A 220,750-nucleotide genomic window follows, 5' to 3' on the forward strand; every position below is an offset into this window, starting at 1 on the left:
CTCACTCCGGCATTGCTCCGTGGGCCCGCCGCGAAGGGCCATCCATGGCCCAGCGCGGCTATCCCGGCATCCATGCCGGGATGCCCACTCCACAATGCCTGCGTTCGGCCAGCGTGGTTAACGGGGCCTCCAGATCAAAAGCAAAAGCGAGGCGGCCTAGTAGCCGACCTGGCTCTTGCGGTCGTACACCCCTCAGATCTGTTTGAGCAGGACCTGTGGGAGCAAAGCTTGCTCGCGATGGCGCCGGTTCAGCCTGCATCAATGCAAAGCGCTACCCCTTGGCACCGGGCGCCACCGCCTCCTTGGTTTCCAAATGATCCAACGCCCGCTCAACCAACAACTGCACCCCATCGGCCATGCGACTGATCGCCAGGGCGACACAGCGGCGTGAGTCATCCACGTCGTCAGCCAGGTCGGCGGCGATGGTGCTGATGGAGAGCAGGTCTTCGGAGGCGTTGGCCAGTAGGGTTTCGGTGTCGATGTGAGGCGACACGATGAAGAGTTGGTTTTTGTCGGGTTCGGGCGGTGAGGCGGGCTTGGGCTTGAGGTAGTAGTCGAGGGCGCGGGTGGCGGCGTCTTCGAGCTTTTTTTCTTCCTGCGCTTGGACGCGGGATTTGTGGCCGCTTTGTGGCGGATTGGGAGTGACCTTGAACATAAATGTATTCCCGATATGTATTGAATGAAGGCTGGCACCTTTCGTTGCACCGAAAGGGGTGGCAGCTGTGCGCGGGTGTGCAAGACCGGGCATATCGGACCCCGGCAGACCTCGAGAGTCTCCCGCGCGCAGCCGCCATAAACACACCAATACGAGCGTGAGCCGTTTGGCGTAGCAGTTGCGCGCCGATATGTACCGGACTTGCACGTCCGTGTCACCGTTTTTTGCGATGACGAACCCAGGTTAGCCGCGCAAAACCAGGGTGCCTAGTTCATGAACAGCCCTGCGTCTTGAAGGAAATGTCCGAGGGTTTGGCAGGGCAAAAAGATCAAAAGATCGCAGCCTTCGGCAGCTCCTACGGAAATCGATGTAGGAGCTGCCGAAGGCTGCGATCTTTTGATTTTAGGTTTTGTGACTTGGCAGTCATCTTTCGCGAAAACCAGCTTATCTTCCGCTAAATCGATCCGATGATGGCGTTACGCCGAAGAATCGCTAAACTGCCAGCCAATCATCTTTCATCACGAGGCTGTGCCCATGAAATTTCGTTTTCTGTTGTGGATGCTGGGGTTGTTGATGGGCAAGGCCAGCCGGACCAACCCGGCGTTCCAGCAGCAGCTAGGCGACAAAGAATTGGTGTTCCAGCTGCAAACCCTGGACGGCAAGGTCGCTCGGCATTTCACCGTGAAGAACCAGCGCATCACCAGCCAGTCCGGGGTTTACCCGACCCCGGCCTTCGCCATTGCCTTCAAGGACGCCGCCTATGGCTTCGCCACGATGCAGGCCAAGAACAAGCAATTGGCATTCATGACGGGGATTCAGGACAAGTCGATCCAGATCAAGGGCAACCCGGCGCTGGTGATCTGGTTCCAGGGGATGACCAAGTATTTGAAGCCGAGGAAGGCCAAGAAGGTTTGAGCCGCGCAGATTCTATCTAGGGCCAAGGCTATGTGGGAGCAAGGCTTGCCCGCGATGAAGGCGACGCGGTCTCTCTGAAATCGAGTCGCCTGTGTCGCGAGCAAGCTTTGCTCCCACAGCTAAATCCCCTCGCCACAAAAGCTCAGTTGCTTGCACTGCGATCAGTGGCCGAACTGCGAAGCCAGTTCCCGCAGCAGCACTTCGGCTTCGAGCACCTTGCTGACCACATCGTTGGCCTTTTCCCGGGTCAGGCCCACACGTTCGAGCAACGCATCCGGGATGTCTTCATCCGGGCCGGAGCCGATGCTGCGCGAGCGCAGCAGGCGCACGGCCAGGCATACCAGGTTCGGGTAGGCGGCGTATTCGCCGTCGTAGTGCGGGTCGTGCTGGAAGCGCAGGGCGGTGGCCAGTTCGTCGGGCATGTCCCAGTAGCGCATCAGCCAGGCGCCGATCTGTTCGCGGCTGATGCCCAGCAGGTGTTGCTCCACGTAGCTGTGGCACAGGTGCGGGTTGACCTCCAGATGTCGGCAGATCAGCGAGAAGTGCGGCGGGAACACATGGGCCAGCAGCAGATAACCAAAGTTGTGCAGCAGGCCGGACAGGTAGGTCAGGCCGCCTTCGGGGCGCTGGGCCCGCGGCATGGCGCGGGTCAGGCCCTCGATGACGGCGGCGGTGTAGATCGACTGGTGCCAGTACGGCGTGGTGTGTTGCGGGTGGTCCTTGGGCAGGCTCAGGGTCTTGCCCAGGGCCAGGCCCAGTGCGAGGTTGATCACCAGGTCGAAGCCCAGCACCCGGACGATGGCGTCTTCCACCGAGCGAATCTTGCCGGGCGAGGCGTAGTAGGGCGAGGCGGCCCAGCTCACCACTTGCGCGGCCAGGGCTGGATCGGTTTCCACCACACCGGTGATGTCGTCGATGGTGGCGTCGGGATCGACCCGCAGCTTGATGATTTTTTGCGCGGTTTCAGCCAGCGGCGGGATCTCGATGGTTTCTTCCAGTCGTTGCTGGATACGCCGGGCGGTGAACGCCTGTACGGCCTGGGTGATTTCCTTGCGGTCATCGTCCGGGCGGTCCAGGTTGGGGGTGATATTGCTCACTGGCTCGCCGAACGTCGCGGCGCTGGCCTTGGTGAGCATGGTCTTGAACGCTTCGCTGGTCACTTCCAGCAGCAGCCCCGGCTCGCCGGAGTTGATCAGCAATTTGGGTTCGCGCAGCAGGCTTTCTTCGTACAGGCACGGTGAGCTGGTCAGCGCCGGCAGGCCGGGCAGCAGGCTCAGGCTGTGTTTGCCGAGCATGCGCTCCAGACGCTCGGTCGGCACCGCCGTCAGCTTGCGACCGGTGAGCTCGGCCAGGCGATTGAGGTCCAGCAGCTGGCTTTGCGGAAACAGCACCATGAGCGCGCCAACGGCATCGTGCAGCAACACCGCTTGCACTTTGCGGGCTGGGTTCAGGCCGGGGCGTTCGAGTACTTCGTCATAGCCGATGCCCAATTTCTCGAGCAACAGCCGAATAACAGACGGAGCGTGCGGGGCTTCGGGGACGAGGGCAGCTTCTGTCATGGTCTGTATCCGTTTTCCTACAAGTTGGTCAGTATAACCAGCTTGCCCGGCACGCGGGTCTCGAAAACTGAGCGCGTGCTCACACTTGGCCGTATTGCTGCCCATGACGCAGCCAGCGATCCAGCAGCGGGCTGACATGCTCGGGCCAGCGTTCCAGCAGGGCCTGGGCGGCATCGCGTACGGCGGGGAGCAGATCGGCGTCGCGCATCAGGTCGGCTACCTTGAATTGAAGCAGACCGGTCTGGCGCGTGCCGAGCATTTCACCGGGGCCGCGCAATTCGAGGTCTTTTTCGGCGATGACGAAACCGTCGTTGGTTTCACGCATGATCCCCAGCCGCTGGCGTCCGATCTGCGACAGTGGCGGGTGATAGAGCAAGACACAATGGCTGGCGGCGCTGCCCCGGCCCACCCGGCCGCGCAACTGGTGCAACTGAGCCAGGCCCAGGCGCTCGGGGTTCTCGATGATCATCAGGCTGGCATTGGGTACGTCCACACCCACCTCGATCACCGTGGTGGCGACCAGCAGTTGCAGGGCGCCGGCCTTGAACTCAGCCATGACGGCGGCTTTCTCGGCGGGTTTCATGCGGCCGTGGATCAGCCCGACCTTCAACTCGCCGAGGGCAGCGGTGAGGTCCTCGAAGGTGGTTTCGGCCGCCTGGCAGGTCAGCTCTTCCGACTCTTCGATCAATGTGCACACCCAATAGGCCTGCCGCCCTTCAGCGCAGGCGCTGCGCACGCGCTCGATCACTTCCACTCGTCGGGTATCGGTCACCAGCACGGTGTTGACCGGTGTGCGGCCGGGGGGCAGTTCGTCGAGGATCGAGGTGTCGAGGTCGGCGTAGGCGCTCATCGCCAGGGTCCGTGGGATCGGCGTGGCGGTCATGATCAGTTGATGAGGACACATGCGCCCACCCACGCCTTTCTGCCGCAAAGCCAGGCGTTGTTGCACGCCGAAGCGGTGCTGTTCGTCGATGATCACCAGCGCCAGGTTCTTGAACTGCACTTCATCCTGGAACAGCGCATGGGTGCCGACCACCATCGGCGCGCCTTCGGCGATTTGCGCCAGGGCGGCGGCGCGGTTCTTGCCCTTGAGCTTGCCGGCCAGCCAGGCGACTTCGATGCCCAAGGGTTCGAGCCAGCGCTGGAAGGTGATGAAATGTTGCTCGGCGAGGATCTCGGTGGGCGCCATCAATGCCACTTGATAACCGGCCTCCAGGGCCTGCAGTGCGGCGAGGGCGGCGACCACGGTCTTGCCGGCGCCGACATCGCCCTGGATCAGCCGCAGCATCGGCTCGGGCTGGCTCAGGTCGTAGGCGATTTCGTTGCCCACCCGTTGCTGGGCCCCCGTGGGGGTGAAACCGAGGTTGGCCAGGTAGCGGGCCGGCAGGTCCTTGGCCTTGGGCATGGCCGGGGCGCGCAGGGAACGCAGGCTTTCGCGCAGGCGTTGCTGGGACAGTTGATGGGTCAGCAGCTCTTCGAACGCGAGGCGATGCTGGGCCCAGTGATGGCCGAGGGCGAGTTCGTCGACGTCGGCATCGGCGGGCGGATGGTGCAGGTAGCGGATCGCGTCGGCGAGCGGCGCCAACTGGTAGTCCCGGGCCAGTTCCGTGGGCAGCCAGTCGGGCAGGCTGCTGGGGCCCAGTAGCGTCAGGGTTTGTTGGCAGAGCTGGCGCAGGCGTTGTTGGGTCAGGCCTTCGGTGAGCGGATAGACCGGGGTCAGGGTTTCATCCACGGGCGGCGGCTCGTCGCCGGTAATGCTGCGGTATTCCGGATGGTAGATCTCCAGTCCCGACGCCCCGGGCCGTGCCTCGCCGTAGCAACGCACGCGGGTGCCGCGCTTGAGGCCTTCCTTTTGCGCATTGCTGAAGTGATAGAAACGCAGGCTGAGCCCACCGGTGCCATCCTGTAGGCGCACGACCAGACTGCGACGACGACCCATGACCACGTCGGCGCCGCTGACGGTGCCTTCGATCACCGCGTCCTGCCCCGGGCGCAGATGGCCGATGGGCACCACGCGGGTGCGGTCCTGGTAGCGCAGGGGCAGGTGGAACAGCAGGTCCTGGAGGTTTTCCAGACCGACCTTGGCCAATTTTTCGGCCATGGCTTCACCGACACCCTTGAGTGTCGTGACCGGCACTTTCGACAGCTCAGTCATGGCAGCGGCTTACTTGGCAGCGGGCGGCTTGGCCACGGAGCACAGGCGGATCGAGTCGGCGAGGATTTCGATGGCCTTGGGCCGCGGGAAACTGGCGCGCCAGGCGATGGCAACGGTGCGGAACGGCACGGGTGGCGTCAGCGGGCGGACCTCGATCACGCCAGGGGAGTAATGATGACTGTCCACCGCCGACAGCGGCAGGATCGAGATACCCAGGCCGGAAGCGACCATGTGGCGAATGGTTTCCAGGGAGCTGGATTCCACCGTGGTGTGCTTGGCGCCTTCGCTGCCTTTGGTCAGGGTCGGGCAGGCTTCGAGTACCTGGTCGCGGAAGCAGTGGCCTTCGCCGAGCAGCAGCAGGCTCTTGTCGTTGAGCAGTGCGGCGTCGATGGTTTTTTTCTGGGTCCAGGGGTGCTCTGCCGGCATCAGGACGTAGAACGGTTCGTCATAGAGCGGCAGGGTCAGGACGTCGGCTTCGTTGAACGGCAGGGCGATGATGATCGCGTCCAGCTCGCCGTTGCGCAGCTTGTCGCGCAGCACGTGGGTGAAGTTTTCTTCGATGTACAACGGCATCTGCGGGGCGACCCGGTGCAGTTGCGGAATCAGGTGCGGGAACAGGTACGGGCCGACGGTGTAGATCGCGCCGACTTTCAGCGGGGCGGTCAATTGGTTCTTGCCGGCCTGGGCCAGTTCGCGAATGCCTTGGGCCTGTTCAAGGACCTTCTGTGCCTGGGCGACGATGCCTTCGCCCACCGGGGTCAGGCGCACGGCGCTTTTGCTGCGCTCGAAAATCAGCACACCGAGTTCGTCTTCAAGTTTTTTCACACCCACCGACAGCGTCGGCTGGCTGACGTGGCAACGCTCGGCCGCATGGCCGAAATGCTGCTCTTGGGCGAGGGTCACGATGTAGCGTAATTCTGTGAGGGTCATGGCGAGCGTCCGTGAAGTTGCGAGCCAAGCATACCGGCTGCAATCGATAGACGCACGTTATCAGACTGGGGGCGCGGTGTGACACTGGCGAATGTGCATACATGATCTGTGGGAGCAAGGCTTGCCCGCGATGAGGTCAACGCGATACTCGCCGGAACCGAGGTGCCTGTATCGCGAGCAAGCTTTGCTCCCACAGATGTTCTTGCCCTAGAGATGCCTTTGCTTTCTAAGAAAATAAGAAAGCCCCTGTTACAGGGGCTTGCAAAGTTGGGGTCAACGCCGACGCTTGTCGATGGAATACACAAACGGTGCCGTCAGTTCGATGGTGCCGTTGGTCAGCAGCTCGGCCGGCGGCTTGGGCAGTGGTTGGGCTTTGCGGATCATTTCCAGGGTGGCCCGGTCCAGCAACTCCGTGCCGGAACCGCTCACCAATTCGAATGACAACACGTTGCCGTTGGCATCCACCACGAAACGCAGGCGGTTGGTGCCTTCCTTGTTCATCTGCTGGGCCCTGGGCGGGTACTTCTTGTACTTGCCCAGGTGCGCCAGCAGCGTGCCCTGCCAATTGGCCTTGGCAGCCGATTGTGCAGGCGACGGGCCAGGCGCCGGTTGCGCGGACTTCTCGGCCACTGACTGGGTCGGTGGCGTGTCGCTGGGTTTCTGCTCCGACGGCGGTTCCTTCGGCGGCTCGGGTTTTTTCTCCACCGGTTTGGGCTTGGGCGGTTGCGGCTTGGGCTTGGGCTTCACCGGCTTGGGCACAGCGATTTCAGGCTTCGGTGCTTCGGCGAGTTTAGGCAGCGGCAGCTCTTCCACCGGCTCGGGCGGTTGCGGCGGTGTGACGACTTTTGGCGGTGCCGGTGGCGGCGGGGCTGGCACTGGCGCCAGCTCGACCATCATCGCCTGGGGCGGCAATTCGATGGGCGCTCGCGTGGTCCAGTTCAGCGCCAGGGCGATGGCGAGCGCATGCACGCCCAACACCACCGCCAGGCTACCGCTGTATCGCGTCAGCTTTTGGCGCGTCGTGATCATTTATTAGGCGCCGTCTCGAGTCCGACCAGGCCAACCTTCAAGTAACCGGCGCTTCGCAGCGCGTCCATCACGCTCATCAGGTCGCCGTAGTCCACGCCTTTGTCGGCCTGGAAGAAGATCGTCGTGTCTTTCTTGCCCTGGGTCTTGGCGTCGAGGGTCGCGCCGAGGGTGTCGGCCTTGACCTCTTCTTCACCGAGGAACAGGCGCTGGTCGGCCTTGACGCTGAGGAACACCGGTTTCTCCGGCCGCGGCGAAGGCTTGGCCGTCGACGCCGGCAGGTCAACCTTGATGTCCACGGTGGCGAGCGGGGCGGCCACCATGAAGATGATCAACAGTACCAGCATCACGTCGATGAACGGCGTGACGTTGATTTCGTGGTTCTCGGCCAGATCGTCGTCTGCGCCTTCTTTCAAATGCAGGCCCATGGCCGATTACCCCACTTTCACCATGTGCGGTTGCGAGCCACGCTCGGGCGGCAAGTGGTCGAGGTCACGGCTGACCAGCAGCAGGACTTCGGCCGAAGCGTCGGAAACCTGGGCCTTGTAGCCGGCAATGGAGCGGGCGAAGACGTTGTAGATCACCACGGCCGGGATGGCCGCGACCAGGCCCAATGCGGTCGCCAGCAAGGCTTCGGCAATGCCGGGGGCGACAACGGCGAGGTTGGTGGTCTGGGTCTTGGCGATGCCGATGAAGCTGTTCATGATGCCCCACACGGTGCCGAACAGGCCGACAAACGGCGCGGTGGAACCAATGGTGGCGAGCACACCGGTGCCGCTGCTCATGTTGCGACCGCAGGCAGCCACCAGGCGCTCGAGGCGGAAGCTGACGCGCTCCTTGATGCCTTCCTTCTCGCGGCTGTTGGCCGACAGGCGCATCTCTTCGAGGGCGTCATGCACCAGCAGGTTGGCGAGGGTGCCTTCCTTCGCGGCGGTGGCGCTGGCTTCCTTGAGGGTGGCGGCTTTTTTCAGGGCGGCGATTTCACCGCGCAAGCGACGCTTGGCACCCAGCAGCTCGAAGCCTTTGGCGATCCAGATGGTCCAGGTAATGATCGAGGCGATGGCCAGACCGATCATCACGATCTTCACGATGATGTCGGCGTTCTGGTACATACCCCATGGCGACAGGTCGTGGGCCATGCCCAGGGTATTGTCGGCTGCGAGCACTTCAGGTGCCGGGGCCTCGACGGCTTGGGCCGGGTCGGTGGCCACCGGCGTCGCAACGGGAGCGGCCGGATCGGCAGGCGCCTGGGCGGCAGCAGGTGCGGCGGCCGGAGTCGTCGCTGGGGTCGTGGCGGGCGCCTGTGCATCGGCGAAGGCCGCGGCAGGTGCCAGCAACAGGCTGAACAACAAGGCGGCTACCGTGCTCCAGGCACGAGGTCGATTGGTTGGCGAAGCGGGGGATAGAGAGCGTTTCATGCTGGCCGGACCTGAGGAAAAAAGAAGGTTGATGTTCTTCCAGGCCTCGTGGGCCGAGAACAAAAGTGGCGAGCATTATTGCAAGTAATTCTTGTTAACAAAAGTAATACAGTAACTTTTTTTCTCACATGGCTAGCCGCTCGTCCCCCGCGGAGGCTAGTCTGCGGCTTTGCCAGAGGAGTTCTTGATGTCCGCGCCTTCTGTTTTGATCGCCGGCTGCGGTGATATCGGCGGCCGTCTGGCCAGCCGGTTAGTGGCTGAACACTGGCAGGTCCATGGCTTGCGGCGCACGGTTTCGAACCTGCCGGCCGGCGTCATCGGGGTGGCGGGGGATTTGTTCAGCGAGCAATGCCCCGCCGACTGGCCCACCGGGTCGCTGGATTACCTGGTGTACAGCGCCGCGGCCACCGACCATGACGAAGCGGGTTACCGCACGGCTTACGTCGAAGGGTTGCAGCATGTATTGGGCTGGCTGAAGCAGCATGGGCAGCGGCCCAAGCGCTTGCTGTTTGTGTCCAGCAGCAGTGTGTATGGGCAGCAGCAGGGCGAATGGGTGGATGAAACCTCGCCCACCGTGGCTGGCGGATATTCCGGTCGACTGATGCTTGAAGCCGAGCAAGTCGCCTTGGACAGCGGCATCCCGGCCAGCCGCGTGCGCCTGACCGGCATTTATGGTCCGGGTCGGGAGTGGTTGCTGAGCCAGGTGCGCCAGGGTTATCGCGTGGTGACCGACCCGCCGCTGTACGCCAATCGTATCCACGCTGACGACGCGGCCGGCTTGCTGGCGTTCCTGCTGGAGGCTGATCGCCAGGGCAAGGTGCTGGATGACTGCTACATCGGCGTCGACGATGCCCCTGTGCCGTTGGCCGAAGTCGTGGGCTGGTTGCGGGAATTCATGGGCGTTACCGAGTGGGCCGAAGATGCCAGCGTGCGGCGCGCCGGCAGCAAGCGCTGCAGCAATGCCCGGGCGAAGGCCTTGGGCTGGACGCCGCGTTATCCGAGTTTTCGCGAGGGGTATGCGGCGATTCTGGAAGGGCGCTGCTGATTCGCCTGACACCCCAAAGCACCTGTGGGAGCGGGCTTGCTCGCGAAGGGGCCCTGACATTCAACATCTTCGTTGACTGTCATGCCGTCTTCGCGAGCAAGCCCGCTCCCACATGAGAGTTGCGTCGTGGCTCCTACTGCTTTTCAAGCACCCACTTACGATCACCCGGCGTGAACGACGGCATTTCATCCGCCAATGCCGCATTCACGGTCTGGAAAATCTCCAGCTTCTTGCCATCACGGGCAAAGATCCAGGTGTTGCCCTGGCCGTTCTGTTGCAGCCAGATGTTGTCGTTGCCACCGCTCATGGAGGCGCAATCGCCAGCCAGGCACAAGGCGTAGCGATCGGCACCCGGCAGGCCGCTGACCTGGCCGTCGGGCTGGAATTGCACGGTGGCGCCCTGGCCGGGGCCGCTGGTGATGTTCCAGGTGCCACCGAGGTAAGCGGCATATAGCGCGCGCTCGAAGCTGGCACCGATGGGTGCGCCTTCCGGTACCTGCACTTGCGCGCGGTCGAACACCTGCTGCGGTTCGTTCTCGGTGGCGGCCTGGCTCAACTGGTCGCCGTCGCGCTTGAGCTCGCTGGCGGAGCTGCCGTAGAAGTCGACTTTCCAGGCGCCGTCTTCTTCGCCCAGCAACTTGCCTTCGACGTTTTCAAAACCGTTGGTGTAGCGCGCCTGGCCGGCCCGGGTGTTGACATCCCATTCCAGGTTCGGGCCATAGCCTTGCAGCGCTTCGCGCAGCGGGCCGCCCTTGGCGGCAGCGTCGATGGCCGCCTGGTTGATCCAGGTGCCGCTGATGTCACGGTCGGCAGGGTCGCTGGCGCAGCCGCCCAGAAGCAGGGCTGCCAGCGAGAGAGCAAGCGCTTTGCGCATGGTGGAATCCTTTCAAGACGAAAACGGCGCAGCGGGGGAGGCTGCGCCGACCTTATTACTCGAGGACCAGGATGGCATCCATCTCGACCTGCGAGCCCTTCGGCAGGGCCGCTACGCCGATGGCGGCGCGGGCAGGGTAAGGCTGGTCGAAGTACTTGCCCATGATCTCGTTGACCTTGGCGAAGTGGCTCAGGTCGGTAAGGAAGATGTTCAGCTTGACGATGTCCTTGAACGAACCACCGGCAGCCTCGGCCACGGCCTTGAGGTTTTCGAACACCTGCACGGTCTGGGCTTCGAAGCCTTCCACCAGTTCCATGGTCTTCGGGTCCAGTGGGATCTGGCCCGACATGTACACCGTGTTGCCGGCCTTGATCGCCTGGGAATAGGTGCCGATGGCGGCTGGAGCCTTGTCGCTGGTGATAACGGTCTTGGTCATGAATGACTCCTGATAACGAAGGGGCTACGCGCGCATCCGGGTGATGCGGATAACGCCGGTCAGGGCGCGCAGTTTCTTGATGACGCGGGCCAGGTGTACGCGGTCGTGCACGCTGACCACCAATTGGACGACGCTAATGCGACCATCGCGCTCGTCCATGCTGATTTTTTCGATATTGCCGTCGGCGGCATTGACGCTGCTGGCCAGCAGGGCGATCAGGCCGCGCTGGTGTTCCAACTCGACCCGCAGCTCGACGTTGAATTCGCCGGTGACATCCTTCGCCCAGGAGAGCTGGATGCATTTTTCCGGGTTGTGACGGATTTCGCTGATGTTGCGGCAGTTGTCCAGGTGCACCACCATCCCCTTGCCGGCGGACAGGTGGCCGACAATCGGGTCGCCCGGGATCGGCGTACAGCACTTGGCATAACTGAGCACCAGGCCCTCGGTGCCGCGAATCGCCAGCGGGCCTTCGGGGCTTGGCAACTGTTCGCCTTCGCCGAGCAAGCGGCGGGCGACGACATAGGCCATGCGATTGCCCAGGCCGATGTCTTCGAGCAGGTCTTCGATCAATTCGAGACGGTATTCGTGGAGCATCACTTGCACACGCTCACCCGGAATCTTGTCCAGGGAACTGTCGAAGCCATTCAGGACCTTGTTCAGCAGGCGTTCGCCGAGGCTGATGGATTCGGAGCGACGTTGCAGCTTCAGTGCGTGACGGATGTGCGTGCGGGCCTTGCCGGTGACCACGAAGTTGAGCCACGCCGGGTTGGGTCGGGCGCCGGGGGCGCTGACGATCTCCACCGTGGAGCCGCTTTGCAGCGGCTCGGACAACGGTGCCAGGCGGCGGTTGATGCGACAGGCGATGCAGCTGTTGCCGACGTCGGTGTGCACCGCATAGGCAAAGTCCACGGCCGTGGAGCCTTTGGGCAGCTCCATGATCCGGCCCTTGGGCGTGAAGACGTAGACCTCGTCCGGGAACAGGTCGATCTTCACGCTCTCGATGAATTCCAGCGAGTTACCGGCGCGCTGCTGCATTTCCAGCACGCCCTTGACCCACTGCCGGGCGCGGGCGTGGGTGCTCTTGGGCTGTTCGTCGCCGCTGGATTTGTAGAGCCAGTGGGCGGCGATGCCGTTGTTGGCCATCTCTTCCATTTCGCGGGTGCGGATCTGGATTTCGATCGGCACGCCGTGCATGCCGAAGAGCGTGGTGTGCAGCGACTGGTAGCCGTTGGCCTTGGGGATCGCGATGTAGTCCTTGAAGCGCCCCGGCAACGGTTTGTACAAATTATGCACAGCACCCAGCACGCGGTAGCAGGTGTCGACCTTGTCGACGATGATCCGGAACGCGTAGACGTCCATGATCTCGTTGAAGGCCCGGCGCTTGCCGCGCATTTTCTTGTAGATGCCGTAGAGGTGTTTCTGGCGACCGCTGACTTCGCCTTCGATGCCGTCGATGGCCAGGCAGTGGCTCAGGGACTCTTCGATCTTGTTGACGATTTCCTTGCGGTTGCCCCGGGCGCGCTTGACGGCCTGGTTGATCCGCGCCGAACGCATCGGGTGCATGGCCTTGAAGCCGAGGTCTTCGAACTCGATGCGGATCGCATGCATGCCCAGGCGATTGGCAATGGGGGCGTAGATTTCCAGGGTTTCCTTGGCGATGCGCCGGCGCTTTTCACCGGACAGCACTTCCAGGGTGCGCATGTTGTGCAGGCGGTCGGCGAGCTTGACCAGGATCACGCGAATGTCGCGGGCCATGGCCATGGCCATTTTCTGGAAGTTTTCGGCCTGGGCCTCGGCCTTGGTCTCGAAGTTCATTTGGGTCAGCTTGCTGACCCCATCGACCAGTTCGGCCACGGTTTCGCCGAATTGCGCTTGCAGCGCTTCCTTGGCAATGCCGGTGTCTTCGATCACGTCATGCAGCATCGCCGCCATCAGGCTCTGATGGTCCATGTGCATGTCGGCAAGAATGTTCGCCACGGCAAGGGGATGCGTGACGTACGCCTCGCCGCTGCGGCGGCGTTGGCCGTCGTGGGCTTGTTCGGCGTAGAAATAGGCTCGGCGGACCAGATTGACCTGGTCCGTGCCGAGGTAGGCCGATAAGCGATCGGCGAGGGCGTCTATGCTCGGCATGAGGGTGACTCCTGCCGTTTGCTGTGACCCCGCGCCGTGCTACGTCGACCAGGCATAGGCTTAGACCGCCTCGTTGGACTCGTCCTCGAACGCTGCGAACAGCGGTTCGTCTTCGACGATTTCAGCGTTGGCGATGAACTCGTAGCTCATCAGGCCTTCGGCGATTTCACGCAGCGCTACCACGGTAGGCTTGTCGTTTTCCCACTGGACCAATGGCTCTTTGCCGCCGGTGGCCAGTTGACGGGCACGCTTGGTAGAGAGCATGACCAGCTCAAAGCGGTTTTCCACGTGTTCTAGGCAGTCTTCAACGGTTACGCGGGCCATGGTATTCCTCGGAGCGAATGCAATATGCGCGCTGCCCGGTTGGGCGAGCGGACTCGACAGTTTAAAAAAACACCAGCGTTTAGGGAAGCGCTGATTTTTTAACCAAACCCCTCGGCGCGCTGCGAGTACCAATGTAAAGCCGTCGCAGCGGTTTTGGGAAGGGCTGATCAGCCCAGCAGTTCGGCCAATAATTTACCGAAGCGTTGCTGCTGGCGTTTCTGTTGCAGCTGGCTGGCGCGGAAAATCGCCTTCAGGTCGTCCAGCGCGTGGGCGAAATCGTCGTTGATGATCAGGTAATCGTAGTCGACGTAGTGGCTCATTTCGCTGACCGCTTCACGCATCCGGCCTTCGATGATTTCGTCGCTGTCCTGGCCGCGGTTGGTCAGGCGCTGGCGCAAGGCCTGCTGGCTCGGCGGCAGGATGAAGATCGAGCGGGCCTGGGGCATCAGCTTGCGCACCTGCTCGGCGCCTTGCCAGTCGATTTCCAGGATCAGGTCGTCGCCTTCGTCGAGGGTCTGCTGCAGATAGCTTTGCGACGTGCCGTAGAGGTTGCCGAAGACTTCGGCGCGCTCCAGGAAGTCGCCGTGCTCGGCCATCTTCACGAACTCTTCGCGGTCGACGAAGTGATAGTTCACGCCGTTGACTTCGCCCGGGCGCATGGCACGGGTGGTGTGCGAGACCGAGACGCGGATCTGCGGCTCGGCGTCGATCAGCGCCTTGACCAGGCTGGTCTTGCCGGCGCCCGAGGGCGCGGAAATGATGTAGAGAGTGCCGGTGCTGTGGGTCATGTCGGGTTAGCCTTACTCAATGTTCTGCACTTGTTCGCGCATTTGCTCGATCAACACCTTGAGGTTGACCGCTGCCTGGGTGCTGCGCGGGTCGAAGGCTTTGGAGCCCAGTGTATTGGCTTCGCGGTTGAGCTCTTGCATCAGGAAGTCGAGGCGGCGACCGGCCGCGCCGCCGGACTTGAGCACCCGGCGGACTTCGATGATGTGGGTGCTCAGGCGATCCAGTTCTTCGGCCACGTCGCTCTTTTGCGCGAGCATGACCATTTCCTGTTCCAGGCGTTGCGGGTCCAGCTCGGCCTTCATGTCGGCGAAGCGGTCGAGGACTTTCTGGCGCTGGGTGGCGAGCATCTGCGGGACCAGCTCGCGCAGGGTGCCGACGTCTTCTTCGATGGAGGTCAGGCGCTCGTTGATCAGCCGGGCCAGCTCCGCGCCTTCACGCTCGCGACCGGCCTTGAGCTCCTTCAGGCCTTGATTGAACAATGCCAGCGCTTCCGCGTTCAGCGCCTGCGGGTCGCTCGCGTCACCCACCAGCACGCCGGGCCAGGCCAGGACTTCCAACGGGTTCAGGGCGCCGGGGTTCTTGATCAGGCTGGCGACGGTTTCGGCGGCGGCGACCAATTGCGCGGCGCGCTCGCGGTCCACTTGCAAGGCTTTGCCGGTGCTTTCTTCGGTGAAACGCAGGGTGCATTCCAGCTTGCCCCGGGACAGGCCCTGGCGCAGCGCTTCGCGCACGCCGCCTTCCAGGTCGCGGAAGGACTCGGGCAGGCGCAGGTGCGGCTCCAGGTAACGGCTGTTGACCGAGCGCAGCTCCCAGCTCAGCGTGCCTTGGGCCCCGGCTTTTTCGACGCGGGCGAAGGCGGTCATGCTGTGCACCATAGGGATTCCTCGCAATGCAGGCCGGCCACAACCAATGGTCGCGGGGCCTGGGATCTGTGGGTAGATGCTGAAGGGCAGCAAAGGCGCAGGATTGTAGCGCAGTGGGACGCACGCGCCCAAACAGCTCTGGCAACAAACCGCTGCAGCCCGTCGGCCGGGGCTTTGGACGCGCTCACCGGTCGCGTCGGCTTTTTTAAACTGCCCTCTGGCGGCCCACGGCTCTATAATGTCCGGCAGTTTTCCGTCCTCTGTACAGGTGTTCCCTATGAAACGTCCAAGTGGTCGCGCTGCCGATCAGCTTCGCTCGATCCGCATTACCCGCAACTACACCAAACACGCCGAGGGATCTGTACTGGTCGAATTCGGTGATACCAAAGTCATCTGCACCGTCAGCGTCGAAAACGGCGTGCCACGGTTCCTCAAGGGCCAGGGCCAGGGCTGGCTGACCGCCGAGTACGGCATGCTGCCGCGCGCCACTGGCGAGCGGAACCAGCGTGAGGCCAGCCGTGGCAAGCAGGGCGGCCGTACCCTGGAAATCCAACGACTGATCGGTCGTTCGCTGCGCGCCGCGCTGGATATGTCCAAGCTGGGCGACGTGACCCTGTATGTCGATTGCGACGTGATCCAGGCCGACGGCGGCACGCGTACCGCTTCTATCACCGGGGCCATGGTTGCGCTGGTCGATGCCTTGAAAGTGATCAAGAAGCGCGGCGGCCTCAAGGGCGGCGACCCGCTCAAGCAAATGATCGCCGCCGTGTCCGTGGGCATGTACCAGGGCGAGCCGGTGCTGGACCTGGATTATCTGGAAGATTCCGCCGCCGAGACCGACCTGAACGTGGTCATGACCAGCGCCGGTGGTTTCATCGAAGTCCAGGGCACCGCCGAGGGCGCGCCGTTCCAGCCGGAAGAATTGAACGCTATGCTGGAATTGGCGAAGAAAGGCATGAACGAGATTTTCGAACTGCAAAAGGCCGCCTTGGCCGACTGATCGTTGTGCGCTTCAGACAAGGAGAGTGTCATGAGTGATGAGCAAGTCCTGTTGCCCCAGCCGAGCAAAGAAGTGCGGCAATGGGCGATGTTTTGTCACCTGTCTGCACTAGTGGGGATTTTCATTCCGTTCGGTTCGCTGATCGGACCGCTGGTCATCTGGCAGATCAAGCGTGAATCCGACCCGTTCATCGATGCCCAGGGCAAGGAAGCGCTGAACTTCCAGATCACCGTGGCGATCGCCGCGGCGATTAGCCTGCTGCTGATGATTGTGGTGATCGGCTTCTTCCTGTTCGGCCTGGTGGCTATTGGCGCGCTGGTGCTGACCATCATTGGTGGCGTGAAGGCCAATGAAGGGCAGGCGTATCGGTATCCGTTTACCTGGCGGTTGGTTAAATAACGATCAGTCAAAGTACCCCCTGTGGGAGCGGGTTTGCTCGCGAGTGGGGCGCGTCAGTCATCGTTGAGGTGCCTGACACTCCGCCTTCGCGAGCAAGCCTGCTCCCACAGTTGGCTTTTTCAGCGCCTACAAAAAAACCGACATCGCTGTCGGTTTTTTTTGTAGGTACGAATGGCGCTTAGATGGTCAGCGTCCAGTCGTAATCCACGATCAGCGGCGCATGCTGCGAGAACCGTGGCTGGCGCGGCAGGCGGGCGCTGCGTACGAAGCGGCGCAACCCGGGCGTCAGCAACTGGTAGTCGAAACGCCAGCCGAGGTTGAGCATCTCGGCCTGCTCGTTGTCGGGCCACCAGCTGTATTGGTCGCCTTCACGGCTGACTTCACGCAGGGCGTCGACATAACCCATGTTGCCAATGATCTCGTCCATCCAGGCCCGTTCCGGCGCCAGGAACCCCGGAGATTGTTGGCTGTCGCGCCAGTTCTTGATATCCAGCTTCTGTTGCGCAACGTACAGCGAGCCACAATAAATGTACTCGCGACGTTTGCGCCGTTGTTTATCAAGGTAACGGGCGAAGTCGTCCATCAACTTGAATTTCTGGTTCAAATCTTCATCGCCGTTCTGCCCCGAAGGGAGCAGCAAGGTCGCGATGCTGACCTTGTCGAAATCGGCTTGCAGGTAGCGCCCGTAGCGGTCCGCCGTCTCGAAACCGAGACCGTTGATGACAGCCTTCGGTTGCAGCCGCGAGTACAAAGCCACGCCACCCTGGGCGGGGACTTCGGCATCGCAGGCATAAAGGAAGTAACCATCCAGTTGGAAGGCTGCATCGTCCAGTTCAAAGGCGGAGGCGCGGGTGTCCTGCAGGCAGATGACGTCGGCATTCTGTGCTTGCAGCCAACTGAGCAAACCACGCTCGACTGCAGCCTGAATACCATTGACGTTCACACTGATGATCCGCATAAATGGCCCCAAAAATCACGTGCGTGTATGATACACGCCGTGTACCTATTTAGCTAAATCCGCGGTATTTGAGGCTTTTTTCATGCAGGCGTATCAGCGCGATTTCATTCGCTTTGCCATCGATCGCGGCGTTTTGCGCTTCGGTGAATTCACCCTCAAGTCCGGGCGCACCAGCCCGTACTTCTTCAATGCGGGCCTGTTCAACAGCGGTTCCGCCCTGGCGCAACTGGGTCGTTTCTATGCGGCGGCCATCGTTGAGAGCGGTATCCCGTTCGATGTGCTATTCGGCCCAGCTTACAAAGGCATCCCGCTGGCCGCCACCACTGCCGTCGCCCTGGCCGAACACCACGACCGCGACCTGCCCTGGTGCTTCAATCGCAAGGAAGCCAAGGCCCACGGCGAAGGCGGCAGCCTGGTCGGCGCGCCGCTGACCGGCGAAGTATTGATCATCGACGACGTGATCACTGCGGGCACCGCCATTCGCGAAGTGATGCAGATCATCGCTTCCCAGGAAGGCGCCAAGGCTGCCGGCGTGCTGATCGCCCTGAACCGCCAGGAGCGCGGCAACGGCGAGCTGTCGGCGATCCAGGAAGTGGAGCGCGACTTCGGCATTCCGGTGATCAGCATTGTGTCGCTGAACCAGGTGCTGGAATTCTTGGCCGACGATCCGCAGCTCAAGCAGCATTTGCCGGCAGTGGAAGCCTACCGCGCCCAGTTCGGCGTCTAAAAAGCCCCGCTGGTTTTGATCTTGTGGCGAGGGAGCTTGCTCCCGCTCGGTCGCGCAGCGACCGCAAAATGTTGGGGCCGCTGCGCAGCCCAGCGGGAGCAAGCTCCCTCGCCACAAAAGCATCATCTGAAAACGTGTAAAAAAAGACCCCGCTCAACCAGATTGAGCGGGGTCTTTTTTTAACGGTATCGCTTAAGGACGCTTGCGATTGCTGATCAAGGTACCTACGCCGGTGTCGGTGAAGATCTCCAGCAGGATCGCATTCGGCACGCGGCCGTCGATGATCAACGAGCTGCCGACGCCGCCCTGCACCGCTTCCAGCGCGCAACGAATCTTCGGCAGCATGCCGCCGTAGATGGTGCCGTCGGCGATCAGGTCATCGACCTGCTGGGTCGACAACCCGGTCAGGACCTTGCCGGTCTTGTCCATCAGGCCGGCGATGTTGGTCAGCAGCATCAGCTTTTCAGCTTTCAGTGCCTCGGCAACCTTGCCTGCCACCAAATCGGCGTTGATGTTGTACGACTCACCGTTGGCACCCACGCCGATGGGCGCGATGACCGGGATGAAGTCGCCCTTGACCAGCAGGTTCAGCAGGTCGGTGTTGATGCCGACTACTTCGCCCACGTGACCGATGTCGATGATTTCCGGCTGGGTCATCTCCGGGGTCTGGCGGGTGACGGTGAGTTTCTTCGCCCGGATCAGCTCGGCGTCCTTGCCCGTCAGGCCGATGGCGCTGCCGCCATGGCGGTTGATCAGGTTGACGATGTCCTTGTTGACCTGGCCGCCGAGGACCATCTCCACCACATCCATGGTCTGCGCATCGGTCACGCGCATGCCGTCGATGAAGTGACTCTCGATCGACAGGCGCTTGAGCAGGTCGCCGATTTGCGGGCCGCCACCGTGAACTACCACCGGGTTGATGCCCACGGCCTTCATCAGCACGATGTCGCGGGCGAAGCCGGTCTTGAGCTCCTCGCTTTCCATCGCGTTGCCGCCGTATTTGATCACCAGGGTCTTGCCGACGTAGCGTCGGATATAAGGCAACGCTTCGGACAGGACCTTGGCGGTGTTGGCGGCGGCTTCGCGTTCGAGGGTCATTCAGGGCTCCGGTAGTGCTTCAAAAAATCAAAACGGTAATTGGAGATCAGGTGCAACACGTTTGAGTTGGGCGTGGAACACGTCCTTGATGCGCTGCAGTTCGGCTTCGTTGTCGGCCTCGAAACGCAACACCAGCACCGGTGTGGTGTTGGAGGCGCGGACCAGGCCCCAGCCTTTTGGGTAGTCGACCCGCACACCGTCGATGGTGGTCAGTTCGGCGCCTTCGCCCCACTGGGCGTCGTGCAGTGCATCAATGATGCTGAATTTGCTCTCTTCGGTCACATGGATATTGATTTCCGGCGTAGAAATATCGTTCGGGAAGGTCGCGAACAGCTCTTCGGCCGTGGATTTCTCCTTGCTGAGGATCTCCAGCAGGCGCGCGGCGCTGTAGATGCCATCGTCAAAACCGAACCAGCGTTCCTTGAAGAAGATGTGGCCGCTCATTTCTCCTGCCAGCAGGGCGCCGCTCTGTTTCATTTTCTTCTTGATCAACGAGTGACCGGTTTTCCACATGAGCGGGCGACCGCCATATTCCTTTATCAGCGGCACCAGGCGACGGGTGCATTTCACGTCGAAAATGATCTCGGCATCGGGGTTGCGCGCCACCACGTCCTTGGCAAACAACATCAACAGGCGGTCCGGGAACACCACGCTGCCGGTATTGGTCACCACACCCACGCGGTCGCCGTCGCCGTCGAAGGCCAGGCCCAGGTCGGCGTTGGTTTCCTTGACCTTTGCGATCAGGTCTTGCAGGTTTTCCAGCTTGCCCGGGTCCGGGTGGTGGTTGGGGAAGCTGCCGTCGACGTCACAGAACAGCGGGATGACTTCGCAGTTCAGGGCTTCGATCAGTTGCGGGGCGATCACGCCGGCCGCGCCATTGCCGCAATCGACCACCACTTTCAGGCGGCGGGCGAGTTTCACGTCCTTGACGATCTCGTCGTTGTAGCGCGGGAGAATGTCGACCTTGGTCACGCTGCCCGGGCCGCTGCTCAGGTCGTTGGTCTTGAGGCGGGTGTGCAAGGCCTGGATCTGCTCGTTGGCGAGGGTGTCACCGGCGATGACGATCTTGAAGCCATTGTAGTTCGACGGGTTGTGGCTGCCGGTGAGCATCACCCCGGATTTGCCGGCCAGCACGTTGGCGGCGTAGTACAACGCGGGCGTCGGCACCAGGCCCACGTCGCTGACGTGGCAGCCGCTGTCGGCGACGCCTTTGATCAATTGTTCAACCAGCTCGGGGCCCGACAAGCGGCCATCACGGCCGACGCACACGTTCGGTTCGCCCTGGGCCAGGCTCTGGGAGCCAATGGCGCGGCCGATCCAGTAGGCGGTTTCGGCGGTGAGGGTTTCCGGTACCACGCCACGGATGTCGTAGGCGCGGAAAATGCTTTCAGGGAAGATCGGGGCGATTGCGGCTGGGGTGTTCATGGGCGGGGCGCTCTATCAGGAAAGTGACTGGACAGGCCGACTCTGGGCGTCGGCAGGCTCAAGCTGAAGGGTATGACGGCGTTTTTGACAGAGAGTTCGTGGTGGGAAAGTGCCATGAGACAGCGTTACCCCGGCCTCGCTCGCCTAATACATTGATTCCGGATGGGAAACCTAGCAGAAAGCCATTGCGCATTTTTTGTCCTGAAACAGAAGCTTCACGAACGAGCCGGGCAGGATGCCCGGCCCGCTATCGGGCGGTCAGTGGCTGCCGGAGTGCCCGAAGCCACCCGCGCCGCGCTGGCTCTCGTCGAATTCCTCGACCAGTTCGAAATGGGCCTGGACCACCGGCACCAGCACCAATTGGGCGATGCGTTCGCCCACGGCAATATTGAAGGCCGTTTGGCCGCGGTTCCAGCACGACACCATCAGTTCGCCCTGGTAATCGGAATCGATCAGGCCCACCAGGTTGCCCAGCACGATACCGTGCTTGTGGCCCAGGCCCGAGCGCGGCAGGATCAGCGCGGCCAGGCCCGGGTCGCCGATGTACACCGACAGGCCGGTAGGAATCAGCAGGGTCTGGCCTGGCTCCAGGATCCTGTCCTGCTTGAGCATCGCCCGCAGGTCGAGACCGGCGGAGCCTGGTGTGGCGTATTGCGGCAGCGGGAATTCGCTGCCGATGCGTGGGTCGAGGATCTTGGCTTGTAGGGCGTGCATGACATTAAACCTGGTTCAGACGTTCGGCGATGAAAGTGATCAGCTGGCGGGCAATCTTGCTCTTGCTGGTCTGGGCGAAAAGTGTGGCGTGCAACTGGCGGTCGATCACGCTGCAGGCGTTTTCTTCGCTGTTGAAGCCGATGCTCGGGTTGGCCACGTCGTTGGCGACGATCAAGTCGAGGTTCTTATCCTTGAGCTTGCGGGCGGCGTAATCGAGCAGGTGTTCGGTCTCGGCGGCGAAGCCGACACTGAACGGGCGGTCGGGGCGGGTGGCGATGCTGGCCAGGATGTCCGGGTTGCGCACCATTTGCAGGAGCAGGCCGTCGCCGCTTGTAGGGTCTTTCTTCAATTTTTGCGGGGCAACGACTTCGGGGCGGTAGTCCGCTACCGCAGCCGAGGCGATGAACAGGTCGCAGGGGATGGCCGCTTCGCAGGCCGCGAGCATGTCCCGGGCGCTGACCACGTCGATGCGCGTGACTCGGTCCGGGGTCGGCAAGTGCACGGGACCGGTGATCAGCGTCACTCGGGCGCCGGCTTCGACGGCGGCCTCGGCCAGGGCGAAGCCCATTTTCCCGGAGCTGTGGTTGGTGATGTAGCGCACCGGGTCGATGTTTTCCTGGGTCGGCCCGGCGGTGATCAGCACATGCTTGCCGGTCAGGGCCTGGCGCTGGAAGCAATCGGCGGCGCACTGGGCCAGGTCGGTAGCCTCAAGCATGCGCCCCATGCCGACGTCGCCGCAGGCCTGGCTGCCGGAGGCTGGGCCGAAGACTTTCAGGGCGCGGCTTTCCAGCAATTGCAGGTTGGCCTGGGTGGCCGGATCGCGCCACATGGCCTGGTTCATGGCGGGGGCGACGGCGACCACGGCGTCGGTGGCAAGCACCAGGGTGGTCAGCAGGTCGTCGGCGATGCCTTGGGCCAAACGGGCGATCAGGTCGGCCGTGGCCGGGGCGATCAGCACCAGGTCGGCCCATTTGGCCAGTTCGATATGGCCCATGGCGGCTTCGGCCGCCGGGTCGAGCAAGTCCAGATGGACCGGGTGCCCGGACAGGGCTTGCATGGTCAGCGGGGTAATGAACTCGCTGCCGCCACGGGTCATGACGACCCGTACTTCCGCGCCCTGGTCGATGAGTCGGCGAACCAGCTCGGCGCTCTTGTAGGCGGCAATGCCGCCGCCGACGCCCAGAACGATGCGTTTCCGATACAGCCGCTGCATAGGCCTGCCTTTCGATTTCAGTGGTCAGTGCAAGACGAACCCCTCGGCAGCAGCCTGCCAGGGCGCAAATCGCCTGCAAAAAAGATGGGCTACGATATCACAGCGACCGCTACGGAACAGCGGCGCCCACAATCAGGGAGATGCCATGAGTATTCGCGATTGGCCCGCGGCCGAGCGGCCACGGGAGAGGTTATTGGCGCTGGGGGCGGGAAGTCTTTCGGACGCCGAGCTGCTGGCGATTTTTTTACGCACCGGGGTGTCGGGTAAAAGTGCGGTGGATCTGGCGCGACAACTGTTGATTCAATTTGGCAGCCTGCGCGCGCTGCTTGAAGCCGATCAGATTACATTCAGCAATCATATGGGGCTCGGGCCGGCGAAGTTTGCCCAGTTGCAGGCGGCCCAGGAAATGAGTCGGCGGCATTTGGCTGAACGGGCGCGGGAAAAGACATCACTGGAAAGCCCGTACGCGGTGCGTGAATACCTCAAGTCCATGCTGCGCCACGAGCCCCACGAGGTGTTCGGTTGCCTGTTTCTCAATTCCAAGCATCAGGTGCTGACCTTCGAGGCGCTGTTTCGCGGCTCTATCGACAGCGCCAGTGTCCATCCTCGGCAGGTGGTCAAGCGCGCCCTGGCCCACAACGCCGCTGCGCTGATCCTGTGCCACAACCACCCCTCCGGCAGCACCGAGCCCAGCCAGGCCGACCGTGTGCTCACTGAGCGGCTCCAGGAGGCCCTGGAGTTGATCGATGTGCGGGTGCTCGACCATGTCATCGTTGGCGATGGGGAGCCGTTGTCGATGGCGGAGCGGGGGTGGATGTGAGGCAGCGGCAAGCTATTAGCTTCAAGCTGCAAGCTAGAGCGGTATGGGGTCTGCTCTTGACTTGCGCTTGAAGCTTGAAGCTTACGGCTTGAAGCTGACGTCCGAATAATCCTGCCGCCCAAACGGGCTCACCGCATAACCCTGCACATCCTTGCGGGTGAGGGCGAAGGCAGTGGGGTGCGCCAGGGGCAGCCACAGGGCTTGCTGCTGGATCTGGGCCTGGGCCTGTTCGTAGAGCTTGGCGCGCACGCCTTGTTCGCCGGTGGTCTTGCCGGCGCTGATCAGTTTGTCCAGGTCCGGGTTGCAGTAGCGGGCGAAGTTGGTCCCGGACTTCACCGCCGCGCAGGAAAACTGCGGCGTGAGGAAGTTGTCCGGGTCACCGTTGTCGCCGGCCCAGCCCATGAACAGCAGGTCATGCTCGCCGGCCTTGGCGCGGCGGATCAGTTCGCCCCATTCGATCACGCGGATTTCCGCCTGGATGCCGATTTCCGCCAGGTCCGATTGCAGCAACTGTGCGCCAAGGCTCGGGTTGGGATTGAGCAGGCTGCCGGAAGGGCGAGTCCAGATGGTGGTCTTGAAGCCGTCCTTCAAGCCGGCCTTGGCCAGCAAGTCGCGGGCCTTGGCCGGGTCGTGGGCGTAGCCCGGCAAGTGTTTGGCATAGCTCCAGGTGTTTGGTGGATAAGGGCCGTTGGCGGCTTCGGCGGTGCCTTCGAAGACGGTCTTGAGGTAGCTGGCCTTGTCGAAGGCCAGGTTGATGGCTTGCCGCACCTCAGGCTTGTCCAGGGGCGGATGCTGGCTGTTGATCGCCAGGAACGCGGTCATGAAGGCCTCGGTCTGGGCCACGCTCAGGGTCGATTCCTGCCGGGCGGCCTGCACATCCAGCGGCTTGGGCGACAGGGCGATCTGGCATTCGTTGCGGCGCAGTTTCTGCAGGCGCACGTTGGCGTCCGGCGTGATGGCGAAGATCAACGGATCCACCTGGGGCTTGCCGCCGAAGTAGTCAGCGTTGGCCTTGTAGCGAATCGAGGCGTCTTTCTGGAATCGGTTGAAAATGAACGGGCCGGTGCCGATCGGCTGGTTGTTGAGTTTTTCCGGTGCGCCAGCTTGCATGAGCTGGTCGGCATATTCGGCCGAATAGATGGAGGCAAAACCCATGCTCAACGTCGCCAGGAAGGTCGAGTCGGCGTGATCGAGGGTGAAGCGCACGGTCAGCGGGTCCAGGGCGTCGATTTTCTTGATCAGCGCCGGCAGTTGCATGGACTGGGCGTGGGGGAAGCCGCTTTGCGCAACCTTGTGCCACGGGTTCGCCGGGTCGAGCATGCGCTCGAAGCTGAACTTCACGTCTTCGGCAGTCAGGTCGCGGCGAGGCGTGAAGTAATCGGTGCGGTGGAACTTGACCCGTGGCCGCAGCTTGAACACATAAGTCAGGCCATCGGTGGAGACTTCCCAGCGTTCGGCCAGGCTGGGGACTACTTTGCCACTGGCGGTGTCGAAATCCACCAGGCGGTTCATCAGCACGTCGGCAGAGGCGTTGGTGGTGGTCAGGGAGTTGTACTGGACGACATCGAAACCTTCCGGGCTGGCTTCGGTGCAGACGCTCAGCGCGGCGGCGAAGGCCTGCGGGGTGATCAGCAGAGGGGCGAGCAACAACGGTAGGGCAGCGAGGCGCATGGTCGGTTTCCTGTGCAAGTCGGAGGCCCATCTGCGAGTGCAGTCTGGAAAAGACCTACCCTAGTGGGCTCGCTGCCAAATGACTATCCCCTTTTTGCATTTTCCGGCACGCTGCTGCGACGTTTGGGTGGCCCGAACCTGCCGCAAGTGAAAAAAAACCGCGTGCAGCGACGAGCGGTAAGGGGCCGCGCCAGCCTCTGTCCCCGCCGTCCGGGGCGCTTGGCCGACGATTCCCCAGGAAGACAAATCACATCGGCTGTTGTTGCCCTGTGGTCTTTCTGGTATAAAGCAGCGCTCTTTTCTAGGGGCCCGGTTCCTTCACTGTAGGTGTAGCCGGTAAGACCCTTAAAGAAACGCGGCGCCTGGCGCCAAATGACTGAGAGATTAAGCGGCCAACCCATGCCGGGTTGGGCATGTGGTTTTAGAGGGCTGAGGCATGTCGAGAGTCTGTCAAGTTACCGGTAAGGGTCCGGTGACTGGGAATAACATTTCCCACGCAAACAACAAAACCCGTCGTCGTTTCCTGCCGAACCTGCAGCATCACCGCTTCTGGGTTGAAGAAGAGAAACGTTTTGTGCGTCTGCGCGTATCTGCCAAAGGCATGCGCATCATCGACAAGCGTGGCATCAGTGTCGTGCTGGCCGAACTTCGTCGCGATGGCAAGGTTTAAGGGAGCTAATCATGCGTGAATTGATTCGTTTGATCTCGAGCGCCGGTACTGGTCACTTCTACACTACCGACAAGAACAAGCGTACTACCCCGGACAAAATCGAGATCAAGAAATATGATCCGGTTGTTCGCAAGCACGTGATCTACAAGGAAGGCAAAATCAAGTAATTGATTTTTCCCTCCAACAAAAAAGGGCCCGTATCTCACGATACGGGCCCTTTTTTGTTGGCAATGGATTTTAGGGTTCAGCCACATTTGATGCCGACGATGATTCTGTCGGCATCGGTCTGAAGGTTGATACGTTGCGGGCGAATATCCCAGCTTGAAGGGTATTTCGGACCCGTAGCCCGAACGGGGGCTCCGTTTGCCAAGGCTCGAACTTCTTCTAGCAACTCAGGGGTGCATTTTTGGCCAATGGTGTATTGAGCGATGGCGATATCGCACTGATCGTTAGGTGTCGGCGTGACAACGATGTCGTTTTGATCGGGCATTTTCAGCCTCCTTGCTGATAATTGAAAAGTTAAGGCACTCACCGGCCGGGTCGGACGCACATCCTGCGCGTGCCGCGGCGACTCTAAATGCGTGGTGCCTGTGAACGTTTTAATGGTCGCGGCCGCCGTTGACCAACGATTAAGTGTCACCGACTTTTACTGTGCCGCTCAGGCTTTCGCTTCGAACACCACATAGATCTTGCGGCACGGCTCCAGCACTTCCCAGGTGCCCTTGAACCCCGCTGGGATCACGAAGCGGTCGCCGGCCCGCAGGGTCTTGGCGTTGCCATCGTTGTCCCGCAGCACGGAAACGCCCTGGACGATCTCGCAGTATTCATGCTCGGTGTAGTTGACCGTCCACTGGCCAACGGCGCCTTCCCACACGCCAGCGTTCATTTGCCCGCAGGGGCTGCTGTAGTGGTTGAACACGGCTTGCTCGGGATCGCCCTTGAACACCTTGGCCGGGTCCGGGCGATAACGTTCGGCGGTGGTATTGGTCTGGCTGAAGTCGACGATGTCCTGAATGCTCATGCGGGTGATCCCCAGTGATCCCCAGTGATCGCTTGGAAGGCTTCGAGTCTATGTTTATTAAAACGAACGTCGCAAGGCCGTTTACCACGGTTGTGTCAAATATATTGAAACATGACCAGCCGCTGGTTTAGGGTGGCGGGTGCCCCGTACCCATTACAGCGCCGAACAGCGCCGAAAGCAGGCTGGCCGGGCAGAATTCTTTTGCGCGCTGCGCATTGCGCGGCGCTCGTACTCAATAAGAGGAGGACACACGCATGACCACCCTGACTCGTGCCGATTGGGAACAACGCGCCCGCGACCTGAAGATCGAAAGCCGCGCCTTCATCAACGGGGAGTACACCGATGCGGTGTCCGGCGAAACCTTCGATTGCCTCAGCCCGGTCGATGGCCGCCTGTTGGGCAAGATCGCCAGCTGCGACGTGGCCGACGCCCAGCGTGCCGTCGAGAATGCCCGCGCCACTTTCAACTCCGGCGTCTGGTCGCGCCTGGCGCCAAGCAAGCGCAAAATAACCATGATCCGTTTCGCCGGCCTGCTCAGGGAGCATGCCGAAGAACTGGCCCTGCTTGAAACCCTCGACATGGGCAAGCCGATCAACGACTCGTTGCACATCGACGTGCCCGGCGCCGCCCAAGCGTTGAGCTGGAGCGGTGAGGCAATCGACAAACTGTACGACGAAGTGGCCGCCACGCCGCACGATCAACTGGGCCTGGTGACCCGGGAGCCGGTGGGTGTCGTGGGTGCGATCGTGCCGTGGAACTTCCCGCTGATGATGGCCTGCTGGAAGCTTGGCCCGGCGTTGTCCACCGGTAACTCGGTGGTGCTCAAGCCGTCGGAAAAATCCCCGCTGACCGCCATCCGCATCGCCGCGCTGGCGATCGAGGCCGGCATTCCGAAAGGCGTGCTGAACGTGCTGCCAGGCTACGGCCACACCGTCGGCAAGGCCCTGGCCCTGCACATGGATGTCGATACGTTGGTATTCACCGGTTCCACCAAGATCGCCAAGCAGTTGATGATCTATTCTGGCGAATCCAACATGAAGCGCATCTGGCTGGAAGCCGGCGGCAAAAGCCCGAACATCGTGTTCGCCGATGCCCCGGACCTGCAGGCCGCGGCCGAGTCCGCTGCCAGCGCCATCGCCTTTAACCAGGGCGAAGTCTGCACCGCCGGCTCGCGGCTGTTGGTGGAGCGTTCCATCAAGGACACGTTCCTGCCGCTGGTGATCGAAGCCCTCAAGGGCTGGAAGCCGGGCAACCCCCTGGACCCGGCCACCAATGTCGGCGCCCTGGTGGATACCCAGCAGATGAACACTGTGCTGTCCTACATCGAGGCCGGCCACAGTGACGGCGCCAAACTGGTGGCCGGTGGCAAGCGCATCCTTGAAGAAACCGGCGGCACTTATGTCGAGCCGACGATTTTCGACGGCGTGAACAACGCCATGAAGATCGCCCAGGAAGAAATTTTCGGCCCTGTGCTGTCGGTCATCGCTTTCGACACTGCCGAGCAAGCCATCGAGATCGCCAACGACACGCCTTACGGCCTGGCTGCCGCGGTATGGACCAAGGACATCTCCAAGGCTCACCTGACCGCCAAGGCCCTGCGCGCCGGCAGCGTATGGGTCAACCAGTACGACGGCGGCGACATGACCGCCCCGTTCGGTGGCTTCAAGCAGTCGGGCAACGGTCGCGACAAGTCGCTGCATGCGTTCGACAAATACACCGAGCTGAAGTCGACCTGGATCAAGCTCTGACACGGACGGCCCCGGACCCTGTCCGGGGCTCCATGCCGTGCTGATTCCTTTGTGGGAGCGGGCACAAGATGTGGTGCTCACATCAGATCCCCTGTGGGAGCGAGCCTGCTCGCGATAGCGGTATGACAGTCGACGACTTTGTTGAATGTTGCTCCGTCATCGCGAGCAGGCTCGCTCCCACATTTGCTTTGCGTAGGGCTTGAAACATCACTGTCCACAGGAGCGTGGAAATGCGTTGGGCAACCTATTTCGCCGTGTTGGCGTCTGTCCTGAGCGTTGGCTTGGCCCTGGGCGTGAGCATGCCGCTGGTGTCGCTGCGCCTGGAGGGCTGGGGTTATGGTTCGTTCGCCATTGGCGTGATGGCTGCGATGCCGGCTGTGGGGGTGTTGCTCGGGGCCAAGGTGTCGAGCCGGCTGGCGGCGCGGTTCGGCACGGCGGCGTTGATGCGCCTGTGCCTGTGGGGTGGAGCAGTGTCCATCGGGCTACTGGCGCTGCTGCCCAGTTATCCAGTTTGGTTGCTGTTGCGTCTGATGATCGGCGTGGTCCTGACCTTGGTGTTCATCCTGGGTGAAAGCTGGATCAATCAACTGGTCATTGAAAAATGGCGTGGACGGCTGGTGGCGCTGTACGGCAGCAGCTACGCCCTGAGCCAGTTGTCCGGCCCGCTGCTGCTGGGCGCCCTGGGGACCGATCATGACTACGGGTTCTGGGTGGGCGTCGGCCTGCTACTGGTCGCACCTTTGTTGTTGCTGGGCCGTAGCGGTGCGCCCAGCAGCGAGGCCGGCAACGTCACGTTCAGTGATTTATGGACGTTCTGCCGCGGCTTGCCAGCGATTGCCTGGGCGGTTTCGCTGTTCGCCGCGTTTGAGGCGATGATTCTCACGTTGCTGCCGGTGTATTGCCTGCGCCAGGGTTTCACGGCTGACATCGCGTTGGCGATGGTCAGCACCGTGGTGGTCGGTGACGCCTTGCTGCAATTGCCTATCGGCGCCCTGGCTGATCGCGTGTCTCGCCGGGCTCTGTTGACGGGGTGCGCGGTGGCATTGATGTTGTCGAGCCTGGCGGTTCCGCTGCTGATCGATACCCTGCTGATCTGGCCGTTGTGGGTGCTGTTCGGCGCCAGTGCGGGCGGTTTGTTCACGTTGTCGCTGATCCTGATCGGCGAACGTTACCGCGATGATGCGCTGGTGCGGGCCAATGCCCATGTCGCGCAACTGTGGGGGCTCGGTTGCCTGATCGGTCCACTGGTGGCGGGGGCGGGCAGCCAATGGATCAGTGGCCATGCGCTGCCTTTGTTCATGGCGGCCGGCGCGTTCGGGCTGGTGATCCTGCTGTTTCGCCAAGGGGCGTTTGGGAGCACCCAACCCGCTTGAACACCCGAAACCCTGTAGCAAGGGGGCTTTTGTGGCGAGGGAGCTTGCTCCCGCTCGGTTGCGCAGCAACCGCAAAGCCGGGACTGCTTCGCAGTCCAGCGGGAGCAAGCTCCCTCGCCACAAAAGCGGTCTGCCACAAAAGCGGTCTGCCACAAGGCAGGCTGTCCACAAAAGGTCTGCCACAAAAGCGACCTGTCCGCCTCTAAAGCATCCGCTCCAGTCCGATCGTCGTGCTGAACCAGGCATTGAACCGGCGCCACCAACTGCCCGGTTCACGCTTGAGGTCGTGGGTCTTGCCGTTGTCTTCAGTGGTCCACACAAGCGTTCCATCTTCCAGTCTTGCCTGGTAGCTCAAGGCCGGCGCCATGCCTTGCAAGGCCAGCTCACGGACTTGGTTGGCGAGTTCAGGGCTGTCCACCAGCACGCCGACTTCAGTGTTCCACAGTACCGAGCGCGGGTCGAAATTGAACGAGCCGATGAAGGATTTCTGTTGGTCGAAGATGATCGCCTTGCTGTGCAGGCTGGAGTCCGACTCGCCGTATGACTTGCTGTAGAACAAGTGAGCACTGCCGCCGGTGTCGCCCGGCTGTCGGCGCAGCTCGAACAGGCGCACGCCGTGTTGCAACAGGGCCTTGCGGTACGGCGCATAGCCGCCGTGCACGGCGGGCACATCGGTGGCCTCCAGGGAATTGGTCAGCAGGCTCACCGACACGCCGGCATCGGCGCGACTGGTCAGGTATACCAAGCCTGGCTGGCCGGGGACGAAGTAGGCGGAAATCATGATGAGTTCTTTGCGGACGCCCGTCAGCTCGGGGGCCAGTTGGGTGGTCAGCAGCAGTTGCGGGTCCGGTTCGCCCTTGGCCAGCACTTTGCTGGGCGCGTCCCACAGCGCCTGGTTCCAGGCCCAGATCAACTGGTCGCGCCAGGTGTCCAGGCGCGGTTGGGTCTTGTAGGCAGTCAATTGCTGGTAAAGCGCGTGGTTTTCCTTGTGGGTCTGCTCCAGCGACTCTTGCAGGCGCAGACGGCTGTTGGCCAGGTCCTTGGGCGTTGGGCGATGGGACAGGAACTGTTCGATGGGTTTGCTCAGGGCGCTGTTCCAGTACTGGTCGAAACTGTGCCCCAATTGTTCGGCCACCGGACCGACACCGAGCAGGTCGATGTCGGTGAAATTCAGGTTGGGTTCGGCGTCGAAATACTCATCGCCCAGGTTGCGGCCGCCAACGATGGCCATGCTGTTGTCGGCCAGCCACAGTTTGTTGTGCATCCGTCGGTGTTGCAGCGATAGATTGAACAGGCGCCCCAGGCCGCGGGTCACGCCGGTGGCGCGTCCCAGGTGCAGCGGGTTGAACAGGCGGATCTGGATTCGTGGGTGAGCGGCAAGGGTCGCGATGATCTGGTCGAGACCATCGCTGGTGGTGTCGTCCAGCAGGATCCGCACGCGCACGCCGCGGTCGGCGGCCTTGAGCAATTCATCCACCAGCATTCGTGTACTGATGCCGTCGTGGACGATGTAGTACTGCAAGTCCAGGCTGCCTTGGGCGTTGCGAATCAGCTCGGCCCGGGCGGCGAAAGCTTCGGTGCTGTCTGATAGCAGTCGAAAGCCTGAGCGCCCTTCGTGGGGCGCGGCCTGGGTCTGGACCGAGCGGCCGAACGAGGATTCGGTGGCGGGCAAGGCTTGGGAGGGCTCGCGGGTGACATCAAGACCGGCGCAGCCGCTCAGCAACGAGGCGACTAACAGCAGCGTAGGCAGGATCGGTCTGGATCTCACGTAGGATCGTTCCGCTTGTTCACGTTAATCGGCTGTTGGGTGCTGCTTTCCTGGGTAAAGTTCAGACGACGTCGCGCTGGGTTTCGTTCAACAGCGCGATGGCGGCGGCACCCACTTTGCGCACGGCCTCTTCGATCTGTGCCGTTGGCTTGGCAGCGTAGTTCATCCGCAAGCAGTTGCGGTACTTGCCCGATGCCGAAAAGATACTGCCGACCGCGACTTGCACGCCTTGGTCCAGCAGGACCCGATTGAGCTTCAGGGTATCGAAGCCGTCTGGTAGTTCCACCCACAGCATGAAACTGCCCCGCGGGCGGCTGGCACGGGTGCCCGCGGGGAAATAGCGGCTGACCCAGTCAATCATCACGTCGCGATTGCGCTGGTATTGCGTACGCATCCGTCGCAAATGGGGTTCGAAATGCCCACCCTTGAGAAATTCGGCAATGGCGATCTGCGGCTGTGGCGCGGTGGAGCCGGTGCTGATGTATTTCATGTGCAGCACCCGCTCCAGGTACCGGCCTGGCGCGACCCAGCCAATGCGCAGGCCAGGCGCCAGGGTCTTGGAAAACGAACTGCAGAGTAAGACGCGACCGTCTTCATCGAAGGACTTGATGGTGGGTGGGCGAGGGTATGTGTAGGCCAATTCCCCATACACATCATCTTCAATGATCGCCACGTCGAAGCGTTGCGCCAGGTTCAGCAACGCGCGTTTATTGGCGTCGGGCATGATGTAACCCAGTGGGTTGTTGCAGCTGGGAGTCAACTGTATGGCCTTGATGGGCCATTGCTCCAGGGCCAGTTCCAGCGCATCCAGGCTGATGCCGGTAAGCGGGTCGGTGGGGATTTCCAGGGCTTTCATGCCCAGGCCCTTGAGGGTTTGCATGGCCCCGTGAAAGCTGGGTGAGTCCACCGCGACGATATCGCCTTGTTCACAGGTGGCGCGGATGCTGACCGACAGGGCTTCGTGACAGCCGGTGGTGACGATCAGGTCATTGGGACCCAATTGGCAGCCGGAGTCCAGCGATAGCCGGGCGATCTGCTCGCGCAATGCGAGGTTGCCGTAGATGTTGTCGTAATACAGGCCGGGCATGTCTTGCCGCCGGCTGATCTGCGCCAGGCTGCGCAGCAGCGGCTTCATGGTCGGCGAGTGGATATCCGGCATCCCACGGCCCAGCTGCACCACGTCTGGGTGCGGTACGGCGCGTATCAGTTCCAGCACCTGATCCCATTGGGAAATGTCCACGGGGCGCTGGGCCGGGCGGCCAACTACTGGCAGGTCAGGCAATTCGCGGCTCACAGGCACGAAATAACCAGACTTGGGTCTCGGCATCGCCAGCCCGCTGTCCTCCAGCACGCGATAGGCCTGCTGCACCGTACTCAAGCTGACCCCGTGTTCTGTGCTCAACGCCCGTACAGAGGGCAGCCGGTCGCCAGGGCGGTAGAAGCCCTGTTCGATGCGGGTGCCGAGCAGTTCGGCGAGATTCACGTAGAGGGTCATGGTGCGCTCCCGATGAGATGAATAACTGCAATCGATACAGTTGGGTTGAAAAATGACGATTCAGTATCGGAAATACCAAATCTGTATGTTTATAAAATAAATAGGTTGAATCTGTATTGCTTTTGGCCGTCCGCGCATCATGAAACCTCTGGCTACCCAAGTAAACAGGAGCGATCAAAATGAACGGCTTGAGCGATGTGCGGCTGACGTTACACAGTCAGGAACTGGCGGCAGGGCAGGAGAAAGGGCTGCGCAGCGCGACACTGCGCAATGCGCCGTCCGGCCTGAGCTGCTGGGCCCTGTTCTGGCATCGTTTGCATACACGCAAAGCCTTGTTGGAACTTACACCCGAACAGTTGCGTGACGTCGGGCTGAGTCGGGAGCAGGCGCGGGAGGAGGGGCTGAAGCCGTTCTGGCGGCTTTAAAGCGGTGTGGGGCCTGAGATTGCCTATCGCGGGCAAGCCTTGCTCCCACAGGTTTGCTTGCTCCCACAGATTTGAAATTGACCTGTGGGAGCAAGGCTTGCCCGCGATAGCGTCATCCGTAGTGCTGAAGTTCTTTAGACCAACTCTTTCAACCGATGCCACAACATCCCCAGCGCCAACAGCGGTGAGCGCAAATACTTGCCGCCCGGGAAGGTCATGTGCGGCACCTGGGCGAACAGGTCGAAACCGCTGCTCTGCTGCCCGCTGATGGCTTCGGCCAACAATTTGCCGGCCAGGTGCGTGGCATTCACGCCGTGGCCGGAATAGGCTTGGGCGTAATACACATTGGGCTGGTCCTTGAGCCGGCCGATCTGCGGCAAACGGTTGGCACCGATGCCGATCATCCCACCCCATTGATAGTCGATTTTCACACCCGCTAACTGTGGGAATACCTTGAGCATTTTCGGGCGCATGTAGGCGCCAATGTCCTGCGGGTCGCGGCCGGAATAGTGACAGGCTCCGCCGAACAGCAAGCGACGATCAGCCGAAAGCCGGTAGTAATCCAATGCCACCCGTTGGTCGCAGACTGCCATGTTCTGTGGCAACAGCGCCTGTGCCTGTTCCTGGCTCAAGGCTTCAGTGGCGATGATGTAGCTGCCGGCCGGCAACACTTTACCGCCGAGTTGCGGGTTGAGTCCGTTGAGGTAAGCGTTGCAGCCCAGCACCAGCGTCTTGGCGCGGACCGAGCCCTGTCGGGTGTGCACCTTCACTTCAGGGCCGTAGTCGATACGCGTGACCGCCGATTGCTCGAACAGCCGGACCCCCAGTTGCTGCGCGGCGGCGGCTTCGCCCAGGGCCAGGTTCAACGGATGCAGATGGCCCGAGCCCATGTCGATCAAGCCGCCGACGTAGCGATCCGAGCCTACGACGCTGTGCATTTGGTCGGCTTGCAGCAGTCGGGTCGGGTGGCGATAACCGAGGCTGCGCAGTTCTTCGGCGTCTTCGGCGAAGCCTTCCAGATCGCTGGGTTTGTTGGCGAGGTCGCAGTAGCCCCAGGTGAGGTCGCAAGGAATCTGGAAGCGCTCGACTCGCTGCCGAACGATTTCCACCGCCTCAAGGCCCATGAGCTTCATCTGACGCACGCCGTCGGTGCCGATGATTGGCGCGAACTGGTCGAGACCATGGCCGACGCCACGGATCAATTGGCCGCCGTTGCGCCCGCTGGCGCCCCAGCCGATCCGGTGCGCCTCCAGCAGCGCCACGCTCATGCCGCGTTCAGCCAGTTCGATTGCCGTGTTCAACCCGGAGAACCCGCCGCCGACGACGCAGACGTCCACCCGCAACTCCCCCTGCAGCACCGGATGGTCCGGTTGCGGCAGGCTGCTGGCGGCGTAGTAAGAGGCGGCGTGCGCGTGGTTCGGGACAGGTTGCTGAACACGGGCGTTCATGTGCGTAATCCTGATTGTTCTGTTTGAGAAATTTTACGGAGCATAAGCCGGGGATTCCTCCCTGGGCAACACCGGTCGGTTGGCGCTGTCTGGTCCGCGGCTTTTAAGGCAGAATCCCGGACAGTCCTTCTCGGTAACCGTCTCGATGAGCTGCAACAGTCAAAAAATTCGCACGCTACGCCAGCAGATTCCCTCGTTCGAGTGCGTTCCGGGCTGCCATGATTGCTGCGGTCCGGTCACGACCTCGCCCGAGGAAATGGCCCGCTTGCCCCGCAAGACCCGCGCCGAACAGGACGCGGCCATGGAAGCGCTCGACTGCGTGCACCTGGGGCCCAACGGTTGCACGGTCTACGACGAGCGCCCGCTGATCTGCCGGCTGTTTGGCACCACGGCGACCTTGCCGTGTCCCAATGGCCGGCGGCCGGTGGAACTGATCCATCCGCGAGTCGAGAAGCAGATTCATGAATATATGGCCAGCACTCGGCAGGTATTGGTCTAGCGATCTGGAATACCGAGTCGCGGCTTTCGCGAGCAGGCTCGCTCCCACAAGGGCTCTCTGTAGTTCGCAAGAAAGCGTTCGCCACCTACCTGTGTGGGAGCGAGCCTGCTCGCGAAGGCGGCCTTGGGGGCTGCCATCAATCCGGAATCGGCAGGTTCAAGCTCTCCTTCACTTCTTCCATCACGATGTAGCTCTTGGATTCGCGGACATGGGGCAGCTTGAGCAGGATGTCCCCCAGCAGCTTGCGGTACGACGCCATCTCGGAAATCCGTGCTTTCACCAGATAGTCAAAATCCCCTGACACCAGGTGACACTCCAGCACGTGAGGCAATTTCAGCACGGCGCGTCGGAATTCTTCGAAGGTGTCGCCGGATTTGTAATCGAGGCTGATTTCGACAAACACCAGCAGGCTGCCCTTCAAGTGCTGCGGGTTGAGCCGGGCGTTGTAGCCCATGATGATGCCTTCGCGCTCCAGGCGCCGGACTCGTTCGGTACAGGGCGTGGTGGAGAGGCCGACCTTTTCCCCCAGCTCGGTGAAGGAGATTCGTCCGTCCGCCTGGAGGATCCGCAGAATGTTGCGGTCGATCTTGTCCAGCTCGCGTTTGGTCTGGGTGTTGGTACGCACAGGTGATGCGCCTCCATGAAAAGCGGTTTTGCCGAGAATTCTCGCCAAATATAGGTGTTTATATAGTGAAAAGCACTGGCTGATCTTTTTTACACTGCGCCCATCAAAGCTATGTACAACAAACGTCAGCGGTTAAACCGCGATGAGGGCATCAACATGCGCGTTCTGGTCTTGGGTAGCGGCGTCATCGGTACCGTCAGTGCTTATTACCTGGCCCGTGCCGGGTTTGAAGTGGTGGTGGTCGACCGTCAGCCGGCACCTGCCATGGAAACCAGTTTCGCCAACGCCGGCCAGGTTTCGCCGGGTTATGCCTCGCCGTGGGCCGCCCCGGGCGTGCCGCTCAAGGCCATCAAATGGCTGCTGCAGCGCCATGCGCCACTGGCGATCAAGGCCACTGCCGACATTGACCAATACCTGTGGATGGCACAAATGCTGCGCAACTGCACCGCCAGCCGCTATGCCATCAACAAGGAGCGCATGGTGCGCCTGTCCGAGTACAGCCGTGACTGTCTCGACGAACTGCGCGCCGAAACCGGCATTGCCTACGAAGGCCGTAGCCTGGGGACTACGCAGTTGTTCCGCACCCAGGCCCAGCTCGATGGCGCTGCAAAAGATATCGCCGTGTTGAAAGAGTCCGGCGTTCCGTTCGAAGTGCTCGATCGCGAAGGTATCGCCCGGGTCGAGCCGGCCCTGGCCAATGTCACCGACATCCTGGCGGGTGCCTTGCGCCTGCCCAACGACCAGACCGGCGACTGCCAGATGTTTACCACGCGTCTGGCGGAAATGGCGGTGAAACTGGGTGTGCAGTTCCGCTTCGGCCAGGACATCCAGCGCCTGGACTTCGCGGGTGATCGCATCAACGGTGTCTGGATCGACGGCAAGCTGGAAACCGCCGACCGCTACGTGCTCGCCCTGGGCAGCTATTCGCCGCAACTGCTCAAGCCCCTCGGGATCCGTGCGCCGGTGTATCCGCTCAAGGGTTACTCCCTGACCGTGCCGATCACCAACCCGGCAATGGCCCCCACCTCGACCATTCTGGACGAAACCTACAAGGTCGCGATCACCCGCTTCGACAATCGCATCCGAGTGGGTGGCATGGCGGAAATCGCCGGTTTTGACCTGTCCCTCAACCCACGTCGGCGCGAAACCCTGGAGATGATCGTCAACGACCTTTATCCTCAGGGCGGCGATCTGGCCCAGGCCAGTTTCTGGACCGGCTTGCGCCCGACCACCCCGGACGGCACGCCAATCGTGGGGGCCACGCCCTTCAAGAATCTGTTCCTGAACACCGGCCATGGCACCCTCGGATGGACCATGGCTTGTGGTTCCGGTCGCCTGTTGGCCGACCTGATGGCGAAGAAAAAGCCGCAGATCAGCGCCGAAGGCCTCGATATTTCCCGTTATGGCAACAAACATCAGGAGTCTGCGAAACATGTCAATCCAGCGCCAGCTCACCAATGACCGCATGAGCCAGGTTGTCGTGCACAACGGCACCGTCTACCTGGCCGGGCAGGTCGGCGACGACATGAACGCCGGTATTGAGCAGCAGACCCGTGAATGCCTGGCCAATATCGAACGCTTGCTGGACCTGTCCGGGACCGACAAGACGCGGCTGTTATCGGTGACAATCTATCTGAAGGACATCGAGGCCCACTTCCAAGGCATGAACGCCGTCTGGGACCAATGGTTGCCCAAAGGCGTCGCCCCGGCCCGGGCCACGGTAGAGGCCAAGCTGTGTGAGCCGGAGATTCTGGTGGAGCTGTCCGTCGTGGCTGCGCTGCCTTAATACCCGGCCGAAACGTCCCTCTCCCGGCGCTATTGATGGTTCTTGCCGTCCGTCAGCGCCGGTTTTTATTCATGACCGCCTAGAAGCCTGCCGCCATGCGTCCTGCCCGTGCCCTGATCGACCTCCAAGCCCTGCGTCATAACTACCAATTGGCCCGCGAAGTAACGGGGGCTAAAGCCCTTGCGGTGATCAAGGCCGACGCCTACGGGCACGGTGCGGTGCGTTGCGCCGAGGCGCTGCAAGACACGGCGGACGGGTTCGCCGTGGCCTGCATCGAAGAAGCCCTGGAACTGCGGGCGGGCGGGATTCGTGGGCCGATCCTGCTGTTGGAAGGGTTTTTCGAAGCCGATGAGTTGCCGTTGGTCGTCGAGCACGATTTCTGGTGCGTGGTGCATTCGTTGTGGCAGCTCGAAGCGATTGAAAAAGCCCCGCTGAGCCAGCCGATCACGGTCTGGCTCAAGCTCGATTCCGGCATGCACCGGGTCGGCCTGCATCCGACGGATTACCAGGCGGCCTACCGTCGCCTGCTCGCCAGCGGCAAAGTGGCGAAGATCGTATTGATGAGCCACTTCGCCCGTGCCGATGAACTGCACGATCCCAGCAGCACCGAGCAACTGGCGATCTTCGACAAGGCCCGCCAGGGCCTGGTGGCGCAGATCAGCCTGCGCAACTCGCCGGCGGTGCTGGGGTGGCCGCAGATACCCAGCGACTGGGTGCGCCCGGGCATCATGCTCTACGGGGCCACGCCCTTCGATGAGCCCAACGCCGTGGCCTCGCGCTTGCAACCGGTGATGACCCTGGAATCGAAGATCATCAGTGTGCGCGAATTGCCTGCTGGCGAGCCGGTGGGCTATGGCGCCCGCTTCGTGACCACGCAACCGACCCGCGTCGGTGTGGTTGCCATGGGCTATGCCGACGGCTACCCACGCCAAGCCCCCACCGGGACACCGGTGCTGGTGGATGGGCAGCGCAGCCAATTGGTCGGACGGGTGTCGATGGACATGCTGTGTGTCGACCTGACCCATGTCCCCCAGGCCGGGCTCGGCTCGACCGTGGAGTTGTGGGGCAAGCACATCCTCGCCAGTGATGTCGCCAAGGCCGCCGACACGATTCCTTATCAGATTTTCTGCAACCTGCGTCGGGTGCCACGGCTCTATTCCGGGGCCTGACGCGAAGGGCCAGCTACCGAAAGTCGCTTCGCCGCACGGGATTCGGGTCAAAGTGTTGTAAATACTGAACGCTGTCGCCATGATAACGCTCACTTTCCACACAACCTGATTCCCTGGAGGCTCCAGCATTGGACGTCGGTGAACGACTGCAATCCATTCGTAAACTCAAAGGCCTTTCCCAGCGTGAACTCGCCAAGCGCGCGGGCGTCACCAACAGCACTATTTCGATGATCGAGAAGAACAGCGTCAGCCCCTCGATCAGCTCGCTGCGTAAGGTCCTTGGCGGGATTCCCATGTCCATGGTCGAGTTTTTCTCCGAAGAGATTCTTCAGGAAAAACCGACTCAGATCGTCTACAAAGCCAACGAACTGATCGACATCTCCGACGGTGCCGTGACCATGAAGCTGGTGGGCAGGGCACACCCGAGCCGGGCGATTGCCTTCCTCAACGAGATCTATCCACCGGGCGCCGATACAGGTGAAGAGATGCTCACCCATGAGGGCGAGGAAACCGGGATCCTGGTGGAAGGGCGGTTGGAATTGGTGGTCGGTGTCGAAACCTTCGTGCTCGAAGCCGGTGACAGCTACTATTTCGAAAGCACCAAGCCTCACCGTTTCCGTAATCCGTTCGACGTGCCGGCGCGACTGATCAGCGCAGCCACACCGGCCAATTTCTAGACCAAGAGGCGCCAGGCCCCTGTGCCAAAGGCGCCCGCTTGTTGGGCTGTCATGACAAACAAGACCCTTGCGACTTTGGGGTTGTTTCGGAGTGACAGGCTTACCGCTATACTTGCGCCCGCCTGCAAACCGTGGCCGCAGGCGTGACTAGCCACCATTGAGGGTGTACGCGTGAACCTAATTATGAAAATGCTGGCTGCACCAGCAACCGTATTGGCCCTATGGGCTGCGAGCGCTCAAGCGGCGCCGAACGACGAAATCGCCAAGCGCCTTGAACCCGTCGGCCAGGTTTGCGTCCAGGGCAAGGAATGCAAGGGGATGGAAGTCGTGGCTTCGGCGGGTGGCGCTGGTGGTGCCAAGTCGCCAAAAGATATCATTGCCAAACATTGCAACGCTTGCCACGGCACCGGCCTGCTGGGCGCGCCGAAAATCGGCGACAAGGCTGCCTGGAAAGAGCGCGCCGACCACCAGGGTGGTCTCGATGGCATCCTGGCCAAGGCGATTACTGGCGTGAACGCCATGCCGCCTAAAGGCACCTGCGCCGATTGCTCTGATGACGACCTCAAGGGCGCCATCAAAGAGATGTCCGGCCTGTAATACGCTGGCATCCTTCGCAAAAAAGCCGCTTACGAGCGGCTTTTTTGCGCCTGGGTTTTTTCAGGGCTGTTCATCGCAACCAAGACCCGGCAAGCTCGGTCCAACCCACATTCATGGAATGTCCCGGAGGGTCCGATGGTGCAGTTGTGTTCAATCGAACAGGCGGTGGATGACGTGCTCGAGCGCCTGCCGGCGCATATCCATCTCGGCATGCCGTTGGGGCTGGGCAAACCCAACCTGTTCGCCAACGCGCTGTACCGGCGCATCGCACAACTGCCCGAGCGACAGCTGACGATCTACACCGCCCTGAGCCTGGGCCGGCCGAACCTGGGCGATGGATTGCAGAAGCGCTTCCTCGAACCCTTTATCGAACGGGTCTTTGGCGATTACCCCGAGCTGGATTTCTTGGCGGACCTGCACCGGGACAGCCTGCCGGCGAATATCCGCGTCCAGCAATTTTTCATGCAGCCCGGCAGCCTGTTGCACAGCACGTCGGCCCAGCAGGACTACGTCAGCAGCAACTACAGCCATGCGGCCCGGGACATCAATGCCGCCGGCTTGAACCTGGTGGCGCAACTGGTGGCGAGCGATCCGGAGCATCCGGATCGGCTGAGCCTGAGCTGCAACCCGGACATCACCCTCGATTTGCTGCCGATGATCGCCAAGCGCCGGGCGGCCGGAGAGACCATCCTCCTGGTCGGTCAGGCGCACAACGATTTGCCCTACATGCCGGGCGACGCGGAAGTCGGCATCGACGCTTTCGACCTGTTGATCGACGAGAAGGACAGCCACACGTTGTTCTCCACGCCGAACATGCCGGTGGGCTTCCAGGACCATTTGATCGGCCTGCACGCCAGTACCCTGGTGCGCGACGGTGGGACGCTGCAGATTGGCATCGGCTCCATGGGCGATGCCTTGACGGCGGCGCTGCTGGCACGCCAGGCCGATAACGCCGGTTACCAGGCATTGCTGGCGGACCTGAACCTCAGCCAGTGGGCGCAACTGATCGAGCGCGAGGGCGGGGTCGAGCCGTTTGCCAAAGGGCTTTACGGTTGCAGTGAAATGTTCGTCAACGGTTTGCTGGTGCTGGCGGAGGCCGGGATCATCCGGCGCAAGGTCTACCCCGACGAGGCGACCCAGGAGCGGGCCAATGCCGGGACGCTCGATGAGGCGGCGCAACCCGACGGCATCTGCATACACGGCGGATTTTTCCTCGGCCCGCGCAGTTTTTACGAGCGCCTGCGCGAATTGCCGCAAAGCCGTCTGCGCGAATTCAACATGACGCGTATCAGCTACATCAACGAGCTGTACGGTCAGGAACAGCTCAAGCGTCTGCAACGCCTCGATGCCCGTTTCATCAACACGGTTTTCACCATGACCCTGATGGGCGCCGGGGTGGCCGATCAGTTGGAAGACGGGCGAGTACTCAGCGGTGTGGGCGGGCAATACAACTTCGTCGCCCAGGGCCATGCGTTGGAGGGCGGGCGTTCGATCCTGCTCTTGCGCAGTTGGCGTGAGGCCGGTGGCGAGATCAGCTCGAACATTGTCTGGGAGTACGGCCACTGTACGATCCCCCGGCACCTGCGCGACATCGTGGTGACCGAATACGGTATCGCCGACCTGCGGGGCAAGACCGACGCCGCCGTGATCGAGGCGTTGCTGAACATCAGCGATTCCCGCTTCCAGCCTGGGCTGATCGAGCAGGCGCAAAGTGCGGGCAAGTTGCCGAAGGATTTTCGTCTCGATCCGCGGTTCGCCGACAACACCTCGGAGCGCTTGCAGGCGATCCAGGCGCGGCATCCGAATCTGTTTCCCGAATATCCGCTAGGCTGCGATTTCGATGGGCCGGAGCGGGATCTGCTGCGGGCGCTGAACTGGCTCAAGAGCAAGTTCAAGCTCACCGAGATGTTGGAGCTGGGCAAAGCCGCGCTGGATGCACCGGAACCTTGGGAATATGCCGGGCATCTGGAGCGGATGCAGTTGACCAGTCCCGAGGGGTTGAAGGAGGAATTGGCCCAGCGGTTGCTGCTGGCGGGGCTCAAGGCGACTGCGCCATAACGGCGTGCACCTTCCCCTGTGGGAGCGGGCTTGCTCGCGAATGCGGTGTATCAGTTAGCATTGATGTGGCTGACACACCGCATTCGCGAGCAAGCCCGCTCCCACAGGGAATATGGGTGATCAGTCGATGAACGTCACAACCCCACCCGCCAGCGACTTCACCCGGGCCAACGATTCAACCCGATAACCCTGTGCGTCCAATTCCGCGCGGCCACCCTGGAACGACTTCTCGATCACGATCCCCAAGCCTGCCACGGTGGCGCCAGCCTGCTTGATGATGGAAATCAGCGCCTGGGAGGCTTTGCCGTTGGCCAGGAAGTCATCGATGATCAGCACCCGGTCGCTGCTGGTCAGGTGGCGCGGGCTGATGGCGACAGTGCTTTCGGTTTTCTTGGTGAACGAATACACGGTGGCCGACAGCAGGTTCTCCGTCAGGGTCAGCGACTGTTGCTTGCGGGCGAAGATCACCGGCACGCCAAGGTTCAGTCCGGTCATGATCGCCGGGGCGATGCCCGAGGCTTCGATGGTGACGATCTTGGTGATGCCCGAATCCTTGAACAGCGCGGCGAATTCATCGCCGATCAGCTTCATCAACTGCGGGTCAATCTGGTGGTTGAGAAACGCATCAACCTTCAGGACCTGGTCGGACAGCACGATGCCTAGCTCGCGGATTTTCTGGTGCAGGGCTTCCATGAAGCCTCCTCTGATGGCGCGTGAGCGCCTGAAGTCGATGAAAAAGTGAATGATTCTAGCGCTTCAGCATCGCGCGTATATCCGCCAGGGCACTGTTACCGCGAACGACTTTGACTTCCGTCGGCGTGTCGTCGTTGCCTTCCCAGGCCAGGTCGTCCGGCGGCAGTTCATCGAGAAAGCGGCTCGGTGCGCAGTCGATCACTTCGCCGTATTGCTTGCGCTTGGCGGCGAAGGTGAAGGCCAGCGTCTGGCGTGCCCGGGTAATGCCGACATAGGCCAGGCGCCGTTCTTCCTCGATGGTGTCGGCCTCGATGCTGGAACGGTGCGGCAGGATTTCTTCTTCCATGCCCATGATGAACACGTAGGGAAACTCCAGGCCCTTGGAAGCATGCAGCGTCATCATCTGCACGCCTTCGGCGCCTTCTTCCTCTTCCTGCTGGCGCTCGAGCATGTCCCGCAGCACGAGTTTGCCGATGGCGTCCTCGACGGTCATGTCGCCGTCTTCGTCTTTTTCCAAGGTGTTCTTCAACGCCTCGATCAAAAACCAGACGTTGCTCATGCGGTAGTCGGCAGCCTTGTCGCTGGAGCTGTTGGTGCGCAGCCAGTTCTCATAGTCGATATCCATGACCATGCTGCGCAGCGCTGAGATCGGATCTTCCCCGGCGCACTGCTCGCGGACCTTGTCCATGAAGCGCTTGAAGCGCGCCAGGCGGTCGGTAAAGCGGCTGTCCAGGTGTTCGCCCAGGCCGATTTCATCGGTGGCGGCGTACATCGAGATCTTGCGCTCGGTGGCGTAGTTGCCGAGTTTCTCCAAGGTGGTCGAACCGATTTCCCGGCGCGGCACGTTGATCACCCGCAGGAAGGCGTTGTCGTCGTCCGGGTTCACGATCAGGCGGAAGTAGGCCATCAGGTCCTTCACTTCCTGGCGACCAAAAAAGCTGTTGCCCCCCGACAGGCGATAAGGAACCTGGTGATGCTGCAATTTCAGCTCGATCAGCTTGGCCTGGTAGTTGCCGCGGTACAGGATCGCAAAGTCGCTGTACGGCCGGTCGGTGCGCAGGTGCAGGCTGAGGATTTCCATGGCCACGCGCTCGGCTTCGGCGTCTTCGTTGCGGCAACGGATCACGCGGATTTCATCACCGTGGCCCATCTCGCTCCACAGTTGTTTTTCGAATTCGTGGGGGTTGTTGGAAATCAGCACGTTGGCGCAACGCAGGATGCGGCTGGTGGAGCGGTAATTCTGCTCCAGCATCACCACTTTGAGCGACGGATAGTCTTCCTTGAGCAACATCAGATTTTCCGGCCGCGCGCCGCGCCACGCGTAGATCGACTGGTCATCGTCGCCCACCACGGTGAACTGGTTGCGTTTGCCGATCAGCAACTTCACCAGCAGATACTGGCTGGCATTGGTGTCCTGGTATTCGTCTACCAGCAGGTAGCGGACCTTGTTCTGCCATTTCTCCAGAATGTCGGCGTGTTCCTGGAACAGCTTGACCGGCAGCAGGATCAGGTCGTCGAAGTCCACCGCGTTGAACGCCTTGAGCGTGCGCTGGTAGTGGGTGTAGACGATGGCGGCCGTCTGCTCCTTGGGGTTGCGGGCGTTTTCCAGGGCCTCGGGCGGCAGGATCAGGTCGTTTTTCCAGGCGCCGATCATGTTCTTGATCTCATCCACGCCGTCGTCGCCCGAGTACTCCTTCTGCATGATGTCGGTCATCAGGGCCTTGACGTCGGTCTCGTCGAAAATCGAGAAGCCCGGTTTGTAGCCCAGCCGCGCGTGTTCCTTGCGGATGATGTTCAGGCCCAGGTTGTGGAAGGTACAGACCGTCAAGCCGCGGCCTTCGCCAGCGCGCAGCAGGCCGCCGACCCGCTCTTTCATTTCCCGGGCGGCCTTGTTGGTGAAGGTCATGGCGACGATGTACTGGGCGCGGATGCCACAATTCTGGATCAGGTGCGCGATCTTGCGGGTGATCACGCTGGTCTTGCCGGAGCCTGCACCGGCGAGCACCAAAAGAGGGCCGCCGACATAGTTCACGGCTTCTTGCTGCCGGGGATTGAGTCGGGACATGACAGGGTTCAGGGAGTCGTTTGCGAAATGGGCCGGCATTTTAACAGGCTCTGAGAATTGTGCTGCTCTGTCCGACTTGTGACGCACACGGGATTGTCATTTGCCGCTTCTGTCACTTTCACGCAGGATGTGGAGCCAATCGGGTCGTGCGTAGCATTTCGAGCGGAAAAAACCGCCGAAAACGCGTGTTTGAGAACCGTTGGCATTGGTCATTGCCCATCGGCAGGTCATAATGCCCGGCGCCTACCACCTTGCAGAGTCTAGGGAGTCAGCTTGTCAACGCCTGTCGAACCCTTGCGTTTGCTGTTATTGGCCCAGGAGCCAGAGTGGTCAGCAATCTTGCGCGAGTGCCTGGTGCCCTTGGGGCCCTCGGTCGTGTTGATCAGCGCTCCGAGCTGGGAGTCAGTCTGCAGCCTGTTCGAAGACAATCGCAACGCGGTGTTGCTGACCGTTGCGGCGTTGCAACCGGCGCCGGGTCGTTGCAGCCTGCCGACGATCCTGTTGCTCGAGCACGAGCCGGCGGCTGCCCCCGACGGCGTCAGCGACTGGTTGGTGCGCGATGTGCTCGACAGCGCGACCTTGCGTCGTTGCCTGCGCCATGTGCGTGAACGCGGCGTGCTGGAAAATACCTTGCAGCGCCTCGCCGAACAGGACCCGTTGACAGGCATCGCCAATCGCCAGGGCTTCCAGACTTTGCTGGCGGCGCGCCTGGCAGAAAACGACGGCCGTGGCCTGGCGCTCGGCCACCTGGACCTGGACAACTTCCGCCACGCCAACGACGCCCTCGGCCACCAGGCCGGTGACCGCTTGATCCTGCAAGTGGTGTCGCGGCTCAAGAGCTCGCTCGAGGCCGGCGATCAACTGGCGCGCCTGGGCAGTGATGAATTCGCCTTGTTGATCGACACCCGCCGCGCTCCGCAGCGGGCCGAATGGATGGCCGAGCGCATCACCGAGGCCTTGGCCGAACCCTATTGGGTGGACGGTGAAAGCTTGCTGATCGGCTGTAGTCTGGGCGTCGCCCATGCCCGCGCCCAGGCCGGCGCCGATCCACTGATGTGGCACGCCCACATCGCCATGCAACAGGCCAAGAGTACCCAGGGCTGCACCTTTCATATCTTCAACGAGCGCATCAATCGCAATGCCCGCAGCCTCGCCGACCTGGAAAGCGAACTGCGCCGGGCACTGCGCCGCGACGAGTTGGAACTGCATTACCAGCCCAGATTGAACCTCGATGGCGGCCACATCGTCGGCCTCGAAGCCCTGGTGCGCTGGCGTCACGGCGAGCGCGGCTTGCTGCCGCCGAGTGAGTTCGTGCCGCTGGCCGAACAGAGCGGCCTGATCGTGCCGCTGGGCTACTGGGTGATTTCCCGGGCGCTGCGGGACATGCAGGCCCTGCGCGAGCGGGGGCTGGCGCCACTGCACATGGCGGTCAACCTGTCGTTCCGGCAGTTCCAGGACAGCCAGTTGCTGCCGACCTTGAGCCGGCTGATTGCCGAGCGAGGTGTCGAAGCACAGTGGCTGGAATTCGAACTCACCGAAACCGCCGTCATGCGCCGCAGCGAACTGGTCAAGCAAACCATGGATGCCCTGGGCCGCCTGGGGGTGCGCTTCTCCCTGGACGACTTCGGCACCGGCTTCTCGTCGTTCGTACACCTCAACAGCCTGCCGATCGCCTTGCTCAAGATCGACAAGAGCTTCGTCGGCGGCATGGAACAGCGCGAAGAGAACCGCAAACTGGTGCACGCCATGATCAACCTGGCCCACAACCTCAACCTGGAGGTGGTGGCCGAAGGGGTGGAAACCCAAGAGCAACTGGACCTGCTACGCGGTTTCGGTTGTGACCAGGTGCAGGGTTTCCTGATCAGCAAGCCGTTGCCGTTGCCGGAATTGGTGGAGTACTTGACGTTCGAGGGTGATCAGCAGTCGATGCTGGAGATCAGCTGACGCAACACCCTGTGAGAGCGGGCTTGCTCGCGAAGGCGGTGGGTCAGCCGGATACTCTTGGACTGACACTCCGCCTTCGCGAGCAAGCCCGCTCCCACAAGGGGAGTTTCATTTGGCCTGGACCGCTTCGAAACTGGGCCGCCCAGGCTCACTGCGAATCATCCGTTTCATTTTCCATTCAAACGCCAGCGTCAGGCTCACGGCTGCACAGGCCAGCCCCAGGGCCAGGCCCCACCAGACACCGGTTGGACCCCAGTTCAGGTGGAAGGCCATCCACCACGCCGCCGGCGCACCGATCAACCAATAGCAACCCAGGCCCACCAGGAAGGTGGTCTTGGCGTCCTTGAGTCCGCGAATACAGCCCATGGCGATGGTTTGTGTGCCGTCGAACAGCTCGAACCACGCCGCCACCGCCAGCAGGCTCACCGCCAGGTTGATCACCTCGCGAAACGCCGGGTCGTCGTGGTCCAGGAACAAGCCGATCAATTGATGAGGCAACAACCAGAACACCATGGCGAACGCCAGCATCGCGGCCGCGCCGAAGCCGATCCCGACCCGCCCGGCCAGGCGTGCCATCAGCAGTTGCCCGGCGCCGTAGTGCTGGCCGATGCGCATGGTGATGGCGTAGGACATCCCGGCCGGCACCATGAACGCCACCGAGACGATTTGCAGAGCGATCTGGTGAGCCGCCAACGGCGTGCTGCCCATGGTGCCCATGCACAGCGCGGCGAACGCGAACAGCCCGACTTCCACCGCATACGTGCCGCCGATCGGCAGGCCCAGGCGCCACAGTTCCTTGAGGTACTGGCGATTGGGCCGCGACAGGCCGTCGAGCAATGGATAGGCACGGTAGGCCGGGTGCCGATGGATATGCCAGGCCAGCGCCAGTGCCATGCAGTTGGCAACGATAGCCGTGACCAGGCCGATCCCCATCAAGCCGAGTTTCGGCAGGCCGAACATGCCGGTGATGAGCGCGTAGTTGAGCAGGAAGTTGCCCACCGTCCCGCCGAGGCTGATCACCATCACCGGCGTGGCTCGGCCGATGGCGCTGGTGAAGCCGCGCAGGGCCATGAAGCTCAAGTAGCCGGGCAGGGCGAACGGCAGCGCCAGCAGGAACTGTCCGGCGGACAGTACGTTGGTTTCGGTCTGGCCGAACATCAGCAGCACCGGCTTGAGGTTCCACAGCAGCAACCCGGCCATCAGCGCCATCAACCAGGCCAGCCATAATCCGGCTTGGGTCAGCCGGGTGGCGCCCTCGACATCGCCTGCGCCCTGGCGAATCGCAACCAGGGTGCCCACCGCGGCGATCACGCCGATGCAAAAGATCGACACAAACGAATAGGTGGCCGCCCCGAGCCCGCCACCGGCGAGGGCTTCGGGGCTCAGGCGCGCCATCATCACGGTGTCGGTGAGCACCATCAGCATGTGCGCCAACTGCGAGGCAATCAACGGCCCCGCCAGCCGCAGGATGGCCCAGAGTTCGGTACGCACCGGATGCAGCATGATCATCACGCTCCCTGTTCAAAGAAGGCAGTAAAGCGACGATTCTCGGCGCTCTCGACGGATTGCACAAAAGGATAAAAAAGATCGCTGGCATGATTAAAACTCATGCTGGAGAGGTTTCTGGTAGGGTTTGCAAACCACGCCATGGAGCTTTCGCGATGTCTCGTCGTCTTCCGCCTCTTTATGCGTTGCGGGCATTTGAAGCCGCGGCGCGCTACAGCTCGTTCACCCGGGCTGCCGAGGAGTTGTCGATCACCCAGAGCGCCGTCAGCCGACACATTCGCACGTTGGAAGATCACTTTGCCTGTCGGCTGTTCCAACGCAGCGGTCGCAACCTGCAATTGACCGAGGCGGCGCGGTTGTTGCTGCCGGGCGTGCGCGAGGGTTTCATGGCGCTGGAACGGGCCTGCCACACCTTGCATGGTGAAGACGGCATCCTGCGCATGAAAGCGCCTTCCACCCTGACCATGCGCTGGCTGTTGGCGCGCCTGAGTCGCTTCCGGCATTTGCAGCCAGGCAACGAGGTACAACTGACCAGTGCCTGGATGGACATCGATTCGGTGGACTTCAACGTCGAGCCCTTCGATTGCGCCGTATTGCTGGGTAACGGGCATTTTCCGGCGGACTGGGAGGCCAGTTTGCTGTTTCCCGAGGAACTGATCCCCGTGGGCGCGCCGAACCTGTTGAACGATCAGCCCTGGGACGTGGCGCGGTTGGCCAGCGCCGAACTGCTGCACCCGACGCCGGATCGCCGGGACTGGCGCAACTGGCTGCAGCGCATGGGCCTGTCCGACAAGGTCTCGCTCAAGGGAGGGCAGGTGTTCGATACCCTGGAGCTGGGCATGATCGCGGCGGCACGCGGCTATGGAGTCTCCATGGGCGACCTGCTGATGGTGGCCGAGGACGTAGCCCAAGGACGCCTGAGCCTGCCATGGCCGACGGCGGTTGCCAGTGGCGAGCACTATTACTTGGTCTGGCCGAAAACCCGGCCGGGGGGCGAACGTTTACGCCGGCTCAGCGACTTTCTCCAGGGCGAGGTCAAGGCCATGCAGTTGCCCGATGTGCAGCGTCTGGGCTGAAACGTTGCAGTTGGCGTGCTAGCCACTTGGCATTAATCCGTCCAAACCGCTCAAGTATTTGGCTTTGCCGCCGAATCCGTGAAGATGGAACCCTCGTTCAGAAAGGGTCTACTTACACCTCACCCGAATAAAACGCCGAGCGTGCGACGTGATCAGGATGATCCGGTCTCTCGGCCAGGAGCCGTCATGTCTCAACCCCGTGCCCGGATCGCCTCGCAGCTAGGCCTCGCCCTCGCCGTGATACTGGCGATCGTGATCTCCGGCAGTACTGTCTTCGCCTTGCGTTCGCTGGACACCGCCAACCTTGCCACCCGTGAAGAGCACTTGGCCAGCGAAGCGCGCCTGATGGCCGATCAGCTCAATACCTTCCACAGCACCTTGCGTGAGAGCACCCAGCGCTTGGCCGGTCTGTTCGAAAAGCGCTTCAGCGCGGGTTTGACCGTGCACCCAGACCAGCCGGTGACGGTGGCGGGCGTACAGACCCCAGGCTTGAACCTGGGCAGCGAAGTGTTGAACAACAACTTCAAGGAAGTGGATGACTTCAAAGCGATGACCGCCGGTGTGGCCACGGTCTTCGTGCGCAGCGGCGACGATTTCATCCGCGTCAGCACCTCCGTCAGTAAACAGGACGGCACGCGGGCCATCGGCACCGTGCTCGATCGCGCCGGCCCCGCCTACGGTCCGGTGATCAGCGGGCAGAGCTACATCGGTCGGGCCCTGCTTTTCGGACGCTTCTACATGTCGCAGTACACGCCCGTACGCGACAGCAGCGGCAAGATCATCGCCGTGTTGTATGTAGGCTTCGACTACACCGACGCGCAGAACGCGCAGTTCGAAAACCTCAAGCGTTTCCGCATTGGCCAGACCGGTTCGCTGGCCTTGTTGGATGAGCAAAATAAATGGCTGGTGCCGCCGGCAGGCGTACAGGCGCTGGACAACGCGACCGCGGCCATCACGGGCCTGATCAAAAAACCGGGCAAGGGGGCGTTCTGGACCGATACCGCCGAAGACTTCTACAGCGTTGCCGTACCGTTCGAGGGCGGGCCGTGGGCGGTGGTGGCGAGCATGCCGAAAACCGAGATCCGCGCCGTGACCTGGAGTGTCGGTACACAACTGGCCATTGGCAGCCTGTTGGCGATGCTGTTGGCGGTCGGCTCGGCGATGTGGTTGCTGCGCAGCAAGCTGGCACCGCTGGGGGATCTGGTGCGCCAGGCCGAAGCATTAGGCGCTGGCGACCTGAGCGTGCGCCTGAACGTATCGAGCCATGACGAAATCGGTCAGCTGGCCCGTGCCTTCAACCAGATGAGCCAGGCCCTGTCGACCATGGTCGAGCACATCCGCAAGGCCTCCCAGGAGGTCAACAGTCGCGCCCAGGCCCTGTCCGGATTGTCCAGCGGGGCGTACGAGGGCATGGAGCAGCAGTCCGGCGAAATCACCAGCATGGCTGGCGCGGTGGAAGAGTTCAGTGCGACCTCCTTGAACATTGCCGACAACATGGGCAACACCGAGCGCCTGGCCCAGGAAAATGCTCAGCAAACCCGCATTGGCCGGACCTCGATGGACGAAGCGTCGTCGTCCCTGGAACAAATTGCCGGCGCGCTGAACAGCACGGCCTCGGTCATCAATACTTTGGGCCAGCGTTCCCAGGAGATCGGCGGCATCGTCGGTGTCATCACCTCGATTGCCGAGCAGACCAACCTGCTGGCATTGAACGCCGCCATCGAAGCCGCCCGCGCCGGCGAGCAGGGCCGTGGTTTCGCCGTGGTGGCCGATGAAGTCCGCAGCCTGGCGTCCCGCACGCGCCAGGCCACTGACGAAATCTCCAGCATGATCAACAGCATCCAGCAGGAAACCGGCAATGCCATCAGCACCATGGAGCAGGGCAACCTGCTGATGCAGGAAGGCCTGTCGCGCAACGCCAACGTGGCCTCGGCCCTGGCGCGCATCGACGAGCAGAGTCGCTCGGCTGGCCAGCAATTCGCGGCGATCACCACCGCCACCCAGGAACAAAGCAGCACCGCGACCCTGCTCAGCAGCAACCTGCAGAGCATCGCCATGGCCAACAGCGAACAGCGCCAAGTGGTCTCGAACCTGGCGCTCACCGCCAAAGAACTGGAAAAACTCGCCCAGGACCTGCGCCAAGAGGTTGATCGGTTCCGCTGAGGCCTCTGCAACCACTGCGAGCAGGCACCCCCGAGATTAATGTGGGAGCGAGCCTGCTCGCGAAGGCGTCTTGTCAGTCACATCTCTGTCAGCTGACCCACCGCCATCGCGAGCAGGCTCGCTCCCACAGGGGAATGTGTTCGGCCAGGCCCCGCCTGCTCGCCGGCGCTGATGGTGTTCACAGATAACCCAGCCACCACAACCCCCGTGGCGAGGGAGCTTGCTCCCGCTGGGTTGCGAAGCAGCCCCTGCCAAGTTATCCCCAATCAACCTGACCCACCGCGCTGCATGGGCTTGGGGCTGCTGCGCAGCCCAGCGGGAGCAAGCTCCCTCGCCACAAGAGCCGGCGGGTGCATGCTCTGCCACTAATAGACCAAGCACTGAAGAAAACTGTGGGAGCGGGCTTGCTCGCGAAGGCGGCAGTCCAGTCACCCTCATCTCAACCTGACCCACCGCTATCGCGAGCAAGCCCGCTCCCAGAAAAGCCCTCAATCCAGTGGTCCATCCTTTTTTAAGATTATTGCTGTTTTTGAGCTTGCTGAAACGTTTCTTCAAGTCTATAAAAACCGCACAACTCCAATAAAAGGTCGTGACCATGACTCCGTTCAGACTCCTTATCACCCTCGGCGCCTTGGGCGCTGCCTCCCAGGCGATGGCTTGGGATTACGTCCTGCTGGATACCGATAAAGCCGCCCAACCCTGGCAAATCACCAGCCAGCAACTCGGCGTGAAGACCGGCAAACCCTTTTCCGTGACGATGCGCACCCTGCACGGTGGTCGGCAGGAGGGTGTCAGCGTGGTCGACATCGACAACGGGACGCTCAAGCTTTCAGTCGTCCCGACCCGTGGCATGAACGTGCTGCAGGCATCGGTTGGCGACGTGCGCATGGGTTGGGATTCGCCCGTCAAGGAAGTGGTCAACCCGGCGTTTATCGAGCTCAACGGTCGAGGCGGGTTGGGGTGGCTCGAAGGCTTCAACGAACTGGTCACCCGCTGCGGCTACGAATGGGTCGGCCATCCCGGCATGGACAACGGCGAGCTGCTGACCCTGCACGGTCGCGCCGCCAATATCCCGGCCAACAAAGTCACCTTGCACATCGATGAAAAACCGCCCTACGCCATTACTCTGCGGGGCGAGTTGAAGGAGCAGGCGTTCAAGAAGGTCGATTTCTCGGTGCAGACCGAACTGGTCACCGAACCCGGCAGCGTGACGTTCGCGCTCAGCGATACGCTGACCAACAACGGCGATTATCCGAAGGAATACCAAGCGCTCTACCACAGCAACTTCAGTACGCCGTTCCTGGAGCAGGGCGCTCGTTTCGCGGCACCGGTCAAGCAGGTTTCGCCGTTCAACGACAAGGCCAAGGGCGACTTGTCCGATTGGCAAACCTACCGGGGCCCGACCAAGGATTACGACGAAACCGTTTATAACGTCGTGCCCTACGCCGACGCCAAGGGCGACACCCTCACGGTGTTGCACAACAAGGCCGGTAGCCTCGGTGTGTCGGTAGGCTTCAACACCAGCACGCTTCCGGTGTTCTCCCTGTGGAAAAACACCGATACCCAGGGGCAGGGCTACGTGACCGGGCTGGAGCCAGGCACCAGTTTTTCCTATAACCGCCGGTATCAGCGCCCTCTGGGTCTGGTTCCTACCATCGCGCCGAAAGAGCACAAGCAGTTCCAGATCCACTACAGCCTGTTGGCGGATAAGGGCGCTGTGGATAAGGCGCTCAAGCGCATCGATACGATCCAGAACGGTCAAAAAACCGAGGTTCGGCAAACACCGTTGGTAGACCTGAGCAAACCCTAAAGCGGTTCAAGCCGTAGCCGGCCGATATTGCAACGCTTCGGCCAGGTGCTCGCGACGAATGCTCCCCGCTTGCTCCAGGTCCGCCAGTGTCCGGGCGACCTTGAGCAAGCGATGGGCGGCGCGCAGCGACAGGGTCAGCCGCTCGCAGGCGGTTTCCAGCCAGGTTTCATCGGTTGTGGATAACTTGCAATGCCGGCGCAACCCCGGCAGATCGAGAAATGCATTGGCGCAGCCCTGGCGGTCGTGCTGGCGCCCCCGGGCTTCGGCGACGCGCTCGGCGACCGTGGCCGTATCGTCCCCGGGGTCGCGCTTGGGGTTCAACGCCGTGGCTTCCCGGGCGACGGTCAGGTGCAGGTCGATACGGTCCAGCAGCGGGCCGGAAAGTTTGTTGCGGTAGCGCTGCACCATGTCCGGTGTACAGGCGCAGCGGCCACTGGGCTCGCCAAGATATCCACAGGGGCAGGGATTCATCGCCGCCACCAATTGGAAGCGCGCCGGGAAGCGCACCCGGTCACGGGCGCGCGAGACCACGATGTGCCCGGACTCCAACGGTTCTCTCAAGACCTCCAGCACCTTGCGGTCGAATTCCGGCAGCTCATCCAAGAACAGCACGCCATGGTGGGCGAGGGTGATCTCCCCTGGTTGCGGTTTGGACCCGCCACCTACCAGCGCCGGGCCGGAAGCCGAGTGGTGTGGCTGGCGAAACGGACGTTGCGGCCAATGGCTCAAAGGCACGCAACTGGCCACTGACTGAATGGCTGCGACCTCCAGGGCTTCGCTCTCGGCCAGTGGCGGCAGCAACCCGGGTAAACGGCTCGCCAGCAAGGTCTTGCCGGTGCCCGGTGGCCCGCTGAACAGCAGGTTGTGAGCCCCCGCCGCGGCAATCAGCAACGCCCGCTTGGCCGCGGCCTGGCCTTGTACTTCGTTCAGATCGGGGTAGGGTTTGCTGGCCGAAAGCAGTCCATTGGAAACGAACGGCGCGACCGGCGTGTGACCGTTGAAGTGCGCCACCGCTTCGAGCAGATGGTCCACGGCGATCACCTTCAGGCCCGAGGCCAGGCAGGCTTCCTCGGCATTGGCCCGCGGCACCACCAGCACGCGCCCGGCCTTGCGTGCCGCCAATGCCGCAGGCAATACCCCGCGCACTGGGCGCACTGCGCCAGACAAGGCCAGTTCACCGAGGCATTCCACGTCGTCCAAGGTCAGGGTCGGCACTTGCACGCTGGCCGACAGGATCCCCAAGGCAATGGCCAGGTCGAAGCGCCCGCCGTCCTTGGGCAGATCTGCCGGCGCCAGGTTCAGGGTGATGCGCCGTGCCGGGAAGTTCAGGCCCGAATTGATGATCGCGCTGCGCACCCGATCCTTGCTTTCCTTTACCGCCGCTTCCGGCAGGCCAACCATTGTCAGCGACGGCAAGCCATTGGCCAGGTGGACTTCAACGGTAACGGCAGGCGCCTCGACCCCTACTTGGGCGCGGCTATGGACAATGGCAAGCGACATGAATCGTTCCTTGAGTGAATGGGGCGCCGCGTCCTGCGGCTCTTGAAGATTAGTCGCGGGGATGAACTTGGGCGCAGTAATTGAGGGGGGAAAATTTGGCAGGATGTTTCGAGGTGAGCGACCGCCGAAGGACGGCCAACACCCTACCGTCCAACCGGTGCCGACGCGAAATAGCCGGCCGCGGCCCTCTGCTAGACTCGATTTTGCCCAGTCGACACTTGGCGGTATCAACGGCACAGCGAGGAAGTGGCCATGAACGATCTGCTGGCTCTGTTAACCGACAAGCGCTTCATGCCTCACGGGCATTGCTACATGTGGCGTCCGGATTTGCTGTGGACCAATGTGATCGCCGATGGCTTGATCGCTCTGTCCTACGTCACCATCCCCTTCACCCTCCTGTACTTTATCCACAAGCGCAAGGACGTCCCGTTCGACTGGATGCTCGCGGCCTTTGGCGTGTTTATCCTGGCCTGCGGGACCAGCCATGTGATGGAAATCCTGACCATCTGGCAGCCCTATTACTGGCTGATGGCGCTGGTCAAGGTGATCACCGCGATTGCTTCGGTGATTACCGCCATCCTATTGGTCCGGCTGGTGCCGGCGGCCCTGAAGATCCCCAGCCCGCGGCAATTGGCCAAGGTCAACGACGAATTGCGCCAGGCCCAGGCCGAACTGGTGACCACCGCGCGCCGGGCCGGCATGGCAGAGATCGCCACCAATGTGTTGCACAACGTGGGTAATGTGCTCAACAGCGTCAATGTGTCAGCCCAGGTCCTCTACGATAAGGTGCACACCTCCAAGGGGCCTGCGGTGGCCAAGGTCGCCCAGTTGATGAAGGAACATCCCGATGACCTCGGCGACTTCATCAGCCGTGATCCGAAAGGGCGCGCGCTGCCTGACTATCTCGACAAGCTGGCAGACGCGCTGGCCGTCGAGCAGCAAGGCATGATCGCCGAGCTGGCGCAATTGACCCGTCGTATCGACCACATCAAGGAAATCGTCGCCACCCAGCAGTCCTACGCCGGCAATGCCAGTGTATTGGAGTGGGGCTCGCTGCGAGAGTTGGTCGAGGATGTCGTGCGCATTTGCGATGTGTCCCTGGCCCGCCATCACATCACGCTCGTCAAGGAATTCAGCGATACCCCGCCAATGCCGCTGGATAAGCACCGAGTGCTGCAGATCCTGGTCAATTTGATCAACAACGCCAAACAGGCACTGGACGCGGGTACGAACCGGCCGCCGCAAATCATCCTGCGCCTGAAGGTCGTTGACGAGGGACGCGTGCGGGTCGAGATCGAGGACAACGGTGAGGGGATCGCGCAGGACAATCTTGCGCGGGTGTTCGAGCACGGTTTCACCACGCGTGCCGACGGTCATGGTTTTGGTTTGCACAGCTGCATTCTGGCTGCGCACGAGATGGGCGGCGACCTGACCGTACAGAGCGCCGGGCCGGGCCACGGCGCGCTGTTTATCCTGGAGCTGCCGATGGCACTGACCCCGGACCCGTCTCAGCGGGCGGCGGATGGTTGAGCTGTCAGATCAAGGCCTAAGACACGAAGTGTTGCAGGCGCTGCGGATAACCGGGGGAGCAGGTCGAGCGCCGCGCTTGAGTCATATGTAAAAGCAATAAGGGGCTCAGACGAAATGTCTGGTTCTGTGCAAGATCCTTGCGATTAAACCTGCTTCAGCGGAGGAAATCCGCTGCTTGGGAAACGCTATCACCTTGTTCTCAGTGAGGCGGAACACTTTCGCAGACTCAATGAACGCTGGTACCGGCAGGTACGACTGGTCCTTGGTATCGAAGGAATCAAAGGTGAGCGCCAACTGTATTCCGACTTCTGGTTTACCAGACTCGTCAACGTTCTTCATAAAATTCTCCACTGCTGCTAGCAGCTCACCAGATGACCTTAAATGCCGCGGGAGGATAGTCCCTGTACGATGAGAGATTCAAGGGTCGGAATGGCTTCTATTGTAACGAAGGCGACGGGATGGGCTTCCCTGGAATGCATATTTCCTTCTGCGTTTTTCCGGCCTTTGGGGTGAGCGGAGAAAAAGCGCAGGAATCTTGAGGGGGCCACACCGTCAAAGGGCATCACTCTGACCTTGTCTGTCTCGTTTTCATTTTCAGTTATAGCATCCTCATGAAGCTTGGTAGCAAGGCTCTTTCTGTATGGTTCCAAGAAGTAAACCTCCCGGACTCCTGCTGCAACGATGTGTCGAGCGCAAGAGTGGCAGGGATAGGTGGTGACGAATAGCTTCCCGCCCCGGATTTTCCCTCCATCAGTACCGCCAGCACTTAACAATGCATGCATTTCAGCGTGCACAGCGCGGGAAAACTCAATCAAACTCTTCAACTGCGACTTTTTGCGGATGACTTGGTAGACCTGATCTCGTTTGGCCTCTTCGATGAGGCCTTCGCTGGTCAAGAGATCGACTATCGCATTGGAAATGGCCCTTTTTTCTTGGTCGTTGGAGCAAAAGCCGCCCCCAAGGTTCCAGCAGCGCCGGTCTTCATCGGGTGAGCTACCGTATGTTTCTGTCTGATAGAGCCCACCGAAAGCTTTGGGTACATCGTTCCATCCGGTGGCTAGGATCTCCCCATCAGCACTGGTGATAGCGGCGCCGACCTGTCGCGAAAGGCACGCTGAATTCCGTGCGGCTGAGAATGCCGTATACATGGCCCGTTCATTCAGGGTTGGGGTCGCAATCACCGTCCCCAACATGAGGTCGAGAAAGCGTTTTACCCGCCCTTTACGATGTGTGTCTGTTGTCTTTTCCACGCGTAGGAAAAAGTCAGCTTGGGGAAACGTGTCTTCGACTCGCTGACCGTGGTCTATTTCCTCACCAGAGTCTCTGTCGATCAGATCGTGGATGTGATCTCCCGGGCCTTTGGAGCGTTCAAGCCTGGCGATGCGCATCTCGATGGGCGAGTACACCCCCACGACATGGAGCATATCTCCATAGATAGACCGCAACAGCTTCAGCTCATCGATATGTTTGATCGAGTCGATGATGTGACAGTAGCGAACAGTCACCTTAGGAACGACCGCTGATTCTGCATCTTCGAATAAGTCGGGCTCGCGATTTTTTTCCGATGCTTGCTGGGCTTCCTCGCGCTCCAAGGTGATCCGTCTAATTGCAAAGCGAGCCAGGATTTCGTTGCCATACTCAGCACGAAGCTCATTTCCTGCCTCAATCAGCTTAAGAATGGATTTCTCGCCGGTCAGTGCTTTCTGCTTACGAATTTCGTCACTAAGTCGGATGATGTTAACTTTTTCGTAGCTGTAATCATTGCCGAGCAGTAAGTCTTGGAAAGTCTGTGCTACATCGTGCAACGGAGTCCCCATCGGCCCGCATAGGGCGATGACTATCTCTGGAGTGATTGTTTTTCCTATTGCGCCGATGTCGTCGAAATGACCGCTTTGGTCACTGTTCGCTGAAGCTATGAGGCGAAAGTCTGGTGCTGCCATAACGGTCCCTGTGAGGTATGCGCGCGTTGAGGCTCGATCATCGCACATTGATATCAAATTCTTGTGGTTTCGCAACCAGCTAATGTGGTTACGCTCGGCGTTGTGCAAAACCAGGCCGCCTCATCCACCGTTCATTGCTGATTGGGTTTGGAGACTTATCGGTTCCTCTGAAGATATTTGGTTTCGGTGAATCGTAAGGGAAGCTGGATCGTCGAGGTAATCAGTCGCGAGAGCTTTTTTTGTAGGAACGAGCCTGGATCAGTGAGGGACTTCGGTGAACTGGATGGGGCTCCCTGCCAAGTCGAAGGTGTTTTTCATGATCACGACTAGACCTTTAGAAAGAAGTGGGCGGTATTGTGGAATTCGGCCACTTTATTCGGTGAATTCCTGACGAAGAGCTTGCTGGCCTGCAGGGACGGCTGAAGTTTTATTAAGGTGTTAGGCGAGCTGGCGAATACAGACGGAGCTGCCACGCCAGTCCTAAAAGCTATCCAAACGCCTAAAAATCACGCCTGAGTTCTGACTGAGTCTGCAACTGAAGAACGATTGCACAGCGCTGAATCGAGCGTGACTGAGGGGGATGCTTAGAAAAACTGCAGCGCGCGCGAAGCACGCTTCCACCACGGCGGATTAACCGCGTTTTGTGGCCGCTGCTCATACGGCATCAATTGCGGAACATCCTGCAACCGAATCCAAGGCTGGTTATTCCAGTGCAGCAAATTCAAAGACATATCTGGCCAGTTCAGCACGCTCAGAATTGGGCGTTCGGCTGGGGCTAACTGTTGCGCGTCTCTTAGAGCTGGGACTACGTCGTGAGTGAGCCATTCCCGCAGGCCACGATATTCGGGGCAATAGTGATAGATCAGTAACGCATAGATACCGGACTCGCTGATCAGCAGTACGTTCTCGACAGTGCCGTGAATAAGCATTTTTAAGTTTTGGTATTGGTCAGGATCGAGTTTGCGTAGCGCTCGGTCATCAAGAAAAAGCCGAAGGAACCGGCCCAGATCGCGGGCGCTGAACCAGGGTTGGTTTTGCAGTAGTAGGGCATGGAGGTGCAGCTTGTGACGGATGAAGACGTGGGGAATTAGATAAGCGTCATCGTGATTCATTGAACAGCTCCTTTTGCTTTAAGGGCTGCCATCAATCGTCGCCAAACGATTGGGTGGCAGTTGTGCGCGGGTTGGCGAACCGGAGCAAAAGGAACCCGGCAGACCCGAAGGTCTCCCACGCACAACCGCCATGACTCGATGTGGCGGAAAGGAAGTCCGCCGTCGGATAGTGTGCGCCTTAAGCTGCTCGGGTCGCCAAACCCGGTGCTGAATGTTCAGCATTGAGCGAGCTTAGGAACCTGGACATGGCGGCGCAATCGGACCGAGGCGCTGAGGCTTGTAGGAATTTGCCGGGATGTTGGAAAGGATAGCGATCAAAATATCGCAGCCTTCGGCAGTTCCTACAGGAGTACACATTATTCGATAGATGGATTCATCTTCGCCTCAAGCTCCGCAACCTTGGCCTCCAGGCTTTCGAGCCGCGCCCGGGTCCGGGCCAGCACGACCATCTGGCTGTCGAATTCTTCCCGGCTGACCAGGTCCAGCTTACTGAAGCCGCTTTGCAGCAGAGCCTTGAACTGGCTTTCGATTTCGCTCTTGGGCAGCGGTGTGTCGCCGCTCAGCAGGCGGGAGGCGTGGCCGCTCAGGGCGTCGAGGAGGTCTTTGGGCGCAAGCATGTGCAGTGTCCTGGAAACGATGGCGGGCAGTGTACCACGCAGTGTCTATAGTCAATTCGCAAGCCAGGGATGCACGCTTTTCGCGCATCACGCCGGGCGCCGCTGCACTGTTGTTGTGCGTAACGTTGCGGTTCAAGACGCAGTGCACGTCGAGCAGGTGGCCAAAAGATTGAAATCAGAGGGTTTGGGTGTAGGTGGCAAGGTTTCTGCTTAGAGGCTGATGACCCATGCACTGATGCAGTCGCTGTGACGAATGCAGTGCAGCAGGCGGAACGGGGAGTTTCGTCAGGATCGGTTAACTGGCACCTGTCGGGCAACTTGGGCCGACGACGCGTTACAAAGCCAGGCACTGCGCTTAGACTTGAGTCGGGTTTGTTTTCCTGGGGCAAGTCCACCAATTCGGGAGAAAGTTTCATGAAGCTAGTCACTGCCATCATCAAGCCGTTCAAGTTGGACGACGTGCGCGAGTCGTTGTCCGAGATCGGCGTGCAGGGCATTACCGTTACTGAGGTCAAAGGCTTCGGTCGGCAGAAAGGTCACACCGAGCTGTATCGCGGCGCGGAGTACGTGGTCGATTTCCTGCCCAAGGTGAAGATCGATGTCGCCATTGACGACAAGGATCTTGACCGGGTGATCGAGGCAATCACCAAGGCCGCCAACACCGGCAAGATCGGTGACGGGAAGATCTTTGTGGTCAATCTGGAACAGGCTATTCGCATCCGTACCGGCGAAACCGATACCGACGCCATCTAAGCCGCCAAACCCAACGCCCCAGGAGAAAACAATATGACTCTGCGTAAATTCGCAGGGCTAGGAGCCCTGTTGTCCTTCGCAATGCCTGGCCTGGCCATGGCAGAAGAAGCGGCAGCCCCTGTCCTGAACTCCGGCGACACCGCCTGGATGCTCACGGCCACGATTCTTGTACTGTTCATGACCATTCCCGGCCTGGCACTGTTCTACGGTGGCATGGTCCGGTCGAAAAACCTTCTTTCCGTGATGATGCAGTGCTTTGCCATTACCGGTCTGATCAGCGTCCTGTGGGTCATCTATGGCTACAGCATCGCGTTCGACACCACCGGCATGGAGCAGGGCGTCGTCAACTTCAACTCCTTCGTCGGTGGCCTGGGCAAGGCCTTCCTGGCGGGCGTCACGCCAGCCAGCCTGACCGGCCCGGCGGCGTTGTTCCCTGAGGCGGTGTTCATCACCTTCCAGATGACCTTCGCCATCATCACCCCGGCCCTGATCGTCGGCGCATTTGCCGAGCGGATGAAGTTCTCCGCCATGCTGATCTTCATGGGCGTGTGGTTCACCCTGGTGTATGCACCGATTGCGCACATGGTCTGGTCCGGCAACGGCGGCCTGATGTGGGACTGGGGCGTGCTGGACTTCGCTGGCGGCACCGTGGTGCACATCAACGCCGGTATCGCAGGTTTGGTGGCGTGCCTGGTATTGGGCAAGCGCAAAGGCTTCCCGACCACCCCAATGGCGCCGCATAACCTGGGTTACACCCTGATGGGCGCGGCCATGCTGTGGGTCGGCTGGTTCGGCTTCAACGCCGGTTCCGCTGTCGCCGCCAACGGCACCGCCGGCATGGCGATGCTGGTGACTCAGATCGCGACCGCTGCGGCGGCGCTGGGCTGGATGTTTGCCGAGTGGATCACCCACGGCAAGCCAAGCGCACTGGGCATTGCCTCGGGCGTAGTGGCTGGCCTGGTTGCAATCACCCCGGCTGCCGGCACCGTGGGTCCGATGGGCGCTCTGGTCATCGGCCTGGCGGCAGGCGTGGTGTGCTTCTTCTGCGCTACCACCCTCAAGCGCAAGCTGGGCTATGACGACTCCCTGGACGCCTTCGGCGTACACGGCATCGGCGGTATCCTCGGCGCGATCCTGACCGGTGTGTTTGCCGCTCCGGCACTGGGTGGCTTTGGCACCGTGACCGATATCGGCGCGCAAGTGTGGATTCAATTCAAGGGCGTGGGGTTCACGGTGGTCTACACCGGGATCGTCACCTTCATCATCCTCAAGGTGCTGGACGCCGTCATGGGCCTGCGTGTCACCGAGGAAGAAGAAGCCGTGGGCCTGGACCTGGCCCAGCACAACGAGCGTGGCTACAACCTGTAAATACACGCAATAAAAAATGCCCGGTTCGCCGGGCATTTTTTTGTCTGGAATTTGTCATTGCTCACAAGGTGTGGCGGTTTTTCCGACGCCTTTTGTTGTGGATGCGACATGGGTTTTTATACCGCCAAAGGCTTACATCGAAGCAAGAATATTAGGGCCTTTGTTTTTTCCCAGAGCGCGCTAGAATGCGCGCCGAACGTGCGGAGATCTGTATGTGGCAACAGACGCTGATAACCCTGCGGGCAAGGCCCCGGGGCTTTCATCTGGTGACGGACGAGTTGCTGGCCGGCCTGCCTGAACTCAAGGCCTGTCGTGTCGGTCTGTTGCATCTGTGGCTGCAGCATACCTCGGCCTCGTTGACCATCAACGAGAACGCCGATCCGGCGGTGCGTCGAGACTTCGAACGATTTTTCAATCGGCTGATCCCACAAGGAACCGCCGACTATGAGCACAACGACGAAGGCCTGGACGACCTCCCGGCGCACTTCAAGGCCAGCGTGCTCGGTTGCCAGGTCAGCCTGCCGGTCACGGCGGGACGGCTGGCATTGGGTAGCTGGCAAGGTGTTTATCTGGGCGAGCACCGTGATCACGGCGGTGCTCGTAAAGTCCTCGCCACCTTGTACGGTGAAGGGGCATAACCGCTGATTGCCGGCGGATGTTGAATTTTTTCTGGCAGCCTTCGAACAGATGGCGAAGCTGGGCTATAACTAATCTGCTTTTCGCAAGTCATGAGGTAGAACATGAGCGACGATGATCTGGAAAACGACGACCTCGAAGTAGGCGACGAAGACGAGACCGAAGAAGGCCTTGAAGTGGCGGCTGAAGACGTTGCCGAAGACGATGGCGCCGACGTTCCGGCTCCTACCGCCAAAGGCAAGGCCAAGGCGGCTGTGTCGGTCGACGAATTGCCGAGCGTAGAGGCCAAGAACAAGGAGCGTGATGCGCTCGCCAAGGCCATGGAGGAATTCCTGGCCAGGGGCGGTAAGGTGCAGGAAGTGGAGGCCAACGTGGTCGCGGATCCGCCCAAGAAGCCTGACAACAAGTACGGCAGCCGCCCTATCTGATTGCCTGCTTCTTGCTTGCTGAAAAAGCCCGCCGTCGCTGCGGGCTTTTTCATGGAGGCGATTCCATTCCCAGGCCAGGCGCAGTCCCTGTGGGAGCGGGCTTGCTCGCGAAAGCGGTTTATCTGTCGCATCAATGCTGGATGTGCCGCCGTCTTCGCGAGCAAGCCCGCTCCCACAGGGTTTTGTGCCTGGCGCAGAGCCTCAGGGCACAGCAGAACCAGCGTGGGAGCGAGCTTGCTCGCGATAGCGGTTTGTCTGTTGGCATTGATGTTGGGTGTGCCGCCGCCTTCGCGAGCAAGCTCGCTCCCACATAGGGATTTGGGGCGCTGCGAAGCAGGGGTTCAGGGCTGGCTATGCCACCCAGCCAATAACCCCGGCAGTTCGGTCAGGCTGCGGATTTCCGCGTCCGGCGCGTGATCAGCACTCCAGGGCTTGCCCGCCGGGTTGAACCACACCGCGCGCAAGCCGGCCTGTTGGGCGCCGGCGATGTCGTCGCCCGGGTGATCGCCAACGTGTACGGCGGTGTGTGCCGTGGCGCCGCCGCGTTGCAGGGCTTCGTGGAACAGCCGGGCGTCGGGCTTGGCGATGCCGATGTCTTCGGCGCACAAGGCGAACTTGAAATAATCCGCGAGCCCCAGGCGGCGCACGTCGGCGTTGCCATTGGTGACCACGCCAAGGGCGAAATGGTTGGCGAGGATTTCCAGGGTGGGTTGCACCTCGGGAAAAATGTCCAGTTGATGGCGGGCGTGCAGGAAGGTCTCGAAGGCCTGGTCCGACAGTTCAGAGGCTTGCCACTGGTCGTAGCCGGCCTCTTGCAAGGCACGGAACAGCACCCGCCGGCGCAACGCACTGATGCGATGCTTGAGGTTGGGTTCTTCGCGCAACACTTGCTCGCGAATCGAAAAAAGATGCTCCACCGGCAAGCCGCCCAGGCTCGGGGCGTTGTCGGTCAGCCATTGGCGGAGTACGGCTTCGGCGCTGGCGATCACCGGGGCGGTGTCCCACAAGGTGTCGTCCAGGTCGAAAGTGATGAGCTCGATGGTCATGATTCGTCGCCCTTGATGCGTTTGGCCCTGGGGTGGGCACTGTCATAGACCGTTGCCAGGTGCTGGAAGTCCAAATGGGTGTAGATCTGTGTCGTCTTGATGTCCGAGTGACCCAGCAGCTCTTGCACGGCGCGCAGGTCCTGGGAGGATTCCAACAGATGGCTGGCGAAGGAGTGCCTGAGCATGTGCGGGTGCAGGTTCTGCCCCAGCTCGCGTTCGCCGGCGGCCTTGACCCGTAATTGGATCGCCCGCGGGCCGAGGCGCCGACCGCGTTGGCTGATGAATACCGCATCGTCGGCAGGGTTGGCCAGTGCTCGCAGGGGAAGCCACTGCTCCAGGGCTTCACGGGCCTTGCGGCCGACGGGCAGCAGGCGCGTCTTGCTGCCCTTGCCGAGCACCTGGACCATACCATCGGCCAGGTCCAGTTGATCCAGGTTAAGCCCCGTCAGCTCTGAAAGCCGCAGGCCGGAAGAATAGAACAGCTCGAGAATCGCCTGGTCGCGCCGGGCCAGGAAATCATCCTCGACGGCGCCTTCAAGCAATTGCAGGGCGCGGTCGGTGTCGAGGGTCTTGGGCAGCCGGCGCTCGCCCTTGGGCGGTGCCAGGCCGGTGGCCGGGTCGTGATCGCACAGGCCTTCGCGATTGAGGTAGTGGTACAGGCCACGCACCGCCGACAACAGGCGCGCCAGGCTGCGGGAGGATTGGCCTTGTTGATGCAAGCGGGCGATCAGGCTGCGCAAGCGCTGGATGTCCAGGGCCGACCAACTGCCAATGTTCTGCTTCTGGCACCAGCCCAGCACTTTTTCCAGGTCGCGGCGATAGGCCGATAACGTGTGGGGCGACACCTGGCGCTCACTGCGCAGGTGTTCGCAGTAGGCGTCCAGTTGCCGTTCCATCATCAGCGTACCGGGCGCAGCGAGCCGGCGACCCTTGGCAGCACCCGGCCGGTGACTTCGGCGATGTAGCTCAAAAACAGCGTGCCCACCGAACTCTTGTAGTGCTGCGGATCGCGGCTGGCGATGGCCAGCACGCCGTGCACGCCCTGGTGAGCGATAGCGACGACGGCAGTGGAGCCGATCTGCTTGCGTTGTTCTTCGCCAAACAGGAAGTCCAGCTCATGCTCGCGCAGGCTGCCGCTGACGCTTTTGTCTTCCGTGAGCAGGCCGCCGATGGCCGTCTGCGCTTCGGCGTGGGTCACCCAGCGACCCACCGGCATGGCGTTGTCGCCGAACAGGATCAGGCTGACGAAGGGCACCTGGAAATCCTGGCGCAGGCTGTCTTCGACGCTCATGACCAGGTCTTCGAGGGTGCTGGCGTCCATCAGGGCCAGGATCAGCCGCCGGGTCTTGTCGAAGAGCCGGTCGTTGTCCCGGGCCACGTCCATCAGGTGCGAAAGACGATGGCGCATTTCGATGTTGCGCTCGCGCAGGATTTTCATCTGGTGCTCCACCAGCGACACGGTGTCGCCGCGCCGGTGGGGGATGCGCATCGTCGCAAGCAGTTCTTCATGCTCGACGAAGAAGTCCGGATGAGCCTCCAGATAAGCAGCCACGGCCGCGGTTTCTGGAAGACTGGGGGATTCGTCGGGCTGTGGGGCTGGAACCTGTGGCTGATCGGTCATGGGTTTGGCTCACTCAAAGACGAACTTGTCCTTCGTATACGCGTACTGCCGGGCCGGTCATCATCACCGGCTGGCCAGGGCCTGCCCATTCGATGGACAGGCGCCCGCCGGGCAGGTCGATCAACAATGGCGAATCCATCCACCCCTGGCTGATCGCAGCGACGGCGGCGGCACAGGCGCCGGTCCCGCAGGCCTGGGTTTCCCCGGCGCCGCGTTCCCAGACGCGCAATTGTGCGCGGTGGCGGTCGATGACTTGCAGGAAACCGACATTCACCCGCGCCGGAAAGCGCGGATGGTGTTCGATTTTCGGCCCCAGTTCATGCACCGGGGCACTGTTGATATCGGCCACTCGCAGCACGGCATGGGGGTTGCCCATGGAAACCGCTGCCAATTCCACCGGGGTGCCATCGACGTCGACCTGATAGCTCAAGGCCTGGGCCGGAGCCTGGAACGGGATGTCCGCCGGCACCAGGCGCGGCGCGCCCATGTTGACGCCGATCTGGCCGTCGCTGCGCACATCCAGCTCGATGATGCCGCTCTTGGTCTCGACGCGGATCTGCCGCTTGGCGGTCAGGCGCTTGTCCAGTACGAAGCGGGCGAAGCAGCGCGCGCCGTTGCCGCATTGCTCCACTTCCGAGCCGTCGGCGTTGAAGATCCTATAGCGGAAATCCACGTCCGGGTTGTTCGGCGCCTCGACGATCAGCAACTGGTCGAACCCGATGCCGGTGTGGCGGTCGCCCCATTGCTTGGCATGCTTGGGCTGGATGTGCGCGTGCTGGCTGACCAGGTCGAGGACCATGAAGTCATTGCCCAGGCCGTGCATCTTGGTAAAACGCAGCAGCATGGTTTTACTCCGGCAGCAGGCTTTCGCCGGCAAACAACTCGGCTACCGTCTCGCGGCGACGCACTTCGAATGCCTGATCACCGTCCACCAGCACCTCGGCGCAGCGGCCGCGGGTGTTGTAATTGGAGCTCATGACAAACCCGTAGGCACCGGCCGAATGCACGGCCAGCAAGTCGCCTTCTTCCAGCGCCAGCTCCCGACCCTTGGCCAGGAAATCACCGGTTTCGCAGATCGGCCCGACGATGTCGTAGGGGCGGGCCGCGGTGTCGCGAGGGCGCACGGCGGTGACGTCCATCCATGCCTGGTACAGCGCCGGGCGGATCAGGTCGTTCATCGCCGCATCGACGATGGCGAAATCCTTGTGCTCGGTGTGCTTGAGGTATTCGACCTGGGTCAGCAGCACGCCGGCGTTGGCGACGATGTAGCGGCCGGGCTCGAACATCAGCGCCAGGTCGCGACCGTCGAGGCGTTCGCGCACGGCCTTGATGTAGTCGGCCACCAGCGGCGGCTCTTCATCGCGATAGCGCACGCCGACACCGCCACCCAGGTCGATGTGACGCAGGTAGATGCCGCAATCGCCGAGGCGATCGACCAGCGCCAGCAGGCGGTCGAGGGCATCGATGAACGGTTCCAGGGTGGTCAACTGCGAGCCGATGTGGCAATCGACGCCCAATACTTCCAGGTTCGGCAGTTGGGCAGCACGCACGTACACGTCTTCGGCGTCGGCAATGGCGATGCCGAACTTGTTTTCCTTCAGGCCGGTGGAAATGTACGGGTGTGTGCCGGCGTCGACGTCCGGGTTCACGCGCAGGGAAACCGGCGCGCGGACGCCCAGCTCGGCGGCGACGACTTGCAAGCGCTCGAGCTCATCGGTGGATTCAATGTTGAAGCAGTGCACGCCGACTTCCAGGGCGCGGCGCATGTCTTCGCGGGTCTTGCCGACGCCGGAGAAGACGATCTTGTCGGCGCTGCCACCCGCGGCCAGCACACGCTCGAGCTCGCCACCGGAGACGATGTCGAAACCGGCGCCCAGGCGTGCGAGGACGTTGAGCACGCCCAGGTTCGAGTTGGCTTTTACAGCGAAGCACACCAGGTGCGGCATGCCTTCGAGGGCATCGGCGAATGTCCGATATTGCGCTTCGATGTGGGCACGGGAATAGACGTAGGTCGGCGTGCCGAAACGCTCGGCGATCGCGGACAGGGCAACCCCTTCCGCGAACAGCTCCCCGCCACGGTAGTTAAAAGCGTCCATGGCGTTCCCTTAGTAAGTGGTGTGGGTGTCGTGCGAGTGTGACTTGGATTGCGACGACTTGGCCTGTTCTGCCTGTTCTTCAGGAGACTTGCTGTCATCAGGCAGGTACAGCGGACCTTTTTGACCACAGGCTGTCACGAGGCAGGCAACCGCGACGAGCGCAGCAAGGGAAGAGATCAGGCGCTTCATGGCGAAATCCTTGAAAATGCGTTAATTGCGCCGGAGTATACCGGCCACCCGTCAGCTTGCCTATGCAACGGGGCGCCCGTCCGGCGGCGCTGGTGGTCGTCAGTGGGTTATCCTTTGCAATCGCCGGGAAGCGTCCGTATCTTGCGGCGCTTGAGCATGAGCAGACATTTTCGAGGTTGCCGCAATGAGTTTGACTGAAGCCCGTTTCCACGATCTGGTCGATGCGACCCAGCAAACGCTGGAGGATGTGTTCGACGAGAGTGAGCTGGACATCGACCTGGAAAGCTCCGCCGGTGTACTCACCGTCAAGTTCGAAAACGGCAGCCAGTTGATTTTCAGTCGCCAGGAGCCGTTGCGGCAGTTGTGGCTGGCGGCGGTCTCCGGTGGCTTTCACTTCGACTACGACGAGGAAAGCGAACGTTGGATGTGCGACAAGAGCGAAGAACAACTGGGCGAAATGCTCGAGCGCATCGTCAAGCAGCAGGCTGACGTGGAACTCGATTTCGAAGGCCTGTGATTGCGTGAGCCAGACCGCCCCGCCACGGCCACCCAAGCCGCTCTACAGCAACGTCAGCCCCGCCGTGCCGTCGCCGTGTACCGGCGTGTGCAAGTTGGATGAACGCAAGGTCTGCCTCGGATGTTTGCGCCATGTGGAAGATATCCGCGAATGGCGCTCGGCCGACGACGAGCGGCGGCGGGTCATTTGTGCCGAGGCGCTCAAGCGCAGACTCTTGAAGTAGCCAACACCTGATGGCCAGGCTTTTTGTGGCGAGGGAGCTTGCTCCCGCTCGGCTGCGCAGCAGTCGCAGTTTTTTGGGGTCGCTTCGCAACCCAGCGGGAGCAAGCTCCCTCGCCACAAGGGTTCGGTGGTGTCCATGGGCAGGGCAAATCCTGCCCGGGTTGTTTATTTATTGAGCTGTGGTAGTGTCCGGCTACGCCTCAATCCATCGAGGTCCGTGAAAACCCCGCCTTTTTGTGGCGGGGTTTTGCTTTTTTTGTGCAGAAGAAAGGAGTCTGCCTGGATCATGACCGCACCTTCCATCACCCTTACCCGCCTGGACGTACAGCGTCTGGAACGCCTGATCGACAGCCTTGATGAAACGCTGCCGGGCGTGATTGCGTTGCAAACCGAACTGGATCGCGCCGAAAACGTAGTGGGCCACGAAGACGTGCCTGCCGATGTCGTGACCATGAACTCGCGAGTGCACTGCCGCGAAGAAAGCAGCGGCAAGGACTATCACCTGACGCTGGTTTATCCACAGGACGCCAAGGCCGACGAAGGTCGGATCTCGATCCTGGCGCCGGTGGGCAGTGCCTTGCTGGGCCTGAAGGTCGGCCAGCACATCGACTGGCCGGCCCCGGGTGGCAAGACACTGAAGCTGACGTTGCTGGAAGTCGAGTCGCAGCCGGTCAATGGCGGCGACTGCGCGTTCTGAGCCTGTCTCAGACCAGGCTCAGCGCCTCGTTCAGCGCGCGCTCCAGGTCGGCCTTGTAGCGCAGGTACAAATTGGTTGAGCAGGCGCCGTCGCCCACCAGCCCGGAGAGGTCCAGGTCGGTGATGTAGCAGCGATAGCGCTGGGCTTCGTGGCGCTGTTCGACGATCTCCCTGGCGACCACGCGGAACAGCTGGTCGCCATGCTCCAGTTCGGAAAACTCCTGCTGATCGCAGTACAAGGTGACATGCACCTGCCCGTGCGCCGCCTTGCCGATGATCGCCTGCACGTCATAGAACGGTTTGTTGACCGGCGTCTGCGGGGCTTGCCGTGCTTCGATCCGTCGTGCCCGGCCACCTGAAGGCAGCAACTGGTAGTACAGGGTTTCCAGGCTCAGCGGCTGGGCGGCATCCAGCGGTAGCAGGGCGTCGCGGCGGTACAGCACCGATTGCAGAAAGCGCTGCAGCGGCACCAGCAGGCTTTGTTCGTCGTGATACGGCACGCGTTGTTGCCACAGCGCGTTGAGTTCATCAAGCACGTACAGGTCGGCTTCGTCTTCGTTAGTCCGGTAGAACACCTGGATGCACTCGGGTTGCCCCATGGGCAGGATCAGCGCCAGGTCATGGTCCTCCAGCGCCATCGGGTCCAGGTGCAAGGGGCTGTAGGCCGTCAGTTCTTCGCCCAGGTAATCCATCAGCGCCGATAAGCTGCCTAAGGCCACGTGATTGACCTGGCCGGGCACCAATTCCAGCACGTGATAGTGCTGCTGGACCTGAAGTAGATAACGGTAATTGAGCCTGCTCAATAACAGGGTCTGGGCTGTTTCAATGACTTCCTCGACGCGCCGCGCAATGAACTGGGCGCGGTTGTGGCAGAAGCAGCGCACCTGCAAGCGCGGCTGGCGCTGGGTGACGGGCAGGTCGTTGAGGTAGTCGCGCAGGCAATCGAGCAGGGCGTGTTCGCCGTCGAAACGGTTGACCAGCACCTCATTCCAACTGTTGAGCGTGACCTGGTCGAGGGTCAGCACCAGGTTTTCCCGGACCCCGGCATAGCTCAGGGAGTCGGTACGCTCGGTGGTCATCAGAATGTTCAAATCGCGGTGGTGCTTGAGCGGATCGACGCCGACGTTCACCAGGATCAGCACTTCGCTGGGCACACTGGCGCGCAGCAACTGCGCTTCATCCACCGTGACCAAGGGTAGGGCGATGGACTGTTGCAGGCTGCCCAGCAGGTTGAACAGCTCGAACTCGCTCAGGTCGCTGCTACCTGGGTGCAGCGCCAGGCGCGTACTGCTGTCGATCACGCCGTTGCGATGGCACCAGGTCAACAGCTCCAGCAACTCCCGGCAGCGCTTGATCGGGGCGAAGTTCTCCCACTCCAGGGCGTTGAGGCTGCCGTTGTACAGGCCCCACTGGTTCTGCCCGGGTTCTTTCTTGTTGGGCGACTGGACCAGGGTCAAGGTGTCTTCGGCCAGGTCCGGCGCGATGCCGGGGTTGATGAACTCGACCTTGTCGGCCTTGCGCTCGAAAGCGGCGTACAGCCGACGGCCCAGCACGTTGAGATCGCGCTTGTTGATCAGGCTGACAGTTTTCTCGGTGCGGGCGAACTGGGTCAGGAAGCGGTAGCTGTGGGTGAGTTCGTTGACCAGTGCGCGCCGCTCGTGGCTGACCTGGCGGACTTTCCATTGGCTGCGGCTGTCCAGCAGCGCCAGTTGACGCTGGTCCCAGCCCCATTCCCGGGCCAGTCGTTCAAGCAGCACCCGTTGCCAGCCACTGCTGCGCGCCTGGCCGGTGAGTTTGCGATTGACCTTCAAGTACAGCGCGCGGCGGATCAGCTCCAGGCGTTCGGGTTCGCCACGGGCATTGAGGTATTCCTCGATGCGGCGGTAAACCAGCATGTACGGGTCCAGCTCTTCCAGGTCCAGGAGATTGGCGAACACGGCCTGTTTGAAGCGCAGGCTCAGGCACCGCACGTTCGGGTGTTCGCTGGCATAGACCTCGGTCAGCAGCAGCTTGAGCACGGACTTGTAGGGCGATTCGATACCCTTGAACAGCTGCCAGAGCCCGGCGCCGACGAATTCGCCTGGCGGAATGTAGGCCAGATGCCCCAGGTCCAGGGTTTCATCCGCACGAATGAAACGCTTGGACATCAGCGTATGGGTGTACTGCTCGTAGTTCTCTTCTTCATAGACCGGTACCAACCACCAGATCGGCGTGCGCCCGGCCAGCCAGATCGCGGTGCGGTAGAACTCGTCCAGCAACAGGTAATGCTGGGTGGTGCCGCAATCGTCGGAACTGAGCTGGTTGTCCCGCTCGCCCCGCACGAAGCGCGCCGGGTCGATCAGGAAAAAGTGCGCTTCGGCGCCCTGGGTCGCGGCCCATATCTCCAGCAACTGGCATTTCTTGCGCAGCTCGGCCAGCTCATCGTCGCTCAGGTCCGGCCCGTGGCAGACCCACACGTCCATGTCGCTCTGATCGGCCTGGGCCAGGGTGCCGAGGCTGCCCATCAGGAACAGGCCCAGGATCGGGCGAGGCGGGTTGCCGCCGTGCCGAGGCTTGTAGGAAAACGAACGGGTCAGCCGCTGGGCTTCGACAAGGACGTCGGCGTCAGGCTCGTAGTTCGACAGTCCGGCAGGCGTGCTGCCGGAGACGTAGCCGGGCAGCAGCGGATGGTTGACGTGGAAGAACAGCGGCAGCAACGTCAGTACGCCTTGCTGGCGCGGCGACAGGCCTTCGAGGGCGCGCTCCATCCGCACGGTGTTGAGCTTGAGGAAACGTGCGCGCAACTGGCTCAGCACCTTGCGGTCGATTCCTTCGTCCAGATCGGGGCGTATTTCGTGGTTGCGGGTCATGTCGGCTCAAACCGGCTCGCGGCGTCGAACGTGGGGTGATGGCAGGTTAGCGCCCGGTCTTGGGAATACTTAAGCTGAAAACAGGATTTTGAGGTTGGTTTTTTACGCAGGGCGCCAGTGCGCCGGCGGAAATCCCGTAGAGGAGATTTCCGTGGGCGGCAGGGGGGATCAGGCGGTTTCTTGAACGCTGAGAATAGTCAGGACGGTTTGTACATTCTGCGCGGCATCACGCCCAAGGCTGGTCAGGTAGCCACCATCGGGTTGATCGATCAGCTCTTTTTCGAACAGGCGTTGGGCAGCGGCAATCGCTTTAGGGGCGGCGGTCTGATGAATTTTCAGGCCTTCCTGGGAACTGTCCAGGTTGAAGAGTGCGAGGATTTCCAGTTCGGCAACCAACTCAGGGGTAAGCGACATAAGGACTCCAGACTTTCTAGGAATTTGGTCGACAGCGTCACTAAGGTGAGCGCACTCGGCCGAGCTGTCCAGTGTCAGTGTCATGCTTTTTTTGTTTTTTTGGGGGGCGAGTCGAGGCAAGCCTCATGTGGCGAGGGGATTTATCCCCGCTGGGGCGCGAAGCGCCCCAAAAAAGGTGGCGACGTTTGATTCTCAGGCCTGCTGCGCAGGCCAGCGGGGATAAATCCCCTCGCCACAGGAGCGGCGTCGCCTTTCGGTTCAGTTTTTTTCCGGCGGCAACTCAGGCAAGGCGCGCAAGGCGGCTTCGTACCACTGGGTATTGAACGGGCGATCTTCTTCCAGGATCGCGTCGATTTCCACCGCCAGCACATGGGCCATAAGATTGAGGATTTCTTCGCGTTCATAACCCACCAGCGTCAACTTGTTGAACGTGGCCTTGGCCGCTGGCGGGTTGTCACTTTCGATCTGGTTTTCGATGGCCTGGATCAGCGTGTTCTCGACGAACGCTTCTTCGTCGCTGTCGATATCGATTGGCTCGCTCATGGCAGGCTCCTGTAAGAAAGGTCGCCAGTTTACCTGCATTCAGCGGCGTGATGCGCCTGGCAAGAAACGCCCTGACCGTCTATAACGCAAGGCTGCCAACCCCGCACGGCCTGGAGGCTTTGTAATGCTCAAGCTTTATGGTTTCTCCGTCAGTAATTATTACAACATGGTCAAGCTGGCGCTGCTGGAGAAGGGCGTGCCCTTCGAAGAGGTCCAGTTCTCCGGCGCCCAGACCCCGGAAGCCCTGGCCATCAGCCCGCGTGGCAAGGTGCCGGTGCTGAAGACCGAACAGGGTTTTATCAACGAGACCAGCGTCATCCTTGAATACATCGAGCAGACCCAGCCGGGTAAGGCCTTGCTGCCAGCCGATCCATTCGAGCGCGCCCAGGTGTTGGCCTTGTGCCGGGAAATCGAGTTGTACATTGAGCTGCCCGGACGGGCCTGCTATGGCGAGGCGTTCATGGGCATGCAAGTAGCCGATGCCACCAAGGAAAAATCCAAGGCCGAATTGCTGCTGGGGTTCGCCTCGCTCGGCCGACACGGCAAGTTCTCGCCCTATGTGGCGGGCGACAGCCTGAGCCTCGCGGATCTGTATTTCTATTTCAGCCTTTCGCTGGCGTTGCAGGTGGGCAAGAAGGTCTTCGATATGGATTTGCTGGCGGACATGCCAGCGGCCAAGGCCTTGATGGATCGGTTGGAGCAGAACCCGAACGTGCAGCGGATCGCTGTGGACAAGGAGGCAGCGATGCCAGCGTTTTTGGCGATGATCGCGGCCAAAAAGTGAGGTTTTTGCAGTTCTGAAGATCGCCATCGCGAGCAGGCTCGCTCCCACAGTAGATCTTCAGTGAGCTCAAAATCTTGTGAGCATGGAGATCAAATGTGGGAGCGAGCCTGCTCGCGAAGCTGTTATTAGCGGCTGGCGATCAGCGCCTGGCCACGCACCACGGCTGCCTTGACCTGCGCCGGCGCGGTGCCGCCGATGTGGTCACGGGCATTGACCGAGCCTTCGAGGGTCAGCACGGCGAATACGTCCTGCTCGATCTGGTCGCTGAACTGGCGCAGTTCGTCCAGGCTCATTTCCGCCAGGTCCTTGCCGGTGTCCACACCGTATTTCACGGCATGGCCGACAATCTCATGGCAGTCGCGGAACGGCAGGCCACGGCGAACCAGGTAATCGGCCAGGTCGGTGGCAGTGGAGAAGCCGCGCAGGGCCGCTTCGCGCATCACTGCGTGCTTGGGCTTGATGGCCGGGATCATGTCGGCGAACGCCCGCAGCGAATCGCGCAAGGTATCGGCGGCGTCGAACAGCGGTTCCTTGTCTTCCTGGTTGTCCTTGTTGTAGGCCAGCGGCTGGCCTTTCATCAGGGTCAGCAGGCCCATCAGTGCGCCGAACACCCGGCCACTCTTGCCGCGCACCAGTTCCGGCACGTCGGGGTTTTTCTTTTGCGGCATGATCGAGCTGCCGGTGCAGAAGCGGTCGGGCAAGTCGATGAATTGGAACTGCGCGCTGGTCCACAGCACCAGCTCTTCGGAGAAGCGCGACAGGTGCATCATCGCGATGCTCGCGGCGGCGCAGAATTCGATGGCGAAATCGCGGTCCGAGACATTATCCAGCGAGTTGCCGCCGACGGCGTCGAAGCCCAGCAACTGCGCGGTGTATTCGCGATCGATCGGGTAGGTGGTGCCGGCCAGCGCGGCGCTGCCCAGGGGCATGCGGTTGGTGCGCTTGCGGCAGTCCACCAGGCGTTCGTAGTCGCGGCTGAGCATTTCAAACCAGGCCAGCATGTGATGCCCAAACGTTACAGGTTGGGCAGTCTGCAGGTGTGTGAAGCCCGGCATGATGCTCTCGGCCTCGCGCTCGGCTTGCTCCAGCAGGCCTTTTTGCAGGCGCGTGATTTCGGCCAGGATCAGGTCGATTTCATCCCGCAGCCACAGGCGGATGTCGGTGGCGACCTGGTCGTTGCGGCTGCGGCCGGTGTGGAGTTTCTTGCCGGTCACGCCGATGCGGTCGGTCAGGCGTGCCTCGATGTTCATGTGCACGTCTTCCAGGTCGACGCGCCAGTCGAACTGGCCGGCCTCGATTTCAGCCTCGATGGTCTTCAGGCCGTCGATGATGCTGTCGCGCTCGGCATCGGTCAGCACGCCGACTTTGGCCAGCATGGTGGCGTGGGCGATCGAACCCATGATGTCGTGGCGATACAGGCGCTGGTCAAAATTGACGGAGGCGGTGAAGCGGGCGACGAAGGCGTCGACGGGTTCACTGAAGCGGCCGCCCCAGGACTGATTGGTCTTGTCAGTGCTCATGAATTCGCTCGTGATCGGCTGTGGAGAAAGTAGCGGTTAAAGGCTGCGGCGGATGATAGCAGGGTTGCCGCGACTGGCGCTGGCACTGGTCGGCAGGTTTTTTCGATCGAGCCTTGGGATCCAAGAAGGTTTTCGCACAACGATATTTTTCGATTGAGCAATATCGTCGTGGCAACCGTCTACAGTGGACGGTAGGACTTTTGCTTTTTTCCATCCATGGCGCACCGAAAAATAGAAGAAGGGGGAGCTCATATTGGTCAGATCGACAGTTAACAATCCCTACGGCGACGCCGTGCGACAACGGGCCTCGGGCATCGGTCGGCAAGCGCTGGTAAAGATAGACAACCGCCTCGCGGCACTTTTTGGCCCTCGAACGAGTCTTAGCGTGGATCGCGGTGACGGATGTCACTTCCCCTGTCTACGCTATCCTTGTGCGAGACTCACGCAGGAATCCAGCGCAATATGAATGTCCTGATCGTTGATGACGAACCACTGGCCCGCGAGCGCCTGAGCCGAATGGTTGGCGAGCTCGAGGGTTACAGTGTCCTGGAGCCGAGCGCCACCAATGGCGACGAGGCGTTGGCCCTTATCGACAGCCACAAGCCGGATATCGTGCTGCTCGACATTCGCATGCCTGGCCTGGACGGCCTGCAGGTGGCGGCGAAGTTGTGCGAGCGAGAATCGCCGCCCGCCGTGGTGTTCTGTACCACCCGGGATGACTTCCCACCCGAGGTGTTGCAGGCCGGCTCCGTGGGCTACCTGGTCAAGCCCGTGGCCTCCGAGGCGTTGCTCGAAGCCTTGCGCAAGGCCGAGCGACCCAACCGCGTGCAACTGGCGGCGCTGACCCGTCCGGCCGCCGAAAGCGGCAGCGGTCCGCGCAGCCATATCAGTGCGCGCACCCGCAAAGGCATCGAATTGATCCCCTTGAACCAGGTGGTCTACTTCATTGCCGACCATAAGTACGTGACGTTGCGCCATGAGAGTGGCGAGGTGTTGCTGGACGAACCCCTCAAGGCCCTTGAAGACGAGTTCGGCGAACGCTTCGTGCGCATCCACCGCAACGCCCTCGTGGCCCGCGAGCGTATCGAGCGTTTGCAGCGCACGCCCCTTGGGCATTTCCAACTGTTCCTCAAAGGCCTCAATGGCGACGCGCTGATTGTCAGCCGGCGGCACGTGGCCGGCGTGCGCAAGATGATGCAGCAGCTTTAGCCGGGCGGTCCAAGGCGTTCAACGCGTTTCATTTCGGGGATCTGGCGGCCAGGGAGGCCTTGGGGTCGTGATTCAAATCAAAGCGGTTTTGGCTGAGCTGTTATTATCTGCCGTATCTTTTAAGTACGGATTGATCCATGTCCCTTCGCGAGATCCGCATCGCCACCCGTAAAAGTGCCTTGGCCCTCTGGCAGGCCGAATACGTCAAAGCCCGCCTGGAAGCGGCCCATCCCGGCCTGAGCGTGACCCTGGTGCCCATGGTCAGTCGCGGTGACAAGCTGCTGGACTCGCCGCTGTCGAAGATCGGCGGCAAGGGCCTGTTCGTCAAGGAACTGGAAACCGCGTTGCTGGACAACGAAGCCGACATCGCCGTGCATTCGATGAAAGACGTGCCCATGGACTTTCCCGAAGGCCTGGGCCTGTTTTGCATCTGCGAGCGAGAAGACCCCCGCGATGCGTTCGTCTCCAACACGTTTTCCAGACTTGAGGCACTGCCTGCCGGAAGCGTGGTCGGCACCTCCAGCTTGCGTCGCCAGGCGCAATTGTTGACGCGGCGTCCGGACCTGCAAATCCGTTTCCTGCGTGGCAACGTCAACACGCGCTTGGCCAAGCTCGATGCCGGCGAATACGACGCCATCATCCTCGCCGCCGCCGGCTTGATCCGCCTGGGCTTCGAAGACCGTATCACCTCGGCCATCAGCGTCGATGACAGCCTGCCGGCCGGTGGGCAAGGCGCGGTGGGTATCGAGTGCCGCAGCGCCGACAGCGACATCCATGCCCTGCTGGCGCCGCTGCATCATGCAGACACCGCCACGCGGGTGTTCGCCGAGCGCGCGCTGAACAAACATCTCAATGGCGGCTGCCAGGTGCCGATCGCCTGTTATGCCGTGCTGGAGGGTGAGCAGGTCTGGTTGCGCGGCCTGGTGGGGGATCCCAACGGTGGCCGGTTGCTCAGCGCCGAGGCCCGGGCGCCGCGCCATGACGCCGAAGCATTGGGTGTGCGGGTGGCCGAAGACTTGCTGAGCCAGGGCGCCGCCGACATCCTCAAGGCGGTCTACGGCGAGGCCGGCCACGCGTGACGGGGTGGCGGCTGCTGCTCACCCGGCCAGCGGACGAGTCGGAGGCGCTGGCGACGGTTCTGGCCGAAGCGGGGGTCTACAGCAGCAGCTTGCCATTGCTGGAGATCGAGCCGGTCCCGCTGTCCGATGCCGGGCGGGTGATATTCCAGGCGCTGGACCAATACTCTGCCGTGATCGTCGTCAGCAAACCTGCCGCACGCCTGTGCGTCGAGCTGTTGCGCCAATACTGGCCCCAGCCGCCGGACCAACCCTGGTTCAGCGTGGGCGCGGCCACCGGACAGATCCTCGCCGATGCTGGCCTTACCGTGTTTTATCCCGATCACGGCGATGACAGCGAAGCCTTGCTGGAACACTTGGTCTTGCGCCAGGCTGTATCGCGGCCCGACCCGAAGGTCTTGATCGTGCGGGGCGAAGGCGGGCGAGGCTTGCTGGCAGAGCGTTTGCGCGAGCAAGGTGCTAGTGTCGATTACCTGGAATTGTACCGTCGCCACTTGCCCGATTACGGCGAAGGGGCGTTGCCGGCGAAAGTCGAAGCGGAACGCTTGAATGCCCTGGTGGTCAGCAGTGGGCAGGGCTTCGAGCATCTGCAGCGGTTGGCCGGCGATGCGTGGCCGGCCCTGGCGCGGTTACCGTTGTTTGTGCCAAGCCCAAGGGTTGCCGAGATGGCGCGTGCCGCCGGGGCCCGAACAGTTGTGGATTGCCGTGGCGCCAATGCCGCGGCTTTGCTGGCGGCGTTACGGGAACACTCCGTGCCGTTTTCTAATGCAAAGGATGGATACGTGAGCGAAACAGCCTTGCCAAAAGAAGATCTAGACCAGCCAGCGATCGATGCGCCGGTTGAAACCCCGCCCCCCGTGGCGCCGCGCCGCGGCAACGGGCTGGCCATTTTCGCCCTGCTGCTCGGCGCCGCCGGTGTCGCCGTGGGCGGTTGGGCCGTGTGGCAGGTCCGTCACCTGCAAACCAATAATCAGCAGCAGTCCGCCCAGGTTCAGGCGCTGAATGACCAGGCCCAGACCCTCAAGCTCAATGAGCAACGCCTGAGCGAGCGCCTGGCGCAATTGCCCCCGGCCGAAGAGCTGGAGGAGCGGCGGCGCCAGGTGGCCCAACTGCAAGGTGATCAGCAACGCCTGAACCAGCGCCTGGAAACCGTGCTCGGCGCCAGCCGCAAGGATTGGCGCCTGGCGGAGGCCGAGCACTTGTTGCGCCTGGCCAGCCTGCGTCTTTCCGCCCTGCAAGACATCAACAGTGCCCAGGCGCTGGTCCAGGGCGCTGACGAAATCCTGCGGGAGCAGAACGACCCCGGTTCGTTCGCCGCCCGCGAGCAACTGGCCAAGACCCTCGCAGCATTGCGCAGCACCGAACAACCGGATCGCACCGGGCTGTTCCTGCAACTGGGCGCCTTGCGTGACCAGGTGCTGCAACTGACCGAACTGGCACCCGAGTACAAGGACCGTGGGGAGTCGCTGTTGGGCCTGACCGCCGATGGCGATGGGGCCAGCCGGTGGGCGCAGTGGTGGGACCAGATCTCGCGCTATATCCGCATCGATTTCAATGCGGATGAGAACGTTCGTCCGCTGCTGGCCGGGCAAAGCCTCGTGCAGGTGCGCCTGGCCCTGAGCCTGGCGCTGGAGCAGGCGCAATGGGCCGCCCTCAATGGTCAGGCGCCGGTCTACACACAGGCGTTGACCGAGGCGCGGGACGTGTTGAGGAACAACTTCAATCAGGACAATCCACAAAGCAAAATCATGATCGAGCGCGTGGCTGAGCTGTCCAAGCAACCGGTGACGGTGGTCACCCCGGACCTGACCGGCACGCTGAGCAGCGTCCAGGCCTACCTTGAGCGCCGCAACGTCAATGCCGAGGAATCGGTCAAGCCGCTGCCCGCGCCTGGCGCGCAGGAGGCCACGCCATGAAACGTCTCTACGTGATTCTGTTCGTGGTCATCGCTGCCGCCGGCCTGCTGGGCGTGGCGATTGCCGAGCATTCGGGTTACGTGTTGGTGGCGTACAAAAACTTCCGTTATGAAGCCGGTCTGTGGGTCACCCTGGCCTTGGTGGCGGTGCTCTGGCTGGTGTGGCGAGGCCTGAGGTTCCTGATCGGGTTGGTGACCACGTCCAGTGGCGTGGTCAACCCGTGGTCCCGGCGCAACCGCAGCCGTCGGGTGCAAGTGGCGATCGAGCATGGCCAGTTGGACCTGGCCGAAGGTCGCTGGGCCAGTGCCCAGCGCCACCTGCACCGTGCCGCCGAAGCCGAGCGCCAACCGCTGCTGTATTACCTGGGGGCTGCCCGTGCGGCTAACGAACAAGGTCTTTACGAACAGAGCGACAGTTTGCTCGAGCGCGCCCTGGAGCGTCAGCCCCAGGCGGAACTGGCCATTGCCCTGACGCACGCGCAACTGCAGACGGACCGGGGCGACACGGATGGCGCATTGAGTACGTTGCAGGCCATGCATGAGCGTCATCCCCATAACGCCCAGGTCCTGCGCCAATTACAGCGATTGCATCAGCAGCGCGGCGACTGGTCGGCTGTGATCCGCCTGCTGCCGGAGTTGCGCAAGGATAAAGTCCTGCCGCCGGCCGAGCTGGCTGAACTGGAACGTCGCGCCTGGGGCGAAAACCTCACCCTGGCGGCCCACCGCGAGGAGGATGGCAGCGTTGGCTTGCAGTCGCTCAATCGTGCCTGGCAACAGCTGACTTCCGCACAACGCCAGGAACCGGCGTTGGTGTTGGCCTATGCCGAGCAACTGCGTCAGTTGGGCGCTCAAGTCGAAGCCGAAGAGGTGCTGCGCGGTGCGCTCAAGCGTCACTACGACAGCCACCTGGCGCGTCTGTATGGCTTGGTTCGAGGCAACGATCCGATCCGCCAACTGCAAACGGCCGAAGGCTGGCTCAAGGACCACCCGGCCGATCCAAGCCTGCTGCTGACCTTGGGACGTCTATGCCTGCAGAACAGCTTGTGGGGCAAGGCGCGGGATTACCTGGAAAGCAGCTTGCGGGCCCAGCGCAATCCCGAAGCTTGCGCCGAACTGGCGCGCCTGCTGGCGCAGCTGGGGGATGCAGAGCGCAGCAACCAGTTGTTCCAGGAGGGGTTGGGGTTGTTGGATGAGCGCCTGTTGGCTGCGCCGTTGCCGGTTCCGGCTTAGGTGTTGTCCACTTGAGAGGGATATGACCCATTCTTGAAAATGGTATGAACCATTGTGGCGAGGGAGCTTGCTCCCGCTCGGCTGCGCAGCAGTCGTAAAAAAACCTGCCCACTGTTTTCCTGATGCACCGTGTTGAATGGCTTTGGGGCTGCTGCGCAGCCCAGCGGGAGCAAGCTCCCTCGCCACGGGTTGGTGAACCTTAAATGCGCGGTTGCGAATACGGTTTTGGGGCTTTGGTCATACCATCAGCGAATTCCTACAGCCGACCGCGCCGAATCCTCTTCTACTTGTCGGGAATTCCCTACACCCCCGGTGAAGTGTCCGCGCGGGGCTGTCTTGAAAGGCCCGAGGGCTTTCCTCTACCGTAACTACTTGTCTCTTCTGTTACGGAATCGCCATGTCTTTGGCCAGCTCACGTTTCTTGTTTCTCATGGCTTCCATCGCCGCCGCCCTGGCTTTGGGCATCAGCACGTACCTGGAATATTCAGTCGGCCTGACGCCATGCAGCCTGTGTGTCTTGCAGCGCCTGTGCCTGATGCTGTTCCTGGTGAACAGCCTCGTGGCCTGCGTACAGGGTCCAGGTCAAAGAGGCTCGCTCTTCTACGGCGCGGCAGGGTTGGTTTTTGCGACGGGAGGAATGACCCTGGCCTGGCGTCAGGTCTTGATGCAAAGCCATTCGTTCGAACCGTTTCCTGATTGTGTTGCCCAGCCCAAGCTGATGGATTCGTGGTGGTGCGCGTTGCATCGTGTCCTTGATGGCACCGTCGACTGCGCGAATATCACTTGGACGTTGTTCGACCTGAGTATCCCCGAGTGGAGCTTGTTGTTTTTTCTTGCGGTGTCCAGCGTGATGACCTATCTGCTGCTGCGCCTTGCCTGGACTGCTCTGGTACAACCGCTCAGCGGCGAGACGTCGCAGTTGGTCCGGGCCTTGGATTAAACACTTGTATGAACTTTATCTCCTGCGTACCTTGAAGCCGTTGTCGTGCGGGCATAATCTGGCCCGCACGTGTTATTGGAATTGTGCCGCTCGATCATGTTGTGTCTGGCTTGTCCCTGGTCCATCAGGCGTGCACAGGCTGCGAGGGGCATGACTCACAAGGGAAGAAATCACCATGCTCGAAAGTTGTCAGAATGCTCAGGAACGCTGGGGTGGGGTGCATCTGCTGATCGATCGCTGGCTGCAAGAGCGTCGCGAACTGATTCGGGCCTACGATGATCTTGGCGACAAGCCTGAAGCCCTGAGCGAAAGCCGTAAACCCTTGCAGGAATTCTGCGGTGTGCTGGTCGACTATGTGTCTGCCGGTCATTTCGAGATCTATGAACAACTGACGGGCGAGGCCAAGGCCTTCAACGACAAGCGCGGCCTGGAACTGGCCGAGACGATCTACCCGCGCATCGATGTCATCACCGAGAAGCTGCTGGCGTTCAACGACCTGTGCGATGAAGGCAAGTGTGTAGCGGAAAAATTCAAGGAGCTGGGCGGCTTGCTGCACGAGCGTTTCGAATTGGAAGACTGCCTGATCGAAGTGCTGCACAACGCTCACAAGGAAGAAGATACCGTCCAGGCCTGAGGGCTCGCGGTCATGGAAAAACGGTGCGCATTGCGCACCGTTTTTTATTGGGCCAACGTCAGGTCGTCGCGCCCAGCAACTCGATCTCAAACACCAATGGCGTGTACGGCGGGATTACATCCCCAGCCCCTTCGGCGCCATAGGCCAGGGACGACGGGATCACCAGTCGCCATTTCGCGCCGACCGGCATTTGCGGCAATGCACTGCGCCAACCGTCAATCACACTGTCGAGGTTGAACCACTGCGCCTGACGGTTGGAATCGAATACGGTGCCGTCCGGCAAGCGACCGATGTACAGCACCTGGACCTTGCCGTGAGGACCGGCCTTCGCGCCATGGCCTGGCTTGATTTCGGTCAGCAGGATGCCATCTGCCAGTTGCTGGACGCCGGGTTGGTTCTTTTCTTCGATGAGAAATTTCTGCTCTGTCTTCAATGCGGCTTCGATCTGCGGCGTTGTCGCTGGCGCGTTCAGTTGTGCCTGGTGCTCGGCCAGGATTTGTTCGATGCGTTCATCCTTGAGAGCCAGCGGCTTGCCCAGGTAGGCCTGTTGCAAACCTTCGACCAGGGCTTTGATCTGCAGGTCCGGCACGTCCTGGCGCAGGCGTTCGCCGAGGCTGGCGCCCAGGCTGTAAGCCAAATCGTGAGCATCGTTTGCGTTGGTTTTTTCAGCGGCCTGGATCGTGGCGCAAGCCATGCACAGGAATAAAAAAAGGTGACGCGACATGTGTGCTCTCCGGCCTCGAATCGAGGAATTATGCCAGTGCCGATATCTGTAGAGGTGGATTGCCAAGGCACTGGCGCAGAAGATTTTTCGTCCCTTGCAACGCAACGTCTTGTGTACTGTCAACATGCCCTAGCGGCGGTTGCAGCAGAGGTCTAGTATGAGCCGCACTCACGTCAGTCAGGAGGTAAACCATGTCGGCCACCAAGAAGCCTGTAAACACTCCGTTGCACTTGCTCCAACAACTCTCGGGCAGCCTGCTCGAACATCTGGAAAATGCCTGCTCCCAAGCCCTGGCTGATGCTGAAAAACTGCTCGCCAAACTGGAAAAACAACGCGGTAAAGCGCAGGAAAAACTGCACAAGTCACGCACCAAACTGCAAGACGCAGCCACCGCTGGCAAGGCCAAGGCACAAGCCAAGGCCAAAGATGTCGTGAAAGAACTCGAAGACCTGCTCGATGCCTTGAAGGATCGTCAGTCCGAAACCCGCGCCTACATTCTGCAACTCAAGCGTGATGCCCAGGAAAGCCTGAAATTGGCCCAGGGCGTCGGTCGCGTGCAAGAAGCCGCGGGCAAGGCGCTGTCGCTTCGTGCTGCCAAGCCTGCCGCTGTATCGGCCAAGAAGCCCGCGGCTAAACCCGTCGTGGCAAAAGCACCGGCCAAAGTCGCTGCCAAGCCTGCCGCGAAAGCATCGGCCAAAGCCGCCAGCAAGCCGGCTGCCAAACCCGTCGCTGCCAGCGCTGCAAAACCTGCGGCGAAAAAACCAGTCGTCAAGGCGGCTGCCAAGCCCGCTGCAAAAACGGCGGCCGCTAAACCTGCTGCTGCCAAGCCCGCTGTAAAAGCGGCTGCTAAACCAGCCGCCAAGCCTACGGCAAAAGCTGTCGCCAAGCCTGCCGCTAAAACCGCCGCCGCCAAACCAGCCGCGACGAAAACCGCTGCCGCTAAACCAGCTGCCAAAGCGCCGGTAAAAGCCACCGCAAAACCGGCTGCCGCTAAGCCTGCTGCCAAACCAGCAGCGAAGCCTGCGGCAACCAAAACGGCTGCGGCGAAGCCCGCTGCAAAAACCGCTGCCAAGCCAGTCGCAGCCAAAGCCCCCGCCAAAGCGGCGGCTAAACCCGCTGCCAAACCGGCTGCGGCCAAGCCTGCAACTGCGAAGCCTGCAGCTACCAAGCCAACCGCCGCGAAACCAGCCGCCAAGCCCGCCGCGAAACCGGCCGTGAAAAAGCCAGCCGCTGCAAAACCTGCGGCTGCGCCAGCCGCCAAGCCCGCGACACCGGCTCCGGCTCCAACCGCGGCACCTGCGCCAACCGTCAGCACTCCGGCCGCGGCGACCAGCCCAGCTGCCGTTGCGCCGACCACCAGCAGCACCCCAACCAGCGCTTCCTAAGTGCCGGACACCGCGACGCGCAGCTGATGCAGCGCGTCGCGGCTCGCGGGCTCGGCATTCGCCGCCAGCCCTTGCAGCCATAGGGCTGGATCGTTCTGTTGTGTCCCCGGCCAATCCTTGGCCAGCGCTTCCAATCGTTCCAACAATCGCCGTTCGGCAGCCAACTCCAGTTGCTTGACCTGTTCGCGCAGGCCATTGAGCGCCGTGTCCTCGCGGGCGCCGGCTTTCCATTGGCTGCGAAGCGTACGCAGTGGCCGCACGACCTCGGCCTCCCACGGCTCGGCCACTTGTCGAAGTTGCTGCAGCCGCTGCTCATTGCAGGCGACGCCGCGCTGCGCCAGCCACAGGCCGCAAAGCAGCAGGCAGACGTTGGCGCCGGCGTCTTGTGCCGCAAGGCACGCAGGCTCCACGCCAGGCTTGGCATAGAGGTCGAGGGAAAAACTCCACAGGTCAGGGGACATCGTGCTACTCGCGCCAGTTGCGAGCGAAGCTGGTAGACTCCGCCGCCATTATGATCCGACTTCAGAACCTGACTTTACAGCGTGGCCCGCAACGTCTGCTAGAAGACGCCGAGCTGACGCTGCACGCCGGCCACAAAGCCGGCCTCATCGGTGCCAACGGCGCCGGCAAATCGAGCCTGTTCGCCTTGCTGCGAGGCGAGTTGCACCCGGACTCGGGCGATTGCCTGCTGCCGGCCGACTGGCGCATCGCCCACATGCGCCAGGAGGTCGACACCCTCGAGCGCCTGGCGGTGGACTACGTGCTTGATGGCGACCTGCGCCTGCGCCAGGTGCAACGAGACCTGGCGGCGGCCGAAGCGGCGCACGACGGTGCCGCACAGGCCCGCCTGCATTCGGAACTCGACAGTGCCGATGGCTACACCGCTGATGCCCGCGCGCGCAAATTGCTCGCGGGCCTGGGCTTCACCAATGAGCAGATGGATCGTCAGGTCGGGGATTTCTCCGGCGGCTGGCGGATGCGCCTGAACCTGGCGCAGGCGTTGATGTGCCCTTCGGACCTGTTGTTGCTCGATGAACCGACCAACCACTTGGACCTCGACGCCATCATTTGGCTCGAAGACTGGCTCAAGAGCTACCCGGGTACGCTGCTGCTGATTTCCCACGACCGTGATTTCCTTGATGCGGTGGTGGATCACGTCGCCCATGTCGACCAGCGCAAGCTCACCTTGTACCGCGGCGGCTACAGCGCCTTCGAGCGCGCCCGTGCCGAACGCCTGGCCCAGCAACAGCAGGCCTACGAGAAGCAACAGGCGCAACGTGCGCACATGGAAAGCTACATCGCCCGCTTCAAGGCCCAGGCCACCAAGGCCCGCCAGGCCCAGAGCCGGATCAAGGCGCTGGAGCGGATGGAAGAACTGTCGGCGGCCCACGTCGATTCACCGTTCGATTTTGTCTTCCGCGAATCGACCAAGATCTCCAGCCCGTTGATCGACCTGTCCGACGCACGTCTGGGCTACGGCGACAAGACCGTGCTGGAGAAGGTCAAGCTGCAACTGACCCCCGGTGCGCGGATCGGCCTGCTGGGCCCCAACGGTGCCGGTAAGTCGACCCTGATCAAGAACCTTTCCGGCGAACTCGAGCCTCTGGCCGGGCGCCTGACCCGAGGTGAAAACACCGTCGTCGGCTACTTCGCCCAGCACCAGCTCGACTCCCTGGATTCCAAGGCCAGCCCGCTGTTGCACCTGCAACGGTTGGCGCCGACCGAGCGGGAACAGACCCTGCGCGATTTCCTCGGCGGTTTCGATTTCCGCGGGGCGCGCATCGACGAGCCGGTGTTGAATTTCTCCGGCGGCGAAAAGGCCCGCCTGGCGCTGGCGTTGATCGCCTGGGGCCGGCCGAACCTGTTGCTGCTCGACGAACCAACCAACCACCTGGACCTGGAAATGCGCCTGGCCCTGACCATGGCCTTGCAGGAATTCAGTGGCGCGGTGTTGGTGGTGTCCCACGATCGGCATTTGCTCAAGAGCACCACGGATAACTTCTTCCTGGTTGCCGATGGCAAGGTCGAGGAGTTCGACGGTGACCTGGAGGACTACGCCCGGTGGCTGGTGGAGTATCGCCAGCGCAACGCGCCGGTCAGCAGCACACCGGTCAACCCGGACAAGACCGACAAGAAGGCCCAGCGCCAGGCCGCCGCTGCGTTGCGCCAGCAATTGGCGCCGCACAAGCGCGAGGCCGACAAGCTCGAAGCCGAGCTGGGCAAGCTGCATGAAAAACTGCAGAAAATCGAAACCAGCCTGGGCGACAGTGGTCTCTACGAGGCAGCGCGCAAGGATGAGTTGCGTGACCTGCTGGCCGAACAGGCCAAGCTGAAGGTTCGGGAAGCGGAGCTCGAGGAGGCTTGGATGCAAGCGCTGGAATTGCTGGAAAACCTGCAAGCGGAGCTGGAGGCGTTGTCCTGATGGAAGCGTTGGCGTTGCCTGTCCCTGTCATGTGGATCGAGCCGATCTGGCTCGGTGTGCAAATCCTGCTGATCCTGGTGGCCGGTTATGTCTCGCAGCGCTTCGTCGCGCGTGCGCTCACGGGCCTGGGTGAGCGTTACCCGCTTCCGCCCCAACTGGTGATTATCCTGCGGGGCGTGCTGCGCTGGCTGATCATGGGCACTGCGGTGCTGGTGGTGCTCGAACGCCTGGGCGTCTCGGCCACGGTGCTGTGGACGGCGCTGTCGGGTTTTGTCGCGGTGGCAGCGGTGGCGTTCTTTGCCATCTGGAGCGTGCTGTCCAACCTGTTCTGCGCCGTTTTGATCTACACCGTCGGACCCTTTCGCCTGGGCGATGTGGTCGAGTTGGTGGACACCACCGACAAGCCCGGCATCAAGGGACGCGTGGTGGCGATCAATCTGCTGTACACCACGTTGATCGAACCCGAGGAACTCGGCACCGGCAGCGCGATGGTGCAAGTGCCCAACAGCCTGTTCTTCCAGCGCTCGGTGCGGCGCTGGCGCGGCAGTGAGGCGTTTCCGGTGGGTGGGTTCGTCGAATAACGCATAGGGCCGCTACGCGGTCCAGCGGGAGCGAGCTCCCTCGCCACGGTGTTTGCATCGACTCAAATGCGTGTGCAAAAAACGATAGTCAACGGCGTGACGGCGCATTAGCTTAGTCGTTTCGACGAATTCGAGCCGGGGAGTGCAATGGTGCTTGAAACATGGCTGGCGTTTTTTGCTGCGTGCTGGGTGATCAGTCTTTCGCCGGGTGCCGGCGCGATTGCATCGATGTCCAGCGGCCTGCGGTATGGCTTTTGGCGCGGTTATTGGAACGCCTTGGGCCTGCAATTGGGCTTGGCGTTGCAAATCGTGGTCGTCGCCGCCGGTGTTGGCGCGATCCTCACGGCATCGGCCACCGCGTTCTATGCGATCAAATGGTTCGGCGTGGCCTACCTGCTCTATCTGGGGGTCAAGCAGTGGCGAGCCATTCCCGGCGATATGACCGACGACGCGGTCCCACGGCCCATCGGCAAGCCCTTGGCGCTGGTGTTTCGCGGCTTCCTGGTCAATGTCAGCAACCCCAAGGCGCTGGTGTTCATGCTGGCGGTGTTGCCGCAGTTCATCAATCCCCACGCGCCGTTGATCCAGCAGTACCTGATCCTGGGTGTCACCATGATCGCTGTCGATCTCATTGTCATGGCCGGCTATACCGGGCTGGCGGCTAAAGTCCTGCGTCTGTTGCGCACACCGAAACAGCAGCGGCGGATGAACCGTGCCTTCGCCGGTATGTTCATTGGCGCGGCGGGTTTGCTTGCGACGATCAGAAAGGCTGCTGCCTAAAGCCAAACCCTGTGGCGAGGAGCTTCGTGGGCGCAAGACAGTGTGGGAGCAAGGCTTGCCCGCGATGAAGGCTACTCGATTTCTGGAAGATCTCATCGCCTCCATCGCGGGCAAGCCTTGCTCCCACAGGCTTGCTCCCACAAAATTTCTGCGCCACAGAGCATTCGCCCAGTGACTCAGCGCAAGATCACCGGCGCCGTATCCCGGGGCAGGTTGTTGCGCGGCACCGGCTCGCCAGGTTGCTCATAGCTCGGGCCGCCGAGTTGTTCGCTCAGTTGCCGCGCCACGTCTTCCCCCAGGGCCTTGGACACTTCGCGGACCACCCGTGGGCGGTTGAGGCTGATGCGTGCGTCCCGGTGGTTCAGCAACTTGGTGTCCTGGCCTTCACCCATGGCCGTGAAGGCCGAGGTGATTTCGTAGGTCTTGGTGTTGATCAGGCTGAAGTCCGCCACCAGGGTCAACGCCAGCACAGCCGAGTAGCTATCGGTATGGGCCAACTCGTTGATGTCGCGGGTGAAGTCGATGTCCGACACGGTGCCGAACAGCACGTAGTCGGCACCCTTGAAGTTGCCGGCCTTGATGCGCTTGATCACGTCATACACGTCGCCAGTGGAAGCCGCCGTGTGGGGCGTGCCCTGGGTCAGCTGGAACATGCCGCTGCGCAGGATCTCGCCCTTTATGTCGCCGGTGAACTTGCGCAGTTCGCCCTGCTCGATATAGCTGCTGGTGGCTTCCATCTCGTCGTAGCTCGAGGAAGCGCTGGCGCTGTAGGGGTTCGCCTGGAAGTTGCTCTGCGCCGAAACGGTGTGGATGTATTCCTCCACCCGCTCCTGGTACGCCAGGTCGGTCACCGCGACTTTTGGGGCCGCCTGGGCACTGAATGCGCAGGCCAGGGCCATGATGCCTATCCATGTGCGCATGGCTTAGCGCTCCGTGGTCTTGCGGATTTCTTTTTCGTCCATCCACTCGGCCAGACCGCTCTCGACGTCGATCAATTGCAGGCTGAATTTGTAGAAGACGTCCTTGTAGTCGCTGCTGCGCTTGACGATCGAGCTGATGGAGCCTTCAAGACGGTACTTGGCAGCGATCATGTTGCCGGTCTTGGCCACGGTGCTTTTCTTGTACAGGCCGCTCTGGTTCTGCAGCTTGAGCTGGTCGACCTGGCTTTCCATGGCGGTGTTGTCGCTGGCGAAACGGGCCGCGCCGGTCTTCATCAACTGGGTCTTGATGCTGGTGGTGATTTCGCGGGTGTCGATGTATTCGCTGGTCTTGTTCTTCACGTCATAGACCTGGACAACCGGGCGACCCTGCAGGATGCCGGACTGGGCCAGGGAGCGGGTCATGGACTCGGCGATCATTTGCAGGTCGGTGGAGCCGAACTCGTTGGTCACGGTTTCCACGGCCTTGGTATCGCCGTAGCTGATGTTCTTGTTGCCCAGGACCGGCGAGTTGTTGGCACAGCCGCTGACCAGCAGGGCGGCGAGGGCGAGGGAGGAAATGCGTACGAACATGTGGGGGCTCTCGAAAACTGAATGAATATGGGCTTAGGTGTAATGCCGATCAGTAAAGGAACTTGTGCCGACGATCCCTGTGGCGAGGGAGCTTGCTCCCGCTGGGTCGCGAAGCGGCCCCAAAATCTTGCGGTCGCTACGCAACCGAGCGGGAGCAAGCTCCCTCGCCACAGGTCCGGTGTTGGCTTGACCGACCGGGGTCAGGCTCAAGGGGTATTGATTTCCAAACGGAAATCCACGGCCTTGGGCGTCGGTGCGATGGCTGGCAGGAAACTGGTCTGCTCGCCATACATCGTCAGGCTTTTCCAGGTTTCTTCTTCGGCGATCGGAAAGCCTTCCGGCCCCAGCCAGGCAAAGCGGTAATACATCGTCTTGTTGTTGTAGCTGGTGTTGCTCAACTGGACATTGACGGTCATGTAGCCGTTTTCCCGGGCCACGCGCATGGCGCCGACCACGATGTTCTTGGTCTTGCCCATCGCCACGACCTTGCTGGCGGCGCTGCCCGGCTCCGGCGGCGGCGGGGTGGCGCAACCGGCCAGCAAGGCCAGGGCGCCGACGGCGATCAGTTTTAAACGCATGTGAACAAGACTCCGTTCTTAAGGTTGCTTGAGGGCAATGGCGGTCGGGTTGGCGCTTGGTATCACCTGGGCCGCCAGGCCGCCGGCGAACACTTGGTTACCCACCGCTCGCAGCGTGATGACCTGGTAGCGCTGGTCGACGGTGACCTTGACCACCGAACCGCCCACCGCGCTTGGCAGGGTGACCTGGTGCTCGCCTTTCTTCAGGCGCAGGCGCACCACCTGGGTGTAGTCGGGCAGGGTTCGCCAGGTCCGGGTGTCGGCCCCTTCGAGTACCGCCGAGGTAAGACCCACGGCCAAGCCGGCCAAGGGATTGGTTTCGTTGATCTGTTTTTGCGCCACGCCACGGGTGATGGCGCGCACGGTGGTGCGCAGGATGATGCCCGGCATGTCATCGCGCAGGGCTCGGCGCGACATGGCGGTGGTGCTGTTGAGCTGGGTCAGGTCCAACTGGCGACCGTCGACACCGATCTGGCCGAAGGTGGCGGTGGAGGTGTCAGGCTTGATCAGCGGGAACGACAACGGCGTGATGACCAGGTTGCCGCTGATCGGCAGCGGAAGGGGAATGCGGATCGAGTCCCGGGACGGCGCCAGGCCACTCTGCACCACGATCAGGATGTCGCTGTCATCGCTTTTGGCGGCAGGCTTGTCCAGATCACGCAGGGCCTGCTCCAGCAACGGTGTGTTGGGACGCAGTTCGGCGGCCTTGCGATAACCCGGTGCGGCCAGGTCCTTTTCACCCAGGGCTTCGTAGACGAATCCGGCCAGGTAGTGGCTGAACGCGCTCTGGTAACTGTTTTTCAGACCGACCACTTCCGGAGCGTCGAGGCTGGCCACCGGGTAACCCTGGAGGTCCTTGTATTCGGTCCTGACCCCTTGCTTCTCGGCTTCTTCCTCGCGCTTGAGGTATTCCTTGTCCCGCAGGTCGGCGATCACCGCTTCGCGTTCGTGGGTCTTCTTGATCTGGGTCCGGGCGCCGTCGAAGTCATTCACCGCCAGCAGATTCAGGGCCATCTGCGTGGTCAGCATGACTTTTTCGTAGTCGTAGCCTTCGTAGCGACGGACTTTATCGTTGACCAGGAAGCTGCCGAACTGGGCCAGGTACTTGGCCGTGTCGAGCTTGACCGCGTCTTCCCACTGGCCAACTTGCTGGTCGGCACTGTTCCAGGCGGTCTGGCTGCCGGACAAGTCGCCCTTGGCGCGCAGCAGCTCACCTTTCTCGAAGTAATACAGCAGGTCTTTGTCTTGGCTGGAGTTGTTCTTTTCCAGGAGGGTCAACGCGCCGTCGACGTTGCCGGACGCCAGTTGCTGGTTGGTCTGGGCCAATTCGCTGTCGTAGTTGCGAAAGGCCGAGCAGCCGGACAACAAGGTGATCGCGCCAAGGGCGACCGAAAGAGCGGCACGGGATGCCATGAACATTTTCTTCCCTGATAGCAGCCGGGGGTGTGCGGGCCGGGCTGGAGCGATCCCACGGACGAGCGTCGAAACGCTGTCGGTTCCTCATAAAAAGAGGAGCTTTTATGCCATCGAATGATAAGAAGGCGGCGGGATTATAAACATGGCGCTTGGCTATGTAATGGCTTTTCAATCGCGAAATGCTGTTTTTGTGACATCACCGCCAAAGCATGAAAATCCGATGAAAGCCGGCTGCCAAAACACATCAGCCCTTGAGCCAAAGCCATTGGAAGTGAACAATGTGTTACTTCTTATTACCAACCGAGAGTCATTCATGACTGCGCCGTTCCGTTTGCTGGCCTGGCTTGTATTGCCATTGCTTGCGCTATGCAGCACTTCGCTGCTGGCCGACACCCTCGAAAGTGCCCCCCAGGCGCTGCATTTGTTGGATTACATCGGGGCGGATTACCCGGCCACGGTCGAGGCGGGCAAGGTCATCGACGAGGCGGAATACCGCGAGCAGTTGGAGTTCACCCAGGCGCTGGAAGGGTTGATCGTCGGGTTGCCGGCCAAACCGGAAAAGCCTGAGTTGGTTCAAGGCATCGGCACCTTGCGCACGGCGATCACCCAACGCCAGGATGGCGGCGAGGTTGCCCGTCTGGCGCGGCAACTGGGGGCCAAATTGGCGGTGGCGTACGAAGTCAGCCAGGCGCCGGTCATTACCCCTGATCCCGCCCGCGGCGCGCCGCTCTATGCGCAGAACTGCTCGGTGTGCCACGGTGCCACCGGTGCCGGCGACGGTCCTGCCGGTGTTGGCCTGGAACCGCCGCCCGCCAACTTGCGGGACGCCCAGCGCCTGGATCGCCTGAGCCTCTATGGGATCTACAACACCCTCGGCATGGGCATCGAAGGCACCGACATGCCGGCCTTTGCCGATCAGCTCGACGACCGTCAACGCTGGGATTTGGCGACCTACATCGCCAGCTTCAGCGCCGACCCGGCCGCCGCCACAAGTGGACAGGTTTTCAACCTCGCTGACCTGGCGCGCCAGACCCCGGGCGAAGTCCTCGCCGCGCAAGGCCCGGCAGCGGCGGCGACATTCCGTGCCCAGCGCGCCCAGCCGCCACAGGTGCAACGTGGCCCGGCGCAGTTGCTCGACTACACGGCCGCCACCTTGGATAAAAGCATCGCCGCGTATCGCGCCGGTGACCACGACCAAGCTTACGACCTGTCGGTAGCGGCTTACCTGGAAGGTTTCGAGCTGGTGGAAAGCTCGTTGGATAACGTCGACGCCAACGTGCGCAAGGACACCGAAAAGTCGCTGATGGCCTACCGTCAGTCGCTGCAGGACGGTTTGCCGGTGGAGCAGGCCGAACAGCGCCTGGACGCGGCCAAGGCCAAGTTGAAAGCGTCCGCCGACCTGCTGGGCGGCGATGGCTTGAGCTGGTCGTTGAGCTACATCTCCGGCTTGTTGATCCTGCTGCGCGAAGGGCTGGAAGCGATCCTGGTGCTGGCGGCAATCCTGGCATTCCTGCGCAACACCGGCCAGCAGTCGGCGGTGCGCAGCGTCAACGTCGGTTGGGGCCTGGCGCTGCTGGCCGGCCTGGCGACCTGGGGCCTGGCGGCGTATGTGATCGACGTCAGCGGTGCCCAGCGCGAGTTGCTCGAAGGCGCGACGGCGTTGTTCGCCAGTGTGATGGTGCTGTGGCTGGGCGTCTGGATGCACGACCGTCGTCACGCGGCGGCCTGGCAGGATTACATCAAGAGCAGCCTGGTGGGCGGCGGAGGGCGTTTCGGTTTTGCGATCCTGGCGTTCTTCTCGGTCTATCGCGAACTGTTCGAAGTGATCCTGTTCTACGAAACCCTGTGGCTGCAAGCGGGTCCCGCCGGGCATAACGCGGTGCTGGCCGGCGGTGCGACGGCGCTGGTGTTGCTGGTGGGGCTGGCTTGGGTGATCCTGCGCGGCTCGGCGAAGCTGCCGCTGGCGCTGTTCTTCAGCATCAACGCCGCGTTGCTGTGCGCACTGTCGGTGGTGTTCGCCGGTCATGGCGTAAAGGCGTTGCAGGAAGCCGGGATCTTCGGCACCCATCCGGTGGCGTTCTTCGATTTCGACTGGCTGGGCATTCATGCCGATGCCTATTCGCTGGCGGCCCAAGTGGTGGCGATCCTGGCGATCGTAGTGTTGTATGGACGCAGTTGGGTGGCGGAGAAGCGTCGGGTGCAGGTTTCCTGACAGCGGCATTCGCTGCGCTCATAATCGCGAGCAAGCTTTGCTCCCACACAAGCCTGCTCCCACACAAGCTTTGCTCCCACAGCTAGCACTTACCTGTGGGAGCAAGGCTTGCCCGCGATGCTGTTAATTTAGAGGAAACCACTCAATGCGCGTATGGATCGACGCCGACGCCTGTCCCAAGGCGGCGAAGGAACTGGTGGTCAAGTTCGCCTTGAAGCGCCGGTTCGAGGTGGTGCTGGTGGCCGGCCAACCGCAGATCAAGCCGGCCCTGGCCTGTGTGAAATTAATCGTGGTGCCCAGCGGCCCTGACGCGGCGGACGATTACCTGGTTGAGCACGCCGTGCCGGGTGAGCTGGTGATCTGCAGCGACGTGCCCTTGGCCGACCGGTTGGTAAAGAAGGGCGTCGCCGCCCTGGACCCTAGGGGCAAGGAGTTCGACGCGCAAAACATGGGTGAGCGCCTGGCGGTGCGCAACCTGTTCACCGATTTGCGTGAGCAGGGGCATATGGGTGGCGGCCCTGCGGCGTACAGCGAACGGGACAAGCAAGGGTTTGCCAATGCGCTGGATCGGATCCTGACTCGGTTGACCAGAATCGCTTAAGCCTTGTGCATAACCCCTGTGGGAGCGAGCCTGCTCGCGATGGCGGTGTGTCAGTCAACAGCTATGCCAGCTGAACCGTCGCTATCGCGAGCAGGCTCGCTCCCACATTGGGTTGGCGGTGCTGCTGTTAAACGTCGTTCTCGTGCGTCAACTCCAATACCCGGTCCACCAGCTTATTGATGCCTGAAGCCGCTTCGCTGATGTTCTGCGCCAACATGTAGGCCGGGGTACTGACCAGTTTGCGCGCGTGGTCTTCGACGATGTCGGTCACCGCGCAGTCTTCGTGGGTGCCGCCCATTTTGCTCACGGCCGCCGCCGTGTCCGGGTCGTTGCCGATGGTGCAGGTCACCCCCGGACCATAGATTTTTGCCGCCAGGGCCGGGGAGATGCAGATCAGGCCGACCGGTTTACCGGCCTCGGCAAAGGCCTCGGTCAAGGCCAGGACCTCTGGCTGAACGGTGCAGCCAGCGCCTTCGACGGCGAAGTTCGAGAGGTTCTTCGCCGAGCCAAAGCCACCGGGCACGATCAAGGCATCGAAATCCTCGACCCGGGCTTCACGCAAATCCTTCACGTTGCCCCGGGCGATCCGCGCGGACTCCACCAACACGTTACGGCTCTCAGGCATTTCCTCGCCGGTCAGGTGATTGATCACATGCAACTGGGCAATATTGGGGGCGAAGCACTGGACCTGCGCCCCGCGCTGATCGAGGCGCAGCAAGGTGATCACGCTTTCGTGGATCTCGGCGCCGTCATACACGCCACAGCCGGAAAGGATCACTGCGATTTTTTTGCTCATGGGCTTTTTCTCCAGATTCATGGCGTTAAATGTCTACTAATTTGTCACTCGTTGCCATAGGGGGATCGGGCAGCTACACCTAACCTGCCGACTATCTTCCTGCCTCGCATGCCCGGGTTGCGTCATGAACTTCATCCTGTATGCCGTGCCGTTCTTCTTTGTGCTGATTGCCGTCGAGTTGCTGGCCGATCGCTGGCGGGGGGCGAGCCACTACCGCGTGGCAGACGCGATCAACAGCGTGAGCACTGGCGTGCTGTCGACCACCACGGGCCTGCTGACCAAAGGCGTGGGGCTGGTGACCTATGCCTTTGCGTTGAAGCACCTGGCCGTCATCGAACTCCCTGCCGACCGGGCCTGGACCTGGGTGTTTGCCTTCGTGCTCTACGACTTCTGCTACTACTGGCTGCACCGCATGGGTCATGAGCGCAACATCCTCTGGGCGGCCCATTCGGTGCACCACCAGAGCGAGGACTACAACCTCTCCACCGCGTTGCGCCAGACCAGCACCGGGTTCCTGTTGAGCTGGATCTTCTACGTCCCGCTCGCTGTAGCGGGCGTACCTCTGGTGGTCTTTGTCAGCGTCGCGGCGTTGAATCTGCTCTACCAGTTCTGGGTACACACCCAGCACATTCCCAAGCTCGGCTGGCTGGAGTGGTGTTTCGTCACGCCGTCCAATCATCGTGCCCACCATGCACAGAACCCTCTCTACATGGATCGCAACTACGGCGGGGTGTTCATTATTTGGGACCGTCTGTTTGGCACCTTCCAGGAAGAAGACGACAACGAGCCGGTGATTTTCGGCGTGACCACGCCGCTGGCGAGCTGGAATCCGCTGTGGGCCAACCTGCAGTTCTATGCGCAGCTGTGGGCCGATGCACGGCGGGCCGAGCGCTGGTGGGACAAGCTGCGGATCTGGTTCATGCCCACCGGCTGGCGTCCGGCGGATGTCGCGGCCCGATACCCGCTGAACAAGCCGGACTTGCGCCAGTTCCGCAAATTCGAAGTGCCGCTGGACCTGCGCCAGCAGTGGTACGTGGGGCTGCAGTTCTGCGTCTACATTGCCTTGGGCAGTTACTTGATGAACCTTGAAAGCAGGCTGCCGGTCGCCGCCCTGGTGCTGGGGTGGGGCGCGGTGGCGTTCGGTCTGTTCGTGTTGGGCGTGGCCCTGGAGAATCGCCCGTGGGCGCTGAAGCTGGAGCTGTTGCGGTTGGCCTCGAACCTGCCGCTGGTGTGGCTGGCGCCCTTGGCGGGGTTGTGGCCGGCCAGCGTTGTGATGAGCCATGGGGCCTGGGTCGGGCTGCTCAGCTACAGCCTGCTCAGCGGCATCGGGCTGTACTGCTGCCGCAGCCGGTTTACTCGGTTGGCGTCGTAGGCTCGGCAGACTTGGCTTGTTCGAGTCGCTCGGCTTCAAGGACTTTCTTGGCCAACCGCGCATTCTTGATGCGTCGGCGCAGCCACAGGACCAGGCCCATCACCAGCAGCGTGCCGAGCACCCACAACTCGTATTTCTTGATGCTGCCCAGCATGCCTTCCAACACCGCGCCGAAGTGATACGCGGCAGCGGCCAGGGCCGTGGCCCAGACCGCCGCGCCGATGCCGTTGAGCAGCAGGTAGCGGCCCGGCGGATAGCCCGACAGGCCGATCGCCACCGGCATCACCGTGCGCAGGCCGTAGACGAAGCGGAAGCTCAGGACCCAGATGTCCGGATGCCGGCGGATGTGCTCCAGCGCGCGATCACCCATCAACTGCCAGCGCGGTTTGCGCGCCAAGAGCTTGCGGCCATGCTTGCGCCCCAGGAAATACCACAGCTGGTCGCCCGCATAGCTGCCGCAGAACGCCACGACAACCACCAGGTTGATGTCCATGTAGCCACGGAACGCCAGGAAGCCTGCGAGCACGAGGATGGTTTCGCCTTCGAAGAACGTGCCGATAAACAGGGCCAAGTAACCGAAGTCATGCAGAAATTGTTGGAGCATTGTCTGGGTGCTGGCGAAATGAACGCGCAGCCTAACCCTTCAGGCACATTCAGGAAAGTATCGAAATGTGTCTCGACGTGAACAATTCCTACAGAAGACAATGACTGCGACTACCGGTCGCGCTTTCGCACAACTGTCATGCGTTCGTCATAATGGCCGCTTATAACTGTCACGCTCGCCCGTCTGCGGGCTCAGGAGTCTGCCGTGAGCTTTACCCCCGCCAATCGTCTGTTCCCTGCTACCCGTCTGCGTCGCAACCGCCGTGATGAGTTCTCTCGTCGGCTGGTGCGTGAAAACGTGCTGACCACCGATGACCTGATCCTGCCGGTGTTCGTGCTGGACGGTGAGAACCGTCGCGAGGCGGTGGCGTCGATGCCTGGGGTGGAACGTCTGACCATCGACCTGCTGCTTGAAGAAGCCGCCCACTGGGTCGAACTGGGGATTCCGGCGCTGGCCCTGTTCCCGGTCACGCCGCCGACGCTCAAGTCCCTGGACGCTGCCGAAGCCTGGAACCCGGAGGGCATTGCCCAACGTGCCACCCGCGCCCTGCGCGCGCGCTTCCCGGAGCTAGGGGTGATCACCGACGTGGCGCTGGACCCGTTCACCACCCACGGGCAGGACGGAATCCTCGATGAAGAAGGCTACGTGCAGAACGACATTACCGTCGATGCGCTGGTCCGGCAGGCGTTGTCCCATGCCGAGGCCGGTGCCCAGGTGGTAGCGCCGTCGGACATGATGGACGGGCGCATCCAGGCGATCCGCGAAGCCCTCGAGGTCGCTGGTCACGTCAATGTGCGGATCATGGCCTACTCAGCCAAGTACGCCAGCGCCTATTACGGTCCGTTCCGCGATGCGGTCGGCTCGGCCCTGAACCTGGGCAAGGCCAACAAGGCCTCTTATCAGATGGACCCGGCCAACAGTCAGGAAGCCTTGCACGAAGTGGCGGCTGACTTGTCAGAAGGGGCAGACATGGTCATGGTCAAGCCTGGCATGCCCTATCTCGACATTCTTTGCCGGGTCAAAGACGAATTCAAAGTGCCGACCTTTGTTTATCAGGTCAGCGGCGAGTACGCCATGCACATGGCCGCGATCCAGAACGGTTGGTTGGGCGAAGGGGTGATCCTGGAGTCCTTGACCGCTTTCAAACGCGCAGGCGCTGATGGCATCCTGACTTACTTTGCCGTGCGCGCCGCCCAATTGTTACGAGAGCAGAAATAGCCTCCCAGGAACTTGCGATGAATACCGAAGGACTCACAGAAGTTGCCGTAAAAGACGCTCAACCCGTGGTCGAGCAAGTCGCCGAGACGCCGCCGGAGCTGGAGCCCGCTCCCCCGGCTGTCGTCGAGCCTGCCCCGGCGCCGGCGATTGTTATTCCGAACCTGGATGACAGCAGCCTGTACATCCATCGCGAGCTGTCGCAACTGCAGTTCAACATCCGCGTGCTGGAGCAGGCGCTGGACGAGTCCTATCCGTTGTTGGAACGGCTGAAGTTCTTGCTGATCTTTTCCAGCAACCTGGACGAGTTTTTCGAAATTCGTGTGGCCGGCCTGAAGAAGCAGATCACCTTCGCCCGTGAACAGGCCGGCGCCGATGGCCTGCAACCGCACCAGGCCCTGGCGCGCATCAGCGAGCTGGTCCACGGCCATGTGGACCGGCAGTACGCGATCCTCAACGACATCCTGCTGCCGGAGCTGGAAAAGCACCAGGTGCGCTTCATCCGCCGGCGCAACTGGAACACCAAGATCAAGACCTGGGTGCGCCGCTATTTCCGCGACGAGATCGCACCGATCATCACGCCGATCGGCCTCGATCCGACGCACCCGTTCCCGCTGCTGGTCAACAAGAGCCTGAACTTCATCGTCGAGCTGGAAGGCATCGACGCCTTCGGTCGCGATTCCGGCCTGGCGATCATTCCGGCGCCGCGCCTGCTGCCGCGCATCATTCGCGTGCCGGAAGACGTCGGTGGCCCGGGCGACAATTATGTGTTCCTGTCGTCGATGATCCACGCCCACGCCGATGACCTGTTCCAAGGCATGAAAGTGAAGGGCTGCTACCAGTTCCGCCTGACGCGTAACGCTGACCTGTCGGTGGACACCGAGGACGTCGAAGACCTGGCCCGCGCCCTGCGCGGCGAGTTGTTCTCCCGTCGTTACGGCGATGCGGTGCGCCTGGAGGTGGCCGACACCTGCCCGAAACATCTGTCCGACTATCTGCTCAAGCAATTCAACCTGCATGAGACCGAGTTGTATCAGGTCAACGGCCCGGTCAACCTGACCCGACTGTTCAGCATCACCGGCCTGGACAGCCATCCGGAGCTGCAATATTCGCCGTTTACGCCGCAGATCCCGAAATTGCTGCAAAACAGCGAAAACATTTTCAGCGTGGTGAGCAAGCAGGACATCCTGCTGTTGCACCCGTTCGAGTCGTTCACGCCGGTGGTCGACCTGTTGCGCCAGGCCGCCAAGGATCCCCACGTCCTGGCGGTGCGCCAGACCCTGTATCGCAGCGGCGCCAACTCGGAAATCGTCGATGCCCTGGTGGACGCGGCGCGAAACGGCAAGGAAGTCACGGCGGTGATCGAATTGCGCGCCCGCTTCGACGAGGAATCCAACCTGCAACTGGCCAGCCGCCTGCAAGCGGCCGGTGCGGTGGTGATCTATGGCGTGGTCGGCTTCAAGACCCACGCCAAGATGATGCTCATCCTGCGCCGTGAAGCCGGCGAGATCGTGCGTTACGCCCACTTGGGCACCGGCAACTACCACGCCGCCAACGCCCGTCTGTACACCGACTACAGCCTGCTGACTTCCGACGATGCCTTATGCGAAGACGTCGGCAAACTGTTCAGCCAGTTGATCGGCATGGGCAAGACCTTGCGCATGAAGAAACTACTGCATGCGCCGTTCACCCTGAAAAAGGGCATGCTCGACATGATTGCCCGGGAGACGCAGTTCGCCCTGGATGGCAAGCCGGCCCACATCATTGCCAAGTTCAACTCATTGACCGATCCGAAGATCATCCGTGCGTTGTACAAGGCCAGCCAGTCGGGCGTGCGCATCGACCTGGTGGTGCGCGGCATGTGCTGCCTGCGGCCGGGCATTCCGGGGGTGTCCCACAACATCCATGTGCGCTCGATCATCGGGCGGTTCCTGGAGCATACGCGGGTGTTCTACTTCCTCAACGGCGGCGAGGAGCAGATGTTCCTGTCCAGCGCCGACTGGATGGAGCGCAACCTCGACAAGCGGGTCGAGACCTGCTTCCCGGTGGAAGGCAAGAAGCTGATCCTGCGGGTCAAGAAGGAGCTGGAAAGCTACCTGACCGACAACACCCACAGCTGGAGCCTGCAGTCGGATGGCCGCTACATCCGCAACACGCCGACCGGCAACCAGAACCCGCGCAGCGCCCAGGCGACGTTGCTCGAGCGCTTGAGCAGCCCGGTGTTGGCGGTTCGTTAAAAGCTCGAAGGTTGGGGGGCAGGCTTAGCTTTTGTGGCGAGGGAGCTTGCTCCCGCTGGGCCGGTCCGACGTTTCGGGCGCAGCAGCCCCAACTCTTGGGAGGGCTTCGCCCTCCAGCGGGAGCAAGCTCCCTCGCCACAATGGATTGCAGTTGGGCCACTAGGGACTCCAGCAAGCAATCAGTGAATGTTCAACACAATCCCAACCCGCGTCAGCCATTCCGCTTCCTGGGCGAAGTCGGCCTGGGTCAGTTGGTTCTCTTCCAGCCAATTTTCGGGAAATAGCACATCCAACTGATCGCCATTGGCGTGCAGGACCACCTGGGGCATTTCCTGGGTGCCACGGATGTGGTGGAACAGGATCGCAAAACGCAGCAGCACGCACAGGCGAATCAGCTTGATGCCGTCATCGCCGAACTCGGCAAATTTATCCTTGGGAATGTTGCGTCGATGGCCGCGCACCAATAGCGCGAGCATCTGCTGGTCTTCCCGGGAGAAACCGGCCAGGTCCGAATGCTCGATCAAGTAGGCGCCGTGCTTGTGGTAGTGATAGTGGGCGATGTCCAGGCCCACTTCATGGACCTTGGCGGCCCAACCCAGCAACTCGCGCCAGACCCCGTCGTTCAAATCCCAGTCATCGGCCACCTGGTCGAAGGCGTGCAGGGCCTTGCGCTCGACCCGTACGGCTTGCTCCTGGTCGACGTGATAACGCTCCATGAGCGAGCCCAGGGTGCGTTCGCGCACGTCTTCGTGATGATGACGCCCCAGCAGGTCGTAGAGCACGCCTTCGCGCAGGGCGCCCTCGCAATGGTCCATGCGTTGCAGCTCGAGGGCGTCGAAGATCGCCTCGAGGATCGCCAGGCCCGCCGGGAAAATCGCCCGACGGTCGGGCTTGATGCCTTCGAAATCGATCTTGTCCGCTTCACCGAGCTTGAACACCCTGCGCTTGAGCCAGGCCAGGCCCTCGGCGTTGACTTCGCCAGTGCCGTGGCCACCCGCCTTGAGCGCCAGGCCGATGGCGCGAATAGTCCCCGAGGAGCCGATGGCTTCGTCCCAGGTCAGGCGATGCAGGGCGTGTTCGATGCTCATGATTTCCAGGCGTGCGGCCGTATAGGCCTGGGCGTAGCGGGCCGGGGTGATCTTGCCGTCGCGGAAATAACGCTGGGTGTAGCTGACGCAGCCCATTTGCAGGCTTTCGCGCAGCAGCGGCTCGAAGCGCTGGCCGATGATGAATTCGGTGCTGCCGCCGCCGATGTCCGCCACCAGGCGCTTGCCCGGGGTGTCGGCCAGGGTATGGGAAACGCCGAGGTAGATTAGGCGAGCTTCTTCACGGCCGGAGATGACTTCCACCGGATGGCCGAGGATGGTTTCGGCACGGCGGATGAATTCGCCGCGGTTGCGCGCCTCGCGCAGGGCGTTGGTGCCCACGATCCGCACGGCGCCCAGGGGCATGCCGTTGATCAGTTGGGCAAACCGCTTGAGGCAATCGAGCCCGCGCTGGATGGATTCTTCGCTCAGCTGGCGTTCTTCATCGATGCCGGCGGCCAGTTGGACCTTTTCGCCGAGCCGCTCAAGAATGCGGATTTCCCCGTTCTGGGCCTTGGCGACGACCATGTGGAAGCTGTTGGAGCCCAGGTCGATGGCGGCGATCAGGGACAGATTCTTGGCTTGGGATGGCGGCATGGTCAAAAAGTCTCGGTCGATAACCTCGCCATCCTGCCACGATCGACCGCTTACGCCAACGCGCCTGAACCAAACCCTTGAGCCAGAGCCATTCGCAGGATGCTTCTGTGGCGAGGGGATTTATCCCCGCTGGGCTGCGAAGCGGCCCCCAAACCAGGCAACTCGTCGTGCCAAGAAGATTGAGTTCATAGCTTTAGGGCTGCTGCGCAGCCCAGCGGGGATAAATCCCCTCGCCACAGAGTGTTCTTTGGCAGTAAAAATCAGGCAGGCTCGACCATCCCGATAAAGTTCGCCAGCTCCGGCGTCTGCGGATCGGCGAACAACACCTTGGGATCACCCACTTCATGCACCTTGCCCTGGTGCATGAACACCAGCTTGTCGCCCACTTCCCGGGCGAAGCGCATTTCGTGGGTGACCATGATCAGCGTCATGCCTTCCTTGGCCAACTGCCGCACCACGCTGAGTACTTCGTTGACCAGTTCCGGGTCCAGGGCCGAGGTGATTTCGTCGCACAGCAGCACTTTCGGCGACATTGCCAGGGCCCTGGCAATGGCGACCCGTTGCTGCTGGCCGCCAGACAAACGGTCGGGGAAGGCATCGAATTTCTCGCCGAGCCCGACCCGTTCCAGCATCTGCCGCGCCAGCTCAGTTGCTTTGGCCTTGGACACTTTTTGCACAACCTGCGGCGCGAGCATGACGTTTTCGCCCACCGTCAGGTGCGGGAAGAGGTTGAACTGCTGGAACACCATCCCGACTTTCTGGCGCAGGCTGCGCAGGTCGGCGCGGGCGGCGTCGAGGTACTCGCCGTCGACTTCGATCACGCCATCGTTGATCGATTCCAGGCCGTTGAGGGTGCGCAGCAAGGTGGATTTGCCCGAGCCGCTGCGGCCGATGATCGCCACCACCTGGCCCTCCTCGACGCTCAGGTCGATGCCTTTGAGCACATGATGATCGCCATAGTATTTATGCAGGGCGGTAATTCTAAGCAGAGGCATGCAGTCTCCTTTCCAGGTAGCGCGCGCTGAGGGACAAGGGGTAGCAGAGCAGGAAGTAGCCGAGGGCGACCAGGCCATAGACCATGAACGGCTCGAACGTGGCATTGGCGAGCATGCCGCCGGTCTTGGTCAGCTCGGTAAAGCCGATGATCGACGTGACGGCCGTGCCCTTGACCACCTGCACGGAGAAGCCCACGGTCGGCGCCACGGCGATGCGCAGGGCCTGGGGCAGGATCACGTAGCGCAACTGCTCCAGCGGGTTGAGGGCCAGGCTTGCGGAGGCTTCCCACTGGCCGTTGGAAATCGAATCGACACAACCGCGCCAGATCTCCGCCAGGTAGGCGCTGGTAAACAGCGTCAGGGCAATCGCCGCCGCCATCCACGGGGAAATCTCCACCCCGGCCAGGGCCACGCCGAAGAACACCAGGAACAGTTGCATCAACAGCGGTGTGCCTTGGAACAGCTCGATGTAGGTACGGGCGATGTTGCGGGGCAGGGCGCGTTTGGAGATGCGCAGCACCATCACCAGCAAGCCGATCACGCCACCGCCGATAAACGCCACCAGCGACAGCGCCAGGGTCCATTGCAGGCCGGTGAGCAGGTTGCGCACCACGTCCCAGAAAGTGAAATCGCTCATTGGCTGCTCCTGGCAATGTAGCGACGCCCGACCCAATTGAGGAACTGGCGGATCAACAGCGCCATGCACAAATAGATCAGCGTGGTCAGCGCATAGGTTTCGAACGCGCGGAAGTTGCGCGACTGGATGAAATTCGCGGCAAAGCTCAATTCTTCGGTGGCGATCTGCGAACACACCGCCGAGCCGAGCATCACGATGATGATCTGGCTGCTCAAGGCCGGCCAGACCTTGCCCAGTGCTGGCAGCAGCACCACGTGGCGGAACGCCTCGAAGCGGCTCATCGCCAGGGCGGCGGCGGCTTCCAGTTGCCCCCGCGGAATTGCCTGGATACCGGCGCGAATGATCTCGGTGGAATAGGCGCCAAGGTTGATCACCATTGCCAGCACCGCCGCCTGCCATTCGGAAATCTGCAAGCCCAGGGACGGCAAGCCGAAGAAGATGAAAAACAGCTGCACCAGGAACGGCGTGTTGCGGATCAACTCCACGTACACGCCGAAGATCGCTGCGAACGGACGAATGTTCCAGGCCCGGACCACGGCCCCGACAATGCCCAGGCCGACCCCGAGCAACGTGCCGATGGCCGTCAGTTCCAAGGTGAACAGCGCACCGCGCAACAGCAGCTCGGTGTTTTGCACCACCGGCAGGAAATCGAACTGATAAGCCATGCTCAGCCTCTCAAGCGACGGTCAGAGATCGGCCGGCAGCGGCTGCTTGAGCCAGGTCTGGGAATTCTTTTCCAGGCTGCCATCGGTCTTGGCGGTGGCGAGGATCTGGTTGACCTTGTCCAGCAATGCCGGCTCGTTCTTGTTCACGCCCACGTAAACCGGCGAGTCCTTGAGTTTTACCTTCAGCGCCGGAACACGCTTGGGGTTGCGTTCGCTGATGGCGACCATCACCACGTTGCCGCTGGCGATCAGGTCCACCTGGCCGGCCAGGTAGGCGGCGATGGTCGAGTTGTTGTCTTCGAAGCGCTTGATGGTGGTGCCTTCGGGGGCGACCTTGGTCAGCTCGATGTCTTCGATGGCGCCACGGGTGACGCTGATGGTCTTGCCCTTGAGGTCGTCCAAAGTGTTGATGGCGGCATCGGGCGGGCCGAACACGGCCAGGTAGAACGGTGCATAGGCACTGGAGAAGTCGATGACCTTTTGCCGCTCCGGGTTCTTGCCCAGGCTGGAAATTACCAGGTCGACCTTGCCGGTGGTGAGGAAGGGGATGCGGTTGGTGCTGTTGACTGGGGTCAGTTCAAGCTTGACCTTGAGCTGGTCGGCCAGCAGTTTCGCGGTGTCGATGTCCAGGCCGCGGGGCTTCATGTCCGGGCCGACCGAACCGAAGGGCGGGAAGTCCTGGGGCACGGCGACCTTGAGGGTGCCACGCTTGACCACGTCTTCCAGGCCATCGGCGTGGGCAGGCAGCTGACAAAGCATCAGGCTGGCGAACAGGGCTGTGAGCAGGGCGCTGCAACGCTGAATCATGGCGAATCTCCGCAATCGGTGATGTGATTTCTGCGTTCGGACAGAGCACAGGCCATGCCAAGCCGGCTTTTAATCGGTCAAAGCCACGGTTTTGCTGGTGGGAGGCGGTCTTACTGGTCTGAACAGTTGCGCCGCGTTTCGCACCTTTATCGAGCGTCGGCATTTGCCGCCGAACCCTGCTGGGGCACGACTTGCCGGACGCGGCGAATAGCTTTACAACTAGCCGCTCACTGGCCCGGTTCGTCTGAAAAATCATGAATTCCATCGCTCGTGCCGTTCCTGAAGTGGCGCTGCAAGCCATCCGCAAACTGATCGTCGATGAAGGCTTCGGCCCCGGCGATGCGCTGCCGTCGCAACGGGACCTGGCACTGCAACTGGGGGTGAGCCGGGCGTCGTTGCGTGAAGCGCTGTCCTCCTTGAGTGCCTTGGGCATGATCAGCGTGCAGCCGGGCAAGGGCGTGTTCGTGCAGGCACCGGTAGAGGCTCCACGCAGCGAGTCCGCGCCGGGCTGGCCGTTCGCGGCCCAGGCTTCGCCGGTGGACATCTTCCAGTTGCGCTACGCCCTGGAGGGTTTCGCGGCGGGGTTAGCGGCGGTGACGCTCAGCGCCGATGAGCTCGACCGGTTGCAAGACAATGTCGAAGCCATGCGCCGGGAATTGAAGGTCGGGGATTTCGATGCCGCCGCGCGGCTGGATTTCGAATTCCATCGGCGAATCCTGCTGGCCAGCGGCAACCAGGCGATGCTGAGCATCCTCACCGCCAGCGCCGACATCTTCCTGGAAAGCCAGAAACTACCGTTCATCCGGGCGGAGCGGGCGATGGAAACCTGGCAGGAGCATCGCAAGATCCTTCGCGCCCTGGCCCGCCGGGCGTCAGTCGCTGCGCAAAAAGCCATGCAGGAACATGTACGTAACGCTGCGCTGCGTACCGGGATTTCCTTCGTCGCGCCCACGGCTTCATAAGCCGGGTCATACCCAAATACATCCTGCGCCATAGCGAGACTCAATCAACTGCGGCTTCCTGAACCCGGGAAGGGCCGCTATGATGGGCCACGTTTTTTTGCTGATGACCCCGGAGATTTCCATGAGCAGCGATCTGATCAAACACGTTAGCGACGCTAGCTTCGAAGCTGACGTTCTCAAGGCCGAAGGCGCGGTACTGGTCGACTATTGGGCTGAGTGGTGCGGTCCTTGCAAAATGATCGCTCCGGTCCTGGACGAGATTGCCGAGACCTACAAGGGCAAGCTGACCGTTGCCAAGCTGAACATCGACGAAAACCAGGAGACGCCGGCCAAGCACGGCGTGCGTGGTATCCCGACCCTGATGCTGTTCAAGAACGGCAACGTCGAAGCCACCAAGGTCGGTGCGCTGTCGAAGTCGCAACTGGCCGCTTTCCTCGACGCCAACATCTAAGCGCCGAATGCCACTGGAAAAGCCCCGCAAATCGCGGGGCTTTTTCGTTATTCGGGGCTAGACGCTTGGAAACCCAGGTGGTACATTCGGCCCCGCACTGGTTTCTCCAGTGCCCCCTGCAAGCCGTCGCCGACGCTCTCCTTTCGAATAAGTACGCGATCCTGTCGCCTTCTCCGCGGCGCGGCCTCATTAAGCCAAAAGCTTAATTTCCCCCCTCCATAAATGATTACGTCATTCCTATATGAATCTGACTGAACTCAAGCAAAAGCCGATTACCGAACTGCTCGAATTGGCCGAACAGATGGGCATAGAAAATATGGCCCGTTCGCGCAAGCAGGACGTGATTTTCTCCCTGCTCAAGAAGCACGCGAAAAGCGGCGAGGAAATCTCCGGTGATGGCGTGCTGGAGATTCTCCAGGACGGCTTCGGCTTTCTTCGCTCCGCAGACGCTTCCTATCTCGCCGGTCCAGACGATATCTACGTCTCGCCGAGCCAGATCCGTCGCTTCAACTTGCGCACCGGTGACACCATCGTTGGCAAGATCCGTCCTCCGAAGGAAGGCGAGCGTTATTTCGCCCTGCTCAAGGTCGACACGATCAACTTCGACCGTCCGGAAAACGCGAAGAACAAGATTCTCTTCGAGAACTTGACTCCGCTGTTCCCGACCGTGCGCATGAAGATGGAAGCCGGCAACGGTTCCACCGAAGACCTCACCGGTCGTGTCATCGACCTGTGCGCACCCATCGGCAAAGGCCAGCGTGGCCTGATCGTGGCACCGCCGAAAGCGGGCAAGACGATCATGCTGCAGAACATCGCGGCCAACATCGCCCGTAACAACCCTGAAGTTCACCTGATCGTATTGCTGATCGACGAACGTCCGGAAGAAGTGACCGAGATGCAGCGCACCGTGCGCGGCGAAGTGGTCGCCTCGACGTTCGACGAGCCGCCAACCCGTCACGTGCAGGTCGCTGAAATGGTGATCGAGAAGGCCAAGCGCCTGGTCGAGCACAAGAAGGACGTGGTGATCCTGCTGGACTCCATCACCCGTCTGGCCCGCGCCTACAACACCGTGATCCCGAGCTCCGGCAAGGTGCTGACCGGTGGTGTCGATGCCCACGCCCTGGAAAAACCCAAGCGTTTCTTCGGCGCCGCGCGGAACATTGAGGAAGGCGGTTCGCTGACCATCATCGCCACCGCACTGGTTGAAACCGGTTCGAAGATGGACGAAGTGATCTACGAGGAATTCAAGGGCACCGGCAACATGGAGCTGCCCCTGGACCGTCGTATCGCCGAGAAGCGTGTGTTCCCGGCCATCAACATCAACCGTTCCGGTACCCGTCGCGAAGAACTGCTGACCGCCGACGACGAGTTGCAGCGCATGTGGATCCTGCGCAAGCTGCTGCATCCGATGGATGAAGTCGCTGCCATCGAGTTCCTGGTCGACAAGCTGAAGGCGACCAAGACCAACGATGAGTTCTTCCTGTCGATGAAACGCAAGTAAATCGCCAGGACAGGCCAGCAAGAGCCGGGGAAACCCGGCTTTTTGCTATCTGTGCATTCACTATTCTGAACGGGCGGCGTTAAACTCGGGCCCCCGAACGCCACGGCGACCATGAGGCTTTTGCATGCAGTATCGCGACTTGCGCGACTTTATCAGTGGGCTGGAACAGCGCGGCGAACTCAAGCGCATCCAGGTGCCGGTGTCCCCTGTCCTGGAAATGACCGAGGTCTGCGACCGCACCCTGCGCGCAAAAGGCCCGGCGCTGTTGTTCGAAAATCCGACGGGTTATGACATCCCGGTGCTGGGCAACCTGTTCGGCACACCGGAGCGCGTGGCCTTGGGCATGGGGGCCGAAGCCGTCAGCGAACTGCGCGAGATCGGCAAGCTGTTGGCGTTCCTCAAGGAGCCGGAGCCGCCGAAGGGCCTGAAGGACGCTTGGTCGAAGCTGCCGATTTTCCGCAAGATCATTTCCATGGCGCCAAAAGTCGTCAAGGACGCGATCTGCCAGGAAGTGGTGATCGAGGGCGACGATGTCGATTTGGCTATGCTGCCGGTACAGACCTGCTGGCCGGGCGACATCGGCCCGCTGATCACTTGGGGCCTGACCGTTACCAAAGGCCCGAACAAGGACCGCCAGAACCTGGGCATCTACCGTCAGCAGGTGATCGGCCGCAACAAGGTCATCATGCGCTGGTTGAGCCATCGTGGCGGCGCGCTGGACTACCGTGAGTGGTGTGAAAAACACCCCGGCCAGCCCTTCCCGGTGTCGGTGGCCCTGGGCGCGGATCCGGCGACCATCCTTGGCGCCGTCACGCCCGTGCCCGACAGCCTCTCCGAATACGCGTTCGCCGGCCTGCTGCGGGGCAACCGCACCGAGCTGGTGAAATGCCGCGGCAACGACCTGCAAGTGCCGGCCACCGCCGAAATCATTCTGGAAGGGGTGATCCATCCCGGCGAAATGGCCGATGAGGGTCCATACGGCGACCACACCGGTTACTACAACGAAGTCGACAGTTTCCCGGTGTTTACCGTCGAGCGCATCACCCATCGGATCAAACCGATTTACCACAGCACCTACACCGGCCGTCCACCGGATGAGCCGGCCATCCTCGGCGTGGCGCTGAACGAAGTGTTCGTGCCGATCCTGCAAAAGCAGTTTCCGGAAATCACCGATTTCTATTTGCCGCCGGAAGGCTGTTCGTATCGCATGGCCGTGGTAACCATGAAGAAGTCGTATCCGGGCCACGCCAAGCGGGTGATGCTCGGGGTCTGGTCGTTTTTGCGACAGTTCATGTACACCAAGTTCGTTATCGTCACCGACGACGATATCAATGCACGGGATTGGAACGACGTGATCTGGGCCATCACCACGCGCATGGACCCCAAGCGCGACACGGTGATGATCGAGAATACGCCGATCGACTACCTCGACTTCGCCTCGCCGGTGTCCGGCCTGGGGTCGAAGATGGGGCTCGATGCCACGCATAAATGGCCCGGTGAAACCACCCGTGAGTGGGGCCGGGTTATCGTCAAGGATGAAGCCGTTACCCAACGGATCGATGCCATCTGGAATCAGTTAGGAATAGATTGATGCGTGTAACCTTGCAGCCTTCCGGCGCGGTGCTGGAGATACAGCCAGCGGAGCGGATTCTCGATGGCGCGCGGCGCCTGGGCTATGAATGCCCGCAAAGCTGCCGCAACGGCAACTGCCACGTCTGTGGTGCGTTGCTGGTGGAAGGCCGTGTGCAACAGGCGGGCGAGGTGCGCGATCACGGTGAGATCTTCACCTGCATCGCCGAGCCGCTGGAGGACTGCGTGGTGTTGTGGGACGGCGTGCTGTCGCCGGGTGAGCTGCCGGTACGCAACCTGGCGTGCCAGGTCATTGAGTGCGCCGACGTGGGCGGCGATGTCTGGCGAGTGCGCCTGCGGGCGCCAGCGGGCAAGCCACCGCGCTATCACGCCGGGCAGTATCTGATGATCGAACGGGAGAACGGCGAGAAATCGGCTTTTTCCCTGGCTTCGGCGCCGCATTCCGGGCGCGAGCTGCAATTGCATGTCTTGGTGCGCGAAAGCAGTGCACAGGCGCTGCTGGAGCAACTTCGACGCAACCCCAGCGTGCGCGTCGAAATGCCGTTTGGCGACACGCATTTGTCCGAGCTGCCGGAAGGTCCATTGGTGCTGATCGCCGCTGGGACCGGCATGGCGCAGATGCACAGCTTGATCGAGCACTGCCGCGCGGCGGGCTTCAAGCACCCGGTGCACCTGTATTGGGGCGTACGGCGACCGGAAGATTTCTACGAAATCGAGCATTGGGACGAATGGAAAAAACTGCCGAACCTGTTCCTGCATAAAGTCGTCAGCGACTTGTGCAGCTGGGAAGGGCGCTGCGGGATGCTCCATGAAGCGGTGTGCGAGGACATCAGCGATCTTTCTGGTGTGCACGTCTATGCCAGCGGCTCGCCAGCCATGATCTACGCCACGCTCGATGCCTTGGTGGAAGCCGGCATGGATGCTCATCAGATGCGCGCCGATGTGTTTGCGTATGCGCCGCGGGCTTGAGCCGCATTCATCCACCCAGGCTTAGGTCTGCTTTTTGTGGCGAGGGAGCTTGCTCCCGCTCGGTTGCGCAGCGACCGCCTCTTTTGGGACTGCTTCGCAGTCCAGCGGGAGCAAGTTCCCTCGCCACAACAGCAGATGTCCATCCATCGATATAACTTCATATATTTCGTTTCGATATTTAGTCTTGGGGCTAGATACCGATAACGTATATAGGGTGCGCAATGGCATTTAACTTGCCTCAATTCCCCTGACCGTCAACACCATGGCGGCACCCCCGACTACCTTCCGCCCCCGCGAGGAGCCAACCGCTACCGGCCATGACCGCTATCGAATCCGCCATTACCTGTGCCTTGTACCCGCCACGACTCGAACTGGGCCCGCAGCTGACCCGTGAACAATTGCTCGCCTCGATGCAGTTGACCATGAGTCTCCACCAGGGTGGTCCGGTCTGGTTGTTCGCGTACGGTTCATTGATCTGGCGGCCGGAATGCACGGCGGTGGAGCGGGTGCGCGGCCGGGTCCATGGTTACCATCGCGGTTTATACCTGTGGTCCCACGAACACCGTGGCACCCCGGAATTACCAGGGTTGGTGTTCGGATTGGATCGTGGCGGTTCGTGCAGCGGTTTTGCCTACCGGTTGCCGGAGGAAAATCTCGAGGACTCACTGTTTGCCCTGTGGCAGCGCGAGATGCCGGTGCCGTCCTATCGCCCGCACTGGCTCAGTTGCCGTCTCGAGGATGGCAGTCGGGTGCAAGCCTTGGGTTTTGTGTTGGAGCGACACCTGCCCAGCTATGCCGGCAACTTGCCGGACCATGTGCTGAGCCAGGTGTTCGAAAGCGCCTGTGGGCGTTACGGCACCACTCGCGATTATGTCGAGCAGACCGTCCACGCCCTGCGCAGCCACGCCATGCCAGACCGGAACCTGGAGGCGCGGCTCAAGCGCTGCCAATCAGCGCTGGATCAGGCGACCGCTTCGCGGCTCTGACTGGCGATTTGCTTGTGCCGTAGGGTTGGCGCGAGGAATGCCATCGCCAACAGGCAGGCGACGACCAGCAGGATGAAACCGCCATCCCAGCCGAAATAGTCCACTGTGTAGCCCATCATGGCACTGGCCGCGACCGATCCCCCCAGGTAACCAAACAGACCGGTAAAGCCGGCAGCCGTGCCCGCCGCTTTCTTCGGCACCAATTCCAGCGCCTGCAGACCCACCAACATGACCGGACCGTAGATCAGAAAGCCGATCGCGAACAGCGAGATCATGTCGACCATCGGGTTGCCTGGCGGATTCAGCCAGTAAACGATTGTCGCAACGGTCACCAATGCCATGAACACCATGCCCGTCAGGCCACGGTTGCCCCGGAAGATCTTGTCGGACATCCACCCGCACAGCAGCGTGCCGGGAATGCCGGCCCACTCGTACAGGAAGTAAGCCCAGGACGACTTGTCGAAGTTGAAGTGCTTGACCTCTTTCAGATAGGTCGGCGCCCAATCCAGGATGCCGTAGCGCAACAAGTAGACGAAGACGTTGGCCAGGGCGATGAACCAAAGCATTTTGTTGCGCAGCACGTATTTGACGAAGATGTCCTTGGCGCTGAATTCTTCTTCGTGGCTGGCATCGTAGCCTTCCGGGTAATCGTTCTTGTACTTCTCGATGGGTGGCAAACCCGTCGACTGCGGCGTGTCACGCATGACAATGAAGGCAAATACAGCGACCAGCAGTGCCACCGCTGCCGGCACGTAGAACTTGCTGTGCCAGTCGTTGAACCAGCCCATGCCAAGGATTGCCAGTGGACCGATCAGGCCGCCGCCGACGTTGTGGGCGGTGTTCCATACCGAAACCACACCGCCGCGTTCTTTCTGCGACCACCAATGCACCATGGTGCGCCCGCTCGGTGGCCAACCCATGCCTTGGGCCCAGCCGTTGATGAACAACAGGATGAACATCATGGTCACGCTGGAGGTTGCCCACGGTGCGAAACCGAAAACGAACATGACACCAGCGGACACGATCAGGCCAAAGGGCAGGAAGTAACGAGGGTTGGAGCGATCGGACACGATGCCCATCAAAAACTTGGAAAGGCCGTAGGCGATCGCGATCGCCGACACCGCTACGCCCAGTTGGCCTTTTGAATAGCCTTGGGCGATCAGATCCGGAAAGGCCAGGGTGAAGTTCTTGCGCAGCAGGTAGTAACCGGCATACCCAATGAAAATCCCGGCGAATATCTGCCAGCGAAGGCGTCGATAGGTGCTGTCTATTTTTTCTTCAGGCAAAGGAGCCTGGTGGGCGGCAGGTCGAAAGAAAGCAAACATTCAAGTGCTCCAGGTTCTTGTTATGGTGTCGGATGCGAATGTTACAGTTTCGTTACCGAAAATAGCATTGCTCGTTGTCGCATAAAAAGCAGAAATTTTGATTGAACATGTTCTTAAGTGAACATGTCGTTCAGGCGTAAGCGAAGGACGTTGTAGGAAATGTCTTTGCGATGCCTTTTCATGCGCGGTATTGGTGAATACGGGCAAAACGCTGGGAAACATCCTTCGCCCAAATGGGAAGTCTCGCTATAGGGCCCGTGAGCCATGTTCTTTACCCTTTACGTTTCTGCCAGGTCTGGCATTCAGCTGAGGGGTAGGGGGATGAGGTGGTGTGTGGTGATGCTGTTGCTGTGCTTGTCCGGTACGAGCGGGGCAGCGGAGATGTTGTTGGTGCCTGTACATAATCCCGGGCCGGATTACCCGACGGCCCTGCTCCGGAAAGGCATCATCGGTACGGTCCGGATCGCCTTCAGGGTGCATGCCGACGGTCATGTCGATGAGATCGCGGTCCTGCACAGTGATCATCCGGATTTCGCCGAGGCTGCACGGGAGGCTGTGGGCCAATGGCGCTTCAAGCCGTGGACCGTGGATCATGAGCATCCGGCGCAGACACACGTCGTTGCACCCTTTGAGTTCCGCCTGGATGACTTGCCGCTGGACGCCAATAAATGGATCAAGACCTGGAAATGCTCGGACATCAACGCCCACGCCAACGGCCAGCTATGGGTGCAGGATCTGCTCCCGTTTCACTACACGCGTCTCTATTTATCCAATGTGTTTTTCATCAAGCAGTTACCGGAAACCGAGCGCCTGGACTTGATTACCCGGTTCAACCGGCTCTTGCCCTCGATCGTGCAACGCTGCGGGAGTTTTCCGGCGGCACGGTATATGCGGATGTTGCCGAAGGAGGTTCGAGAGTTGCTTTAGTGCGGGTCAATGGCGGTCCGGCGCATGGGGCATGACCGCCTTGACGCATTCAACGCACCTGCACAACCACCTTCCCCACCGCCTTGCGCTGCCCCAGGTCGTTGATCGCCTGGGCGGCGTTGCTCAGCGGGTACACCTGCGATACCAGCGGCTTGAGCTTGCCCTCAGCGAACCAGTCGAACAGTTGCTGGAAGTTGGCGGCGTTGTCCTGAGGTTGGCGTTGGGCGAAGGAGCCCCAGAACACGCCAACCACGGCAGCGCCCTTGAGCAGGGCCAGGTTCACCGGCAGTTCGGGGATGCGCCCGCTGGCAAAACCCACCACCAGCAGCCGACCGTTCCAGGCGATGGCGCGGATGGCCTGGTCGAACAGGTCGCCACCCACCGGATCGTAGATCACGTCGGCGCCTTGGCCGTCGGTGAGGCGCTTGATTTCATCCTTCAGGCTGGTTTCTGTGTAATTGATCAAATCGTCGGCACCGGCGGCCTTGGCCACGGCGAGTTTTTCCGCACTGCTGGCGGCGGCGATCACCCGGGCACCCATGGCCTTGCCAATCTCCACGGCCGCCAGGCCAACGCCACCGGAGGCGCCGAGCACCAGCAGGGTCTCGCCGGGCTGCAGGTTGGCCCGTTGCTTGAGGGCGTGCATCGAGGTGCCGTAGGTCATGCTGAAAGCCGCGGCGGTGTTAAAGTCCATGGACTGGGGGATCGGCAACACGTTGTAGCCGGGAACCGCCACCTGTTCGGCAAAGCTGCCCCAGCCGGTCAGCGCCATCACCCGGTCGCCGACCTTCAAGTGGCTGACGCTCTCACCCACCTGGCTGACCACGCCCGCCGCTTCGCCGCCGGGGGAAAACGGGAAGGGTGGCTTGAATTGGTATTTGCCCTCGATGATCAGCGTGTCCGGGAAATTCACCCCGGCGGCGTGCACGTCCAGCAGCACTTCGTTCTTCTTGGCGATGGGGCTGGCGACGTCTTCCAGCACCAGCGATTCGGCGGGGCCGAATTCTTTGCACAGCACGGCTTTCATCAGGGCTATTCCTTTGGGAGTGATGGCCGATAAGTGTAGGTGTGAGAGACAACGGGTCAACGAGCATGCCCCGCCCTGATAGCTGGCCATAAGCTTGTGCTTGAACGGCGGGTCGGTATGCTGGGCCGCAAACCGGATGAGGAATCAGATGTGAAAGCGTGGATCATGTTGATGCTGGCCCTGTCGCTGCCTGTGGCGACGATGGCCGAAGAGACCAAGGAAGCGAAAGAGGGCGAGGCACCGAAGGTCAGCTACATCACCCTCAGCCCGCCGTTCGTGGGCAACTATGGCTTGGACGGCACGGCAAAGCTGAAGGTCTACAAGGCCGACGTGGCCCTGCGCGTGACCGGTGATGCCGCTGCGGCGGCGGTCAAGGCCAACGAGCCGCTGATTCGTAACCAATTGGTGGCGTTGTTTGCCCAGCAGACTACCGAGGGGATGAACAACCTCGAAGCCAAGGAAAAACTGCGTCAGGAAGCGTTGAAGCAGACCCAGCAAGTGATGAACGACGAGACTGGCAAGCCGATGGTGGATGATTTGTTGTTCAACAACCTGATCATTCAATAAGTTTTGTGGTGGCTGGGCGGGCCCTTTCGCGAGCAAGCCCGCTCCCACAGGTATCCAGAGTGTTCGCAAATACTGTGGCCACCCCGGATCAACTGTGGGAGCGAGCCTGCTCGCGAAGGCGGTTGAACAGTCGCCGCATTGCTCAAGGTTTTAAAGCAACTACCGCCGCCCACTGCTCAGCCGTCACCGGCATCACCGAAAGCCGCGAGCCTTTCTGCACCAGCGGCATTTCCGCCAGGGCGGTCTGTTGTTTGAGGTAGTCGAGCTTCAGGACGTGGCGGAACGTTTCGACATGGGCCACGTCGATCGCGGTCCAAGGGTTTTTATCAGCGCTGGCCTTGGGGTCGAAGTAATGGCTGTCCGGGTCCAGGGCGGTCGGGTCGGGGTAGGCCGCTTGGATGATTTTGCCGATCCCGGCGATACCGGGCTCGGGGCAACTGGAATGGTAGAAAAAGAATGTGTCGCCCACCGCCATGGCCCGCAAAAAATTGCGTGCCTGGTAGTTGCGAACCCCGTCCCAACGGGCCTGGCCGAGCTTTTCCAGGCCCTGGATGGACAATTCGTCAGGCTCGGATTTCATCAGCCAATAGGCCATGATTGCTACTCCTTGGCGGTGTGAAAAAAAATAGTTCAGCGATTTTATGACAAACCGACAGTCGGTTGACGCCAGAGTTTGCGTGTAGGGTCCGGTTGCCGCAAAATGCCGGCCTTCCAAGCTTGACGCTGCTGCACGGCCAATAAGAAAACCGCTGCTGTCATCGTGTGTGATATGCCTTGAGGGGGGCAATCGATGAAACGCAAACCGGATTTGTTGTGGATCTTGGTCATTCTGTTCGGCCTGGGTGTCGTGACCACGGGTTACGCCCAAAGCCTGTGGGCTAACAAGACCGAGGCGCCGGTGGATATCACCCAGCCCGCGCCATCGCTCAAACGCTGAATTCGCTTTCCAGGCGCCGTTGATGACTGCGGCGTCTATCCCGCAATATACCAACGCCTGTCGCTGACCGTTCCCTGTAGCGGTACGTCCCAGCTTGCCTGCGCCAATCGTTCGACCTTCTGGCATTCATGGGCCAGCCCCAATAGCGTTGGCTTGCGCCACTGCTTGCGTCGCGCCAGGTACGCCAGGCTGCGGTCGTAAAAACCGCCGCCCATGCCCAATCGACCTCCCGCATCGTCAAACCCCACCAGTGGCAACAGCACCAGGTCCAGCGTCCAGACCTTGCGTTGCCGGGCGATGTTCTTGCGTGGTTCAGGGATACGAAACCGATTGGGCTGCATTTGTTCGCCGGGGTGGATGCGTTGGAATACCATCTTGGTCTGCGGCCACGGGCTGAGTACCGGCAGGTAAGTGGCCTTGCCCCGGTGCTGGGCCTCGCGTAGCAGCAGGCGCGGGTCGATTTCGCCATCGTTGGGCAGGTACAGGGCGATGTGCTTTGCACGGCGAAACAGCGGGTGCTGGGCCAGTTGTTTGTACAGCCCGCGGGCGGCTTGCCGTTGCTGGGCGGGCGTCAGGGCGCGACGGGCCTGGCGCAGCAGGCGTCGAAGTTGCGGGCGGGGCAGCAGCGCGGGTTCGGTCATATCAAGGCTTCACGCAGTGGCGATGCCACAGCGTAACCGCAAAACAAATGCCCAGAAAATGCCTGTGTCAGAAACGACAATGCCAGTCCCTATGGACTGGCATTGTCTGGAGTCAGGCTCCCCGGATGAACCGCTGTCGGCTTAGCCCTTGAACCCGAAAGTTCAAGGTGGAAGTTGCAGGGGGCGTTAAGGCTTTCCGTCAAGCGGACATGCACACCGGCCCCAACGTGCAACCCCCGTGGTTGTGCGTATCGGCTCAGGGACATCACCAACTGGCAAGCACCCCAGGGAGTGACGCGAGTATACCCCAGGCAGCTTCGCGAATCAGCCCTTGGCGACGTCTGGATCGGTGGCGAGCACCAGATCCACCCGATCGAGCAGGTCGCGCACCTGTTCACGGGTCGAGCCGCTGACCTGTAAGTCCGGCGTATCCTGGCGATGCAACAGGTCGTGGGTGATGTTCAAGGCGGCCATCACGGCGATGCGATCGGCGCCGATGACTTTGCCGCTGCTGCGGATCTCGCGCATCTTGCCGTCCAGGTAACGGGCGGCACTCACCAGGTTGCTGCGCTCTTCCTGGGGGCAGATGATCGAATATTCTTTGTCGAGGATCTGCACGGTAACGCTATTGCTTGAACTCATGAGTCTTGCTCCAGGGCCTTGAGGCGCGAAATCATCGATTCGACCTTACGCCGGGCGATTTCGTTTTTTTCAATGAGGTGCGCGCGTTCCTCGCGCCAGGTTTTTTCCTGAGCTAATAGGAGTCCGTTTTGGCTCTTAAGTTGCTCGACCCGGTCAATTAGCAGTTCGAGTCTGGCCATCAGCGCTTGCAAGTCGGTGTCTTCCATTGTGTCCACTGAAGATTGTGTCTGATGGAGGGATGTGGGTCGCACAGCCTCTGATAGTCTTGGCGAGTCTGTCGATGTAGGATACAAGGCCTCCATTCTAGACATAGCGCCGTCTGGCGCCTAGCTGCCCATGCCCATTCAGAATTCCCCGTATCAAGCATTCGCCACCCTGCTGAGCACCAGCGGTCATTCTGTCTCGCCTGCTGAACTGCACGGCCTATTGCTCGGTCGCAGCTGCGCCGGCGCCGGCTTCGAGGCCGACGGCTGGTTGGCCGATGCTGCCGAGCTGCTGGAAGGCGAGCCGGCGGACAACGTCCGTAACGCGCTGATCGGCCTGCAGGAAATGGTCAAGGGCGAGCTGACCAGCGACGACATGACGGTCGTCCTGCTGTTGCCCACTGACGACGCCCCCTTGGCCGAACGCGCTACGGCGCTGGGCCAGTGGTGCCAGGGCTTCCTCGCCGGCTTCGGCCTGACCCGCCGCGAATATGCGCTGAGCGAAGAAGCGAAGGAAGTGTTGCAGGATTTGGCCGCGATCTCCCAGGTCCAGGATGCCCTGGAAGAGTCCGATGACGGCGAAAGCGACTACATGGAAGTGATGGAGTACCTGCGGGTCGCGCCATTGCTGCTGTTCACCGAGACCAAGAAAACCGATGCAGCGGCCCCCAAGCCGTCCTTGCATTAATTGTTAGAGGGAACCCCGTCTGCCCATGATTCATATCCCGAAATCGGAATACGGCCGTCGCCGCAAGGCGCTGATGGCGCAGATGGAACCCAACAGCATCGCAATCCTGCCCGCCGCCGCCGTTGCGATCCGCAACCGCGACGTCGAGCATGTCTACCGCCAGGACAGTGACTTCCAATACCTCAGCGGCTTTCCCGAGCCGCAAGCGGTGCTGGTGCTGATGCCCGGCCGCGCCCATGGCGAATACATCCTCTTTTGCCGCGAGCGCAACGCCGAACGTGAGTTGTGGGACGGCCTGCGCGCCGGCCAGGAAGGGGCGATCCGTGACTACGGTGCCGACGACGCTTTTCCCATCACCGACATCGACGACATCCTGCCGGGCCTGATCGAAGGCCGCGACCGGGTGTATTCGGCCATGGGCAGCAACCCTGAATTCGACCGGCACCTGATGGAGTGGATCAACGTGATTCGCTCCAAGGCCCACCTCGGCGCCCAGCCGCCGAACGAATTCGTTGCCCTGGATCACTTGCTGCACGACATGCGCCTGTATAAATCGGCGGCGGAAGTGAAGGTCATGCGCGAAGCGGCGCGGATCTCCGCCCAGGCGCACATCCGAGCGATGCAGGCGGCGCGCCCGGGGTTGCATGAGTTCAGCCTGGAGGCCGAGCTCGATTATGAATTCCGCAAGGGTGGGGCGAAGATGCCGGCCTACGGCTCGATCGTCGCGGCGGGGCGCAACAGCTGCATCCTGCACTACCAGCAGAACGACGCGCTGCTCAAGGACGGCGACCTGGTTTTGATTGACGCCGGCTGTGAAATCGACTGCTACGCCAGCGATATCACCCGTACCTGGCCGGTCAGCGGCAAGTTTTCGCCCGAACAGAAAGCGATCTACGAAGTGGTGCTGGCCGCCCAGGAAGCCGCGTTTGCCCAGATCGCACCGGACAAACACTGGAACCAGGCCCACGAAGCGACGGTCCGGGTTATTACCGAAGGCTTGGTGCGCCTGGGGCTGCTGGAAGGTGAGGTGGACGATTTGATTGCCAGCGAGGCCTATCGGGCGTTCTACATGCACCGTGCTGGCCATTGGTTGGGCATGGACGTGCATGACGTGGGCGAATACCGGGTCGGCGGCGAGTGGCGGGTCCTGGAAATCGGTATGACGCTGACGGTGGAACCGGGCATCTACATCAACCCGAACAACCGCAGCGTCGCGAAAAAATGGCGCGGCATTGGCGTGCGCATCGAGGATGACGTGGTAGTGACCAAAACCGGTTGTGAAATCCTGAGCCGAGGCGTGCCGAAGACGGTCGCCGAAATCGAGGCCTTGATGGCCGCTTCCCGGACGCAAGCGGCATGAGCCGGGTCAACCTGGCGATCATTGGCGGCGGCCTGGTCGGCGCGAGCCTGGCGCTGGCCCTGCAAGCGGGTGCCAAGGCGCGGGGCTGGAAGATTATGCTGATCGAACCGTTCGCCCCCGGCGACGCCTGGCAGCCAAGCTACGATGCCCGGTCTTCGGCATTGTCCTACGGGGCCCGGCAGATCTATCAACGCCTGGGTGTCTGGCAGGAAATTTCCCGTCGCGCCGAGCCGATCAAGCAGATCCATGTGTCCGACCGCGGGCGGTTTTCCACGGCGCGGCTGTCGGCCATGGAAGAGGGCGTGCCGGCGTTGGGCTACGTGGTGGAAAACGCCTGGCTTGGCCAGTGCCTGTGGCAAGGGCTTGACCACGAAGTGGTTAGTTGGCGCTGCCCGGCGCAGGTCACTCGCATGGAGCCGCTGGTCGGCGGTTATCGCCTGACCCTCGACGACGAAACCACCCTGGAATGCGACCTGGCCGTTCTGGCCGATGGTGGTCGCTCCGGCTTGCGCGAGCAGTTGGGTGTCGGCGTGCGCAATCGGCCCTATGACCAAAGCGCCTTGATCGCCAACATCACCCCCAGCGAAGCCCACAATGGCATGGCCTTCGAACGCTTCACCGATGACGGCCCGATGGCCTTGTTGCCATTGCCGGAGAACCGTTGCGCGCTGGTCTGGACTCGCCAGGGCATGGACGCACAACGGCTGGCGGCCCTCGATGAGCGCAGCTTCCTCGCCGAATTGCAGGGCGTGTTCGGCTATCGACTGGGGACGCTGAAACAGGTGGGCGTGCGGCATCTGTACCCGCTGGCGTTGGTGGAGGCCGAAGAACAGGTCCGTCCGCACCTGGCGATCCTCGGCAACGCCGCCCACAGCCTGCACCCGATTGCCGGACAGGGGTTCAACCTGTCCCTGCGCGATGCCCAGGCCCTGGCCGATGCCTTGCTCGACAGCGACGGCGAGCCTGGAGACTTTGCCGTGTTGCAGGCTTATCGCGAGAGCCAGCGCACGGACCAGGCCCTGACCGTGGGCTTCTCCGACCAGGTCACGCGCCTGTTCGGCAGCAACCTGCCGCTGGTGTCCCTGGGTCGTAACCTCGGTTTGCTGGGCCTCGACCTGCTGCCTCCGGCCAAGCGCTGGTTCGCCCGCCAGGCCATGGGCTTGGGGACGCGTCCCGATGCGTGAGGCTGGCGTGGTCATTTCTTTTCATGGGCGACTGACGTCGCCAGCAAAACAGGCGTAGAGCATGGAATTGCGTGCAGATCTGCTGATTGTCGGCGCCGGTATGGTCGGCAGCGCCCTGGCGCTGGCGTTGCAGGGCAGTGGTTTGCAAGTGCTGTTGCTCGACGGCAGCCCGATGAGCGTCAAGCCCTTCGATTCCCAGGCCGCGTTCGAGCCCCGGGTCAGTGCCTTGTCCACGGCCAGCCAGCGAATCCTCGATCGCCTGGGCGTCTGGGACGGCATCACCACCCGGCGTGCCAGCCCTTACACCGACATGCACGTCTGGGACGGCAGCGGCACCGGGCAGATCCATTTTTCCGCGGCCAGCCTGCACGCCGAGACGCTTGGGCACATTGTTGAAAATCGCGTGGTGCAGGATGCGCTGCTGGATCGGTTGCATGACTGCGACCTGGGCTTGCTGGCCAATGCCCGGCTGGAACAGATGCGTCGCTCCGGCGATGATTGGTTGCTGACCCTGGCCGATGGCCGCACCCTGCGCGCGCCCCTGGTGATTGCCGCCGATGGCGCGAACTCCGCCGTGCGCCGCCTGACTGGCGTGGCGACGCGCGAATGGGATTACCTGCACCATGCCATCGTCACCAGCGTGCGCAGCGCCCGGCCACATCGAAAGACGGCCTGGCAGCGCTTCACCGACAACGGCCCGCTGGCATTCCTGCCCCTTGAGCGTGACGGCCAACACGATTGGTGCTCGATCGTCTGGTCCACCACTCCCGAAGAAGCGCAGCGCTTGATGGTGCTCGATGACACTGCGTTTTGCAGCGAATTGGAACGCGCCTTCGAAGGCCAGCTCGGCCCGGTACTGAGCGCCGACCCGCGCCTGTGCGTGCCGCTGCGCCAGCGCCATGCCAAGCGCTACGTGGCCGAAGGGCTTGCACTGATCGGCGACGCGGCCCACACCATCCATCCGTTGGCTGGGCAGGGGGTGAACCTGGGTTTCCTCGACGCCGCGGTGCTGGCCGAAGTGTTGTTGCAAGCGGCCGCACGCGGCGAGCGCTTGGCAGACGTTAAGGTATTGAGCCGCTACGAGCGCCGCCGCATGCCTCACAACCTGGCGCTGATGGCCGCGATGGAGGGCTTCGAGCGCTTGTTCCAGGCCGATCCGCTGCCGGTGCGCTGGATGCGTAACACCGGGCTGAAACTGGTGGACCGCCTGCCTGAGGCCAAGGCGCTGTTCGTACGCGAGGCGCTGGGGTTGATTGGGGATCTGCCGGATTTGGCTAAGGCCTGAGAGGTGGGTTGGGGCACATGGCCTCATCGCGGGCAAGCCTTGCTCCCACACAAGCCTTGTTCCCACAAGCTCTTGCTCCCACAGGTGTGCAATGTGGAACAAGCTTTTGTGGGAGCAAGGCTTGCCCGCGATTGGCGGACGCAAAAACACTGCACATCTCAAAGTTGTAACATTTGGAAATGTGTCCACCCACTGTTCGATTGTAGTGCTAAATGTGAGTCCTTATCATTTGCGCTTCGTTCACAACCCTGAGACCGCTACCATGTTGGCAACCAAACGCCTGCTGTCCGCCCTCGCCTTGACCCTGATCGGTTCCACTGCCGCCCAGGCCGCCGATGAGGTGGTGGTCTACTCCTCGCGCATCGATGAACTGATCAAGCCGGTCTTCGATGCCTACACCAAGAAAACCGGCGTGTCGGTGAAATTCATCACTGACAAGGAAGCGCCGTTGATGCAGCGGATCAAGGCCGAAGGCGCAAACGCCACCGCCGACCTGTTGCTCACCGTCGATGCCGGCAACCTCTGGCAGGCCGAGCAGATGGGCATTCTCCAGCCGTTCACCTCGCCGGTGATCGACGCCAACATCCCGTCTCAATACCGCGCGTCCTCCCACGCCTGGACTGGCTTGAGCCTGCGGGCGCGGACCATCGTCTATTCCACCGAGCGGGTTAAACCCAGCGAATTGACCACCTATGAAGCGTTGGCTGGCAAAGAGTGGGAAGGCCGCTTGTGCCTGCGGACGTCGAAAAAGGTCTACAACCAGTCCCTGACCGCCACCTTGATCGAAACCCACGGGGCGGAAAAAACCGAGGAAATCCTCAAGGGCTGGGTCAAGAACCTTTCTACCGATGTGTTCTCCGACGACACCGCGTTGCTTGAAGCAATCAACGCTGGCCAGTGCGATGTCGGCATCGTCAACACCTACTACTATGGCCGCCTGCACCAGCAGAAGCCGGACCTGAAGGTCAAGCTGTTCTGGCCGAACCAGGCTGATCGTGGCGTACACATCAACCTCTCGGGCATTGGCTTGACCCAGCATGCACCGCATCCGGAAGCGGCGAAGAAACTGGTGGAGTGGATGACCACGCCAGAAGCACAGAGCATTTTCGCCGACGTGAACCAGGAGTTCCCGGCCAACCCGAACGTCGAACCGTCCAAGGAAGTGGCAGCCTGGGGCAAGTTCAAGGCCGACACCCTGCCGGTGGAAGTCGCGGGTAAGCGCCAGGCCGAAGCCATTCGCATGATGGATCGCGCTGGCTGGAATTAACCCGAAGTCAGGCACGATTCCCTGTGGCGAGGGGATTTATCCCCGCTGGGTTGCGAAGCAGCCCCCAAGCGGAGAACGCGGCGTTGCAGACGGGTTGAGTTGTCTGCAATTGGGCTTGCTCCGCAAGCCAGCGGGGATAAATCCCCTCGCCACAGGTTTTCTGCGGTTGGTTATAAAATAGGTGCCCGCGCCAATGCGCGGGCATCCTCATTTAACGAGAGTTTTCCTTGGCCCACCCCGCCCAACGCCGTTGGTACCCCCTGGTCTTCGCCATCGCCGCGCTGGTCCTGTTGCCCTTGAGCGTCTTGCTGTTGTCCTGGCAGAGCATCGACCAGCAGATCTGGTCCCACTTGTGGGACACGCAAATGCCACGCTTGCTGGGCAACACCCTCACGTTGATCCTTGGCGTGGGGATCGGTGTGACGCTGTTGGGGGTCAGTCTCGCCTGGCTCACCAGCCTGTGTGAGTTCCCGGGGCGACGCTGGCTCGACTGGGCGTTGATGCTGCCGTTTGCGATTCCGGCCTATGTGCTGGCGTTTGTCTTCGTCGGTCTGCTGGATTTTGCCGGCCCCGTGCAGACGCTGATGCGTGAATGGTTCGGCAGCGGCTTGCGCCTGCCCCGGGTTCGTTCCACCGGCGGGGTGATCCTGGTGCTGGTGCTGGTCTTTTACCCTTACGTCTATCTGCTCGCGCGCAGTGCCTTCCTGGCCCAGGGCAAGGGCTTGATGGAAGCCGCCCGGGTGCTTGGGCAGTCGCCATGGCAGGCGTTCTGGCGCGTGGCGCTGCCGATGGCCCGCCCGGCCATCGGTGCGGGCGTGGCGCTGGCGTTGATGGAAACCCTGGCGGATTTCGGTGCGGTGTCAGTGTTCAACTTCGACACCTTCACCACCGCCATCTACAAGACCTGGTACGGCTTCTTCAGCCTCTCCAGCGCAGCCCAACTGGCCAGCCTGCTGTTGTTGGCGGTGATGCTGGTGCTCTACGGCGAACGCCGGGCCCGTGGCGCCCACCGAGCCAGCAACGAGCGGCCCCGGGTCAAGGCGTTGTACACGTTGCGCGGCTTCAAGGCCGTGGCGGCCAGTGGCTGGTGCGTCCTGGTGTTTGCCTGCGCGTTTGTCATCCCGGTGCTGCAATTGGTGGTGTGGTTCTGGCAACGCGGCCGTTTCGACTTGGATGAGCGTTACGCCGGGCTGATCGTCCACACCCTCTACTTGGGCGGCCTGGCCGCGTTGGTCACCGTCTGCGTGGCCTTGCTGCTGGCATTCGCCCGGCGGTTGGCGCCGACCCGCCCGATTCGTGCCGGCGTCGGCCTGGCGAACCTGGGATATGCCTTGCCCGGTTCGGTGTTGGCGGTGTCGATCATGCTCGCGTTCAGCTACCTGGACCGTGAGCTGGTCATCCCGCTGTCGACCTGGCTCGGCGGTGCAGGCAAGCCGTTGCTGCTGGGCAGCCTGGCGGCGCTGTTGTTGGCGTATCTGGTGCGCTTCCTGGCCGTGGCCTACGGTCCGTTGGAGAGCAGCCTGGCGCGAATTCGTCCGTCCTTGCCCGAAGCGGCACGCAGCCTTGGGGTCAGTGGCCCACGACTGTTTTTCAAAGTGTATCTGCCGTTGTTGTTGCCCGGGACATTGAGCGCGGCGTTGCTGGTGTTCGTCGATGTGCTCAAGGAAATGCCCGCGACGCTGCTGATGCGCCCGTTCGGCTGGGACACGCTGGCGGTGCGGATCTTCGAGATGACCAGCGAAGGGGAGTGGGCCCGGGCCGCGTTGCCGGCGCTGACGTTGGTCTTGGTGGGGTTGTTGCCGGTCATCGGATTGATACGACGTTCGGCCCATCGAAACAGCTAGGTGTCAGTCCTACCTCATGCGGCTACAATGCGCGGCATTCGGTGCGGTCCGTCTGTCGGACCGGGCAACTGAGAGCGTCAGAAAACTCCTTTTTTTCAGGCGTTCGCGCTACGCAGTGCCCGTCCGCACCTTCGCCAAGCCCGGAAGGAGAAACCCATGGGACAGCGTACGCCTCTGTATGACCTTCATCTCGCCCTCGGCGCGAAGATGGTCGATTTTGGCGGTTGGGATATGCCTTTGCACTACGGCTCGCAAGTCGAAGAGCACCATCAGGTGCGTCGCGACTGCGGTGTGTTCGATGTATCCCACATGACCGTGATCGATGTCGCCGGCCCCCAGGCCAAGGTCTGGCTGCAGCGGTTGCTGGCCAATGACGTCGAGCGTTTGCAGGGCACAGGCAGTGCCTTGTACAGCACGATGCTCAATGAGCGCGGTGGCATTGTCGACGACATGATCATCTACCGTGTCGAGGATGGCTATCGACTGGTCTTCAACGCCTCGACCCGCGACCAAGACCTGGCCTGGATGCAGGCACAGCTCGGCGGCTACGATGTGCAGTTGCATGAGCGTCCCGAGCTGGCGATGCTGGCGATCCAGGGCCCCCACGCCCGGCAAAAGATTGCCGAGCTGGTCACACAACCGCGTGGGCAAATCATCCAGCAACTCAAGCCTTTCGAAGGCCGCGCCGACGGCGAATGGTTCATCGCCCGGACCGGTTATACCGGCGAAGATGGCCTGGAGATTGTGCTGCCGGCCCAAGAGGCACCGAGTTTCTTCAACGACCTGGTCGGCGCAGGCATTTCGCCCATCGGCCTCGGCGCCCGCGATACCTTGCGCCTGGAAGCCGGCATGAACCTCTACGGCCAGGACATCCACCAGGATGTTTCACCGCTGGCCTCGAACATGGCCTGGAGTATTGCCTGGGAACCGGCGAGCCGTCAGTTCATCGGACGCGCTGCACTGGAGGCCGAGCTTGCCAGCGGTGTGCAGCACAAACTGGTCGGGCTGGTGCTGGAAGAGCGGGGCGTTTTGCGCGCCCATCAGGTGGTTCGTATCGCCAATGTTGGCGAAGGAGAGATCACCAGTGGTAGTTTTTCTCCTACGCTTAGCAAGTCGATCGCCCTGGCACGTGTCCCGATGGCAACCGCTGACCGGGCCGAGGTAGAAATTCGTGGTAAGTGGTATCCGGTACGGGTGGTCAAACCGACCTTCGTCCGCCATGGCAAAACCCTGATCTAACCTTTTGCGGCGGGCCGCTGGCCGCTGACACTTTCTCTTGAGGACACAGAATATGAGTAATATCCCTGCCGACCTGCGTTTTGCCGAAAGTCATGAGTGGGCACGTCTGGAAGCTGACGGCACCGTCACCGTGGGCATCAGCGATCATGCGCAGGAAGCCTTGGGCGATGTGGTGTTTGTCGAGCTGACGGAAGTCGGTAAGGTGTTTGCCGCGGGTGACCAGTCTGGTGTGGTTGAGTCGGTCAAGGCCGCTTCCGACATCTACTCCCCGATTGCCGGCGAAGTGATCGCGATCAACGAAGACTTGGGCGGTTCGCCTGAGCTGCTGAACTCCGATCCGTACGGCGCCTGGATCTTCAAGCTCAAGCCAAGCGACAAGGCCGAGTTGGACAAGCTGCTCGATGCAGCAGGCTACAAGGCCGCTATCGGCGAATAACCCGGATCCAATGTGGGAGCGGGCTTGCTCGCGAAAGCGGTGTGTCAGTTTCAGTGTTGTGGACTGATACACCGCTTTCGCGAGCAAGCCCGCTCCCACACAGGGTACTGCGTACAGCCTGATAATATTTTCGGGCAAAAAAATGCCGCTCCCATCGAGCGGCATTTTTTATTGGCCCGGTATCACTCCTGGGCGACGGCGTTTTTCGCCAGGATCGCGTTGGCCAGTTCCATGTCGGTGGCTTGCAGGCCTGGGTTGTCGGCACGCACCTTCTGCATCGCCGCTTCCAGGTAAGGGCCACGGATACCGCCATCGCTGGCGACGAAGCTGCCGGCGTCGTCCTGGGCGGCGACGATCAGCTTGTTATCCTTGAAGGTCAGGTAGGTGGAACCGGTGGTCGCACCGGATGAAATGACGTTACGCCAAAACGTGTCGGCCATTGCCGAGCCAACAGGAAGAGACAGCAAGGCTAGGGTAGCGACAGCAAGTTTGAGACGCATGATAGGTGACTCCACTGGGTTAACTATGACGTTGGATTACCTGCGTCTCGATTCAGTTCCATGACTTGTCAGTCAGCCTGCTCCACTTGCAGTACCGCGCCTTCCTGGGCCACTACCTTGACCCGCGTGCCAACGGGCGACTCGGGCCCCTTGGCCAGCCACACGCTGTCGGCCACCTTGATCTTGCCGCGGCCCTCGACTATCGCTTCATGGACCAGGAAGACCTTGCCGATCAGTTCCTGTCCGCGCAGGTTCAGGAGCGGCTGATCGCTTTGGCGCACCGCGCTGCGCTGGCGTTGCCACCAGTACAGTGCCGTGGCGATGGCAAACAGGCCGAACAACAGGAACTGCAGCTCCCATGGCATCTGCGGCAGGATGAACGTGAGTACGCCGACTGCCGCGGCGGCCATGCCGATCCACAGCAAGTAGCCACCGGCGCCGAAGACTTCGAGGATCAGCAGGATGACGCCCAGCGCCAGCCAGTCCCAGTACGACATGTGTTGCAGGAACTCCCACATACGCGCGCCTCAGGCTTTCTTGCTGTCGAAGGTGGCCTTGACGATCTCGCCGATGCCACCGACCGCACCGATGACCTGGCTCGCTTCCAGCGGCATCAGGATCACCTTGCTGTTGTTGGCCGACGCCAGTTTTCCTAGCGCATCGATGTATTTCTGCGCGACGAAGTAGTTCACGGCCTGGACGTTACCGTCGGCAATGGCCTGGGACACGACCTGGGTGGCCAGCGCTTCGGCTTGCGCCTGGCGTTCGCGGGCCTCGGACTCCAGGAACGCGGCCTGGCGGCTGCCCTCGGCCTCGAGGATCTGCGCCTGCTTCTTGCCTTCGGCGGTGAGGATCGCCGACGCGCGCAGGCCCTCGGCTTCGAGGATCTGGGCACGCTTGATCCGTTCGGCTTTCATCTGCCCGGACATGGCGGCCATCAGGTCGGCCGGCGGGCTGATGTCCTTGATCTCGATCCGGGTGATCTTGATGCCCCACGGCGCCGTGGCTTCATCAACGGTGCGCAGCAGTTTTTCGTTGATGCCGTCGCGCTGGCTCAGCATCGCGTCCAGCTCCATGGACCCCAGCACGGTGCGGATATTGGTTTGCAGCAGGTTGCGGATGGCGTGCTCGAGGTTGTTGACCTCGTAGGCTGCCTGGGCCGTATTGACCACCTGGAAGAAGCACACGGCGTCGATCTGTACCGTGGCGTTGTCGGCGGTGATGACTTCCTGGGGCGGGATGTCCAGCACGCTTTCCATGACGTTGATCTTGCGCCCGATGCGATCCATCACCGGGATGATGATGTTCAGGCCGGGCTTGAGCGTATTGGTGTAGCGGCCGAACCGCTCGACGGTCCATTGGTAGCCCTGGGGCACGACCTTGAAACCCATGAAGAGAATGACGACCACCAGGCCGATGAAAAGTAAAAGTACGCTACCGATCTGCATGACGGTTCCCTGTGCGAATTGAGATGGACCTGCGAGCCCTGAGTGTAGGGCAAGCGGCCATTATCCTCACTCTGTGGGAGCAAAGCTTGCTCGCGATGCAGGCTCCTCGCTTCCCAGGGAGACCGCGTCATCTTCATCGCGGGCAAGCCTTGCTCCCACGGTGAGGTCCAAACCCTCTCGCCACAGGTGCTGCCGCTATTACTTCTGCTCGCTCTGAGGCGTAACCCGCAACACTTCCTCGACCGTGGTCAAGCCTGCCGCGACCTTTTGCGCCCCCGACAGCCGCAGGCTGCGCATACCTTCCTTGAAGGCCTGGCGACGCACCGCCAGCAGGTCGGTGTCGGGGTGGATCAAGGCCTTGACGCTGTCGGTCAGTTGCATGATTTCGTAGACGCCGGCGCGGCCGCGGTAACCGGTGTCACGGCATTCCAGGCAACCGACGGCCTGCTGGGCATTGCTCGGCAGCGGTGCCTGCCAGGGCCGGGTCAGGGTCTGCCAGTCGTCTTCGTTCAGGGTCAGGGGCGCCTTGCATTGTGGGCACAGGGTGCGCACCAGCCGCTGGGCCATGACGCCAAGCACGGTGGCCTTGATCAGGTAATGGGGCACCCCCAGTTCCAGCAGGCGGCTGATGGCGCTCGGCGCGTCGTTGGTGTGCAGTGTCGATAGGACCAAGTGACCGGTGAGCGCCGCCTGGATCGCCATTTCAGCGGTCTCCAGGTCTCGGATCTCACCGATCATGATGATGTCCGGGTCTTGTCGCATGAGGGCCCGCACCCCGGCGGCGAAGCTCAGGTCGATGTTGTGCTGGACCTGCATCTGGTTGAAGGACGCCTCGACCATTTCGATCGGGTCCTCGATGGTGCAGAGGTTCACTTCCGGCGTCGCCAGTTTCTTGAGGGTGGTGTAGAGCGTGGTGGTCTTGCCGGAACCGGTCGGCCCGGTCACCAGGATGATGCCGTTGGGCTGGCGGGTCATGTCCTGCCAGCGGCGCAGGTCGTCGGCGGAGAAGCCGAGTTGATCGAAGTCCTTGAGCAGCACTTCCGGGTCGAAGATCCGCATGACCATTTTTTCGCCGAACGCCGTGGGCAAGGTCGACAGGCGCAATTCCACTTCGCCGCCGTCCGGGGTCTTGGTCTTGACCCGGCCGTCCTGGGGTTTGCGTTTTTCCGCGACGTTCATCCGCCCCAGGCTCTTGAGGCGGCTGACGATCGCCATCGTGACCTGCGGCGGAAATTGATAGACGGTGTGCAGCACCCCGTCGATGCGAAACCGCACCGTGCCCTGCTCGCGGCGCGGTTCGATGTGGATATCGCTGGCCCGCTGCTGGAAGGCGTACTGGAACAGCCAGTCGACGATATTGACGATGTGGGCGTCGTTGGCGTCCGGCTCCTGGTCGCTGGCGCCGAGGTTGAGCAACTGTTCGAAATTGCTCAGGTTGCTCGGTTGCTGATCGACCGTGGTGGCGCCGCTGACCGATTTGGCCAGGCGATAGAACTCCACGCTCAGGCGCTGGATGTCCACCGGATTGGCGACCACCCGCTTGATCGGCAGCTTGAGCACGTGGGTCAGGTCGGCTTCCCAACTGTTGACATAGGGTTGTGCGCTGGCGACGGTGACGGCATCACGATCGACCGCTACCGCGAGGATCTTGTGGCGCTGGGCAAAGGCATAGGACATCAAGGGCGTCACGGCCGCCACGTTGATTTTCAGCGGGTCGATGCGCATGTAGGGCTGGCCGGCCTGCTGGGACAACCAGAGCGTCAGGTTCTCCAAGTCGAGGCGTTTGCCGGGGCGACTGAGGTCGTCCAGGTGCTGGTTGGCAATGAACTCCAGCGGATGCAGCTGGCTGTTGGCGCTATGGCGCCGGCGGGCGTTGAGCGCGGTTTCGGCCGAATCCTGGCTGATGAAGCCCTGGGTGACCAGTTGGCGCAGCAGATCGTTGAGGTCCAGCCAGCGGTCCTGAGTGGCGTGTTTGGTGGACATGCGGGTTCCTATTGGACAATTGCAGCAAAGCCGCGATACAGACGCCTCGGCGTCCTCGCTCGGTCTGCAAAAGAATAGTCCCGACCCGATGGTCCGTTGGGCCACTACCCGACCAATGCGTTACCAATTCTTGCCCGTGAGAGGCTCAACCGGCCGCTTGGGCCGACTCAACTCGCGCAATATCAGCGCCTTGCAGGTCCACCGAGCACATGCCGATCAGGTTGCGTAATTTTTCTGCGATGACCTGGGCGCGGTGCCAACTCAGCCCGTCCATGAGGATGTCCAGCGACAGCAGCTCGTCGAGGCGCTCGACGCGAACCTGCTGTGGGGTCAGGCCCTGCAAGGCAAACAGGTTCAATGCCCGGCAGAGCAGGTCCGGCTCGGCCTCGGCCAGCATCTGGTAGTGCACGCGGCAATGGGCGTTGGCGGCGTGCCAGACATCGGCGCGGGTCGGGGTTGTGGCAACGGCTTCAAGCGGGGGCATGTGGGGTCTCCTTGGGGACGGAGAAATATTTACATGCGTCGCCGGGTATTTCTTATCTAAGATGAGTGCTTTCGGCGATGTTTCGAATCGCTTGAGTCTCCAGATCATTCATTTTGGGTTTGTCTATGCAAAGCGAGCTGGATAGCTATGACCGCAGGATACTGGCCCTGCTGCAAGAGGATGCCTCGCTGTCCAGCGCGCAGATCGCCGAGCAGGTGGGCTTGTCTCAATCGCCGTGCTGGCGGCGGATCCAGCGGATGAAGGAGGAGGGCATCATCCGCGCTCAGGTGACCCTGCTGGATCGCAAGAAAATCGGCCTCGACACGCAGATCTTCGCCGAAGTGAAACTCAACGCCCATGGTCGTTCGAACTTCACCGAGTTCACCGAGGCGATCCGCGGCTTTCCCGAAGTACTGGAGTGTTACGTGCTGATGGGCTCGGTGGATTTTCTGCTGCGCATCGTCACGGCGGACATCGAGGCGTATGAGCGATTCTTTTTCGAAAAGCTGTCGATGGTGCCGGGGATCCAGGAAGTGAATTCGATCGTGGCGCTGTCGGAGATCAAGTCGACGACGAGTTTGCCGGTGGTGCGCTGAACAAATATCTGAGGTGAATATGCTGGCCTCATCGCGAGCAGGCTCGCTCCCACACGGGTTCAGCGTTGTGCGCACATCTGGTGGCCGCTGAAGATCAACTGTGGGAGCGAGCCTGCTCGCGATGGCGATCTTACAGGCGCAACAACGTCTTCCAGGCCCGGTTCTGATACACCGCAATCGCCTGCTGCTTGCGCGCATCCAGCGTTTCGTCGGTGATCGGTTGGTTGGCCAGTTGTGCCAGCTTGTTCAGCTCACCGTAGAGCCGATCCATTTCCGGAATCTCCAACACATGGCGGGCATGGTGCAGCCAGGCCTGGATGCGTTCGATGCGCGGCAGTTGCTCGGCAAGATCTTCCGGTTGCTGCTGATAACGTTGCAATTGCAGGGACGAGGACTCTTCGCCCAACAGGCGTGGCAACCAGCTGCCCAGTTGCGCCGCGCCCTGGCGATTGCCGCGGGTGTTGCGCTCGACGGCCCAACTGCGGGCCAGCAGCCAGCGTGACGTGTTGAGGGAAAACAGGCCCCAACGCGGGTCTTGCAGCTCTTCGAGGAACTGTTCCGGCGCGGCCTTGCGCACGTCTTCGTCGTCCAGGCCGGCCTGGACCAGCGGGCGCCAGTCTTCCAGCAACGCGTCCAGGGCCAGGCGCAAGTCGTGGGTCGATTGGCGCGGCGCGGCCTGGCCGAGGCTGCTGAGCAGAGCGCGCAGTTCGGCTAGGCTTTCCACCCAGTCCTGCAGCAGGCGCCAATGGCCGTTGAAACGGTATTGCTCGGCCAGGCGCTGGCTGCTGCCGAGCAAATGCCAGCTCAGCGCGGCGAAGGCATCGTCCAGCGGCGTTTCGGCAGTCAGTTGCGGGGCCGGCAGGCTCAAGGCGTAGCTGCCCGCGTCATGCAGGCGATAGCCACGCTCGGCCTTGCTGATGTCGCAGGGCATCAAGGGCAAAGTCATGGCCAGCTCGGCGGCCAGCTCCAGCAGGGCGGCGGGTTCGCCTTCGCGCAGTTCCAGCTCCAGTTCGCAGATTTCTTCCTTCTGCTTGCCGACCACCACGTGCCCCAGGTCCAGGGCCGCTTCGATGACCACCTTGCTTTTGCCACGGCCCCAAGCGATTTCAGCGCGTTCGCGGACGAAGTCGGTGGTGAAGATGGCCTTGAGAGTTTTCTTGTCCAGTTCGGCCAAGGCCTCGGGCCAGCATTCGCCGTCGAGCTTCTTCAGATCGAGCTTGGCCTTGGGCAGGTGCCAGTCGTATTCGTTGCGCTCGGACAGGCCGGCGACGCTCTGGCCGCGGGTCTTGAGGGTCTGGATCACCTCTTCGCCATCGCGACGCAGGCGCAGGGCGACCTTGGCCCGGGCCAGGTCACGCTCTGGCGTGTCGAAATACTGGTTCATCAATTCGTGGCGTTCCCAGCCACTCTTGTTGCGTTTTTTCAGCAGCGGATGCTCGCGCAAGGCTGCCAGGGTCTCGCGGCTGACGCGGAGTTTGATTTCGGTTTCTTTCTGCATGGCCGGAAAATCCAGGGATCGGGTGCGCAGCCGGGGGAAGGTGTGGCTGCCAAGGCCGTGCAGTGTACAGGACTGACTCGCCCTAGGTTTATTCCTGGGTCCAGATGGTTCTATGATGAACGCCAATCTGTATGCCCGGAGCCAGCGATGCCTTTGCCGTCCATGAAAGATCAATTCGCTGCCCTGATCGCCACGCCTTCGGTCAGCTGTACCCAGCCTGGGCTCGACCAGTCCAACAGCGCTGTCATCGAGCTGCTGGCAGGTTGGCTCACTGAGTTAGGGTTCTCCTGCGATATCCAGCAGGTCAGCCCTGGCAAATTCAATCTGCTGGCCAGTTTCGGCAGCGGTCCCGGCGGCCTGGTGCTGGCCGGCCATAGTGACACGGTGCCGTTCGACGGCGCCTTGTGGCAGACCGATCCGTTGAAACTCACTGAGGTCGATGGCCGTTGGGTCGGCCTGGGCAGTTGTGACATGAAGGGTTTTTTCGCCCTGGCCATCGAAGCGGTCAAGCCGCTGCTGGACCAACCGTTCAAGCAACCGCTGCTGATCCTCGCCACCTGTGATGAAGAAAGCTCCATGTCCGGCGCCCGGGCCCTGGCCGATGCCGGCCGACCCTTGGGGCGTGCGGCGGTGATCGGCGAGCCGACCGGCCTGCGGCCGATTCGCCTGCACAAAGGCGTGATGATGGAGCGCATCGACATCCTTGGGCGCAGCGGCCATTCGTCCGATCCGCGCCTGGGCCACAGCGCGCTGGAGGCCATGCACGATGCCATGGGCGAATTGCGCGGCCTGCGCCTGCAATGGCAGCGTGAATTCCGTAATCCGCAGTTCAGCGTGCCCCAACCGACCCTGAATTTTGGCTGCATCCACGGCGGCGACAACCCGAACCGGATCTGCGGCCAGTGTTCCATGGAATTCGATCTGCGCCCCTTGCCAGGCATGGATCCACAAGTGCTGCGGGCGGCGATCCGGCAGAAGCTCGAGCCCATTGCCGAGCGCCATCAAGTCAAGATCGACTACGCGCCGCTGTTCCCCGAAGTGCCGCCGTTCGAGCAGGCCGAGGACGCCGAATTGGTCCGCGTGGCCGAACGACTGACCGGCCATCGTGCCGAAGCAGTGGCGTTCGGCACCGAAGCGCCTTATCTTCAGCGCCTTGGCTGTGAAACCCTGGTGCTCGGTCCTGGTGATATCGCCTGTGCCCACCAACCGGGCGAGTACCTTGAAATGTCACGTTTGCAACCTACCGTTGAGCTGTTGCGGCAGTTGATCGGCCATTACTGCCTGACCTCGGCCACGGCCGATTAAATTGCGCCCTTGCGGGCCCGTATTCATCACATGAGGAGAGCGCGCGTGACGCCAAGCCTGTTCCGACGATAACCACCAGCCCGTTGTGCGTTCTGTTTCGTCTTTTTTTGGCTGTTATTTATTACAGGTCCAGGTTCATGCCCGAATACGTCAATTGGCTTCGTCACGCTTCGCCCTACATCAACGCCCACCGCGATTGCACCTTCATCGTCATGCTGCCCGGCGACGGGGTGGAACACCCTAATTTCGGCAACATCGTCCATGATCTGGTGCTGCTCCACAGCCTCGGCGTGCGCCTGGTGCTGGTCCATGGTTCGCGCCCGCAGATCGAGACCCGCCTCGCTGCGCGGGGCCTGACGCCCCACTACCACCACGGCATGCGCATCACCGATGCGGCGACCCTGGAATGCGTGATCGACGCGGTCGGCCAGTTGCGCATCGCCATCGAGGCGCGCCTGTCCATGGACATGGCGTCCTCGCCCATGCAGGGTTCGCGGCTGCGGGTCGCCAGCGGCAACCTGGTCACCGCCCGGCCGATCGGCGTGCTCGAAGGCGTGGATTACCACCACACCGGCGAAGTGCGCCGGGTCGATCGCAAGGGCATCAACCGGCTGCTGGACGAGCGCTCCATCGTGCTGCTGTCGCCGTTGGGTTATTCGCCCACCGGAGAGATCTTCAACCTGGCCTGCGAAGACGTCGCCACCCGCGCAGCGATCGACCTGGCGGCCGACAAGCTGCTGTTGTTCGGTGCCGAACAGGGGCTTATCGGCGAGGACGGACGGCTGGTGCGGGAATTACGTCCGCAACAGGTCCCAGGCCACATGCAACGCCTGGGCAGCGACTATCAGGCCGAACTGCTGGACGCGGCGGCCCAGGCCTGCCGTGGTGGCGTTGCGCGCAGCCACATCGTCAGTTATGCCGAGGACGGCGCGCTGCTGGCCGAGCTGTTCACCCGTGATGGCAGCGGCACGCTGGTGGCCCAGGAACAATTCGAAGTGGTGCGCGAAGCGGCCATTGAAGATGTCGGCGGCCTGCTCGACCTGATCAGCCCGTTGGAGGAGCAGGGCATTCTGGTGCGTCGTTCCCGCGAAGTGCTGGAGCGCGAGATCGAACAGTTCAGCGTGGTCGAGCGCGAAGGCATGATCATCGCCTGCGCGGCGTTGTACCAGATCGCCGATTCGGATGCCGGGGAACTGGCCTGCCTGGCGGTGAACCCGGAATACCGCCACGGTGGCCGGGGCGACGAATTGCTGGAGCGGATCGAAACCCGCGCCCGCGCCCAAGGGCTCAAGACGCTGTTCGTCCTCACGACCCGTACCGCCCACTGGTTCCGCGAGCGTGGTTTCGAGCCTAGCAGCGTCGACCGTCTGCCGGCCGCGCGGGCGTCGCTCTACAACTATCAGCGTAATTCGAAGATCTTCGAAAAAGCCCTGTAACCCCTCGGGCGCTCCCTGCGTGGGAGTGTCGCAGGGGGCGTCTTTTTGATTTCAGACAATGAATCGCCTGACGCTTAGCCATCAAGCTCCCATCTTGAGCAGCCTCGGCGCCAAAGGATCAAGGAATCCCTCTACGCCGGGGTTTCCCGCTGAGCGCTTCTCGACAAAAAGCCATTCAGTAATTTGCCTGCTGGCCGATACGCCGGACCACGGTTGATGAAGCTTTGATGGCGCCTATATGTCGAAAAGAGCTGAAAACTTGTGAAACAATTCTTTTTGGAAGTAAACAGAATCCATTATCCTGCGGGCCGATGAAGCGGGGCTAGACCATGGTCGTAGTCACAAGTGGTTACGACTGACTTGTCAGTCACGGTCTGGCGCTAATCGCGCATCCGCGGATTCCGGGCATTCGATCCGGAACCAAAGACGCACAAGAATTAGAAAACGAGAGGAGCGAAGCATGAACAAGTCCACCTTGGCCCTGGCTGTGGCCGTTGGGGTTTTGGCGCAGCAGGCAGGCGCCGCCGGTTTTATCGAGGACAGCAAGGCGTCCGTCAGTTCTCGTACGTTGTATTTCAATAACGACAACCATGAAACGGGTAGCGAGGATCTGCGCGAAACGGGCACTGGCCTCAAGTTCGACTACAAGTCCGGTTTCACGCAAGGTGTCGTGGGTTTCGGTATCGACGCTCAGGCACTGGTTGGTATCCGTCTCGATGGCGGCCGGGGTCGTAACAACGGCTCCTACATGCCAGCCGATACCGATGGTTCGGCGGTACATGAGTGGAGCCGCTTGTCGGGTAACGTCAAGGCGCTGTTCTCCAAGACCGAAGCCCATGTGGGTGGTGCACTGGCGCCAAACCTGCCGATCCTGGTTTCCAACGACAGCCGTCTGCTGCCACAGACCTTTGAAGGTGGCACCATCACCTCCAAGGAAATCGACAACGTTACTTTCAACGCTGGTCAGTTGGAACACGCGACAGGTCGTGCATCGAGCAACAGCACGGGTCTGGCAGTGGCGGGCGGTACCGAGGAAAGCAACCAGTTCCGTTTTGCCGGTGCTGACTGGAAGGTCACCAAGGACCTGACCCTGCAGTACTACTACGCCAACCTGCAGGATTACTACAAGCAGCACTTCCTGGGCGCGGTACACGTTTTCCCGATCAGCGAAGGTCAATCCTTCAAGACCGACCTGCGCTACTTCGACAGCAGCTCTGACGGCCGTAACGGCGACGCAGGCTATCGTTTCAACAACAACAATGGCTATGCCAAGAACGCGGGCGAGGTCGATAACAAGACCTGGAGCGCGATGTTCACTTACACCCTCGGCGGCAGCGCTTTCCTGCTGGGTCACCAGCAAGTCGGCGATGACGGTGGCTTTGTCTACCTGAACCAGGGCAACGTGGTTGATAGCAACGGTCGCCCCGAAGGGGCCGGTGGCGCGAGCTTCTACCTGTTCACCGACAGCATGATCAACGGGTTTGTCCGTGCCGGTGAAAACACCACGTTCGGTCAATACTCCTACGACTTCGCTTCCTTGGGTGTTCCAGGCCTGAAAGCCTCGGTTGCCTACCTGCGTGGTGACGACGTCAAATCCGCCACTGCTGGTGGAAGCGATTACTCCGAGTGGGAACGCGACATGCGTGTGGATTACGTAATCCAGCAAGGCGCGTTGAAAGGCTTCGGCACTACCCTGCGTCAGGGTACTTACCGCAGCAGCGGTGCAGGCGACAGCCAGGATCAGACTCGCCTGATCTTCAACTACACTTACAACTTCATGTAAGACGTAGCGAAGTAAAAAAAGCCCCGCCCGGCAATACGCCGAGCGGGGCTTTTTTATGTTTTCGGGTCATGTAAGGGATTCTTCCCGCCTACTGGCGACGTAACGCACGATACTCGCTGCCTTGTTGATCAATACATCATCGGCCATACACGCTGCCTTCCTTCTGAATATCCTTGAGCAATCCCGCCCGAGCCTCATCGAGAGCGGTTTTTTCGCTGAGGATAAAACATTCGAACAACCCCGCCTGTACGTCTCTGGCCCAAAGCCTCCGACCACGGGTCAGGATCTGGTACTGCATCACCGTCGTTGCCGCCCGTAAATCAAGCAGATCCACTGGGCATCCGGCTATATCCGCCAAGTCTCCGGAAAGTTGCCATAACAACACGGGGTCGACCTGACCGGACCAGAGAACAGCCAAATCGACATCACTGTCAGGCCCGGCGGTGCCCTGGGCATGGCTGCCGAACAGGTAAACCGCGAGCAGGCCAGGGAGGTGGTTTTGCAGATGAGTCAGCAAGGCTTGAGTGTTCATGCTGCCTATCCTAGCCGCTCGTTCTGAAATCGCCTCAATAATTTCCGTAGTGTGGGTACAAAACAAAAAAAGCCCCGCCCGGCAACACGCCGGGCGGGGCTTTGCGTTTTCGAGTCAGGCCCACCCCTGTAGCCCTTCTCGAAACCTCTCCTCTTTTCAGCAACTCGAGGCCTTCTCGAACCTCGCTGACGATCTTGTGCCGGTATGCGGAATGGCGCCAGTGAACAGTTTTTTATATTCACTAATGGTCTAGATAAATGGATATTCATTCTTTTTAAAGCAATCGAAACCGGTGCAAAGTTTGGGCTCACAACAACTCATCCAGGAGCCGCACCATGAGCCTCAGACTCGGCGACATCGCCCCCGACTTCGAACAGGATTCCAGCGCCGGCAAGATTCGCTTCCACGAATGGCTCGGTGACAGCTGGGGTGTGCTGTTTTCCCACCCGGCGGATTTCACACCGGTATGCACCACCGAATTGGGGCTCACGGCCAAGCTCAAGGACGAATTCGCCCAGCGCGGGGTCAAGGCTATCGCTCTTTCGGTGGACCCGGTGGACTCGCACCACAAGTGGATCGAGGACATCAACGAGACTCAGAACGCCGTGGTCAATTTTCCGATCCTGGCCGATGCCGACCGCAAAGTGTCGGACCTGTATGACCTGATCCACCCCAACGCCAGCGACACCTTGACCGTGCGCTCGTTGTTCGTGATCGACCCGAACAAGAAGATTCGCCTGACCATCACCTATCCCGCCAGCACTGGGCGCAATTTCAACGAAATCCTGCGGGTGATCGATTCCCTGCAACTGACCGACAACTACAAGGTCGCCACCCCGGCCAACTGGCAGGACGGCGATGAAGTGGTGATCGTGCCGTCGCTCAAGGATGAAGAAGAACTCAAGCAGCGTTTCCCCAAGGGCTACCGCGCCGTGAAGCCTTACCTGCGCCTCACACCGCAGCCCAATCGCTGACGCAACACCTGACTCTGAACCTGTGGGAGCGAGCCTGCTCGCGATAGCGGTGTACCAGTCGACATCGACACTGGCAGATCCGACGCCATCGCGAGCAGGCTCGCTCCCACAGTTTGATCTTCTGTGCACCAAGGGTTTTGGCCGTTTTGACGGCCTTTTTTATTGCGCCAAGGAAAATGAATTTCATATCTCTTAAATGCATAACCAAATGAATAAATATGATTTAAAGATATATAAATCCGCTGTTATGGTTTGACCCATGCAGCGAGATCGCCCACCGCGAATCGCACGTGACAGTTAAGGAAAAGTAGGCATGTTGGTCGTCTCACTCGGTGGCAGTCCCAGCCAACGCTCCCGCTCCGGGGTGCTGCTGGAGCGCTCGCAACGTTGGTTGCAGCAGCAAGGCGTGGAAGTGGTGAGTTATCAGGTGCGCGATTTCCCGGCCGAAGATTTGCTCCATGCCCGTTTCGACAGTCCGAAGGTGATCGACCTGCTCCAGCAGATCGAAAACGCCGACGGCCTGGTGATCGCCACGCCGGTGTACAAGGCGTCTTTTTCCGGCGCGCTGAAGACCGTGCTGGACCTGCTGCCTGAGCGGGCCCTGGCTCACAAAGTGGTGTTGCCCATGGCCACCGGCGGCAGCATCGCCCATATGCTGGCGGTGGATTACGCCCTTAAACCGGTGTTGTCGGCGCTCAAGGCCCAGGAAATGCTCCACGGGATCTTCGCCGAAGACAGCCAGATCGCTTATGGCGAAGGCAGCGCCCAGGCGCAATTGGCGCCGGCCTTGCAGAAGCGCCTGGACGAAGCGCTGGAACAATTCTTCAGCGCCATGGCCCGTCGGCCCAGGCCGTTGGACCCCAGTGTATTGAACGAACGTTTGCTGAGTGCTCGCTGGAGCATTTGAACCTCGAACACCCCTGATTCAACTCACCTTACTCAGCCGCCAACGGCCCAGCAGGTGCAGCCAAAACCCCACAGCAAAAAGGAGAGGCGCCATGCGCACTGTCATTTTGCGTCGCGGGCTGGTCGCTCTGTTTGCTGCGGCTGTGTCCTTCGGCGTCATCACCCAAGCTCAAGCCGAGACCTTGCGGATCGGTTATCAGAAATACGGCACCCTGGTGCTGCTCAAGGCCAAGGGCTCGTTGGAAAAACGCCTCGCCGCCCAAGGCGTAGACGTGCAATGGACCGAGTTTCCCGGCGGCCCGCAACTGCTGGAAGGCCTGAACGTCGGCTCCATCGATTTTGGCGTGACCGGTGAAACCCCGCCGGTGTTTGCCCAGGCCGCGGGCGCCGACCTGCTTTACGTTGCTTACGAGCCGCCGGCGCCCACCAGCGAGGCCATCCTGGTGCCGAAAGGCTCGGCCATCCAATCGGTGCAAGACCTCAAGGGCAAGAAGGTCGTGCTGAACAAAGGCTCGAACGTCCACTACCTGCTGGTGCGGGCGTTGGAAGATGCTGGCCTGAAGTATTCCGACATTCAAACCGTTTTCCTGCCGCCAGCCGATGCCCGTGCCGCGTTCGAACGGGGCAGCGTAGACGCCTGGGTGATCTGGGACCCGTACCAGGCGGCCGCCGAACAACAGTTGCAGGCACGCACCCTGCGTGACGGCAAAGGCATCGTCGATAACCACCAGTTCTACCTCGCCACCAAGCCCTATGCGCAAAAAAATCCCCAGGTCATTACCGCCCTGGTGGAAGAAGTGCGGGCCGTGGGGGAGTGGTCCAAGGCCAATCCTGAAGACGTGACCAAACAGGTCTCACCGCTGCTCGGCCTGCCGGCGGACATCACCCTGACGTCGGTGAAACGCCAAGGCTACGGGGCGCTGTTCCTCACGCCGGAGGTGGTGGCGGCGCAGCAGAAAATCGCCGACAGCTTCTACCAGCTCAAATTGATTCCCAAGCCCTTGAGCATCAAGGACGTGATCTGGACGCCGCCGGCGGCCGTCGCGAACGCGCAGTAATTCGAACCCTTAGGAGACCACTCCATGAGCCTCAATATTTTCTGGTTCCTGCCCACCCATGGCGATGGCCATTACCTGGGCACTGCCGAAGGCGCCCGCGCCGTCGATCACGGTTACTTGCAGCAGGTCGCCCAAGCGGCGGATCGACTGGGTTTTGGCGGCGTCCTGATCCCCACCGGGCGTTCCTGCGAGGACTCCTGGCTGGTGGCCGCTTCGTTGATTCCCGTGACCCAGCGCCTGAAATTCCTCGTGGCCCTGCGCCCGGGGATCATTTCCCCAACGGTGGCAGCACGTCAGGCCGCGACCCTCGACCGGTTGTCCGGCGGCCGGGCGCTGTTCAACTTGGTGACGGGCGGCGATCCGGATGAATTGGCCGGCGATGGCCTGTTCCTCGACCACGAACAACGCTACCAGGCCTCGGTGGAGTTCACCCGAATCTGGCGTCGGGTGCTGGAAGGCGAGACCGTGGATTACGACGGTGAGCACATCAGTGTGAAGGGGGCCAAGCTGCTCTATCCGCCGATCCAGCAGCCGCGTCCGCCGTTGTATTTCGGCGGCTCGTCGGAAGCTGCCCAGGACCTGGCGGCCGAACAAGTGGAAATGGTGCTGACCTGGGGCGAGCCGCCCGCAGCCGTGGCGGAAAAGATCGAACAAGTACGGGCCAAGGCTGCGAAATTGGGACGCACGGTACGCTTCGGCATCCGCCTGCATGTGATCGTGCGGGAAACCAACGCCGAAGCCTGGCGAGCGGCCGACCGGCTGATTTCTCACCTGGACGACGACACCATCGCCCGGGCCCAGGCCTCCCTGGCGCGCTTCGATTCGGTGGGCCAGCAACGCATGGCCGCCCTGCACGGTGGCCGTCGTGACAGGCTGGAAGTCAGCCCCAACCTCTGGGCCGGCGTCGGCCTGGTGCGCGGCGGTGCCGGTACGGCGCTGGTGGGCGATGGCCCGACCGTGGCGGCGCGGGTCAAGGAGTATGCCGACCTTGGCATCGACACCTTTATTTTCTCCGGTTATCCCCACTTGGAAGAGTCCTATCGCGTGGCGGAACTGTTGTTCCCACACTTGGACGTGGAGCGCCCGGAGTTGCCGAAAAGCCAGGGTTATGTGAGCCCGTTCGGTGAAATGGTCGCCAACGACATCCTGCCCAAAGCCGCGTCCCAGAGCTGAGGCGGCCATGAACAGAATTATTCACAACCTCGCGCCCTGGGCGGTGCCGCTGCTGTTGCTGGCGGTCTGGCAACTGTCGGTGTCGGCCGGTTGGTTGTCCACGCGAATCCTGCCGGCACCCGTGGCCGTGATCGAAGCCGGGGTCAACCTGGTGCGCAGCGGCGAAATCTGGACGCACCTGGCGATCAGCGGTTGGCGGGCAGCGGTGGGTTTCCTGATCGGCGGCGGCATCGGCCTGGCCCTGGGCTTTATCACCGGTTTGTCGAAATGGGGCGAGCGCCTGTTGGACAGCTCCGTGCAGATGGTGCGCAACGTTCCGCACCTGGCGCTGATTCCGCTGGTGATCCTCTGGTTCGGTATCGACGAGTCGGCGAAGATTTTCCTGGTGGCCCTGGGCACGTTGTTTCCCATCTACCTCAACACCTACCACGGCATCCGCAACGTCGATCCGGCGCTGGTGGAAATGTCCCGCAGCTACGGTTTGTCCGGCTTCGCCTTGTTTCGCCAAGTGATCCTGCCGGGTGCGTTGCCTTCGATCCTGGTGGGCGTGCGCTTTGCCCTGGGCTTCATGTGGCTGACGCTGATCGTGGCGGAAACCATCTCGGCCAGCGCCGGTATCGGTTACCTGGCGATGAATGCCCGTGAGTTCCTGCAAACCGATGTGGTGGTGCTGGCGATTCTCTTGTACGCGGTGCTGGGCAAATTGGCCGACCTGGCCGCCCGCGGGCTTGAGCGGGTCTGGCTGCGCTGGCACCCGGCGTACCAAGTGAACAAGGCAGGTGCTGCATGACCGCCCAACAACCTCCGCGCCTGCTGCGTGGCATTCCATTGGCGGTGCGCAAACTGCAAAAAACCTTCGGCACGCGCCAGGTATTGCGCGACATCGACCTGCATATCCCGGCCGGGCAATTCGTCGCCGTGGTCGGTCGCAGCGGCTGTGGCAAAAGTACTTTGCTGCGGTTGCTGGCCGGCCTCGATCAACCCACCGACGGCCAACTGCTGGCGGGCTCGGCAGCCTTGAGTGCGGCGCAACAGGACACGCGATTGATGTTCCAGGAGGCGCGTCTGCTGCCGTGGAAAAAAGTCATCGACAACGTTGGCCTCGGGCTCAAGGGCAACTGGCGTCCGCAGGCCTTGCAGGCACTGGAAGCCGTTGGCCTGGCCGACCGTGCCCATGAGTGGCCGGCGGCGCTGTCCGGCGGCCAGAAACAACGGGTGGCCCTGGCCCGCGCGCTGATTCATCAGCCACGGCTGTTGTTGCTCGACGAGCCCTTGGGGGCGCTGGACGCCTTGACCCGTATCGAGATGCAGCAACTGATCGAAAACCTCTGGCAGCAGCACGGTTTTACCGTGTTGCTGGTGACCCACGACGTCAGCGAAGCGGTGGCGATTGCCGACCGGGTGATCCTGATCGAGGACGGCCAGATCGGTCTCGATCTGCCCATCGACCTGCCACGCCCACGGGTTCGCGGCTCTCATCGCCTGGCGAGCCTGGAAACCGAAGTCCTCAACCGTGTGCTGTCCTTGCCCGGCCAACCGCCGGAACCCGAACCCGTTTCACCCTTGCCTACGCAATTGCGTTGGGCGCAATGAAGCGGCTTCAAGCGGCAAGCTACAAGCCGCAAGAAGAAATGCGGTGCTTTTACTTGCAGCTTGTAGCTCGAAGCTTGCAGCTCATTTCGACCCCAGGAGAAATCGTATGACCATCAAAGCCATCAACGTACGCAACCAGTTCAAAGGCACCATCAAGGAAATCGTCGAAGGCGACGTGCTGTCGGAAATTGACGTGCAGACCGCTTCCGGCATCGTCACGTCGGTCATCACCACCCGCTCGGTCAAGGAGCTGGAATTGGCGATCGGCAGCGAAGTGATCGCCTTCGTCAAATCCACCGAGGTGTCTATCGCCAAGTTGTGAGCGCTGCGTCACCCACGGCCCCGGACGGCGTGAGCCCTTCGGGGCTTTTGGGTTTTAGGGCTGCGCACGCATGCACTTTGTTGAGGTGAGGAGGGGGCCTTTGTGGCGAGGGGATTTATCCCCGCTGGGCTGCGCAGCAGCCCTAAAGCAGTGTACTCATCTTCCTGGCACGTCGAGTTAGCTGGTTTGGGGGCCGCTGCGCAGCCCAGCGGGGATAAATCCCCTCGCCACATGGATCAGGATGCTTCGCGCTTGGGCAGATACGGCGGCAAATACAGCCCCAGGTACGCATCGAACACCCGCATGCCTTCTTCGGCCATGCGTGGGGTGATCTGGCCGTGTTGTTGGACCGAGCGGGCGTAGACGCGGTCGCCCAGTTCCATGGCCAGTGCGAACACATCAACGTCGTCGGGCAGGGGCGGCAGGGCGAAATGGTGATCGAAGACCTTGTGCATCAAATCGCTCAGCTCGAGGTCGTGCTGGCGGTCGGCCTGGGTGACTTCGGTCAGGCCGTGCTGGGCCAGGATCAACTGGCGAGCGGCGGCGTCCTGGCTGTAGATGGCGAGCATGCGTTGTTCCACCAACCGGGACAGGTCGTGCCAATGGTTCAGCGCGGCATGATCGATTGATGCTTGCAGGCCAGCGCGGAAGGCGGCGTGGACGTCGGCGGTCAGGGCTTCGAGCAGGGCCGGGACGCTGGCGAAGAAGTGGTACACGGAAGAGGGCGGGATCCCGGCGCGCTCGGCGACGCTGTAGATCGACAGGCTGGCCACGCCTTCGGTGGCAAGCAGCGTACGGGCGGCATCGAGAATGGTATCGATCCGGGCCTGACTGCGTGCGCGGGGTTTGCGGGGTGTGGCGATGCGCGTCATGGACGTCTCCTGCGGGGCTGCCGGGCATTGTACGAGCCGATTTCCGTGTTGTCTGCCAGGCCCTCATCGCGGGCAAGCCTTGCTCCCACAGAGCAAGACTTTGTGAATCAGACCAAATGATCACAAACCCCCCATGGGAGCTGTGTGAGTCAGGTCAAATGGTCACAAACCCCCTATGGGAGCTGTGTGAGTCAGGTCAAATGGTCACAAACCCCCCATGGGAGCTGTGTGAGTCAGGTCAAATGGTCACAAAGAACCCCTGTGGGAGCTGAGCTTGCTCGCGATCCGCCGAAGGCGGCCATCCACCCAGATACAAAAAAACGCCGCAGGCCATAAGGCCTGCGGCGTTCTTTTTGACCGCAACCGCTTACACGGTATGCAGGTACCAGTTGTACTCAAGGTCGGAGATGGAGTGTTCGAACTCCTCCAGCTCGCTTTCCTTGCAGGCCACGAAGATATCGATGTATTTCGGGTCGATGTACTTGGCCATGACTTCGCTGTCGTCCAGCTCGCGCAGGGCATCGCGCAAGTTGTTCGGCAGGCTTTGCTCGTTCTGCTCGTAGCTGTTGCCTTCCACCGGCGCGCCGGGCTCGATCTTGTTGACCAACCCATGGTGCACCCCTGCCAGCACGGAAGCCATCAGCAGGTACGGGTTGGCATCGGCGCCGGCGACGCGGTGTTCCAGGCGAACGGCATCGGCTGAGCCGGTCGGCACACGCAAGGCCACGGTGCGGTTGTCCAGGCCCCAGGTCGGCGAGTTCGGCACGTAGAACTGTGCGCCGAAACGACGGTAGGAGTTGACGTTCGGGCAGAGGAAAGCCATCTGCGCGGGCAGGGTCTCGAGCACACCGCCGATCGCGTGACGCAATGCGGCGTTCTGCTCGGGATCCTCGCTGGCAAAGATATTCTTGCCGTCTTTATCCAGAATCGAAATGTGGACGTGCAACCCATTGCCCGCCTGGCCCGGATACGGCTTGGCCATGAAGGTGGTGTCCATTTCATGGTCGTAGGCGATGTTCTTGATCAGGCGCTTGAGCAGGACCGCGTAGTCGCACGCCTTGATCGGATCGGCCACGTGGTGCAGGTTCACTTCGAACTGCGCCGGGGCACTTTCCTTGACGATGGCGTCGGCGGGAATGCCTTGCTCCTTGGCCCCTTCCAGAATGTCCTGGAGGCAATCGACGTATTCGTCGAGGTCATCGATCAGGTAGACCTGGGTCGAATGCGGGCGCTTGCCGGAAATCGGCGAGCGAGGCGGTTGCGGACGTCCATTCACGTTCTCCTGGTCGATCAGGTAGAACTCCAGCTCGAATGCGGCGCAAATGGTCAGGCCCAGTTCATCGAACTTGGTCACCACCTGTCGCAGGACTTCACGAGGGTCGGCGAAGAAAGGTTCGCCTTCGAGTTCGTGCATGGTCATCAACAGTTGCGCGGTAGGGCGCTTCTGCCAAGGCTCGTTGCACAGGGTGTCAGGAATTGGATAACAGATCCGGTCGGCATCGCCGATGTCCAGGCCCAGGCCGGTGCTTTCCACCGTAGAGCCATTGATATCCAGAGCAAATAGAGAGGCCGGCAGGTTGATGCCTTTCTCGTAAACCTTGTGGAGGCTGGTGCGTTCTATGCGCTTGCCGCGCACCACACCATTCATATCCGCAATCAGAAGGTCAACGTACAGAACCTCAGGATGTTCCTTAAGGAACGCGTTCGCTTCGTTAAGCTGAACGGCACGCGGGGGTACCGACATGATGCAACACCTTTGTTGTTAAAAATATCAATCATTGATCTCTTCGAAAGCCAGTCAACCCGAACGGCATGCCGAAGTCAAGCAGGGCCTTTTTTGCCCTAAAAAAGCACCTGTGGGGCTTTTTTGAGGCAATTTAGGGCGTTTTTTTCCCTTTAGGGGCCTTGGCGCCCGTAGGCTTGAGCGGGCCGTGTTGTATTTTTTACGGGGGTGTTGTGTAAAAAAATGAACAAGGCTAAGCTCGATTCAAACCCATAACAGCAATAATACCGGGGTGCTTCATGTCTCGCCTGCCGTTAATCGGCGTCACCACCTGCTCCAAGCAGATGGGTCTGCATGCTTATCACACCAGCGGCGATAAATATTCCCGGGCTGTCGCGACAGCCGCCAAGGGCTTGCCAGTGCTGCTTCCGTCCTTGGCGGATCTGTTCCAACCGTCCGATATTCTGGACGCCTTGGACGGTATTCTTTTTACCGGCTCTCCTTCTAATGTAGAACCTTTTCACTATCAGGGCCCGGCCAGTGCGCCCGGCACTGCCCATGATCCTGCACGGGACGCCACCACCCTGCCGCTGATCCGCGCCGCTGTCGAGGCGGGCATCCCGGTGCTGGGCATCTGCCGGGGTTTCCAGGAGATGAACGTAGCCTTTGGCGGCAGCCTGCATCAGAAAGTTCATGAAGTCGGAACCTTCATCGATCATCGTGAAGACGAGACTCAAGCGGTGGAGGTCCAATACGGTCCTGCCCACGCCGTGCATATCCAGCCCGGCGGTGTACTGGCAGGCCTGGGATTGCCTCAATCGATAGAGGTCAACTCGATCCACAGCCAGGGTATCGAGCGCCTGGCGCCTGGGCTGCGGGCCGAAGCGGTGGCGCCGGATGGCTTGATCGAGGCGGTTTCGGTGCCAGAAGGCAAGGCTTTTGCTTTAGGTGTGCAATGGCACCCCGAATGGGAGGTAAGCTCTAACCCGTACTACCTTGCGATTTTCCAGGCATTTGGCGATGCCTGCCGAGCAAGGGCAACACAACGCGACGCGGATGCGTCAAACAACGCCTGACGATTAATAGCAGTCAGGAAACTCACGCCTAGAGGCATTTATGAGTAACAACCTCGACCAGCTCACCGATTGGTTGAAAGACCACAAGATCACAGAAGTCGAATGCATGATTGGCGACCTCACCGGTATCACCCGGGGCAAGATCTCGCCGACCAACAAGTTCATCGCCGAGAAAGGCATGCGCCTGCCCGAGAGCGTTCTGCTCCAGACCGTTACGGGCGACTATGTCGAAGACGACATCTATTACGAACTGCTCGACCCGGCTGATATCGACATGATCTGCCGCCCGGACGAGAACGCCGTGTTCCTTGTGCCCTGGGCCATCGAGCCCACCGCCCAGGTCATCCACGACGCCTACGACAAGCAGGGCAACCCCATCGAGCTGTCGCCGCGCAACGTGCTCAAGAAAGTGCTCAAGCTCTACGCCGACAAAGGTTGGCAGCCCATCGTCGCGCCGGAAATGGAGTTCTACCTGACCAAGCGCAGCGACGACCCTGACTTCCCGCTGCAACCGCCCGTTGGCCGCTCCGGCCGCCCGGAAACCGGTCGCCAGTCCTTCTCGATCGAAGCGGCCAACGAATTCGACCCGCTGTTCGAAGACGTCTACGACTGGTGCGAACTGCAAGAGCTGGACCTCGATACCCTGATCCACGAGGACGGCACGGCGCAGATGGAAATCAACTTCCGTCACGGCGATGCCCTGTCCCTGGCCGACCAGATCCTGGTGTTCAAGCGCACCATGCGCGAGGCGGCGCTCAAGCACGACGTGGCCGCCACCTTCATGGCCAAGCCCATGACCGGCGAGCCGGGCAGTGCGATGCACCTGCACCAGAGCATCATCGACAAGGAAACCGGCAAGAACGTCTTCTCCAATGAAGACGGGACCATGAGCGATCTGTTCCTGCACCACATCGGTGGCCTGCAGAAGTTCATCCCTGAGCTGTTGCCGCTGTTCGCCCCCAACGTCAACTCGTTCCGCCGCTTCCTGCCGGATACGTCGGCGCCGGTGAACGTGGAGTGGGGCGAAGAGAACCGCACCGTGGGCCTGCGCGTGCCGGATGCCGGGCCGCAGAACCGTCGGGTGGAAAACCGCTTGCCGGGCGCCGACGCCAACCCGTACCTGGCGATTGCCGCCAGCCTGCTGTGTGGCTTCATCGGCATGGTCGAAGGCATCAGCCCGAGCGCGCCGGTGGTGGGCCGCGGCTACGAACGCCGTAACCTGCGTTTGCCGCTGACCATCGAAGACGCCCTGGAACGCATGGAAAACAGCACCACCATCGAGAAATACCTGGGCAAGAAATTCATCACAGGCTACGTCGCGGTCAAGCGGGCCGAGCATGAAAACTTCAAGCGCGTCATCAGTTCGTGGGAGCGGGAATTCCTGCTCTTTGCCGTCTGAAGCGCCGGGCGGGGCTGCTTCAGGCAGCTTCGCCCTCACCGATAACAGGAGAATTCGCATGACCCGCAATAACCCGCAAACCCGTGAATGGCAGGCCCTGAGCAACGATCACCACCTGGCGCCGTTCAGCGATTTCAAGCAGCTCAAAGAGAAAGGCCCGCGCATCATCACCCACGCCAAGGGCGTCTATCTCTGGGACAGTGAAGGCAACAAGATCCTCGACGGCATGGCTGGCCTCTGGTGCGTGGCCGTCGGTTACGGCCGCGACGAACTGGCCGATGCCGCCAGCCAACAGATGCGCGAACTGCCGTACTACAACCTGTTCTTCCAGACGGCCCACCCGCCGGTACTGGAATTGTCCAAAGCCATCGCCGACATCGCCCCTGAAGGCATGAACCATGTGTTCTTCACCGGCTCCGGCTCCGAGGGCAACGACACCATGTTGCGGATGGTCCGCCACTATTGGGCGATCAAGGGCCAGCCGAACAAGAAAGTCATCATCAGCCGCAAGAACGGTTATCACGGCTCGACCGTGGCCGGCGCGAGCCTGGGCGGCATGACCTATATGCACGAGCAGGGCGACCTGCCGATCCCGGGCATTGTCCACATTGCCCAGCCTTACTGGTTCGGCGAAGGCGGCGACATGAGCCCCGAAGAGTTCGGCGTGTGGGCGGCCAACCAGTTGGAAGAAAAGATCCTGGAGATCGGCGTGGATAACGTCGGTGCGTTCATCGCCGAGCCGATCCAGGGCGCCGGTGGCGTGATCGTGCCGCCGGACAGCTACTGGCCGCGCATGAAGGAAATCCTCGCCAAGTACGACATCCTGTTCGTGGCCGACGAAGTGATCTGTGGCTTCGGCCGTACCGGTGAGTGGTTCGGTACCGACCATTACGGGTTGAAACCGCACATGATGACCATTGCCAAGGGCCTGACCTCCGGCTACATCCCCATGGGTGGGCTGATCGTGCGCGATGACGTGGTCGCGGTGCTCAACGAAGGCGGCGACTTCAACCACGGCTTTACCTACTCCGGTCACCCGGTGGCCGCGGCGGTAGCCCTGGAAAACATCCGCATCCTGCGTGACGAGAAGATCATCGAGCGTGTCCACAGCGAAACGGCACCCTATTTGCAGCAACGCTTGCGGGAACTGAACGATCATCCATTGGTGGGTGAAGTACGCGGGGTCGGTTTGCTGGGGGCGATCGAGCTGGTCCAGGACAAGGCCACGCGCAAGCGCTACGAAGGCAAGGGCGTGGGCATGATCTGCCGGCAGTTCTGCTTCGATAACGGGCTGATCATGCGCGCGGTGGGCGACACCATGATCATTGCGCCGCCGCTGGTGATCAGCAAGGCCGAGATCGATGAATTGGTGACCAAGGCACGGCAGTGCCTGGACCTGACCCTCAGTGCGTTGCAAGGCTAAGTGCTAGGCTCTGAGCGAGGTGCCTGCAAGGGCCTCGCCCAGCGCGAACAAAAGACTGGGCTTGTGTTGAAAGCCTGGCCTGTAACTTGCCAGACTACCGGCTGTTCAAGTCGCCCGTGAGCCGGCTACTGAACTGTGGCTAAGAAGAATAACTGGAGCATTTTTTCATGAAGGCATTAGGTATGAAGATAGCTGGCAAGACCCTCCTCGCCATGTCCCTGATGGGCGTGATGGCGGGTGCTGTTCAGGCGGACGACAAAGTGCTGCACGTCTATAACTGGTCCGACTACATTGCGCCGGACACCGTCGCCAAGTTCGAGAAAGAAACGGGGATCAAAGTCGTCTACGACGTGTTCGACTCCAACGAAACCCTGGAAGCCAAGTTGCTGGCTGGCAAATCCGGTTATGACATCGTGGTGCCATCGAACAACTTCCTGGCCAAGCAGATCAAGGCCGGCGTCTACCAGGAACTGGACAAGTCCAAGCTGCCTAACTGGAAGAACCTGGACACCGACCTGCTCAAGGCCGTCGGCGATGCCAGCGACCAGGGCAACAAGCATGCCTTCCCTTACATGTGGGGCACTATCGGCATCGGTTACAACCCCGAGAAGGTCAAGGCCGCATTGGGCGTCGACAAGATCGACTCCTGGGACACCCTGCTCAAGCCCGAGAACATCGCCAAGCTCAAGAGCTGCGGCGTGAGCTTCCTCGATTCGCCAACCGAAATGATTCCGGTGGCCCTGCATTACCTTGGCTACCCGACCGACAGCCAGGACAAGAAGCAACTGGCCGAGGCCGAAGCGCTGTTTCTCAAGTTGCGTCCATCGATCGGTTACTTCCACTCGTCCAAATACATTTCCGACCTGGCCAACGGCAACATCTGCGTCGCCGTGGGTTACTCGGGTGATATCGAGCAATCCAAGAGCCGTGCTGCCGAGGCTGGCGGCAAAGTGAAAGTGGCCTACACCATTCCGAAGGAAGGTGCCGGTTCGTTCTACGACATGGTCGCTATCCCGAAAGATGCCGAAAACGTCGAGGCCGCTTATAAGTGGATGAACTTCATCATGCAGCCGGAAATCATGGCGGAGATCACCGACAACGTGCGTTTCCCTAACGGCAACAAAGCCGCCACCCCTCTGGTGGACAAGGAAATCTCCGGTGACCCGAGCATTTATCCATCGGACGAAGTGAAGGCCAAGCTGTACGCCATCGCCGACCTGCCAGCCGCGACCCAGCGGATCCTGACCCGCAGCTGGACCAAGATCAAATCCGGTAAATAAGCCGGCCTGAAGCACCCTCCTGTTGTCGCGGCCAGCGCGGCGGCGGCAACAGGAACCAATAAATAAACTAAAAGTTTTGCTGGATCGGTTTATCGAGGGTAAGTTGCGCGCCGGTTTTGTTGCAGGGCCCCGACAAGGGTCACGTAACGGGGGCAACTTGGGCCCAACTATTTAAGAGGACCTCCACGTGCCAGTCTTTTCTTTGTTACGTAACGCTTTGCTGGTCGGCGCCGGCCTGACGCTCGCCGTCAGCGTCCAGGCTGCCTCCACCGTGCATATTTATAATTGGTCGGACTACATCGGCGAGACCACCCTGGCGGATTTCGAAAAAGCCACTGGCATCAAGCCGGTGTATGACGTGTTCGATTCCAACGAAACCCTGGAAGGCAAGTTGCTGGCCGGGCGTACCGGTTACGACGTGGTGGTGCCGTCCAACCACTTCCTCGGCAAGCAGATCAAGGCCGGGGCGTTCCAAAAACTCGACAAGGCGCAGTTGCCCAACTACGCCAACCTCGACCCGGTGCTGCTCAAGCGCCTGGAAAAGAACGACCCGGGCAACCAGTACGCCGTGCCTTACCTGTGGGGCACCAACGGCATCGGCTATAACGTCGAGAAAATCAAGGCAGTCCTGGGCGTCGACAAGATCGATTCCTGGGCCGTGCTGTTCGAGCCGGAAAACATCAAGAAGCTGTCCAGCTGCGGCGTTTCGTTCCTCGATTCGGGTGACGAGATGATTCCGGCGATGCTCAACTACCTGGGCCTGAACCCCAACAGCGAAGACCCTGAAGACTACAAGAAGGCCGAGGCCCAGCTCCTCAAGATCCGGCCTTACGTGACCTACTTCAATTCCTCCAAGTACATCTCCGACCTGGCCAATGGCGAGATCTGCGTGGCCGCCGGTTTCTCCGGCGACATCTTCCAGGCCCGCGAACGTGCCAGCGAAGCCGGTAAGGGCATCGACATCGCCTACGTGATTCCCAAGGAAGGCGGCAACCTCTGGTTCGACATGCTGGCGATTCCCCGTGATGCCGGCAACGTCAAGCAAGCCCATGCCTTCATCAACTATGTGCTCAAGCCTGAGGTCATCGCCCAGGTCAGCGACGTCGTCGGTTATGCCAACCCGAATCCCAAGGCTGGCGAACTGATGGATCAGAAAGTACGCACCGACGAAGCGGTTTACCCACCGCAAGCAGTCGTCGACAAGCTCTACGTCAACTCCGAGTTGCCGCCCAAGATCCAACGACTCATGACTCGCAGCTGGACCAAGGTCAAGTCGGGTAAATAAACGTCAACACTCTTGTTCGCCTCCGTGGGGCGAACTGCAAATTCTGTGGGAGTTTCGTAAATGGCAGTTGCCTCCGGCGCCTATAAGAAAGCCCTCGAGGGCGACCAGACACCCAAGCAGGTGCTGGTCAAAATCGACCGGGTCACGAAGAAGTTCGACGAGACGATTGCCGTGGACGATGTGTCCCTGGAAATCAAGAAAGGCGAGATCTTCGCCTTGCTCGGCGGTTCGGGATCGGGCAAATCCACCTTGCTGCGCATGCTGGCCGGTTTCGAGCGGCCCACCGAGGGACGGATTTTCCTCGACGGCGTGGACATCACCGACATGCCGCCCTACGAGCGGCCGATCAACATGATGTTCCAGTCCTACGCCCTGTTCCCGCACATGACCGTGGCGCAGAACATCGCCTTCGGCCTGCAACAGGACAAGATTCCGAAAGCCGAGATCGATGCCCGCGTGGCGGAGATGCTCAAGCTGGTGCAGATGAGCCAGTACGCCAAGCGCAAGCCGCACCAACTGTCTGGCGGCCAGCGCCAGCGTGTGGCCCTGGCCCGTTCCCTGGCCAAGCGGCCGAAGCTGTTGCTGCTCGACGAGCCGATGGGCGCCCTGGACAAGAAGCTGCGTTCGCAAATGCAGCTTGAACTGGTGGAGATCATCGAGCGGGTCGGCGTGACCTGCGTCATGGTGACCCACGACCAGGAAGAGGCCATGACCATGGCCGAACGCATCGCGATCATGCACCTGGGTTGGATCGCCCAGATCGGCAGCCCGATCGACATCTACGAGACCCCGACCAGCCGGCTGGTCTGCGAGTTCATCGGCAACGTCAACATCTTCGAGACCGAAGTGGTGGACGACGCCGAAGGTCACGCGGTGCTGACCTGCAAGGACCTGGATCGCAGCATCTACGTCGGCCACGGCATCAGCACCTCGGTGCAGGACAAGTCCGTGACCTACGCCATTCGCCCGGAAAAACTGCTGGTCACCTCCGAGCAGCCGACCTGCGAGCACAACTGGTCCAGCGGCAAGGTCCATGACATCGCCTACCTGGGCGGTCACTCGGTGTTCTATGTCGAGCTGCCGAGCGGCAAGCTCGTGCAATCCTTCGTCGCCAACGCCGAACGCCGTGGCCAGCGCCCGACCTGGGGCGACCAGGTGTTCGTCTGGTGGGAAGACGACAGCGGCGTGGTGCTTCGCTCATGAACATGCGCAAACTCAAACGCCGACTCGATCGAATAACGCCCGGTGGCCGCCAACTGGTCATCGGGGTGCCCTTCATCTGGCTGTTCCTGTTCTTCATGCTGCCGTTCTTCATCGTCCTGAAGATCAGCTTCGCCGAAGCCGACGTGGCGATCCCGCCGTACACCGAGATCTACAGCTACGTCGACCAGAAATTGCAGGTGCTGCTCAACCTCGCCAACTACGTGTTGCTGAGCGAGGATGATCTGTACATCGCCGCCTACCTCGGCTCGCTGAAGATGGCCCTGATCAGCACCGCCCTGTGCCTGCTGATCGGTTACCCGATGGCCTACGGCATCGCCAACGCCCGCAAAGAGATGCAGACGGTGCTGGTGCTGCTGATCATGATGCCGACCTGGACCGCGATCCTGATTCGCGTCTATGCGTGGATGGGCATCCTCAGCAACAACGGCTTGCTCAACGGCTTTCTGATGAGCATGGGCTGGATCAGCGAACCGCTGCAGATTCTCAACACCAACCTGGCGGTGTATATCGGGGTCGTCTACTCCTATCTGCCGTTCATGATCCTGCCGTTGTACGCCAACCTGGTGAAGCATGACGCCAGCCTGCTGGAAGCCGCGTCGGACCTGGGTTCGAGCACGTTCAACAGCTTCTGGAAAATCACCGTGCCGCTGTCCAAGAACGGCATCATCGCAGGCTGCATGCTGGTGTTCATCCCGGTGGTGGGCGAGTTCGTGATCCCGGAACTGCTGGGTGGCCCGGAAACCCTGATGATCGGCAAAGTGCTGTGGCAGGAATTCTTCAATAACCGAGACTGGCCGGTGGCGTCCGCCCTGGCGGTGGTGATGCTGGCGATCCTGATCGTGCCCATCATCCTGTTCAACCGCAGTCAGGCCAAAGAAATGGAGGGCAAGGAATGAAGCGCTTCAGTTTTTCAAGCCTGATGCTGGTGCTGGGTTTGCTGTTCATCTACGCGCCGATGCTGATTCTGGTGATCTACTCGTTCAACGCCTCGAAACTGGTGACGGTGTGGGGCGGCTGGTCGGTCAAGTGGTACGTCGGTCTGCTGGACAACAGCCAGTTGATGGGCTCGGTGATGCGCTCGCTGGAAATCGCCTGCTACACGGCGATTGCCGCGGTGGCCTTGGGAACGCTGGCGGCCTTCGTGCTGACCCGCATCACCCACTTCAAGGGCCGCACGCTGTTCGGCGGCCTGGTCACCGCGCCGTTGGTGATGCCGGAAGTGATCACCGGCCTGTCGCTGTTGCTGCTGTTCGTGGCCATGGCGCAGATGATCGGCTGGCCCCAGGAGCGTGGCATTGTCACGATCTGGATCGCCCACACCACGTTCTGCGCGGCCTATGTGGCGGTGGTGGTCTCGGCACGCTTGCGTGAGTTGGACCTGTCCATCGAAGAGGCGGCCATGGACCTCGGTGCGCGGCCATGGAAGGTGTTCTTCCTGATCACCATCCCGATGATCGCGCCATCGCTGGCGGCGGGGGGCATGATGTCCTTCGCGTTGTCCTTGGACGACCTGGTGCTGGCGAGCTTCGTCTCCGGTCCTGGTTCGACGACCTTGCCGATGGAAGTCTTCTCGGCCGTGCGTCTGGGGGTAAAACCGGAAATCAACGCCGTGGCGAGCCTGATCCTGCTGGCGGTGTCGCTGGTGACCTTCCTGGTCTGGTACTTCAGCCGCCGCGCCGAAGAAAATCGCAAGCGCGCGATCCAGCAAGCCATCGAAGAAAGCGCCGCCGACTCCTGGAAACAACCGGAAGTCCGCCGGGCCGAGACCGCGTCGGTCTGACCCGATACTGGCACCCAATGTGGGAGCGGCGGTTCGGCGCTCCGACTTGCTCGCGAAGACGGAGGTACATTCAACATTCATGTTGGCTGATACACCGCTTTCGCGAGCAAGCCCGCCCCCACAGGTGTTTTTGTCGCCTGCAAATCCATGGTCGGATATAGATCCCTTGTGGGAGCGAGCCTGCTCGCGAAGACGGCAGTACATTCAACACTTATGTTGGCTGATACACCGCCATCGCGAGCAGGCTCGCTCCCACAGGTGTTTTTTGTCGCCTGCAAAACCTCGGTCGAACGCAGATCCTTTGTGGGAGCGAGCTTGCTCCGGGCGGCGATCCGACGATAGCGGCCTGTGCGGTTATTCGCCCGTCACTTCTTCAACGCGTCATGAGCCTCCAGCGCACGCAGCGAGTAGATGTACGCCGCGCCCGCGTTGAGGGACACCGCGGTGGCCAGGGTGGCGGCGATTTCTTCGCGGGTGGCGCCGGCCTTGATGGCGGCGTCGGTGTGTACGCCGATGCAGCCGTCACAGCGGGTGGTGATGGCCACGGCGATGGAGATCAGTTCACGGGTCTTGGCATCGAGCACATTGTTCTCGGCCGCGGCTTCGTCCAGGGCCATGTAGGCCTTGACCATCTTCGGATTGCTTTTGCCCAGGGCGCCGAAGGCGCTCTTGATGGTGGGCAGCAGTTCGGACCAGTTATTGAACATAGCGTTGACTCCTGTGGAAGAGACGGGCAAGTGAGCCTTTGTAGTCTTGACCATCCGTGACGATCAAGCCCGGCTAACGATGAAAAAAGTCCTGCACCCCATTCAGGGCGCCCGGGCCGGCAACAGCTTCAAGGTGCCATGGGTATTGGCCGTCACTTCCTCTTCGGCCAGGTGCGCCTGGTGATACAGCCCCTCGATGTACGCCTCGGCCTGATCCTCGTAATGCTTGTCGAACGGCACACCGCTCTGGCCGACCGGGTTGATGGTGACGCTGTGGCTCGGGTCGGCGAAGTCGATGATGCGCCGGGTCGAAGGCCCGTAGGTCACCGGCCATGGTGCGGGACCGATCTTGGCGGAGAGGTTGTTGGGCACTTCGTGAGTGCCCGGCGCGGCGAACGGGCCAACGTTGAAGATCCGGTCCAGGGGCTTTTGCAGGCCCAGCGGGTGGCCGTGGGTCAGGGTGTGGGCCTTGCCCCATTGCCATCGCGTGGCATCGTCGCCGAAGGTGGCCTTCAAGTGGGCGAGGCTCTTGTCCCAGGCCTTTTTCACGGTGTCGGCACGGGTCTCGGTGCCGAGGGTGTTGCGGTCATCCCACCACGGTGAGTTCTCGGAAGCCGCCAAGCGTGGCAGGGCCGCGTCAATCACCCGGGTCGACAGGGCGGTTTCAAAGAACCCGTCGCCCAGTTCATCGTGCAGGGCGGCATCGGCCAGGTTGAACAGGAATTGGTTGAACAGCGTGGCGCTGAGGGAGTCCAGGGGATAATCGCCCGGCCATTGGGCCAATTGTTCCACCCATTTGCGCTCCTGCGGATCGCTGACCCCTTCACGCAGCACCGGCAACAGCGGCGCAAGCAGACGAGGGCCGTAGGCGGTGGTGGTGCCCAATTGCAGCTTCTGGGTGCTTTCCAGGTCCCACTTTGCCTGCTTGTCGCTGAGCTGCTGGTTGAGTTGCTGGCCACGGTCGGCGAGGTTGTAGTAGCCAGGGATCTCGATGCCGCTGGCCGACGCCGGTTGGAAATTGGCCGAGATGATGTAGCCCTGCGCCGGATTTTCTTCCTGCGGGTTGTTGCTGAACGGATAGAAACCTTCTTTTTCCGCCTCCGGGCTGCTGCCATCGAGAATGAAGCCAGGCTTCACGCCGGCGGGGCGCTTGGGCAATTGCGCAGCGGCCCACCAGCCGATGTCCCCTTTGGCGTTGGCCCACACCACGTTCAGCCCCGGCGCGTGGATCTTGGCCGAAGCGCCGCGGGCCTTGGCCAGGGTATCGGCGCGGTTGAGCTGGTAGAAGGCGTCGAGGATCGGGTTGCGACTCTCCAGGAACCCCCACCACATGGCGACCGGGGTCTTGCCGGCGTTGGCCCCAAGAGCATCGTTGACGATCGGGCCGTGGGGCGACTGGCGCAGCACCAGCGTCACCGGCGCCTGGCCCTTGACCGCGATCTGCTGTTCGCTGCGGGTCATGTCCACCCATTGGTCGCGATACCAGACCTGCTCGGGATTGTCCGGGTTGACCTTCTCGGCGATCAGGTCCAGGTCATCGTTCTGGAACATGGTGACGCTCCAGCCGAAATCCTTGTTCATGCCCAGCGTCGCAAAGGGCAGCAGTGCCTGGTAATGCCCGTAGAGCTCAAAGCCGGGGGCCGACAAGTGCGCCTCGTACCACACCGATGGCGTGGAAAAACGAATGTGCGGGTCGCCCGCCAGCAACGGCTTGCCGCTACGGGTACGGCTGCCGGCGACGGCCCAGGCGTTGCTGCCCTCAAACTGCGACAGGCCATTATCCGCCAGGGCCTGCTCGCTCAGGCGGGCCAGGGCGTTGAGGTCCTTCCAGTCAGCGGCGGCCAGGGGCAGGCCGGCCTTGCGCCCTTCGGTCAGCGCGCCTTGGGGCTGCCAGTCGAGGTCGAAGATGCTCAAGTATTCGGCGCCCAGTTGATCGCGCACGTAGGTCAGCAGCGGTTCGGTGCGAAAGGCCGCGGCGAAGCTGTAGGCCATGTAGCCGGTGACGCTCACGGTGTCTTCGGCGGTGAAGGGGCGCTTGGGAATGCCCAGCACATCGAACTCCACGGGCCGGGTGTGGCTGTCCTGGTAGGCGTTGATCCCGTCCAGATAGGCCTGCATGGCGACCCAGGCCGGGGAGTGCGGGTCCTGCTCGGTCACGTAGGCCGCGGCGCGCTCGCGGATGCGCAGGCTGCGCATCAGCTTGTCGGTGTCCAGAAGCTTCGGCCCCAGCACCTCGGCCAGCTCGCCCCGGGCGAGGCGGCGCATGATCTCCATTTGGAACAGCCGGTCCTGGGCATGGACATAACCGAGGGCGCGGTACAGGTCGGTTTCGTTTTCGGCGCGGATATGCGGCACACCGCGCTCGTCGTAGCGCACCGTCACCGAGCCCTGCAGGCCTTGCACCTGCATCGTGCCTTGGCGGGTGGGCTGCTTGCTGTAGAGGTAGCCGCCCGCGACGATGATCGCGGTGACGATCAATGAGAGGAAGGCGATGAGGGTGCGTTTCATAAAAGTCCTTTTCCTAAATACCGATGGGTATCGATAAACAGCGTAGGGCATTGATCTTGAAAAAATAATAACCCGGTCAATAGCTCGATTCCTACTAAAAGAAGTTGGATGTAAGAGGTTTCCTTCGAGTTTTTGGGAATTGAACTACAAGAATCTCATTGCTGGAGGCGTGGGCAAGGCCTATAAAAGATACGAGTAGTTACATGTGTTTCACTTGTGTGAGGTGAATCTTGAGAAAACCGTAAGGAGGTGGGTATGTCCGAACTCATGGAGTATATTTCTCAAAAAGTAACAGGCGCTGAACTGGTGAGTGATCCGTTCAGTTTTTTTGAAGTAAAGGACTTTGTTCCAGCAGAATTGTACAGAGAGTTTATTTCCAGCTTGCCAGCGTTGGATTTATACAAGCCGTTGATGCATAAAAGCACCTTGAGAAATGGGAGTTCGACGCGTTTTGAATTGCCTTTGTCTCTGGAAGGAATTTCGATTGATCTTGGTAAGGTTTTTTCGAGGTCTAAAGTTGCTATTGATATTGTTGAGCTTTTTTGCAGTGAACCATTCAAGCGTCTTTTGCTGGGAAAGTTTGGCTCTGATCTTGATGTGACACCTTATCCGCATTTGTATAAAGATTTTGCCGGTTTTGATTTGCCTCCGCATACGGATATCGTTGAAAAGGCAATGACATTCGGATGGTATTTGCCAGAAAGTGCGAATTATAAAGATTCAGGGCTTGGGCTGTTTGTAAAAAGCGAAAGTGGCTTTGAAGAATTCAGAAAAATTCCTTATGAGCCTAATGTGGCATTCGCTTTTTTGAGATCAGACGATAGCTGGCATGGCGCTACACACCATCCCAGTGTTTCTTATGAGAGAAATAGTCTTTTCGTGACATTTTACCGAAGAAGTCATTACAGGGATGGCGCGCTGTTGGTCAACGATCCAAATGTCGACCGTCAGGAGATAAGAATTCATGAATGATAAGTTGTTGTCGGAAACAGGGTCTGACAGGCATCTACTAACCTTGGGGAGAGAGGTGTTGATCAGTGAGGGGCGGGCACTGATAAAGCTTTCCGATGAGTTGGAGGGTAACGGTTTTGTCGATGTCGTTCGACTTATATTGGCCTGCAAGGGGCACGTGGTGATTCTAGGTGTTGGAAAAAGTGGCCATGTCGGTAAGAAAATTGCGGCAAGTCTAGCCTCTACGGGGACGCCCAGCTTTTTTATACACCCATCCGAGGCTAAGCATGGGGACTTGGGCATGATTACGGCGCATGACCTCGCAGTACTAATATCTTATAGCGGTAGAAGTGAGGAGGTTTTGTCGCTGCTTCCCTATCTTCATGATTTAGGTGTAAGTACCGTAGCTTTGACAAATTTTTCAAACTCGGAATTGGCATGTAGAACACATGCGCATGTGGCGTTGAAAATTGATAGGGAAGCCTGTCCATATAATCTGGCGCCAACCGTAAGCTCTAGTGCCACATTAGGCGTTGGAGATGCGATTGCTATGGCGCTGATGAAAATTAAGCGCTTCACGAAGGAAGAGTTCTCAAGAAATCATCCCGCCGGAAATCTAGGCAAGGTGCTGACGGTGAAAATTCGTGACGTGATGGTGAGGGGGGATAAAGTCCCTGCGCTACCGCCTGATACATTGTTCTTGGATGCGGTTAGTTATATGGCGAATAAGCGCCTTGGATTTGTCGTCGTGGTAGATACCTTCTCTCGGCCTTTGGGAGTGTTTACAGATGGAGATATGGCTCGAGTGTTCAAGGGGAATGATAGTGTTGCTGGTCTTAAAATTTCGGATGTTATGGAGGTTAATTTAAGATGCGTGCATGAGGGCAAGCTGATTGCAGACTGTATAGGTGTTGGTGTATCTGCAATTCTGGTTGTTGACCATAAGGGAAAGCTTTTAGGTGTTTCGCACAAGCATGATCTTGTCGCGTCTATTGCTTTGTAAGTTGTCGGAAGAATAATGGCTTTTATTGGGTGTGTTCGTTCGTTTGGTTGTTGCTGAACGGCAGGGTGGACTACTTATGTTGATGTTGTCGCTGAGCTCAACGTTGTCAATATTTGTTTTGATATTGTTAGGTTGTTTGCTTTCGTTTGCTGGTCTCGTGCGTCGCGGTGCTGATGAAGTACTGAGCGGCTATGTTTTTTATGTTGCGCTCCCCGTAGAGATTTTTTTAACGACACTGAAGTCCGATTACACGCCAGACGTCAATGTAAATGCTTATGTTCAGGCGTATGGTTTGGGTGTTTTTGTATTGTGGATCCTGATTTTTATCATATATAAAGTTTGCCTGAAGAAGAGCCTGGTGGAGGTGGGTTTGAATTTTATTGCTATTGGGCAAACCAACACCGCTTTTTTAGCAGTGCCTATCTTCATATTGCTGTTGGGAGACTCGGCTTTGGTTGTGCCAATAATTATTTTTCAGTCCGTTGTTCTTACGAGCATTTCGGTATTTGTCATGGAGGTTTCCTCTTTTTCGCAAATTGGTTCTTTGAGCGCTTTTCTAAAGAAAGCCCTGCTGATCGTGTTCAAAAATCCATTGATCATTTCCGCGTTGACGGGGTCGCTCATTTCGCAAATTAAGCTCCCGCACATGATCGATACAGATTTTTTTATCATCGAGAGCATGGATATGATTGCTGATACCGCGGCGCCTATTGCACTAATAGCATTGGGTACTTCGTTCTATGCTGGTCGCGTGACGTCAACCATGAGAAACGACTGTAATGAAATAGTGCTGGGTGTATTTATAAAGAATTTTTTGCACCCCGCGATTTCTTTCGTGGTGGGACAGTACATTTTTGGATTGTCTGGATTGCTGTTGTTTGCATTGATATTGATATCGGCAATGCCTTCTCCAAAAAATACTTTCATCTTTGCGCAAGCCTATGGTGTGTCGGTGCAGAAGTTTAATTTAATTCTTCTGGCTACCACGGGGGTTTCTTTTTTTGTGGTCAATGTGGCTAGCTATTTTTTTCTTCCTGATGTGGCATGAAGTTTGATTCGGTTTTTCAGTCGTTCTTCATTTCGACATTGCCCAAGGACAATAGCAACCCACCGCCATCGTGTGGGTTGCATTGACCGCCCGCCCGCCGCTCAACGCCTCCAGAATCGGCTCGATGAAGCTGTTGCTCGAATTACAGGTCAGGCCTTCGCTGTACGGGCCGAAGTACGCCAATTGGCCGCTGCGATCCCAGATCGCCACGGCCGGGCTGGCGGGGATCTGGCTGGAGCCGGGCAGGCTTCGGAGCGGCTTGAGGCTGTTCAGGGTGGCCGGTAACTGACCGTGGCTGCCGGGCTTTTGTACCGCATAGAACTCGACGCCTTGCGGTACGTATTTATCCACCAGTTCAGAGAGGTGCTGCTGATTGCCGACGTTGCACGGGCACGCCGGGTCCCAGAAATGCACCAGGCGGATCGCGCCGGGGCCGGCCAGGTCGGCGGGCAGGCGCAGAGGGTCGCCGGAAAATATCGCGGTGTGTTGGCTGAAGGCCCGCAGGAAACGGCCCTGGAACCAGTCGTAGGCCACCCACAATACGATGGCGCATCCGAGGGCGAGCAGGCTGGAAAGCAAGGTCGTGCGGTGGGACGGGCGCATGGAGTTGATCCTCTGAGGCCGCGTAGCTTGCCATGCTTGCCGCGACAGATGAATATCGCAGGCCTGTAAAGTCCGTTTTGCGCGCTGCGCCCTTGTCTGGAAGCCTTGATGCCTGCCACTTTCGATCCCGATCTCCTGCGTGCCAGCCTGCAACCGTTGGCCCAGTGGCAAGCCCTGTCCGAGCAAGCCCGGGCCTACCAGCGGTTCTATGGGCTGGATTTCCCCCAGCGCAGTGTGCGCAAGGGATTAGGGCGTTTCGAGGTGGGCGGGTATGAAGTGGTCAGCCAGGTCTGGTGGCCGGAAAAAGCCGTGGCGACGATGTTTGTGTTCCACGGTTACTACGATCACATGGGGCTGTACCGGCACTTGATCGAGTGGGCCTTGGAGCAGAAATTCGCGGTGATCGCCTGCGACCTGCCGGGCCATGGCCTGTCCAGCGGCGAACGCGCCAGCATCGGCGATTTCGCCGAGTACCAGGCCACCTTGCAGGGCCTGTTGGCCGAGGCCGCGACGCTGGACCTGCCGCAACCCTGGCACTTGTGTGGGCAAAGCACCGGCGGTGCGATTGTGGTCGATCATGTGCTAAACCACGGCACGCAAAGCCCGGCCCAGGGGCAGGTTATCCTGCTGTCACCGTTGGTGCGGCCGCGGGCCTGGGGCTGGTCGCGCCTGAGTTATTACCTGCTCAAGCCTTTCGTGAGCGGTATCGCCCGGCGTTTCAGCGAGAACTCCACCGACCCCCAGTTCCTGCCTTTCCTGCAAGCCGACCCGCTGCAACCGCTGCGCCTGCCCACCGCCTGGGTGGGCGCATTGGGGCAATGGATCAAGCGTATCGAAGCCGCCCCGAGCAGCCCACGCCAGCCCTTGATCGTGCAGGGGCAGGCGGACATGACGGTGGATTGGGTGCACAACCTGAACGTGCTGCGCAGCAAGTTCGACCGGCCGCAGGTGTTGATGTTGCCTGAAGGGCGGCATCACTTGGCGAACGAGGCGCTGGCGATGCGGCAGGAGATGTTTGGGTTCTTGAGCAAGCGGATGAGCCGGATCCGGCGGTGACTGGGCTATTGCCATCGCGAGCAGGCTCGCTCCCACTTGGATCTTGGTCGATCAAAAAACCTGGGTTCACCCAAATACCCTGTGGGAGCGAGCCTGCTCGCGATAGCGGTCTTGAGGACACTGAAGAACTACTGCCCGAGCTCCTGCCCCACCGCCAACCCCGCCCGAATCGCCGCCAGGGCCGCTTGATAATAAGCCTGTCCCTCGGTCGATTCGGCGAAGGTGGCGAATTCTTCCAGCTCGGTGTCCGTCAGGTCACGGTAGACGTACAGCAGCGTGTTGTTCAGGTCCGCGCCGATCTGTTCCATCAGTCGCTGGCGCTGGCCGTTGAGCATGCCCTGGGCCTGGCCGGCACCCAAGAGTCCCGGGATCATCGAGCTCAGGCTGTCGGCCGCCACGCCGGCGATCGCCAGGCTGACTTCGGCGCCGGCTTCGCGGGCGGGCAGGGCCTGGGCCAGGTGGCCGATGATCAACAGGCGGTTGTCGCTGGCTTGCATCTTCGGCAGGCCCTTGGCGTTTTTCGCCAATTGATCGCGCCGGGTTGCCAGCAATTCGGCGGCCACGACTTTGCGGCCCAAAGGCGATTGGAAGAAGCCCAGGGCCGGCTGAGGATCGCGAAGATGCTTGCGCATTTGCGCCTCGGCCCGCTGGTCCATGGCCTGGGGGGCGAAGCGTTGATTGCTGTTGTTCACCAGGGCCTGGAACACCGCCGGCGGCAGGCTGCTCTGGTAGCGCTGCTGAGCGGCGCTCAAGGCATCGCTGAAATGCGCCCGTTGTTCCGGCCAGCCGGCGACCTTGTACAACTGGTCGTAGCTGTCTGCCCAGGCGGGCAAAACGCAGAACATCAACAGTGAGAAAAGCAAACGGCGCATAGGGACTCCTGTCAGCAGCCGACTATTCTCCGTGGGGTGTGGGGTCTTGTCGAGAATTCGTATCAAGTTCGTACGAAGGCGCTGTTCGACACCGCGAACCCGCTGCGTGGCGCTGTCGGTTTTGCAGGCGCCGGCATACTATGCGCGCCATGCAAATACCTTATGATCACCCTCTGCTGTTACGTATCGTCGACGACCTGGCCGAGCGCGGCTGGTCGCAGCAGAACCTCTTCCTGCCGGACGCGCTGACCCGCGCCCTGGCGGCCGAATGCCGTCAGCGTGCTGCCGAGGGCGAGCTGGCTCCGGCTGCGGTCGGGCGGGGGCCTTTCTCGGAGATCCGCGAAGGGATCCGGGGTGATCGCATCCAGTGGATCGAACCTGGCCAGGCGCAAGCCTGCGACCAATACCTGACGCTGATGGACAGCCTGCGCGAGGCGATGAATCGTGGGTTGTTCCTCGGCTTGGAAGATTTCGAAAGTCACTTTGCCCTCTATCCACCCGGCGCGTTCTACCTCAAGCACGTCGACCGCTTTCGCGACGACGACCGGCGCATGGTCTCGGCGGTGCTCTACCTCAACGACGATTGGCTGCCGGAACACGGCGGTCAGTTGCGCATGTACCTGGACGAGGACATGGAGCGTGACGTGGTGCCCATCGGCGGTTGCCTGGTGGTGTTCCTCTCGGGAAACATCCCCCACGAAGTGCTGCCGGCCACGCGCGATCGGCTGTCCTTGACCGGTTGGTTCCGCCGTCGCGGTAACGAGTTGTTTTGACGATGGAAAAAATCCTGGTCAGTCGCTGCCTGCTCGGCCATCGCGTGCGCTACGACGGTGGTGCCAGCGGGCCGTTCGATCAACTTCAGCAATGGCTCGACGAAGGTCGGGTCGTGCCGCTGTGTCCGGAAGTCGCCGGCGGCTTGCCCACCCCTCGGGCGGCGGCGGAGATTCCTGGCGGGCAGGGCGGGCAAGTGCTCGACGGCGAGGCAGCGGTGATCACCACCGATGGCGAGGATGTGAGCACGCAGTTTTTGTCAGGCGCCTATCAAGCGCTGGAACAGGTGCGAGTACACGGCATCCGCATCGCCGTGCTCAAGGCCAACAGCCCGTCATGCGGCAACCTGCTGACCTATGACGGGACGTTCAGTGGAGTGAAGGTCAGTGGCAAAGGCGTGACGGCGGCATTGCTCAAGCGCCATGGGGTGCGGGTGTTCAGTGAGTTGGAGTTGCCCGAAGCGGCGGCGGCCCTGAAGGCCTTGAGCAACGAATAACCTTGAGCGGCGCAGTTCTCTGCGGCAAGGAACTCTCTGTGGGAGCAAGGCTTGCCCGCGATACAGGCGCCTCGGTCTCTGAAAAACCGCATCGCTTTCATCGCGGGCAAGCCTTGCTCCCACAAAATCCCTTGCTACAGGGCTATAGCTGCCCGGCCAACTGCTCGATCTGCTCCTGCCGCTCCGCCTGGCTCAATCGCGCCTGGGGATTGAGCGATGACCATTGCGGATGCGCCCGCGCCTTGTTCAGGGCTTCAGGTAGCTTGCCTTCGCGCCAGGTCTTGTCCTGAGGCGTAGCGATGCGGATGCTGTCCAGCGCCGCGTGGCCGCGCAGATTGAGAGCTTGCAACAATTGCCTTTGGCGCAGGGCCAACAGGCGCAGCACGCCGTCGTCCACCGTCAGTTCCCGTTGCCCCTTGAGCTTGCCTATCAGCCGGTTGCCGTAGCTGCGGGCGGTTTGCAGGGTGCCGCCGACAATGGCCCCGGCCAGGGCCGCGGCACCGAGGGTCAGGCCGCCCACCAGCAAGTCCACGCCAGCGCCCGCCGCTGCGCCCGCCGCGATCCCACCGCCGACGCGTACACCCAGTTGCTTGAGGGTCTCGGGGTTGAACAAATCATCGCCCCAGCGCCCGTCGAGCAGCGGCAGGTCGCTGGCGGCGGCGTCCTGGGGACGGAACGCGTAGAGCTTGAGCAGCGCTTCGACGCAGCGCTGTTCGCGTTGACGCACCGCGTTGCGCAACTCGCCGATGGCCTGGCGTTCCAGCTCGGTATCGCTGGCGACGCTGCGGCGGCAAGCGGCGCAGTCGATCAGCAGTTCGGCGATCAAGCGTGCCGCGCTCTGCTGGCGGGCCAGGCGTTGGGCCTGCTGGTCGGCGACCAGCCGCTCCAGTTGCCCGCGGGCGCTTTCCAGCAACAGCGCCAGGCTCTCATACAAACGTCGCTCGCCGTCCTCGGGCGGGGCGACGCTGTCAAAGCGCACCAGGGCGTGCAACCCCAATCGCGCCAGGGCTTCGCGCCAGTCGGGTTCACGATGCTGGGCGCTGCTGACGAAATTCAACACCGGCAGCAGCGGTTTGCCACAACTGGCGAGGACTTCCAATTCGTCGCGGTACTTGGCCAGCACCGGTTCCCGGGCATCGATCACATACAAACCGGCGTCGCTGGCGAGCAATTGGCGCAGCACCTTGGCTTCCTGTTCGAAGCGTTGCCGCGCTTCGCTACCCTCGAGGAAGCGAGCCAGGCGCGCCGGGCCGTCGAGGCGTTCGCCCGGACGCTCCAGGCGCTCGAGGTAATCGAGCAGGGCGATGGCGTCTTCCAGGCCCGGCGTGTCGTACAGCTCCAGCAACGCTTCGCCGTCCACCGACAGGCGCGCACCCTCGACATGCCGGGTGGTGCTTGGGCGGTGAGACACCTCGCCGAAGCCGACGTCGCGGGTCAAGGTTCGCAGCAATGAGGTCTTGCCCACGTTGGTGTGGCCGACCACGGCCAGTTTCAGCGGCTTCACGGGGTCAGTCATGGCCGCTCTCCAGCCAGTTCAAGGGCATGCAATCGGCGAACGGCAACTGCAACTGTTGCAACGCGCTGTGCCAGTCGCCCAGGCGCTCGGCGTCCAGCGCTTCGCCGGGCGGCGCCTGCAACAGCCAGACGCGGGTGGCGCTGGCGCTGCGGGCCAGCTCGGCGATCAGCGCCAGGCTGCCACGGTCCGGCGAGCGACGTGGGTCACAGGCAATCGCCAGGCGTGCCGGCGGAAAGCGCGACAGCTGTTCGAGGAGTTTGTGGCGCGACTCGCGACTGTCGAGGATGCCGGCGTTTTTCACGGTTTCGGGCAGCTTGGGCGGCCAGGGCCGATCGTCCAGTTCGATCGCCACCAACAGCGCGCCGTCGCTGTCCATCGCACTGACGGCGCTTTCGACTCGATGCAAGTGCGCGGGGGCGGCGTCGTTGACGCCCAGGCGTTCGCTGCTGGGCATCAGCCGTTCACGCAACTGGGCGTAGCCCGGCAGGTTCAAATCCAGGCGCAATGTGGCGCGACCGCGTCGCCAGCGCCACAGGCACAGCAGCGCCAGGCCCAGGCGCGGCAGCAGGCCATAGACCAGCAGCACGCCAACCAGCCAGGCAGCCCAGGCCTGGCGGGCGGTTTCGATGTTCAGCGCGGTGTCGCCACTGGCGCGGATCATGTCCTCTGTCGGCACGCTGAAGCCCAGCAGTGCCGGCAGGGCGCCGAGGGCCTGGGTCATGGCGACGAAGGTTTCGCTGCCCAGCAGGGTGGTTTCCCAGACGAAGCCATAGCGCCGGGTCGCCATCAGCAGCAGGACGATGACCAGCGCGCTGAGCATCGCCAGCAGCCACAGGCCATTGACCAATGCGCCGAGGGCCCAGCGACTGAGTTTGTGCCGTTGCAGCAACAACAGCAGGGCCGGCGCCAGTTGGGCGGCCTTGGCGTCGCGGGCGAGTTTTTCGCTGAGCCACAGCCACAGGCGTCCCAGCGCGGCACCTTGCTCACCGGCAAAGACCAGGCCCAGGACCCAAGCGATGAGCAGTACCAGATTCAAGCCCAACAGGCTGCCCAAGGCCCAGAACACATTGACCGGTGCCTGGCCGTCACCGAGGGCGGCAAACCCGAGGCCGGCGCCGCTGATGACGGCGAGCAGCGCCAAGGCGATCAGTGCCAGGCGTGCCCCTTGCAGCCAATGGCGCAGGGCTTGCGTGAGGCCATCGCGCTCGGCCAGCCAGCGGGCGCGCTGGTGGATGCGGGTGGAGAGATCGCCGCCGGCCGCACGGGCCAGGCGATTGCCTTCCTGGTCTTCGAGCGGGCCGGCGTGTTCTTCACGCAGGCGGATCGTCTCGGTCAACCAGAGGTTCTGCAGTACTGTCACGGGGGCTTCCGTTGCTCGAATGAGGGTTGAGCATAACCGCTGTGATGCCTGTCGGGGTACGCCGGGCCTCTGGTATCCTCGCGGCCATGAACAAAACTCTCCCCTTAAGCCTGATCGCAGCCCTCGGTGAAAACCGTGTGATCGGCGTCGACAACAGCATGCCCTGGCACCTGCCGGGGGACTTCAAATACTTCAAGGCCACCACCTTGGGCAAGCCGATCATCATGGGGCGCAAGACCTGGGACTCCCTCGGTCGACCGCTGCCGGGGCGGCTGAACATCGTCGTCAGCCGCCAGCTCGGGCTGGTGTTGGAGGGCGCAGAAGTGTTTTCCACCTTGGAGGCCGCAGTGGCGCGGGCCGAGGCCTGGGCGCTGGAGCAGGGTGTCGACGAGTTGATGCTGATCGGCGGCGCCCAGCTCTATGCCCAGGCCCTGGAACAGGCGGATCGACTGTACCTGACCCGCGTGGCGCTGAGCCCGGAAGGGGATGCGTGGTTCCCGGCATTTGATGCGAGCCAGTGGACGCTGGTCTCGAATCAGCCGAACCCGGCCGAAGGGGACAAGCCGGCCTATAGCTTTGAGGTGTGGGAAAAGCTGTAGGCCCTGTGGGAGCTATACCTGTGGGAGCAAGGCTTGCCCGCGATGAAAGCGACGCGGTCTACCATGGATCGAGGTGGCCGGATCGCGGGCAAGCCTTGCTCCCACAGGTAGCAGGCAATCAAGCGTGCACCAACTCCCCATGCTCCTGGGCATCAAGCAACGCCTTGTCCGTCTGCTGCATCACCTGGCTGGTGATCGCCCCGGCGGTGATCGAGCCGCTGACGTTCAACGCCGTACGGCCCATGTCGATCAGCGGTTCGACGGAAATCAGCAAAGCCACCAGCGAGACCGGCAAGCCCATGGCCGGCAGTACGATCAGCGCGGCGAACGTCGCGCCGCCACCGACCCCGGCCACCCCGGCCGAACTCAATGTCACGATCGCCACCAGCGTCGCGATCCAGACCGGGTCCAGCGGGTTGATGCCCACGGTCGGCGCGACCATCACGGCCAGCATGGCCGGATAAAGGCCGGCACAACCGTTCTGACCGATGGTGGCGCCGAACGAGGCGCTGAAGCTGGCAATCGCCCGGGGGATGCCGAGGCGGCTGGTCTGGGCTTCGATGCTCAACGGGATGGTGGCCGCGCTGGAGCGGCTGGTGAAGGCGAAGGTCAGCACCGGCCAGATCTTGTGGAAAAAGCGCAACGGGTTGATCCCGGCAGCGGACACCAGTAGGCCATGGACCACGAACATCAGGCCCAGCCCGAGGTACGACACCACGACAAAGCTGCCAAGCTTGATGATGTCCTGCAAGTTGGAACCGGCCACCACCTTGGTCATCAACGCCAACACACCGTATGGCGTCAGCTTCATCACCAGGCGCACCAGGCGCGTCACCCAGCTTTGCAGGGTGTCGATGGCGTTGATCACTTTCTGGCCTTTTTCCACGTCATCCTTGAGCAACTGCAACGCCGCGACACCGAGGAACGCGGCGAAGATCACCACGCTGATGATCGACGTCGGCTTGGCCCGCGCCAGGTCGGCAAAAGGGTTCTGCGGAATGAACGAAAGCAGCAGCTGTGGGATGTTCAGGTCGGCGACCTTGCCGGCGTAATCGCTCTGGATCACTTGCAGGCGCGCCAGCTCCTGAGTGCCGGCCACCAGGCCTTCGGCGGTGAGGCCGAACAGGTTGGTCAGGCCGATGCCGATCAGCGCGGCGATGGCGGTGGTGAACAGCAGCGTGCCAATGGTCAGGAAGCTGATCTTGCCCAGGGACGAGGCGTTATGCAGGCGAGCCACGGCGCTGAGGATCGAGGCGAAGACCAGTGGGATCACGATCATCTGCAGCAACTGCACGTAGCCGTTGCCCACCAGGTCGAACCAGCCGATCGAGGCCTTGAGCACCGGATTGCCGGTGCCATAAATCGTGTGCAGGGCGATACCGAACACCACGCCCAGCACCAGCGCCAGCAGCACTTTCTTGGCCAGGCTCCAGGTGCGGTGACGGGTTTGCGCCAGGCCGAACAGCAAGGCGAGGAACACCAGCAGGTTGAGGATCAGCGGCAGATTCATCAAAAGAGACTCCGATAAGACGTGCCAGTCGCCCGAAGCCGCGACTGTGAGCCGGGAAGCCTAACAGCCTGATATCTAATGAATTAATACTAAAAAGGCATGTTGATTGTCGTTTATGGAATAAGGACTTGGCGTTTGCGGGTATGTCGCTGGCGTGATCAGGACGCAAGCGGTCGCGGCTGGGCGAGGACTGTCACACGCATTTGTTAGCGTCGAGTTCTTTGAACCCGGGAGAAATGCCGATGAAGCTCGCACCTCGTTTTCTCGCTGTCGCCTTGAGTCTTGGCCTCGTCGGCCAGGCACTCGCCACCGAACTCAAGCATTGGCCAGCGGAACAGGCCAAGGCCCTGGAAGCGATGATCGCCGCCAACGCCAACAAGGGTAACTACGCGGTGTTCGACATGGACAACACCAGTTACCGCTACGACCTCGAGGAATCGTTGCTGCCGTTCATGGAGAACAAGGGGCTCATTACCCGGGAAACCCTCGACCCGTCCTTGAAGCTGATGCCGTTCAAGGACACGGCCGACCATAAGGAAAGCCTGTTCAGTTATTACTACCGTTTGTGCGAAGTGGACGACATGGTCTGTTACCCGTGGGTGGCCCAGGTGTTCTCGGGCTTCACGCTCAAGGAGCTCAAGGGCTATGTCGATGAGTTGATGGCGTCCGGCAAGCCGGTTCCGACCACCTATTACGATGGCGACAAGGTGGTCCAGTACAACGTCAATCCGCCGAAAATCTTCACCGGCCAGGCCGAGCTGTACAACAAGCTGATGGAAAACGGCATCGAGGTCTATGTCATGACCGCCGCTTCCGAAGAACTGGTGCGCATGGTCGCCTCGGACCCGAAATACGGCTACAACCTCAAGCCGCAGAATGTGATCGGCGTGACCACGCTGCTCAAGGACCGCAAGACCGGCGAGCTGACCACCGCACGCAAGCAGATCACCAACGGCAAATATGACGAGAAGGCCAACCTCGGCCTGGAGTACACGCCTTACCTGTGGACCCCGGCGACCTGGATGGCCGGCAAGCACGCGGCGATCCTGACCTACATCGACGAATGGAAAAAGCCGGTATTGGTCGCGGGTGACACACCAAGCAGTGACGGCTACATGTTGTTCCACGATGTGGACGTGGCCAAGGGCGGGATTCACCTGTGGGTCAATCGCAAGGACAAGTACATGACCCAGATCAACGGCATGATGGCCAAGCACGCCGCGGCCCAGGCCAAGGAAGGGCTGCCGGTGACGGCGGACAAGAACTGGGTGATCGTCAAGCCTGAAGACATTCAGTAAGTCCTGTCCCCACAGTAATACCAAGGACCCTGTGGCGAGGGGATTTATCCCCGCTGGGCTGCGAAGCGGCCCTCAAACCAGACAACTCGGTGTGCCAGGAAGATGAGTTCACTGCTTTAGGGCTGCTGCGCAGCCCAGCGGGGATAAATCCCCTCGCCACAAAAGATGACTTGGCTCAAAGGGTCGAACTGAAGCCCAAAAAAATGCCCCGCACTTGGCGGGGCTTTTTTATGGGTAGCGCTTACAGGCCGTCAAGCATCGCCTTGTTACGCACCGCGCCCTTGTCGGCGCTGGTGGCGAGCAGGGCGTAGGCCTTGAGGGCCGTGGTGACTTTGCGTGGACGCACTTCCACCGGTTTCCAGCCCTTATTGTCCTGTTCGACACGGCGCCCGGCCAGTTCTTCGTCGCTGATCAACAGGTTGATCGAGCGGTTCGGAATGTCGATCAGGACCTTGTCGCCATCGCGTACCAGGCCGATGGCGCCGCCCGCCGCTGCTTCCGGTGAAGCGTGGCCGATGGACAGGCCCGAGGTGCCGCCGGAGAAGCGGCCATCGGTCAGCAAGGCGCAGGCTTTGCCCAGGCCCTTGGACTTCAGGTAGGACGTCGGGTAGAGCATTTCCTGCATGCCCGGGCCGCCTTTCGGACCTTCGTAGCGAATGATCACGATGTCGCCGGCCTTCACTTCGTCGGCGAGGATGCCGCGCACGGCGCTGTCCTGGCTTTCGAAAATCTTCGCGTTGCCCTCGAACACATGGATCGACTCGTCGACGCCGGCGGTTTTCACCACGCAGCCGTCCAGGGCGATGTTGCCGTACAGCACGGCCAGGCCGCCTTCCTGGGAGTAGGCGTGTTCGACGCTGCGGATGCAGCCGTTTTCACGGTCGTCGTCCAGAGTTTCCCAACGGGTCGACTGGCTGAACGCGGTTTGCGTCGGGATGCCCGCCGGGCCGGCCTTGAAGAAGTGATGCACGGCCTCGTCGGTGGTCTGGGTAATGTCCCACTTGGCGATGGCCTCGGCCATGGTCGTGCTGTGCACGGTCGGCAGGTCGGTATGCAACAGACCGCCACGGGCCAGGGAGCCGAGGATGCTGAAGATCCCGCCGGCACGGTGCACGTCTTCCATGTGGTACTTCTGGATGTTCGGCGCGACCTTGCACAGTTGCGGCACGTGACGGGACAGGCGGTCGATGTCGCGCAGGTCGAAATCGATCTCGGCTTCCTGGGCCGCAGCCAGCAAGTGCAGGATGGTGTTGGTGGAACCGCCCATGGCGATGTCCAGGGTCATGGCGTTTTCGAACGCCTTGAAGTTGGCGATATTGCGCGGCAACACCGACTCGTCGTTCTCGCCGTAGTAGCGCTTGCACAGCTCGACGATGGTCCGGCCGGCCTGCAGGAACAACTGTTCGCGATCGCTGTGGGTGGCGAGGGTGGAACCGTTGCCCGGCAATGCCAGGCCCAAGGCTTCGGTCAGGCAGTTCATCGAGTTGGCGGTGAACATGCCGGAGCAGGAACCGCAGGTCGGGCAGGCGCTGCGCTCGTACTCGGCAACCTTCTCGTCAGAAGCGCTGGAGTCGGCGGCGATGACCATGGCATCGACCAGGTCGAGGCCGTGGCTGGCGAGCTTGGTCTTGCCGGCTTCCATCGGGCCGCCGGAGACGAAGATCACCGGGATGTTCAGGCGCAGGGCGGCCATGAGCATGCCGGGGGTGATCTTGTCGCAGTTGGAAATGCACACGATGGCGTCGGCGCAGTGGGCGTTGACCATGTACTCGACGGAGTCGGCGATGATCTCGCGGCTCGGCAGCGAATAAAGCATGCCGTCGTGGCCCATGGCGATGCCGTCGTCCACGGCGATGGTGTTGAATTCCTTGGCCACGCCGCCGACGCGTTCGATTTCCCGGGCAACCAGTTGGCCGAGGTCCTTGAGGTGGACGTGGCCCGGTACGAACTGGGTGAAGGAGTTGGCAATGGCGATGATCGGCTTCTTGAAGTCGTCATCCTTCATCCCCGTGGCGCGCCACAAGGCACGGGCGCCGGCCATGTTGCGGCCATGGGTGGATGTTTTCGAGCGGTAATCAGGCATGGAGCACTCCGGGCGGCTAATCAGGTACTTATCAGGTATCAATGGGGAAGTGAGCTTCTGTCGACGTCTGGAGCACCCGGGTTTGGCCGTGTGTCCGGAAGTGGCCGATGACTTTGCAGGATCGCTGCGCGCCTCGGCATGAGCTCATAAACCCGCCGGGGATGAATGGCGATGAATGTCACGATTCTACACCGCTGGCGCCAGGATGAAATGACGCAAAGCGCTGATCGGGGGCCAATGTCGCGTGCGGAATGACGACTGGCAGGATTCAGCCGGCCCGCAACGCGCTGTAGCGATGCCGGACCAAGGCATTGAGTGCCAGCCCCAGCAGGCTTAGCAGGACCAGGCAGAGAGCCAGGGTGAGCTGCAAGTCCAGCGGTGTGAGGCTGATCGCGGCGCTGGTGAGCCCGCCGACAATGAAGATCAGCACGCTGCCGGCCGAAGCGGATGTGCCGGCCTGCCTGGGAAATCGATTCATGGCTTGGGTGTGGGCGGCTGCGCGGGCAATGGTCGTTCCGGTGGTGCAGACGATCATGGGCAGCAACAGAGTCGTGACTGACAAGCCCAGGTGATTGGCGAGTCCCAGCATCAGCAGGCCTGCGATAAGGATCAGGCCCAGGCCCGTGATGATTTGTGCCTGTGGATCGATTCGATGGCTCAGCACGGTCGCGACGGCCCCGCCGCCTATATAGGCCAGCCCATAGCCCAGCAGCGCCAACGAAAAAGCCTCGGGAGAGAGGTGCAACTGGTCGATCAAAACCAGCGGTGAAATGACGATGAACGAAAAGTGACAGGAAAAAGCCAGGGCCGAGGTCAGCCAATAGGCCATGAAACTGAAGTCGCCGCAGACCTTTCGATAGGCGGCGATGAAATCCAGACGCCTGGTTGGGCTGCCTGCCGCAGGGCGTTGAAGTAAACGGCTGGCGCTGATGAATGCAGCGATGGCCAGGGCGATGAACACCAGGAAACTGCCACGCCAGCCCATCCAGCTTTGCAGCCCGGTGCCGGCCAGGGGCGAAACGGAAATGAAAATGCCCCCGCAGGTGACCAGGAAGATCCGCAGTCGCTGCTGTTCCTGGCCGGTGAACAAGTCTTGGATCAGCGCTTGGGACAGCACGAAACAGCCACACCCCAAGGCCTGGACAATCCGGAACAGCAAATAAGACCAATAGCCGTCGGCAAGCACGCAACCCGCTGCTCCAACGGCGGAAATGGTGATCCCGATCAGCAGCAGGTTTTTTCGCCCCATGACGTCGGAAAGCGGACCGACCAGCAGTTGCGAAAGGGCGATACCCACCGCGAACAGGCTGACGGACAGGGCAATGTCCGACGATGGACGTTCAAAATGTTCGGACAGGGCAGGGAACGAGGGCAGCACGACATCGATTGGAAAGACGCCGAGCAGCGTCAGCGTCAGCAACAAGCCGACGGTGGCCGGTTTGCGGGCCGCCAGGCGATTTTGCGGATCAGTCATGAGGCGTTCCAAAGCGTACTTGAAGGGAGCTTTCAATCCTAATGCGTCATGTTCGCCAGTCACGGGGAGATTGAGTAGGACGTTTCTGGTAATTGCGTGGGGGGACTCCTACAGATTTATCCAGGCGCGCAAAAAAAATCGCAGCCAAGGCCGCGATCAGCATGCAATCCGAGTGTGCGGGGCACAGCGCTACGGCACTGGCCCCGCCTGGCCTCAGCTGTTGGGCAACAACCGGCAGGTGATGCTCTTGATGTAGCGGGTTTCGGCGATGGCCGGGTGTACCGGGTGGTCGGGCCCCTGGCCGCCGCGTTCGAGCAGTTGGATGTTGCGGTCCAGATGACGGGCGCTGGTCAGCAGGATGTTTTGCAGGTCGTCCTCGGGCAGGTGCATCGAGCACGATGCGCTGACCAGGATGCCGTCCTTGCTGAGCAGGCGCATGGCTTGCTCGTTGAGGCGGCGATAGGCGCCTTCGCCGTTCTTCAGGTCTTTCTTGCGCTTGATGAAGGCCGGTGGGTCGGCGACGATCACGTCGAAGCGTTCTTCGCTGGCCTTGAGTTCCTTCAAGGCTTCGAAGACGTCGCCTTCGATGCAGGTCAACTTCTCGGCGAAGCCGTTCAGCGCGGCGTTGCGCTCGACACCGTCGAGGGCGAAGGCCGAGGCGTCGACGCAGAACACTTCACTGGCGCCGAACGCCGCGGCTTGCACGCCCCAGCCGCCGATGTAGCTGAACAGGTCCAGCACGCGTTTGCCCTTGGCGTACGGGGCCAGGCGTGCGCGGTTCATGCGGTGGTCATAGAACCAGCCGGTTTTCTGGCCTTCCATGACTGGCGCTTCGAACTTCACGCCGTTCTCTTCCAGGGCGACCCATTCCGGCACCAGGCCGAACACGGTCTCGACGTAGCGGTTCAGGCCTTCGGCATCACGAGCGGCGGAGTCGTTCTTGAACAGGATGCCGCTGGGCTTGAGCACTTGGGTCAGGGCGGCGATCACGTCGTCCTTATGGGCTTCCATGGTGGCCGAGGCGATCTGCACCACCAGGATGTCACCGAAGCGGTCGACCACCAGGCCTGGCAACAGGTCGGAATCACCGTAGACCAGGCGATAGAACGGCTTGTCGAACAGCCGCTCGCGCAGGGACAACGCCACGTTGAGGCGATGCACCAGCAGGGATTTGTCCAGCGGCAGCTTCACGTCACGGGACAGCAACCGGGCGCAGATCAGGTTGTTGGGGCTCATCGCAACGATGCCCAGCGGCTTGCCGCCGGCGGCTTCGAGGATGGCCTGGTCGCCGGCCTTGAAGCCGTGCAGCGGGGTGGCGGCTACATCGATTTCGTTGCTGTAGACCCACAGGTGGCCGGCGCGCAGGCGACGGTCGGCGTTGGCTTTGAGGCGCAGGCTAGGCAGGGACATGACGTCGCTCCGGAAAAAAGAGCGGGAGTATACCGTGTTGCAACCTTGGCGGGGCTTGCGGTGGACATGTGGTGAGGGGGACACCTTCTCCCTTGGCCGTAGAAACTGTGTAGCTGTGTAGGGGCTGTCGAGTGCAACGAGGCTGCGATCTTTTCCACTGCCCATTGAGTCGCGAGCGAAAGATCAAAATCAAAAGATCGCAGGCTTCGCCAGCTCCTACAGAGCGCGGGCCTCACGCGCAAGCCGATGCCTGAAGGAAAGTTCCGCCGATCTACCCGGTGGTGTATCGGATCCATCTTTAAGGGTTAGAATCCCCGTCTGACCCAGAGTGTGTACTCATGTCCAAAGAGCTATCCGCCGAACAGATCCAACAGTCCTTGCAAGGCATCAGCGTGCCGCCCCAGCCGCAGATCATGGTGGATCTGCAGATGGAGCAGTACATGCCCGACCCAGACCTGGAGACCATCGCCAAGTTGATCTCCCAGGACCCGGGCCTCTCGGGGGCCCTGCTCAAGATCGTCAATTCGCCGTATTACGGCCTGCGCAACAAGATCACCTCGATCCAGCGTGCGGTGAACCTGCTGGGCAGTCGTTCGATCATCAACCTGATCAACGCGCAGTCGATCAAGGGCGAGTTGCACGACGACGCCATCGTCACCCTGAACCGCTTCTGGGATACCGCCCAGGACGTGGCGATGACCTGCCTGACCCTGGCCAAGCGCGTCGGCCTGGAAAACGGTGACGAAGCCTATGCCTTGGGGTTGTTCCACGATTGCGGCGTGCCGTTGATGCTCAAGCAGTTTCCCAACTACATGAGCGTGTTGGAAGAGGCCTACGCCAGTGCCAGCGCCGAGTGCCGCGTGGTGGACACCGAGAACCGTGTGTTCAACACCAACCATGCGGTGGTCGGCTACTACACCTCCAAATCCTGGCGCCTGCCGGATCACGTCAGCCAGGCGATCGCCAACCACCACAACGCCCTGGCGGTGTTCAGCGACGAGTCGTCACGCAACAACAGCCAACTGAAAAACCTGCTGGCGATCCTGAAGATGTCCGAGAACATCTGCGCGTCCCACCGGGTGCTGGGCAACCAGGCCGAAGACCACGAGTGGGAGAGCGTCGGGGGCCTGGTGCTCGACTATATCGGTTTGTCGGAATACGACTTCCAGACCCAGAAACAGGAAATTCGCGACCTCGCCTCTCGTTGAGTGCGGCGTCGCCTGACGCGAGAACCCCATGCCAGAACTGCCGGAAGTCGAAACCACCCGTCGCGGCATCGCGCCCCATCTTGAAGGCCAGCGGGTCAGTCGCGTGGTGGTCCGTGACCGCCGCCTGCGCTGGCCGATTCCGGAAGATCTCGACGTGCGGCTCTCGGGCCAGCGCATTGTGCAGGTAGAACGGCGGGCCAAGTACCTGTTGATCAATGCCGAGGTCGGCACGTTGATCAGCCACTTGGGCATGTCCGGCAACCTGCGGCTGGTGGAGGTCGGCATGCCCGCCCTCAAGCATGAGCACGTGGACATCGAGCTGGAGTCCGGCCTGGCGTTGCGCTACACCGACCCCCGGCGCTTTGGCGCGATGCTTTGGAGCCTCGATCCGCTCAATCACGAGTTGCTGATTCGCCTCGGCCCCGAGCCGCTGACCGAGCTGTTCGATGGCGAACGGTTGTTCCAGCTCTCGCGGGGGCGTTCCATGGCGGTCAAGCCGTTCATCATGGACAACGCGGTGGTGGTGGGCGTGGGCAATATCTACGCCACCGAGGCGCTGTTCGCCGCCGGGATCGACCCGCGCCGGGCCGCCGGCGGTATTTCCCGGGCGCGTTACCTGAAGCTGGCGATCGAGATCAAGCGCATCCTCGCCCATGCCATCGAACGCGGCGGCACCACGTTGCGCGACTTCATCGGCGGAGACGGCCAGCCCGGCTACTTCCAGCAAGAGTTGTTCGTCTACGGCCGGGGCGGGGAGTTGTGCAAGGTCTGTGGCACGGGCCTGCGGGAAATCCGCCTGGGGCAGCGCGCCAGCGTCTGGTGCCCACGCTGCCAGAGCTGATCGGTCCTACGGTCTATAGTCAGTATTAACTGATTTAGCCGAAGGATCGCCCGATGAAATTGCTTCGACCTGTCGTTCTCGCGCTGCTGCTGAGTGTTGGTTTGCCTGCCCTGGCAAACAGCGGCAGCGGCGATCCGCGCTACACCATCCAGAACCCGCCGGCCTTCGCGATGCTCGGCGACCTGCTGATTGCCCGTCCGCTATTGCTTGCCGCCACGGTGATCGGGGCTGGGGCATTCGTGGTGTCGTTGCCCTTTACCGCGCTGGGCGGTGGGGTCGGCGATGCGGGGAAAGCGCTGGTGGTGGACCCGGCGAAAGCCACGTTTGTGCGATGCCTTGGGTGTGTGGGGGAGGGGTTTGAGCGGCAGGAGTAATTGTCAGCATGTGCATTTGTGGTGTGGCTGCTGGCCCTTTCGCGAGCAGGCTCGCTCCCACAGGGATCTATTGAGTTCACACAATCTGTGTCCTAAGCAAATCCCTTGTGGGAGCGAGCCTGCTCGCGAAGAGGCCGGCAAAGACGCTACAAAACCACCTGGCTCAAGCCTTGCCAGTAATCTTGCGATACTTCGCCATCAACTGCTCTTCCGTCTCCGGATGAGCCTCATCCAGCGGGATGCAATCCACCGGGCAAACCTGCTGGCACTGGGGTTCGTCGTAATGGCCGACGCACTGGGTGCACAGGTTCGGGTCGATGACGTAGATTTCCTCACCTTGGGAAATGGCCTCGTTCGGGCATTCGGGTTCGCAGACGTCGCAATTGATGCAGTCGTCGGTGATGATCAGGGACATGCAGGCTCCTGCCGGGGCGTTGGGCCCGGGCATCTGAAAACGTATGGGCGCAATTGTGCCGCATTGGCGAGCGCAGTGCACGCGGGCGCGATGGACTGCGCTGCGCTGCGAGCTGACTCGCAGCGCCAGCCGGTTATTTCTTGAAGCGCAGGGTCAGTGCGTCGGCCACGGCCGGGTGGACGAACTTGGTGATATCACCGCCCAACGCCGCGATTTCCCGCACCAGGGTCGAGGAAATGAAGGAATAGCGCTCCGACGGCGTCAGGAACAGGCTCTCGACGTCCGGTGCCAATTGGCGGTTCATGTTGGCCAGTTGGAACTCGTACTCGAAGTCCGAGACCGCACGCAGGCCGCGCAGGAACACATTGGCGTTCTTTTCCTTGGCAAAGTGGGCCAAAAGCGTCGAAAAGCCGACCACTTCCACGTTGGGCAGGTGCTTGGTGACCTCGCGGGCCAGCTCCACACGTTGTTCCAGCGGGAACAGCGGGTTCTTCTTCGGGCTGGCGGCGACGGCAATGATCACATGGTCGAACAGGCGCGCGGCGCGTTCGACCAGATCGCCATGGCCCTTGGTAATAGGGTCGAAGGTACCTGGGTACAACACTCGGTTCATCGCGTCGTCCTGGCGGGAGTCCGTTGGGGAGTCGGATGGTATCGCAGCCTTCTCGGTCGGCCAAGTCGGCTGTTGCGTAAGAAAGCACTATAGACGCTGCGAATAACCCGGTTTTTCAGCCGTTCGATAGACCCGTGGCGAGGGAGCTTGCTCCCGCTGGGCTGCGCAGCAGACCCATTTTGTGAGCGCTTCGCGCTCGAGCGGGAGCAAGCTCCCTCGCCACGGGTTCGGTGTTTTTCTCAATAAGGTGTTCATGGGTTCTTCAGGCGCTCGGCCAGGGCCGTCGCCAGTTGTGCGGTCAGCCCGTACACCGATAATTGCGGGTTGGCGCCGATGCTGGTGGGGAACAGCGAGCCGTCATGGATCGACAGGTTGCCCAGTTGGTGATGGCGGCCCAGGCTGTCGGCGACGGCGGTTTTCGGGTCTTCACCCATGGCGCAGCCACCCATTACATGGGCGCTGCCCAGGCGCGTGCGATACAAGGCCAGGTCGAGTCCGTCGATCAACGCGCGGGCTTCGGCCAGGGTCTTCACGTAGCCGGCATCGCTGTGCAAGGGCATGACTGCTTTTGCGCCACCAGCGAACTGGATCTCGGCCATGCTGTGAAAGGCTCGGCGCAAGCCGTCCCATGTGTATGGCGAAACGGGGTAGTCGAGCACGGGCGTGCCGTCGCTGCGCAGCTCGACACTGCCGCCGGGACTGTCCGGGTGAAAACCGTCGCGCAACAGCGCCAGCATGGCGTGGGTATGGGGCAGTCGGGACATATGCAAGGCGTTCTCGGGACCGAACCCGCCCAATAGCGTCGCGGCCAGGGCCGGGTGCAAAGGCGGGACTTCAAGCTTGTACGACATCTTGCCGGTGGTGCCGTCCTGCCATTGAAAATGATCCGAATAAATCGATTGTGGCGCGCCGTAGAACGGATTGATGACCTCGTCGAATTGCCCGGCGGACATGTTCACCAGATGCAGGAAGGTGCGTTTGCCCAAGCGTTCATGCGGATCTGGCGCAGCGGAGCGCAGCAGCAGGCCTGGGCTGTTGATACCGCCGCCCGCCAACACGTAGTGCCGCGCCTTGACGGTGATGCGGCGCCCGGTCGGCGCGACGCAACGCTGGTCCATGGCTTGGCATTCGAGGGCGACGACGGCATCGTTCTTGATCGTCAGGCGCTCGGCCCGCGCCAGGTAAAGCAGCGCGCCACCCTTGTCCAGCGTGGCCGGGATGGTGGTGACCAGCATCGACTGCTTGGCGTTGGTCGGGCAGCCCATGCCGCAATAGCCCAGGTTCCAGCAGCCGCGGACGTTGCGCGGGATGACATGCCAGGCGTAGCCCAGTTGTTCACAGCCTTTGCGGATCACGTCGTTGTTGGCGTTGGGCGGAACCAACCACGGCGCCACGCCCAGGCGTTGTTCCATCTGCGCGAACCAAGGCGCCATGTCCGCGCGGCCGTGGCCCTTGACGTTGTGCTCGGCCGCCCAGTGGTCAAGGGTCTGGTCGGGCGTGCGGAAGCTGGAGGTCCAATTGATCAGCGTCGTGCCACCGACCGCCCGGCCCTGGAGAATGGTGATGGCGCCGTCCTTGCTCATGCGCCCGAGGCCTTCCTGGTACAGGCTGCTGTAGGCCTGGTCTTCGAGCAGCTTGAAGTCATGGCTGGTCTTGAGCGGCCCTTCCTCGATCAGCAACACGCGGTAGCCGGCGGCACTGAGGATTTCTGCCGTGGTGCCGCCACCGGCACCGCTGCCGACGATGGCAACGTCCGCTTCCAGGGTCAGGTCTTCGGTCAACTGCGCGCCGTTGTAGGTGGTCCAGCCACGGGCGAGGCCTTCGCGGAAGGGATCGGGTACGGGCATGTTCGGGGCTCTCTTATTGTTATATGTCGATGAAGAGGAACCCTGTGGGAGCGAGCCTGCTCGCGATGGCGTTGGATCAGCAACATCTGTATGGACTGACACACCGCAATCGCGAGCAGGCTCGCTCCCACAGGGTTTAACTTGATTTTCAGACCGTTGGAGGTCCTGGATACCCGCAATGCCCCCAAGCCTCGGGGCGGCTGTACCAGGCCATCATCACCAGTTGCAGCAACGAGCTGTGGCCTTGTCGTAGCAGGTCCAGTGAACTGTTTTCCCACCGGACGAGGAACTGGCGGATGTCATCGGCGCTGGCGTTTTCCCACGAGCCCCAGACCCCGGTCAGTGGTCCACGGGTAATGCTCAGGGTGAGCACATCGAACAGCTGATGCGTGAGCTTGAGCATGGCGGGGGACAAGTGGGCCAGGCCGTTGTCCAGGCTTTTCAGGGTTTCGTCAGTGGCGGCAGGGATTCGTTCGGGGGTCACTGCGCCCTCCAGCATCACGGGGATGATGCTGCGTAGAAATGGCAGGTCGCTGTCGCGCAGGGTGATCAAACCCGCGGCCGGTTGGCTTGGCGAGCAACCGCTCAGGCTGACGCCGAGCCCGACGGTGGCCAGGAAGGCGCTGGCGCCAAGGCTGAATTTCAGCAGGCCGCGCCGTGACAGCGCGGGGGTATCGATGAGGCTTGGGTTCATTATTGTTATTACCCGGCAAGAGACGCGTCAGCGGACAAACAGCTTCTGGATCAGTTTCTGCAACGGCTTGCCATAGGGTGGATAAATCAGCTTCGCTGCGTTGAATCGCTGTTTGGTCAGCACGCCCTTGGCCTTGCTGAAGGTCAGGAAACCCTCATGCCCGTGGTAGTGCCCCATTCCCGAGGGCCCGATGCCGCCGAACGGCATGTCATCCTGGGCGACATGCAACAGCGTGTCGTTCAGGCAGACGCCGCCGGAGTGGGTTTCGTGGAGCACGCGATGTTGATCGGCCTTGTTGTAGCCGAAGTAGTAGAGCGCCAGTGGGCGGGGGCGCTGATTGATGTAGGCAAATGCCTGGTCCAGAGTGTCGTAGGGCACGATGGGCAGCAGCGGGCCGAAGATCTCGTCCTGCATGACGGTCATCTCATCGTTGACGTTGAGCAGCAGACTGTGGGCCATGCGGCGGCCCTGGCCCTGTTCGAACAGCTCGATCAATAACGCGCCTTTGCTGGTGGCGTCGCTGATGTAGCCGTTGAGCCGTGCCAGTTGTCGTTCATTGATAACGGCGGTGTAGTCCGGGTTGTCCGCCAGGGTCGGGTAAAATCCGCGAACCGCCTCGCGATACGCCTCGACGAATTCGCCGACGCGGTTCTGCGGCACCAGCACGTAGTCCGGGGCGACACAGGTTTGCCCGGCATTCAGGGTTTTGCCGAAGGCAATGCGTTCGGCGGCGTCCTTGATCGGTACATCGACCGACACGATGGCCGGCGATTTCCCACCCAGCTCAAGGGTGACCGGCGTCAGGTTTTCGGCGGCGGCGCGCATGACATGTTTGCCAATGCTGGTGGCGCCGGTGAACAACAGGTGATCGAAGGGCAACTTGGAAAACGCCATGCCCACCTCCGCCTCGCCCAGCACCACGCACACCAGGTCCTGGGGGAAGACCCGGGCCAGCAATTGCTTGAGCAGCAAGCCGGTCGCCGGTGTCGATTCGCTGAGCTTGAGCATCACCCGATTGCCCGCCGCCAAAGCCCCAACCAGCGGCCCGATGGCGAGGAACAGTGGATAATTCCACGGAACAATGACCCCGACCACGCCCAACGGCTGATAGATCACTTTGGCTGACGCCGGTTGAAAGGCCATGCCGACCTTGCGCCGGGAGGGCTTCATCCAACCCTGGAGATGACGGCTGGCGTAATGAATGCCATGCAGGCTCGGCATCAACTCGGCCAACAGTGTTTCATCGGCGCTGCGGTGGCTGAAGTCCTGGCTGATGGCGTCGATCAAGGCTTGGCGTTCGTTGCTCAATATCTCGCGCAGTGCCTTGAGCCATTGGCGGCGCTGTTCGGCCGGTGGCATTGGGTGGGCGGCGTAGGCCTGGCGCTGGGCATCGAAGCGCGACCGCAGCTCGTCCAGTTGTTGTTGAGACTCGTGCAGGTAGGCAACGTCGGCAGGCATCGTCAGGCACCGGATATTATTAGAGTGGGTGTTTTCTAGAGCTTATACTCTAGAAAGTCAATGGCATCCTTAACGGCTGTGGGTTTTTCCTGCGGCGGATAGGTCGTAAGATGCCATTCAATGCCTTCGTCGAATTAAAGCCCAAACCATGGCCCCACGAATGAAAACCAGCGAGCGCATCGTGCAAAACAGCCTCGAGCTGTTCAACCAACAGGGTGAGCGCAGCGTCAGCACCAATCACATCGCCGCCCACATGGACATGTCCCCGGGCAATCTCTATTACCACTTCCCCAACAAGCAGGCGATCATCGCCGTGCTGTTCAGTGAGTACGAGAACCTGGTGGACAGTTTCCTGCGTCCGCCCCAGGGCCGGGCTGCCACGGTGGATGACAAACGCTTTTACCTGCAGGAACTGCTGGCGGCCATGTGGCGCTATCGCTTCCTGCACCGGGACCTGGAGCATCTGCTCGACAGCGATCCGGACCTTGCGGCCCGCTATCGGCGGTTTTCCCAGCGCTGCCTGATCCACGGCACCGCGATCTACGAGGGTTTCGTAGCTGCCGGTATCCTGAAGATGGACCGGGTGCAGATCGAATCCCTGACCCTCAACGCCTGGATCATCCTCACGTCCTGGGTGCGGTTCTTGTGCACCACGCGGGAAAATTTCAGCCACCTGAGCGAGCAGGCCATCAAGCGCGGCGTCTATCAGGTGCTGGTGTTGGAGGCCGGTTTCGTCACCGATCAGGCCCGCGAGGCAGTGGATGCACTGTTCAAGGAATATTACGTTCCACTGGCCCAGACCCTGGAGGAAGGGCAGTAGGCACCGATCCCCGACTTAGCCACAGGAGCTCACCATGCCCATCGCGCAACTCATCAGCCCTCAAGCCCTCGAACAGCGGCGATCACAGCCCGGACTGGTGATCCTCGATTGCCGTTTTGCCCTGGAAGACCCGGATTACGGTCAGCGCAGTTATGCCGAGGGGCACATTGCCGGGGCGTCGTTTGCGGACCTTGAGCGCGACTTGAGCGGACCGGTGACCAAGGGCGTGACCGGGCGTCATCCGCTGCCGGAGCCCGAGGCGTTGATCGAGCGTCTCAAGGCTTGGGGGGTGGATAACGATAGCGAGGTCGTGCTGTACGACGACGGTCCCGGCGCCTATGCCGCGCGGGCCTGGTGGTTGCTGGCCTGGCTGGGCAAGCGCGATGGCGTTTACATCCTCGACGGTGGGCTCAAGGCCTGGCATGCCGCAGGCTTGCCCCTGAGCCTTGATCCGCCGCAGAACGGTCGCGGGACTTTCAGCGGCGCGTCGGATGCGAGCCTGTTGATCGATGCGCAATCGCTGCGACATCGCCTCGGCGAACCGGCCATGACCCTGCTGGATGCCCGGGCATTGCCGCGATTCAAAGGGGAAGTCGAGCCAATCGACCCGGTGGCCGGGCATATCCCGGGCGCCCAATGCGCAGCGTTCACGAACAACCTTGGCGCCGATGGCCGCTTCCTGCCGGCCGAACAGCTCAAGCAACGCTTCGCCGAAAAACTGGGTGAGCGTTCGCCCACCGAACTGGTGGCGTACTGCGGCTCCGGCGTGACGGCGTGTCATAACCTGTTCGCCTTGTGCCTGGCAGGCTATCCGCTGGGGAGGCTGTACGCTGGCTCGTGGAGTGAGTGGATCAATGATCCGCAGCGGGGCGTGGCGACGGGCGAATAGTGTCTACATCTCAAATCAATGTGGGAGCGAGCCTGCTCGCGAAGGCGGCGGCACATCCAACATTGATGCAACCTGACCCACCGCTTTCGCGAGCAGGCTCGCTCCCACAGGGGATTTTTTGTTGTCTGCGAATCTTCAGCGGTGACCCAGGCTGGCCAGCCAATGGGGAATCCGCCGCTCCAGGTAATACCCGGGGCGCCGCAGGGTTCCGTCGACAAACCCCACATGCCCACCCTGGGCGTGCAGTTCAATCCGGGTCGAGGCCGATAATTCGCCCGGTTCGGGCAGGCTGTGGGGGAATACAAACGGATCGTCGGCGGCCTGGATGACCAGGGTCGGCGTGCTGATGCCTGCCATGAAATAGCGGCTGGAGGCGCGGCGGTAGTAGTCCGCCGCATCGGAGAACCCATGCAGCGGCGCCGTCACCCGCCCGTCAAAGTCCCAGAAGGTGCGCATGTTCTCCAGCGGGCCAAGTGCCGCCAGGGTCGCCAGGCCTTCGTGGCGTCCGTCGTGCAGAAACTGGCGTTGCTTGTTGCGCACATAGGCCACCAGTTGTCGCATGAAATGCGCCTGGTAGAGCTTGGAGAATCCCTGGCCAATGCGGTCGGCGCACTGGTCGAGGCGAAACGGTACCGAGACCGCCACCGCCCCTTGCAACTGGCTGTCGCCGCCGGTTTCTCCCAGATGCTTGAGCAACACATTGCCGCCCAACGAATAGCCCACCGCAAACAGCGGCGCCAAGGGCCGTCGGGCGCGCAGATGGGCGATGGCGGCGGCCAGGTCTTCGCTGACGCCCGAATGATAGCTGCGCGGCAGCAGGTTCGGCTCACCCGAGCAGCCGCGCCAGTTCAAGGCCGCACTGGCCCAGCCCTGGCGACTGAGGGCCTGCTGCAACCCAGCCACGTAAGGCGAGTTGGAAGAACCGGTCAGCCCGTGCAGCACCAGCACCAAGGGTGCCTCGGCGCTGTGGGGACCATGCCAGTCGAGGTCGAGGAAATCACCGTCCTCCAGCCACAGGCGCTCGCGTTGGCGCTCGATGTGGGTGGTCTGACGCCACAACGGGCCCCACAAGGTCTGCAAGTGCGGGTTGCCAAGACCCGGAGCAGGGACGAAACGTTCAGATGCGGCGGACATCATTATTATTCTCGATGCACGGGTCAGCCGTTCAGTCCATGTCCTTTGTCAAACGCTGCCACAACGCGTAATACACCCGTCCGGATTTCTGCTCGCGGTGCAAGCGCCAGTTCCCCGGCAAGCCCAGGGTGGACGGGGCGGTCTCGCTTTCAGTGTAGACCCAGGCATCCTCGGCCAGCCACTGGCGTTCCTCGAGCAAGGCGCAGACCGTCGGCAACAGGTTCTGGTTGAACGGCGGGTCGAGGAACACCAGGTCGAAAGGCGTCGCCGGTTGGCTGTCGAGGTAGCGCAGCGCATCGGCGGTTTGCACCTGGCCGACGGTGCAACGCAGGGTGCCCAGGTGTTCTTTCAGGCTGGAAACCGCCAGGTTGCTGGCGTCCAGCGCCTGGCCCATGGCGGCGCCACGGGACAGGGCCTCGAGAAACAGTGCGCCGCTGCCGGCGAACGGGTCGAGCACCCGGGCACCTGCCACATAGGGTGCGAGCCAGTTGAACAGGGTTTCCCGCACGCGGTCCGGGGTGGGGCGCAGCCCCGGGGCATCCGGGAAGCTCAGGCGCCGGCTGCGCCATTCGCCGCCGATGATGCGCAACTGGTTCACGCCGTTGTGCACAGGTTTCTTGCTGGAATTCGATGGACGGGCCATTAGTGCTCCGGAACCCCGAGCGGCTGCTCGGCAGGTTTGTCAGTGGGGGGCGGCAACGGCTTTTGCGGCACGCTAGGGCCGGCGGTGACGATAACCATCTTGTCGGTGCTCAAATGTTTGTTCAGCGCGGCCTTGACCTGCTCGACGGTCAGTTCCTGGGACTGGCGCATGAAGTCCTCCAGGTAGCTCAGCGGCAAGTCATAGAAGCCCATGGCGCCGAGTTGGCCGACGATATCGGCGTTGCTGGCGGTGGACAGCGGGAAGCTGCCGGCCAATTCGCGCTTGGCGTCATCGAGTTCTTTCTGGGTCGGACCGTTCTTGAGGTAGTCGGCGAACACGTCCTGCACCAGTTTCAAGGTGCCTTCGCTCATTTCTGCACGGGTCTGCAGGTTGATCATGAACGGGCCGCGGGCTTGCATCGCCGTGAAGCCGGAATAGACACCATAGGTCAGGCCGCGCTTTTCGCGAACTTCAGTCATCAACCGCGTGCCGAAGCCACTGCCGCCGAGGATCTGGTTGCCCAGGGACACCGCTGCATAGTCTGGATCGTCGCGGTCGATGCCCAGTTGCGCGAGCATCAGGTTGGTCTGTTTGGACGGAAACTCGATATGGCCGATGCTCGCCTTCGGCTCTACCGGAGGCGGGGTTTTCACCAAGGCAGGGCCTTTGGGCAGCGCGGCGGAGACCTGGTTGGCAATCGCTTCGGCTTCGGCGCGGGACAAGTCCCCCACCAGTGCGATCACGGCGTTGCCGGCGGCGTAGGCCTTGGCGTGGAAAGCCCGGGCCTGGGCCAGGGTGATCGGTGGAATGCTCTCGGCGGTGCCGTCGCTGGAGTGGGCATACGGATGATCGCCATACAGGCGCTTCATCAGTTCCAGGCCCGCCAGTTTGCCGGGGTTCTGCTTTTGGTACTCGAAGCCGGCCAGCATCTGGTTCTTGATCCGGGCAAAGGAGTCGGCGGGGAAGGTCGGTTTGCCGACGACTTCGGCGTACAGCTTCAATGCCGGCTCACGCTTGTCGACCGCGCTGAGGCTGCGCAAAGACGCCACGGCCATGTCCCGATAGGCGCCGTTGCCGAAGTCCGCACCGAGGCTTTCGAAGCCTTGGGCAATGGCGCTGACGTCCTTGCCGGCCACGCCTTCGTTGAGCATGGCGTTGGTCAGCAGGGCGAGGCCAGGGGCGTCGTCGTCCTGGCTGCTGCCGGCGGCGAAGGTCAGGCGCAGGTCGAACATCGGCAATTCCCGGGCTTCGACGAACAGCACCTTGGCGCCGTCGGCGGTTTTCCAGGTTTGCACGTCGAGCTGGCGCCGGCTGGGCGCCTTGTCGTTCAGTTCAGCCAAGGATTGCAGCTTGTTGCCGGACTTGGCCTTGTCCAAGGCCTGGCTGGCGTTGGAGTCGCTGGACGGCGTCAGGTAGAAGGCCAGGGCGCTGGCCAGGACGATCAATACCAGGCCGATCAGCACCAGACGCGATGATTTGCGCTCACTCATGAGCTTTCTCCTCGGGCAGGATGTGCGCAACGCTTAGGCGCGAGCGGGTGAAATACAGCTGGGCTGCCTTCTGGATGTCTTGCGGGGTCACGCTTTGCAGTTCGGCGAGTTCAGTGTCCATCAGCTTCCAGGACAAACCGACGGTTTCCAGTTGGCCGATGGCGGTGGCCTGGCTCGTGATCGAGTCGCGCTCATACACCAGGCCGGCGATGACCTGGGCGCGCACGCGTTCCAGTTCCTCGGCGGTCGGGGCGGTGGGTTTCAACTGATCGAGCAAGCGCCACAGACCGGCTTCGGCCTGGGCGAGGGTTTTGTTTTTCTGCGTATTGGGCGTCGCCGACAAGGTGAACAGCGTGTCGCCGCGGGTGAAAGCGTCGTAGCTCGACGAACCACCGGACACCAATTCTTCGCCGCGCTCCAGCTGGGTCGGGATCCGGCCGCTGTAGCCACCGTCCAGCAGGGCCGAAATCAGTCGCAGCGCGTTGACCGACGCCTTGTCTGTCGCGGTGGCAATGCTTGGCACGTTGAAGGCCAGCATCACGCTGGGCAGTTGGGTCTGCACATGCAGGGTGATCAGGCGCTCGCCGGGTTCGGCCAGTTCCAAGGGGAGCTTGGCGACTGGCACCGCGCGTCGTGCAATCGGGCCAAAATACCGCTGGGCCAGGGATTTGACCTCGTCCGGCGTCACGTCGCCGACCACCACCAGGGTCGCGTTGTTCGGGGTGTACCAGGATTGGTACCAGTGACGCAGCTCTTCGACGGTCATCCGGTCCAGATCGGCCATCCAGCCGATGGTCGGCGTGTGATAACCACTGGCCGGGTAAGCCATGGCCTTGAAGCGCTCATAGGCCTTGGACATGGGCTTGTCGTCGGTGCGCATGCGGCGCTCTTCCTTGATCACCTCGATCTCGCGGCTGAACTCCTCCGGCGGCAGGCGCAGGCTGGCCATGCGGTCGGCTTCCAGTTCGAAGGCCACGCCCAGGCGGTCACGGGCCAGCACTTGGTAGTAGGCGGTGAAGTCATCACTGGTGAAGGCATTCTCTTCGGCACCGAGGTCGCGCAGGATCAGCGAGGCTTCGCCGGGGCCGACTTTTTCACTGCCCTTGAACATCATGTGTTCAAGAGCGTGGGACAAACCGGTCTGGCCTGGCGTTTCGTAGCTGGAACCCACCTTGTACCAGACCTGGGACACCACCACCGGCGCGCGATGGTCTTCGCGCACGACGACCTTCAGGCCGTTGTCGAGGGTGAATTCATGGGTGGGTTGTGGGTCGGCAGCCAAGGCTGAAAAGGGCAGACAAACTGTGCTGAGCAGCAGGCCTGCGGCGCGGCGGGCAAGAGCATTCATTCGTGTTTAAACCTGTTGGGTTGCCTGCTAGGTCTTAGCCTCAGCAGGCGAGGAGGTGCTAGGATACTGATCCGTTTTACTGGCGGCCACGCCTATCGGGCCTTTTATCGGCCCGGGGTTGTCTGGGTTCTCCGGAGAAACACTGGGTTTGCTCGTTGATCCCGGCGTTTTCGCCGATGATGCCGTACCAGTCCTTCGAAAAATTGCCTTTGAGGCGTCCTGGGGACGCTTCGACAAAATGTTGCGCGTGAACAAGCTGGATGAAACGCAGTCTGTTCAGCATCGAATATTTATCACCGAGGCGCCCTCGTGGCGCGTCGCTACCGTGAGATAGCCGTCCTCCATGTTTGGTTCCAACGACGACAAGAAGACCCCAGCTGCGGCTGGCGAGAAAAAAAGCCTGTTCGGATGGCTGCGCAAGAAGCCGCAGGAAACCGTCGTCGAACAGCCAGAAGCGCTGCCTGAGCCCGCCGCCGAGACAGTGGCCGAAGAGGCCGCGCCCATCGTCCTGCCGATCGCCGAGCCGGTGCTGCAGCCGGTCGAGCCTGAACCCGCGCCTGAGCCGCTGGCCGAACAGCCCCTGACCCCGCCCGCCGGGCAAACCCCCTGGCTGACCTTGCCAGTGGCGGAAGAACCGGTTGCGCTGGTCGAAGACGAGTCTGCGCATACCCCGCCACCGATCCCGGCAACGACGCAACCTGTCGAGACGCCGGTCGAGACGCCGGTTGCCGAAGCGCCAGCGTCCGTCATTACGCCCGCCGCGCCTCAACCCGTTCCTGAGCCAGAGCCTGCTCCGGCTGAGGTTCCGGCTCCGGCCGAGCCGCCACGCACGGCCGAAGAAAACAAGGTCGGCTTCTTCGCCCGCCTCAAGCAGGGCCTGTCCAAGACCAGCGCCAGCATCGGCGAAGGCATGGCCAGCCTGTTCCTGGGCAAGAAAGTCATCGATGACGAATTGCTGGAAGACATCGAGACCCGCCTGCTGACCGCCGACGTTGGTGTCGAGGCCACCTCGGTGATTATCCAGAGCCTGACCCAGAAGGTCGCGCGTAAACAGCTGACCGACGCCGATGCCCTGTACAAATCCCTGCAAGGCGAGCTGACCAGCCTGCTCAAGCCGGTGGAAAAACCCCTGGTCGTTGCCTCGCAGAACAAGCCGTTCGTGATCCTGGTCGTTGGCGTCAACGGCGCTGGCAAGACCACCACCATCGGCAAGCTGGCCAAGAAGCTGCAGCTCGAAGGCAAGAAAGTCATGCTAGCCGCGGGCGACACCTTCCGCGCCGCTGCGGTCGAACAACTGCAAGTGTGGGGCGAGCGCAACAAGATCCCGGTGATCGCCCAGCACACCGGTGCCGACTCCGCCTCGGTGATCTTCGACGCCGTACAAGCGGCCAAGGCCCGTGGCATCGATGTGCTGATCGCCGACACCGCCGGTCGCCTGCACACCAAAGACAACCTGATGGAAGAGTTGAAGAAGGTGCGCCGGGTGATCGGCAAGCTCGACGCCGACGCGCCCCACGAAGTGCTGCTGGTGCTGGACGCCGGTACTGGCCAGAACGCCATCAACCAGGCCAAGCAGTTCAACCAGACCGTCGAACTGACCGGGCTGGCCCTGACCAAGCTCGACGGTACCGCCAAGGGCGGGGTGATCTTCGCCCTGGCCAAGCAGTTCGGCCTGCCCATTCGCTACATCGGCGTGGGTGAAGGCATCGACGACTTGCGCACCTTTGAAGCCGAGCCCTTTGTCCAGGCACTGTTTGCCGAACGGGAGCATTCATGATTCGTTTCGAACAGGTCGGTAAACGCTATCCGAACGGTCACGTCGGCTTGCATGAGCTGAGCTTTCGGGTCCGTCGGGGCGAGTTTCTGTTTGTCACCGGCCATTCCGGCGCCGGTAAAAGTACCTTGCTGCGCCTGCTGCTGGCGATGGAGCGACCCTCCACCGGCAAATTGCTGCTGGCCGGCCAGGACCTGAGCACCATCAGCAATGCCCAGATCCCCTACCTGCGGCGGCAGATCGGCGTGGTGTTCCAGAATCACCAATTGCTGTTCGACCGCACGGTGTTCAACAACGTGGCGTTGCCGTTGCAGATCCTTGGCCTGTCCAAGGCCGAGATCATCAAGCGCGTGGATTCGGCCCTGGAGCGCGTGGCCCTGTCGGACAAGACCGACCTGTACCCAGGCGACCTGTCCACCGGCCAGCAACAGCGCGTCGGCATCGCCCGCGCCATCGTCCATCGCCCGGCCTTGCTGCTGGCGGACGAACCCACCGGTAACCTCGACCCGCGCCTGGCGGCGGAAATCATGGGTGTGTTCGAAGACATCAATCGCCTGGGCACGAGCGTGCTGATCGCCAGTCACGACCTGGCACTGATCGCGCGCATGCGTCACCGCATGCTCACTTTGCAACGCGGTCGACTGATCGGTGACGGGGAGGCCGGCGTATGAGTGCTACTCGCAGCCCGAAAGTGGCCGAACGCGTGGCCCCGAAGGCCTCCGATCCGCAGCCGCAAAAGAAAAAACGCGACGATGACGATGGTCCGGACTTCGCCACGCTGCTGCGCGCCTGGATCGAAAGCCATCGCGCCAGCCTGCTGGACAGCCTGCGGCGCCTGGGCAAACAGCCCATCGGCAGCTTCTTTACCTGCATGGTGATGGCGGTTGCCTTGAGCCTGCCCATGGGCCTGTCATTATTGCTCAGTAACGTGGAGCGCCTGGGCGGTTCCTGGCAGCGCGCTGCGCAGATTTCCCTGTACCTGCAGATGGATGCCAGCCCCGGCGAAGGCCAGGCGTTGCGCGAGCAGATCAAGGCCATGCCGGGTGTGGCCGAGGCCGAGTACATCGGCCGCGAGCAGGCGCTTGAAGAGTTCCAGCAACAGTCCGGCCTGGGCGATGCCCTCAAGGAGCTGCCGGAGAACCCGCTGCCAGGCGTGGTGCTGGTGACGCCGAACGAGGTCGACAAGCCCGCCCTTGAAGCATTAAGACAAAGACTTTCCGAGTTGCCGAAGGTACAACAGGCGCAACTTGATCTAGTCTGGGTCGAGCGTCTTGCGGCGATCCTCAAGCTCGGCGACCGGTTTGTCTTCGGTCTGACGGTGCTGCTGGTGTCTGCATTACTTTTGGTGATAGGCAATACCATTCGTCTTCATATTGAAAACCGCCGCACCGAGATAGAAGTGATTAAACTCGTCGGCGGTACGGACAGTTATGTACGCAGGCCCTTCCTTTATATGGGGGCGCTGTATGGCTTCGGTGCCGGGATCCTGTCCTGGGGTGTATTGGCGTTTGGCCTGGACTGGCTGAACGATGCGGTAGTGGGGCTGGCCGGTTTGTACGGCAGTGATTTTTCGCTGGCCGGAGTGCCAGTCGCCGACGGTCTGTCGCTCTTGCTTGGCGCGGTGCTGTTGGGTTATATCGGTGCATGGATTGCGGTCGCACGCCACTTGCGTGAGCTTGCGCCAAAATAGTGTTTTTTGCGCGTATTGACCTTTCAGTTTTTGTGGGAACTTGTCCTACGGTTCCCGGTCAATTTTCGCAGTGCTGAACTGCACGAGTTATGTAAGTTGGAGGTTTTTTCGTATGACCACTTCTTTGCAACCTGCTTATGCTCTGGTCCCGGGTGCGAACCTGGAGGCCTATGTGCACACGGTCAACAGCATCCCGTTGCTGACCCCTGAGCAGGAGCGTGAACTGGCCGAGAGTCTCTATTATGAGCAGGATCTTGAGGCGGCTCGGCAGATGGTGCTCGCCCACCTGCGTTTTGTCGTACATATCGCCCGCAGCTATTCCGGCTACGGGCTGGCCCAGGCCGACCTGATCCAGGAAGGCAACGTTGGCCTGATGAAGGCGGTCAAGCGTTTCAACCCGGAAATGGGCGTGCGCCTGGTGTCGTTTGCGGTGCACTGGATCAAGGCGGAAATCCACGAGTTCATCCTGCGCAACTGGCGCATTGTGAAAGTCGCGACCACCAAGGCCCAGCGCAAGCTGTTCTTCAACCTGCGCAGCCAGAAGAAACGCCTGGCCTGGCTGAACAACGAAGAAGTCCATCGTGTTGCCGAAAGCCTGGGCGTAGAGCCTCGGGAAGTGCGCGAGATGGAAAGCCGCCTGACCGGCCATGACATGGCCTTCGATCCGGCCGCCGAAGCGGACGACGACAGCGCTTTCCAATCGCCGGCCAACTACCTGGAAGACCACCGGTACGACCCGGCGCGTCAACTGGAAGACGCCGACTGGAGCGACAACTCCAACACTAACCTGCACGAAGCCCTGGAGGTTCTGGACGAACGCAGCCGCGACATTCTCTACCAGCGCTGGCTGGCCGAGGAAAAAGCCACGCTGCACGACCTGGCGCAGAAGTACAACGTGTCGGCCGAGCGGATTCGCCAGCTCGAGAAAAGCGCGATGAACAAGCTCAAGGTGTCGATCGCCGCCTGACTGCGATAGCGGCCATAAAAAACGCCCCGATCAGAGATGATCGGGGCGTTTTTGTTTGTGCTCACTCTCGGACTCGACCCAGGCCCCCTGTGGGAGCGAGCCTGCTCGCGAATGCGGTGTGTCAGCTCACATAAATGTATCAAGTACGCCCATTCGCGAGCAGGCTCGCTCCCACAAAGGGTCTCAGTGTTTGCGGCTATTGCGCCCAGGGCGCCCGCCGCGACTCATTCAGCTGCAATAGATAACCGTCGCCCCCCAACTGGCTCATCTGCTGGCGAATCCAACCCGCCCGCCGTAGCACATAGGGGCTTGGCCGGCTGGCGCTCCATTTCCGTGGGTTGGGCAATACCGCTGCCAGCAAGCTGGCCTGTTGCCGGGACAAGGCGCCGGCGCTGGTGCGGAAGTGATGCCGCGCCGCCGCTTCTGCCCCGAACACACCGTCATCCCACTCGACGCTGTTGAGGTACACCTCGAGGATCCGCTGCTTGGGCCAGAACACTTCGATCAGCGCGGTGAACCAGGCCTCCAGTCCCTTGCGCAGCCAACTGCGGCCCGACCACAGGAACAGGTTCTTGGACACTTGCTGGCTGAGGGTGCTGGCGCCGCGAATCGAACCGCCACGCCCATTGTGGGCGAAGGCAGCCTGGATCGCGCCGATGTCGAAGCCCCAGTGCTGGGGGAATTTCTGGTCTTCGCCAGCAATCACCGCGACCTTGAGGCTGTCGGAGATCTGGTCCCACGGTTGCCAGTCGCGCTGCAGGTCGATCGGCTCGCCGCCGAACCAGGATTCAACCTTGCGCTCGATCATCAGCGCGGTGAACGGCGGCGGCACCACGCGAAACAACAGCACGAGCACAACGCTGCCGACGGCGAACCAGAGCAGGGCTTTAAGGAATCGTCGAAACAATGTACGCAGCATAGAGATGGCTTGGCCGAACCCGTCGAGCGGGCCATTATACAGACCCTGCCCACCGAGTCTGATTGGAGTTCCCATGTTGCGTAGCTTTCTGATGCTGGCGGCTTTCTTCGGTTTCACAGGCGTGGCGTTGGGGGCATTCGCCGCCCATGGCCTGAAAAACCGCCTGAGCGCCGATTACCTGGCGATTTTCCACACCGGCGTCACCTACCAACTGGTCCACACCCTGGCGTTGCTGGGCGTCGCGCTGCTGGCCACGCACATTCCAGGACGCATCGTCACCTGGGCTGGGGTTGCCTTTGTGATCGGTATCCTGTTGTTCTCCGGCAGCCTGTATTTGTTGACCCTTACAGGCGTTACCAAGCTGGGCATCATCACGCCCCTGGGCGGCGTGGCTTTCCTGATCGGCTGGTTGTGCCTGGGCATTGCGGCCTGGCGCCTGCAACTTGCCGCTTGAAGCTTGAAGCTTGAAGCTTGTGGCTCGTAGCTGACCAAGGGGCTTGGGTCACCCAGACTGATCGGGCTAGAATGCCAGCCCCTAAAAATGATGGCGGCATCCGGCATGCGCATTCAGTTGAACGGCGAACCCCTTGAACTGCCCGACGGTGAAACCGTTGCGGCCCTGCTGACCCGTCTGGAACTCACCGGACGCCGCGTCGCGGTGGAACTCAATCTGGATATCGTCCCGCGCAGCCAGCATGCCGAAACCACGTTGAACGACGGCGATTCGGTCGAAGTGGTCCATGCCATCGGTGGCGGCTAGTCGCCTCGGTTTCGCAGCATTTCGCAAGAACCTCACCCCAACAGAGGATTTCCCATGAGCATCGTTCGTAGCGACAAGCCCTTCGTCCTGGCCGGTCGTACCTACCAGTCGCGCTTGCTGGTAGGCACCGGCAAATACCGCGACATGGAAGAAACCCGCCTGGCCATCGAGGCCTCGGGCGCCGAGATCGTGACCGTCGCCGTGCGCCGGACCAACATCGGCCAGAATCCGGGCGAACCGAACCTGCTGGATATCCTGCCGCCGGATCGCTACACCATCCTGCCCAACACCGCCGGTTGCTTCGACGCCATCGAGGCCGTGCGCACCTGCCGCCTGGCCCGTGAGCTGCTCGACGGCCACAACCTGGTGAAGCTGGAAGTGCTGGCGGACCAGAAAACCCTGTTCCCCAACGTGATCGAAACCCTCAAGGCCGCTGAAACCCTGGTCAAGGAAGGTTTCGACGTGATGGTCTACACCAGCGACGACCCGATCATCGCCCGTCAACTGGCGGAAATCGGCTGCATCGCGGTCATGCCACTGGCCGGCCTGATCGGCACTGGCCTGGGGATCTGCAACCCGTACAACCTGCAGATCATCCTGGAAGAAGCCAAGATCCCGGTGTTGGTGGATGCCGGTGTCGGTACCGCCTCCGACGCCACCATTGCCATGGAACTGGGTTGCGAAGCGGTGCTGATGAACTCGGCCATCGCACACGCCCAGCAGCCGATCCTGATGGCCGAAGCCATGAAACACGCCATCGTCGCCGGTCGCCTGGCGTACCTGGCTGGCCGCATGCCGAAAAAACTTTACGCCAGCGCCTCCTCGCCGCTGGATGGTCTGATCAAGTAAGAGCCATTGATGACTGAATCGAACGACACGCCGGTCCTGCCGGAAGAAGGCGAAGAGCGCCAGCACCGCCGCATCAAGAGTTTCGTGATGCGCGCCGGGCGCATGACTGAAGGCCAGCAGCGCGGCCTGGAGCAGGGCGCGCCGCTGTTTGTCCTGCCGCTTGCCGATGCGCCGGTGGATTTTGACCAGGTCTTCGGCCGCTCGGCCCCGCGCTCGCTGGAAATCGGCTTCGGCATGGGCCACTCGTTGCTGGAAATGGCCGCTGCTTCGCCGGAGCAGGATTTCATCGGCGTGGAAGTCCACCGTCCAGGCGTCGGTGCGCTGCTCAATGGCGTGCTGACCCAAGGGTTGACCAACCTGCGGGTCTACGATTGCGACGCCATCGAAGTGCTCAACCGCTGCGTGGCCGATAACAGTCTCGATCGGCTGATGCTGTTCTTCCCGGATCCCTGGCACAAAAGCCGTCACCATAAGCGCCGGATCGTCCAGGCGTCGTTCGCTGAGCTGGTGCGTAGCAAGTTGAAGGTCGGCGGGGTGCTGCACATGGCCACCGACTGGGAGCCCTACGCCGAGTACATGCTGGAAGTCATGAACGTCGCCCCGGGTTATCGCAACCTGGCCGAAGACGGCAAGTGCGTGCCGCGCCCGGCCGAACGGCCGATCACCAAGTTCGAGCGCCGTGGCGAACGGCTTGGGCATGGGGTGTGGGATTTGAAGTTCGAGAAGGTGGTTTAAACACCAGAAATCCCTGCTGAAAGGGGATCCCCTGTGGGAGCGGGCTTCTGTGGGAGCAAGGCTTGCCCGCGATAGCAGCGCCTCGGTGTCTACTTGAGCCCGAGTTGCCTGCATCGCGAGCAAGCTTTGCTCCCACAGAGCTCAGCTCCCACAGTTGTTTCAGGTGACCGGGTCAACGCCGATCTGCGACTACGCCAATCAACACCAGCACCACCAACAACACCGGCGCCAGGCTGTAGTTGTTGAACTGGCTCAAGCCTCGAACGATCCACGGCGTGGCGTAGATCAGCGCGGCGCCGCTGCCGATCATGCACAGCAGGGCGATCAAGGGGACGCGCAAGGCGCCGGCGATGCTGCCCAGGCGTTGTTCGACCCAGCCCTTGATATCGGCACCAAACAGCACCAGCAGGCAGCCTACCAATGCCAGGGAGATTTCCGACAGGTTGCTGCGGCTCCAGCGGGACACGGTGGCCAGCAGGTCGAGTACCAGATCCATTCGATTTCCTTGTGTTGATCAGCTCAGAAATGTCTGCAGCAAGTCATTGAGAAACAGCTGTCCGCGCTCGGTGGCCGCCAGACGTGTCGGTTCGACCTGCAACAACCCGCTTTGTTCGGCCTCGCGCCGGCCTTCGGCCAGGCTTTGCAGGGGCAGCCCGGTGCGCTCCGGGTACAGCCGCGCTTCCACGCCTGCGGTCAGGCGCAGGGCGTTCATCAGGAACTCGAACGGCAGCTCTTCATTGGCCAGGGTTTTCTCGCCGGCCTGGAAGCTTTTGGTCGGGTTGAGGTAGTCCTTGGGCAGTCGGGTCTTCCAGGTGCGCACGATGCGCCCGTCCGGATGGCTGAGCTTGCCGTGGGCGCCGGCGCCGATGCCGATGAAGTCGCCGAAGCTCCAGTAATTGAGGTTATGCCGCGCCGCCCGACCGGGCTGGGCGTAGGCCGAGACTTCGTATTGGGCGTAGCCGTGTTCGGCCAGCAAGGCTTGCCCGGCTTCCTGAATGTCCCACAGCGTGTCGTCTTCGGGCAAGGTCGGCGGCTGGTTCCAGAACACCGTGTTCGGCTCCAGCGTCAGCTGGTACCAGGACAAATGGGTCGGCTTCAAGGCGATGGCCTGGCGCAGGTCGCTCAAAGCGTCTTCCAGGGACTGGTCGGGCAGCCCATGCATCAGGTCCAGGTTGAAATTGTCGAAACCGGCCTGACGGGCCATGCCGGCGGCGCGCACCGCTTCGTCGCCGTTGTGTATCCGGCCCAGGGCTTCGAGCTTGGCCTGCTGGAAACTCTGGATACCGATGGACAGGCGATTGATGCCCAAGGCCCGGTAAGCGACGAACTTTTCCTGCTCGAAGGTGCCAGGATTGGCTTCCAGGGTGATTTCAATGTCCTGGGCGAACGCTATCCGCGCCTCGACACCCTTGAGCAATCGCCCCAGGGCTTGGGCGCTGAACAGGCTCGGGGTGCCGCCACCAAAAAAGATCGAGCTTAACGGGCGACCATAAACCGCGTGCAAGTCCTGGTCGAGGTCGGCCAGCAGGGCGTCGACATACTCCTCTTCCGGCAACTGTGGGCTGGCGGTGTGGGAGTTGAAGTCGCAATACGGGCATTTGCGCACGCACCACGGGATGTGGACGTACAACGCCAGGGGCGGCAGCACTGGCAACGGCGCCCGAGGCGTTTGGACACCGCCATGGATCAGCGGTGCGGGAGCGTCATCGATCATTGCAGGCCCAGGCGTTGACGCAGCAGGGCCATGGCGCGGGCGCGGTGGCTCAGTTGGTTTTTTTCCACCGGCCCCAGTTCGGCGCTGGAGCAATTGCGCTCCGGCACCCAGAACAACGGGTCGTAGCCAAAGCCGTGCTCGCCGCTGGCCTCGGTGAGAATGCGCCCGTGCCACAGGCCCTCGCAGAGGATCGGCAACGGATCGTCGGCGTGGCGGACCAGGGCCAGCACACAGACGAACTGCGCGCCGCGCTCGGCTTCGGGCACGTCCTTGAGGACGTCGAGCAGCTTGGCGTTGTTCGCCGCGTCACCTTTGCCGTCAGCGTAGCGGGCCGAGTAAATGCCCGGCGCACCGCCGAGGAAGTCCACGGCCAGCCCGGAATCGTCGGCCAGCGCCGGCAGGCCCGAAATGCGCGCGGCATTGCGGGCCTTGAGGATGGCGTTCTCGACGAACGAGAGGCCGGTCTCTTCCGGTTCCACCTGGCTGAACTCGCCAATCGAGCGCAACTGCACCGATCCGCCGAGCATGGCTTGCAGCTCCTTGAGTTTGCCGGCGTTGTGGCTGGCCAGCACGAGTTGGGTGAAATTGATCATTGGCCCGGGAACAGTTCCTGGTTGAAGTTGAGGGTGTTGATCTTGTCGCCGGTCTGCACCTTGATCTCGAAGGTGCGGTTTTCCTGCTGGGGCACCGGATACTGGGCGATGTAGTAGATCGCGCCTTGCTCGATCACCTGCTTGAATTGCAGCGGGATGCTCTGGCTGGTGAGGTCTTTCACCGTGCCGCTGACTTGGGCCATCAAGGGCTTGCCGCCCTTGATCACCGAAATATTGATCACACCCTGGTTTTTGCTGCGAATCAGCTCGGCTGCCTTGGCGATGTCGGGCGTCAGGAACGTGGAGTTGAAGGTGTTGTAGTGCACGGTGATATCACCGAATTTTTCCATGCGCTCGGCCTTGATGACGTCGGCGGCCATGGCGCCAACGCTCAGGCAAGCGGTGATGAGAAACAACGCTAGACGGTTCATGTCGTGCTCCTGGTGAGGCCGCGGCTCAAACCGCGACCTGATGATCGGCAAGGCCTGGGCTGCTGACCCGATAGATGCCTATTTCACCTAACAGATTAGGCCATAGCTTGCTGGCCCACCCGTGGCGGTGCTGCTGGTCCACGGCCAGGCGATCGATGACCTTGGCTTCACGTTCGTGGCACAGCGCTTCGAAATCCTTGAAGGTGCAGAAGTGGATGTTCGGCGTGTTGTACCAGGTGTAGGGCAGGAAATCCGAGACCGGCATGCGGCCCTTGCTCGCCAGGTACCAGCGGCAGCGCCAGTGGCCGAAGTTGGGGAAGGTGATGATGCACTGGCGTCCGACTCGCAGCATTTCGTCGAGGATCTTGTCCGGGTAGTGCACCGCTTGCAGGGCCTGGGTCATGACCACGATGTCGAAGCTGTTGCTGGCGAAGTTGCCCAGGCCCTTGTCCAGGTCCTGCTCGATGACGTTGATGCCCTTGGCGACGCACTCGGCAATGTTGTCCGGGTCGTTTTCCAGGCCGTAGCCGGTGACTTGCTTGTTGTCCCGCAGCCAGGTCAGCAGTTCGCCGTTGCCGCAGCCCAGGTCGAGCACGCGGCTGCCGGCGGGGATCCATTCCTGGATGATGTCCAGATCGGCTCTCATGGCGTCCTCACAGCGTTATACGGTTCATGTAGTTGCCGAACGCCTGCAGGTAACGCGGGATCGGAATCAAAAAGGCGTCGTGGCCCTGGGGCGCGTCGATTTCCAAGTAGCAGACGTCCTTGCGCGCGGCCATCAGCGCGTCCACCAGCTCCCGCGAGCGCGCCGGGGAGAAGCGCCAGTCGGTGGTGAACGACATCACACAGAACTTGGCGGTGGCGTTGGCGAAGGTTTTCGCCAGGTTATCGTCGAAGTTCGCCGCCGGATCGAAGTAATCCAGGGCCTTGGTCATCAATAGGTAGGTGTTGGCGTCGAAACGCCCGGAGAACTCTTCGCCCTGGTAGCGCAGGTAGCTCTCGACCTGGAACTCGACGCTGTGGAAGTCGTAGTTGAGCTTTTCGCTCTTGAGGCCTCGGCCGAATTTCTCGCCCATGGAGTCGTCGGACAGGTAGGTGATGTGCCCGACCATGCGCGCCAGCATCAGCCCGCGCTTGGGGATCACGCCGTGTTCCTGAAACGAACCGCCATGGAATTCCGGGTCGGTGAGGATCGCCTGGCGCGCCACTTCGTTGAAGGCAATGTTCTGTGCCGACAACTTGGGGGCCGAGGCGATTGCCAGGCAATGGCGCACGCGGTCCGGGTAGGTGATGGTCCATTGCAGGGCCTGCATGCCCCCCAGGCTGCCGCCGATCACGGCGGCCCACTGGCCGATGCCGAGGCGGTCGGCCAGACGCGCCTGGCTGTGAACCCAGTCTTCCACGGTCAGCACCGGGAAGTCGGCGCCGAAAGGTTTGCCGGTGTCCGGGTTGAGGCTGCTGGGGCCGGTGGAACCGTTGCAGCCGCCGAGGTTGTTCAGGCTGACCACGAAGAACTTGCTGGTATCGATGGGCTTGCCCGGGCCGATGCAACTGTCCCACCAGCCGGGCTTGCGGTCGTCGATGCTGTGGTAGCCGGCGGCGTGGTGATGCCCCGACAAGGCGTGGCAAATCAGCACGGCATTGCTCGCCGTGGCATTGAGGGTGCCGTAGGTTTCGTAGATCAGGTCATAGGCTGGCAACGAACGGCCGCAGGCCAGGGCCAGGGGCTCGCTGAAATGCGCCGTTTGCGGCGTCACCAGACCAACGGAATCGGGGGGAAAGGCAGCTGGCATCGACCCTGCTCGCGTTGAAATGAGGCGTAAGTCTAAAGACCGCTGGGGTTAGCGGCAAGCAAAGGCCCGCGCTGATTGTTCGCTGATGCAAACCCTGTGGCGACTGGATCTATCTGTGGCGAGGGAGCTTGCTCCCGCTGGGGCGCGAAGCGGCCCTGACAGCTACCTCCCGGGACTGTCTGGACGACGGTGGCGCCTGGTTTGGGGCTGCTTCGCAGCCCAGCGGGAGCAAGCTCCCTCGCCACAGGAAAAGCTGCAGCGTGCTTTAGATCAGCAACCGCAGGATCTCCGGCATCATGGTCATTGCCGCCAGGTTATTGATCACCAGCATGTCGATCAGCTTGAGCACCATGAACGCCAGGATCGGCGAGATGTCCAGGCCGCCGAGGTTCGGCACGATGCGGCGGAACGGTGCCAGGGCCGGCTCGCAGATCTGGTTCACCAGTTCGGCACCCGGGTTATGGCTGCCCGGCGCGACCCACGACAGGATTACGCTGATGATCATGGCGAAGAAGAAAATCTTCAGGAACAGCGCGGTCACGCCAATGATCGACCAGATCAGCAGTTGCAGCGGGTTGCCGGTGGTGCCGTAGGTCAGCAGCAGCGTCAGGGCCATCAGCGCCAGTTGCACGAGGATCGCCAGGACCAGCGACGACATGTCCAGGCCGAACAGGCTCGGGATGATCCGGCGCAGCGGCTTGAGCAGCGGCTGGGTGGCCTTGACGATGAACTGGCACAGCGGGTTGTAGAAGTTGGCGCGCACCAGTTGCAGCACGAAGCGCAGCAGCACGATCAGCAGGTACAGGCTGCCGAGAGTTTGCAGCACGTAGACCGCTGCAGTGTTCAATCCAATCATGAATGGCTCCTTATTGGCCCAGTTGTTCGGCCATTTCGGCCGAGCGGTGCGCGGCGGCGCCGAGTGCTTTTTCCACCAGGGCTTCGAAGCCCCCGGCCTGGAACGATTTGATGGCCGCTTCGGTGGTGCCGGCCGGCGAGGTCACGCGGCGGCGCAGTTCGGCTGCGTCGACGTCGCTGGACACCGCCATATGCGCGGCACCGAGGGCGGTCTGCAAGGTCAACTGGGCGGCGGTTTCCCGGCTCAGGCCAAGTTTTTCACCAGCGGCGGTCATGGCTTCGATCAGCAGGAAGAAGTACGCCGGGCCCGAGCCGGAGACGGCGGTGACGGCGTCCAGTTGCTGTTCGGTGTCCAGCCACAGGGCCAGGCCCACGGCCGACAGCAGCGTTTGTGCCTGCTGGCGTTGCTCGGCGCTCACCTGTCCGGTGGCGAACAGGCCGCTGACGCCCTGGCGCAGCAGCGCCGGGGTATTGGGCATGCAGCGTACGATCGGCTGCTCGCCGAGCCAGTTGTTCATGCTGGCGCAGGTGATGCCCGCTGCAATCGACACCACCAGTTGATGGGGCTTGAGGCTAGGGCGCAGGGCCTCGCAGACGGTTTTCATCGCTTGCGGCTTGACCGCCAGCACGATGACGTCCGCGCCGTCGATGGCCTGGGCGTTGTCGGCAAAGGTCTCGATGCCGTGCTCGGCGCTCACCCGGTTGCGGGTCTCTTCACCTGGATCGCTGGCGCGGATCAGCGCAGCGTCCAGACCCTTGGCCCGCAGGCCGCCGATCAGGCTGGCGGCCATGTTGCCGGCGCCGATGAAAGCAATACGCGTGTTGCTCATGACAGGTCCTTATAAAGAGATGAGTCGGCCATGGTTCAGGAGTGACCGTAGTCGCGGGCGCCAAACAGGGCAGTGCCGATGCGCACCCAGGTGGCGCCTTGGGCAATGGCCGACTCGAGGTCGTGGCTCATGCCCATGGAGAGTGTGTCCAGCGGCAGTGCCAGGCTGGCTTGCAGGTCTTGAACGGCGGCGAAGGCCGCATCCTGGGCGGTGCGGTCATCGGTGGGTTCGGGAATCGCCATCAGCCCGCGCAGCTTCAAGCGTGGCAAAGCACTGATGGCGTTGGCGAGGGCGGGCAAGTCCGCCGGGGTGCAGCCGGATTTGCTCGCTTCACCGCTGACATTGACCTGGATGCAGATGTTCAGCGGCGGCAATTCGGCCGGGCGCTGCTCGGACAGGCGCTGTGCAATTTTCAAGCGATCCACGGAATGCACCCAATCGAAGTGTTCGGCGATAGCACGCGTCTTGTTCGATTGAATGGGGCCGATGAAGTGCCAGATCAAGGGCAGGTCGGTCAATTCGACCTGTTTGCCCAAGGCCTCTTGCAGGTAGTTCTCGCCGAAGTCCCGCAGGCCGGCGGCATAGGCTTCACGCAGGGCCTGGGCGGGCTTGGTCTTGCTCACGGCCAGCAGTTGGACGCTGCCTTCGGCACGTTGGGCGGCCTGCTCCGCCGTGCGGATACGCGAACTAACCTGAGCAATGTTGTCTGCTATCGTGGACATAAAGAAGCGCCAGCGGTGAGGTTCGCGGCATTCTACTGGAATTGAGGAGCGCTATGGATATCACTGAACTGCTGGCGTTCAGCGCCAAACAGGGGGCGTCGGACCTGCACCTGTCCGCCGGGCTGCCGCCGATGATCCGCGTGGATGGTGACGTACGGCGGATCAACCTGCCGGCGCTGGACCACAAGCAGGTCCATGAATTGATCTACGACATCATGAACGACCGGCAACGGGTGGATTACGAAAAGTTTCTGGAGACCGACTTTTCCTTCGACGTGCCGGGCGTCGCGCGGTTTAGGGTCAATGCCTTCAACCAGAATCGCGGGGCGGGGGCGGTGTTCCGGACCATTCCGTCGAAAGTCCTGACCATGGAAGACCTGGGCATGGGCGAGGTGTTTCGCAAGATCACCGAGGCCCCTCGGGGGCTGGTGCTGGTGACCGGGCCGACCGGTTCGGGCAAGTCCACCACCCTGGCGGCGATGATCGATCACCTCAACAGCCACAAGCACCACCACATCCTCACCATCGAAGACCCTATCGAATTCGTTCACGAACCGCGCAAATGCCTGATCAACCAGCGCGAGGTGCACCGCGACACCCAAGGCTTCTCCACGGCCTTGCGTTCAGCCTTGCGGGAGGACCCGGACGTGATCCTGGTGGGCGAGATGCGCGACCTGGAAACCATCCGCCTGGCGCTGACCGCCGCTGAAACCGGGCACCTGGTGTTCGGCACCCTGCACACCACGTCGGCGGCCAAGACCATCGACCGGGTGGTGGATGTGTTCCCCGGCGACGAGAAGTCCATGGTTCGCTCGATGTTGTCGGAGTCGTTGCAAGCGGTGATTTCCCAGACGCTGATCAAGAAGATCGGCGGCGGTCGGATCGCCGCGCATGAAATCATGCTGGGGACCTCGGCCATCCGGAACCTGATCCGGGAAGATAAGGTGGCGCAGATGTACTCGTCCATCCAGACCGGCGGCTCGTTGGGGATGCAGACGCTGGATATGTGTTTGAAGGATCTGGTGAACAAGGGGCTGATCAGCCGCGAACATGCCCGGGAGCGGGCGCGTACGCCGGATAATTTCTAGGGCAGGAGGCAGTACCGCTTTTGTGGCGAGGGAGCTTGCTCCCGCTGGGGCGCGGAGCGGCCCTGAAGGCGGCTGCCTGGGACTGTCTGGGTGACGGTGGCGTCTGGTTTGGGGCTGCTTCGCAGCCCAGCGGGAGCAAGCTCCCTCGCCACAAGGGCCATGCGAGCTTTTCGGATCAGCGCTGAACCACGCGCATCGCCCCCGGTTCTTTCGGCAGCACTCGCTTGGCAACCACGTAATGGGTGTTCCAGTACGGCTTGTTCAGCGTGTCGATGGTCACCGACTTGCCACGGCGCGGGGCGTGGATGAAGCGGTCGTTGCCCAGGTAGATGGCCACGTGGTTGACGCGGCGGCTCTTGAGCTTGAAGAAAATCAGGTCGCCGGGCTTGAGGTCCTTGCGCTCGACTTTCTCGCCATGACCGGCAGCCATGGCGTTGGAGGTGCGCGGCAGGTCGAACGTGGCGTCGTTGAACGCGTATTTCACCAAGCCACTGCAATCGAAACCTTTACTTGGGCTGCTGCCGCCCCAACGATAAGGTGTGCCGAGGACATTCACGGCGCGGCTCAGCACGTTACTGGTCGTCTTGGTCGCCATGGGTGGTACCAGGCGACTGTGAGCGGTGCTCACGCGCTGAACGCTTTGCTTGTTCTTGCTCGAAGGAGCAGAAACATGGGATTTCGGGGTATAGCCGTTGACGTTGGGAAGACGTTGCTCACGATTGGTGGCGTGGGCTGCCAGGGGCAATAATAGGCAAATGGTTAGCCATGTCTTGAAAAATGGACGCATTAGGCAGGGCTCGTAAAGGTTAGCGCGCAACTTTATAACAGCTTTTTTTCCCTTTCCGAGGCCGTTTGTCGATTCGAAACCCAGCGTAAACCCCGCACAATTGCGGCAAATTGACCTGATTGTCCGACAGAACCCCCGTGTCGCGGGCGTTTGCGCGACTCGCGTCGCTCAGGACCGCTTGTCGGCGAGACACAAAAAAGTCACAAAAACTCCGAACAAATTTTTCTATCGAGGCAAAAGAGACCATTAATGAACACCTATCAGCAGGACGCAATCCGCGATACCCACAGCAAAGTCATCGGGTATCTGCTGTGGATTTTCGGTTTTACCGGCGCTCACCGTTTCTATTACGGCAAGCCGGTCACGGGCACGATCTGGTTTTTCACCTTCGGCCTGCTGGGCATCGGTTGGCTGATCGACCTGTTCCTGATCCCGGCCATGGACCGCGAAGCGGACCTGCGTTTCACCCCTGGGCCGATCGAGTACAGCGTAGCGTGGATTCTGCTGACGTTTCTCGGGGTGCTGGGCGTACATCGGATGTACCAGGGCAAGTGGCTCAGCGGGATCCTTTACCTGCTGACCGGTGGGGTGTTTTTCCTTGGGGTGCTGTATGACTTCTGGACGCTGAATGATCAGGTGTCGATTCGTAATGCGCAGAAGCGTGGGGCTTTTCACTAAGCCAGTCAGATCGAGTCGCCTGCATTCGCGAGCAGGCTCGCTCCCACAGTGGGCTTGAGGTGTTCACAAATGCTGTGTTCACAAAAAAACCTGTGGGAGCGAGCCTGCTCGCGAAACGGACAGCGCGGTATCAAGCCTGGTGAGTGATGCGCCCATCCATCAGCGTATAACGCACCACCCCCGGCAAGCTGTGTCCCAGGAACGGGCAGTTGTCACCCTTGGAGCGCCAGGCTTCGCCGGCCACGGTTGACGCGGCTGGGTCGAACAACACCAGGTCCGCTGCTGCGCCCACCGCGAGTTTCCCCGCCGGCAGTTGCAGTGCCTGGGCCGGGCCGGCGCTCAGGCGCGCCAGCAAGGTCGGCAAATCCAGCAAGCCGTCTTCCACCAGCGTCAGGGCCAGCGGCAGCAGCAGTTCGACGCTGCTGATGCCCGGCTCGGTGGCGCCGAACGGAGCCAGCTTGGCGTCGCGCTCGTGGGGTTGGTGATGGCTCGAGATGGCCGAGATCACGCCGGACTTCACGGCCTCGCGCAGGCCATCGCGGTCGGCGCGGGTGCGCAGCGGTGGCTGGACGTGATAGACGCTGTTGAAGTCGATCAGCGCTTCGTCGGTGAGGATCAACTGGTACAGCGCGACGTCGGCGGTCACCGGCAAGCCGCGGGCCTGGGCCTGGGCGATCAATGCGGCGCCGCGGGCACTGGTCAGTTGGCTGAAGTGGGCGCGCACGCCGCTTTGTTCCACCAACAGCAGGTCCCGGGCCAGGGCCACGGTCTCGGCGGTTTCCGGGATGCCCGGCAGGCCGAGGAAGCTGGCGGTCGGGCCTTCATGGGCCAGGCCACCTTCGGCCAGGTCGTGATCCTGGGAGTTGAAGATGACCGTCAGGCCGAAAGTCGCCGCGTATTCCAGGGCGCGGCACAGGGTACGGGTGTTGCGGAAACTGTTCAGGCCATTGCCGAACGCTACGCAACCGGCGTCACGCAGGGCGATGAGCTCGGCCAGTTGTTCGCCTTCCAGGCCTTTGCTCAGTGCGCCAATTGGGAAGACCTTGGTATTGCCGGCCTCGCGGGCGCGGTCGAGGATCAGTTCGGCCACGGCCGAGGTGTCCAGCACCGGTTTGGTCTGCGGCGGGCAGCACAGGCTGGTCACGCCACCGGCAGCGGCGGCGCGGGTTTCGCTGATGATGCTGCCTTTGCGGCTGTAGCCCGGTTCGCGCAGGGCGACGTTCAGGTCTACCAGGCCGGGGGCGGCCACCAGGCCTTGGGCGTCGAGGATTTCGACGGCGACGAAACCCGCTGGCGCGGCACCAAGGGCGACGATCTTGCAGGCATCGATATGAATGTCAGTCACTTGATCCAGGCGGCTGGCTGGATCGATCACGCGTGCGCCGAGAATGCTGAGCTTCACTGGGCGTTCTCCTGGTCGAATTGGCGCTGGGCCGTTTGCCCGCTCATGGCCATGGACAGCACGGCCATGCGGATGGCGATGCCGTAGGTCACCTGGTTGAGAATCACCGAGTGCGGCCCGTCGGCCACCGCCGACTCAATCTCCACGCCGCGGTTGATCGGCCCCGGGTGCATGACAATGGCATCCGGCTTGGCCCCGGCCAGGCGCGCCGTGGTCAGGCCGAACAGGCGGTAGAACTCGCCTTCGCTGGGCAGCAGGCCGCCGGTCATGCGCTCGCGTTGCAGGCGCAGCATGATCACCACGTCCACATCCTTGAGGCCTTCGGTCATGTCGGTGTAGACCTTCACGCCGTATTGCTCGACGCCGATGGGCAGCAACGTTTTCGGCGCAATCACGCGGATGTCCGGGCAACCGAGGGTCTTGAGGGCCAGCATGTTCGAACGGGCCACCCGCGAGTGCAGGATGTCGCCGACGATGGCCACCGACAGGTTCTCGAAGCTGCCCTTGTGCCGACGGATCGTCAGCATGTCGAGCATGCCCTGGGTCGGGTGGGCGTGACGGCCGTCGCCGCCGTTGATGATCGCCACTTGCGGGCACACGTGTTCAGCAATGAAGTGAGCTGCGCCGGAGTCGCCGTGGCGCACGACGAACATGTCGGCGGCCATGGCTTCGAGGTTGCGCAGGGTGTCGAGCAGGGTTTCACCCTTGCTCGCCGAGGACGTGGACACGTTGAGGGTGATCACGTCCGCCGACAGCCGCTGGGCCGCCAGTTCGAAGGTAGTGCGGGTGCGGGTGGAGTTTTCGAAGAACACGTTGCACACGGTTTTGCCGCGCAGCAACGGGACTTTCTTGACCGCCCGGGCGCCGACTTCGAGGAACGAGTCGGCAGTGTCGAGGATTTCCGTCAGCAGCTCGCGGCGCAGGCCGTCGAGGGACAGGAAGTGCCGCAGCTGGCCCTGATCGTTGAGCTGCAGCGGGCGCTTGGTTTCGAGAGGCGTCATCGCGATGGACTCTTACAAGGGCAGTTAAAGGGCAAGGTCTTGCAGTTCGAGTTGCAGCGGCGACGGCCCGGAGAGCTTGACCCGCTCGTGGGCGGCCAGCGTCAGCGTCGCGCCGACCACGTTCGGCCGGATCGGCAGCTCGGCGGCATCCAGATCCAGCAGGCACACCAGCGTCACGCTGGCCGGGCGGCCGTAGTCGAACAGTTCGTTCATGGCGGCGCGGATGGTCCGGCCGCTCATCAGCACGTCGTCGATCAGCACCAAGTGCTGGCCTTCGATCTCGAACGGCAGCGCCGAAGGGCGGACTTGCGGGTGCAGGCCGTTCTGGCTGAAGTCGTCGCGGTAGAAGGACACGTCCAGGGTGCCCAGCGGCGATTGGCTGCCCAGTTCATCGAGCAAGGTCTGGGCGACCCAGACGCCACCGGTGCGAATACCGATGTAGCGCGGCTCGCTGATGCCGCGGTGTTCCAGGTGTGCTTTGAGACGAATCGCCATCTGGCTGATCAGTTCGGCAGGATTGGGCAGGCTCATGCTGGCTCCTTCAGGTTCCCGGGCCGATGGTGAGTGGCGCGGTTTGTCGCTAAAAGAAAGCGCCTTGGCGGCGCTTTGTAAAAAATCAGGTTTCGAACAGGGCGGCGTTGGCGTCGAGCCAGCCTTGCAGCAGCAGGGCGGCGGCGATGGCGTCCACCGGGTTGTCGCGGTAACTGCCTTTCTGCCCTCCGCGCACCAGGCGCTCGCCCTTGGCCTCGAAAGTGGTCAGGCGCTCGTCATGGGTATAGAAGGGCAGGTTGTAGCGGCCGTTGAGCCGACGGGCGAATTTTTCCGCGCGCAGGCACATGTCGCTGGGGGTGCCGTCCATGTTCAGGGGCAGGCCGACCACCACGGCATCGGGTTTCCATTCCTTGATCAGCGCTTCGACCTGGTTCCAGTCCGGCACGCCATTCTGCGCCTTCAAGGTGCACAACTCGCGGGCCTGGCCGGTAATGACCTGGCCGACCGCTACGCCGATCTGTTTGGTGCCGTAATCGAAGCCCAGCAGCAAGCGCAGGGCCATCAGGCGTGTCCTGCCTGGCTGGTGAGCAGGCTGAGGTTGACTCCCAACCGGCTGGCCGCCGCTTCCAGGCGCAGTTCGCTGCTGGTATTGAACAGGATGTCGGCGTCGAACGGGCAGGTCAGCCAGGCGTTATCCGCCAGTTCGGCTTCCAGTTGCCCGGGCTCCCAGCCGGCATAGCCGAGGGCGATCAGGCTTTTCGCCGGGCCGACGCCATCGGCGATGGCGAACAGCACGTCCTGGGAGGTGGACAGCGATAAACCGTCCAGGTCCACCGTGGCCTGGAATTTGGGGCCCGACGGATGGAGCACGAAACCGCGATCGGTCTGCACTGGGCCACCAATGAAAATCGGCACATGCTGGCACAGGAGTGGCGGTTCCACCTCGGGGCGCAACTGCTCAAGGATGTCCGCCAGGTTCAGCTCCTGCGGCCGATTGATCACCAGCCCCATGGCCCCATTGGCCGTGTGCTCGACGATGTAGGTCAAGGTGTGGGCAAAGTTCGGATCGGCCATGTGCGGCATGGCAATCAGGAAGTGGTGCTTGAGGTAGGTGGGGCTGACGTTTTTCATAGGCGCTAGTGTGGCGGCGTGGGGGCGAACTGACAAGCTGGGGATGTGCAGGAAATGCCTCGATCTGGAAGGAGACACCAGTCAAATGTGGGAGCGGGCTGAGTGGGAGCAAAGCTTGCTCGCGATCCAGGCGCTGCGGTCCTCAAGAGACCGCGGCGTTTTCATCGCGGGCAAGCCTTGCTCCCACACAGCAGGTTCCCACATGGGATCTGCGGCGGGCCCAGGCTCCATGTCTACCCTTGATGTGGCTCAGTTACTGGAAAGCCGATCACCCCGAGCGAACTTCCAGGTGCGGATGATTTCCAGTCGGTCGATGTCCGACAGGTCCCCGGTAAACGGTGCGAACGGTGCGGCCAGGCGCACGATCCGCTGGGCCGCCTGGTCCAGCAGCGGCTGGCCGGAGGATTCGAGCACCAGCACTTCATACAACGAGCCGTCACGGTTGATCGAGACCATGAGCCGCAGGTTGCCGTAGATCTGCTTGCGCCGCGCTTCGTCGGGGTAGTTGAGGTTGCCGATGCGCTCGACCTTCTTTCGCCACTCGTCCTTGTACCAGGCGCCCTTGTCGCGCATGGTCGAGGCGGCGCTCAGGCGGTGGATGCGCGGTCGCTTGGCGTAGAGCTGTTGCTCCTGGGCCAGTTCGGCTTCCAGGCTGGCGATATCGCTGGACAGCTGGGAGCTGTCGAAGGTGGGCACGGGGGCCTTGGGCTTGGGATCCGGCTTGACCTCTTCCTTGACCGGGGCTTTTTTCGGCTTCGGCGCCACGGTGGTCACGGCGGCCTTGGGCGCCGTCTCCTGCACTTCGGGCTTGGCGGCGGGCGGCGGGGTGACTGTTTGCACCTTGGTGTCCTGGAACGGCGCGATCTCGGTGGTCTTGGGGGTCGCCTTTTTTTCCAGGGTGCCGCTGCCTTGCTGGTTTTCCTGGGCGAGGAAGTCGGCCTTCTCAGGCTTGGCCTCGCTCTTGAAGGTGGCCAGGGTAATTTCCAGGGTCTGGCTGATCTGCTTGGGCTCGACCGTGGCAAATCCGACGCCCAACAGCAAGGCCAGGTGGATCAATGCCGCCAGGAACAGGGTAAAACCGAGGCGATCAGCCGGGCGCACGCCACGATGGGCGAGCTCTTGGGGCAGATCGGACGGGTGTGTCATGTCAAAAAAACCAACATCGCGGGTTTCACAGGCCGGGCATGATAACGCAATGTTGGTTTTTAGCTTCAAGCCTCAAGCTGCAAGCGACAAGCTGCATCAAACTTGCCGCTTGAAGCTTGCCGCTTGCAGCTTTTTGTCAATGGCCTCCATCAACATGCCGCCGATGTCCGTGCCAAAGGCGTTGTCGATCTCGCGGATGCAGGTCGGGCTGGTGACGTTGATTTCCGTCAGGTGCTCGCCGATCACGTCCAGGCCCACGAACAACAGGCCTTTTTCGCGCAGGGTCGGGCCGACCTGGGCGGCGATCCAGCGATCCTTCTCGGTCAGCGGTCGCGCCTCGCCACGGCCACCGGCCGCCAGGTTGCCGCGGGTTTCGCCGGCTGCCGGAATGCGCGCCAAGCAATAGTCCACCGGTTCGCCGTCAATCATCAGGATGCGCTTGTCGCCATCGATGATGGCCGGCAGGTAGCCTTGGATCATGATCTGTTGCTGGCCGTGCAAGGTCAGGGTTTCCAGGATCACCGACAGGTTCGGGTGGCCAGCGGTGTGCCGGAAGATCGAGGAGCCGCCCATGCCGTCCAGGGGCTTGAGGATTACGTCGCCGTGATGGTCGGCAAATGCGCGCAACACGTCCGGGCGACGGCTGACGATGGTCGGCGGCGTGCATTGCGGGAACAGCGTGGCGAACAGCTTTTCGTTGCAGTCCCGCAGGCTCTGGGGCTTGTTGACCACCAGCACGCCGGCGTTTTCAGCTTGTTCCAGCAAGTAGGTGGAGTACACGAACTCCATGTCGAACGGCGGATCCTTGCGCATCAGGATCACGTCCAGGTCGCTGAGCAGCGCATCGCTTTCATCGCCCAGCTCGAACCATTTTTCAGGGTTGGCGAAGACCTTTAGCGGCTTCATCCGCGCCCGTGCCTGGCCTTCGGCCTGGTAGAGGTCGCGCTGCTCCATGTAGAACAGATCCCAGCCGCGCTTCTGAGCGGCCAGCAGCATGGCCAGCGAGCTATCCTTTTTATAGGAAATGCTGGCGATAGGGTCCATGACAATGCCGACGCGTACGCTCATGGCTTGGTTCCTCGAAATATGATGGGCACATAATGGCGTGAAAAAGTGGCGTCAGAGTGGCGCCCGGAAGATTGGCGGTCAAGGAAAAACCACCGCGCCGAGCGGCCGATAGATCGGCGATGGAGACTGTGCTAAAAAGGCTGCCATGTGACGTGCGGGCCTTGAACATCAAGGGTTTGCGCTGTCGATCACACTTATGCGTTAAAAATCGGTCCGCAGTGGCAATGGCAGAGCATCTCACGCAGCAGCAACCCAGCGCCTTGAAGGTCATGGTCATCGACGACTCGAAGACCATCCGCCGCACCGCCGAAACCTTGCTGCGCAACGTGGGCTGCGAGGTGATCACGGCCATCGACGGTTTCGATGCCCTGGCCAAGATTGCCGATCATCATCCGGGCATCATTTTTGTCGACATCATGATGCCGCGCCTCGATGGCTACCAGACCTGTGCCCTGATCAAGAACAACAGTTCGTTCAAGGCCACACCGGTGATCATGCTGTCGTCCCGGGATGGGTTGTTCGACAAGGCCAAGGGGCGCATCGTCGGTTCCGATCAGTTTTTGACCAAGCCGTTCAGCAAGGAAGAACTGCTGGGGGCGATACAGGCCCATGTCCCGGGCTTTGCCGCTGTCCAGCCGCACCAGGCACATTAATGACACTCGGCCAACGGGCCTGGGGTCGACAAGAAAAATGGGGAACACCATGGCACGAGTTCTGATCGTCGATGATTCGCCGACTGAAATGTACAAACTGACCGGCATGCTGGAAAAGCACGGCCACCAGGTCCTGAAGGCCGAGAATGGCGCCGATGGCGTGGCCCTGGCCCGCCAGGAAAAACCCGATGCGGTGCTGATGGACATCGTCATGCCCGGCCTCAACGGTTTCCAGGCCACGCGCCAGTTGACCAAGGACCCGGACACCGGCCACATCCCTGTGATCATCATCACCACCAAGGACCAGGACACCGACAAGGTCTGGGGGACGCGCCAGGGCGCGAAGGACTACCTGACCAAGCCGGTGGACGAAGAAACCCTGATCGCGACCCTGAACAAAGTATTGGCGGGTTGACGGCGCGGCCATGAGCCAGTCCCTGACGGCCTTCGAACTGCTGTTGCAGATAGACCGGCGTTGCCGGCTGCTGGGGGCGGACCTGCCCTCCCAGCCGACCCACCGCGCCGGCTGGAGCGGCATCGGTTTTCGCCTGGGCGAGCACTGGTACGTAGCGCCGATGGGCGAAGTCAGCGAAGTGCTGCACGAGCCCCGTCACACGCCTTTGCCCGGGGTCAAGCCGTGGGTGCGTGGCGTGGCTAACCTGCGCGGACGCTTGTTGCCGTTGATGGACTTGTGCGGGTTCTTCGGCCATGAACTGTCGACCGTACGCAAGCAGCGGCGCGTGCTGGTGGTGGACCACGATGAGGTGTTCGCTGGGTTGCTGGTGGACGAGGTTCTCGGGCTGCAGCACTTTGCCCAGGACAGCTTGGAACCGACGCTGGTGGACGACCTTCACGGCCCGGAAGCGGCCTTCGTCAAGGGCCGGTTCGGCGGCGAGCGCGAGTGGCAAGTGTTCAGCCCGTTTGCCCTGGCGCGGTCGCCGGGGTTCATGGATGTGGCGATTTAACGAGATGCAACACAGCCCCCATGTGGGAGCGAGCCAGTGGGAGCAAAGCTTGCTCGCGATGGCGGTGCCTCGGTTGGCGAGAAAACTGTGTCGTTCTCATCGCGGGCAAGCCTTGCTCCCACAGAGCCGCACTGGTTGAGCAGGCTGCACGACAAAGGCTTGCTTACAGTTAATAGCAGTAAGTTGGATTGGGCAGTACAGGCGAAAATCGATGATCAAAGCAAAAACAGGCAAGCCACTGGAAGCGTCGCGCAGTCGTTCGCAGATCATCGTGCTGTTCGTCGCGCTGATCGTCTTCATCATGCTGCTGTTCGCCAACTTCGCTTACCTCAACACTCAATCCACCTACGACAAACAGTACATCGGCCATGCCGGCGAGCTGCGGGTGCTGTCCCAGCGCATCGCCAAGAACGCCACCGAGGCCGCCGCCGGCAAACCTGCAGCGTTCAAGCTGCTGAGCGATGCGCGCAATGACTTCGCCCAGCGCTGGGGTTACCTGAAGCAGGGCGATCCGGTGACCGGCCTGCCGCCTGCGCCCGCCACCCTGCGTCCGCAGATGCGCGCCGTGCAGCTGGATTGGGAGCGCCTGCTCAAGAACACCGATGCCATCCTCTCCAGCGAGCAGACCGTGCTGTCGCTGCATCAGGTGGCAGCCACCCTGGCTGAAACCGTGCCGCAGTTGCAGGTCGAGTACGAAAAAGTCGTCGAGATCCTGCTGCAACGTGGCGCGCCGGCTGCCCAGGTGGCGATGGCCCAGCGCCAGTCGCTGCTGGCCGAACGGATTCTCGGCGCGGTGAATACCGTGCTGGCGGGGGACGAAAATGCCAGCCAGGCGGCCGACACCTTTGGTCGCGACGCAGCGCGTTTTGGCCAGGTGCTCAATGGCATGTTGCAAGGCGATCCGGCCTTGAAGATCTCCCAGGTCCAGGACCGCGATGCCCGGGCACGGCTGAGTGAAATCAGCGAGCTGTTCGAGTTTGTCTCCGGCTCGGTGGATGAAATCCTCGAGACCTCGCCGGAGCTGTTCAAGGTCCGCGAGTCGGCCGGCAACATCTTCAACCTGTCGCAGACCCTGCTCGACGAGGCTTCGCACCTGGCCACGGCCTTCGAAAACCTGGCCGGCGGGCGCTCCGTCAACACCATTGGCGGTTATGTGCTGGGGCTGATGGCGCTGATGTCGATCATCCTGATCGGGCTGGTGATGGTCCGCGAGACCAACCGCCAGCTCCACGAAACCGCGGAAAAGAACGAGCGCAACCAGAACGCGATCATGCGGCTGCTGGATGAAATCGAAGACCTGGCTGATGGCGATCTGACCGTCACCGCTTCGGTCACCGAAGACTTCACCGGCACCATCGCCGACTCCATCAACTACTCGGTGGACCAACTGCGCGACCTGGTGGCGACCATCAACCTCACCGCCGGCCAGGTTGCCGCCGCCGTGCAGGAAACCCAGGCCACGGCGATGCACCTGGCCCAGGCTTCCGAACACCAGGCCCAGCAAATTTCCGAAGCATCGACTTCAATTAATGAAATGGCCCAGTCCATCGACCAGGTGTCGGCCAATGCCGCCGAATCGTCGGCGGTGGCCGAGCGTTCGGTGGAAATCGCCAACAAGGGCAACGAGGTGGTGCACAACACCATTCATGGCATGGACAACATTCGCGAACAGATCCAGGACACCGCCAAGCGCATCAAGCGCTTGGGGGAGTCGTCCCAGGAAATCGGCGACATTGTCAGCCTGATCGACGACATCGCCGACCAGACCAACATCCTCGCCCTCAACGCCGCCATCCAGGCGTCCATGGCCGGCGATGCCGGGCGCGGGTTCGCGGTGGTGGCCGATGAAGTGCAGCGCCTGGCCGAGCGTTCTTCGGCGGCGACCCGGCAAATCGAGACCCTGGTGCGGGCGATCCAGGCCGACACCAACGAAGCGGTGATCTCCATGGAGCAGACCACCACCGAAGTGGTGCGCGGTGCACGACTGGCCCAGGATGCCGGCGTCGCCCTGGAAGAAATCGAAGGCGTGTCCAAGACCCTGGCGGCGCTGATCCAGAGCATTTCCAACGCGGCACAGCAACAGACCACTTCGGCGGGGCAGATTTCCTTGACCATGAACGTGATCCAGCAGATCACCACGCAGACCTCGTCCGGTTCCACCGCCACCGCTGAAAGCATCGGCAACCTGGCGAAAATGGCCAGTCAGCTGCGTCGTTCGGTGTCGGGGTTTACCTTGCCGGCGGCAGCGGCTGACGATGAGGAAAAAGCGTGACCAACCGGATTCATCCGTTGGAAAAGACTTTTTGTGGCGAGGAGGTTTCTGTGGGAGCAAGGCTTGCCCGCGATGAAGATAACGCGGTATTTCGGGGACCGAGGTGTTTGCATCGCGAGCAAGCTTTGCTCCCACGGGTAAATCTCTTCCCCGCAGGCGTGTTGTGTTCTCCTGATTGGAGTGGTTATGGGTGATCGGCACGACTACGTGGCCCTGGAATGGGTCAAGGGCGAGATTGCCGAAACGCTGAAGCAGGCTCATCTGGCCCTCAACCGTCTGGTGGACGACCCGCAGGCGTCGGATGCTCTCGGGCAGTGCCTGGCCTGCATTCACCAAGTCCACGGTGG

Annotated in this window: 217 protein-coding genes, 1 other RNA gene and 3 pseudogenes (1 of these 221 cut by a window edge); 112 read left to right on the forward strand and 109 right to left on the reverse strand. The window is 61.6% G+C overall.

Annotated elements, in window-relative coordinates:
• Window positions 1-271: 271 nt before the first annotated feature.
• Window positions 272-655, reverse strand: a complete 384-nt coding sequence (locus J3361_RS07735) for a DUF6124 family protein (RefSeq protein WP_207963720.1) — start codon at window positions 653-655, stop codon at window positions 272-274.
• 534 nt (window positions 656-1,189) lie between these two features.
• On the opposite strand from J3361_RS07735, the gene J3361_RS07740 reads away from it, so the two are divergent.
• Window positions 1,190-1,570, forward strand: coding sequence for a helicase (locus tag J3361_RS07740; protein ID WP_207963722.1), 381 nt, complete (start codon window positions 1,190-1,192; stop codon window positions 1,568-1,570).
• Window positions 1,571-1,731: 161 nt separating this feature from the next.
• Here the strand turns inward: J3361_RS07740 and J3361_RS07745 are convergent, their stop codons facing one another.
• The 6 genes from J3361_RS07745 to exbB all read right to left on the reverse strand — a co-directional run bounded on the left by J3361_RS07745 (window position 1,732) and on the right by exbB (window position 8,658).
• Window positions 1,732-3,129, reverse strand: coding sequence for an aminoacyl-tRNA deacylase and HDOD domain-containing protein (locus J3361_RS07745; protein ID WP_207963723.1), 1,398 nt, complete (start codon window positions 3,127-3,129; stop codon window positions 1,732-1,734).
• A gap of 79 nt (window positions 3,130-3,208) precedes the next feature.
• Window positions 3,209-5,284, reverse strand: coding sequence for an ATP-dependent DNA helicase RecG (recG, locus tag J3361_RS07750; RefSeq protein WP_207963724.1), 2,076 nt, complete (start codon window positions 5,282-5,284; stop codon window positions 3,209-3,211).
• Window positions 5,285-5,293: 9 nt separating this feature from the next.
• Window positions 5,294-6,214: a hydrogen peroxide-inducible genes activator gene (locus J3361_RS07755; RefSeq protein WP_186706903.1), complete on the reverse strand. Its 921-nt coding sequence runs from the start codon at window positions 6,212-6,214 to the stop codon at window positions 5,294-5,296.
• Between the two features lie 273 nt (window positions 6,215-6,487).
• Window positions 6,488-7,243, reverse strand: coding sequence for an energy transducer TonB (locus tag J3361_RS07760; RefSeq protein ID WP_207963725.1), 756 nt, complete (start codon window positions 7,241-7,243; stop codon window positions 6,488-6,490).
• On the reverse strand, window positions 7,240-7,668 hold the full coding sequence (gene exbD / locus J3361_RS07765; RefSeq protein ID WP_207963726.1) for a TonB system transport protein ExbD: 429 nt from the start codon (window positions 7,666-7,668) through the stop codon (window positions 7,240-7,242). Before exbD ends, J3361_RS07760 begins: the two co-directional genes overlap by 4 nt.
• Before the next feature lie 6 nt (window positions 7,669-7,674).
• Window positions 7,675-8,658 carry a tonB-system energizer ExbB gene (gene exbB, locus J3361_RS07770; RefSeq protein WP_207963727.1) on the reverse strand — a complete coding sequence of 328 codons (984 nt, stop codon included), beginning with the start codon at window positions 8,656-8,658 and terminating at the stop codon, window positions 7,675-7,677.
• 187 nt (window positions 8,659-8,845) lie between these two features.
• Here exbB and J3361_RS07775 point away from each other — a divergent pair, with 187 nt between their 5' ends.
• Window positions 8,846-9,703, forward strand: a complete 858-nt coding sequence (locus J3361_RS07775; RefSeq protein ID WP_207963728.1) for an SDR family oxidoreductase — start codon at window positions 8,846-8,848, stop codon at window positions 9,701-9,703.
• 133 nt (window positions 9,704-9,836) lie between these two features.
• On the opposite strand, the gene J3361_RS07780 is transcribed toward J3361_RS07775, so the two are convergent.
• The 6 genes from J3361_RS07780 to J3361_RS07805 all read right to left on the reverse strand — a co-directional run bounded on the left by J3361_RS07780 (window position 9,837) and on the right by J3361_RS07805 (window position 15,131).
• On the reverse strand, window positions 9,837-10,577 hold the full coding sequence (locus tag J3361_RS07780; protein WP_207963729.1) for a hypothetical protein: 741 nt from the start codon (window positions 10,575-10,577) through the stop codon (window positions 9,837-9,839).
• A 55-nt stretch (window positions 10,578-10,632) separates the two neighbouring features.
• A complete protein-coding gene (locus J3361_RS07785) occupies window positions 10,633-11,013 on the reverse strand; it encodes a RidA family protein (RefSeq protein ID WP_186706898.1) in 381 nt (126 codons plus the stop codon).
• Window positions 11,014-11,037: 24 nt separating this feature from the next.
• Window positions 11,038-13,143, reverse strand: a complete 2,106-nt coding sequence (gene spoT / locus J3361_RS07790; RefSeq protein ID WP_053126562.1) for a bifunctional GTP diphosphokinase/guanosine-3',5'-bis pyrophosphate 3'-pyrophosphohydrolase — start codon at window positions 13,141-13,143, stop codon at window positions 11,038-11,040.
• Between the two features lie 60 nt (window positions 13,144-13,203).
• On the reverse strand, window positions 13,204-13,467 hold the full coding sequence (gene rpoZ, locus J3361_RS07795; RefSeq protein WP_003177259.1) for a DNA-directed RNA polymerase subunit omega: 264 nt from the start codon (window positions 13,465-13,467) through the stop codon (window positions 13,204-13,206).
• 167 nt (window positions 13,468-13,634) lie between these two features.
• Window positions 13,635-14,255 (reverse strand): guanylate kinase, encoded by a 621-nt coding sequence (gmk, locus tag J3361_RS07800; RefSeq protein WP_207963731.1) that lies wholly within the window; start codon window positions 14,253-14,255, stop codon window positions 13,635-13,637.
• 12 nt (window positions 14,256-14,267) lie between these two features.
• Entirely contained in the window at window positions 14,268-15,131 is an 864-nt protein-coding gene (locus J3361_RS07805) for a YicC/YloC family endoribonuclease (RefSeq protein WP_207963733.1), read from the reverse strand.
• A gap of 265 nt (window positions 15,132-15,396) precedes the next feature.
• On the opposite strand from J3361_RS07805, the gene rph reads away from it, so the two are divergent.
• Both rph and J3361_RS07815 read left to right on the forward strand, forming a co-directional pair.
• Window positions 15,397-16,119 carry a ribonuclease PH gene (rph, locus tag J3361_RS07810; protein WP_003177262.1) on the forward strand — a complete coding sequence of 241 codons (723 nt, stop codon included), beginning with the start codon at window positions 15,397-15,399 and terminating at the stop codon, window positions 16,117-16,119.
• Between the two features lie 30 nt (window positions 16,120-16,149).
• On the forward strand, window positions 16,150-16,518 hold the full coding sequence (locus tag J3361_RS07815; protein ID WP_207963735.1) for a DUF4870 domain-containing protein: 369 nt from the start codon (window positions 16,150-16,152) through the stop codon (window positions 16,516-16,518).
• A 178-nt stretch (window positions 16,519-16,696) separates the two neighbouring features.
• On the opposite strand, the gene J3361_RS07820 is transcribed toward J3361_RS07815, so the two are convergent.
• A complete protein-coding gene (locus J3361_RS07820; RefSeq protein ID WP_013694557.1) occupies window positions 16,697-17,476 on the reverse strand; it encodes an exodeoxyribonuclease III in 780 nt (259 codons plus the stop codon).
• 82 nt (window positions 17,477-17,558) lie between these two features.
• Between J3361_RS07820 and pyrE the strand changes: the two genes are divergently transcribed.
• A complete protein-coding gene (gene pyrE, locus J3361_RS07825; protein ID WP_207963737.1) occupies window positions 17,559-18,203 on the forward strand; it encodes an orotate phosphoribosyltransferase in 645 nt (214 codons plus the stop codon).
• A gap of 192 nt (window positions 18,204-18,395) precedes the next feature.
• On the opposite strand, the gene argB is transcribed toward pyrE, so the two are convergent.
• From argB to coaBC, 4 genes and pseudogenes are all read right to left on the reverse strand, one after another.
• Complete coding sequence (gene argB / locus J3361_RS07830; protein WP_025216133.1) at window positions 18,396-19,301, reverse strand: acetylglutamate kinase; 906 nt, start codon at window positions 19,299-19,301, stop codon at window positions 18,396-18,398.
• A 27-nt stretch (window positions 19,302-19,328) separates the two neighbouring features.
• A pseudogene (locus J3361_RS07835) lies at window positions 19,329-20,732 on the reverse strand (phosphomannomutase/phosphoglucomutase); the annotation flags it as partial.
• Window positions 20,733-20,984: 252 nt separating this feature from the next.
• A complete protein-coding gene (gene dut, locus J3361_RS07840; protein WP_207963741.1) occupies window positions 20,985-21,440 on the reverse strand; it encodes a dUTP diphosphatase in 456 nt (151 codons plus the stop codon).
• 4 nt (window positions 21,441-21,444) lie between these two features.
• The gene (gene coaBC / locus J3361_RS07845; protein ID WP_003206865.1) at window positions 21,445-22,653 is read right to left on the reverse strand and encodes a bifunctional phosphopantothenoylcysteine decarboxylase/phosphopantothenate--cysteine ligase CoaBC; all 1,209 of its coding nucleotides are present in this window, start codon (window positions 22,651-22,653) and stop codon (window positions 21,445-21,447) included.
• Between the two features lie 145 nt (window positions 22,654-22,798).
• Here coaBC and radC point away from each other — a divergent pair, with 145 nt between their 5' ends.
• Complete coding sequence (radC, locus tag J3361_RS07850) at window positions 22,799-23,473, forward strand: DNA repair protein RadC (protein ID WP_207963743.1); 675 nt, start codon at window positions 22,799-22,801, stop codon at window positions 23,471-23,473.
• An 81-nt stretch (window positions 23,474-23,554) separates the two neighbouring features.
• Here the strand turns inward: radC and J3361_RS07855 are convergent, their stop codons facing one another.
• The gene (locus J3361_RS07855) at window positions 23,555-25,144 is read right to left on the reverse strand and encodes an ABC transporter substrate-binding protein (protein ID WP_207963745.1); all 1,590 of its coding nucleotides are present in this window, start codon (window positions 25,142-25,144) and stop codon (window positions 23,555-23,557) included.
• Between the two features lie 436 nt (window positions 25,145-25,580).
• Here J3361_RS07855 and rpmB point away from each other — a divergent pair, with 436 nt between their 5' ends.
• Together rpmB and rpmG are read left to right on the forward strand one after the other, a co-directional pair.
• On the forward strand, window positions 25,581-25,814 hold the full coding sequence (gene rpmB / locus J3361_RS07860; protein WP_003177273.1) for a 50S ribosomal protein L28: 234 nt from the start codon (window positions 25,581-25,583) through the stop codon (window positions 25,812-25,814).
• Between the two features lie 11 nt (window positions 25,815-25,825).
• The gene (gene rpmG / locus J3361_RS07865; RefSeq protein WP_003177274.1) at window positions 25,826-25,981 is read left to right on the forward strand and encodes a 50S ribosomal protein L33; all 156 of its coding nucleotides are present in this window, start codon (window positions 25,826-25,828) and stop codon (window positions 25,979-25,981) included.
• Window positions 25,982-26,058: 77 nt separating this feature from the next.
• Here the strand turns inward: rpmG and J3361_RS07870 are convergent, their stop codons facing one another.
• Both J3361_RS07870 and J3361_RS07875 read right to left on the reverse strand, forming a co-directional pair.
• Window positions 26,059-26,304, reverse strand: coding sequence for a peptidase inhibitor (locus J3361_RS07870; protein WP_207963747.1), 246 nt, complete (start codon window positions 26,302-26,304; stop codon window positions 26,059-26,061).
• Window positions 26,305-26,472: 168 nt separating this feature from the next.
• Window positions 26,473-26,835: a cupin domain-containing protein gene (locus J3361_RS07875; RefSeq protein WP_207963749.1), complete on the reverse strand. Its 363-nt coding sequence runs from the start codon at window positions 26,833-26,835 to the stop codon at window positions 26,473-26,475.
• Between the two features lie 254 nt (window positions 26,836-27,089).
• Here J3361_RS07875 and J3361_RS07880 point away from each other — a divergent pair, with 254 nt between their 5' ends.
• Window positions 27,090-28,583, forward strand: coding sequence for an aldehyde dehydrogenase (locus J3361_RS07880; RefSeq protein ID WP_207963751.1), 1,494 nt, complete (start codon window positions 27,090-27,092; stop codon window positions 28,581-28,583).
• 230 nt (window positions 28,584-28,813) lie between these two features.
• Window positions 28,814-29,956: an MFS transporter gene (locus J3361_RS07885; RefSeq protein WP_207963753.1), complete on the forward strand. Its 1,143-nt coding sequence runs from the start codon at window positions 28,814-28,816 to the stop codon at window positions 29,954-29,956.
• A gap of 202 nt (window positions 29,957-30,158) precedes the next feature.
• Here the strand turns inward: J3361_RS07885 and J3361_RS07890 are convergent, their stop codons facing one another.
• Window positions 30,159-31,724, reverse strand: coding sequence for a phospholipase D family protein (locus tag J3361_RS07890; protein WP_207963755.1), 1,566 nt, complete (start codon window positions 31,722-31,724; stop codon window positions 30,159-30,161).
• A gap of 61 nt (window positions 31,725-31,785) precedes the next feature.
• A complete protein-coding gene (locus J3361_RS07895) occupies window positions 31,786-33,219 on the reverse strand; it encodes a PLP-dependent aminotransferase family protein (protein ID WP_207963757.1) in 1,434 nt (477 codons plus the stop codon).
• Window positions 33,220-33,398: 179 nt separating this feature from the next.
• On the opposite strand from J3361_RS07895, the gene J3361_RS07900 reads away from it, so the two are divergent.
• A complete protein-coding gene (locus tag J3361_RS07900) occupies window positions 33,399-33,644 on the forward strand; it encodes a DUF1127 domain-containing protein (protein ID WP_207963759.1) in 246 nt (81 codons plus the stop codon).
• Between the two features lie 134 nt (window positions 33,645-33,778).
• Here the strand turns inward: J3361_RS07900 and J3361_RS07905 are convergent, their stop codons facing one another.
• Complete coding sequence (locus J3361_RS07905; RefSeq protein WP_207963761.1) at window positions 33,779-35,092, reverse strand: FAD-binding oxidoreductase; 1,314 nt, start codon at window positions 35,090-35,092, stop codon at window positions 33,779-33,781.
• 145 nt (window positions 35,093-35,237) lie between these two features.
• Between J3361_RS07905 and J3361_RS07910 the strand changes: the two genes are divergently transcribed.
• Entirely contained in the window at window positions 35,238-35,591 is a 354-nt protein-coding gene (locus tag J3361_RS07910) for a YkgJ family cysteine cluster protein (protein WP_003206850.1), read from the forward strand.
• A gap of 136 nt (window positions 35,592-35,727) precedes the next feature.
• Here the strand turns inward: J3361_RS07910 and J3361_RS07915 are convergent, their stop codons facing one another.
• On the reverse strand, window positions 35,728-36,216 hold the full coding sequence (locus tag J3361_RS07915; RefSeq protein WP_003206849.1) for an Lrp/AsnC ligand binding domain-containing protein: 489 nt from the start codon (window positions 36,214-36,216) through the stop codon (window positions 35,728-35,730).
• Between the two features lie 156 nt (window positions 36,217-36,372).
• Here J3361_RS07915 and dadA point away from each other — a divergent pair, with 156 nt between their 5' ends.
• The 6 genes from dadA (at window position 36,373) to J3361_RS07945 (ending at window position 42,503) form a co-directional block, all read left to right on the forward strand.
• A complete protein-coding gene (dadA, locus tag J3361_RS07920; protein WP_207963762.1) occupies window positions 36,373-37,677 on the forward strand; it encodes a D-amino acid dehydrogenase in 1,305 nt (434 codons plus the stop codon).
• On the forward strand, window positions 37,649-38,002 hold the full coding sequence (locus tag J3361_RS07925; protein WP_207963764.1) for a RidA family protein: 354 nt from the start codon (window positions 37,649-37,651) through the stop codon (window positions 38,000-38,002). The genes dadA and J3361_RS07925 overlap by 29 nt, the downstream gene beginning before the upstream one ends.
• A gap of 95 nt (window positions 38,003-38,097) precedes the next feature.
• Window positions 38,098-39,171 (forward strand): alanine racemase, encoded by a 1,074-nt coding sequence (gene alr, locus J3361_RS07930; protein WP_207963766.1) that lies wholly within the window; start codon window positions 38,098-38,100, stop codon window positions 39,169-39,171.
• A 128-nt stretch (window positions 39,172-39,299) separates the two neighbouring features.
• Window positions 39,300-39,848, forward strand: a complete 549-nt coding sequence (locus J3361_RS07935; RefSeq protein WP_003206841.1) for a cupin domain-containing protein — start codon at window positions 39,300-39,302, stop codon at window positions 39,846-39,848.
• A gap of 183 nt (window positions 39,849-40,031) precedes the next feature.
• Complete coding sequence (locus J3361_RS07940; RefSeq protein ID WP_207963945.1) at window positions 40,032-40,445, forward strand: c-type cytochrome; 414 nt, start codon at window positions 40,032-40,034, stop codon at window positions 40,443-40,445.
• A gap of 135 nt (window positions 40,446-40,580) precedes the next feature.
• Window positions 40,581-42,503 (forward strand): acetyl-CoA hydrolase/transferase family protein, encoded by a 1,923-nt coding sequence (locus J3361_RS07945; RefSeq protein WP_207963768.1) that lies wholly within the window; start codon window positions 40,581-40,583, stop codon window positions 42,501-42,503.
• 120 nt (window positions 42,504-42,623) lie between these two features.
• Here the strand turns inward: J3361_RS07945 and J3361_RS07950 are convergent, their stop codons facing one another.
• Both J3361_RS07950 and rep read right to left on the reverse strand, forming a co-directional pair.
• Window positions 42,624-43,196 (reverse strand): xanthine phosphoribosyltransferase, encoded by a 573-nt coding sequence (locus J3361_RS07950; protein ID WP_042728997.1) that lies wholly within the window; start codon window positions 43,194-43,196, stop codon window positions 42,624-42,626.
• 55 nt (window positions 43,197-43,251) lie between these two features.
• On the reverse strand, window positions 43,252-45,261 hold the full coding sequence (gene rep, locus J3361_RS07955) for a DNA helicase Rep (protein ID WP_053127122.1): 2,010 nt from the start codon (window positions 45,259-45,261) through the stop codon (window positions 43,252-43,254).
• 273 nt (window positions 45,262-45,534) lie between these two features.
• On the opposite strand from rep, the gene J3361_RS07960 reads away from it, so the two are divergent.
• The gene (locus J3361_RS07960) at window positions 45,535-47,205 is read left to right on the forward strand and encodes a bifunctional diguanylate cyclase/phosphodiesterase (protein ID WP_207963770.1); all 1,671 of its coding nucleotides are present in this window, start codon (window positions 45,535-45,537) and stop codon (window positions 47,203-47,205) included.
• A gap of 108 nt (window positions 47,206-47,313) precedes the next feature.
• On the opposite strand, the gene J3361_RS07965 is transcribed toward J3361_RS07960, so the two are convergent.
• A complete protein-coding gene (locus J3361_RS07965; protein ID WP_207963946.1) occupies window positions 47,314-48,708 on the reverse strand; it encodes a NorM family multidrug efflux MATE transporter in 1,395 nt (464 codons plus the stop codon).
• Window positions 48,709-48,866: 158 nt separating this feature from the next.
• On the opposite strand from J3361_RS07965, the gene J3361_RS07970 reads away from it, so the two are divergent.
• The 3 genes from J3361_RS07970 (at window position 48,867) to J3361_RS07980 (ending at window position 53,760) form a co-directional block, all read left to right on the forward strand.
• Window positions 48,867-49,787, forward strand: coding sequence for a LysR substrate-binding domain-containing protein (locus tag J3361_RS07970; protein WP_176688935.1), 921 nt, complete (start codon window positions 48,867-48,869; stop codon window positions 49,785-49,787).
• Window positions 49,788-49,973: 186 nt separating this feature from the next.
• Entirely contained in the window at window positions 49,974-51,950 is a 1,977-nt protein-coding gene (locus tag J3361_RS07975) for a methyl-accepting chemotaxis protein (RefSeq protein ID WP_207963772.1), read from the forward strand.
• A 595-nt stretch (window positions 51,951-52,545) separates the two neighbouring features.
• Window positions 52,546-53,760 (forward strand): aldose 1-epimerase family protein, encoded by a 1,215-nt coding sequence (locus tag J3361_RS07980; RefSeq protein ID WP_207963774.1) that lies wholly within the window; start codon window positions 52,546-52,548, stop codon window positions 53,758-53,760.
• A gap of 6 nt (window positions 53,761-53,766) precedes the next feature.
• On the opposite strand, the gene J3361_RS07985 is transcribed toward J3361_RS07980, so the two are convergent.
• Window positions 53,767-55,260: a YifB family Mg chelatase-like AAA ATPase gene (locus tag J3361_RS07985; protein WP_207963776.1), complete on the reverse strand. Its 1,494-nt coding sequence runs from the start codon at window positions 55,258-55,260 to the stop codon at window positions 53,767-53,769.
• A gap of 252 nt (window positions 55,261-55,512) precedes the next feature.
• Between J3361_RS07985 and J3361_RS07990 the strand changes: the two genes are divergently transcribed.
• Entirely contained in the window at window positions 55,513-56,790 is a 1,278-nt protein-coding gene (locus tag J3361_RS07990; protein WP_207963777.1) for a HAMP domain-containing histidine kinase, read from the forward strand.
• A 105-nt stretch (window positions 56,791-56,895) separates the two neighbouring features.
• Here the strand turns inward: J3361_RS07990 and J3361_RS07995 are convergent, their stop codons facing one another.
• The 4 genes from J3361_RS07995 to J3361_RS08010 form a co-directional block, all read right to left on the reverse strand.
• Window positions 56,896-57,129 carry a hypothetical protein gene (locus tag J3361_RS07995; protein WP_207963778.1) on the reverse strand — a complete coding sequence of 78 codons (234 nt, stop codon included), beginning with the start codon at window positions 57,127-57,129 and terminating at the stop codon, window positions 56,896-56,898.
• 38 nt (window positions 57,130-57,167) lie between these two features.
• Window positions 57,168-58,730: an anti-phage dCTP deaminase gene (locus J3361_RS08000; protein WP_207963779.1), complete on the reverse strand. Its 1,563-nt coding sequence runs from the start codon at window positions 58,728-58,730 to the stop codon at window positions 57,168-57,170.
• Window positions 58,731-59,314: 584 nt separating this feature from the next.
• Window positions 59,315-59,842 carry a Bro-N domain-containing protein gene (locus J3361_RS08005; protein WP_207963780.1) on the reverse strand — a complete coding sequence of 176 codons (528 nt, stop codon included), beginning with the start codon at window positions 59,840-59,842 and terminating at the stop codon, window positions 59,315-59,317.
• A gap of 356 nt (window positions 59,843-60,198) precedes the next feature.
• Window positions 60,199-60,459 (reverse strand): accessory factor UbiK family protein, encoded by a 261-nt coding sequence (locus J3361_RS08010; RefSeq protein ID WP_072343074.1) that lies wholly within the window; start codon window positions 60,457-60,459, stop codon window positions 60,199-60,201.
• Between the two features lie 414 nt (window positions 60,460-60,873).
• Here J3361_RS08010 and glnK point away from each other — a divergent pair, with 414 nt between their 5' ends.
• From glnK to sutA, 4 genes are all read left to right on the forward strand, one after another.
• Entirely contained in the window at window positions 60,874-61,212 is a 339-nt protein-coding gene (glnK, locus tag J3361_RS08015; RefSeq protein WP_002555808.1) for a P-II family nitrogen regulator, read from the forward strand.
• 33 nt (window positions 61,213-61,245) lie between these two features.
• Window positions 61,246-62,580 (forward strand): ammonium transporter, encoded by a 1,335-nt coding sequence (locus J3361_RS08020; RefSeq protein ID WP_207963781.1) that lies wholly within the window; start codon window positions 61,246-61,248, stop codon window positions 62,578-62,580.
• Between the two features lie 212 nt (window positions 62,581-62,792).
• A complete protein-coding gene (locus tag J3361_RS08025; RefSeq protein WP_207963947.1) occupies window positions 62,793-63,218 on the forward strand; it encodes a secondary thiamine-phosphate synthase enzyme YjbQ in 426 nt (141 codons plus the stop codon).
• A gap of 102 nt (window positions 63,219-63,320) precedes the next feature.
• Window positions 63,321-63,644: a transcriptional regulator SutA gene (sutA, locus tag J3361_RS08030; protein ID WP_072406034.1), complete on the forward strand. Its 324-nt coding sequence runs from the start codon at window positions 63,321-63,323 to the stop codon at window positions 63,642-63,644.
• Between the two features lie 341 nt (window positions 63,645-63,985).
• Here sutA and J3361_RS08035 read toward each other — a convergent pair whose 3' ends face one another.
• The 6 genes from J3361_RS08035 to J3361_RS08060 are packed head-to-tail and all read right to left on the reverse strand — an operon-like array spanning window position 63,986 to window position 68,596.
• Window positions 63,986-64,690, reverse strand: coding sequence for an HAD-IA family hydrolase (locus J3361_RS08035; RefSeq protein WP_207963782.1), 705 nt, complete (start codon window positions 64,688-64,690; stop codon window positions 63,986-63,988).
• On the reverse strand, window positions 64,687-65,586 hold the full coding sequence (gene xerC / locus J3361_RS08040) for a tyrosine recombinase XerC (protein ID WP_207963948.1): 900 nt from the start codon (window positions 65,584-65,586) through the stop codon (window positions 64,687-64,689). Before xerC ends, J3361_RS08035 begins: the two co-directional genes overlap by 4 nt.
• Window positions 65,587-65,588: 2 nt before the next feature.
• Window positions 65,589-66,311 (reverse strand): DUF484 family protein, encoded by a 723-nt coding sequence (locus tag J3361_RS08045; RefSeq protein WP_053126501.1) that lies wholly within the window; start codon window positions 66,309-66,311, stop codon window positions 65,589-65,591.
• Between the two features lie 13 nt (window positions 66,312-66,324).
• Window positions 66,325-67,155, reverse strand: a complete 831-nt coding sequence (gene dapF, locus J3361_RS08050; protein ID WP_207963783.1) for a diaminopimelate epimerase — start codon at window positions 67,153-67,155, stop codon at window positions 66,325-66,327.
• A gap of 4 nt (window positions 67,156-67,159) precedes the next feature.
• Complete coding sequence (gene lysA, locus J3361_RS08055; RefSeq protein WP_186730152.1) at window positions 67,160-68,407, reverse strand: diaminopimelate decarboxylase; 1,248 nt, start codon at window positions 68,405-68,407, stop codon at window positions 67,160-67,162.
• Window positions 68,408-68,416: 9 nt separating this feature from the next.
• Window positions 68,417-68,596, reverse strand: coding sequence for a lipoprotein (locus tag J3361_RS08060; protein WP_018605419.1), 180 nt, complete (start codon window positions 68,594-68,596; stop codon window positions 68,417-68,419).
• Between the two features lie 184 nt (window positions 68,597-68,780).
• On the opposite strand from J3361_RS08060, the gene cyaY reads away from it, so the two are divergent.
• From cyaY to rnk, 3 genes are all read left to right on the forward strand, one after another.
• Window positions 68,781-69,113 carry an iron donor protein CyaY gene (gene cyaY, locus J3361_RS08065; protein WP_116643614.1) on the forward strand — a complete coding sequence of 111 codons (333 nt, stop codon included), beginning with the start codon at window positions 68,781-68,783 and terminating at the stop codon, window positions 69,111-69,113.
• 4 nt (window positions 69,114-69,117) lie between these two features.
• The gene (locus tag J3361_RS08070) at window positions 69,118-69,336 is read left to right on the forward strand and encodes a DUF1289 domain-containing protein (protein ID WP_207963785.1); all 219 of its coding nucleotides are present in this window, start codon (window positions 69,118-69,120) and stop codon (window positions 69,334-69,336) included.
• A gap of 285 nt (window positions 69,337-69,621) precedes the next feature.
• Window positions 69,622-70,032 (forward strand): nucleoside diphosphate kinase regulator, encoded by a 411-nt coding sequence (gene rnk, locus J3361_RS08075; protein ID WP_207963787.1) that lies wholly within the window; start codon window positions 69,622-69,624, stop codon window positions 70,030-70,032.
• 7 nt (window positions 70,033-70,039) lie between these two features.
• Here the strand turns inward: rnk and J3361_RS08080 are convergent, their stop codons facing one another.
• From J3361_RS08080 to J3361_RS08090, 3 genes are all read right to left on the reverse strand, one after another.
• On the reverse strand, window positions 70,040-72,880 hold the full coding sequence (locus tag J3361_RS08080) for a class I adenylate cyclase (RefSeq protein WP_207963789.1): 2,841 nt from the start codon (window positions 72,878-72,880) through the stop codon (window positions 70,040-70,042).
• Window positions 72,881-73,048: 168 nt separating this feature from the next.
• Window positions 73,049-73,294 (reverse strand): TIGR02647 family protein, encoded by a 246-nt coding sequence (locus tag J3361_RS08085; RefSeq protein ID WP_157711860.1) that lies wholly within the window; start codon window positions 73,292-73,294, stop codon window positions 73,049-73,051.
• A gap of 258 nt (window positions 73,295-73,552) precedes the next feature.
• Window positions 73,553-73,837: a hypothetical protein gene (locus J3361_RS08090; protein ID WP_207963791.1), complete on the reverse strand. Its 285-nt coding sequence runs from the start codon at window positions 73,835-73,837 to the stop codon at window positions 73,553-73,555.
• Between the two features lie 124 nt (window positions 73,838-73,961).
• On the opposite strand from J3361_RS08090, the gene J3361_RS08095 reads away from it, so the two are divergent.
• Window positions 73,962-74,621 carry a glutathione S-transferase gene (locus J3361_RS08095; protein WP_207963793.1) on the forward strand — a complete coding sequence of 220 codons (660 nt, stop codon included), beginning with the start codon at window positions 73,962-73,964 and terminating at the stop codon, window positions 74,619-74,621.
• A 125-nt stretch (window positions 74,622-74,746) separates the two neighbouring features.
• On the opposite strand, the gene argH is transcribed toward J3361_RS08095, so the two are convergent.
• Entirely contained in the window at window positions 74,747-76,141 is a 1,395-nt protein-coding gene (argH, locus tag J3361_RS08100; RefSeq protein ID WP_207963795.1) for an argininosuccinate lyase, read from the reverse strand.
• Between the two features lie 319 nt (window positions 76,142-76,460).
• On the opposite strand from argH, the pseudogene J3361_RS29450 reads away from it, so the two are divergent.
• From J3361_RS29450 to J3361_RS08130, 8 genes and pseudogenes are all read left to right on the forward strand, one after another.
• Window positions 76,461-76,607: pseudogene (locus J3361_RS29450) on the forward strand (sensor histidine kinase); the annotation flags it as partial.
• Window positions 76,604-77,350 (forward strand): LytTR family DNA-binding domain-containing protein, encoded by a 747-nt coding sequence (locus J3361_RS08105; RefSeq protein WP_053126481.1) that lies wholly within the window; start codon window positions 76,604-76,606, stop codon window positions 77,348-77,350. The pseudogene J3361_RS29450 and the gene J3361_RS08105, both read left to right, overlap by 4 nt.
• Before the next feature lie 137 nt (window positions 77,351-77,487).
• Window positions 77,488-78,429: a hydroxymethylbilane synthase gene (gene hemC / locus J3361_RS08110; RefSeq protein WP_207963797.1), complete on the forward strand. Its 942-nt coding sequence runs from the start codon at window positions 77,488-77,490 to the stop codon at window positions 78,427-78,429.
• A pseudogene (locus J3361_RS29455) lies at window positions 78,426-79,172 on the forward strand (uroporphyrinogen-III synthase); the annotation flags it as partial. The gene hemC and the pseudogene J3361_RS29455, both read left to right, overlap by 4 nt.
• 36 nt (window positions 79,173-79,208) lie before the next feature.
• On the forward strand, window positions 79,209-80,342 hold the full coding sequence (locus J3361_RS29460) for a uroporphyrinogen-III C-methyltransferase (RefSeq protein ID WP_347709624.1): 1,134 nt from the start codon (window positions 79,209-79,211) through the stop codon (window positions 80,340-80,342).
• Window positions 80,339-81,571: a heme biosynthesis protein HemY gene (locus tag J3361_RS08120; protein WP_207963801.1), complete on the forward strand. Its 1,233-nt coding sequence runs from the start codon at window positions 80,339-80,341 to the stop codon at window positions 81,569-81,571. The genes J3361_RS29460 and J3361_RS08120 overlap by 4 nt, the downstream gene beginning before the upstream one ends.
• Window positions 81,572-81,968: 397 nt before the next feature.
• Window positions 81,969-82,511, forward strand: coding sequence for a disulfide bond formation protein B (locus J3361_RS08125; protein ID WP_207963803.1), 543 nt, complete (start codon window positions 81,969-81,971; stop codon window positions 82,509-82,511).
• A gap of 175 nt (window positions 82,512-82,686) precedes the next feature.
• Window positions 82,687-83,145, forward strand: a complete 459-nt coding sequence (locus J3361_RS08130) for an Rsd/AlgQ family anti-sigma factor (RefSeq protein ID WP_053126475.1) — start codon at window positions 82,687-82,689, stop codon at window positions 83,143-83,145.
• A gap of 58 nt (window positions 83,146-83,203) precedes the next feature.
• Here the strand turns inward: J3361_RS08130 and J3361_RS08135 are convergent, their stop codons facing one another.
• A complete protein-coding gene (locus tag J3361_RS08135) occupies window positions 83,204-83,869 on the reverse strand; it encodes an FKBP-type peptidyl-prolyl cis-trans isomerase (protein ID WP_207963804.1) in 666 nt (221 codons plus the stop codon).
• A gap of 191 nt (window positions 83,870-84,060) precedes the next feature.
• Between J3361_RS08135 and J3361_RS08140 the strand changes: the two genes are divergently transcribed.
• On the forward strand, window positions 84,061-85,254 hold the full coding sequence (locus J3361_RS08140) for an AlgP family protein (protein WP_207963806.1): 1,194 nt from the start codon (window positions 84,061-84,063) through the stop codon (window positions 85,252-85,254).
• On the opposite strand, the gene J3361_RS08145 is transcribed toward J3361_RS08140, so the two are convergent.
• Complete coding sequence (locus J3361_RS08145) at window positions 85,251-85,715, reverse strand: TIGR02444 family protein (RefSeq protein ID WP_207963808.1); 465 nt, start codon at window positions 85,713-85,715, stop codon at window positions 85,251-85,253. The genes J3361_RS08140 and J3361_RS08145 overlap by 4 nt on opposite strands.
• Before the next feature lie 50 nt (window positions 85,716-85,765).
• Here J3361_RS08145 and J3361_RS08150 point away from each other — a divergent pair, with 50 nt between their 5' ends.
• From J3361_RS08150 to J3361_RS08160, 3 genes are all read left to right on the forward strand, one after another.
• Window positions 85,766-87,676 (forward strand): ATP-binding cassette domain-containing protein, encoded by a 1,911-nt coding sequence (locus tag J3361_RS08150; protein WP_186706845.1) that lies wholly within the window; start codon window positions 85,766-85,768, stop codon window positions 87,674-87,676.
• The gene (locus tag J3361_RS08155) at window positions 87,676-88,257 is read left to right on the forward strand and encodes a mechanosensitive ion channel family protein (RefSeq protein WP_060740109.1); all 582 of its coding nucleotides are present in this window, start codon (window positions 87,676-87,678) and stop codon (window positions 88,255-88,257) included. The genes J3361_RS08150 and J3361_RS08155 overlap by 1 nt, the downstream gene beginning before the upstream one ends.
• Before the next feature lie 147 nt (window positions 88,258-88,404).
• A complete protein-coding gene (locus J3361_RS08160) occupies window positions 88,405-89,037 on the forward strand; it encodes a LysE family transporter (protein ID WP_207963810.1) in 633 nt (210 codons plus the stop codon).
• A gap of 176 nt (window positions 89,038-89,213) precedes the next feature.
• On the opposite strand, the gene J3361_RS08165 is transcribed toward J3361_RS08160, so the two are convergent.
• The 4 genes from J3361_RS08165 to J3361_RS08180 all read right to left on the reverse strand — a co-directional run bounded on the left by J3361_RS08165 (window position 89,214) and on the right by J3361_RS08180 (window position 92,539).
• Window positions 89,214-89,957 carry a penicillin-binding protein activator LpoB gene (locus J3361_RS08165; protein WP_207963812.1) on the reverse strand — a complete coding sequence of 248 codons (744 nt, stop codon included), beginning with the start codon at window positions 89,955-89,957 and terminating at the stop codon, window positions 89,214-89,216.
• 3 nt (window positions 89,958-89,960) lie between these two features.
• Entirely contained in the window at window positions 89,961-90,548 is a 588-nt protein-coding gene (gene lpoB, locus J3361_RS08170; protein WP_053126460.1) for a penicillin-binding protein activator LpoB, read from the reverse strand.
• Window positions 90,549-90,754: 206 nt separating this feature from the next.
• Entirely contained in the window at window positions 90,755-91,126 is a 372-nt protein-coding gene (locus J3361_RS08175) for a YcfL family protein (protein WP_186706841.1), read from the reverse strand.
• A gap of 18 nt (window positions 91,127-91,144) precedes the next feature.
• Entirely contained in the window at window positions 91,145-92,539 is a 1,395-nt protein-coding gene (locus J3361_RS08180; protein ID WP_207963814.1) for a hypothetical protein, read from the reverse strand.
• A gap of 316 nt (window positions 92,540-92,855) precedes the next feature.
• Between J3361_RS08180 and J3361_RS08185 the strand changes: the two genes are divergently transcribed.
• Window positions 92,856-94,754, forward strand: coding sequence for a cytochrome c/FTR1 family iron permease (locus tag J3361_RS08185; protein WP_207963816.1), 1,899 nt, complete (start codon window positions 92,856-92,858; stop codon window positions 94,752-94,754).
• 145 nt (window positions 94,755-94,899) lie between these two features.
• The gene (locus J3361_RS08190) at window positions 94,900-95,355 is read left to right on the forward strand and encodes a YaiI/YqxD family protein (protein WP_207963818.1); all 456 of its coding nucleotides are present in this window, start codon (window positions 94,900-94,902) and stop codon (window positions 95,353-95,355) included.
• A gap of 127 nt (window positions 95,356-95,482) precedes the next feature.
• On the opposite strand, the gene elbB is transcribed toward J3361_RS08190, so the two are convergent.
• The gene (gene elbB, locus J3361_RS08195) at window positions 95,483-96,151 is read right to left on the reverse strand and encodes an isoprenoid biosynthesis glyoxalase ElbB (RefSeq protein ID WP_207963820.1); all 669 of its coding nucleotides are present in this window, start codon (window positions 96,149-96,151) and stop codon (window positions 95,483-95,485) included.
• 124 nt (window positions 96,152-96,275) lie between these two features.
• Between elbB and J3361_RS08200 the strand changes: the two genes are divergently transcribed.
• Window positions 96,276-97,523 (forward strand): sterol desaturase family protein, encoded by a 1,248-nt coding sequence (locus J3361_RS08200; RefSeq protein ID WP_207963822.1) that lies wholly within the window; start codon window positions 96,276-96,278, stop codon window positions 97,521-97,523.
• Here J3361_RS08200 and J3361_RS08205 read toward each other — a convergent pair.
• Window positions 97,504-98,127, reverse strand: coding sequence for a DedA family protein (locus J3361_RS08205; RefSeq protein WP_207963824.1), 624 nt, complete (start codon window positions 98,125-98,127; stop codon window positions 97,504-97,506). The two genes, J3361_RS08200 and J3361_RS08205, sit on opposite strands and share 20 nt — an antisense overlap.
• A 204-nt stretch (window positions 98,128-98,331) precedes the next feature.
• On the opposite strand from J3361_RS08205, the gene hemB reads away from it, so the two are divergent.
• The gene (hemB, locus tag J3361_RS08210; protein WP_207963826.1) at window positions 98,332-99,345 is read left to right on the forward strand and encodes a porphobilinogen synthase; all 1,014 of its coding nucleotides are present in this window, start codon (window positions 98,332-98,334) and stop codon (window positions 99,343-99,345) included.
• A gap of 17 nt (window positions 99,346-99,362) precedes the next feature.
• The gene (gene ppk1 / locus J3361_RS08215) at window positions 99,363-101,579 is read left to right on the forward strand and encodes a polyphosphate kinase 1 (protein ID WP_207963828.1); all 2,217 of its coding nucleotides are present in this window, start codon (window positions 99,363-99,365) and stop codon (window positions 101,577-101,579) included.
• Between the two features lie 179 nt (window positions 101,580-101,758).
• Here the strand turns inward: ppk1 and ppx are convergent, their stop codons facing one another.
• From ppx to J3361_RS08240, 5 genes are all read right to left on the reverse strand, one after another.
• Entirely contained in the window at window positions 101,759-103,261 is a 1,503-nt protein-coding gene (ppx, locus tag J3361_RS08220) for an exopolyphosphatase (RefSeq protein ID WP_207963830.1), read from the reverse strand.
• A gap of 260 nt (window positions 103,262-103,521) precedes the next feature.
• Window positions 103,522-104,256, reverse strand: a complete 735-nt coding sequence (locus J3361_RS08225) for an amino acid ABC transporter ATP-binding protein (RefSeq protein ID WP_207963832.1) — start codon at window positions 104,254-104,256, stop codon at window positions 103,522-103,524.
• The gene (locus J3361_RS08230; RefSeq protein ID WP_198724570.1) at window positions 104,243-104,893 is read right to left on the reverse strand and encodes an amino acid ABC transporter permease; all 651 of its coding nucleotides are present in this window, start codon (window positions 104,891-104,893) and stop codon (window positions 104,243-104,245) included. Before J3361_RS08230 ends, J3361_RS08225 begins: the two co-directional genes overlap by 14 nt.
• Window positions 104,890-105,558, reverse strand: coding sequence for an amino acid ABC transporter permease (locus J3361_RS08235; protein WP_207963834.1), 669 nt, complete (start codon window positions 105,556-105,558; stop codon window positions 104,890-104,892). The genes J3361_RS08230 and J3361_RS08235 overlap by 4 nt, the downstream gene beginning before the upstream one ends.
• A 21-nt stretch (window positions 105,559-105,579) precedes the next feature.
• A complete protein-coding gene (locus J3361_RS08240; RefSeq protein WP_207963836.1) occupies window positions 105,580-106,365 on the reverse strand; it encodes a transporter substrate-binding domain-containing protein in 786 nt (261 codons plus the stop codon).
• Window positions 106,366-106,619: 254 nt separating this feature from the next.
• Here J3361_RS08240 and J3361_RS08245 point away from each other — a divergent pair, with 254 nt between their 5' ends.
• From J3361_RS08245 to J3361_RS08270, 6 genes are all read left to right on the forward strand, one after another.
• Window positions 106,620-107,327, forward strand: coding sequence for a FadR/GntR family transcriptional regulator (locus J3361_RS08245; protein WP_207963837.1), 708 nt, complete (start codon window positions 106,620-106,622; stop codon window positions 107,325-107,327).
• A gap of 121 nt (window positions 107,328-107,448) precedes the next feature.
• The gene (trxA, locus tag J3361_RS08250) at window positions 107,449-107,778 is read left to right on the forward strand and encodes a thioredoxin TrxA (protein ID WP_003206727.1); all 330 of its coding nucleotides are present in this window, start codon (window positions 107,449-107,451) and stop codon (window positions 107,776-107,778) included.
• A 241-nt stretch (window positions 107,779-108,019) separates the two neighbouring features.
• A complete protein-coding gene (rho, locus tag J3361_RS08255) occupies window positions 108,020-109,279 on the forward strand; it encodes a transcription termination factor Rho (RefSeq protein WP_003177350.1) in 1,260 nt (419 codons plus the stop codon).
• 124 nt (window positions 109,280-109,403) lie between these two features.
• Entirely contained in the window at window positions 109,404-110,870 is a 1,467-nt protein-coding gene (gene ubiD / locus J3361_RS08260) for a 4-hydroxy-3-polyprenylbenzoate decarboxylase (protein WP_207963838.1), read from the forward strand.
• The gene (locus J3361_RS08265; RefSeq protein ID WP_207963839.1) at window positions 110,870-111,838 is read left to right on the forward strand and encodes a CDP-6-deoxy-delta-3,4-glucoseen reductase; all 969 of its coding nucleotides are present in this window, start codon (window positions 110,870-110,872) and stop codon (window positions 111,836-111,838) included. The genes ubiD and J3361_RS08265 overlap by 1 nt, the downstream gene beginning before the upstream one ends.
• Window positions 111,839-112,155: 317 nt before the next feature.
• On the forward strand, window positions 112,156-112,824 hold the full coding sequence (locus J3361_RS08270) for a gamma-glutamylcyclotransferase (protein ID WP_053189100.1): 669 nt from the start codon (window positions 112,156-112,158) through the stop codon (window positions 112,822-112,824).
• Here J3361_RS08270 and glpT read toward each other — a convergent pair.
• Window positions 112,800-114,149, reverse strand: coding sequence for a glycerol-3-phosphate transporter (glpT, locus tag J3361_RS08275; protein WP_207963840.1), 1,350 nt, complete (start codon window positions 114,147-114,149; stop codon window positions 112,800-112,802). The two genes, J3361_RS08270 and glpT, sit on opposite strands and share 25 nt — an antisense overlap.
• 381 nt (window positions 114,150-114,530) lie before the next feature.
• On the opposite strand from glpT, the gene J3361_RS08280 reads away from it, so the two are divergent.
• Window positions 114,531-115,076: an energy transducer TonB gene (locus J3361_RS08280; RefSeq protein WP_207963950.1), complete on the forward strand. Its 546-nt coding sequence runs from the start codon at window positions 114,531-114,533 to the stop codon at window positions 115,074-115,076.
• Between the two features lie 49 nt (window positions 115,077-115,125).
• Here J3361_RS08280 and J3361_RS08285 read toward each other — a convergent pair whose 3' ends face one another.
• A complete protein-coding gene (locus J3361_RS08285) occupies window positions 115,126-116,103 on the reverse strand; it encodes an NADPH:quinone oxidoreductase family protein (RefSeq protein ID WP_207963842.1) in 978 nt (325 codons plus the stop codon).
• Window positions 116,104-116,253: 150 nt separating this feature from the next.
• Here J3361_RS08285 and J3361_RS08290 point away from each other — a divergent pair, with 150 nt between their 5' ends.
• On the forward strand, window positions 116,254-116,670 hold the full coding sequence (locus tag J3361_RS08290; RefSeq protein ID WP_207963844.1) for a flagellar basal body-associated protein FliL: 417 nt from the start codon (window positions 116,254-116,256) through the stop codon (window positions 116,668-116,670).
• A 142-nt stretch (window positions 116,671-116,812) separates the two neighbouring features.
• On the opposite strand, the gene J3361_RS08295 is transcribed toward J3361_RS08290, so the two are convergent.
• On the reverse strand, window positions 116,813-117,265 hold the full coding sequence (locus J3361_RS08295; protein WP_207963846.1) for an EVE domain-containing protein: 453 nt from the start codon (window positions 117,263-117,265) through the stop codon (window positions 116,813-116,815).
• Between the two features lie 195 nt (window positions 117,266-117,460).
• Between J3361_RS08295 and J3361_RS08300 the strand changes: the two genes are divergently transcribed.
• A complete protein-coding gene (locus tag J3361_RS08300) occupies window positions 117,461-117,607 on the forward strand; it encodes a hypothetical protein (protein WP_162893876.1) in 147 nt (48 codons plus the stop codon).
• 35 nt (window positions 117,608-117,642) lie between these two features.
• Here J3361_RS08300 and J3361_RS08305 read toward each other — a convergent pair whose 3' ends face one another.
• The 4 genes from J3361_RS08305 to J3361_RS08320 all read right to left on the reverse strand — a co-directional run bounded on the left by J3361_RS08305 (window position 117,643) and on the right by J3361_RS08320 (window position 119,096).
• On the reverse strand, window positions 117,643-118,248 hold the full coding sequence (locus J3361_RS08305) for a 5-formyltetrahydrofolate cyclo-ligase (RefSeq protein ID WP_207963847.1): 606 nt from the start codon (window positions 118,246-118,248) through the stop codon (window positions 117,643-117,645).
• A 114-nt stretch (window positions 118,249-118,362) separates the two neighbouring features.
• Window positions 118,363-118,542, reverse strand: a non-coding RNA gene (ssrS, locus tag J3361_RS08310) — 6S RNA.
• Between the two features lie 30 nt (window positions 118,543-118,572).
• On the reverse strand, window positions 118,573-118,890 hold the full coding sequence (locus J3361_RS08315; protein WP_207963848.1) for a cell division protein ZapA: 318 nt from the start codon (window positions 118,888-118,890) through the stop codon (window positions 118,573-118,575).
• Window positions 118,887-119,096: a TIGR02449 family protein gene (locus J3361_RS08320; protein WP_003177365.1), complete on the reverse strand. Its 210-nt coding sequence runs from the start codon at window positions 119,094-119,096 to the stop codon at window positions 118,887-118,889. Before J3361_RS08320 ends, J3361_RS08315 begins: the two co-directional genes overlap by 4 nt.
• A gap of 130 nt (window positions 119,097-119,226) precedes the next feature.
• On the opposite strand from J3361_RS08320, the gene J3361_RS08325 reads away from it, so the two are divergent.
• The 8 genes from J3361_RS08325 (at window position 119,227) to gcvH (ending at window position 128,396) form a co-directional block, all read left to right on the forward strand.
• Window positions 119,227-119,781 carry a YecA family protein gene (locus tag J3361_RS08325; RefSeq protein WP_207963849.1) on the forward strand — a complete coding sequence of 185 codons (555 nt, stop codon included), beginning with the start codon at window positions 119,227-119,229 and terminating at the stop codon, window positions 119,779-119,781.
• Window positions 119,782-119,806: 25 nt separating this feature from the next.
• Window positions 119,807-121,141 carry a Xaa-Pro aminopeptidase gene (gene pepP / locus J3361_RS08330; RefSeq protein WP_207963850.1) on the forward strand — a complete coding sequence of 445 codons (1,335 nt, stop codon included), beginning with the start codon at window positions 119,807-119,809 and terminating at the stop codon, window positions 121,139-121,141.
• The gene (gene ubiH / locus J3361_RS08335; RefSeq protein ID WP_207963851.1) at window positions 121,138-122,325 is read left to right on the forward strand and encodes a 2-octaprenyl-6-methoxyphenyl hydroxylase; all 1,188 of its coding nucleotides are present in this window, start codon (window positions 121,138-121,140) and stop codon (window positions 122,323-122,325) included. The genes pepP and ubiH overlap by 4 nt, the downstream gene beginning before the upstream one ends.
• Before the next feature lie 67 nt (window positions 122,326-122,392).
• On the forward strand, window positions 122,393-123,610 hold the full coding sequence (locus tag J3361_RS08340) for a 2-octaprenyl-3-methyl-6-methoxy-1,4-benzoquinol hydroxylase (protein ID WP_207963951.1): 1,218 nt from the start codon (window positions 122,393-122,395) through the stop codon (window positions 123,608-123,610).
• Window positions 123,611-123,872: 262 nt separating this feature from the next.
• Window positions 123,873-124,877, forward strand: coding sequence for an extracellular solute-binding protein (locus tag J3361_RS08345; protein WP_207963852.1), 1,005 nt, complete (start codon window positions 123,873-123,875; stop codon window positions 124,875-124,877).
• A gap of 227 nt (window positions 124,878-125,104) precedes the next feature.
• On the forward strand, window positions 125,105-126,721 hold the full coding sequence (locus J3361_RS08350) for an iron ABC transporter permease (RefSeq protein ID WP_207963854.1): 1,617 nt from the start codon (window positions 125,105-125,107) through the stop codon (window positions 126,719-126,721).
• Between the two features lie 156 nt (window positions 126,722-126,877).
• On the forward strand, window positions 126,878-127,960 hold the full coding sequence (gene gcvT / locus J3361_RS08355) for a glycine cleavage system aminomethyltransferase GcvT (RefSeq protein WP_207963856.1): 1,083 nt from the start codon (window positions 126,878-126,880) through the stop codon (window positions 127,958-127,960).
• A 52-nt stretch (window positions 127,961-128,012) separates the two neighbouring features.
• Window positions 128,013-128,396, forward strand: coding sequence for a glycine cleavage system protein GcvH (gene gcvH, locus J3361_RS08360; RefSeq protein WP_207963857.1), 384 nt, complete (start codon window positions 128,013-128,015; stop codon window positions 128,394-128,396).
• A gap of 182 nt (window positions 128,397-128,578) precedes the next feature.
• Here the strand turns inward: gcvH and J3361_RS08365 are convergent, their stop codons facing one another.
• The 5 genes from J3361_RS08365 to J3361_RS08385 all read right to left on the reverse strand — a co-directional run bounded on the left by J3361_RS08365 (window position 128,579) and on the right by J3361_RS08385 (window position 132,811).
• Window positions 128,579-128,899 carry a DUF2388 domain-containing protein gene (locus J3361_RS08365; protein ID WP_186707601.1) on the reverse strand — a complete coding sequence of 107 codons (321 nt, stop codon included), beginning with the start codon at window positions 128,897-128,899 and terminating at the stop codon, window positions 128,579-128,581.
• Between the two features lie 65 nt (window positions 128,900-128,964).
• On the reverse strand, window positions 128,965-129,414 hold the full coding sequence (locus tag J3361_RS08370; RefSeq protein ID WP_207963859.1) for an NfeD family protein: 450 nt from the start codon (window positions 129,412-129,414) through the stop codon (window positions 128,965-128,967).
• Between the two features lie 9 nt (window positions 129,415-129,423).
• Entirely contained in the window at window positions 129,424-130,344 is a 921-nt protein-coding gene (locus tag J3361_RS08375) for an SPFH domain-containing protein (protein WP_186707583.1), read from the reverse strand.
• 198 nt (window positions 130,345-130,542) lie between these two features.
• Window positions 130,543-132,327, reverse strand: a complete 1,785-nt coding sequence (locus tag J3361_RS08380; RefSeq protein WP_186730173.1) for a GspE/PulE family protein — start codon at window positions 132,325-132,327, stop codon at window positions 130,543-130,545.
• Window positions 132,328-132,472: 145 nt separating this feature from the next.
• Entirely contained in the window at window positions 132,473-132,811 is a 339-nt protein-coding gene (locus J3361_RS08385) for a hypothetical protein (protein ID WP_207963861.1), read from the reverse strand.
• A gap of 125 nt (window positions 132,812-132,936) precedes the next feature.
• Between J3361_RS08385 and J3361_RS08390 the strand changes: the two genes are divergently transcribed.
• Window positions 132,937-133,407, forward strand: coding sequence for an Lrp/AsnC family transcriptional regulator (locus J3361_RS08390; protein ID WP_207963862.1), 471 nt, complete (start codon window positions 132,937-132,939; stop codon window positions 133,405-133,407).
• 130 nt (window positions 133,408-133,537) lie between these two features.
• Here the strand turns inward: J3361_RS08390 and J3361_RS08395 are convergent, their stop codons facing one another.
• Window positions 133,538-134,905, reverse strand: a complete 1,368-nt coding sequence (locus J3361_RS08395) for a CYTH domain-containing protein (RefSeq protein WP_186707579.1) — start codon at window positions 134,903-134,905, stop codon at window positions 133,538-133,540.
• A gap of 147 nt (window positions 134,906-135,052) precedes the next feature.
• On the opposite strand from J3361_RS08395, the gene argE reads away from it, so the two are divergent.
• The 3 genes from argE to J3361_RS08410 all read left to right on the forward strand — a co-directional run bounded on the left by argE (window position 135,053) and on the right by J3361_RS08410 (window position 139,429).
• Window positions 135,053-136,210, forward strand: coding sequence for an acetylornithine deacetylase (gene argE / locus J3361_RS08400; protein WP_207963863.1), 1,158 nt, complete (start codon window positions 135,053-135,055; stop codon window positions 136,208-136,210).
• A gap of 137 nt (window positions 136,211-136,347) precedes the next feature.
• Complete coding sequence (argA, locus tag J3361_RS08405; protein WP_053126389.1) at window positions 136,348-137,646, forward strand: amino-acid N-acetyltransferase; 1,299 nt, start codon at window positions 136,348-136,350, stop codon at window positions 137,644-137,646.
• Between the two features lie 460 nt (window positions 137,647-138,106).
• Complete coding sequence (locus J3361_RS08410; RefSeq protein WP_207963864.1) at window positions 138,107-139,429, forward strand: OprD family porin; 1,323 nt, start codon at window positions 138,107-138,109, stop codon at window positions 139,427-139,429.
• 136 nt (window positions 139,430-139,565) lie between these two features.
• Here the strand turns inward: J3361_RS08410 and J3361_RS08415 are convergent, their stop codons facing one another.
• Entirely contained in the window at window positions 139,566-139,961 is a 396-nt protein-coding gene (locus tag J3361_RS08415; protein ID WP_207963865.1) for a nucleotidyltransferase domain-containing protein, read from the reverse strand.
• Between the two features lie 335 nt (window positions 139,962-140,296).
• Between J3361_RS08415 and J3361_RS08420 the strand changes: the two genes are divergently transcribed.
• From J3361_RS08420 to J3361_RS08450, 7 genes are all read left to right on the forward strand, one after another.
• On the forward strand, window positions 140,297-140,935 hold the full coding sequence (locus J3361_RS08420; RefSeq protein WP_024617266.1) for a peroxiredoxin: 639 nt from the start codon (window positions 140,297-140,299) through the stop codon (window positions 140,933-140,935).
• Window positions 140,936-141,248: 313 nt separating this feature from the next.
• Window positions 141,249-141,842 (forward strand): NADPH-dependent FMN reductase, encoded by a 594-nt coding sequence (gene ssuE, locus J3361_RS08425; RefSeq protein ID WP_207963866.1) that lies wholly within the window; start codon window positions 141,249-141,251, stop codon window positions 141,840-141,842.
• 91 nt (window positions 141,843-141,933) lie between these two features.
• Entirely contained in the window at window positions 141,934-142,899 is a 966-nt protein-coding gene (locus J3361_RS08430; RefSeq protein WP_207963867.1) for a sulfonate ABC transporter substrate-binding protein, read from the forward strand.
• 24 nt (window positions 142,900-142,923) lie between these two features.
• Window positions 142,924-144,072: an FMNH2-dependent alkanesulfonate monooxygenase gene (ssuD, locus tag J3361_RS08435; RefSeq protein ID WP_207963868.1), complete on the forward strand. Its 1,149-nt coding sequence runs from the start codon at window positions 142,924-142,926 to the stop codon at window positions 144,070-144,072.
• A gap of 7 nt (window positions 144,073-144,079) precedes the next feature.
• Window positions 144,080-144,862 (forward strand): aliphatic sulfonate ABC transporter permease SsuC, encoded by a 783-nt coding sequence (ssuC, locus tag J3361_RS08440; RefSeq protein WP_207963869.1) that lies wholly within the window; start codon window positions 144,080-144,082, stop codon window positions 144,860-144,862.
• A complete protein-coding gene (gene ssuB / locus J3361_RS08445) occupies window positions 144,859-145,665 on the forward strand; it encodes an aliphatic sulfonates ABC transporter ATP-binding protein (protein ID WP_039013201.1) in 807 nt (268 codons plus the stop codon). Before ssuC ends, ssuB begins: the two co-directional genes overlap by 4 nt.
• A 106-nt stretch (window positions 145,666-145,771) precedes the next feature.
• Window positions 145,772-145,987 (forward strand): TOBE domain-containing protein, encoded by a 216-nt coding sequence (locus tag J3361_RS08450; protein ID WP_003177394.1) that lies wholly within the window; start codon window positions 145,772-145,774, stop codon window positions 145,985-145,987.
• Window positions 145,988-146,223: 236 nt separating this feature from the next.
• Here J3361_RS08450 and J3361_RS08455 read toward each other — a convergent pair whose 3' ends face one another.
• Together J3361_RS08455 and J3361_RS08460 are read right to left on the reverse strand one after the other, a co-directional pair.
• Window positions 146,224-146,859 (reverse strand): TetR/AcrR family transcriptional regulator, encoded by a 636-nt coding sequence (locus tag J3361_RS08455; RefSeq protein ID WP_207963871.1) that lies wholly within the window; start codon window positions 146,857-146,859, stop codon window positions 146,224-146,226.
• A gap of 367 nt (window positions 146,860-147,226) precedes the next feature.
• The gene (locus tag J3361_RS08460; RefSeq protein ID WP_014340747.1) at window positions 147,227-148,603 is read right to left on the reverse strand and encodes a glutamine synthetase family protein; all 1,377 of its coding nucleotides are present in this window, start codon (window positions 148,601-148,603) and stop codon (window positions 147,227-147,229) included.
• Between the two features lie 278 nt (window positions 148,604-148,881).
• Between J3361_RS08460 and J3361_RS08465 the strand changes: the two genes are divergently transcribed.
• The 8 genes from J3361_RS08465 to J3361_RS08500 all read left to right on the forward strand — a co-directional run bounded on the left by J3361_RS08465 (window position 148,882) and on the right by J3361_RS08500 (window position 158,049).
• The gene (locus tag J3361_RS08465; protein WP_207963873.1) at window positions 148,882-149,658 is read left to right on the forward strand and encodes a gamma-glutamyl-gamma-aminobutyrate hydrolase family protein; all 777 of its coding nucleotides are present in this window, start codon (window positions 148,882-148,884) and stop codon (window positions 149,656-149,658) included.
• A 40-nt stretch (window positions 149,659-149,698) separates the two neighbouring features.
• On the forward strand, window positions 149,699-151,057 hold the full coding sequence (locus J3361_RS08470; protein ID WP_207963875.1) for a glutamine synthetase family protein: 1,359 nt from the start codon (window positions 149,699-149,701) through the stop codon (window positions 151,055-151,057).
• A 58-nt stretch (window positions 151,058-151,115) separates the two neighbouring features.
• Complete coding sequence (locus J3361_RS08475) at window positions 151,116-152,480, forward strand: aspartate aminotransferase family protein (protein ID WP_207963877.1); 1,365 nt, start codon at window positions 151,116-151,118, stop codon at window positions 152,478-152,480.
• Window positions 152,481-152,662: 182 nt separating this feature from the next.
• Entirely contained in the window at window positions 152,663-153,760 is a 1,098-nt protein-coding gene (locus tag J3361_RS08480; protein WP_207963952.1) for a polyamine ABC transporter substrate-binding protein, read from the forward strand.
• A gap of 187 nt (window positions 153,761-153,947) precedes the next feature.
• Window positions 153,948-155,045: a polyamine ABC transporter substrate-binding protein gene (locus tag J3361_RS08485; protein WP_207963879.1), complete on the forward strand. Its 1,098-nt coding sequence runs from the start codon at window positions 153,948-153,950 to the stop codon at window positions 155,043-155,045.
• A 60-nt stretch (window positions 155,046-155,105) separates the two neighbouring features.
• Window positions 155,106-156,248 carry a polyamine ABC transporter ATP-binding protein gene (gene potA / locus J3361_RS08490; RefSeq protein ID WP_030138093.1) on the forward strand — a complete coding sequence of 381 codons (1,143 nt, stop codon included), beginning with the start codon at window positions 155,106-155,108 and terminating at the stop codon, window positions 156,246-156,248.
• Complete coding sequence (locus tag J3361_RS08495; RefSeq protein WP_207963881.1) at window positions 156,245-157,165, forward strand: ABC transporter permease subunit; 921 nt, start codon at window positions 156,245-156,247, stop codon at window positions 157,163-157,165. Before potA ends, J3361_RS08495 begins: the two co-directional genes overlap by 4 nt.
• Window positions 157,162-158,049, forward strand: coding sequence for an ABC transporter permease subunit (locus tag J3361_RS08500; protein ID WP_207963882.1), 888 nt, complete (start codon window positions 157,162-157,164; stop codon window positions 158,047-158,049). Before J3361_RS08495 ends, J3361_RS08500 begins: the two co-directional genes overlap by 4 nt.
• Window positions 158,050-158,414: 365 nt before the next feature.
• Here J3361_RS08500 and J3361_RS08505 read toward each other — a convergent pair whose 3' ends face one another.
• Both J3361_RS08505 and J3361_RS08510 read right to left on the reverse strand, forming a co-directional pair.
• Window positions 158,415-158,756 carry a carboxymuconolactone decarboxylase family protein gene (locus J3361_RS08505; RefSeq protein ID WP_014340738.1) on the reverse strand — a complete coding sequence of 114 codons (342 nt, stop codon included), beginning with the start codon at window positions 158,754-158,756 and terminating at the stop codon, window positions 158,415-158,417.
• Window positions 158,757-158,858: 102 nt separating this feature from the next.
• Window positions 158,859-161,264: a penicillin acylase family protein gene (locus J3361_RS08510; RefSeq protein ID WP_207963884.1), complete on the reverse strand. Its 2,406-nt coding sequence runs from the start codon at window positions 161,262-161,264 to the stop codon at window positions 158,859-158,861.
• 255 nt (window positions 161,265-161,519) lie between these two features.
• On the opposite strand from J3361_RS08510, the gene J3361_RS08515 reads away from it, so the two are divergent.
• Genes J3361_RS08515 through J3361_RS08525 form a run of 3 tightly spaced genes read left to right on the forward strand, consistent with a single transcriptional unit; the run spans window position 161,520 to window position 164,266 of the window.
• Window positions 161,520-162,236 (forward strand): hypothetical protein, encoded by a 717-nt coding sequence (locus tag J3361_RS08515; RefSeq protein WP_207963886.1) that lies wholly within the window; start codon window positions 161,520-161,522, stop codon window positions 162,234-162,236.
• Window positions 162,229-163,218 carry a KpsF/GutQ family sugar-phosphate isomerase gene (locus tag J3361_RS08520; RefSeq protein WP_207963887.1) on the forward strand — a complete coding sequence of 330 codons (990 nt, stop codon included), beginning with the start codon at window positions 162,229-162,231 and terminating at the stop codon, window positions 163,216-163,218. Before J3361_RS08515 ends, J3361_RS08520 begins: the two co-directional genes overlap by 8 nt.
• Before the next feature lie 31 nt (window positions 163,219-163,249).
• Window positions 163,250-164,266 (forward strand): AEC family transporter, encoded by a 1,017-nt coding sequence (locus J3361_RS08525; RefSeq protein WP_207963888.1) that lies wholly within the window; start codon window positions 163,250-163,252, stop codon window positions 164,264-164,266.
• A gap of 27 nt (window positions 164,267-164,293) precedes the next feature.
• On the opposite strand, the gene J3361_RS08530 is transcribed toward J3361_RS08525, so the two are convergent.
• Window positions 164,294-164,869, reverse strand: coding sequence for a DUF6436 domain-containing protein (locus J3361_RS08530; RefSeq protein ID WP_207963889.1), 576 nt, complete (start codon window positions 164,867-164,869; stop codon window positions 164,294-164,296).
• Window positions 164,870-164,977: 108 nt separating this feature from the next.
• Between J3361_RS08530 and J3361_RS08535 the strand changes: the two genes are divergently transcribed.
• A complete protein-coding gene (locus J3361_RS08535) occupies window positions 164,978-165,925 on the forward strand; it encodes an alpha/beta hydrolase (RefSeq protein ID WP_207963890.1) in 948 nt (315 codons plus the stop codon).
• A 128-nt stretch (window positions 165,926-166,053) separates the two neighbouring features.
• Here J3361_RS08535 and J3361_RS08540 read toward each other — a convergent pair whose 3' ends face one another.
• The gene (locus tag J3361_RS08540) at window positions 166,054-166,797 is read right to left on the reverse strand and encodes a DUF2059 domain-containing protein (protein WP_207963891.1); all 744 of its coding nucleotides are present in this window, start codon (window positions 166,795-166,797) and stop codon (window positions 166,054-166,056) included.
• 140 nt (window positions 166,798-166,937) lie between these two features.
• Between J3361_RS08540 and J3361_RS08545 the strand changes: the two genes are divergently transcribed.
• Together J3361_RS08545 and J3361_RS08550 are read left to right on the forward strand one after the other, a co-directional pair.
• Window positions 166,938-167,570 (forward strand): 2OG-Fe(II) oxygenase, encoded by a 633-nt coding sequence (locus J3361_RS08545; RefSeq protein WP_207963892.1) that lies wholly within the window; start codon window positions 166,938-166,940, stop codon window positions 167,568-167,570.
• A gap of 2 nt (window positions 167,571-167,572) precedes the next feature.
• Complete coding sequence (locus J3361_RS08550) at window positions 167,573-168,064, forward strand: DUF523 domain-containing protein (protein WP_207963893.1); 492 nt, start codon at window positions 167,573-167,575, stop codon at window positions 168,062-168,064.
• Window positions 168,065-168,206: 142 nt separating this feature from the next.
• Here J3361_RS08550 and J3361_RS08555 read toward each other — a convergent pair whose 3' ends face one another.
• Together J3361_RS08555 and J3361_RS08560 are read right to left on the reverse strand one after the other, a co-directional pair.
• Window positions 168,207-169,580 (reverse strand): GTPase/DUF3482 domain-containing protein, encoded by a 1,374-nt coding sequence (locus J3361_RS08555; RefSeq protein ID WP_207963894.1) that lies wholly within the window; start codon window positions 169,578-169,580, stop codon window positions 168,207-168,209.
• Window positions 169,573-170,940: a DUF2868 domain-containing protein gene (locus J3361_RS08560; RefSeq protein WP_207963895.1), complete on the reverse strand. Its 1,368-nt coding sequence runs from the start codon at window positions 170,938-170,940 to the stop codon at window positions 169,573-169,575. Before J3361_RS08560 ends, J3361_RS08555 begins: the two co-directional genes overlap by 8 nt.
• Window positions 170,941-171,026: 86 nt before the next feature.
• Between J3361_RS08560 and J3361_RS08565 the strand changes: the two genes are divergently transcribed.
• Window positions 171,027-171,539, forward strand: coding sequence for a dihydrofolate reductase (locus J3361_RS08565; RefSeq protein WP_207963897.1), 513 nt, complete (start codon window positions 171,027-171,029; stop codon window positions 171,537-171,539).
• Between the two features lie 118 nt (window positions 171,540-171,657).
• Here the strand turns inward: J3361_RS08565 and J3361_RS08570 are convergent, their stop codons facing one another.
• Window positions 171,658-173,049 carry an L-cystine transporter gene (locus J3361_RS08570; protein ID WP_207963898.1) on the reverse strand — a complete coding sequence of 464 codons (1,392 nt, stop codon included), beginning with the start codon at window positions 173,047-173,049 and terminating at the stop codon, window positions 171,658-171,660.
• Window positions 173,050-173,291: 242 nt separating this feature from the next.
• On the opposite strand from J3361_RS08570, the gene J3361_RS08575 reads away from it, so the two are divergent.
• On the forward strand, window positions 173,292-174,347 hold the full coding sequence (locus tag J3361_RS08575; RefSeq protein ID WP_207963900.1) for a haloacid dehalogenase-like hydrolase: 1,056 nt from the start codon (window positions 173,292-173,294) through the stop codon (window positions 174,345-174,347).
• A gap of 241 nt (window positions 174,348-174,588) precedes the next feature.
• On the opposite strand, the gene ilvD is transcribed toward J3361_RS08575, so the two are convergent.
• From ilvD to J3361_RS08590, 3 genes are all read right to left on the reverse strand, one after another.
• Window positions 174,589-176,430 (reverse strand): dihydroxy-acid dehydratase, encoded by a 1,842-nt coding sequence (ilvD, locus tag J3361_RS08580; protein WP_207963902.1) that lies wholly within the window; start codon window positions 176,428-176,430, stop codon window positions 174,589-174,591.
• 268 nt (window positions 176,431-176,698) lie between these two features.
• Complete coding sequence (locus J3361_RS08585; protein ID WP_207963903.1) at window positions 176,699-177,904, reverse strand: MFS transporter; 1,206 nt, start codon at window positions 177,902-177,904, stop codon at window positions 176,699-176,701.
• A 213-nt stretch (window positions 177,905-178,117) separates the two neighbouring features.
• Window positions 178,118-179,314, reverse strand: a complete 1,197-nt coding sequence (locus tag J3361_RS08590; protein WP_003206543.1) for a class I SAM-dependent rRNA methyltransferase — start codon at window positions 179,312-179,314, stop codon at window positions 178,118-178,120.
• A 392-nt stretch (window positions 179,315-179,706) separates the two neighbouring features.
• Here J3361_RS08590 and J3361_RS08595 point away from each other — a divergent pair, with 392 nt between their 5' ends.
• Genes J3361_RS08595 through J3361_RS08605 form a run of 3 tightly spaced genes read left to right on the forward strand, consistent with a single transcriptional unit; the run spans window position 179,707 to window position 181,737 of the window.
• On the forward strand, window positions 179,707-180,522 hold the full coding sequence (locus J3361_RS08595; RefSeq protein WP_207963953.1) for an HDOD domain-containing protein: 816 nt from the start codon (window positions 179,707-179,709) through the stop codon (window positions 180,520-180,522).
• Window positions 180,523-180,550: 28 nt separating this feature from the next.
• Window positions 180,551-181,363 (forward strand): bifunctional DNA-formamidopyrimidine glycosylase/DNA-(apurinic or apyrimidinic site) lyase, encoded by an 813-nt coding sequence (gene mutM / locus J3361_RS08600; protein WP_207963905.1) that lies wholly within the window; start codon window positions 180,551-180,553, stop codon window positions 181,361-181,363.
• Window positions 181,364-181,416: 53 nt separating this feature from the next.
• A complete protein-coding gene (locus J3361_RS08605; protein WP_207963906.1) occupies window positions 181,417-181,737 on the forward strand; it encodes a multidrug transporter in 321 nt (106 codons plus the stop codon).
• Window positions 181,738-181,900: 163 nt separating this feature from the next.
• On the opposite strand, the gene J3361_RS08610 is transcribed toward J3361_RS08605, so the two are convergent.
• From J3361_RS08610 to J3361_RS08630, 5 genes are all read right to left on the reverse strand, one after another.
• Window positions 181,901-182,152, reverse strand: a complete 252-nt coding sequence (locus tag J3361_RS08610) for a YfhL family 4Fe-4S dicluster ferredoxin (RefSeq protein WP_003206534.1) — start codon at window positions 182,150-182,152, stop codon at window positions 181,901-181,903.
• A 133-nt stretch (window positions 182,153-182,285) separates the two neighbouring features.
• Window positions 182,286-182,765 (reverse strand): pantetheine-phosphate adenylyltransferase, encoded by a 480-nt coding sequence (gene coaD / locus J3361_RS08615; protein ID WP_003177462.1) that lies wholly within the window; start codon window positions 182,763-182,765, stop codon window positions 182,286-182,288.
• Window positions 182,766-183,016: 251 nt separating this feature from the next.
• A complete protein-coding gene (locus tag J3361_RS08620; RefSeq protein ID WP_207963907.1) occupies window positions 183,017-184,612 on the reverse strand; it encodes a GMC family oxidoreductase in 1,596 nt (531 codons plus the stop codon).
• Between the two features lie 148 nt (window positions 184,613-184,760).
• Window positions 184,761-185,306 (reverse strand): twin-arginine translocation pathway signal protein, encoded by a 546-nt coding sequence (locus J3361_RS08625; RefSeq protein ID WP_207963908.1) that lies wholly within the window; start codon window positions 185,304-185,306, stop codon window positions 184,761-184,763.
• Between the two features lie 27 nt (window positions 185,307-185,333).
• On the reverse strand, window positions 185,334-186,764 hold the full coding sequence (locus J3361_RS08630; RefSeq protein ID WP_207963909.1) for a coniferyl aldehyde dehydrogenase: 1,431 nt from the start codon (window positions 186,762-186,764) through the stop codon (window positions 185,334-185,336).
• 148 nt (window positions 186,765-186,912) lie between these two features.
• Here J3361_RS08630 and J3361_RS08635 point away from each other — a divergent pair, with 148 nt between their 5' ends.
• Together J3361_RS08635 and J3361_RS08640 are read left to right on the forward strand one after the other, a co-directional pair.
• Window positions 186,913-187,584, forward strand: a complete 672-nt coding sequence (locus J3361_RS08635) for a TetR/AcrR family transcriptional regulator (RefSeq protein WP_060740184.1) — start codon at window positions 186,913-186,915, stop codon at window positions 187,582-187,584.
• Between the two features lie 34 nt (window positions 187,585-187,618).
• On the forward strand, window positions 187,619-188,473 hold the full coding sequence (locus J3361_RS08640) for a sulfurtransferase (protein ID WP_207963910.1): 855 nt from the start codon (window positions 187,619-187,621) through the stop codon (window positions 188,471-188,473).
• A gap of 135 nt (window positions 188,474-188,608) precedes the next feature.
• On the opposite strand, the gene J3361_RS08645 is transcribed toward J3361_RS08640, so the two are convergent.
• From J3361_RS08645 to J3361_RS08660, 4 genes are read right to left on the reverse strand one after another with little or no spacing between them, the layout of a single operon-like run.
• The gene (locus J3361_RS08645) at window positions 188,609-189,607 is read right to left on the reverse strand and encodes a hydrolase (RefSeq protein ID WP_207963911.1); all 999 of its coding nucleotides are present in this window, start codon (window positions 189,605-189,607) and stop codon (window positions 188,609-188,611) included.
• 31 nt (window positions 189,608-189,638) lie between these two features.
• Window positions 189,639-190,250, reverse strand: a complete 612-nt coding sequence (gene rsmD / locus J3361_RS08650) for a 16S rRNA (guanine(966)-N(2))-methyltransferase RsmD (RefSeq protein ID WP_064106887.1) — start codon at window positions 190,248-190,250, stop codon at window positions 189,639-189,641.
• Complete coding sequence (locus J3361_RS08655; RefSeq protein ID WP_207963912.1) at window positions 190,250-191,740, reverse strand: pitrilysin family protein; 1,491 nt, start codon at window positions 191,738-191,740, stop codon at window positions 190,250-190,252. Before J3361_RS08655 ends, rsmD begins: the two co-directional genes overlap by 1 nt.
• Window positions 191,733-193,088 (reverse strand): pitrilysin family protein, encoded by a 1,356-nt coding sequence (locus tag J3361_RS08660; RefSeq protein ID WP_207963913.1) that lies wholly within the window; start codon window positions 193,086-193,088, stop codon window positions 191,733-191,735. The genes J3361_RS08655 and J3361_RS08660 overlap by 8 nt, the downstream gene beginning before the upstream one ends.
• Before the next feature lie 343 nt (window positions 193,089-193,431).
• Here J3361_RS08660 and ftsY point away from each other — a divergent pair, with 343 nt between their 5' ends.
• From ftsY to rpoH, 4 genes are all read left to right on the forward strand, one after another.
• On the forward strand, window positions 193,432-194,865 hold the full coding sequence (ftsY, locus tag J3361_RS08665; RefSeq protein WP_207963915.1) for a signal recognition particle-docking protein FtsY: 1,434 nt from the start codon (window positions 193,432-193,434) through the stop codon (window positions 194,863-194,865).
• Window positions 194,862-195,533 (forward strand): cell division ATP-binding protein FtsE, encoded by a 672-nt coding sequence (ftsE, locus tag J3361_RS08670; protein WP_003177474.1) that lies wholly within the window; start codon window positions 194,862-194,864, stop codon window positions 195,531-195,533. Before ftsY ends, ftsE begins: the two co-directional genes overlap by 4 nt.
• Window positions 195,530-196,552 (forward strand): permease-like cell division protein FtsX, encoded by a 1,023-nt coding sequence (gene ftsX / locus J3361_RS08675; protein WP_207963917.1) that lies wholly within the window; start codon window positions 195,530-195,532, stop codon window positions 196,550-196,552. The genes ftsE and ftsX overlap by 4 nt, the downstream gene beginning before the upstream one ends.
• Before the next feature lie 112 nt (window positions 196,553-196,664).
• Window positions 196,665-197,519: an RNA polymerase sigma factor RpoH gene (gene rpoH, locus J3361_RS08680; protein ID WP_003177476.1), complete on the forward strand. Its 855-nt coding sequence runs from the start codon at window positions 196,665-196,667 to the stop codon at window positions 197,517-197,519.
• A 196-nt stretch (window positions 197,520-197,715) separates the two neighbouring features.
• Here rpoH and mtgA read toward each other — a convergent pair whose 3' ends face one another.
• On the reverse strand, window positions 197,716-198,438 hold the full coding sequence (mtgA, locus tag J3361_RS08685) for a monofunctional biosynthetic peptidoglycan transglycosylase (RefSeq protein ID WP_207963919.1): 723 nt from the start codon (window positions 198,436-198,438) through the stop codon (window positions 197,716-197,718).
• Between the two features lie 73 nt (window positions 198,439-198,511).
• On the opposite strand from mtgA, the gene J3361_RS08690 reads away from it, so the two are divergent.
• The 4 genes from J3361_RS08690 (at window position 198,512) to trmB (ending at window position 200,782) form a co-directional block, all read left to right on the forward strand.
• Complete coding sequence (locus J3361_RS08690) at window positions 198,512-198,892, forward strand: DUF423 domain-containing protein (RefSeq protein WP_207963920.1); 381 nt, start codon at window positions 198,512-198,514, stop codon at window positions 198,890-198,892.
• Between the two features lie 105 nt (window positions 198,893-198,997).
• Window positions 198,998-199,198, forward strand: a complete 201-nt coding sequence (thiS, locus tag J3361_RS08695) for a sulfur carrier protein ThiS (RefSeq protein WP_163006804.1) — start codon at window positions 198,998-199,000, stop codon at window positions 199,196-199,198.
• Between the two features lie 54 nt (window positions 199,199-199,252).
• Window positions 199,253-200,047, forward strand: coding sequence for a thiazole synthase (locus tag J3361_RS08700; protein ID WP_003177480.1), 795 nt, complete (start codon window positions 199,253-199,255; stop codon window positions 200,045-200,047).
• A 9-nt stretch (window positions 200,048-200,056) separates the two neighbouring features.
• Window positions 200,057-200,782, forward strand: coding sequence for a tRNA (guanosine(46)-N7)-methyltransferase TrmB (gene trmB / locus J3361_RS08705; RefSeq protein ID WP_207963921.1), 726 nt, complete (start codon window positions 200,057-200,059; stop codon window positions 200,780-200,782).
• Between the two features lie 172 nt (window positions 200,783-200,954).
• Here the strand turns inward: trmB and J3361_RS08710 are convergent, their stop codons facing one another.
• The 9 genes from J3361_RS08710 to J3361_RS08750 form a co-directional block, all read right to left on the reverse strand.
• On the reverse strand, window positions 200,955-201,278 hold the full coding sequence (locus J3361_RS08710) for a DUF3392 domain-containing protein (protein ID WP_014340681.1): 324 nt from the start codon (window positions 201,276-201,278) through the stop codon (window positions 200,955-200,957).
• Window positions 201,279-201,296: 18 nt separating this feature from the next.
• Window positions 201,297-202,496: a radical SAM family heme chaperone HemW gene (gene hemW / locus J3361_RS08715; protein WP_243458789.1), complete on the reverse strand. Its 1,200-nt coding sequence runs from the start codon at window positions 202,494-202,496 to the stop codon at window positions 201,297-201,299.
• Window positions 202,493-203,089: an RdgB/HAM1 family non-canonical purine NTP pyrophosphatase gene (gene rdgB, locus J3361_RS08720; RefSeq protein ID WP_207963922.1), complete on the reverse strand. Its 597-nt coding sequence runs from the start codon at window positions 203,087-203,089 to the stop codon at window positions 202,493-202,495. Before rdgB ends, hemW begins: the two co-directional genes overlap by 4 nt.
• Window positions 203,086-203,520: a DUF4426 domain-containing protein gene (locus tag J3361_RS08725; RefSeq protein ID WP_207963923.1), complete on the reverse strand. Its 435-nt coding sequence runs from the start codon at window positions 203,518-203,520 to the stop codon at window positions 203,086-203,088. Before J3361_RS08725 ends, rdgB begins: the two co-directional genes overlap by 4 nt.
• A 25-nt stretch (window positions 203,521-203,545) precedes the next feature.
• Window positions 203,546-204,166: a methionine biosynthesis protein MetW gene (gene metW, locus J3361_RS08730; RefSeq protein WP_053126236.1), complete on the reverse strand. Its 621-nt coding sequence runs from the start codon at window positions 204,164-204,166 to the stop codon at window positions 203,546-203,548.
• 7 nt (window positions 204,167-204,173) lie between these two features.
• A complete protein-coding gene (locus J3361_RS08735; RefSeq protein ID WP_046063237.1) occupies window positions 204,174-205,313 on the reverse strand; it encodes a homoserine O-acetyltransferase in 1,140 nt (379 codons plus the stop codon).
• 265 nt (window positions 205,314-205,578) lie between these two features.
• On the reverse strand, window positions 205,579-206,169 hold the full coding sequence (locus J3361_RS08740; protein ID WP_072405911.1) for a YggT family protein: 591 nt from the start codon (window positions 206,167-206,169) through the stop codon (window positions 205,579-205,581).
• A gap of 10 nt (window positions 206,170-206,179) precedes the next feature.
• Window positions 206,180-206,998, reverse strand: coding sequence for a pyrroline-5-carboxylate reductase (gene proC, locus J3361_RS08745; RefSeq protein ID WP_207963924.1), 819 nt, complete (start codon window positions 206,996-206,998; stop codon window positions 206,180-206,182).
• 35 nt (window positions 206,999-207,033) lie between these two features.
• A complete protein-coding gene (locus J3361_RS08750) occupies window positions 207,034-207,720 on the reverse strand; it encodes a YggS family pyridoxal phosphate-dependent enzyme (protein ID WP_207963925.1) in 687 nt (228 codons plus the stop codon).
• 53 nt (window positions 207,721-207,773) lie between these two features.
• Between J3361_RS08750 and J3361_RS08755 the strand changes: the two genes are divergently transcribed.
• Entirely contained in the window at window positions 207,774-208,808 is a 1,035-nt protein-coding gene (locus J3361_RS08755; protein WP_207963927.1) for a type IV pilus twitching motility protein PilT, read from the forward strand.
• Between the two features lie 175 nt (window positions 208,809-208,983).
• Here J3361_RS08755 and J3361_RS08760 read toward each other — a convergent pair whose 3' ends face one another.
• Window positions 208,984-209,595: a C40 family peptidase gene (locus J3361_RS08760; RefSeq protein ID WP_186634081.1), complete on the reverse strand. Its 612-nt coding sequence runs from the start codon at window positions 209,593-209,595 to the stop codon at window positions 208,984-208,986.
• Window positions 209,596-209,844: 249 nt separating this feature from the next.
• On the opposite strand from J3361_RS08760, the gene J3361_RS08765 reads away from it, so the two are divergent.
• Window positions 209,845-210,273 carry a TM2 domain-containing protein gene (locus J3361_RS08765; RefSeq protein WP_207963929.1) on the forward strand — a complete coding sequence of 143 codons (429 nt, stop codon included), beginning with the start codon at window positions 209,845-209,847 and terminating at the stop codon, window positions 210,271-210,273.
• A 130-nt stretch (window positions 210,274-210,403) separates the two neighbouring features.
• Here J3361_RS08765 and J3361_RS08770 read toward each other — a convergent pair whose 3' ends face one another.
• The 7 genes from J3361_RS08770 to gshB all read right to left on the reverse strand — a co-directional run bounded on the left by J3361_RS08770 (window position 210,404) and on the right by gshB (window position 216,513).
• The gene (locus J3361_RS08770) at window positions 210,404-211,675 is read right to left on the reverse strand and encodes a dihydroorotase (RefSeq protein ID WP_207963930.1); all 1,272 of its coding nucleotides are present in this window, start codon (window positions 211,673-211,675) and stop codon (window positions 210,404-210,406) included.
• Window positions 211,672-212,676, reverse strand: coding sequence for an aspartate carbamoyltransferase catalytic subunit (locus J3361_RS08775; RefSeq protein ID WP_003177495.1), 1,005 nt, complete (start codon window positions 212,674-212,676; stop codon window positions 211,672-211,674). The genes J3361_RS08770 and J3361_RS08775 overlap by 4 nt, the downstream gene beginning before the upstream one ends.
• 24 nt (window positions 212,677-212,700) lie before the next feature.
• Window positions 212,701-213,207 carry a bifunctional pyr operon transcriptional regulator/uracil phosphoribosyltransferase PyrR gene (pyrR, locus tag J3361_RS08780; protein ID WP_207963932.1) on the reverse strand — a complete coding sequence of 169 codons (507 nt, stop codon included), beginning with the start codon at window positions 213,205-213,207 and terminating at the stop codon, window positions 212,701-212,703.
• An 85-nt stretch (window positions 213,208-213,292) separates the two neighbouring features.
• Window positions 213,293-213,730: a Holliday junction resolvase RuvX gene (gene ruvX, locus J3361_RS08785; RefSeq protein WP_003177497.1), complete on the reverse strand. Its 438-nt coding sequence runs from the start codon at window positions 213,728-213,730 to the stop codon at window positions 213,293-213,295.
• A complete protein-coding gene (locus tag J3361_RS08790) occupies window positions 213,730-214,299 on the reverse strand; it encodes a YqgE/AlgH family protein (RefSeq protein WP_207963934.1) in 570 nt (189 codons plus the stop codon). The genes ruvX and J3361_RS08790 overlap by 1 nt, the downstream gene beginning before the upstream one ends.
• A gap of 249 nt (window positions 214,300-214,548) precedes the next feature.
• On the reverse strand, window positions 214,549-215,445 hold the full coding sequence (locus J3361_RS08795) for an energy transducer TonB (protein ID WP_207963936.1): 897 nt from the start codon (window positions 215,443-215,445) through the stop codon (window positions 214,549-214,551).
• A 96-nt stretch (window positions 215,446-215,541) separates the two neighbouring features.
• Window positions 215,542-216,513, reverse strand: a complete 972-nt coding sequence (gshB, locus tag J3361_RS08800) for a glutathione synthase (protein ID WP_207963938.1) — start codon at window positions 216,511-216,513, stop codon at window positions 215,542-215,544.
• A gap of 224 nt (window positions 216,514-216,737) precedes the next feature.
• Between gshB and J3361_RS08805 the strand changes: the two genes are divergently transcribed.
• From J3361_RS08805 to J3361_RS08825, 5 genes are all read left to right on the forward strand, one after another.
• The gene (locus tag J3361_RS08805) at window positions 216,738-217,166 is read left to right on the forward strand and encodes a response regulator (RefSeq protein ID WP_207963940.1); all 429 of its coding nucleotides are present in this window, start codon (window positions 216,738-216,740) and stop codon (window positions 217,164-217,166) included.
• A 49-nt stretch (window positions 217,167-217,215) separates the two neighbouring features.
• Window positions 217,216-217,581, forward strand: coding sequence for a twitching motility response regulator PilH (gene pilH / locus J3361_RS08810; protein ID WP_003206465.1), 366 nt, complete (start codon window positions 217,216-217,218; stop codon window positions 217,579-217,581).
• 10 nt (window positions 217,582-217,591) lie between these two features.
• Window positions 217,592-218,131, forward strand: coding sequence for a chemotaxis protein CheW (locus J3361_RS08815; RefSeq protein WP_207963941.1), 540 nt, complete (start codon window positions 217,592-217,594; stop codon window positions 218,129-218,131).
• 211 nt (window positions 218,132-218,342) lie between these two features.
• The gene (locus J3361_RS08820; RefSeq protein WP_207963942.1) at window positions 218,343-220,403 is read left to right on the forward strand and encodes a methyl-accepting chemotaxis protein; all 2,061 of its coding nucleotides are present in this window, start codon (window positions 218,343-218,345) and stop codon (window positions 220,401-220,403) included.
• Between the two features lie 186 nt (window positions 220,404-220,589).
• Window positions 220,590-220,750, forward strand: partial view of an Hpt domain-containing protein gene (locus tag J3361_RS08825; protein ID WP_207963943.1) — the beginning only. The gene runs 5,785 nt beyond the window's last position; 161 of the gene's 5,946 nt are visible here — the first part of the coding sequence; it begins with the start codon at window positions 220,590-220,592; the stop codon falls past the right edge of the window.

The sequence above is a fragment of the Pseudomonas sp. OA65 genome (genome assembly GCF_017498305.1).
In the GTDB taxonomy this organism is placed as follows: Bacteria; Pseudomonadota; Gammaproteobacteria; order Pseudomonadales; family Pseudomonadaceae; genus Aquipseudomonas; species Aquipseudomonas zanjanensis.

What these genes read in the sequence shown, in the direction of transcription:
- J3361_RS08420 (WP_024617266.1), top strand. Translation starts at nt 140,297, where the DNA reads ATGAGCCTCAGACTCGGCGACATCGCCCCCGACTTCGAACAGGATTCC.
- J3361_RS08240 (WP_207963836.1), bottom strand. Translation starts at nt 106,365, where the DNA reads ATGATTCAGCGTTGCAGCGCCCTGCTCACAGCCCTGTTCGCCAGCCTG.
- J3361_RS08495 (WP_207963881.1), top strand. Translation starts at nt 156,245, where the DNA reads ATGAACATGCGCAAACTCAAACGCCGACTCGATCGAATAACGCCCGGT.
- J3361_RS08190 (WP_207963818.1), top strand. Translation starts at nt 94,900, where the DNA reads ATGCGCGTATGGATCGACGCCGACGCCTGTCCCAAGGCGGCGAAGGAA.
- J3361_RS08375 (WP_186707583.1), bottom strand. Translation starts at nt 130,344, where the DNA reads ATGCAGATCGGTAGCGTACTTTTACTTTTCATCGGCCTGGTGGTCGTC.
- J3361_RS08585 (WP_207963903.1), bottom strand. Translation starts at nt 177,904, where the DNA reads ATGACTGATCCGCAAAATCGCCTGGCGGCCCGCAAACCGGCCACCGTC.
- J3361_RS08125 (WP_207963803.1), top strand. Translation starts at nt 81,969, where the DNA reads ATGTCTTTGGCCAGCTCACGTTTCTTGTTTCTCATGGCTTCCATCGCC.
- J3361_RS08285 (WP_207963842.1), bottom strand. Translation starts at nt 116,103, where the DNA reads ATGAAAGCCGTGCTGTGCAAAGAATTCGGCCCCGCCGAATCGCTGGTG.
- J3361_RS08805 (WP_207963940.1), top strand. Translation starts at nt 216,738, where the DNA reads ATGGCAGAGCATCTCACGCAGCAGCAACCCAGCGCCTTGAAGGTCATG.
- J3361_RS07740 (WP_207963722.1), top strand. Translation starts at nt 1,190, where the DNA reads ATGAAATTTCGTTTTCTGTTGTGGATGCTGGGGTTGTTGATGGGCAAG.
- pilH (WP_003206465.1), top strand. Translation starts at nt 217,216, where the DNA reads ATGGCACGAGTTCTGATCGTCGATGATTCGCCGACTGAAATGTACAAA.
- sutA (WP_072406034.1), top strand. Translation starts at nt 63,321, where the DNA reads ATGAGCGACGATGATCTGGAAAACGACGACCTCGAAGTAGGCGACGAA.
- J3361_RS08735 (WP_046063237.1), bottom strand. Translation starts at nt 205,313, where the DNA reads ATGCCAGCTGCCTTTCCCCCCGATTCCGTTGGTCTGGTGACGCCGCAA.
- J3361_RS08150 (WP_186706845.1), top strand. Translation starts at nt 85,766, where the DNA reads ATGATCCGACTTCAGAACCTGACTTTACAGCGTGGCCCGCAACGTCTG.
- lysA (WP_186730152.1), bottom strand. Translation starts at nt 68,407, where the DNA reads ATGGACGCTTTTAACTACCGTGGCGGGGAGCTGTTCGCGGAAGGGGTT.
- exbD (WP_207963726.1), bottom strand. Translation starts at nt 7,668, where the DNA reads ATGGGCCTGCATTTGAAAGAAGGCGCAGACGACGATCTGGCCGAGAAC.
- ssuB (WP_039013201.1), top strand. Translation starts at nt 144,859, where the DNA reads ATGACCGCCCAACAACCTCCGCGCCTGCTGCGTGGCATTCCATTGGCG.
- J3361_RS08795 (WP_207963936.1), bottom strand. Translation starts at nt 215,445, where the DNA reads ATGACACACCCGTCCGATCTGCCCCAAGAGCTCGCCCATCGTGGCGTG.
- J3361_RS08545 (WP_207963892.1), top strand. Translation starts at nt 166,938, where the DNA reads ATGCGCGCCATGCAAATACCTTATGATCACCCTCTGCTGTTACGTATC.
- J3361_RS07760 (WP_207963725.1), bottom strand. Translation starts at nt 7,243, where the DNA reads ATGATCACGACGCGCCAAAAGCTGACGCGATACAGCGGTAGCCTGGCG.
- J3361_RS08430 (WP_207963867.1), top strand. Translation starts at nt 141,934, where the DNA reads ATGCGCACTGTCATTTTGCGTCGCGGGCTGGTCGCTCTGTTTGCTGCG.
- J3361_RS08630 (WP_207963909.1), bottom strand. Translation starts at nt 186,764, where the DNA reads ATGCCTGCCGACGTTGCCTACCTGCACGAGTCTCAACAACAACTGGAC.
- J3361_RS08510 (WP_207963884.1), bottom strand. Translation starts at nt 161,264, where the DNA reads ATGAAACGCACCCTCATCGCCTTCCTCTCATTGATCGTCACCGCGATC.
- rpoH (WP_003177476.1), top strand. Translation starts at nt 196,665, where the DNA reads ATGACCACTTCTTTGCAACCTGCTTATGCTCTGGTCCCGGGTGCGAAC.
- mutM (WP_207963905.1), top strand. Translation starts at nt 180,551, where the DNA reads ATGCCAGAACTGCCGGAAGTCGAAACCACCCGTCGCGGCATCGCGCCC.
- xerC (WP_207963948.1), bottom strand. Translation starts at nt 65,586, where the DNA reads ATGGAACGGCAACTGGACGCCTACTGCGAACACCTGCGCAGTGAGCGC.
- spoT (WP_053126562.1), bottom strand. Translation starts at nt 13,143, where the DNA reads ATGCCGAGCATAGACGCCCTCGCCGATCGCTTATCGGCCTACCTCGGC.
- J3361_RS08235 (WP_207963834.1), bottom strand. Translation starts at nt 105,558, where the DNA reads ATGGCTTATCAGTTCGATTTCCTGCCGGTGGTGCAAAACACCGAGCTG.
- J3361_RS08790 (WP_207963934.1), bottom strand. Translation starts at nt 214,299, where the DNA reads ATGAAAAACGTCAGCCCCACCTACCTCAAGCACCACTTCCTGATTGCC.
- rpmB (WP_003177273.1), top strand. Translation starts at nt 25,581, where the DNA reads ATGTCGAGAGTCTGTCAAGTTACCGGTAAGGGTCCGGTGACTGGGAAT.
- ubiD (WP_207963838.1), top strand. Translation starts at nt 109,404, where the DNA reads ATGCAGTATCGCGACTTGCGCGACTTTATCAGTGGGCTGGAACAGCGC.
- J3361_RS07940 (WP_207963945.1), top strand. Translation starts at nt 40,032, where the DNA reads ATGAAAATGCTGGCTGCACCAGCAACCGTATTGGCCCTATGGGCTGCG.
- metW (WP_053126236.1), bottom strand. Translation starts at nt 204,166, where the DNA reads ATGAGAGCCGATCTGGACATCATCCAGGAATGGATCCCCGCCGGCAGC.
- J3361_RS07755 (WP_186706903.1), bottom strand. Translation starts at nt 6,214, where the DNA reads ATGACCCTCACAGAATTACGCTACATCGTGACCCTCGCCCAAGAGCAG.
- ftsX (WP_207963917.1), top strand. Translation starts at nt 195,530, where the DNA reads ATGAGTGCTACTCGCAGCCCGAAAGTGGCCGAACGCGTGGCCCCGAAG.
- J3361_RS07815 (WP_207963735.1), top strand. Translation starts at nt 16,150, where the DNA reads ATGAGTGATGAGCAAGTCCTGTTGCCCCAGCCGAGCAAAGAAGTGCGG.
- J3361_RS08750 (WP_207963925.1), bottom strand. Translation starts at nt 207,720, where the DNA reads ATGTCCACGATAGCAGACAACATTGCTCAGGTTAGTTCGCGTATCCGC.
- J3361_RS08345 (WP_207963852.1), top strand. Translation starts at nt 123,873, where the DNA reads ATGTTGGCAACCAAACGCCTGCTGTCCGCCCTCGCCTTGACCCTGATC.
- J3361_RS07925 (WP_207963764.1), top strand. Translation starts at nt 37,649, where the DNA reads ATGTCAATCCAGCGCCAGCTCACCAATGACCGCATGAGCCAGGTTGTC.
- gmk (WP_207963731.1), bottom strand. Translation starts at nt 14,255, where the DNA reads ATGACCCACAGCACCGGCACTCTCTACATCATTTCCGCGCCCTCGGGC.
- J3361_RS08025 (WP_207963947.1), top strand. Translation starts at nt 62,793, where the DNA reads ATGTGGCAACAGACGCTGATAACCCTGCGGGCAAGGCCCCGGGGCTTT.
- J3361_RS08575 (WP_207963900.1), top strand. Translation starts at nt 173,292, where the DNA reads ATGAAGCTCGCACCTCGTTTTCTCGCTGTCGCCTTGAGTCTTGGCCTC.
- J3361_RS07985 (WP_207963776.1), bottom strand. Translation starts at nt 55,260, where the DNA reads ATGTCGCTTGCCATTGTCCATAGCCGCGCCCAAGTAGGGGTCGAGGCG.
- J3361_RS08325 (WP_207963849.1), top strand. Translation starts at nt 119,227, where the DNA reads ATGCCCATTCAGAATTCCCCGTATCAAGCATTCGCCACCCTGCTGAGC.
- rsmD (WP_064106887.1), bottom strand. Translation starts at nt 190,250, where the DNA reads ATGGCCCGTCCATCGAATTCCAGCAAGAAACCTGTGCACAACGGCGTG.
- J3361_RS08185 (WP_207963816.1), top strand. Translation starts at nt 92,856, where the DNA reads ATGACTGCGCCGTTCCGTTTGCTGGCCTGGCTTGTATTGCCATTGCTT.
- ppk1 (WP_207963828.1), top strand. Translation starts at nt 99,363, where the DNA reads ATGAATACCGAAGGACTCACAGAAGTTGCCGTAAAAGACGCTCAACCC.
- J3361_RS08655 (WP_207963912.1), bottom strand. Translation starts at nt 191,740, where the DNA reads ATGAGTGAGCGCAAATCATCGCGTCTGGTGCTGATCGGCCTGGTATTG.
- J3361_RS08645 (WP_207963911.1), bottom strand. Translation starts at nt 189,607, where the DNA reads ATGTCCGCCGCATCTGAACGTTTCGTCCCTGCTCCGGGTCTTGGCAAC.
- J3361_RS08230 (WP_198724570.1), bottom strand. Translation starts at nt 104,893, where the DNA reads ATGAGCGATTTCACTTTCTGGGACGTGGTGCGCAACCTGCTCACCGGC.
- ssuC (WP_207963869.1), top strand. Translation starts at nt 144,080, where the DNA reads ATGAACAGAATTATTCACAACCTCGCGCCCTGGGCGGTGCCGCTGCTG.
- J3361_RS08370 (WP_207963859.1), bottom strand. Translation starts at nt 129,414, where the DNA reads ATGTGGGAGTTCCTGCAACACATGTCGTACTGGGACTGGCTGGCGCTG.
- J3361_RS08120 (WP_207963801.1), top strand. Translation starts at nt 80,339, where the DNA reads ATGAAACGTCTCTACGTGATTCTGTTCGTGGTCATCGCTGCCGCCGGC.
- J3361_RS08385 (WP_207963861.1), bottom strand. Translation starts at nt 132,811, where the DNA reads ATGCCCCCGCTTGAAGCCGTTGCCACAACCCCGACCCGCGCCGATGTC.
- J3361_RS08415 (WP_207963865.1), bottom strand. Translation starts at nt 139,961, where the DNA reads ATGAACACTCAAGCCTTGCTGACTCATCTGCAAAACCACCTCCCTGGC.
- J3361_RS08140 (WP_207963806.1), top strand. Translation starts at nt 84,061, where the DNA reads ATGTCGGCCACCAAGAAGCCTGTAAACACTCCGTTGCACTTGCTCCAA.
- rph (WP_003177262.1), top strand. Translation starts at nt 15,397, where the DNA reads ATGAAACGTCCAAGTGGTCGCGCTGCCGATCAGCTTCGCTCGATCCGC.
- J3361_RS08380 (WP_186730173.1), bottom strand. Translation starts at nt 132,327, where the DNA reads ATGTCCACCAAACACGCCACTCAGGACCGCTGGCTGGACCTCAACGAT.
- J3361_RS07855 (WP_207963745.1), bottom strand. Translation starts at nt 25,144, where the DNA reads ATGCGCCTCGCTGCCCTACCGTTGTTGCTCGCCCCTCTGCTGATCACC.
- J3361_RS07900 (WP_207963759.1), top strand. Translation starts at nt 33,399, where the DNA reads ATGAACGGCTTGAGCGATGTGCGGCTGACGTTACACAGTCAGGAACTG.
- J3361_RS07980 (WP_207963774.1), top strand. Translation starts at nt 52,546, where the DNA reads ATGACTCCGTTCAGACTCCTTATCACCCTCGGCGCCTTGGGCGCTGCC.
- J3361_RS08550 (WP_207963893.1), top strand. Translation starts at nt 167,573, where the DNA reads ATGGAAAAAATCCTGGTCAGTCGCTGCCTGCTCGGCCATCGCGTGCGC.
- ftsY (WP_207963915.1), top strand. Translation starts at nt 193,432, where the DNA reads ATGTTTGGTTCCAACGACGACAAGAAGACCCCAGCTGCGGCTGGCGAG.
- J3361_RS08095 (WP_207963793.1), top strand. Translation starts at nt 73,962, where the DNA reads ATGCTCAAGCTTTATGGTTTCTCCGTCAGTAATTATTACAACATGGTC.
- J3361_RS07775 (WP_207963728.1), top strand. Translation starts at nt 8,846, where the DNA reads ATGTCCGCGCCTTCTGTTTTGATCGCCGGCTGCGGTGATATCGGCGGC.
- J3361_RS08390 (WP_207963862.1), top strand. Translation starts at nt 132,937, where the DNA reads ATGCAAAGCGAGCTGGATAGCTATGACCGCAGGATACTGGCCCTGCTG.
- ssuD (WP_207963868.1), top strand. Translation starts at nt 142,924, where the DNA reads ATGAGCCTCAATATTTTCTGGTTCCTGCCCACCCATGGCGATGGCCAT.
- J3361_RS08480 (WP_207963952.1), top strand. Translation starts at nt 152,663, where the DNA reads ATGAAGATAGCTGGCAAGACCCTCCTCGCCATGTCCCTGATGGGCGTG.
- alr (WP_207963766.1), top strand. Translation starts at nt 38,098, where the DNA reads ATGCGTCCTGCCCGTGCCCTGATCGACCTCCAAGCCCTGCGTCATAAC.
- ppx (WP_207963830.1), bottom strand. Translation starts at nt 103,261, where the DNA reads ATGCCGCCATCCCAAGCCAAGAATCTGTCCCTGATCGCCGCCATCGAC.
- J3361_RS08060 (WP_018605419.1), bottom strand. Translation starts at nt 68,596, where the DNA reads ATGAAGCGCCTGATCTCTTCCCTTGCTGCGCTCGTCGCGGTTGCCTGC.
- J3361_RS08690 (WP_207963920.1), top strand. Translation starts at nt 198,512, where the DNA reads ATGTTGCGTAGCTTTCTGATGCTGGCGGCTTTCTTCGGTTTCACAGGC.
- cyaY (WP_116643614.1), top strand. Translation starts at nt 68,781, where the DNA reads ATGAGTTTGACTGAAGCCCGTTTCCACGATCTGGTCGATGCGACCCAG.
- trxA (WP_003206727.1), top strand. Translation starts at nt 107,449, where the DNA reads ATGAGCAGCGATCTGATCAAACACGTTAGCGACGCTAGCTTCGAAGCT.
- argH (WP_207963795.1), bottom strand. Translation starts at nt 76,141, where the DNA reads ATGAGCACTGACAAGACCAATCAGTCCTGGGGCGGCCGCTTCAGTGAA.
- J3361_RS08410 (WP_207963864.1), top strand. Translation starts at nt 138,107, where the DNA reads ATGAACAAGTCCACCTTGGCCCTGGCTGTGGCCGTTGGGGTTTTGGCG.
- dadA (WP_207963762.1), top strand. Translation starts at nt 36,373, where the DNA reads ATGCGCGTTCTGGTCTTGGGTAGCGGCGTCATCGGTACCGTCAGTGCT.
- J3361_RS08450 (WP_003177394.1), top strand. Translation starts at nt 145,772, where the DNA reads ATGACCATCAAAGCCATCAACGTACGCAACCAGTTCAAAGGCACCATC.
- proC (WP_207963924.1), bottom strand. Translation starts at nt 206,998, where the DNA reads ATGAGCAACACGCGTATTGCTTTCATCGGCGCCGGCAACATGGCCGCC.
- argB (WP_025216133.1), bottom strand. Translation starts at nt 19,301, where the DNA reads ATGACCCTCGAACGCGAAGCCGCCGCCAACACCGCCAAGGTCCTGTCC.
- dut (WP_207963741.1), bottom strand. Translation starts at nt 21,440, where the DNA reads ATGCACGCCCTACAAGCCAAGATCCTCGACCCACGCATCGGCAGCGAA.
- J3361_RS07945 (WP_207963768.1), top strand. Translation starts at nt 40,581, where the DNA reads ATGGTGCAGTTGTGTTCAATCGAACAGGCGGTGGATGACGTGCTCGAG.
- J3361_RS08175 (WP_186706841.1), bottom strand. Translation starts at nt 91,126, where the DNA reads ATGCGTTTAAAACTGATCGCCGTCGGCGCCCTGGCCTTGCTGGCCGGT.
- J3361_RS08270 (WP_053189100.1), top strand. Translation starts at nt 112,156, where the DNA reads ATGACCGCTATCGAATCCGCCATTACCTGTGCCTTGTACCCGCCACGA.
- elbB (WP_207963820.1), bottom strand. Translation starts at nt 96,151, where the DNA reads ATGAGCAAAAAAATCGCAGTGATCCTTTCCGGCTGTGGCGTGTATGAC.
- J3361_RS08455 (WP_207963871.1), bottom strand. Translation starts at nt 146,859, where the DNA reads ATGACGCGCATCGCCACACCCCGCAAACCCCGCGCACGCAGTCAGGCC.
- J3361_RS08590 (WP_003206543.1), bottom strand. Translation starts at nt 179,314, where the DNA reads ATGTCCCTGCCTAGCCTGCGCCTCAAAGCCAACGCCGACCGTCGCCTG.
- J3361_RS08145 (WP_207963808.1), bottom strand. Translation starts at nt 85,715, where the DNA reads ATGTCCCCTGACCTGTGGAGTTTTTCCCTCGACCTCTATGCCAAGCCT.
- ilvD (WP_207963902.1), bottom strand. Translation starts at nt 176,430, where the DNA reads ATGCCTGATTACCGCTCGAAAACATCCACCCATGGCCGCAACATGGCC.
- J3361_RS08200 (WP_207963822.1), top strand. Translation starts at nt 96,276, where the DNA reads ATGAACTTCATCCTGTATGCCGTGCCGTTCTTCTTTGTGCTGATTGCC.
- pepP (WP_207963850.1), top strand. Translation starts at nt 119,807, where the DNA reads ATGATTCATATCCCGAAATCGGAATACGGCCGTCGCCGCAAGGCGCTG.
- J3361_RS08300 (WP_162893876.1), top strand. Translation starts at nt 117,461, where the DNA reads ATGAAACGCAAACCGGATTTGTTGTGGATCTTGGTCATTCTGTTCGGC.
- pyrE (WP_207963737.1), top strand. Translation starts at nt 17,559, where the DNA reads ATGCAGGCGTATCAGCGCGATTTCATTCGCTTTGCCATCGATCGCGGC.
- J3361_RS08700 (WP_003177480.1), top strand. Translation starts at nt 199,253, where the DNA reads ATGAGCATCGTTCGTAGCGACAAGCCCTTCGTCCTGGCCGGTCGTACC.
- J3361_RS08635 (WP_060740184.1), top strand. Translation starts at nt 186,913, where the DNA reads ATGGCCCCACGAATGAAAACCAGCGAGCGCATCGTGCAAAACAGCCTC.
- J3361_RS08395 (WP_186707579.1), bottom strand. Translation starts at nt 134,905, where the DNA reads ATGCAGAAAGAAACCGAAATCAAACTCCGCGTCAGCCGCGAGACCCTG.
- J3361_RS07990 (WP_207963777.1), top strand. Translation starts at nt 55,513, where the DNA reads ATGAACGATCTGCTGGCTCTGTTAACCGACAAGCGCTTCATGCCTCAC.
- J3361_RS08500 (WP_207963882.1), top strand. Translation starts at nt 157,162, where the DNA reads ATGAAGCGCTTCAGTTTTTCAAGCCTGATGCTGGTGCTGGGTTTGCTG.
- J3361_RS08020 (WP_207963781.1), top strand. Translation starts at nt 61,246, where the DNA reads ATGACTCTGCGTAAATTCGCAGGGCTAGGAGCCCTGTTGTCCTTCGCA.
- rdgB (WP_207963922.1), bottom strand. Translation starts at nt 203,089, where the DNA reads ATGATCAATTTCACCCAACTCGTGCTGGCCAGCCACAACGCCGGCAAA.
- J3361_RS08515 (WP_207963886.1), top strand. Translation starts at nt 161,520, where the DNA reads ATGTCCGAACTCATGGAGTATATTTCTCAAAAAGTAACAGGCGCTGAA.
- ruvX (WP_003177497.1), bottom strand. Translation starts at nt 213,730, where the DNA reads ATGGCCCTGCGCTTGCTGCTGGGCTTCGATTACGGCACCAAACAGATC.
- J3361_RS08540 (WP_207963891.1), bottom strand. Translation starts at nt 166,797, where the DNA reads ATGCGCCGTTTGCTTTTCTCACTGTTGATGTTCTGCGTTTTGCCCGCC.
- J3361_RS08820 (WP_207963942.1), top strand. Translation starts at nt 218,343, where the DNA reads ATGATCAAAGCAAAAACAGGCAAGCCACTGGAAGCGTCGCGCAGTCGT.
- J3361_RS07975 (WP_207963772.1), top strand. Translation starts at nt 49,974, where the DNA reads ATGTCTCAACCCCGTGCCCGGATCGCCTCGCAGCTAGGCCTCGCCCTC.
- J3361_RS07950 (WP_042728997.1), bottom strand. Translation starts at nt 43,196, where the DNA reads ATGGAAGCCCTGCACCAGAAAATCCGCGAGCTAGGCATCGTGCTGTCC.
- exbB (WP_207963727.1), bottom strand. Translation starts at nt 8,658, where the DNA reads ATGAAACGCTCTCTATCCCCCGCTTCGCCAACCAATCGACCTCGTGCC.
- J3361_RS08660 (WP_207963913.1), bottom strand. Translation starts at nt 193,088, where the DNA reads ATGAATGCTCTTGCCCGCCGCGCCGCAGGCCTGCTGCTCAGCACAGTT.
- J3361_RS08520 (WP_207963887.1), top strand. Translation starts at nt 162,229, where the DNA reads ATGAATGATAAGTTGTTGTCGGAAACAGGGTCTGACAGGCATCTACTA.
- glnK (WP_002555808.1), top strand. Translation starts at nt 60,874, where the DNA reads ATGAAGCTAGTCACTGCCATCATCAAGCCGTTCAAGTTGGACGACGTG.
- J3361_RS08295 (WP_207963846.1), bottom strand. Translation starts at nt 117,265, where the DNA reads ATGGCCTATTGGCTGATGAAATCCGAGCCTGACGAATTGTCCATCCAG.
- J3361_RS08605 (WP_207963906.1), top strand. Translation starts at nt 181,417, where the DNA reads ATGAAATTGCTTCGACCTGTCGTTCTCGCGCTGCTGCTGAGTGTTGGT.
- J3361_RS08760 (WP_186634081.1), bottom strand. Translation starts at nt 209,595, where the DNA reads ATGCGTCCATTTTTCAAGACATGGCTAACCATTTGCCTATTATTGCCC.
- J3361_RS08205 (WP_207963824.1), bottom strand. Translation starts at nt 98,127, where the DNA reads ATGCTCCAACAATTTCTGCATGACTTCGGTTACTTGGCCCTGTTTATC.
- rep (WP_053127122.1), bottom strand. Translation starts at nt 45,261, where the DNA reads ATGTCCCGACTCAATCCCCGGCAGCAAGAAGCCGTGAACTATGTCGGC.
- pyrR (WP_207963932.1), bottom strand. Translation starts at nt 213,207, where the DNA reads ATGAGCCTGCCCAATCCTGCCGAACTGATCAGCCAGATGGCGATTCGT.
- J3361_RS08180 (WP_207963814.1), bottom strand. Translation starts at nt 92,539, where the DNA reads ATGGCATCCCGTGCCGCTCTTTCGGTCGCCCTTGGCGCGATCACCTTG.
- glpT (WP_207963840.1), bottom strand. Translation starts at nt 114,149, where the DNA reads ATGTTTGCTTTCTTTCGACCTGCCGCCCACCAGGCTCCTTTGCCTGAA.
- coaBC (WP_003206865.1), bottom strand. Translation starts at nt 22,653, where the DNA reads ATGCAGCGGCTGTATCGGAAACGCATCGTTCTGGGCGTCGGCGGCGGC.
- J3361_RS08130 (WP_053126475.1), top strand. Translation starts at nt 82,687, where the DNA reads ATGCTCGAAAGTTGTCAGAATGCTCAGGAACGCTGGGGTGGGGTGCAT.
- J3361_RS07820 (WP_013694557.1), bottom strand. Translation starts at nt 17,476, where the DNA reads ATGCGGATCATCAGTGTGAACGTCAATGGTATTCAGGCTGCAGTCGAG.
- ftsE (WP_003177474.1), top strand. Translation starts at nt 194,862, where the DNA reads ATGATTCGTTTCGAACAGGTCGGTAAACGCTATCCGAACGGTCACGTC.
- J3361_RS07995 (WP_207963778.1), bottom strand. Translation starts at nt 57,129, where the DNA reads ATGAAGAACGTTGACGAGTCTGGTAAACCAGAAGTCGGAATACAGTTG.
- rpoZ (WP_003177259.1), bottom strand. Translation starts at nt 13,467, where the DNA reads ATGGCCCGCGTAACCGTTGAAGACTGCCTAGAACACGTGGAAAACCGC.
- J3361_RS08460 (WP_014340747.1), bottom strand. Translation starts at nt 148,603, where the DNA reads ATGTCGGTACCCCCGCGTGCCGTTCAGCTTAACGAAGCGAACGCGTTC.
- J3361_RS08135 (WP_207963804.1), bottom strand. Translation starts at nt 83,869, where the DNA reads ATGTCGCGTCACCTTTTTTTATTCCTGTGCATGGCTTGCGCCACGATC.
- argE (WP_207963863.1), top strand. Translation starts at nt 135,053, where the DNA reads ATGCCTTTGCCGTCCATGAAAGATCAATTCGCTGCCCTGATCGCCACG.
- dapF (WP_207963783.1), bottom strand. Translation starts at nt 67,155, where the DNA reads ATGCTGCTGCGTTTTACCAAGATGCACGGCCTGGGCAATGACTTCATG.
- J3361_RS08725 (WP_207963923.1), bottom strand. Translation starts at nt 203,520, where the DNA reads ATGAACCGTCTAGCGTTGTTTCTCATCACCGCTTGCCTGAGCGTTGGC.
- J3361_RS07875 (WP_207963749.1), bottom strand. Translation starts at nt 26,835, where the DNA reads ATGAGCATTCAGGACATCGTCGACTTCAGCCAGACCAATACCACCGCC.
- trmB (WP_207963921.1), top strand. Translation starts at nt 200,057, where the DNA reads ATGACTGAATCGAACGACACGCCGGTCCTGCCGGAAGAAGGCGAAGAG.
- J3361_RS07965 (WP_207963946.1), bottom strand. Translation starts at nt 48,708, where the DNA reads ATGCTGCATCCGGTGCGTACCGAACTCTGGGCCATCCTGCGGCTGGCG.
- J3361_RS08265 (WP_207963839.1), top strand. Translation starts at nt 110,870, where the DNA reads ATGCGTGTAACCTTGCAGCCTTCCGGCGCGGTGCTGGAGATACAGCCA.
- recG (WP_207963724.1), bottom strand. Translation starts at nt 5,284, where the DNA reads ATGACTGAGCTGTCGAAAGTGCCGGTCACGACACTCAAGGGTGTCGGT.
- J3361_RS08640 (WP_207963910.1), top strand. Translation starts at nt 187,619, where the DNA reads ATGCCCATCGCGCAACTCATCAGCCCTCAAGCCCTCGAACAGCGGCGA.
- hemC (WP_207963797.1), top strand. Translation starts at nt 77,488, where the DNA reads ATGTCCCTTCGCGAGATCCGCATCGCCACCCGTAAAAGTGCCTTGGCC.
- radC (WP_207963743.1), top strand. Translation starts at nt 22,799, where the DNA reads ATGAGTATTCGCGATTGGCCCGCGGCCGAGCGGCCACGGGAGAGGTTA.
- J3361_RS08005 (WP_207963780.1), bottom strand. Translation starts at nt 59,842, where the DNA reads ATGAATCACGATGACGCTTATCTAATTCCCCACGTCTTCATCCGTCAC.
- rho (WP_003177350.1), top strand. Translation starts at nt 108,020, where the DNA reads ATGAATCTGACTGAACTCAAGCAAAAGCCGATTACCGAACTGCTCGAA.
- J3361_RS08530 (WP_207963889.1), bottom strand. Translation starts at nt 164,869, where the DNA reads ATGCGCCCGTCCCACCGCACGACCTTGCTTTCCAGCCTGCTCGCCCTC.
- J3361_RS08085 (WP_157711860.1), bottom strand. Translation starts at nt 73,294, where the DNA reads ATGTCGCTTACCCCTGAGTTGGTTGCCGAACTGGAAATCCTCGCACTC.
- J3361_RS08505 (WP_014340738.1), bottom strand. Translation starts at nt 158,756, where the DNA reads ATGTTCAATAACTGGTCCGAACTGCTGCCCACCATCAAGAGCGCCTTC.
- J3361_RS08620 (WP_207963907.1), bottom strand. Translation starts at nt 184,612, where the DNA reads ATGCCCGTACCCGATCCCTTCCGCGAAGGCCTCGCCCGTGGCTGGACC.
- mtgA (WP_207963919.1), bottom strand. Translation starts at nt 198,438, where the DNA reads ATGCTGCGTACATTGTTTCGACGATTCCTTAAAGCCCTGCTCTGGTTC.
- potA (WP_030138093.1), top strand. Translation starts at nt 155,106, where the DNA reads ATGGCAGTTGCCTCCGGCGCCTATAAGAAAGCCCTCGAGGGCGACCAG.
- thiS (WP_163006804.1), top strand. Translation starts at nt 198,998, where the DNA reads ATGCGCATTCAGTTGAACGGCGAACCCCTTGAACTGCCCGACGGTGAA.
- J3361_RS08225 (WP_207963832.1), bottom strand. Translation starts at nt 104,256, where the DNA reads ATGCCTCTGCTTAGAATTACCGCCCTGCATAAATACTATGGCGATCAT.
- J3361_RS08165 (WP_207963812.1), bottom strand. Translation starts at nt 89,957, where the DNA reads ATGCGCACATGGATAGGCATCATGGCCCTGGCCTGCGCATTCAGTGCC.
- hemW (WP_243458789.1), bottom strand. Translation starts at nt 202,496, where the DNA reads ATGATCGATGACGCTCCCGCACCGCTGATCCATGGCGGTGTCCAAACG.
- J3361_RS08465 (WP_207963873.1), top strand. Translation starts at nt 148,882, where the DNA reads ATGTCTCGCCTGCCGTTAATCGGCGTCACCACCTGCTCCAAGCAGATG.
- J3361_RS07895 (WP_207963757.1), bottom strand. Translation starts at nt 33,219, where the DNA reads ATGACCCTCTACGTGAATCTCGCCGAACTGCTCGGCACCCGCATCGAA.
- J3361_RS08610 (WP_003206534.1), bottom strand. Translation starts at nt 182,152, where the DNA reads ATGTCCCTGATCATCACCGACGACTGCATCAATTGCGACGTCTGCGAA.
- J3361_RS08755 (WP_207963927.1), top strand. Translation starts at nt 207,774, where the DNA reads ATGGATATCACTGAACTGCTGGCGTTCAGCGCCAAACAGGGGGCGTCG.
- J3361_RS08470 (WP_207963875.1), top strand. Translation starts at nt 149,699, where the DNA reads ATGAGTAACAACCTCGACCAGCTCACCGATTGGTTGAAAGACCACAAG.
- J3361_RS08535 (WP_207963890.1), top strand. Translation starts at nt 164,978, where the DNA reads ATGCCTGCCACTTTCGATCCCGATCTCCTGCGTGCCAGCCTGCAACCG.
- J3361_RS08625 (WP_207963908.1), bottom strand. Translation starts at nt 185,306, where the DNA reads ATGAACCCAAGCCTCATCGATACCCCCGCGCTGTCACGGCGCGGCCTG.
- coaD (WP_003177462.1), bottom strand. Translation starts at nt 182,765, where the DNA reads ATGAACCGAGTGTTGTACCCAGGTACCTTCGACCCTATTACCAAGGGC.
- argA (WP_053126389.1), top strand. Translation starts at nt 136,348, where the DNA reads ATGCCCGAATACGTCAATTGGCTTCGTCACGCTTCGCCCTACATCAAC.
- J3361_RS08280 (WP_207963950.1), top strand. Translation starts at nt 114,531, where the DNA reads ATGTTGTTGGTGCCTGTACATAATCCCGGGCCGGATTACCCGACGGCC.
- J3361_RS08080 (WP_207963789.1), bottom strand. Translation starts at nt 72,880, where the DNA reads ATGACCCGCAACCACGAAATACGCCCCGATCTGGACGAAGGAATCGAC.
- J3361_RS07805 (WP_207963733.1), bottom strand. Translation starts at nt 15,131, where the DNA reads ATGGTGCACAGCATGACCGCCTTCGCCCGCGTCGAAAAAGCCGGGGCC.
- J3361_RS07905 (WP_207963761.1), bottom strand. Translation starts at nt 35,092, where the DNA reads ATGAACGCCCGTGTTCAGCAACCTGTCCCGAACCACGCGCACGCCGCC.
- J3361_RS08315 (WP_207963848.1), bottom strand. Translation starts at nt 118,890, where the DNA reads ATGAGTTCAAGCAATAGCGTTACCGTGCAGATCCTCGACAAAGAATAT.
- J3361_RS08010 (WP_072343074.1), bottom strand. Translation starts at nt 60,459, where the DNA reads ATGCTTGCGCCCAAAGACCTCCTCGACGCCCTGAGCGGCCACGCCTCC.
- rnk (WP_207963787.1), top strand. Translation starts at nt 69,622, where the DNA reads ATGACCGCACCTTCCATCACCCTTACCCGCCTGGACGTACAGCGTCTG.
- J3361_RS08565 (WP_207963897.1), top strand. Translation starts at nt 171,027, where the DNA reads ATGAACAAAACTCTCCCCTTAAGCCTGATCGCAGCCCTCGGTGAAAAC.
- J3361_RS07870 (WP_207963747.1), bottom strand. Translation starts at nt 26,304, where the DNA reads ATGCCCGATCAAAACGACATCGTTGTCACGCCGACACCTAACGATCAG.
- J3361_RS08475 (WP_207963877.1), top strand. Translation starts at nt 151,116, where the DNA reads ATGACCCGCAATAACCCGCAAACCCGTGAATGGCAGGCCCTGAGCAAC.
- gcvH (WP_207963857.1), top strand. Translation starts at nt 128,013, where the DNA reads ATGAGTAATATCCCTGCCGACCTGCGTTTTGCCGAAAGTCATGAGTGG.
- J3361_RS08815 (WP_207963941.1), top strand. Translation starts at nt 217,592, where the DNA reads ATGAGCCAGTCCCTGACGGCCTTCGAACTGCTGTTGCAGATAGACCGG.
- ubiH (WP_207963851.1), top strand. Translation starts at nt 121,138, where the DNA reads ATGAGCCGGGTCAACCTGGCGATCATTGGCGGCGGCCTGGTCGGCGCG.
- gcvT (WP_207963856.1), top strand. Translation starts at nt 126,878, where the DNA reads ATGGGACAGCGTACGCCTCTGTATGACCTTCATCTCGCCCTCGGCGCG.
- J3361_RS08245 (WP_207963837.1), top strand. Translation starts at nt 106,620, where the DNA reads ATGAATTCCATCGCTCGTGCCGTTCCTGAAGTGGCGCTGCAAGCCATC.
- J3361_RS08000 (WP_207963779.1), bottom strand. Translation starts at nt 58,730, where the DNA reads ATGGCAGCACCAGACTTTCGCCTCATAGCTTCAGCGAACAGTGACCAA.
- J3361_RS08305 (WP_207963847.1), bottom strand. Translation starts at nt 118,248, where the DNA reads ATGACCGAACCCGCGCTGCTGCCCCGCCCGCAACTTCGACGCCTGCTG.
- J3361_RS08160 (WP_207963810.1), top strand. Translation starts at nt 88,405, where the DNA reads ATGGTGCTTGAAACATGGCTGGCGTTTTTTGCTGCGTGCTGGGTGATC.
- J3361_RS07910 (WP_003206850.1), top strand. Translation starts at nt 35,238, where the DNA reads ATGAGCTGCAACAGTCAAAAAATTCGCACGCTACGCCAGCAGATTCCC.
- J3361_RS07880 (WP_207963751.1), top strand. Translation starts at nt 27,090, where the DNA reads ATGACCACCCTGACTCGTGCCGATTGGGAACAACGCGCCCGCGACCTG.
- J3361_RS07970 (WP_176688935.1), top strand. Translation starts at nt 48,867, where the DNA reads ATGTCTCGTCGTCTTCCGCCTCTTTATGCGTTGCGGGCATTTGAAGCC.
- J3361_RS08765 (WP_207963929.1), top strand. Translation starts at nt 209,845, where the DNA reads ATGAACACCTATCAGCAGGACGCAATCCGCGATACCCACAGCAAAGTC.
- J3361_RS07735 (WP_207963720.1), bottom strand. Translation starts at nt 655, where the DNA reads ATGTTCAAGGTCACTCCCAATCCGCCACAAAGCGGCCACAAATCCCGC.
- gshB (WP_207963938.1), bottom strand. Translation starts at nt 216,513, where the DNA reads ATGAGCGTACGCGTCGGCATTGTCATGGACCCTATCGCCAGCATTTCC.
- ssuE (WP_207963866.1), top strand. Translation starts at nt 141,249, where the DNA reads ATGTTGGTCGTCTCACTCGGTGGCAGTCCCAGCCAACGCTCCCGCTCC.
- J3361_RS08155 (WP_060740109.1), top strand. Translation starts at nt 87,676, where the DNA reads ATGGAAGCGTTGGCGTTGCCTGTCCCTGTCATGTGGATCGAGCCGATC.
- J3361_RS08035 (WP_207963782.1), bottom strand. Translation starts at nt 64,690, where the DNA reads ATGACCATCGAGCTCATCACTTTCGACCTGGACGACACCTTGTGGGAC.
- J3361_RS08105 (WP_053126481.1), top strand. Translation starts at nt 76,604, where the DNA reads ATGAATGTCCTGATCGTTGATGACGAACCACTGGCCCGCGAGCGCCTG.
- rpmG (WP_003177274.1), top strand. Translation starts at nt 25,826, where the DNA reads ATGCGTGAATTGATTCGTTTGATCTCGAGCGCCGGTACTGGTCACTTC.
- J3361_RS08045 (WP_053126501.1), bottom strand. Translation starts at nt 66,311, where the DNA reads ATGACCGATCAGCCACAGGTTCCAGCCCCACAGCCCGACGAATCCCCC.
- J3361_RS07780 (WP_207963729.1), bottom strand. Translation starts at nt 10,577, where the DNA reads ATGCGCAAAGCGCTTGCTCTCTCGCTGGCAGCCCTGCTTCTGGGCGGC.
- J3361_RS07885 (WP_207963753.1), top strand. Translation starts at nt 28,814, where the DNA reads ATGCGTTGGGCAACCTATTTCGCCGTGTTGGCGTCTGTCCTGAGCGTT.
- lpoB (WP_053126460.1), bottom strand. Translation starts at nt 90,548, where the DNA reads ATGTTCGTACGCATTTCCTCCCTCGCCCTCGCCGCCCTGCTGGTCAGC.
- J3361_RS08775 (WP_003177495.1), bottom strand. Translation starts at nt 212,676, where the DNA reads ATGACGCCTCTCGAAACCAAGCGCCCGCTGCAGCTCAACGATCAGGGC.
- J3361_RS08320 (WP_003177365.1), bottom strand. Translation starts at nt 119,096, where the DNA reads ATGGAAGACACCGACTTGCAAGCGCTGATGGCCAGACTCGAACTGCTA.
- J3361_RS07745 (WP_207963723.1), bottom strand. Translation starts at nt 3,129, where the DNA reads ATGACAGAAGCTGCCCTCGTCCCCGAAGCCCCGCACGCTCCGTCTGTT.
- J3361_RS07785 (WP_186706898.1), bottom strand. Translation starts at nt 11,013, where the DNA reads ATGACCAAGACCGTTATCACCAGCGACAAGGCTCCAGCCGCCATCGGC.
- J3361_RS08740 (WP_072405911.1), bottom strand. Translation starts at nt 206,169, where the DNA reads ATGATTGGATTGAACACTGCAGCGGTCTACGTGCTGCAAACTCTCGGC.
- J3361_RS08710 (WP_014340681.1), bottom strand. Translation starts at nt 201,278, where the DNA reads ATGGATCTGGTACTCGACCTGCTGGCCACCGTGTCCCGCTGGAGCCGC.
- J3361_RS08090 (WP_207963791.1), bottom strand. Translation starts at nt 73,837, where the DNA reads ATGAGCGAGCCAATCGATATCGACAGCGACGAAGAAGCGTTCGTCGAG.
- J3361_RS08555 (WP_207963894.1), bottom strand. Translation starts at nt 169,580, where the DNA reads ATGACTGACCCCGTGAAGCCGCTGAAACTGGCCGTGGTCGGCCACACC.
- J3361_RS08570 (WP_207963898.1), bottom strand. Translation starts at nt 173,049, where the DNA reads ATGAATCTGCCGCTGATCCTCAACCTGCTGGTGTTCCTCGCCTTGCTG.